Here is a 229033-nt window from a genome sequence, read left to right as displayed (position 1 = left end):
AGGACGGCTCGCTGGGCGAGGTGGGTGGCCGCATCCAGCTGTATGTGACCCGCGACGCCGTGGGCGAGGATCTGTATGCGGCCTTCAAGCACTGGGACTTGGGCGACATCCTGGGCGCCGAGGGCACGCTGATGAATACAAAGACTGGCGAGCTGTCGGTCAAGGTGACCAGCCTGCGCCTGCTGACCAAGAGCCTGCGCCCGCTGCCCGACAAGTTTCACGGCATGGCCGACCAGGAGCAGAAGTACCGCCAGCGCTATGTGGACCTGATCACCGATGAGCAGGCCCGCAAGCGCTTCGTGGCCCGCAGCAAGGCCGTAAGCGGCCTGCGCGAGTTCATGGTGAGCCACGGCTTCCTCGAAGTCGAAACGCCCATGCTGCACCCCATCCCGGGCGGTGCCAATGCCAAGCCGTTCGTGACGCACCACAATGCTTTGGAGCAGGAGATGTACCTGCGCATCGCGCCCGAGCTGTACCTGAAGCGCCTGATCGTGGGCGGCTTCGAGCGCGTGTTCGAGATCAACCGCAGCTACCGCAACGAAGGCATCTCGGTGCGCCACAACCCCGAGTTCACCATGATGGAGTTCTACGCGGCGTACTGGAACTACCTGGACCTGATGGACTTCACGGAGACGCTGATCCGCGAGGTGGCGCTCAAGGCCACGGGCTCGCTGCAGATGACGTACCAGGGCCGCGCGGTGGACCTGTCCCAGCCGTTTGCCCGCCTGACGATCCGTGAAGCCATCTTCCAGCACACCGAAGCGGGTGCCCATGTGGACGATGCCGCCTGGCTCATCAGCGCGCTGAAAAAGCTGGGCATGACGGAAGAGAAGGACAAGCTCTCCACCCGAACCCTGGCCAGCCTGCAGGTGCTGTACTTTGAAGAAACGGTGGAAGACAAGCTGTGGCAGCCCACCTTCATCATGGAGCACCCGACCGAGATCTCGCCGCTGGCACGTGCCAATGACAACCGCCCCGAGGTGACCGAGCGCTTTGAGCTGTACATCACGGGCCGCGAGTTCGGTAACGGCTTCAGCGAGCTGAACGACGCCGAAGACCAGGCCGCGCGCTTCCACGCCCAGGTGGCGGCCAAGGACAGCGGCGACGACGAGGCCATGTTCTACGACCACGACTTCGTGCGCGCACTGGAATACGGCATGCCACCGACGGGGGGTTGCGGCATCGGCATTGACCGCCTCATGATGCTGCTGACAGACAGCCCCAGCATTCGCGACGTGATCCTGTTCCCTGCGCTGCGCCGCGAGTCCTGAGGCCTGGACTTGCCCTGGGGGCGGTCTTGACCGTCCTCGCCCCCGGCACCAAGGAGACATACCGTGCCCTTCAGCTCCAGCAACGCCCCCTACCCTGCCAACGAGCCCCTGCCCTCGGGCAATGCTTTTTCGGTGCTGGTGGTCGAGGACCAGGGCTCCGTGCGCGCGGCGCTGGTGGCCGAACTGCGGCGGGCGGGTGTGTCCGACATCTTCGAAGCGCCTGAAGGCCAGGCCGCGCTGCATCTGTTCAAAACGCATCGACCCGACTTGGTGCTGCTGGATATCAAGCTGCCAGGCCAGGACGGCTACTGGGTGGCGCAGCAAATGCGCGAGAGCGAGGCCGGCGACTGGACACCTATCATCTTTCTGTCGGGCCTGGACAACGAACTGGATGTGTGGCGTGGCATCGAGGTGGGCGGCGATGACTACCTGGTCAAGCCGGTCAAACCCATCGTGCTGATGGCCAAGCTGCGTGCCATGCGGCGCCTGCTGGACATGCGCCGACGGCTGGTGTCGATGTCGGCCGAGCTGCATGCTGCCAACCAGCGGCTCAATGAGATGGTGGAAATCGATGCCCTCACCGGCCTCGTTAACCGCCGCGGGTTCGACCGCATCCTGCACAACGAGATCCTGGCCGCACGACGCGACGGAACGCCGCTCACGTTGATGCTGTGTGATCTGGACCACTTCAAGCTGTTCAACGACGCCAGCGGCCACGTGCAAGGCGATGCCTGTTTGAAAGAGGTAGGCCGCCTGCTGCGCGAAGTCTGCGTACGCCCCCGTGACGTGGCCTCGCGCTATGGCGGCGAGGAATTCGCCCTCATCCTGCCCAACACGCCCCGCTCCGGCGCGATGACGTTTGCGCGCGCGCTGGGGCAGTTGCTCAAGGTGCGCGCCATTGCGCACGCGGGCTCCCCGCTGGGCGACACGCTGACCCTGTCGGGCGGCATCACCACCTGCGTGCCCGATGACAGCACCAACGCCGAAAGCATGATCATGCGGGCCGATCAGGCGCTGTATGCCGCCAAGGCGCAGGGCCGCAACCGCTTTTTCAGTTTTGAAATGCAGATGGACACCCTGGAGCAATTGCGCCATTGAGTTTCTTCCACTTTTTCTCGTTTGACGCGACCGAACGCAACGCCCGTACCGCCGTCTCCCGCATGCAAGTTCTGAAAACCCGACTGCCCGAGTGGATGCAGGACTGGCTCGAAGTCATCATCCCCGGCTCGCAAATCCTGCTGATCCTGTTCGCAGCCTGGTTGCTGCAGCGCACGCTGCGCCGTTTGGTACGCCGCGCCAGTGCGCACTACCAGCTGCCCAATGAGCTGGTGGTGCCCATCAACGGCCTCATCCGGTGGATCATCATTGCCAGCGCGCTGCTGCTGGTGCTGGAGCGCATGGGGGTGTCCGCCACGGTGCTCTGGACTGCGTTCACCGGGTTTGCCACGGTGGGGGCGGTAGCGTTCTTCGCGGCCTGGAGCGTGCTGTCCAACCTGTTTTGCGCGCTGCTGATCTTCACCGTGCGGCCCTTCAAGATTGGCGACTACATCGAGGTGCTGGACACTGCTGAAAAGCCGGGCGCCAAGGGACGGGTGGTGGACATCAACCTGCTCTACACCACACTGGAAGACCACGGCGCAACATCCGGCCACGTGGCTTGGCTGCAGATTCCGAATGCGCTGGTGTTCCAGCGCGTGGTGCGCCGGTTTCAGGGGGTGCCACCGCCCCCTGCCCCACCCACACCACCGGCTACCGCCGCGGATGCGGTAGCCAACGCCTCCCCGGCCGCACCAAAGCCGGTGACGCCAGGGCCTTTCAACACGCCCTAGGAGACTGTCGGACTTGGAAGTCGTCGGCTGCAAATCGGCCGCAGCGGTCCATTTTTTACCGTCTTTTTGCCCCATAGCTGGGCTATGGGTCTGCAAATCCGGCAAAAACTGTCCTCGCTGGGGCCGATTCTCGCTATCGACGCTCCAAGTCCGACAGGCTCCTAGCTGTGAAGGGGCAGCGCCGCGCGGGACAGCGCCGCACCCAACGCCTCAATACCAACCAGGTCAGGGCAACAGGTCGAGCGCCTGCAGGTAAGCAGGCTGGTACATGAGTTCGTCCCAGGCCTGCGGCAGGGTTTCGGGCAGCAGCGCCAGGCGGCGGGATTCGCTGTCCAAACTGGGCTGCCAGCGGCCTTGCTGCTGGGCCTTTTCCAGGCCTTCGATGAGTTCGTCCACGGCCTTGCCATCCCCCACGCTCTGGTTGCACAACAGCACCAGGTCGCAACCTGCCTCCAGCGCCGCCACAGCGGCATCGGTGTAGCTGACCACCTGGCCGTCCAGTCGGCGAGCCCCTTCCATGCTGAGGTCGTCGCTGAAGATGGCGCCGTCAAAACGCATCTGGCGGCGCAGGATGTCTTGCAGCCAGCGCTGCGAAAAACCGGCGGGGCGGCTGTCGACCTTGGGATAGATCACGTGGGCCGGCATCACGCTGGTGAGCGTGCTGCTGAGCCAGGGGTACGGCGCTGCATCGTCGGCCAGGATGGCCTTGAGGCTGCGCTTGTCTACGGGTACCTCGGTGTGCGAATCCGCCTTGACGAAACCGTGGCCCGGAAAGTGTTTGCCGCAATTGGCCATGCCGGCCTGCAGCAGGCCGTGCATGAGGCTCTTGGCGAGCAGCGCCACCACCCGGGGGTCGCGGTGGAAGGAGCGGTCGCCGATCACACCACTTTCGCCCCAATCGAGGTCCAGCACCGGTGTAAAGCTGAAGTCCACGCCGCAGGCGCGCAGCTCCGCGCCCAGCACATAGCCCGCCGCCGTGGCTGCGTTGGTGGCGCGCAGGGCACCGCTGCCGGGCACGGCCTTGGCGCCCTTGCCATCGTCCATCCACATCTCGCCCAGCGCGCGCATGGGCGGCAGGTGGGTGAAACCATCGGTGCGAAAGCGCTGCACGCGGCCGCCCTCGTGGTCCACACAGATCAGCAGGTCGTCGCGCACGGCCTTGATGCTGCTGGTGAGCTGCAGCAGCTGCGCGCGGTTTTCCCAGTTGCGGGCAAACAGGATGACGCCGCCCGTGAGCGGGTGCGCCAGGCGACGGCGGTCGTCGGCGCTGAGGGTGGTACCAGCGACGTCGAGGATCAGAGGTGCGTGTTCAGTCATGGAAGGTTTCAAAGGGCAATTGCTACTCAATGGACAGCTATCAGCGCATATCAATCCAGCGCTTCAAGGTGATTGGGTTTGAATTTTCTCCACCACACAGAAGCTGGCGGCGTAGTCGGTCTCGTCAGTCACGCTCAGGTGCGCCTGCAGGCCCTGGGCCTCAAACCATTCCTTGAGCGCGCCGTGCAGCACGATGACGGGCTGGCCGCTGCGCAGCTTGGCGACCTCGCAGTGGCGCCAGGTCATAGGCATGCGCATGCCCAGGCCAATCGCCTTGCTGAAGGCCTCCTTGGCGGAGAACCGGGTGGCCAGGTAGCGCAAGCCCCGGTCGGGCCAGCGCGCGCTGCGTTCACGCCAAGTAGCCAGTTCGCCCTCGGCCAGCACCTTTTCTGCAAAACGGTCGCCGTGGCGGGCCAGGCCGGCCGCGATGCGGCGCACGTCGCAGATGTCGGTACCGATGCCGTAGATCATAGAATTTCAACAAAAATGGCTGCAAGCGCTAGTGCAATATGCGGTTGCAGCTATCAAATCAGGAGTCTCCAGCAACCGCAAACCCCTGGGTGATGCAATCCAGGTAGGCCTGTACGGTGGCCGTATAGCCCAGCTCCAGCGCATCGGCGATCAGCGCATGGCCGATCGAGACCTCGAGCACACCCGGCACTTCGCGCACAAAGGCCGCCAGGTTGTCACGGTTGAGGTCATGGCCCGCGTTCACGCCCAAGCCTGCATCCAGCGCCGCTTGGGCGGCTGCAGCGTAACGTTTCAGCTCCACCGCCTGCTGCGGCGAGCCCCAGGCGGCTGCATAGGGCTCGGTGTACAGCTCCACCCGGTCAGCGCCCACCGCCTTGGCGGCGGCCATCTGCTCGGGCACCGGGTCCATGAAGAGACTCACGCGCACCCCCAGCGCCTTGCATTCAGCCACCAGGGGGGCCAGGCGCTCGGCATCTTGCGGAAAGCTCCAGCCGTGGTCGCTGGTGAACTGGTCCTCGCTGTCGGGGACAAACGTGGCCTGGTGGGGGCGCACCTGGCGGATGAAGTCCATCAGGTTCTGCGACGGGTTGCCCTCGATGTTGTATTCACGGTCGGGCCAGGCCTTCATCAGCGTTGCCAGCTCAAACACGTCCTGGCTGCGGATGTGACGCTCGTCGGGCCGTGGGTGCACCGTGATGCCCTGGGCCCCCGCTTTCAGGCACAGCTCGGCCGCGCGGGTGACGCTGGGAATGCCCAGATGGCGCGTGTTGCGCAGCAGGGCCACCTTGTTGACGTTGACGGACAAGGCGGTGCGCTGGAGGGAACGGGAGGATGGGTTCATAGGGCCTGCAAGTCGATCATGAGCTGGCGGGTGCGCAGCGTCGGGCTACCGCAATGGTATTGCAGCAAGGCACGCAGCTGCGGCTTGAGTTCGGTCGCCACGGGGGCGCACGCGCGCAAGGTGGCGGTGTAGCTGGCCACATCATCCAGGCCACGCTGCAAGGCCCGCCACTGGCTGCCTGTCAGGCTTGCGCGGTCTACGGCGGACGCAGCGCGCAAGCCGCCTTCGGGCACCAGCGTGTAGCGGGCGTTGGGCTCCAGGGGGTCGAAGGTCATCGTCTGCACGTCCAGGCCGGGCAAGAGGCCAATCTCGCGCAGAAGCAGCAGCTCAAAACTGCGCAGCACCGCCTCCAGCGCATCGCCATGTTCGCTGGCCAACACGCGCACCACGCCCGCATAGGCATCGAACAAGGCTGGGTGCGGGTCTGCACGCGCCAGCAGGCGCAACAGCAGTTCGTTGAGGTACATGCCTGACAGCAGGGCATCCCCCGTGGGCATCACATGCCCGCCCACCCACTCCGCGCCCTTGAGCGTGTGAATGTCCGCATGGCCATCGCCCGTGAGCGTGTAGGTCACCAGCAAGGGCTGCAGCGGCAGCAGCACCGGGCGGAAGTTGGAGCTGGGCTTCTTGGCCCCTTTGGCCACCAGAGCGGTCCGCCCTTGCTGGCGGCAGAAGACCTCCAGGATCAGGCTGGACTCGCTCCAGTCGTAGCTGTGCAGCACGAACGCAGGCTCATCGGAAACGCGCTTGGCTACGGCCACGGTGCTGCGGGGATGGAGGGAGGGAAAGGATCGCCTGTGACGCCTGCTGCTGTGTGCGCGAGCAGGAGGAAGGGAAAGTCAGCGTTCGGGATTCACTCGTAGCCGAAGGAGCGCACCCGGGCTTCGTCATCGGCCCAGCCGGAGCGGACCTTAACCCACAGCTCCAGGAACACCTTGGCGTCCATGAGCTTTTCCAGCTCTTGGCGGGCTTCAGTGCCAATGCGCTTGAGGCGCTCGCCCTTGTCGCCGATGACCATCATCTTGTGGTTCTCGCGCTCCACCACGATGGTGGCGGCGATCTTGACCAGGCGCTTGTGCTGCTTGCTCTTTTCCTCGTCGAACTTGTCGATCACCACGGTCGACGTGTAGGGCAGCTCGTCGCCGGTAAAGCGGAACAGCTTCTCGCGCACGGTTTCGGACGCCAGAAACTTCTCGCTGCGGTCGGTCAGCTCATCCTCGCCATACCACCAGGGCTGCTCGGGCAGGTATTTGGCGCAAATGCCGAACAAGCGCTCGATGTCACCCTTGTTCTTGGCCGACATCGGCACGAATTCGGCGAACGGGTGACGCTCCTGCATGCTCTTGAGCCAGGGTGCCAGCTCGGCACGGCGATGCACCATGTCCAGCTTGTTGGCCACCAGCAGCGTGGGAATACCCGGTTTGAACAGCGACAGCACCTTGGCGTCGGCCAGGGTGAAATTGCCAGCCTCGACCACAAAGAGAATAAGGTCCACGTCTCCAATCGCGCCCATTACGGTCTTGTTGAGCGACTTGTTGAGGGCGGTGGCGTGCCGGGTCTGGAAGCCTGGGGTGTCCACAAAAATGAATTGCGTCTGGTCCAGGGTGCGAATGCCCGTGATGCGGTGGCGCGTGGTCTGCGCCTTGCGCGAGGTGATGCTGATCTTCTGCCCCACGAGGGCGTTGAGCAGGGTGGACTTGCCCACGTTGGGCTTGCCCACAATGGCGATCACGCCGCAGCGCTGGCCAGGCACTGCAGCAGGCGCGCCCGCAGCAGCCAGCATGGCGTCCAGATCGTTTTGCACCGGGGCGCCCTCAGCACCATCGTCAGTAGCTACATCTTTGGTAGCGTCATTCATAAATTCTTTGCTTTCAATGTGGCCAGCATGGCCGCAGCAGCGGCTTGTTCGCCCGCCCTGCGCGAGCCGCCGATGCCACGCTCGGTCAGGCCCAGTTCGGGAATATCGCACTCGACGTCGAAGGTCTGGCGGTGAGCTGCCCCCACCGTCGCCACCACCTTGTACTGCGGCAGCTTCATTTTGCGGCCCTGGAGCCACTCCTGCAACGCGGTTTTCGCGTCCTTGGACGCTGCTTGCATCTGCGGATTGATCTCCACGCCCTGGAAAAGACGGTGCACCAGGGCTTCTGCGCTGGCATAGCCAGCATCCAGATACACCGCACCGATCAGGGCTTCCAGTGCATCGGCCAGGATGGAGGGCCGCTGCTGCCCGCCCGACTTGGCCTCGCCCTCCCCCAGACGCAACACCTCGGACACTTTGAGCCGCACAGCCAACTGGTGCAGCGTGTCTTGCTTGACCAGATTTGCCCGGACGCGCGAAAGATCACCCTCCGGCAAGGCCGACAGCCGCTGGTACAACAAACTGGCCACCGCCAGGTTCAAGACGGAATCGCCCAGGAATTCAAGCCGCTCGTTGTGGTCGGCCGAGAAACTGCGGTGCGTAGTTGCACGCTGGAGCAGCGAGGGATCAGAAAATACATGCTGCAGGCGACCCTGCAGCGCTAAGAGACCGGCCTGCACCTAGTTGGTCTGCGCTTCGAAGCGGTAGACCAGATAGGCTGGACCCGCCAGGGGAATCTCACGCGAGTATTTGAACGAAACCACCACTTTGTCACCGCGCTTCGTCACATCAAGGTCCGCCCCTCTAATCGATGTGATGTCGTCAATCGCCGCGGCCCGATCAAACGCGGCGCGCACACCTGGCACCGTGCTCTCCACCTTGGCCTTCTCAATGGCCTTCTTCGCGGAGGTGTACTCAAGAAAAATTGGAACTGATTGTCCGCCAATAGCGAAAACCGCCACAGCGATGACACCAATAAAAACCAATCCAAAAAATGACAACCCACGTTGGCGCGAACGGCTAGCTATGCGATGTGTCTTCATCAATGATCCCCTCAATGCAATTTGGCAAAGGCCCGTACTCAATGGAACGAGCCGATACGCTTGAGATTACCGAAATTCATCCAGACAAAAAAGGCCTTGCCCACAATATTGCCCTCGGGCACAAACCCCCAGTAACGGGAATCCAGTGAGTTATCGCGGTTGTCACCCATCATGAAGTAGTACCCCTCCGGCACCTTGCAAGTGACACCTTCCACACTGTAGCGGCAGTTTTCACGATAGGCAAAATTGCTGGCGCCTTGTACAAAAGCGGGCACATCGGGGTTGTTTAACAACCTGTGGGGCTTGTCGCCCAGCTGCTCCTCAAACTGCTTGAAGTACCGCATGGAGTCTTCTTCAAAGAAGTCGGGCAAGGCTTTCGTATCTACCGCTTTGCCATTGATGGTGAGGCGCTTGTTGATGTAGGCCACCTCGTCGCCCGGCACCCCCACCACCCGCTTGATGTAGTCCATGCTCGGTTGTGGCGGGTAGCGAAATACCAGCACATCGCCGCGCACGGGCCGGGTGCCTTCAGTCAGCCGTGTGTTGATGACGGGCAGCCGGATACCGTATGTGAATTTGTTCACCAGAATCAGATCACCGACCAGCAGGGTCGGGATCATGGAGCCCGACGGGATCTTGAAGGGCTCAAACAGAAACGAACGCAAGAAGAAAACGGCCGCAATCACAGGGAACAACCCCGCCGTCCAGTCCAGCCACCAGGGCTGCATGAGGATGCGGCCCTTGGCTTCCTGCACATCCACGTCCACCTTCTGGATCCCCATGCGATCCAGTTCAGCGCGCCGCTCGGCGGCTGCATCCTCAATGGCCTGTGCTGCACGCCGCCGGCGAGGGAGAAAATAAACGCGCTCCGCCAGCCAGTAAACACCTGTGACGACCGTCGCAAGGAACAGGAGCAGCGCAAAGTTGCCCTCGATCGCCCCGGCATACCAGGCACCGATGTAACCCACAAAGGCCGCCAGCACCAGCGACGTCAAAACTTGCATGAACTGCATCAGTCTTCCACCTGCAAAATGGCCAGAAATGCCTCCTGGGGCACTTCGACCGATCCAATCTGTTTCATGCGCTTTTTGCCTGCCTTCTGCTTCTCAAGCAGCTTGCGCTTGCGGGTGATGTCGCCCCCATAGCACTTGGCCAGCACGTTCTTGCGCAGCGCCTTGATGGTTTCACGGGCGATGATGTTGGCGCCGATGGCGGCCTGAATTGCCACATCGAACATCTGGCGACTGATGATCTCGCGCATTTTGGCCGCCACCGCGCGGCCACGGTAGGCCGACTGGCTGCGGTGGACGATGATGGACAGCGCATCGACCTTTTCGCCATTGAGCAGGATGTCCACCTTCACCACATCGGAGGCGCGGTACTCTTTGAACTCGTAGTCCATGGAGGCGTAGCCGCGCGACACGGACTTGAGCTTGTCGAAGAAGTCCAGAACGATCTCGCCCAGCGGCAGCTCGTAGGTCAGCATGACCTGCCGGCCGTGGTAGGCCATGTTCAACTGCACGCCACGCTTCTGGTTGGCCAGTGTCATTACCGGGCCCACATATTCCTGCGGCATGTACAGATGCACCGTGACGATGGGCTCGCGGATCTCCTGGATGCGCCCCTGCTCCGGCATCTTGGAGGGGTTCTCCACCATGATGACTTCGCCGTCGCCCTTGACCACCTCGTACACCACGCTGGGCGCGGTGGTGATCAGGTCCTGGTCGAACTCGCGCTCCAGACGTTCCTGAACGATCTCCATGTGCAAAAGGCCCAGGAAGCCGCAGCGGAAGCCGAAGCCCAACGCTTGCGACACCTCGGGCTCAAAGTGCAGCGAGGCGTCATTGAGCTGGAGCTTTTCCAGCGCGTCGCGCAGCTGGTCGTATTCGCTGGCTTCGGTCGGGTAGAGACCGGCGAACACCTGGGGCTGGATTTCCTTGAAGCCTGGCAGCGCCTGCTCGGCCGGGCCTAGGTTGTTGGGTAGCTTCTTTTCCAGCGTGATGGTGTCGCCCACCTTGGCGGCCTTCAGCTCCTTGATGCCCGCGATGATGTAGCCCACCTCGCCCGCATTGAGGGCGTCGCGCGGTGAGTTGGCGGGCGTGAAAACACCCAGGTTGTCAGCGTTGTAGGCCGCACCCGATGCCATCATCTTGATGCGCTCGCCTTTGAGCAGGCGACCATCCACCACGCGCACCAGCATCACCACGCCGACGTATGGGTCGAACCAGCTGTCAATGATCATCGCACGCAGTGGGGCATCGGGATTGCCACGAGGTGCTGGCACCTTCGCTACGATCAGCTCCAGGATTTCATCGATGCCCATGCCCGTCTTGGCCGAGCAAGGGATGGCATCCGTGGCATCGATGCCGATGACATCCTCGATCTCGGCCTTTGCGTTGTCGGGGTCGGCCTGCGGCAGGTCCATCTTGTTGAGCACGGGCAGCACTTCGACACCGAGATCCAGCGCGGTGTAGCAGTTGGCCACCGTCTGTGCCTCCACCCCTTGTGACGCATCCACAACCAGCAGTGCGCCCTCGCAGGCAGACAACGAACGGCTGACCTCGTATGAGAAGTCCACATGGCCCGGTGTGTCGATCAGATTGAGGTTGTAGACCTGCCCATCGCGCGCCTTGTAATGCAGCGCAGCGGTCTGCGCCTTGATGGTTATCCCACGCTCTTTTTCGATGTCCATCGAGTCCAGGACCTGGGCCTCCATCTCACGGTCTGCAAGACCTCCACACCGCTGGATCAAGCGGTCGGCCAGCGTCGACTTGCCATGGTCGATGTGCGCAATGATGGAAAAATTTCTGATGTGATTCATCAACGGAAAGCGTCAAGTGATTGAATTAAAACAGCGCGCACAAGAAAAAAGGGCGCGTCGAGTGGCGACGCGCCCTGAACCAACAATCATTGGCAACTGCGATAGTTGGATCTTCATTGTAGGCAAAAAGGCCGACTGAAAAAGCCCACCCTCCGGTATCTGAGGGAAGTTGCCATGGTGCAACAGGGATTTTATACACAGTTTATACACAGTTCACACACAAACAACGCTGAACAACTTGTGGGCGAGCTGTGAATCAACTGTTCATTGCACAAAAACATCCCACATCGTGAACACAGAGCCGGTCTATATGCAGATAAGCGTTGAACGCCAGCCTCTATTCTATCGAAAGTGGTTGATGGGCCTTCAAAAAGTTAGCAAAAGCTAACATCTAGACTCATTACGGCGCCCGCGGTCGACCTGTCAAAAATTCAGCGATCACGGCAAAGTCCCCCATTCTGAGTAGGGAATCGCCCCGGGCGGAGCCATTCCCCTCAGGCCTCTGCACCCTCACTTGCCAGGACGAATCAGCGCGTACTGCGCCCATTCGCCGCGGCGATAGAGCACATTGATAGGCTTGCTCTTATCGGCCTTGGACAATACGGACTCGAACTCCTTCACGCCCGAGACTTCCGTGTTGGCCACCGACAAGATGATGTCTCCTTCCCGCAGGCCCGCGCGTGCCGCAGCATCCGTAGCGGCAGCCACCACCACACCGCCCTTGAGCTTGAGCTCTTTCTTCTGGGCATCCGTCAGGTCGGTCACAGACAAACCCATCTGCTGCGCAGCGGCCGAGGCCTTGGGCTTCTCTTCGCGCTCAGCCACTTTGGTGGCTGGCTTATCTGGCTCGATCTCAGCAATGGTGATCGCCAGATCACGCGAGGCACCGCGACGGAACACCGTGACGGAGCTGCGGTTACCCGGCTTAGTGTTACCAACCAAGCGCGGCAGGTCTGCCACTTTCTCAATGGGCTTGCCATCAAACCGAGTGATGATGTCGCCCGCTTCCACGCCGGCCTTGTCGGCAGGCGATCCAGCTTCCACTCCCGTTACCAAGGCCCCTTGCGCCTTGCCCAGACCAATCGATTCGGCGACGTCCTTGGTGACTGGCCCGATCTGCACGCCGATGCGGCCACGCGTCACACGGCCCGACGCGCGCAATTGATCACTCACACGGATGGCTTCATCCATGGGAATTGCGAATGAGATCCCCATGAACCCCCCCGAGCGCGAATAGATCTGGCTGTTGATGCCGACCACCTCGCCCCGCATGTTGATGAGCGGTCCTCCAGAGTTCCCAGGGTTGATGGCCACATCCGTCTGAATGAAGGGGAGGTAGTCGCCCGTGTCCCGCTGCTTGGCGCTGACGATGCCTGCCGTCACCGTGTTCTCCAGCCCAAAGGGTGAGCCAATCGCCATCACCCATTCACCCACGCGGAGACGGCTCACGTCACCCACCTTGACCGCAGGCAGTCCGGACGCCTCGATCTTCACCACCGCCACATCGGTGCGCTTGTCGGCACCCACGATACGCGCCTTGAACTCGCGCTTGTCGGTCAAAGTCACGATGACTTCATCGGCACCATCGACCACGTGAGCGTTGGTCATCACGAACCCGTCCGACGTCAAGATGAACCCCGACCCCACACCGCGTGGCTGAGCCTCTTCCTCCTGCTGGGGACGCTGGGGCCGCTGCTGCCGCGGGACGTTGGGGATTGGAACACCAAACCGGCGAAAGAATTCGAGCATCTCTTCGTCCATGCCGTTGGCATTGGACCGACTGGACACTTTCTCGACAGTGCGGATGTTGACCACCGAAGGCCCCACTTGATCCACCAGATCGGTGAAATCAGGCAGGCCTCGAACCAGTGGTGCAGGCTGTGCCAACGCCGCATGGGGCGCTAACGACATAGTGGCCAAACCACCCATCAGGCATGCCACTGCCACCGAACGCAACATACTTCCATCAAACTTCGGCATCTTCGACCTTTCTTGATTCTTGGCGAATGCTGTTCACGAATTGTGTGTGACTGTGAAGAGTGTGACGCCAAATGGTTCCCGGGACGCGTGGCCCCCACCATGACCCCACGACGATCTACAGGTCCGCGAGCGATGGGCACACCGCACCGGTCCCACAGCACCTGTCAGCGCATGCGCTCCAGTTGGCCGACAAAGAGGCGCAGCGTCTGCAGTGGTACCTCACCCACCGCAGTAAGCCACATGTCTGACGGCCCACGCTGAGCCAGCAACTGGGTGGCGCCGATGCTGGACACCTGGGGCTGCGCGGGATGGCGCTGGGGGTCGAACGGCTCGACGAAAAGCGAGACCGAAGCCAACCCATCGGAATACAAACACTGCAAGACACTGGGGGCGTCCGGCGCGTCGGATACCGCTCTGCGATGGCAACTGACAGGCACGAAACCCGCCACCGGCTGGCGTAAGGTCCAACCTTCGGCCTTGGCCGTGGTCTTGACGACGGAAGTTGCGACCACCTTGTAACCCGAGGTCGCATCCATCAGACGCGACAGCTGGTCCACCTTCACCGGCGCGTTGAGGTCCAACTCGGAAAAAGCCGCCTGCTCCAGCACCCGACCGTCCGCCGCCAGCGTCTGCAGCTTCACCACCATTCCGGTCTCGCGCTCGCTCCAGAGCCGGTAACCAAAGCGCAGAGTGTCCGCAGGCTGAAACGCAACCACATCCGACATGAAGCCCGCCACCCGCTCCTGCCCCAGCAGGCGGGGTGTGTAGAACTGGGCAATCGACGTTCCACTGACGACAGGTACGCGTGGAAAGAGCCCGGACGCATCGCGACGGTCCGAGCGCACGACGCGCACCTGGGGCAAAAAAGTGCGAACTTCATCATTGCGCCGATAGACGGTGCGAGGGGTGCCACTGAGCGACTCCACCCGCTCCAGCTGCTGCTGGCCGTCGCATGCATGCCAGATGCGTGAGCTGGACATGGCGCCGTTGGCTGACAACACCACGAACGTACCGGCATAAGCGCGGCTGCAGGGCGCGCTGTGCATGCGCTCAATCCACTGCGCCATATCGCGCTCAGCCGGTGCACTGGCAGCTGATTCGGCGGGAGCCGCCGCCGCAGTAAGCACGCTCAGTCCGCAAAGTGCCGCAGCGATCAGCGAGCCAAACCATCGAACCCGAGAAATTCCAAAGATCTTCACTACGCCAGAGGGGCTCATCACACGATCTCAGCGCCAAAAATTACCATCCACGGTTCAGCGGCCAGGGGTCTCAAACGTCGCATTGCGCAAAAAGCCCGCCGGCATCTGTAGGGCCGATGTACTGCCGAACTGCTTGTGGGCGGCCAGCAACTCGTCCAAACGGGGGTCGCGGATCATCACTTGCTGACCGTCTGCGTCTGCAACGGCCACCACAGGCGCGCCTTGCGCCGTCGCGCGCTCGGGGGAGGATGCGGCCAGTTGTGCCCCCGGCCCGCCCGCACCCTGGAGTTGGGAGAACGAGGTCCAGCCTATGGCCGCCACGGCGGCCAGCGATGCAAAACCCGCCACCATCTTCCAGCGGAACACCGAAGCATTGGCGGCCTCCGGCAAGTGAGCTGCTACATGGTCTAGTGGGTCCAGTTCAGCCGGAGCCTGAGGGCGCTGTGGCGGCGCTTCCTTGGCAAGCTCGTCGCGCAAACGGGATAGAAATGCCGGATTCACTGGCCGGGCCAGGTCAGAGGAGCGCAACACATCGCCCACAAGGTGATACACCCCCCAGGTGTCTCGTCCTTCATCTTCCGCCGCCCAGGCCAGCGCAGTGGCGAACTCGTCACCATGGAGCTGACCGTCTGCCAGCGCCGACAACTGCTCGCCTCGCACTTTGCGCAAGTCAAGTTCTGCCGGGGTATGGATACCTGTTTCTGCCTTGTTCATTCGATCACCTCACCACCGTTTGCCCGACTGGTTTTCGAGCAAGGGGCGCACTTTGGCCGAAATGGCTTCGCGCGCCCGAAAGATTCGAGACCGCACCGTACCAATGGGACACCCCATCGCGGTGGCAATTTCTTCGTAACTGAGCCCCTCGATCTCTCGCAGCGTGACCGCTTGGCGCAGATCGTCAGGCAAGGCCTCCATGGCTGCATTCACGACCTGCGCAATTTCTTGGGCCGCAAGGACAGTTTCGGGGGTTTCGTCGCTGGTTAGTTCGTGTCCAAGGCGGGAAGTTTCATCTTCATCCTCGGAACCCCGGAAGGCATTTTCAGAAATGACCGGGTTGCGCTTCATGTCCATCAGCGCCTTTTTGGCAGTGTTGACGGCAATCCGGTACAGCCAGGTGTAGAACTGGGCGTCGCCACGGAACTGGTGCAGCGCCCGGTAAGCGCGAATGAAGGTTTCCTGGGCAATGTCCTGGACCAAGTCCGTGTCACGCACCATACGTCCGATGAGTCGCTCGATGCGACGCTGGTACTTGATGACCAGCAATTCATAGGCGCGCTGGTCGCCCGCTACCGTGCGCTCCACCAGTTGGAGATCGCTGTCTTCGGAGGGGGAAGGCGGAATTACAGTCATGGATACTCAGGATTCACGCCCTGCAGCAGCTTGCCGGGCGGTTTCGTCAGCGTGGTCAACGCCCGATCTGGCGCGCGAATATACCGCACGGCGCAAGTCCATCCAGCGCTCAGGCTGGCTGGAGCGCTCCAGCCATAACCACTGGGATGCATGCTCCATGGGCACAACGCGCACCCACAGGTGCGCCTGCAGATCCAGCAAGACCTCGGGAGGCGCGGAAAGCGCCAGTGGCCCGCTAAAGGACTTTGCCGTTTGGCCCAGCGTCCAGGCTTGACCATCGAATTGCAGCACTCCGCGAGGCTGACCCCACCAGAAATGGGCTGCACCCGCCGCTGCCAACAGCCAGAGTCCGAGGGCCACAGCAGCCGATACAACTGCATCGCGCGCCCCAGAGCTCACCCAAGCAGCCACGACCCCGGCCCCGGTGAACGAAAGAGCCAATAGCAATGCACCCAACACCCTGCTGCGCCGCAGCGGGTACTGAACAGAAGGAGCACGCCTTGAGAGCAGTGTCACAGGACTACCTGCTCAGGCCGACAGACCGAATGCCTGCGAGCGCCAAAAAAACGACGACGTACTCCTTTGGGAGGACGGTCGCAAGCGGACAAGCAATGCTTGTTGCAACCGAATCCGTGATGTTTGCGCCCAATCAGACGCGTTTGAACACCAGCGTTCCGTTGGTACCGCCAAAACCGAAGTTGTTCTTGACGGCCACGTCGATCTTCATGTCCCGCGCCGTGTTGGCACAGTAGTCCAGATCACATTCCGGGTCCTGGTTGAACAGGTTGATGGTGGGTGGCACTTTTTGTTCGTGCAGGGCGAGCACGGTGAACACGCTCTCAATACCGCCCGCACCACCAAGCAAGTGGCCCGTCATGGACTTGGTGGAGCTCACCACGGTCTTGTAGGCATGGTCGCCCAAGGCCGCCTTGATCGCGTTGGTTTCGTTGATGTCGCCCAAGGGGGTGGACGTGCCGTGGGCATTGAGATAGTCCACCTGATCCACATTGACCCCGGCATTGCGCAGCGCACTGAGCATGGCGCGCCGAGGCCCGTCCATGTTGGGAGCCGTCATGTGCCCGGCATCTGCGCTCATGCCAAAGCCGCTGAGTTCGGCGTAAATCTTGGCACCTCGGGCCTTGGCGTGCTCGTACTCTTCCAGCACCATCACGCCAGCGCCCTCGCCAAGCACAAAACCGTCGCGATCCTTGTCCCATGGGCGGGATGCTGTCTTGGGATCGTCGTTGCGGGTGGACAGTGCGCGCATGGCGGCAAACCCACCAATGCCCAGCGGGGAAACCGTGGATTCGGTCCCGCCAGCCACAACCACGTCGGCATCGCCGTATTCGATCATGCGTCCTGCCTCGCCAATGCAGTGCAAGCCCGTTGTGCAGGCAGTCACCACGGCAAGGTTGGGGCCCTTGAAGCCAAAACGCATGGACACATGCCCTGCCACCATGTTGATGATGGACGCAGGGACAAAAAATGGGGTGATACGCCGGGGTCCACGGCTGACCAGTTCGGCGTGGGTGTCTTCGATCAGCGGCAGGCCGCCAATGCCGGAGCCGATCACGCAGGCAATGCGTGTGGCGAACTCCTCACTGAGCGCGTCCCCTGTGGGAAGGCCTGCGTCCTGCACGGCCTGCGCCGCGGCAGCAATGCCGTAGTGGATGAAGGTGTCCATCGCGCGCGCGTCCTTGGCGCTGATGTACGACTCCAGGTCAAGACCTTTGACCTCTCCCGCAATCTTGCAGGCGAAGTTCGACGCGTCGAACTTGGTGATGAGGTCAATGCCGGATCGGCCGGCAAGGAGGTTGGCCCAGGAATCGGCCACCGTGTTACCCACGGGGCTGACGCAACCCAGGCCGGTCACGACAACGCGACGACGGCTCATGCGTATAAAACCTTCTGCTGATCGCTTGAGTCAGGCGCAGGGCGCCGCTCAGGCCTTCTGGTGGGTGTTGGCGTAGTCGATGGCGTTTTGCACCGTGGTGATCTTCTCGGCGTCTTCGTCCGGGATCTCGATGCCGAATTCGTCTTCCAGAGCCATCACCAGTTCCACCGTGTCGAGCGAGTCGGCACCGAGGTCTGCCACGAAGGCCTTTTCATTGGTGACTTGGGACTCTTCCACACCGAGTTGTTCGGCAATGATTTTTTTGACGCGTGCTTCGATATCGCTCATGGTTTCCCTCTGGGGGTTGTGAATGAATCCGCGATTCTAGCCGCTTAAGGAGAAGCCCCTAAACGACCCGCCGTCCGGATGAACCGGCGTTAACTTGTCTTAATTACATGTACATGCCGCCATTGACGTGCAACTCCTGCCCCGTCACGTAGCCAGCCTCGCGCGAAGCCAGGTATGCCACCGCGTGTGCGATGTCCGCAGGCTTGCCCATATGACCCAGCGGGATCTGCGCATTGAGCGCTTTTTGCTGGTCTTCGGGCAGCACGGAGGTCATGTCGGTCTCGATGAAACCGGGTGCCACGCAGTTCACGGTGATGTTGCGGCTGCCCAGTTCACGGGCCAGTGCACGCGTCATACCCGCCACACCCGCCTTGGCCGCAGCATAGTTGGCCTGCCCCGGATTGCCCGACGCACCCACCACGCTGGTGATGCTGATGATGCGCCCAAAGCGCTGCTTCATCATCGGGCGAATAGCGGCACGGCTTGTGCGGAATACGGCCTTGAGATTGGTGTCCAGCACCGCATCCCAGTCATCGTCCTTCATGCGCATGGCCAAGGTGTCGCGCGTGATACCGGCGTTGTTCACCAGCACATGCAGACCACCCTGTTGCTTGACGATGCCGTCCATCAAGGCCTCGACCGCAGCCACATCGTTCACGTTCAGATTGGCACCCCGGCAGCCAGGGTAAGCCGACAGCGCCTGGCTGATGCGCGCAGCGCCTTCATCCGTGGTGGCCGTACCCACCACCTGGTAGCCGCGCACCGCCAATTCCAGTGCAATGGCCGCGCCAATGCCGCGCGATGCGCCGGTCACCAGCGCCACTTGCGCCGCTGTCTGGGTCGATTCCGTCATGCCAACAACTCCCGGGTTTCGGCCAGCGTGGCCGAGTCAAACAATGCAGCACCGACCAGTTCGGGGTCGATGCGCTTGGTGAGGCCTGCCAGCACCTTGCCGGGGCCACATTCAATGATGTGCGTGACACCACGGCCTTTCAGCGCATGCACGCATTCCACCCAGCGCACGGGGCCGAAGGCCTGGCGATAGAGCGCTTCGCGAATGGCGTCAGCGTCCTGCTGCACCGCCACGTCCACGTTATTGACCACCGGAATCTGGGGGGCAGCCAAGGCAACGCCTGCCAGCGCCATACGCAGCTTTTCAGCGGCCGGCTTCATCAGGCTGGAGTGGAAAGGCGCCGACACCGGCAGGGGCAATGCACGCTTGGCGCCCGCCGCCTTGAGCACTTCGCAGGCCTTGTCCACCGCCGCCTTGGTACCAGCGATCACGGTCTGAATCGGGTCGTTGAAATTGACAGCCTCCACCACTTCGGCCGTGCCCGGGCCGAACGAGGCCAATGCCTCGGCGCAACCGGCGATGACCTTGGAAGCCTCCATGCCCAGGATGGCGGCCATGGCTCCGGTCCCGACGGGCACCGCCTCTTGCATGGCCGCTGCGCGCAACCGCACGAGCGGAGCCGCCTGCGCCAGCGTCAGCACACCAGCCGCCACCAGGGCGGAGTATTCACCCAGCGAATGCCCGGCCACAGCCACTGGGGCTGCGCCACCTTCTGCACGCCACACCCGCCATGCCGCCACACCCGCGACCAGCATCACCGGCTGGGTGTTGGTGGTGAGAGCCAACGCTTCCTTGGGGCCTTCCTTGATCAGCAGGCCAACATCTTCGCCCAGGGCATCCGAGGCTTCCTTCAGGGTCTGAGCCACCACCGGGTGGTCACCCCAACCATCCAGCATACCCACCGATTGCGAGCCTTGCCCAGGAAAGACAAATGCAAAAGACTTCATGAAAAATCCAGAAATATGATGAAACTGGCCGGTAGCGCTAGTACCTATTGCGCTAGCAGCTACAACTTCAGGAGCACGGCACCCCAGGTGAAGCCGCCGCCCACGCCTTCGAGCAGCAGGGTTTCGCCTTTCTTGACCTGACCGGCACGCACCGCGTGGTCCAGAGCCAGAGGAATGGACGCCGCCGAGGTATTGCCGTGCTGGTCCACCGTGACCACCACCTTGTCCATGGACATCTTCAGTTTGCGGGCAGTGCCCTGCATGATGCGGATGTTGGCCTGGTGCGGGATCAGCCAGTCGATATCGGCTTCGGTCAGCCCGGCCTTGGCCAGGGCAGCATGGGCCGCCTTCTCCAGCACACCGACTGCCAGCTTGAAGACCGCCTGCCCGTCCATCTTGAGGACCGGGTCGCCAAGGATCTTGCCGCCAGACACATTGCCGGGCACACACAAAATATCAACATGCTTGCCGTCGGCGTGCAAGTCGCTCGACAGGATGCCCGGTGTGTCAGAGGCCTCCAGCACCACAGCGCCCGCGCCGTCTCCGAACAACACACAAGTAGTGCGGTCGTTGAAGTCCAGAATGCGGCTGAAAACTTCGGCGCCAATCACCAGGGCGCGGTTGGCAGCACCGGTCTGGATCATGGAATCCGCCACGGACAGGGCATAAACAAACCCGCTGCAGACCGCTTGCACGTCGAAAGCGGGGCAACCATTGGCGCCCAGCTTGTTCTGCAAGATACAGGCGACCGACGGGAACACCATGTCTGGCGTGGATGTGGCCACAATGATCAGATCGATGTCAGTAGGCTGCAGATTGGCAGCCTGCAAGGCATTGCGCGCAGCCTCCAGACCGAGGTCGCTGGCCGTGACATCCGGCGCAGCAAAGTGGCGCGCCCGAATGCCGGTGCGCTCCACAATCCATTCATCCGAGGTTTCGATGCCGCGCTGGGCCAGTTCTGCGACCAGATCGGCGTTGGTCAACCGGCGTGGGGGCAGGTAGCTGCCGGTGCCGGTAATGCGGGAATAACGTCTCATTATTGTGCGGTCGCCGCAACGCCAGGCTGGGGCTGGGCATCTGCAGGCGCCAGCAGGGGCGCCGCATGCGCAATCCGGGTCCGGACACGGTCGAGCAGGTTGTTGCGGGCTGCATCATACGCCCGGTTCAACGCCTGCTCGAAAGCCATGGCGTCTGCCGATCCGTGGCTCTTGAACACCAGCCCGCGCAGGCCCAGCAGCGCCGCACCGTTGTAACGACGATAATCCATGCGCTTCATCAACGCTTTTAGAATCGGATAAGCGACGATGGCAGCCATTTTGGTAAAAATGTGGCGCGAAAACTCGGTTTTGAGCGCCCCGATGATCATCGAGGCTACCCCTTCGCTGGCCTTGAGGGCCACATTGCCCACGAAACCGTCACAGACCACGATATCCACCGTGCCCTTGAAGATATCGTTGCCCTCGACATTGCCATAGAAGTTCAAATCACCGGAATTGGCCGCAGATCGCAGCAATTCACCCGCTTTTTTGATCACTTCACTGCCCTTGATGACTTCTTCCCCAATGTTCAGCAGGCCCACCGTGGGCTCACCCCCCTCTTGAAGAACCGACACCAGGGCAGAGCCCATCACGGCAAACTGAAGCAGATGTTCGGCCGAGCAATCGACATTAGCGCCCAGATCCAGGACGGTTGTGGCCCCGCCCGTGGCGTTGGGCATCTGGGTGGCGATGGCGGGCCGGTCGATGCCGTCCAGCGTCTTGAGAAGGTACCGGGCAATGGCCATCAGGGCCCCGGTATTGCCGGCAGACACCGCCGCCGATGCAGCGCCGTCCTTGACCTGCTGGATGGCAACCCGCATCGAAGAATCCTTCTTCTTGCGCAAAGCCACCTCCACCGGATCGTCCATGGCCACCACTTCGGTAGCTGGCACGATGGTGGCTCGGTCGTGGGAAAACGATTGCAGGCTATCCGCCAGGCCAACTAGCAGCAGGCGGGCGTCAGGGTGGTGGTCGAGAAACTGGCGGCACGCCGCGAGCGTGACGCGGGGGCCGTGGTCGCCCCCCATGCAGTCAACAGCCAGTGTGATCATGGGCGACTTGTCCGGTCGGCCCGAAGGGCCGAGAAATGAATACGACGGTCAAAACAAAGGCCCGCGCTACAGGGTGTGTAGCAACGGGCCTTTGGATGGAGTGAAGGTCAGGCTTCAGACTTGTTCTTCAGCACCTGACGGCCACGGTAGAAACCGTTGGGGCTGATGTGGTGACGCAGGTGCGTTTCACCGGTAGTGGGTTCCACGGCAATGCCTGGCACATTCAGGGCATTGTGCGAGCGGTGCATACCGCGCTTGGAAGGGGACTTTTTGTTTTGCTGAACGGCCATGATGGCTCCTGATCTGGAATAGGTTGGTAAAAACGCGATCAGCCCAAAAAGACACGATGGGGTTCGCGTGAAGCCCACGATTATAACCCAAATGCTTTTTGGGCCTGCCAATCAGTCTTTGGCATCCTTGCGCAAAGCGGCCAAGGCAGCGAAAGGATTGGGTTTTTCGGCATTGGCTTCTTCAAAATCGTCGTCGGAAGACGCCAGAGGCACCGAGGTCGGGCACTCGTCATGTTTGGGCACCACGGGCAAGGCCATCAGCAACTCATCTTCGATGAGTTCGTGCAAATCAAACTCGCGGCTCAGGGCCAGCAGGTCTTCTTCGCTCTCATCGTCCAGGGCCTCGGCCGTGGCTTCATCGGCCACGAAGCGGAATTCCCGATCCACCTCCAGCGGGACGTCTACCGGCGTCAGGCAGCGCTGGCACTCCATAGGGAAGCTGGCGCGTACCTTGATGTGCAACCAGACCTGCCCCATTCCGCCCAGCGCAGTGCGTATTTCACCCGTCGCCTCCCAGTCCACCAACAGGTCCGGGTGCAGGCCCTTGGCCTCTTGCGCCAGGCGTTCGTACTTCAACAGCGAGTCGTGGCCCGCCAGCCGACCGCCCGCCTGTGCAAAGGCTTTCACGTCGAGGCGCTGTGCGGAGAATTCCTTGGTCATGGCGGCAGTGTAAGAGAATCGGCGCATGCATCAATCCCCCTCCTCCCAACGCCCTCTGGTATTGGGCTCGACCTCGCGTTACCGGCGCGAATTGCTGGAACGTCTGAACCTGCCTTTCGAAGTGACCGCCCCCCATGTCGATGAGACCCCCCTGCCCAGCGAGGCGCCCCGCGCCCTGGCCTTGCGCCTGGCGCTGGCCAAGGCGCAGGCCGTGGCACGGCAGCACCCCGAAGCGGTGGTGATCGGGTCCGACCAGGTGGCCGACCTGGCCGGGGAGCCGCTGGGCAAACCGGGCCAGCACGAGCGCGCCGTGCAGCAGTTGCGTCAGATGCGCGGCCAGACGGTAGTGTTCCAGACCGCGCTGGCCGTGGTGTGCGCCGCCACCGGCTTTGAGCAGGTGGACCTCGCCCCCGTAGAGGTGAAGTTCCGCGACCTGTCGGACGAAGAAATCGAACGTTACCTGCGCGCCGAACAGCCCTACGACTGCGCGGGCAGCGCCAAGAGCGAAGGCCTGGGCATTGCACTGCTGGACGCCATCCACAGCGATGACCCCACGGCGCTCATCGGGCTGCCACTGATCCGCACATGCCGCATGCTGCGCGCAGCAGGGCTGGTGCTGCCATGAGCGTCAAATCCGGCGCGCTGTATCTTGTGCCTGCCCCCCTGGATTTTGGCTGCGACACCCAGGCCCCGCTGCAGGACGCCCTGCCCTCGGCCACCCTGCAAACGGCCTCCCGCCTGACCCACTGGGTGTGCGAAAACGCGAAGAGCACACGGGCGTACCTCAAGCGGATTGACGCGCTGTACCCCCTGGCACTGTCTCTGCAGCAACAGCAGATCACCGAGTTGCCGCGCGAAGTACACAAGAAAGGCGACCACGGCGACAAGGGCTCGGCCCCGTTCGACGCCCGCCCGCTGCTGGCTGCAGCACTGAACGGGCACGATGTCGGACTGGTCAGCGAAGCGGGCATGCCCGCCGTGGCCGACCCCGGCTCGTCGGTGGTGCGGGCTGCGCACGACCTGGGCCTGCGCGTGGTGCCACTGGTCGGGCCGGTGTCGCTGCTGCTGGCGCTGGCGGCCAGTGGCCTCAACGGGCAAAACTTCGCCTTTGTCGGCTACCTGCCGCAAGACGGGCAAGAGCGCACACAGCGCATCAAGGAGCTGGAGGGCCTGGCGCTGCGCACGGGCCAGACCCAGCTGTTCATCGAGACCCCGTACCGCAACCCTGCCCTGTGGCAGGCCCTGGTGCAGACCCTGCAGCCGCACACCCGGCTGGCACTGGCCAGCGGCCTGACCCTGCCCGATGCGCGGGTGCAAAGCCAGCTGGTGCGCCAGTGGAAGCAGCAGCCCGCGCCACCGGACAACCGCACACCCGTGGTGTTTGCGCTGGGGCGCTGAGACAGGCACGAGGCGGCACGGGATGCGCGTGGCGCCTGAAATGCTACATATTCAGGAGCATTTCAAGCATATTCCACTAGCGCGTTCGCCCAAAAACACCTCAAAACGCTGCAGAACGGCCTCGCACAGGCGCCAGATGCAGCGCACAACTAGGGCCCACAAAAAAGCCCCGGGCAGAAACCTCTGCCGGGGCTTTAGATACACATCGCCAGTCAATTCAAGGGCTTGCGGATGATCAAGCTCCCCGACCGACTTCCAGGCGAATGTCAGCGCAGCTGCGGCCCCGATACAGCCAGCGATTTGACCGCGCCCATGCCCACGGCAGCGCCAAAGCGCTTGGCCAAGCGCTCGGCCACGTTGTCGCGGCGGGTGTAGTCGATGATGTCTTCGGCCTTGACCACTTCGCGCGCCACGTAGTCGAGGTTGCCCAGCTTGTCCGCCAGCCCCATTTCCACGGCCTGCTGGCCCGTCCAGAACAAGCCACTGAAGGTGTCGGGCGTGGTCTTGAGGCGGTCGCCCCGGCCAGCCTTAACCACGGCGATGAATTGCTGGTGGATCTGGTCCAGCATGGTCTGCGCGTAGGCGCGCTGCTTTTCGGTCTGCGGGCTGAAGGGGTCGAGAAAGCCTTTGTTTTCACCGGCGGTGAGCAGGCGGCGTTCCACGCCCAGCTTTTCCATGGTGCCAGTGAAGCCGAAGCCATCCATCAGCACGCCGATGCTGCCCACGATGCTGGCCTTGTCCACGTAGATGTCGTCGGCAGCGGCGGCGATGTAGTAGGCGGCCGAGGCGCAGGTTTCTTCCACCACCGCGTAGATCGGTTTCTTGTGCTTGGCCTTCAGGCGCACGATCTCGTCGTTGATGATCCCGGCCTGCACCGGGCTGCCGCCAGGCGAGTTGATCAGCAGCACCAGGGCCTGCGAGCCCTCGTCTTCCAGCGCGCTGCGCATGGCGGCCACCACAAACTCGGCGCTGGCCTCAGCGCCGCTGGCGATTTCGCCCTTGATGTCCACCACCGCGGTGTGCGGCGTGCTGGTGCTGGTGCTGGGCGACGCCTGGCGCAACGCGGCAAACGCAATCGCCGCCAGCAGGGCCAGCCAGGCCAGGCGGAAAAAGATCTTCCAGCGGCGGGCGCTGCGTTGCTCATTGAGAGCGGCAAAGGCCAGCTTTTCCAGCGTGGCACGTTCCCAGCCGGGTTCACGCGATGAGTCGCTCACAGGTGCTCCTGAATTTGTAGCTGCTTGCGCCCACAGATCGGGCGCGGAATTGGTTTTGGGGTCAAAGCCCGACGAACCGGGCTGTTGGGGGTCTGTCATGTCATGCGTCCTGGGAACTGCACCGCTGCAGCCCGCGCGCTGCGCCGGATGGAACCAGGCGACAGCACATCAGGGTAATTCATCTGGATTTTCTAGAACTCTACGGGCTGCAGGTTGTAGGCAGTATGCCAGTGCACCACGCCATCCCTCTCCGACAGGGCAATTTTCACCAGTCCACCCCGGCAGGGTCCGCCCGCGCACTGGCCGGTGTGGGGCAAATAAGCCGCGCCGTGGGTCGCGCACAACAGCCAGTGGCCCGTGTCGTCAAAAAAACGGTCGGGCTGGTAGTCCATCTCCATCGCCACATGGGTACAGCGGTTGAGGTAAGCGTGTGGCAGGCCCTGGTAGCGGATTGCAAAGGCCCGGCAGGTCTGGCCCGCGTACACGACATCAAACGGCACGGCACGGCCGCCATCGACGAGGTCGGCGCTGTTGCACAAAGCGAAGGACTGCTCGGGCGACTTGTTCATGGCTTGCTCCGCTTCACGGCCCAGCGTCAGGCGTTGTTCAGCAGCCAGTCGTGCAGCTCGCGCACCGAATGGACCACCGCCAGCGGCTGGAGCGCATGGAAGGCGTCGGGTTCATGGGCACCATAGCTCACCCCCACACTCGCGCAGCCCGCGTTGACGGCCATCTGCAGATCGTGCGTGGTGTCGCCAATCATCAAAAGGCGCTCGGGCGCCACGTCAAATTCGGCCATCAGCTCCTGCAGCATCAGCGGGTGGGGCTTGCCAGCGGTCTGGTCGGCGGTGCGGGAGCCGTCGAACACGCCTTTGAGTTGAACCGTGTGCAGCGCCTCGTCCAGCCCGCGCCGGCTTTTGCCGGTGGCGACGGCCAGCAGGTGGCCGCGCTCGCGCAGATCGTTCAGCAGAGGCAGCACGCCTTCAAACAGGCTCAGGTCGTCCTGGTGCTGGATGTAGTGAAAGCGGTAGCGGTTGCCCAGTTCGGTGTACTTCTCGGGCGGCACATCGGGCGCCGCATGGGCCAGCGCCTGCATCAGGCCCATGCCGATCACGTAGGCAGCCTCCTTGTCGGTGGGCACGGTGCCGCCCACGTCGCGCACCGCCGCCTGGATGCAGCGCACGATGATGGCGGTGGAATCGAACAGCGTGCCGTCCCAGTCAAAGGCGATGAGATCGAAACGGCGCGGACGGAAGTTTTTGGCAGACATGAGAGCAGGTTTTCTCGCGCAGGATCGTCAGGCGGTGGGCACAAAATCGGCCAGCTCGGGGGGCAGCTCGGCGATCAGCTGCACGCGCTCACCCGAGGCGGGGTGGTTGAACTGTAACCGCCACGCATGCAGAAACATGCGCTTCATCCCCTGCTTCTGCAGGCGTTTGTTGAGGTCGAAATCGCCGTATTTGTCGTCGCCTACGATGGCGTGTCCCTGACTGGCCAGGTGCACGCGGATCTGGTGGGTGCGGCCGGTCTTGATGGTCACCTCCAGCAGCGACATCGCGGGCAGGCCCTGCTCCGGCCGGGCCGCTGCTGTGCTGCGCACCTTGACCAGGGTGATGGAGCGCATGCCATCCGGGTCGTCTGCGGTGGTCACGCGCACGCGGCGTTCGCCGTCGGCTTGCAGGTATTTGTGCAGCGGCAGGTCGATGACCTTCTTATTGGCCGGCCAGGTGCCCGTGACCAGCGCCAGATAGGTTTTGCCCGTCTCGCGCTCGCGGAACTGGTCCTGCAGGTGAGTGAGCGCTGACCGCTTCTTGGCCACGAGCAGGATGCCGGAGGTCTCGCGGTCCAGCCGGTGCACCAGCTCCAGGAATTTGGAGGCAGGGCGCGCCTGGCGCAGCTGCTCGATCACTCCGAAGCTCACACCGCTGCCGCCGTGCACCGCCACGCCGGCCGGTTTGTCAATGGCGATCAGGTGCTCGTCTTCGAGCAGGATGGGAAATTCGCGTGCGGGCGCCGGGCGCTCGGCCTTTTCGGCGACCTTGTCTGAAATCCGGACAGGTGGCAGGCGCACGATGTCACCCGCCTCGACGCGGGTGTCGGCGCTCACGCGGCCTTTGTTGATGCGCACCTCGCCGCTGCGGATGATGCGGTAGACGTGCGTTTTTGGCACACCTTTCAGGTGGCGTATCAAAAAGTTATCGAGCCGCTGGCCGGCGGAGTCAGCATCCACTTCCACCAGGCGGGCTGCGGGAAGCCCCGCAGAAGCTGCGGGCGGTTTGGCCCCTATAATGTGTTTCACCTGCGCGTTGTTATGTAAGTGGTTGATTTGTCTGGAGTTTAGTCCACACAGCCCTTGCCCCTCACGCAGGCAGGTCGATGCCAGCGGGCGTCGTGCGCGCAGATTGCAGGCCAGATGCCTGTGGTGGCCCGCATGCCGTGCGGCGGGCTGACAGATTGAAACACTGATACGGAATCCCCCAGTTGGCAGATGTTCCCTACCCGGGCGCAGCCTGCCAGCGGATCAAAGCGAGCATGTGGTTGTTGATGAGCTGGATGGTGACCTTGTGGCGGTGGCTGATGCCCCCGGCTGCACGCTCCTATTCAGCTCTAGCGCCCAGCCAGCAAGCGCAATCAGCTACTTTTTTGCTAGCAAAACTGCGCTCCTACCACTCGCCCCCATCCACGCGCCCCTGCCTCACGATGCTGCGCTAGAGCGCGGCAGATCATTGGCATTCCCGGCAATTCCCTTCGTTTCGATGCGTCAGTCCAGGCATTCACAGCTCCTGTAGAGCTTGTTGTTAATGGTTTGGAACTGTGGGCGGCAGCCCGCGCAGCTTTCCCCGCTGAGAGGGATGTCTGCACCGCTGCTGTCCGCAACACACTGAAGGAATCGCATCATGAAGCGGATGCTCATCAACGCCACGCAGCCCGAAGAACGGCGCCTGGCCATCGTCGACGGACAAAAGCTCCTCGACTACGAAATCGAAATTGAAGGGCGCGAGCAGCGCAAGGGCAACATCTACAAGGCCGTCGTCACGCGCGTCGAGCCCTCGCTGGAAGCCTGCTTTGTCGATTACGGCGAAGACCGCCACGGCTTCCTGCCGTTCAAGGAAATCTCGCGCCAGTACTTCGCCCCCGGCGTGTCGCCCAGCCAAGCGCGCATCAACGAAGTCATCAAGGAAGGCCAGGAACTGCTGGTCCAGGTAGAAAAGGAAGAGCGCGGCAACAAGGGTGCAGCCCTGACCACCTTCATCTCGCTGGCAGGCCGCTACGTGGTGCTGATGCCCAACAACCCCCGTGGCGGTGGCGTGTCGCGCCGCATCGAGGGCGAGGACCGCGCCGAACTCAAGGAGGCGATGGACCAACTGGAGTACCCCAACGGCATGTCCATCATTGCGCGCACCGCTGGCATCGGCCGCACCGCGCCCGAACTGCAGTGGGACCTGAACTACCTGCTGAAATTGTGGAACGCCATCGACGGCGCTGCCAAGGGCGGCAAGGGCGCCTTCCTGATCTACCAGGAATCGAGCCTGGTGATCCGCGCCATCCGCGACTACTTCAACAACGACATCGGTGACATCCTCATCGATACCGACGACATCTACGAACAGGCGCAGCAGTTCATGGCGCACGTCATGCCCGAGCATGCCGCCCGCGTGAAGCGCTACCGCGACGACGCCGCCCTGTTCAGCCGCTTCCAGATCGAGCACCAGATCGAGTCGGCCTACGCCCGCACCGTGAGCCTGCCCTCGGGCGGCGCCATCGTGATCGACCACACGGAAGCGCTGGTGTCCGTGGACGTGAACTCGGCCCGCGCCATCAAGGGCGGCGACATCGAGGAAACTGCCACCCGCACCAATCTGGAAGCCGCCGACGAAGTGGCCCGCCAGATGCGCCTGCGCGACCTGGGCGGCCTTATCGTGATCGACTTCATCGACATGGAGGAGTCGAAGAACCGCCGCGAAGTGGAAAACCGCCTGCGCGATGCGCTGCGCCAGGACCGCGCCCGCGTGCAGTTCGGCACCATCAGCAAGTTCGGCCTCATGGAAATGAGCCGCCAGCGCCTGAAGCCCGCGCTGTCCGAAGGCTCGTCCATCCCCTGCCCCCGCTGCGGCGGCTCGGGCCATATCCGCGACACCGAATCGTCGGCGCTGCAGATCCTGCGCATCATTCAAGAAGAATCGATGAAGGACAACACCGCCGCCGTGCACTGCCAGGTGCCGGTGGAAGTGGCCTCGTTCCTGCTGAACGAAAAGCGCACCGAGATCGCCAAGATCGAACTCAAGCAGCGCGTGGCCGTGCTGATGGTGCCCAACAAGACGCTGGAAACCCCCAACTACCGCCTGGAACGCCTCAAGCACGATGACCCGCGCCTGGACCACATCGAAGCCAGCTACAAACTCGCCGAAGAAGTGGAAGATCCGACGTCTGTCACACGCCGCTCGCAGGAGCCCACCAACAAGCAGACCCCGGTGATCAAGGGCGTGCTGCCTGACGCACCCGCCCCCGTGGCCGAACCCCGCCCCGAAGGCGCGGCGCGCCCACCCCGTGGCGGCCAGCGCCCCGCAGCCCATGCAGCCCCTGCACCTGCCCCCGTGGCCGCTCCGGCGCCAGTCGCCCCCGCGCCGCAGGAACAAGGCTTCTTCGCCTGGCTCAAGAGCCTGTTCGGCTTTGGCAGCGCCCCCGCAGCCCCCGCCCCGGTGGCAACGGCTGCGCCAGCCGCCACACCGGCCGCGGCTGAAACCACCGGCCGTGGCGAACCCCGCCGCGAAGGCCGCAATGGCGAAAGCCGTGGCCGCCGTGGAGGTCGTGATGGCAACCGCGACGGTCAGCGCGAAGGCGCACCGCGTGACGGCAATCGCGAAGGCAGCAACGGCGAAAGCCGTGGCCGCCGTGGTGAACGCCCGGCCGAAGGCCGCGCACCCCGCGACGCAGAGCGCCGCCCCGAGGGCGAAGGCCGTGACGGTGGCCGCAACGGACGCGGCGAAGGCCGTGAAGGGGGCCGTGGCCGCCGCGACAGCGAGCCACGCAACCTGAACGCTGGCACGAACGGTGACAACGCCAACGCCGCAACCGCTCAGGTGGAAGGCCCCAACGCTGGCAACACCGGTGGTGCAGAAGGCCAACCCGCCCAGCAACCCCGTGGCGAACGCGGCCCGCGCCGCGAACGCGGTGATCGCGGTGGCAACCGTGGCGAGCGTGGTGAACGCGCTCCCCGTGCGGTCGAGGCCCAGGAGGCAGCAGCCCCAGCCGCTGCTGGCGACTTTGCCGATACCGCGCCCCTGGCCTCGCTGCCAGACCTGGACCTGAGTGGCAATGACGCACCCGCGAATGGCAATGGCAATGGCAATGGCAATGGCAATGGCGCCAGCGAAGAGCAACGCCGCGAGCGCCGCTCCCGCGACCGCTACGGCCGTGACCGCCGCGAACGTGGCGAGCGTGGCCCACGCGACGCCAACGGCAACGCTGAAGCCGCAGCACCCGCCATGCTGGACTTCGACCCCACCCAGGCAGAGCCTGCCCCGGCACAGGACGAAGCGCCACGCCGCAGCTACTTCAGCAACAACACGCCCGCCGCAGAGCCTGTGGCACCGGTGGCCGCAGCGCCAGTCGCAGCGGCTACTGAACCTATAGCTGTTCCAGCGCCTGCCGCCCCCGTGGCCGCCACGGCTCCGGTAGCGGCACCCGCTCCGGCAGCTGCAGCACCAGCGCCTGCAGCGCCTGCCAAGGGCCTGCCCCGCGTCCAAGCGTTCACGCTGCCCATCGATGAACTGCAGCAAGTCGCTGCTGCATCGGGCCTGCAGTGGGTGAACTCTGACGCGGACAAGATTGCGGCGGTGCAGGCCGCCATCGCTGCCGAGCCCAAGCCCATCCGCGTGCCCCGCGAGCGCCCCCCAGCGGTGGTGCTGGACGAAGGCCCGCTGGTGCTGGTGGAAACCCGCCGCGACCTGTCGGCCATGGCGCTGCCGTTTGAGCAGCCCCCCGCAGCCTGAGGCGCTGCAATAGCTGCCGCCCCAGGGCTGTAGCCATCACCCAGAAGGCGGCTCAGGCCGCCTTCTTTTTTTGGGGCCGCCGAGTGTGCACGGCCCTTGGCGCCAATACCCGCAAGCGGCCGGAGGCAGCCTGTCAGCAGGTACCATTTCGGGTCGCTGGTGCCGCAGCGCAGCCCGCTGCCCGCACCGTCCAGGCCCCGCCCCAAGCCGCACACCCGAGATCCACGGACCCTTCGCCCCATGCTGTTCCTGCTGTCTCCCGCCAAATCGCTCGACTACGAGACGCCCGTTCCCGAAGGCCTGCCCCACACCACGCCGCAGTTTGTGCCGCAGTCCACGGCCCTCATCGAGGTGCTGCGCGAGCAGTCGCCGCAGCAGATTGCGTCGCTGATGGAGTTGAGCGACGCGCTCGCGGCCCTGAACGTGGCGCGCTACCAGGCCTGGCGCCCCCGCTTCACCGCCCACAACTCGCGCCAGGCGGTGCTGGCCTTCAATGGTGACGTGTACGATGGGCTGCAGGCCCGCAGCCTCAGCGCTGACGACCTGGACTGGGCCCAGAGCCATGTCGCCATCCTGAGCGGCCTGTACGGCGTGCTGCGGCCGTTGGACCGCATGCAGCCCTACCGCCTGGAGATGGGCACGCGCCTGGCCACCGACGTGGGCAGCAACCTATACCAGTTCTGGGGCCGCCAGATTGCCGAGCACCTCAACACCCGGCTGCGCGCGGACACCACGCCGGTGGTGGTCAACCTCGCCTCGCAGGAATACTTCAAGGCCGTGGACCGCAAGGTGCTCAAGGCGCGCGTGATCGAATGCGTGTTCGAGGACTGGAAGGGCGGCAACTACAAGATCATCAGCTTCTTTGCCAAACGCGCACGCGGCCTGATGGCGCGCTATGCCATCACCCACCGCCTTGCCACACCCCACCAGCTCGAAGGCTTCGATCTGGACGGCTATGCCTTTGCCCCGGCCTCCTCCACGCCCGAGCGCCTGGTCTTCCGGCGCAAGGCCCCTCCGGCCTTATAAACACCCCTTCCCCCCTGCTCTTTCTTGTTGAAGGACCGCCATGACATTGCGTTCTGACCAGCACCCGGACGGCACGACCACCAGCACCCAGCGCGCCAGCGCAGCGCGGCAGGCCATCACGCCCGAGCTGCGCCGCTGGATCATTGAGCAGGCGCAGGCGGGCTACGCCGCGCCTGTGGTGCTGCAATCCATGCGCGACGCAGGGTGGGACGAGGACGTGGCCGCCGACGCGCTGGAGATCACGCTGCAGGAGCACCTGAACGACCTGGCCGTGCAGCAGGGCTTGCCCTCGGCCGTGCCGGTGCCCGAGCCCCGGCTGGATGGATCCCCCGCCCAGGTGGACTGCGGAGACCGCACCGTGAATGTGCTGCTGGCCATGGCGCAGCCGCGCATCGTGGTGTTTGGCAACCTGCTGTCGCCGGAGGAGTGTGATGCCCTGATCGCCGCCGCAGAGCCCCGCATGGCGCGCTCGCTCACCGTGGCCACCAAGACCGGCGGCGAAGAGATCAACGCCGACCGCACCAGCGACGGCATGTTCTTCCAGCGCGGTCAAAGCCCGTTGATCCAGCGCATTGAAGAGCGTATTGCGCGCCTGCTCCAGTGGCCCATCGAAAACGGCGAAGGCCTGCAGGTGCTGCATTACCGCCCGGGTGCCGAATACAAGCCCCACTACGACTACTTTGACCCCGCCGAGCCTGGCACGCCCAGCATCATCAAACGCGGCGGCCAGCGTGTGGGCACGCTGGTGATGTACCTGAACACGCCCGACAAAGGCGGCGGCACCACCTTCCCCGATGTGCACCTGGAGGTCGCGCCGCAGCGTGGCAACGCGGTGTTCTTCAGCTACGAGCGCCCGCACCCGTCCACCCGCACCCTGCATGGCGGCGCCCCGGTGATCGCCGGGGACAAATGGATCGCCACCAAATGGCTGCGCGAGCGGGAATTTCAGTAAAAACGCCGGTATGCGCTAGTCGAATATGCGCCAGCAGCTACAAAAACAGTAGCAAAACACGTCCCCCTTGGAACCCATACACCCGAAAGACCAGGCCATGAACACGCCAGAACAATCCCAGCTTGGCAAGGCTTCGGCCTATATCGACCAGTACGACGCGTCGCTGCTGTTCCCCATCCCGCGCGCGGGCAAGCGGGCCGAGATCGGCATCACCGGCGCGGCGCCCTTCTTCGGGGCCGACCTTTGGACGGCGTTCGAGCTGTCGTGGCTGAACCAGCGTGGCAAACCGCAGGTGGCGCTGGCGCACATCACGGTGCCCTGCGAGACGCCCAACATCGTCGAGAGCAAGTCCTTCAAGCTGTATCTCAACAGCTTCAACAACACGCGTTTTGCCGATTCGGCCGAGGTGCAGGCCCGCATCCGCACCGACATCAGCGAGGCCGTGTGGCGCGGCGCCGAGCACCCCGCCACCGTGGGGGTGAAGCTCATCGCGCCGGAGCTGTTCGACCAGGAGCCCGTACACGAGCTGGACGGCCTGAGCCTGGACCGGCTGGACGTGGAATGCACGCGCTACCAGCCCGCGCCCGACCTGCTGACGGCCACATTCAACGAAGCGCCCGTGACCGAGACCCTGACCAGCAACCTGCTCAAGAGCAACTGCCTGGTGACCGGCCAGCCCGACTGGGGCAGCGTGCAGATCAGCTACAGCGGCCCGCAGATCAACCAGGAAGGCCTGCTGCAGTACCTGGTGAGCTTTCGCAACCACAACGAATTCCACGAGCAGTGCGTGGAGCGCATCTTCATGGACGTGTGGACGCGCTGCAAACCCATCAAGCTCACGGTGTATGCGCGCTACACGCGCCGGGGCGGGCTGGACATCAACCCCCTGCGCACCAGCCACCCGCAAGCTCTGCCGCGCAACGTGCGCACGGCGCGGCAGTAGGCCTGACCGACCTCGTCAACCGACCGCGTCCGTCAGTTGCGCGCGTCAATCCAGTCGCACCGCAGGGTATGGCGCAGGTGCGCGCGGGTGCGCCAGGCAACGTACTGGCTGGGGACAAAAATGCCGATCAGGCAGACCGGCGCGGCGCAGGGCTCGCCAAAAGCGCAGATGGGAAACCAGCCCACCCAGCCCAGCATCCAGACCGTCAGCACCAGGTCCCACAGGTGGTATTCGAGCGGGTGGTCGGCCTTGTGTGCCACATGCCACTGCTTGATGCGCTGCAGCTCGTCGAGGGTCATGGTGATCTCCCGGAAAACGGGAAAATCACTGTAAGTTACGAGTAAGAATTCGTCAAGGTACGAATGGCTGCGGGCGGCTCGTTGCGGCGCCGCTCACCCCAGCCGGAACACGTCCACCGAGCGGCCCAGCGACACCGCACTCTCCTTGAGGCCCTGGGCGGCGGCGGCCGACTCCTCCACCAGCGCGGCGTTCTGCTGCGTCACGGTGTCAAGCTGGGTCACGGCCTCGTTGACCTGGGCAATGCCCTGCGACTGCTCCTTGGTGGCGCTGCTGATCTGCTGGACCAGCGTGCTCACGCGTTCCACCGCATGGACCACGCCTTCGATGGTGGTGCCGGCATGGTCCATCTGCTGCGCGCCGCTGGCGATCTGGTTCACCGTGACGCCAATCAGGCCGCTGATCTCCTTGGCCGAGCTGGCACTGCGCTGCGCCAGTGCCCGCACCTCGCCCGCCACCACCGCAAAGCCCCTGCCCTGCTCGCCAGCCCGCGCGGCTTCCACAGCGGCGTTGAGCGCCAGCAGGTTGGTCTGGAAGGCAATGCCCTCGATCACGCCCACGATCTCGCTGATCTTGGTGGACGAAAGCTTCATCTGCTGCATGGCCGCCCCCACCTCCTGCACCGCCTGGCCACCGCGCGTGGCGATGTCGCTGCTCTGTGCGCTCTCGTGCGACACCTTGGCGGCTGTCTCCGACGTCTGCAGCACCGTGCTGGCCAGTTGCTCCATGGCCGCGGCGGTTTCTTCCAGGCTGCTGGCCTGCGACTCGGTACGGGCCGACAGGTCCATGCCGCCGCGCGCGATTTCGTCGGCCGATTCGATGAAGTTGCGCACCTCGGTGCGCACGTCGCCCACCACGGCGCGCAGGTTGACCTGGGTCTGTTGCAAGCGCTGCATCAGCGCACCCAGGGGTTGGGGGTAGTCGGTGCCCACCGACGTGGCAAGGTTGCAGGCCGAGATGTCGGATGCGAAGCGGGTGGCGTCGTGCACCCCTTGCAGCACGGTGGCCTGAAAGCGCCACAGCGTCCACCCCGCCCCCAGCACCAGCAGCGCCAGGCGGGCCACCCAGGCGGTAGTGCCCTGCAGCCCCATCACATCGGGCAACAAGGCCAGCAGCACCATCACCGCCAGCAACAGCGCCATGCGGGGCAGCAACGCCATCTGCGCCAGGCGCTGCTGCCAGCCGCGAACCCCGGGATAGCGCACGTTGCCCGAGTCCAGGTAAAAGCTGCTCGCGCCCGATGCCGCCTCATTGCGCATCTGCGCATACAGGGCTTCGGCGGCAGAAATTTCTGCCGCGCTGGGCTTGGTGCGCACCGACATGTAGGCGCGTGGCTTGCCGCCTTCCATGATGGGAGTGACGTTGGCGCGCACCCAGTAGTGGTCGCCGTTCTTGCGCCGGTTTTTCACCAGACCTGTCCAGGGCTCGCCCCGGCCAATGGTGCGCCACATGTCCTTGTAGGCCTCGGGCGGCATGTCCGGGTGGCGAATGATGTTGTGCGGCTGACCGATGAGTTCGTCGTAGCTGTAGCCACTGACGCGCACAAACGCCGGGTTGCAGTGCGTGATCTCGCCCTTGGTGTTGGTGCTGGACACCAGCAGCTCATCACCGGGGTAGTCAAAATTCTGCTGGGTCACTGGCAGGTTGATGCGCATTCGAGGCTCCTGGAAGGCCTGCGGCAGGGGCAGGCAGCGCGGTGTTTTGTTAGACGTTCGTGTAACCGCTTGATACGAATCAAGTCTAACTGCTCACTCCCCCGATTTGCCCCCAAAAGGTGCCGAGTGAAGGATGGCCTGCACAACCCTCCCGAGGCGCACACACCCCAGCCCTACTCCTGTGGCGTCAAAAGAGCTGCCCCGTGTCCCTGTCCACACCCGCCTGCGGCCTGCGCCGGCTGCTCGCAGCTGCGGCACGGGTCTGCGGATCGGGCTCGGGCTCCTCGCCGCGCCGCACCAGCGTGCTGGCCCGCACGCCCAGCAGTCGCAGGCGCTTATCCAGCGGCACGCGCTTGAGGCACTGCCCGGCCAGCTGCCGGATGGTGGCTCCGTCGGCCGTGTAGCTGTTAGCCGTGTGGTCGCGCGTCGCGATCTTGAAGTCGTCGTAGCGCAGCTTGATGCCGATGGTGCGCGCCACATAGCCCTTGCGCTGCAGGTCCTCGGCCACGCGCATGCACAGGTCGGTAAAGATCGCGCCCAGCTCGGCCCGGTCGCGCACCGCGTGCAGGTCGCGGTCAAAGGTGGTCTCGCGGCTCATGCTCACGGGCTCGCTCTCGGTCACCACCGGGCTGTCATCGCGGCCCCAGGCCACGCGGTGCATCCAGGCGCCGGTGGACTTGCCAAAGTGGCCCATCAGCCATTGCTCATCCTGCGCGGCCAGCTGCCCGATGGTCTCGATGCCCAGCCGCGCCAGCTTCTCGCCCGCCTTGGGGCCGATGCCGTTGATCTTGCGCACATTCAGGGGCCAGATCTTGCTCTGCAGGTCTTCCTCGTAAACGATGGAGATGCCGTTGGGCTTGTTGAACTCGCTGGCCATCTTGGCCAGCAGCCGGTTGGGAGCCACGCCAATGGAGCAGGTCAGCCCGGTCCGTTCAAAGATGCTTTTCTGAATGAGCCGCGCCAGCACCCGCCCGCCTTCGCGCTGGCCTCCCGGCACGTCGGTGAAGTCGATGTAGACCTCGTCCACGCCCCGGTCCTGCATCACCGGCGCGATCTCGGTGATGGTGCTTTTGAACAGGCGCGAAAAGCGTCGCACCTCGTCAAAATCCACCGGCAGCACGATGGCCTGCGGGCACAGCTTGGCCGCTTTCATCATGCCCATGGCCGAACCCACGCCAAACTGCCGCGCCGGGTAGGTGGCCGTGGTGATCACGCCCCGGCCCACATAGTCCTTGAGCAGCGGAAAGTCCTCCACCGGGATGAAGCGCCGCTCGCGCTCTGCGGTGCCGTCCGGGCCGCGCAGCAGCAGCTCGTCCACCTTGCGCCTGCCGCCGCCAATCACCACGGGCAGGCCCTTGAGCTGCGGGTAGCGCAGCAGCTCGACGGACGCAAAAAAAGCGTCCATGTCCAGGTGCGCGATGCGGCGCCGCTTGCCGGAAGGGGCAGCCTGCGCAGGGGGGTAGGTCTCAGAAGAATCGAACTCGGTGGCGGTCACACCCGATATTGTGCGGGGCGGCGCCGTCCCTGCGCAGGCGGTGCACTAGCGATTACGCCGCGCGCTACGCTCCCCTACCGCTATGGCCCCCAGCATCAGCACCACACCTGCCATTTGCCAACCGCCCAAGGTGTGCTGAAAGTACACCCAGTCCACCACGATGGCGACCGTCGGGTAGGCAAACTGCAGCACCGCCACCCGGGCCGTCGCGAGCCGGGCCATGCCTGCGTACATCAGGGTGTACGCCAGGCCCGTGTGGATCAGCCCCAGCCCGGCCAGCCATGCCCATGGGGCGCCCCAGGCGGGCCAGCCTTGTCCCAAGGGGGCCACCCACAGCACGGCCGCACCCAGCGCGCATTGCCACCACGCCAGCGCGCCCACCGGCAGCGCCCCCAGGCGCTTGGCAACCACGGTAACGGTGGCCGTGCACAGCGCACCGACCAGGCAGAGGCCCACGCCCACCCAGTAGCCAGACGCATGCCCGGCGCCGGAGGAAGACAGCCCCCCAGCCACGCCCGTGGCCAGCACCAGCCCCACCATCGCGACCAGCACGGACACCACGCGCTGCCGGGGCACGGCTTCTTTGAGCCACCAGGCCCCCAGCAGCAACACCCACAGGGGCTGCACATGGAACAGCACCACCGCCACCCCGGTGGGCACTTGCTGGATCGCCGTGAAAAACAGCCACCAGCTCGCCAGCATCAGCCCGCTGAGCAGCAACACCCACGGCAAAGCCGCCCAGCCCACCCAGAGCGCCCGCCACAGCCCCGACCATGACCGGTGACGCCACGCCATCCACAACGTGAGACCCACGAGACCAAAAGCGCAGCGGAACCAGGTCACCGTCAATGGCGCCGCCTGCGCCTCGTGCACGAACACGCCGATGGTGCCCAGCAGCGCGTTGCCCAGCACAAAGGCGATCCAGCCATCCAGCCGGTGGGCAGACGACAGCCCACGCGCGCTGCTCGCATGGGAAGCGGACGCGGGAACCACGGGGACGGATATGCCTGAAACGGTAGAGGACGACTGCTGCATGCCCGCAGTGTGGCCGCCAGCCGCTGCAATCGAAAGCGCATAATTTACGCGTCAATCATTCGATCATCGAATACATCACCCCAGGGGCAATCCATGAGCTACCGTGACTTGCAACTCGACTGGCTTCAATGCCTGGTGGCGGTGGTGGATGCAGGCTCGCTCTCTGGCGCGGCGGCCGAGGTGCACCGGTCCCAGTCGGCGGTCAGCATGCAGCTCAAGAAGCTGGAAGACGCCGTAGGCCACCGACTGCTGGAGCGCGATGCCCGCAAGCAGCACCTCACGCCCGAGGGTGAAACCCTGCTGGGCTACGCCCGACGCATTCTGGAGCTGCATGCAGAAGCGCACGATGCCCTGAACGGCGACGCCCTCACAGGCCGGGTGCGGCTGGGGGTGCCGGATGACTATGCAGCGCGCTACCTCACGCCCGTGCTCAAACGCTTTGCGCCCCGGCACAGCGCGGTGGAGATTGAGCTGGACTGCGAGCAGTCCACCGCACTCATCCCGCGCGTGGCCAGTGGCGACCTGGACCTGGCGCTGATCTCGCGCGACCACGCACGCCGGGGCACGCTGCTGTTCCATGAGCCCATGGTGTGGGTGGGGTCTGCGCAGTTCGATTTGTGGAGGCGCGACCCGCTGCCGATTGCGGTGTACGAATCGGCCAGCCTGGCGCGGCGCGGCGCCATCCACGCACTGGCGCAGCAGGGGCGCCGCTACAAGGTGGTCTATCACAGCTCCAGCCTGGCCGGACAAATTGCGGCGGTGGAAAGCGGCCTGGCCGTGGCCGCCCTCACCCACTGCAGCGTGCCACCGCAGCTGCAGGTGCTCGGCACCGAACACGGCCTGGGGCCGCTGGCCCCCATGGAGGTCGCCGTCTACCGCAGCCGCGCATCGCGCGGCTCCAAGGCGGTGGACAGCCTGCAGAATCTGCTGGTGCAGACCCTGCGGCAATCCGGTGGCGCCCGCGTGACCGGCTGAACGCCTCAGCGCCTGCTTACGAAAAGGGAGCCTACTTTTTGGAGAGCGCCGCGCTGCGAATGCCCTGCAGCGTGCCCGTGGGCGTGATCGCCTCGGGGTCAATCAGGCAGTGCAGCACGCTGGGCAGGCCGCTGGCGCGCGCACGGGCAAGGGCAGGGGCAAATTCCTCCGTGCGCTCTACCCGCTCGCCATGGCCGCCAAAGGCCTGGGCGTAGGCCTTGAAGTCGGGGTTCTTGAGCTGCGTGGCGCTGATGCGGCCAGGGTACTCGCGCTCCTGGTGCATGCGGATGGTGCCGTACATGGCGTTGTCCAGCAGCACCACGATGATGGGCAGGCCGTATTGCACAGCCGTCGCGAACTCCTGGCCGTGCATCAGAAAGTCGCCGTCGCCCGCGAAGATCACCACCTCGCGCTGCGGCCAGAGACGCTTGCCGCCCACGCCTGCGGGCAGACCGTAGCCCATCGATCCGCTGGTGGGCGCGAGCTGGCTGGCGTAGGTGGTGAAGGGCCAGAAGCGGTGAATCCAGGTGGCAAAGTTGCCCGCCCCATTGCAAAAGATGGTGTCGGCTGGCAACACCTCTTTGAGGTGCTGCATCACCTGGCCCATCTGCAGGTTGCCGGGGATGCGGATGGGTGCCGTGTCGCTCCAGGCCAGGTACTCGGCATGGGCAGCTTCTGTGTGGGCCTTCCATGCCACGGCGGTCGTGGGGCGCACCGTATTGAGTGCCGCTGCAAACGCCGTGGGCGTGGCGTGAATGGCCTGTGTGGGGCGGTAGAGCTTGCCCAGTTCATCCGCATCGGCATGCACATGCACCAGGGGCTGCGCGGGGGTGGGAATGTCGAACAGCTCATAGCCTTGCGAGGGCACTTCCGACAAACGCCCGCCCACCACCAGCACCAGGTCGGACGCCTTGATGCGTGCCAGCAGCTTGGGGTTGACGCCCAGGCCCAAGTCACCGCCGTAGCAAGCATGCGTGGCCGGGAACAGCATCTGGCGGCGGAACGAGCAGTACACGGGAATGGACCACGCTTCGGCAAACGCGGTGAACTCGCGCACCGCCTGCTCGGACCAGCGGCTGCCACCCAAGATGGCCACGGGGTTCTTTGCGGCTTGCAGGCGCTGGGCCAGCTCAGCCATCTGCGCAGCGCCAGGATGCGTTTCTGTCACCTGGTAAGGCAGCGCATCGGCCACGGTGGCGGCCTCGGTCAGCATGTCCTCGGGCAGCGCCACCACCACGGGGCCAGGGCGGCCCGAAGTGGCAACGTGGAAGGCGCGCGAGATCAGCTCGGGCACACGGGCCGGGTCGTCAATCTGCACCACCCACTTGGCCATGGTGCCAAACACGGCGCTGTAGTCCAGCTCCTGAAACGCCTCGCGCCCCATGGCGTTGCGCGCCACCTGGCCCACGAAAAGGATCATGGGCGTGGAATCCTGGTGCGCGATGTGCACACCGGCCGACGCATTGGTGGCACCGGGCCCGCGTGTCACAAAGCAGATGCCGGGCTGGCCCGTGAGCTTGCCCTGCGCTTCGGCCATCATGGCCGCGCCGCCCTCCTGACGGCACACGGTCACGCCAATATCCGCGTCATGCAGCGCATCAAGCACAGCCAAGTAGCTTTCGCCAGGCACACAAAAGAGCTGCTTCACGCCATGGGTGATGAGCTGCTGCACCAGGATCTGGCCGCCGGTGCGCGGGGTGAGGGAGGTAGTATTCATATCAACGGTATCGGATCAGAAATTCAGAACAGGGCCTGGCAGGCGCGCTGGATGCGCGCGCAGGCCTCTTGCAAATCGGCGGTGGAGGCAGCGTACGAGATGCGAAAGTATGGCGCCAGCCCCAGCACCCCGCCGGGCACCACCGCGACATGGTGCTCGCGCAGCAGGTAGGCGCAAAAGTCGGCATCGGTGCGCAGCAACATGCCGCCGGGCGTGGTGCGGCCCAGCACGCCTTCGCAACTGGCAAAGGTGTAGAACGCGCCCTCAGGCACGCGGCAGCGCAGGCCGGGGGAGGCGTTGAGTGCGGCCACCACCAGATCGCGCCGGTCCTGGAACGCTTGGCAGCGCTCGCGCACCACATCTTGCGGCCCCGTGAGCGCCGCCACGGCTGCCGCCTGGCTGATGGACGAGGGGCACGACGTGGCCTGGCTCTGCACTACGGCCATGGCCGCAATCAGCGCCTTGGGGCCTGCGCCGTAGCCCAGGCGCCAGCCCGTCATGGCGTACGACTTGGAGACGCCGTTCACCGTCAGCGTGCGATCGCGCAGCGAGGGCAACACGGCGGCGGGCGTGGCAAACGCGCGGCCGTCGTACAGGATATGTTCGTAGATGTCGTCCGCCAGCAGCCACACCTGCGGGTGGCGCTCCACCACCTCCAGCACCGGGCGCAACTGCTCAGCGCTGTAGGCCGCGCCGCTGGGATTGGAGGGCGAGTTGATGAACACCCAGCGCGTGCGCGGCGTGATGGCCGCCTCCAGCTGCTCGGGCGTGATGCGAAAGCCGTTGGCCTCGGTGCAGGGCACGACCACGGGCACACCGCCCGCAATCAGCACCATGTCGGCGTAGGACGTCCAGTACGGCGCGGGCAGGATCACTTCATCGCCCGGATTCACCGACGCCATCAGGGCGTTGTAGAGGATCTGTTTGGCGCCTGCACCGGCGGTGATTTCGTTGAGCGCAAAGTCCAGCCCGTTGTCATGCTTGAACTTGTGCTGGATGGCGGCCTTGAGTTCGGCCGTGCCATCCAGCACCGTGTAGTGCGTCTCCCCCCGCGCCATGGCCTGCTGCGCGGCTTCCAGAATGTGGGCTGGCGTATCGAAGTCGGGCTCGCCCAGGCCCAGCACGATCACGGGCTGGCCCTGGCGCTTGAGCTGGTTGGCCTCTTGCGTCAGGCGCACGATTTCGGAGACGCATATGGCGCCCAGGCGGTCGGCCGCGCGGAAGGCCGTGGCGGGGATGGGAGCGTTCATTGCTGATAGGTTTCCAGGGGCTTGTCGTTGGGGGTGGCAAACAGCTGGCGCAGCGTAGTGCCCAGCGGCAGGTTCAGGCTCATGTTCTTGGGCGGGATGGGGTTCACAAACCACTTGGTGTAGATCTTTTCCATCTCGCCGGACTGCATCAGCTTGGTGAGCACGCCGTCCACAGCGGCCTTGAAGGTCGGGTCGTCCTTGCGGAACAGCAGTGCAATGGGCTCGGCGCCCAGCGGCTCGCCCACGATGCGGTAGGCCGAGGGGTCCTTGGAGTTGGCAATCATCCCGGCCAGCAGATTGTCGTCGAGCACAAAGGCATCGGCACGGCCGGTCTCCAGCAGCAAGAAGCTCTCGTGGTGGTCCTTGCCCAGCACGGTCTTGATGGGGGCGCCGCCCAGCGCGCGCTCTTGCTTGCGCAGCAGCTGCACGGCGGTGGTGCCGGTGGATGCCGCAATGGTGCGGCCTGCAAGCTGGCTGATGGACTTGAGGTCCGAATCCTTGCGCACCGCCATGCGCACTTCGCTCACATAGGTGGTCACCGCAAAGGCCACTTGCTGCTGGCGCGCGGTGTTGTTGGTGGTGGGACCGCAGCCAATGTCGAGCGTGCCGTTTTGCACCAGGGGCAGCGTGTTCTGCGCCGTCACCGCCATGTATTCGAGCTTGGCGTCGGGCGCGATTTCTTTCAGCACGCGTTCGCACAGCTCGACGTGGTAGCCCACGTATTTTTCATTCGCGCCCAGCGCGTAGGCCATGGGCGGCGAGGTTTCGCGCACGCCCAGCACCACCTTGCCGCTGGCCTTGATCTTCTCCAGCGTGGGCTGGGTGACCGTCTGCGCCAACGCGGGGGCCGTGGCCACACAGGCCAGAGCCAGGCCTGCGGCGAGCGCAGTGAAGGTCTTGCGGGAAATTGCCATGTCGTTGTCTCCTGGTGTTTTATCTTTGGCAGATTGAAAAAAGGCGAGGCTCAGATCACGTTCTTTTCGAGCAGCGGCGCGTTGCGCGCAATGCGTTCAATGGACAGCGGCGACAGGTCTAGGCTTTGGTAGCTGCCCGTGAGCAACAGCTCGGCCACGCCCCGGCCCACGGCAGGGCACTGCTGCAGGCCGTGGCCCGAAAAGCCGTTGGCAAACACCAGGTTGTCGCACGCCGGGTGCAGGCCCACGATGGCGTTGTGGTCGAAGGTGTTCATCTCGTAGTAGCCCGCCCAGGCACCCTGCATGCGCAGTGCCTCAAAGCCTGGGATGCGCTCGGCCAGGGTGGGCCAGATGTGGTGGTCAAACGCGTCGTACTCGGGCTCCAGCGGGGCAAAGTCGGCGTCGTTGTCGGCCTCAGGCGCAAAGCCGCAGATAAAACCTTTGCCCTCGGGCCGCAGCCAGATGCCGCTGGTGTCGATGAGCAGGGGGCAGCCCGGCAGCGCGGCGGGGCTGGCCAGGTTGAACACCGTGCGGCGCTTGCCCACCACGGGCAGATCGATGCCCGCCCAGCCTGCAATCGCTGCAGCCCAAGGGCCACCGGCATTCGCGGCATAGCGGCAGGGCAGCACGGTGCCGCTTTGCAGGCGCACCGCGTTCACGTGCAGCACGCCATCGCTACTCACCGTGTCCAGCCCCACGGCTTCATCAGCCACGTAGCGCACACCCTGGCTTTGCGCTTTTTTGCGCAAGGCCGTGAGCAGCAGGTAGCCATCGAACCAACCTTCGCCCGACAGGCCCAGCGAGCCCAACACCACATCCTGCAACGCCAGCCACGGAAAGCGCTCGGCCAGTTGCTGCGGACTCAGCAGCGCGACATCGGCGCCATGCTGCTTCTGCAGTGCATGGTTTTCGCGCAGCGTGGCCTCGCCTGCCTGCGTGGCCAGGTACAGATAGCCGCCTTCGTGCAGACCAATGTCGGGCACATCGCCATGGCACGCCAACAGCGTGCCGACGTTGCGCAAGAAGCCGATGCCAAACGCCGAGATCTGGATGTTGATGTCGGTAGAAAACTGCTGGCGGATCGAGCTGGCCGACAGCGCGGACGATGCACGCGCGTACGTCGGATCGCGCTCGACCACCACCACCTCGCAGCCCGGTTGCTGCAGCGTGAGGAAGTACGCAATGGCACTGCCGATGACACCACCGCCAATGATGACGATGGGGTGTGAAGCCTTAGCGATGGACATGAACGGGGCCAGCAGCGCGTGGCTTACACGTCAAACGTCACGCCCTGCGCCAGCGGCAAAGCGGTGGAGTAGTTGATGGTGTTCGTCGCCCGGCGCATGTAGGCCTTCCAGCTGTCCGATCCCGCCTCGCGGCCACCGCCGGTTTCCTTCTCGCCGCCAAACGCTCCGCCAATCTCGGCGCCGCTGGGGCCGATGTTGACATTCGCGATGCCACAGTCCGAACCGGCGGCTGACATGAACTGCTCGGCCTCGCGCACATTGAGCGTGAAGATGGACGACGACAGGCCCGCGCCCACGGCGTTGTTCATGGCAATGGCTTCGTCGATGCTGCTGTACCGCACCACGTACAGGATGGGCGCAAAGGTTTCGTGCAGCGCGGGGCCTTCGTGCTTTTGCAGCTCCACCAGCGCGGGGCGCACGTAGTATGCATCCGCCCCCCCCACGCCCTCCACACGGCCCCCGCCATGCACCGTGGCGCCCAGCGCGCGGCTTTGCTCCAGCGCCTTTTGCATGCCGTCAAAGGCCATGCGGTCGATCAGCGGGCCCACCAGCGTGCCAGCGGTGCGCGGGTCGCCCACCTGCACGTTGGCATACACCTTGGCAAGCTGGGGCACCAGCTGGTCGTAAATGCTCTCGTGCACAAACAGGCGGCGCAGCGTGGTGCAGCGCTGGCCCGCCGTGCCCATGGCGGCAAACGCAATGCCGCGCAGGGCCAGGTTCAGGTCGGCCGTGGGCGCCACGATGGCCGCGTTGTTGCCGCCCAGCTCCAGAATGCCGCGCGCAAAACGCGCTGCCAGGCGCGGGCCCACGGCGCGGCCCATGGCGGTGGAGCCCGTGGCCGACAGCACGGGCACGCGGGCGTCATCCACCAGCACCTCGCCAATGTCGCGCTGGCCCACGATCAGCTCCAGCAGGCCTTCGGGCGCGTCGCTGCCAAAGCGTGCAATGGCACGCTGTGCAATCGCGTGCGTGGCCAGGGCGGTGAGCGGGGTCTTTTCCGACGGTTTCCACACCACCGAGTCACCACACACCAGTGCCAGCGCGGCGTTCCACGACCACACGGCCACCGGGAAGTTGAAGGCCGAGATCACGCCGCACACGCCCAGCGGGTGCCAGGTTTCCATCATGCGGTGGCCGGGGCGCTCGGTGGCGATGGTCAGGCCGTACAGCTGGCGCGACAGGCCCACGGCAAAGTCGCAGATGTCGATCATCTCCTGCACCTCGCCCAGGCCTTCGGACGGGATCTTGCCCGCCTCGATGGTCACCAGCAGGCCCAAGTCGGCCTTGGCGGCACGCAGCTCTTCGCCCAGCAGGCGCACCAGCTCGCCCCGGCGCGGTGCGGGCACATTGCGCCACGCCAAAAAGGCCGCATGCGCGCGGCCGATGGCGGCCTTGGCATCGGCCGCGCTTTGTTGCGGCACCTGGGCCAGCACCTCGCCCGTGATGGGCGAACGCGCCGCCAGCGTGCCGCCGGTGTAGGCAGTGCGGGGCACGCCCAGGCGTTGCAGCAGTTGATCGACTTCAGACAAGAGCGGTGTGACAACAGGGGTGGCGGCAGGGGTGGCAGACATGGCGGCTCGCAAAGGTGAATGGAGACAGAGAGATGGCAACAGCGTGGAAGAACACACGCAATGAATGCGCCAATATCCGCCAATCGCGCCGTGCTGGATAGCAAAAAAATGGAACTACTTGATCACAAATCAGCATGAAGTGCCTGAAAATTGCAGAGCGGCCGACGCTTGATGTAGTAGCGCTACGCCCCAAAACCATGCACAACGAGACAGAGCCGCTCATTCCCCCTGCGCATGATTGCCCCCATTTGCCACCATGACCCTGCTGCGCCGCGCCTTCCTGCCCTCCACCGCCGACCTGCTGGCCTTTGAGGCGGCAGCACGCCACCAAAGCGTGTCGCGCGCAGCCGAGGAGCTGCACCTCACCCAAAGCGCGGTGTCGCGCCAGATCCGCCAGCTGGAAGAACAGATCGGCACCGCCCTCTTCCACCGCGTGCGCCAGCGTGTGGTGCTCACCGACGCGGGCCGCGTCTATGCGGCCGATGTGCAAAACGTGCTGCAGCAGCTGTCGGCCAGCACACAAAAAGCCATGGCGTTCTCCAGCACCGACGGCCTGCTCAACCTGGCCGTATTGCCCACGCTGGGCACGCGCTGGCTCATCCCGCGCCTGGGCGGCTTCATGGCGCTGCACCCCGAGGCTATGGTCAACTTCTCGGCCCGCACCGAGCCGTTTGACTTTGCGGGCACGCCGTTCGACGCTGCCATTCACTTCGGCACGCCGCACTGGGCGGGCGCCGTGTGCGAATACCTGATGCACGAAGAAACCGTGCCCGTGTGCAGCCCCACCTACAGCGACCGCCACCACATCCGCACCCCACAGGACCTGACGCGTGTGGTGCTGCTGCAGCAAAGCACCCGCCCCACCCAATGGGCCGAATGGTTTGAGCTGGTTGGCGCCCCCACCGCCCTGGCCCTGCGCGGCCCCCAGTCGGAGCACTTCGCCATGATTGCGCAAGCCGCCGTATCGCACCTGGGCGCGGCGCTGCTGCCGCGCTTCTTGATCGAGCAGGAGCTGGCGGCAGGCAGCCTGGTGGAGCTGTCAGACCAGGTTCTGACGAGCACCGATGCGTACTACCTGGTGTACCCCGAGGCGCGGGCACAGACGCCGCTGGTGAAGGCGTTCAGGGACTGGCTGGTAGGGGAGTGCGCAGGGCAGAGGCAGGGGTGAAACGCTCACCGCTGACGCAGAAGGGCACCCGTGCTCAAGCGCTTGAGGAGGTGCGCGGGGAGCATACGCGGCCCTAGGGAGCCTCTGCACGAATCAGCGCGCCGTGCGCATCAGCGGGCTCGGGCAGTCTGCGGCGTTGCAAATACTCGCAATAGCTACGGCTATTGCTGCGTTTTGCGCCTTGCAGCCCCTCCCGATCCGCTGCGCTCCCTTGCCGCTTCATTCGTGCAGAGGCTCCCTCGGTTGACCCCAGTGCTTGCCGAAGCCTGAACGCTAGTGAAAGAACTGCACCAGGTCAAAATTGTCAATAGACTTCGCAAGCTCCAAAGGAGAGATACCGTAGTTGTTCTCTTTGTTTCTGTCAGCCCCAGAGCGAAGCAACAACTTGATCAAATCGCCATTACCTTCGGAATGGAAAACAGCATCTGAAAGCGGTGTATTTCCATTGGCATCAGCAGAGTCGACGCTCGCTCCCGCCAATATCAAGGCCTCTGTGACGGCGTAGCTGTTGGACTGTGCAGCGAAGTACAGTGGGGTCAAGCCATTGTCATCCGACGCATTGGGGTCCGCACTGGCCAACAGAAGTTCTTTCACCTTCGACAAGTCAGCCTCCAGAGCCGCGTAGTGAAGTTCGGTTCGCCCCATGCGATCCACGCCCGAGCGTTCGTTCTTCTTCGGACTTTTGCGCGTCATTGCCTCTCCGTCACTTGCATTGCAGAACCATCGAGGATGGAAGGGGCCGTTCTGAAAACGCTGGACATCGATACCTCCTGGAAATGACTGACTAACTGGGTTTGCAGATGTGACGCGTTGCGCGAATGGTGAAGGCCAAGATCCCATGGCACCCCGGAAAATTCAACCCAGCGAACTATAGCGTTCGAAGAAGCAGGTAAGTGACCCTTATCTGCTTTGGAAATTGATGCGCTCCAAAGCGTCCAACCACGCGGCAAAACTCTGTGCCATGTCGAATTCGTTCAAGACACCGCCACCAGGGCCAGGGCACCATGCCGCGCCATGCAACTTGAATCCCTCGACACCCATCTCTGGCACGCCACCCACGCGTTCAAGGCCAACGGATTTCCCATCACCACGCGCATGACGGTGGTGCGGCTGTCAGGAGAGCAGCTTCTGGTCCACTCACCGATTCCAATGCCCTCAGGCAGTGCACTGCTGGAGCAGCTGCAGGCACTTGGCACGGTGGCTTTCATCGTGGCACCGAACAAGATGCACCACCTGTTTCTGACGCCTTGCGCCCAGACCTTCCCGAACGCCAGGGTGTATGGCCCCAAGGGCCTGGCTCAGAAGCGGCCGGACCTGGCAGCCAGGCTGCACGATCTGCCCTCAGGCGATGTGCACGAATGGCTTCCAGACCTGGAGCACCTGGCTTTTGAGGGCATTCCTGCAGGCAATGAATCGGTATGGTTCCACCGCCCTTCCGCCACGCTCATCGTGACAGACCTGCTGCAGTGGATGGCGGGTGACCTGGCTTGGTCCACGCGTGCCTATGCCACGCTGACCGGGGTGCGGCGCCAACTGGCGGTTCCGCTCACAGTGCGCGCGCTGGTGCGTGACCGTCGTGCCGCAGCCCGCAGTGCAGAACGCGTGCTGCGCTGGCCCTTTGAGCGTGTCGTGACGGCCCATAACCAGGTGGTGGACACAGATGCCTATGCGCAGGTCACACGGGCATTTGCGATGCTTTGAGAAGAACAACCGACCACACAAACACCCATCCACAGTGCCACTCCGAGCCCCACTGCCTATCACCCCATTCGCTCAGAGATGTCGGAGCAGACAGCCCAGTCCAGCACTCGCCAAAAGCCCCGCCAGCATCAAACTGCCAGGGCCCTCAGCGACATTTACGGCGCTTACGATTGCACAGATCAGCCAGTGGATGAAAAACGCCGTGACCCTGGACTGGGACAGCGTGAACGCGAACCGCCCCGCGTGGAATGCACGCTGGAACAAGACCATCGAGCGCTGACAGGACGTTGAGAGAGCGTTGAGAGAACGTGGCGAACGTGTGAGCGGGCTACACCTGCTCACACCGGCGGGCCGTTTGTGACAAATTTCACCGGCCCCGCTGTCCCCTGCGGTGGTGGGGTGTCACAAAACCCTGCTTCGACTTCAGAATCCGGCGCCTGGACACGCTGATCCTTTCAGCCAGTCCGCCCACATTCGAAGAAGAGGGATACCACCATGAAACGCTGGATCAAATGGACCGCTGGCAGCGCGCTGCTGCTGGGCGTGATCGTTGTCGCCACCGCCGCCAGCGGCCTGTACCTGGCCGAGCAAAAGCGCAACCGCTACATCGACATCAAACCCCGCCCCGTGGCCTACACCACCGATGCGCAGACCATCGAGCGCGGGCGCTATCTGTATGCATCGCGCGGCTGCACCGACTGCCACGGCGCACAGGGCACGGGCCGCGAGTTCGTCAACGATGGCAAGGGCACGCGCATCGTGGGGCCCAACATCACGCCCGCTGGCGTGGTGGCACGCTACCAGCCCGAGGACTGGAACAGCGTGATCCGCCATGGCGTCAAGCCCAACGGCCGCCCCGTGCTGGTCATGCCCAGCGAGGACTACAACCGCTTCACCAACGAAGACCTGAACGCCCTGGTCTCCTACGTACGCCAGTTCCCGCCGAAGGAAGGCGCGCAGGCCGTGATCGATCTCCCGCACCCTGCCTGGGTGTTGTATGGGCTGGGTGCGATTCCTGACGCGGCCTCGCGCATCGACCACCAGTTGGCGCCCTCGCGCCCCACCGCTGCCGGTGTGACGCTGGCCAACGGCCAATACGTGGCCAACATGTGCATCGGCTGCCATGGTGCCGACCTGTCGGGCGGCAAGATTCCAGGCGCACCACCCGACTGGCCTGCGGCCGCAGACATCCGCCCTGGAACACACAGCGCGGGTACCGCCCTGGCCCGCTATCCCAACGCTGCCAGTTTTGTGTCCATGCTGCGCACCGGCAAGCGACCGGACGGCACGCCCATCCAGGTCATGCCCTTCGAGTCGCTGGGTCAGTTGAGCGATGTGGATGCGCAGGCGCTGTACCTGTACCTGAACGCGCCCCCGGGCAGCGTGAAGCAGGAGGTGGGCAGCACCACGGTCGGCGGCCAGAAGAGCAGTGCCAACACCGTCCCCTCCGGACCTGGCGGACTCAAGCTGCCTGGCTGATCTTGGAACCTCAGGGTGCCCTGCAGTAGGGAGACCCCTGAGACACAGGCAAAGAAAGGGCGAAGCACTCCGCCCGTTCAAAAATGACTGCCCTGCTGGCCCGCCCCCGGTGGACCACCCGCTGGTGTGGCGGGTCAGCTGCCGGGGTGCTGATGGGCTGGGTGGGCCGAAACAGGAGCCAGGCTGTAAGACCCCATGGGTCCGCCCGGGGTATTGCCGGGGCCTGCAGGCGCAGCCGGGGGTGCACGCCGCACGCGGGGCACCACGCTGAGCTGCACGGTATCCAGCACCGGGCCAGGCACCACATTCAGCGCCTTGCGCGGCAGGTCCACCAGTTGCTCGGCATGCCACACGCGCACTTGCGCGGCGCCATCGGGCACGCTGGCAAAACGGGCGATGCCGTCGCTGTCGGTCTTGAGCGTCCAGGCAGAATCGGTCACAAACACATGGCCCCGCATGGAGCCGTGCAGGTGGCAGCCCAGCAGCACCACGCCGGGCGTATCCAGCTTCACATCGGCAAAGTTGGCAGGCTTGCCATCGGCCTTGCCCGCCAGGCGCAGCTCGAAGTTGGAACTGGCCGCAGCCGGTGCTGCCGCAGCGGCCGCCCCCGTGGGGTTGCCGCGTACATGGTGGTCCCAGCGGTCCTGGTTAGTGAACCGCACGGTGGAGCCGGGCATGACCACCGTGACGGCAGGCACAAACCGCATGCGCTCCTGCTCGATGGTGGGACTGGGCTGCAGCAGGCTGGGGGCCGCAGCGGTGGTGGCGCTGGGGTACACCACCACCACGGCGTCGGGCACAGGCTTGCCGTCGCGGTCCAGCACCTGGATTTGGACATTTCCGGCCCAAGTGCTAGTGAATATTGCGCTGGCAGCTATGAAAAAAATAGCATTTTTCATCGTCTTAGTGTTTGGTGATCACATCGCGGTGCATGGGCGCCAACAAGGCCAGCAGGCGGTTCTGTTGAGCGAACGGTATGCCTTGGGCGTCCATGGCGCTTTGCAGCACCTCCACCAGGGCGTTGAAATGGCCCTTGTTGATGTCCATGTCGGCATGGGCCGACTTCATGTCAGCGCCTTCATATTTGCAAGGGCCACCGCTCAGCTGGCAGAACTGGTCGGTCAGGCTCTCCTTGAGCGCGGCCGGTTTGGTGTCCTTGAAGTGGCCGCCGATGCGCGGGTCTTTGACCACGCGGTTCACAAAATCGTCCACCAGGCGGGTGATGCCCGGCTTTTCGCCCAGGGCCTGGTACAGGCCTGCAGGGGCTGCTGGGGCAGCACTTGTGGCTGCCGGAGCCGCAGCGGTCTGCGCAAAGGCCGGGGCAGCAAGCAAGTTGCCGAGAGAGACGGCCAGGGCGATGAGGGTTTTGGAGTGCGTCATGACAATGTCCTCAGAAGGCGACTTGAGCCGACAGGTAATAGCCGGTCTGGCGGCGGTTGTTGGTGATGCCGGGCACGACGCGGCCCAGGTCCACATAGGCGAGCGTGAGCGACACGTTCTTGCTGGGCGCCCAGGCCACAAAGATGTCCTTCCAGTCGTCCTCACGCAGCGCGGCGCCCAGGCCCGCTGCTGCGCCCAGGGCCTGCAGGTTGTTGGGCTTGAAGCGGTACTCGGCGCCCACCGCCAGGTTCTTGTTGATGAGGTACGCCACCGAGAACTCGGGCTGCAGGCTGCGGCCGTTCTTGCCCGGTGCAGCCGAGCCAAAGCCCAGCAGGCCGTTCTGGTTGGCGTTGGTGTAGCGCAGCGTGCCGTTGACCAGCACGCTTTGCGCCAGCAGCAGCTTGGTGGCGCTCACGTACACATCGGTGCCGCTGGTTTTAGTGCCCAGAAAGTCCAGCACCGAGCCGATGGAGCCCGGGTGCACCTGCTTGTGCTCCAGCCCCACCGCAATCTGCGGCATCCAGCTGTCGCTGTTGAGCACGGCGTCGCCCGCCACCTTGAGCTTGATGCCCAGCACGTCCATCTTGATGTGCTGGCCGGGCGTCACACCAAACGGCGCAATGCCGTTGAGCGCGATGGCGGGCGAGGCATCAAAGTCCTGCCGCGCCAGCGACAGCTCCACGCGGTCGTGCAGGCCCAGGGCCACGCCATAGCCGTTCAGGCTGTAGTCCTGTGTGGCCGCGCGGGTGGCATAGGCGCTGACACCCACCTCGCCCTCGGTGGCGTTACTGCCAATCACCGCCCAGGGGGTCAGCCCGCCACCGGCCGACCCGGCGATGGTGCTGACGCCGCCGGTGAGCAGCAGCTTGCCGGTATCGGCCTGGGCCTGGCCGCTGACCAGGGTCAGCGCGGCGGCAGCCAGGAGGGGAAAGGGGGGCCTGAGGGTCATCGTGGTCTCCAGGAAACGGGATGTAAGAAGATGTTGCCATCTGGATACGCTCCCGGATGCCCGGCGGATTCACGAATTTTCAAAAATGTTGCGCGGCGGTAGCAAATCGCTGCGCAGGTGCCCAGAGCGGCTCGCAAAACTCAGCGAAGCGGCCCTGGCCAGGCGTTTCGCCGCAGGCAGTACATACAACCAGTACGACAAGGCGAGACAACGACGCCAGGGGGAGTTTTGTGAGCCGCTCTTACAGCATCCGCTGGATCAGCTCGCCCTTGAACAGCACCGGCCCGGTGGGCCCCGTCTCGCTGGGCACGCCGCCCTTGGGCTCCAGGCTGATGGCCAAGGCGGGCACCTGGCGCACATCGGCCTCGCCGGCGGCCAGCTTGAGCAATTTGTCCTGGCCCAACACCCCCAGCGAGCGTGGCCCGCCCGCCGGTGGCAGTGCCCACAGTTGCAGCGACTTGTCCGCCCCCTCCTGAAAACCGCCCACGCGTTGCAGCACCAACTGGTTGTTCTTGGGGTCAAAAGTGACCAGCATGGAGGCAGCCGCCTTGTCGTCCGCGAGCACGGCCACGTACTGGATCTGGGGCGTGGCCTGCAGTTGCTGCTGCAGCGCAGCAATCTGCGCGCCCGTGGTGGCGCGCAGGCCGCCGTTGACCTGCACGCCCACCACCACCGCCGCCAGCGTGGCGATGGCCCCCGCAGCGGCCGCACCCCGCCACACCAGCAGGTTGCGCCACCAGCCGCCGGGGGCCTGGGCGGGCGCGGCCTGCCGGGCGGCCAGCATGGCCTGCTCCAGCTGGCCAGCCCGCACCAGGTTGTCAATGCGCGTCCAGACGGCGGGCGAAGGCGCCACCTGCGGTTGCAGCTCGGTCAGGCCCGACCAGCGGGTCTGCCACACCAGGGCGGCGGCGCGCACGGTGGCGTGTTCGCGCGCCAGGGCCTCAAAACGGCGGCGAGCGCCGCCGCGCAGCGTGCCCAGCGCGTAGCTGGCGGCCAGGCGGTCGAGCAAATCAGGGTGTTGGGTGATGTTCATGGCGACGACCTCAGGCGTAGCGCGCCATGCAGGCACGCAGTTGCTCCAGCCCCCGGCGAATCCAGGTCTTGACGGTGCCCAGCGGCAGCTTGAGTTGCTCGGCCAGCTCGCCATGGCTCTGGTCGCGCAGGTAGGCCAGGCTCACCACCTCGCGCTGCTTGTGGTCCAGCTTGCCCAGGCAGTGGTGCAGCGCAAACGCCTGCTCGCTCGCATCGGCAGCGTCCATGGGGTTGGGGGCATCGCCCTCCATCGTCTGCGCCATGGCGTCATCCAGCTCGATCATCAGATCGGCCCGGTCGGTGGTGCGCTTGCGCAGGGCGTCCAGCGCCCGGCTGCGCACGATGAGCCCCATCCAGGCCATCGGCGGGCTCAGCGATGCGCGGTAGCTGCCGGCACCGCGCCAGATGGTCAAAAACGCCTCCTGCAACACATCCTCCGCCGCGTCGCGGTTGCGGACGATGCGCAGGGCCAGGCCAAAAAGCTGCGACGAGGTGCGCTCGTACAGTCTTTTCAGCGCGGCGTCGTCCTGCGCGGCAATACGGTCTAGGAGGTCCATCAGTTCGCTGTCTGGGTGGAGGGTGCTCATGCGCCCATTCTCTGGGATTGGTTGGGTGGGCAGGGCCTGTGGGGCTTTGCTGTAGGTGAATACGCCACAGCTGGCGTTTTGGATGTGGGCGGGACACACAGCAGGAACGACACCCATGAAAGAACACCGCGAAGCGGCTGAATCCAGGGGGTGACATCAGCCGTATTACAAGGGCCTAGACGGCTCTCGCCCCCACGCTGACTCCCCTTTCGCTACCACCATGCCCCTGCCCTGTCCACGGTCCCCTGTTCGTTGTGTTGCCCTGGCAGCCGCCCTGCTCTGGGCGGGCCACGGCGCTGCCATGGCCCAGTCGGTGGAGCGTGGCGCTGCGCTGTACGCAGCGCATTGCAGCAGTTGCCACAGCCCTGACCAGCATGAAGACGGCCCGGCGCACCGGGGCGTGGTGGGGCGCCGCGCTGGCGCCCTGAAGGACTTTGACTACTCGCCGGCCTTGCGCGCCAGCAAGATCCTGTGGACGCGGGCCACGCTCAAGGCCTGGCTGACGGACCCCGAGGCGCTGATACCCGGCCAGGGCATGGACTACCAGCTTGACGATGCGCAGGACCGCGAGGACGTGGTGGCCTATCTGGCCACGCTCAAACGCCTGCCCGCGCCGGTGCCAGCAGCAAGGTAGGGCGCATTCCGCCGCTCAGGCCGTGGGATACGTGCCGGGCAGCAGGATCGAAGAATCCACGTTGTTGATGTTGGTGTGGCCGCAGAACGCCATGGTGATGTCCAGCTCTTTCTGGATGATCTGCAGGGCCCGCGTGACGCCCGCCTCGCCGTAGGCACCCAGGCCATACAGAAAACTGCGGCCGATCAGCGTGCCCCGCGCACCCAGCGCGCGGGCCTTGAGCACGTCCTGCCCGCTGCGGATGCCGCCGTCCATCCACACTTCGATGTCCTTGCCGGCCGCAGCAGCAATGCCGGGCAGCGCCGCGATGGAGGACGGCGCGCCATCGAGCTGACGGCCGCCGTGGTTGCTGACGATGAGCGCATCGGCACCGCTGTTCACGGCCAGACGCGCGTCCTCGGCGTCCATGATGCCCTTCAGGATCAGCTTGCCACCCCAGCGCTTTTTGATCCATTCCACGTCGCCCCAGTTGAGCTGCGGGTCGAACTGCTCGGCCGTCCACGACGACAGCGACGACAGGTCGCCCACGCCCTTGGCGTGGCCCACGATGTTGCCGAAGCTGCGGCGCTTCGTGCCCAGCATGCCCAGGCACCAGCGCGGCTTGGTGGCCAGGTTGATGAGGTTGGCGATGGTGGGCTTGGGCGGGGCCGAGAGGCCGTTCTTGATGTCCTTGTGGCGCTGACCCAGGATCTGCAAATCCAGCGTGAGTTGCAGCGCCGAGCAGTTGGCGGCCTTGGCGCGATCAATCAGGCGGTTGATGAAGTCGCGGTCGCGCATCACATAGACCTGGAACCAGAACGGGTGGCGACCCGTGTGTTCGGCAATGTCCTCGATGGAGCAGATGCTCATGGTCGAGAGCGTGAACGGAATGCCAAACGCCTTGGCGGCCTTGGCGCCCAAAATTTCGCCGTCGGCATGCTGCATGCCGGTGAGCCCGGTGGGCGCAATGGCCACGGGCATGGCCACATCCTGACCCACCATGGTGGTGCGGGTGGTGCGGCCTTCCATGTTCACAGCCACGCGCTGGCGCAGCTTGATGCGCTGGAAGTCGCTTTCGTTGGCGCGGTAGGTGCCCTCGGTGTACGAGCCCGAATCGGCGTAGTCATAGAACATGCGCGGCACGCGGCGCTGGGCAATGACACGCAGGTCTTCGATGCAGGTGATTTTGGACAGGTTGGGCACGCGGGCTCTCCGGTATGGGAAATGCGCCAAATGGTAGGCGGTGGCGCGGGGCGCAGCCATCAAAATTTTTTCGACGGCTTGCAACAAATTTCCAGCAAGGGGGCACTTCGCCCCCCTTACGCGCCCGCTACTGGGCGGTGGCCGCCAGGTCCGACTCTGGCAACACCGACTCGGGCTCGGCTTCAGCCCCCCGGTAGAGCATAAAGCGCATGCGGCCACCCCGCTTGGCCGCGTACATGGCTCCGTCGGCATGGCGCGACAACTCGTCAAAGGTACTGCCATGCTGCGGGAACAGTGCAATGCCGCCGCTGACCCCCACCCGCACCGGCTGCCCGGCCAGCTCAAAAGCAGCATCGCAGGCCGCCAGGATCTTGCGCGCCACCAGGCAGGCGGGCTCCACTCCGTCCAGCCCCGGCAACAACACCACAAACTCGTCGCCCCCTTGCCTGCACACGGTGTCGGACGCGCGCACCGCCGCCCGCAGGCGCTGGGCAAACTGCACCAGCAGGATGTCGCCCGCGTCATGGCCCAGGCGGTCGTTGACCTCTTTGAAACCGTCAAGGTCCAGGTACATCACCGCCAGCGACTTGCCTTCGCGCCGCGCAAGCGCCATCGCCAGCTGGGCGCGGTCCTGCAGTAGCACGCGGTTGGGCAGGTCGGTCAGTGCGTCGTACTGGGCCAGGTGGGCCATGCGCTCGGCCATGGCCACGGCCTCGGTCACATCGCGCAACACGGCCACCGCACCGGTCACCGCACCATGGCGGTCCGTGATGGCGCTGGCCGTCTCCTCCACCTGGAAGCGCTGGCCGCTGGTGCGGTGCACCAGAACGCCCCGCACGGGGTCCGTGGCGGCGCCTTGCTGTATCGCGGTGCGCAGCGTGTTGGGCAAGGGCTCGTCGTTGTCGGGGCTGCGCAGGCTCACCACCTCGTCCACGTTGTGCCCGGCCGCATCAAACGCCTGCCAGCCCGTAAGGCGTTCGGCCACGGGGTTGAGGTAGGTCACCATGCCTTTGGCGTCCGAGCAGACCACGGCATCACCGATGGATTGCAGCGTGAGGCGTACGCGCTCTTTCTCGTCGAACAGCTCGTTCTCCATGCGCTTGCGCTCGGTGATGTCCGTCACTTGCACAAAGAGGCCGGTGACCACGCCGCGCTCATCGGTATCGGGTAGATAGGACACGATGCAGTGGCGCGGCAGACCGTCGTGGTCCTCGTCCGTGCGCTCAAAGCGCAGTGGCTTGCCTGCCAAGGCCAAGTCGTAATTGGGCTTGCTGGCTGCATACCGGGCCTCGCTCAGCAGCTCGCTGATGTGGCGGCCCCGCACTGGTGCCGGGTAGGTGCCAAACTCCTCCAGCGCTGCGCGGTTGGCAAAGCGGTTGCGCATACCGGCATCCCAGTAGGCAATCATGGAGGGCACGTTGTCCAGGGTGGTGCGCAGGTCGTGCTCGGCCTCGGTCAGGCGCGCCGACACCTTCTGGCGCAGCAGCAGCTCGCGCACAAACAGCAGGGCCAGCCCCAGGCAGCCCAGCATCAGCATTACGGCAAAGCCGCCCAGCACCAAGGCGCTGCTCCGCCATTTGGCCAGGATGGTGTCGGTGGACTGGGCGACGTTCAGGATCAGCGGATAGTTGCCCACGGGCCGGAAGGAGTACAGCCGCTCCACGCCATCGAGCGCGGCCTTGCCCACAAACGACCCCGAGCCCTCCGTCTGAAAGCGCAGCAGGTTGGGCGAGCCCGCAATGGTCTTGCCCACGTCGGCATCGCCATAGGGAAACCGGGAGATCACCACCCCGTCCTGCCTGAACAGGTTGATGCCGCTGTTGGGGCCCAGGTTCAGCGAGCCAAACAGTTCATTGAAATAGCTCAGGCGGATGGCGCCGACCACCACACCGGCAAAACTGCCGTCTGCGTTGTAGTAGCCGCGCGAGATGGGCAGGATGTTGAGGCCCGTCACCCGCGAAGGCACGGGCTTGCCGAAGAACAGCCCCTGCTGGCCTTGCTCGCGGAACGCCAGAAAGTAGTCACGGTCGGCAAAATGGGCCTTGCGGGGCACCAGTGAACCCGAGTCCAGGATGACGTTGCCCTGCGCGTCCAGCACCAGCACATCGCCCGCGCCACGCGCGCGCAGCGAGTTGTCGAACACCACCCGCGCGCGCAGGTCGGGGGGCAAGGCCCAGACCTCGGGGCGTGCCACCTCGCGGGCTACGCCTTCCAAAGATTTGTCAAACGAATCCAGCGACCATGCCAGGCCCTGCTCAAGGGTGCGGGCCAGGTTGGCGTTGGTTTGCTCTGCGTAGCTCCACTCGTCATTGCGAATGGTCCAAATGGCGCGCGCAAACAACGCACCAATGCCCAGAGCCACCAGCAAGGCCAGCCAGATCAGGCGGTGAGAGAAAAACTGGCGGAGCGATGGCATAGGGATAGTTTGTAACTATTTTAAACAGCCGCCTTAGCTGAGACTTAGCACCAAAGCACACCGTATTCCTCGGGATTGGCGGCGTCAATGCGCACCTGCCCGGGTGGGCGCCGCCACCACACCGGCGCCGCGCACCTCCAGCCGCACCTCGTCCAGTACCGTGCCTTGGGCGTCGGTGATCTGCACCACATGCCGACCCGGCCAGGGCAGCCAGGGCACCCGGGCACCGCGGCCCAGCGGTTTGCCGTCCAGCCGCCACTGCACCGCATCGCGCGTGGCGGTGAACTGCAGGCGCTGGCGCGCGGGCGGAATGTCCGGGTCCAGCGCAATCACCGTGCCGGATGCAGGGGCAGTGATGCGCGCCGGGGCGGCGGCAGAAGCCGATGCAGGCTCTACAGGGGTACGGGTGGCATTTTTGGAGGTTTTTGGAGCAGATGCGCTAGTGCCATATGCCTCGCCAGCTATTGAATCCATAGCAAACAAGGACTGCTGCGTGCCGGGAACAAACCACTCGTCGCGCGCGGCCTCCAGCGGCTGGGGCGCCCCCGCGCCCGAAGACGGCCCCGGGCCGAACCGCACAGCCGCCCGCACCAGCCCCTGAGGGGCCTTGGGCGCACGGCTGGGCTCGCGGGCGTGCAGAAAGCCCATCACCGCCGCCCAGATGGGTGCTGCGCCGCTGGTGCCGCTGACCTCGTGCATGGCTGCGCCGCTGGCGTTGCCCACCCACACGCCCACGGTGTAACGCTCCGACCAACCCACGGCCCAGTTGTCGCGCATGTCCTTGCTGGTGCCGGTTTTCACGGCCGTCCAGAAGCGGGTGGCCAGCACGCTGTCGGTGCCAAAGGTGCGTGCGCGTGCATTGCCGTCGGACAGGATGTCGCCCACGATGAAGGCGGCGTGGGCCGCAATGGCAGGTGTGAAGCGGGGCTTGCCATCGGCCAGCGTGGCTGCGACAGGACTGGCTCGCCCGCCGTTGGCCAGCGTGCGATAGGAATTGGTCAGATGCAGCAGCGGCACCTCGGGGCTGCCCAGTGCCAGGCTGTAGCCAAAGTAGTCGCCACTTTCGCGCAGTGGCAATCCCACCGCGCCCAGCTGGCGGTGGAAGGCGTCGGGCGTGACCATGACCAACGTGCGCACCGCCGGCACGTTGAGCGACGCCGCCAGCGCCGTACGCACCGACACCCAGCCCTTGAACTGGCGGTCATAGTTCTGCGGGATGTAGAGCCCCCCCGCCGTGGTGATCTGCGCGGGCGAGTCCTCCACCAGCGACGCCGCCGTGAGCCGCCGCTCTGCAATCGCCTGGGCATACAAAAAAGGCTTGAGCGTGGAGCCCGGCTGGCGCAACGCCAGCACCCCATCGACCTCGCTGGCCTGGCTGAGCTGGCCGGACGACCCGACCCAGGCCAGCACCGCGCCCGTGGCGTTGTCCAGCACCAGCACCGCGCCGTCTTCCACATGCCGCCCCCGCAGCTCGCGCAGGTGCTGCTGCAGGCTCTGCATGGCAAAACGCTGCAACGGTGCGCGCAGGGTGCTGGTCACCCGCTCGGGCACGGCGCTGTCCTTGTCCCGCTGGCGCAGCAGGTAGCGCGCAAAGTGCGGCGCCACACCCTCGCTCGCATCGAACGCGCGGCGTTGCAATGCGGCTGTAGTGAACAGGTCCAGCGCATCGCAGTCCACGCGCGCCGCTGGTGCAGCAGGCAAGGTGGGGGTGGAGGGGCGCTGCTGCATATCGCGCAGCACGCCGCAGGCACGCTGCGCCACCAGTGCGGGCCGTGCGTTGGGCGCGCGCACCAGGGCTGCTGCCACTGCGGCTTCACGGTCATCCAGCCCGTGGGCCGCCTTGTCGAACAGCGTGCGGCTCAGGGCGTCGATGCCCACCAGCTCGCTGCGAAATGGCACGAGGTTGAGGTACGCCTCCAGGATCTGGTCCTTGCGCCAGCGCCGATCCAGCACCTGGGCTGCCACCGTCTGGCCCAGCTTTTGCGCCACGGTGCGCCCGCCCGGGCCCTGGCGCCAGTCGCCGTCGAGCAGGCCCGCGAGCTGCATGGTGATGGTGCTGGCCCCGCGTGTGCGCTGGTTCCACAGGTTGCCCCAGGCAGCCGCCGACGCCGCACGCCAGTCCACGCCGCTGTGTTCAAAAAAGCGCTTGTCCTCGCTCAGCACCAGCGCCTGGCGCAGCGCGGGCGACACGTCGGCCAGCGGCACCCACTGGCCGCGCCGCACGGTGGCATCGGTGCGCAAGCGCTGCAGCACCTCGCCTTCGCGCGAGAGGATCAGGGTGTCCGAGGGCTTGAAGTCCGCGCGCACCTCGTCAAACGCGGGGATGGCCCAGGCGCCCGAGGCGCAGGCCGCCAGCACCAGCGCGGCGGCCTGCGTTCGCAGGCGCAAGGTGAAGAAGGAAGCGAACGGAAGGAACACAAACGCGCAGAGATAAAAAAAGCGCCATCAGCGCGCCGCGCGCAGGCGCACGGCGTCGCACCAGCGCTGCGCCACGGCCGGCACGGTGACACACACCGCATCGTGCGTGGCGGTGGTCACGGCACGCTCCAGCAGCTGGATGTCAGCCTCGTGCTGGCGCGCCACATGCGGGTCCTCAAAGAAAACAGCCCGGTGGCAACGGCGCTCCAGCACCAGGTCGGCAATCTGCGCGTCGCCACCCAGCGGCCCACTGTTGAAGCGCTGCACCCAGGGCTGCCCTTCGGGCCAGCCCTTGCTCCACGCCAGGGCGTTCAGTCGCTGGCCCGTGGTGCCGGTGGCCACCCGATGGCGAAACTGCGACAGCACATCAAAGTTGCGATCCGCAAAGTCGAGCATGGCCTGCTTGCACGCGTCGTGCGCAATCAGGGCCAGCGTCTGGGTGCCATGGTCATGAAACCGGTCGGCCTGCGGATCGGGCGGCAACCCGGCGTGGATGCGCTCCATCTCGATCCAGTCGCGTGCGCTGGCCACGGTGGAGAGAAACGGCTTGCCATGGATCACGCACTGCCGCTTGAGGGCCAGCGCCTCGGGAAAGATGGAAGAAGAGTCCACGGGGTCGGTGAGGTAAATCGCGCCGTCGAGCGTGCGCCCTTCCCCCATGCCCACCACCTCTGCCACCACTTTCATCAGCCCACCGTCGCGCCCGTAGGGATAGCGCACCAGCGGGCGGTACCCCTGCAGCATGCCCGCAGCGACGATGGCATCGTGCGTGCGACCCACGGCGTGCAGCCCCAGCTGAAGTTCCCGGATGCCCGCCTCGCAGGCGCGCAGCCAGGAAAAGAGCGCCGCATCTTCGGTGTGGTGGTGCAAGCGGTTGGCAGCGAGACCCAGGATCATGGCAGGTTGACTTTCTGAAAACGAAGGGATCTGAACATCGTAAGCGCCTCACGACTCAACGATCGGAGTGCTCACGGTCAAACCGCCCCTCGGCCTCGGTCAGGTGGCGCAGCAGCACGTGCGAGATCAGGTTGACGCCGATGCCGCCGAACACCACCGGCAGCAGGTACAGCGCAATCGTCAGCTCGGAACTGAACCACGCATCGTCGGCCAGCGACGGCGTGCTCTTGGCCTGCGCGGCGATGGACTGCAGCAGGTACACATCCACGCCCGCAATGAGCACCAGCGCCACCCCAAACCCCAGCACCGCCCAGCGCGAGATCGACCGGGTGACCAGCAGCAGCGCATAGATGCCCACCGGCAGCACCAGCGAGAACCCCACCAGCAGCCAGAACCGCAGCTCCAGAAAGACGCTGAGGCTCATGGCATGAAGGCCTGGGGTGGGCGATGGGCAAGGCGGTGCATGGCGGCGCTAGGGTGTTAAGGCGTCAGGGTGTTGCGACGTAGCAGCCTATTTGGCCACCTGCACCTTCACCCGGGCGTTGGGCAGTTCACCAAACATCTCGGGCGCATACATGGCCTCGACGCGGCTCGGTGGCAGCGCAAAGTCGCCCGCGTTGTTCAGGCGCACCGTGTACTCCATCTTGACGGTGCCCTTGGGCAGGTACTCGTAGTAGCTGCGGAAGGACTCGAAGCTGCGCTCCTCGAACGCGGGCCAGCCCGCCCCGGTCTTCTTTTCGCCCTGCGTGGCGATCTCGGAGTCGCGACCCAGGCCGCTGCCCAAAATGGTGGCCCCGCCCGGGATGGGGTCGGTGATGGCCACCCAGGTCATGTCGGCCGTGGCGTTGACCTCCAGCGTCACGCGCAGCACGTCGCCGCGTGTGTACTGGCCGGCGGGCAGCGACTTGTTGGCCTGCTCCACCGGGGTGATGGTCTTCTTGATCGCATAGCCCGCCGCGAACGGCGCCTTGAGATCGATGGCCGCCACCGACTGCAGCGTGAGCCACGGCTTGCCCGGGCCCTGGTGCGTGACGGCCAGCTGCTCCTTGCCACCGGCTTTGCTCCAGGGCAGGAACATGCCGTTGTTCTTCAGGTTGCCGGGCGATGCGGGCGCGCCAAACCAGGTGATCTGGTTGGGAGCGCCGGTGGCGTCCGATGCCTTCACGCGATCGACCTTGCTCCAGTCCACGCTGGCGGTGTTGCCACCCATGCTGGCCTTGGTGGTGCCCGACACCGGTGTGGCCTCGAACTTGGCGCTGAATTTTTCCAGCGCCAGGCCGCCCCACAGGTTGGCCGTGGTGGTGTGCCAGGCGCCCGCCTGCTGGCGGCTGATGAAGCCGTTGGCCAGACGGCCCATGTCGTCCTTCCAGGCCGGGTCGTCCATCACGGCCAGCATCAGGCGGGCGGTGTTCACGTCGCCGTTCTGCATCAGCCACCACCAGTAGTCGTCCTGTTCGTTGCTGAATATGAGCTTGGTGCCCTGGAACGACAGGCGGCCGCGCAGGATCTGCATCGCCTCGGCCAGGCGCTTGTCGCGCTCGGGCACATCGGCCACGCGCTTGAGCACATTCACCCAGTCGATCACCGTGTGGGTGGGCCACTGGTTGGGCGCGATGGTGATGCTGCTCACCATGCGGCCCTGGGCCTTGCCGTAGCGCGACAGCGCTTCGAGCGCGGCCACCTTGCGCATGTCCAGGTCCTTGCGCGGGCTCCAGAAGTTGCGTTGGATGCGGCCTTCCACAAACGCGATCAGGCCACGCTCCATGGGCGCGCGGGCTTCGTCGGGCAGGGCAAACGCGGGGTTGATGCTGGCGGCCTCGTGCGTGGCGGCCAGCACATAGGCCGTGAGGGTGTCGCTGCCCCGGTTGGCATCGCCGTCGCGCGGCGGGAAGTAATTGGCCAGGCCATCGCTGTCGAGGTAGGTGGGCAACTGCGCCACCACGGTCTGCCACAGCGCGCCGTCGCGCAGACCCACGGCCTTGCTGGTCTTTTGCTCCAGGCAGGCAAACGGGTAGCGGGCCCACCAGTCGCGCACGCCGGGCAGGCCTTCGGCCAGCTTGGGCTGCAGCGACATCTTGAGGCCGCCCCGGCCGGGCAATGCGTCGGCGGGGGGGTTCACGTCGAGGTTGTAGCTACCGTCCACCTGCACCAGCGTGGCCTGCTGCACCGTGAGCGGCACCGCCTGCACGATGCGCTGGCGGGCCTTGAGGGCGTCGCGGGCGCCGCTGACCTGGTCCTTGGCTTCGATCTCCCACAGGATGGCCTCGGCGCGCGTTTGCGCCAGCTGCGCGGGGGCGGTCACGTCCCAGGCCACCTCACGTGCCTCTCCGGCCGGGATGTCGATGGTCTGCGGCTTCAGCTCCAGCAGCGTGGCGCGCGGCGCCACCTCGACCTTCATGGCGGTCTTGGTGGTGTTGCGCAGCGTGATCTGCGCGCGGAACTGGTCGTCCTCACGCACCAGCGGCGGCAGGCCGCTGATGATCTGCAGGTCCTGCGTGGCGCGGATGCTGGTGCTGCCGGTGCCAAACAGCCCCGTGGAGGCATCGGCCACCGCCACGATCTTGAAGGTGGTCAGTGCGTCGTTGAGCGGCACGGTCACCTTGGCCTGGCCGTTGGCGTCGAGTTTGAGCGCGGGCTCCCACAGCAGCAGGGTGTCCAGCAGCTCGCGCGTGGGCGACTTGCCCCCACCGCCGCCAGCGGGCACAGCCTTCTTGCCGTAGTGGCGCCGGCCGATGATTTCCATCTGCGCGGTCGATGTCTCCACGCCCCAGCTGCGGCGCTGCAGCATGGCTTCGAGCAGGTTCCAGCTGCTGTTGGGCATCAGCTCCAGCAGGGCCTGGTCCACAGCGGCCAAGGCCACTTCGGCATTGGCGGCGGGCTTGCCGCCCGGCAGCGTGGCGGTGATGGTGACCTGGGCCTTGCCGCGCACGGCATAGCTCTCCTTGTCGGCCTGCACCTTCACATCGATCTGGTGGGCCTGCGTGCCCACGCGGATTTCGGCCACGCCCAGGCGGTAGGCGGGCTTGGACAGATCCACCAGCGCCGTGGGCGCCTGGTATTCCTTGCCTTCGTACCAGAACGAGTTCCACCACTCGCGCGGCGCCTTGAAGCCCCAGGTGAAGAAGCTGTACCACGGCACCTCGCGCAGGCGGCCGCGCAGGGCCAGCACGCTCACGTACACATTGGGTCCCCAGTCGGGCTGAACCTTCAGGCTCACCGTGGGGTCCTGGCCGTTGAGCTGCACCACCTGCGTGTCGATGATGCCCTCGCGCTCCACCGCCACCAGGGCCGTGGCAAAGCGGAACGGCATGCGCACCTGGAACTTGGCGGTCTCGCCGGGCTGGTAGCTCTTCTTCTCGGCCAGCAGGTCGATGCGGTCGTGGTCTTCGCCGCCAAACCACAGCTCGCCCTGGCGCGTCACCCATACCGACGACGCGGCCACGCTGGTGTTGCCGTCCTTGTCGGTGGCCGTGGCCACCAGCTCCACCTCGCCCGCCTCGTCGAGCTTGGCCTCGCACAGCAGCAGGCCGCGCGCGTCGCTCTTGCCGGTGCACAGCGTGCCCAGGTCTTTGGTTTCGGTCTGGTTGTCGTAGCTGTAGAAGCCGCCCACCATGCGCTTGCGCGTGGTGGTGGTGATGCGTGCCACCGCCTGCACCTGCAGCGAGGTGTCGGCCGCCGGCTTGCCGTTGTGCTGCAGCGCCAGCGCCTGGAAGCGAATCTTCTGGCGCGCAGACACCCAGCCTTCGGTCTTGATGCCCGCGACCACCCCGGCGGGCCACAGCGTCTGCGTGCTGCGCAGGGTCTGCACCTCGCCATTGGGGTCGGCATAGGTGGCCTCCAGCAGCAGCTCCTGCGGCTGGCGCGACTGGGGCACGTTGTCGATGGTGACCTTGCCCGCACCGTTCTTGTCCAGCGTGAGCGGCAGCTTGTCGGCAATCACGCGCGCGTCCTGGCTGGCGGAGGCCTCTTCGTCGTCGCTGTTGGCATTGCTCTGCTCGCGCTTGCGCGACGGGCTGAAGCGGAAGGTGTCGTAGTCGCTGAACTCCAGGGACTTGCCGCGCACCAGGGCTGACACGCGCACCGGCAGGTTGGCTGCGCCACCACCGGCCACGTAGTTGATCTGCACGTCGGTGGGCACCGAGCGCACACGCACCAGCGCCTTTTTATCGACCGGGGCAATGCGCCCCTCCAACACCGGCAGGCGGAACTCCTCCACCCGGAACGAGCCCGACGCAATGTTGCCGTTCATCGTGCCATTGCCCGCCAGTTCAACCTGGTACACGCCCAGCTTGGCGGCGGGCGGAATGGCAAAGGTGCTTTGCGCGCTGAGCCCCCCCGTGGCCGTGCCACGCCACACCAGGGGCTGGGTGAACTGCTGGCCGCTGCCCAGGTGGGTGATGACGAGGGTGTCGGGACGCGACCCCGGCAGGGCAAAGCCCTGGCGTGTTTCGGCGCGCAGCAGGTGTTTCATCGACACGGTTTCGCCTGCGCGGAACAGCGTGCGGTCAAAGATCGTGTGGGCGCGCTCGTCCGGCGATGGAGACCGGCTGGTGGGCACATTGAAGCGCCAGGGCTCGATGCCGCGCTGCCAGTCGCTCCAGGTGAAGGCCATGTCCTCGACGCCATCGCCCCCCTTGTGGCGGGCGCTCACAAAGTACGACTGGCCGACCTCGTCCTCAGAATTGGAATTGCAGCCCGGCGGCTCGGGCGAGAGCCCTTCGATGCGGGCTATGCCCTGGGCATCGGTGGTGGCGTTGGCCAGTTCGTTGCCCCGGCAGTCCGACACGCGCACTGTGGCGCCCTGCACGGGCTGGCCCTTGTCCAGCGTGGTGACCCAGGCCATGGCGTTTTCGCGGCCGAGCTTGAAATGCACCCCCAGGTTGGTCACCAGCGCCGAGGTGCGCACGTACATCGTGCGGCCTTCGCCATGGCGGTCGTCCAGCAGCGAGGCGCCGAGCTTTTGCGACGCGATCTCCACCACATGGAAGCCGGGCGTGAGCGGAATGCCCACCACCTCGAACGGACGCGGGTCGTTGCTCGCGGGCTTGGGGAGCTGAAGCGTCTTGACGCCGCCCTTGCCCGCCAGCAGCGACAGCATGCGCGACTGCACGTACTCCTTTTCGTCATCCAGCACCTTGGGCAGAGGGCCGGTCACGTCCTGGCGCGCCTGCTTGCGGTTCACCACATAGTTGTCGTAGCGCTGCACCTTTCGGAACCAGGCAATGATGTCCGCGTCGGTGCGGGGCTTTAGCGTGCTCACCTTGCCCGCTGGCGCGCTGGCTGTGGCGGTGCCCGCCTGCAGGCCCTGCACACGCAGGGCAGCCTCCACGTTGCGCAGCGTCACGGGCAGCAGCGCAGGCGGGTTGTCCGATGCGGGGCCTTCGGCAAAACGCTCCACGATGCCAAACGGCGCCGCCGCAAACTTGGCCAGCGGCGGCATGCCACCGGTAGACACCTTGAGCGGGAAGTTGTCCGCATTGCGCAACGGGCGGCCCGAGGCGTCCTTGAAGTCCTTGGGCAGCTCGATGGTGAAGGCCGTGTTCTCGGCCAGCGGCGCGTTGAACTGCAGGCTGTTGACCAGGGCATCGGCCTGGGCGCCTTCTGCGCCGCCGTCGATCTGGGGCTTGAGGGTTTCCTTGGCGGACTTGAGGCGAATGGCTGCGGCCAGCTTGCGCGGCACAGGCGCATTGAACGACAGCATCATCGGCCGGATGGGCAGGCAAGCCGCCTGGGCGTTTTCACGCTCGCAGTTGAACTCGGCCGAGAACGGCTCGCGCACCTTGAAATCGAAGCGCTTTTCCACCGTGTTGGCCACGCCGCTGGGCGTTGCCACACCCTTGCCGAACACGATCTGCATGCGCGAGCCGGAGGTGAACCGGCGGTTGCAGGCCAGCGTGGCAAACGACAAGGGATCGCGTGCGGCGTCTTTCTCAAGCCCCAGGCCCTTGAGGATCTCGGCGCGCTGGGCTCCTTCGATCAGGCGCACGGGGATGCGCTCGCCCACGCCTTCGGCCGTGCACCACACGTTGGCCTGCACGCTGGCCGTGGTGGCGGCGCCGTTGAGGAACAGCACAAAGAACTGCTCCTCGTCGATCTGCTCGTAGGTGCTGGGGCGGAGGTTCTGCACAAACGGCCCGCCGCTATTGAACTGATAGCTCTTGGCGCCCGTCAGCTCTGCGCCAGCGGCCGATTTGAAGCCTGGCTTGACGCTGGCTGTGCATCGCACGCCCGGCGGCAGGTCGCGCTCGAAGTCAAACACCCACTCGCGCTCGCCGGTCCAGCGGCCCGTGCCCTTGGTGACGCTGGCGTCGCTGCAGCTCAGGCTCAGCGGCGCGGGCGCCTTGGGGTCGCCGAAATTGACCGCAGCGCTATCGAACTTGGCCACCACCTGGCGCACGCGCGCCACCTCGCCCTGGGGCGAGAAGCTGGTGATCTGCAGGGCCTGCGCCCCCCAGGCCACCAGAGACAGACTGGCGGCCAACATCCATTTTTTTGCGTTCACGCTATCCCCTCCGAAGGAACCGGCAAGCGTAACAAAGTGCCATGTCGCGCGGGTGTGTGTTGCAAGCACTTACGTATCGAGCGGGCCCATGGGCATCTCCTGTGCATGACGACGTGCCGATGGGGCCATGTCCTACCCGCTGCCCCTGCTCAGCGCCCAAAGATAACGGCTTCGTTTTACCCCACGCACCCTCAGGAGCGCCCATGGCACGACCCCCTACCTCGCGCAGCGCGGCCCACAAATCGCCGCCTGCCCTGCCCTCTTCCACCCAGTCCGACAACTTTCGCGGCAATGCGGGCGAACTGCAGCAACAGGCTCGCGGCAAGCACCCGGTATTGACCACACAGCAGGGCATTCCGGTCGCCGACAACCAGAACTCGCTGCGCGCGGGGCCGCGCGGCCCGGCGCTGCTGGAAGACTTCATCCTGCGCGAGAAGATCACCCACTTTGACCATGAACGCATTCCCGAGCGCATCGTGCATGCACGGGGCACAGCGGCCCATGGCTTCTTTGAACTCACGCACTCGCTCAAAAAGTACACCACCGCCAAGGTGCTGACCGAGCTAGGGGTGCAGACCCCTGTGTTCACCCGCTTTTCCACCGTGGCCGGTGGCGCGGGCTCGGTGGACACACCGCGCGATGTGCGCGGCTTTGCCGTCAAGTTCTACACGCCCGAAGGCAACTGGGACCTGGTGGGCAACAACATCCCCGTGTTCTTCATTCAGGACGCAATGAAATTCCCGGACCTGGTACACGCCGTGAAGATGGAGCCCGACCGGGGCTTTCCGCAGGCCGCCAGCGCGCACGACACCTTCTGGGACTTTGTCTCGCTGATGCCCGAAAGCATGCACATGATCATGTGGGCCATGAGCGACCGCACCATCCCGCGCAGCCTGCGCATGATGGAAGGCTTTGGCGTGCACAGCTTCCGGCTGCTCAACGCGGCGGGCGAGAGCACGTTTGTGAAGTTCCACTGGCGGCCCAAGCTGGGCATCCAGTCCACCGTGTGGGACGAGGCGGTCAAGCTGCAGTCGGCCGACAACGACTTCCATCGGCGCGACCTGTTCGAGTCCATCGAGGCGGGCGACTTCCCCGAGTGGGAGCTGTCGGTGCAGCTGTTCACCGAGGAGGACGCCCAGCGCTTCCCCTTTGACCACCTGGACCCGACCAAGCTCATCCCCGAAGAACTGGTACAGCTGCAGCCCGTCGGCCGCATGGTGCTCAACCGCTGGCCCGACAACTTTTTTGCCGAGACCGAGCAGGTGGCGTTCTGCCCCGCGAATGTGCCCCCGGGCATTGACTTCAGCAACGACCCGCTGCTGCAGGGCCGCCTGTTCTCGTACCTGGACACCCAGCTGTCCCGCCTGGGCGGGCCCAACTTTGCGCAGATCCCCATCAACGCGCCCAAGTGCCCGTTCCACAACATGCAGCGCGACGGCCACATGCAGATGCAGGTGCCCAAGGGCCGCGTCAACTACGAGCCCAGCAGCCTGCAGGGCGACACGCCCCGGGCCTCGCTGGCGCAAGGCTTTCGCCATGTGACCCAGGCCGACGACGGGGTGAAGGGCCGCGTACGCCCCGAGAGCTTTGCCGACCACTACAGCCAGGCGCGCATGTTCTACCGCAGCCAGAGCCCGCTGGAGCAGGCGCACATGGCGTCAGCGCTGGTGTTCGAGCTGTCCAAGGTGGGCACTCCCCATGTACGCGAAGCCGTGGTCGGTCATCTGCTGCATGTGGATGCTGACCTGGCCCAGCGCGTGGCCGACGGCCTGGGTCTGCAAACCCTGCCGCCCGCCCCCGCCACCACCGAGCCGGTGCAGGAACTGCCCCTGTCGCCCGCGCTGCGCATCATCGACCGCATGAAGCCCACGCTGCAGGGCCGCTGCATCGGCATTCTGGTGGCCGATGGCTCCAACGGCACCTCGGTGTCCAACCTGCGCAAGGCGCTGGAGAAGGTGGGCGCTACCGTGAAGATCGTCGCGCCCAAGGTGGGTGGCGCGGTACTGAAAGACGGCACGCTGCTGCCCGCCGACGGCCAGCTGGCGGGCACCCCGTCGGCGGTGTTTGACGCCGTGGCCTCCATCCTGTCGCCCGACATGGGCGCACAGCTGGCCAAGGAGGCGGCGGCCGTGGACTGGTTCCGCGACGCGTTCGGCCACCTCAAGGCCATTGCCGCCTGCAAGGGCACGCGGGCGATCCTGCAGGCCGGTGGCATCGAGCCCGATGCGGGCGTGGTGGACCCGGCCGATGTGCAGGGCTTCATCGCCGCCGCCCAAACCCGCCAGTGGGACCGCGAGCCCCAGGTCCGCACCCTGGCCTGACCGCATCGCCCCCTTTTTGTTCACCCACCCCCCAAGGAGTCACCATGCCCAAAAGCCACTACGACAGCCATCAACTCGACGACCTCGTCCTGCAGATGATGGAGACCGAACTCGGCGGCGAACAGGTGTACCGCACCGCCATCACCTGCGCCATCAACCCCGACCTGAAGAAGGAATGGGAAGGCTACCTGGAAGAAACGCTGGCGCACCAGAACGTGGTGCGCGGCATCTGCGATGCGCTGGGCCTGGACCCCGATGCGCAGTCGCCCACACGGGCTGTGGTCAAGCACATTGGCACCTCCCTGGTCCAGGCGATGCAGCTGGCCAAAAAGTCGGGCACGCCAGAGGCCGCACAGCTGGTGGCCTGCGAATGCGTGGTGCATGCCGAAACCAAGGACCACGCCAACTGGGAGCTGCTGGGCCAGGTGGCCAAGGTGGCCACGGGCGATGTGGGCCACACCCTCAAGGTGGCCCACAAGGCGGTGGAAAAAGACGAGGACCACCACCTGTACCACACCAAGGGCTGGTGCCGCGAACTGGCCATTCAGGCCCTGGGCATGCCCGCCGTGCTGCCCCCGCCCGAAGAGGTCAAGAACGTGGAGACCGCCATCGGCGCATCGCGCGCCGAGCAGCAGCGCACGGCCATGCTGTGACCGGGTTGCGGGGCTGCACGATGACAGGCCCGAGGCAGCAAACGCTCCTAAAAATATAGCTGCAAGCGCTTTATGTACTAGCGCCTGCAGCTATTTTTGCTTGATTTTCATGCAAAACATGCTTCTCAGGCCAACGGCGGCGAGGTCTCCTGCGGCAACTCTGCAGCGCCGGGGGCTTCGGCCAATGTGGCCAGCCCTTTGCCGCTGCGCTTGCTGGTGTACAGCGCCCGGTCCGCCCGGTCCATGAGCGCCGGCATGGACTCCACCGCAGGGCCCTGGAACAAGGCCACCCCGATGCTCGCACCGGTCAGCACGTGTTGGCCACTGTCCAGCCCGATGGGTGCCACCAGCGCTGCCAATACCTTCTGGGCCATTTCCATGGCGGCCTCGGGGGACGCCACGGCGTTCAGCACCAGGGCAAATTCGTCGCCACCCAGGCGGGCGGCGGTGTCGTTGGCACGCGCCAGTCCGGCCAGACGCTGCCCCACACGCACCAGCACCTGGTCGCCACTGCCGTGCCCCAGACTGTCGTTCACGGCCTTGAAGCCATCCAGATCCACCAGCAGCAAGGCGCCAGCACGGTGGTCGCGGTAGGCCGTCAGCACCGCCTGCGACAAGCGGTCTTCAAACAGGCGCCGGTTGGGCAAGCCTGTCAGGCGGTCATGGCTGGCCAGGGCCAATACCTGCTGGTGGGCGCGCACCAGCCGCGCGCTCAACAGCCCCAGCACCAGCGCAAACGCATAGGCCAGCATCACCACCAGCACGGGTGCGCGGCCTGCAGCCCCCCAGCCACCGGTGGGCACGGCGCCCAGAATCCAGCTGCCGCCACCCGGCAAAGGCACATCGAGCGTGGCGGGCTCCTCGTCGAACAACTGGGATCGGCCGATGAACACCGCGCCCTGCGCGCCCATGGCGTCCAGGCCACGTGCCGCCACCTGAAAGCCCATCTGATCAGAGTTCAGGCCCACATCGGCGAACAGGGTGTCGGCATTGACGGTGAGCGACACGATACCCCAGTAACGGGGCCCGCCCACCGGTGCGCGCCCCGGCGGATGCGCCAGAAACACCGGCGTGCGGCTGATGATGCCCAGCCCCCCTTGCACCAGCGGAATGGGGCCCGCAACGACCGTGCGGCGGGTCTGGATGGCGCGCTCCACCGCGCCACGCTGCTGCGGGTTGTCCAGGTACCGCAGGCCAATCGCCCGCTCATTGCCAACGCGCGGGTACACATCGCTGATGACGTTGTCGGGCGCCAGGGCCAGGTTGCGGATATTGCGCTGGTGCTCCAGCAGGCGGCCCACCACGGTGGCAAAGATGTCGGGCGACATGCTGCCTTGTGCGGCAATGAAGGCGGACACCGTTTCGGGCACCGACAACGTGCTCTGCAATTGCCGGTCCAGACGGTCGCGGATCTGCAGCAGGTGGCTTTGCGCCTGCGCAGCAATCTCGGCACGTGCCTTGGTGTGCGAGATGTCGATGACCACCCAGGCCAGCAAGGCGGCCAGTGTGCTGCTGCACACGCCCACCGCAAGGGGCAGGTACCGGTGATGGATCCAGTTCGAAGGAAGGCGGCTGGTGGGCATGAATGAGGTCCGGGGTGGGTGCCGGATGGTGCCATGGTCTGCGCAGGCCAGCCAGCACCGAATGCGCAGACGCTGAACGCGCGGATAACATCCAGGGCGATCGGGCCAAAGGCCTCACGTCGGCCCCTCAGGGGACGCACCGCCCGCGCTGCGAATCCGGGCGGGGTCAGGTGTATGACCCGCCGCCCGTTTGACGGCCCTTACTGCGCCACAAACCCGCTGGTCTTGATGATGCGCGTCCAGGCTTCGGTGTAGGCCTTTTCGCGCGTGGCCAGCTGCTGGGGCGACATGTAGCCCACCGTGAGGCCCATGGCAGTCAGGTGTTCACGCACGTCGGGCTGGGCCACCACCTTGGCCAGCGCGTTCGAGAAGTCGGTGATGAACTTTTGCGGCGTGCCGGCGGGGGCGTAGATGCCGTAGTACGGCAGGTCTTCAAAGCCTTTGAGACCCATCTCGTCGAACGTGGGCACGTCGGGCATGGAGGCCTGGCGCTTGGTGCCCAGCACGCCCACCACGCGCACCTTGCCGGCCTTGTGGTTTTCCATGAAGTCCTGCACCGAGGCCACGCCCGCGCTGATCTGGTTGCCCAGCATGTCGGCCATCATGGGGGCGCTGCCCCGGTAGGGTGCGGACCACCAGGTCCAGCTGGTACTTTTGTCCGATCAGCTTGACCAGGAACTCCGGCGTGGACGCCGGGGCCGGAATGCCCACAGCCCCCTTGCCGCCGCCAGAGGCCTTGACCCAGCCCACGTACTCGGTGAACGACTTGGCCGGCGTGCCGCCTGACACCGCAAACGCGTTCACAAACGTGGCAAAACCGCCCACCGCCACAAAGTCGCGCGCGGGTTCGTAGCCGGGGTTCTTCACCACCTGGGGCAGGATGGAGATGGTGTGGTCGTGCGTGAGGAACAGCGTGGTGCCATCGGGCGCCGAGGCCTTGAGGGTCTGCGCGGCAATCTGGCCGCCCGCGCCGGGGCGGTTTTCCACCACCACGGGCTGGCCCAGCTCGTCCTTGAGCTTCTCGGACAAGGTGCGCGCAATGGCGTCCGTGCCACCGCCGGGCGGAAAACCCACGAGCAGGCGGATGGGCTTGGCCTGCTGGGCAGACGCCAGGCCCATGGCCAGTGCGGCCCCCACAAAAGCACTGGTGCGTACAAGGCGGGACAGCAGGCTGCGGCGAGAAGTTGTCATGAAAAAGCTCCAGGGTAGAAGGTCAAGCGGCAGTGCAAAGATCAAGCCAGGCGGGCGCGGTGGCGGGCCAGCTGGGCACGCACTTGCGCGGGGGCGGTGCCGCCCAGCGTGTTGCGGGCGTTGAGCGAGCCGCGCAGGCTCAGGCACTCGTACACATCCTTCTCGATGGCGGGGTGGAAGCCCTGCAGCACGTTCAGGGGCAGCTCTGACAGGTCACATGCGTGCGAGGTCGCCGCCTTGACGGCGTGGGCCACGGTTTCGTGCGCGTCGCGGAAGGGCAGGCCCTTTTTGACCAGGTAGTCGGCCAGGTCGGTGGCGGTGGCGTAGCCCTTGAGCGCGGCCTGCTCCATGGCCTGGGCGTTGACGGTGATGCCGCCCTCCTTCTTGCCCGTGGCAGGGTTGAGCTGGCCGCCGACCATCTCGGCAAAGATGCGCAGCGTGTCTTTGAGCGTGTCCACGGTGTCGAACAGCGGCTCCTTGTCTTCCTGGTTGTCCTTGTTGTAGGCCAGGGGTTGGCCCTTCATCAGGGTGATCAGGCCCATCAGGTGGCCGACCACGCGGCCGGTCTTGCCGCGCGCGAGTTCGGGCACGTCGGGGTTCTTCTTCTGCGGCATGATCGAGCTGCCCGTGGTGAAGCGGTCAGCGATCTTGATGAAGCCGAAGTTCTGGCTCATCCAGATGATGAGTTCTTCACTCAAGCGGCTCACGTGCACCATGCACAGGCTGGCGGCGGCGGTGAATTCGATGGCGAAGTCGCGGTCGCTCACGGCGTCCAGGCTGTTCTGGCACACGCCGTCCATCCCGAGGGTTTTGGCCACACGCTCGCGGTCCAGCGGGTAAGTGGTGCCAGCCAATGCTGCGCTGCCCAAGGGCAGCACGTTGGTGCGGCGGCGCACATCGGCCATGCGCTCGGCGTCGCGCTTGAACATTTCCACGTAGGCCAGCATGTGGTGGCCAAAGCTCACGGGCTGGGCCACTTGCAGGTGGGTGAAGCCGGGCAGGATCACCTCCACGTTCTGCTCAGCCACGTCCACCAGCGATACCTGCAGCTCTTTCAGCAGGTCGCCGATCAAATCAATCTCGCCGCGCAGCCACAGGCGCACGTCGGTGGCCACCTGGTCGTTGCGGCTACGGCCGGTGTGCAGGCGCTTGCCCGCGTCGCCCACCAGCTGGGTCAGGCGGGCTTCAATGTTCAGGTGCACGTCTTCCAGGTCCAGCTTCCACTCAAAGGCGCCGGACTCGATCTCCTCTTTGATCTGCGCCATGCCACGCTGGATGGAGGCGTGGTCTTCGGGGCTGATGATGCCTTGCGCGGCCAGCATTTCGGCGTGCGCCAGGCTGCCTGCAATGTCGGCCTGCCACAGGCGCTTGTCGAAGAACACGCTGGAGGTGTAGCGCTTGACCAGGTCGCTCATGGGCTCGGAAAACAGCGCCGACCAGGCCTGTGCCTTGGTGTCGAGCTGGTTGTGGGACGGCGCAGAGTCGGCGCTGGTGGCTTGGGCTTTGGACATAAGGAGGGCAATAATCCGATGGTTCAGACACCCGGACTGCCCGGATGCCGCAATGCAAAACACCCAAATTTTATCGACCCAGCCCCCGCCGCCGGATTCCGCCCTGCCACACAGGCCCGTGCGCAGCGTGCGGGCGGCTGCAGGCGCCGGCCCGGGCGGGCAGCCGCCACGCGGGCGGGCCCTGGTGTTCGATGCCTGCCAGGTCGGTGTGGTGCTGCGGGCCGTGCTGTTTGTGGAGGTGGTGGTGGGCGTGGGCGCCATGTACGGCGCCAGCAGCCCGTCCGCATGGCTGGCCAGCCTGGCGCTGCTGACCGGCGGCGCGCTGCCGGCCACGCTGGTGTGGCTGGTCACGGCGTGCAGCCTCAAGACGGTGCTGCAGCGGCTGTCCACCGCGCAGCAATATGCCGCCGGGGTGCTGCTGGGCGCCGTGGCGGGTGCCTATGCCTGCGCCATGCTGGCGCTGGTGGGCCTGTCGGCATCGCCGCCCTGGCTGGCTAGCGCTGCCACCGGCGCATTGCTGGCAGCCATGCTGGTGGCCGCGCTGGTGCTGCGTGCCCGGGGCCGCACCCCGGCCGCCACCACGGCGCGCCTGACGGAGCTGCAGTCGCGCATCCGCCCGCATTTTTTGTTCAACACGCTCAACAGCGCCATTGCGCTGGTGCGTGAGGAGCCGGCCAAGGCTGAGTCGCTGCTTGAAGATCTGTCGGACCTGTTCCGCGTGGCCCTCATCGAGCAGGGCGAATCCACCACGCTGGCCGAGGAGATCACCCTGGCGCGGCGTTACCTGGGCATTGAGCAGGTGCGTTTTGGCAACCGCCTGCAAGTGCAGTGGAACCTGGACCCGCGCACCGACAGCGCGCGCCTGCCCCCGCTGCTGCTGCAACCGCTGGTGGAAAACGCCGTCAAGCACGGCGTGGAGCCCAGCGCCCGGGGCGGCAAGCTGCGCGTGCTGACCGAGCTGCGCGGCAACCGCGTGGTGGTGCGCATCACCAACACCCTGCCCCCCAAGGAGGGCAAACCCGGCAGGCACGACGAGCCCAGCACACGGGGGCACGGCATCGCACTGGCCAACGTGCGCGCGCGGCTGGCCTTGCTGCACGACGTGCAGGGCGAGTTCACCGCCGGTGTGCAGGACGGGCTGTACCAGGTACGCATCACCCTGCCCGCTGCCGACCCCACGTCCCAGCCCACCTCCCGCCAGCGCAAGGCCCCACGCGGGCGTGGCGACCCACGCGGCAGCTCCCGCCGTGGCGTGGTCGCGCCCACCGAACCTACCCCCTCCAAACCCCATGAACATCCTGATCGTTGACGACGAAGCCCTGGCGCGCAGCCGCTTGCGCACCCTGCTGTCCGACTGCTCGGATATCCAGCGCTGCACGGTGGCAGAGGCCTCCAACGCCGCCGAGACCATGGCGCTGCTGGGCCCCACCGGGGGGCGTGCGTATGACCTGGTGCTGCTGGACATCCACATGCCGGGGCAGGACGGCCTGGCGCTGGCGCATGCGCTGCAGGCCCTGCCCCAGCCGCCGGCTGTGGTGTTCGTGACGGCCCATGCGGACCACGCGGTGAGCGCGTTCGAGCTGGACGCCGTGGACTACCTCACCAAACCCGTGCGCCGCGAGCGGCTGCAGCAGGCCCTGGCGAAGGTGCAACGAACCAGTCGCCCGGCAGGGCCCAGCGCCGTGCCCAGCCTGCCCGAGGGCGAAACCTTGCTGATCCAGGACCGGGGCCGCACCGAACGCCTGCCCCTGGCCGAGGTGCTGTACTTCAAGGCCGAGCAGAAGTACGTGACCGTGCGCACCACCACCCGCAGCTACATCATGGACGGATCGCTGAGCGAGCTGGAAACCAAGTTCGCGCCGCGCTTTCTGCGCATCCACCGCAATGCCCTGGTGGCGCGCCGCGCCGTGCGCGCGCTGGAAAAGCACTACGACCCTGAAGAGGGCGAAGGCTGGGCCGTGCGGCTGCAAGGCTCGACCGAACTGCTGGCGGTGTCGCGGCGGCAGGTGGCGGCCGTGCGCGAGGAGCTGGCGCGCTAGCAGGAGGGCTGCGCAGGCCTTTGAGGGCCTTGGAACATCCCTACAGATATTTTTCGAGCCATTTTGGCCGCTAGCGCTAGTTCCATATGCCTGAGCAGCTATCAATGCGATAGCAAATCTTCTGCTGCTGCAGAAGGCGCCGCCACCAGCCGCCCCAACGCATCCACCCCCACCGGCGGGGTCGCCAGCCAGGGCAGCACGTAGGTACGCTGCGCCAGGCCGCTGGCAATGCGTGCCGTCTGCTGCTGCTCGCCCACCAGTCGGGCCTGTAGCAGCGGGTCGCTTGTACCCGTGGCCGCCACGCTTTTGTTGATGACCCAGGCCCAGGGCTCGATGCGGGCGCGGCGCAGGTCGTCCTGCAGCGCAGCGGCCTGGCTCACGGGCGTGACCTCGGGCAGCGTGACGATGACCACATGGGTCATGTCCGCGTCCTGCAGGCGCATCAGCGGCGTGATGATGTGTTTGGCGTTGACGTTGCCTTCGTACTGCTGCGTCATCTGCCGGTGGTAGGCGCCGGTGGCGTCCATCAGCAGCAGGCTGTGGCCGGTGGGAGCCGTGTCCAGCACCACAAAGGCGCTGCGCGCTTCGTTGACCACGCGGCTGAAGGCATGGAACACGGCCACCTCTTCGGTACAGGGCGACTGCAGGTCTTCCAGCAGCAGGGCGCGGCCCGCGTCGTCCAGCGCCTTGCCGCGCGTGGCCATGATCTTGTCGATGTAGGCCTGGGTTTCAGCATGGGGGTCGATGCGCCCCACCTTCAGCCCCGGCAGGCTGCCATCGAGCTGACTTTGCACATGGGCGGCCGGGTCGGTAGTGGTGAGGTGCACGCTGTGCCCACGCTGCACCAGCCCCACGGCCAGTGCGGCAGCAATGGTGGTTTTGCCCACGCCGCCCTTGCCCATCACCATGATCAGGCCGTGGCCTTTGGCGGCCAGCGCGTCGGCCAGGGCTGCGAGCGGTTCGGCCTGCAAGGGCGTTGCGGCTGTGGCGCTGAGCGCACTGGAAGGCACGTCGCCGCCGCTCAGCAATGCCCGCAGCGCAGGCAGGCCCACCGTGTCAAAGGCGCGCAGCGGCACCTCGTCGCGCGGCAGTTGCGCCAGCGCATCGGGCATCTGGTCCAGGGCCTGACGACCCAGGGCCTCGATGGCATCGGCCACCGCGTCCTGCCCCGGCTGGCTGGCACGGAACACACCGTTGATGGCCAGGCGCTGGTGGGCCAAGCCCAGGGCGCGCAGCTCCACTGCCGTGCGTGCGGCCTCCTGCATGGGGCGGGGGTCGGGGCGGGTGACCAGCACCACGGTGGTCAGGGCCGGGTCGCTCAGCGCGGCCAGGGCTGCGTTGAAGCGCGCCTCCTGCATCTTGAGGCCCGAGTGCGGGCCCAGGCACGAGGCGCCCCGGTCATTGCCCGCCAAGAATCCGGTCCAGGCCTTGGGCAGGCTCAGCAGACGCAGGGTGTGGCCGGTGGGTGCGGTGTCAAACACCACATGGTCGAACCGGTGGCCCACCGCATCGCCTTCGCTGGCCAGCAAGGCCGCAAATTCGTCGAACGCCGCAATCTCGGTGGTGCAGGCACCCGAGAGCTGCTCCCTCACGGTGGCGCGCTCTTCGCTGGTGGCCGTGGCCTCCAGCTGCGCCAGCACGCGCTGGCGGTAGGCTTCGGCCGCCGTGTCGGGGTCGATATTGAGCATGTGCAGCCCCGGCACGCCGGGCACGGCCACGGGCTGGTTGGACAGCGGCACGCCCAGCATTTCATCCAGATTAGAGGCTGCGTCGGTGCTGACCAGCAGTACCTTCCGCCCGGCATCCGCCAGGGCAATGGCCGTGGCGGTGGACAGCGAGGTTTTTCCCACCCCGCCCTTGCCGGTGAAGAACAGAAAACGCGTGGGCTGGGCGAGCAGGCCCAGGGAGACGGTGCTGGCGTTTGGAGCGGTCATGCGTCCAGCATGGCATAACCGCCCGGTTCCGCCTTGAGCAAAGTCAAGGCGCCCCCCAGCGCATCAATGCGCGTGCGCCGCCCCGCTCACCAGCGTCACGATCACCATGCCCACGATCAGCCAGGCAATCTGCGCAATGGTCTCCCTGGCCGTGAGGCGCTTTTGCAGCTGGGGGATCAAATCGGCCAGCGCCACGTACACAAAGCTGCTCGACGCCACGGCCAGGAAGTACGGCAGGAAGTCCTGCAACTGGCCCACCAGAAAGTAGCCCACCACGCCGCCCAGCGCCGTCACGGCGCCTGCCAGCGACACCTTCACCAGCGCCATGCGGCGGTTGGGACTGGTCTGGCGCAGCACCACCAGATCGCCCATGTGGTGCGGCACCTCGTGCGCCAGCACCGACACAGCGGCGATCACGCCCAGGCGGATGTCAGCCATGAAGGCGGACGCGATCAGGATGCCGTCGCCAAAACAATGCACGCTGTCGCCCGTCAGCACCGCCCAGCCGCCCGAACGGGGGCCGTGGTGATGGTGGTGGGCATGGCCATGGCTGTGGTCATGCGCGCGGCCGTGGTCGTGTGGGGCGTGGCTGTGTGCGGCGGTCTCCGCGTGGCTGTGCTCGTGCCCGTGGTGCCACAGCTCGGCCTTGTCGAGCAGGAAGAAGAACACCACCCCCACCAGCAGGGTGGCAAACAGGTCGTGGGCGCCGGCCTGGCTCTCGAACGCCTCGGGCAGCAGGTGCATGAAGGCCGTGGCCAGCAGGGCACCCGCCGCCAGGCTCAGCAGGTGCTGCGGGCCCACGCTGTCGCCCCGCCCACCCAGGCCCAGCCGCATGAGCAAGGCGGCCAGCCACACGCTGCCGATACCAGCGGCCAGGGTGGCCAGAATGATTGCTACCAAAGTCATAGCTTGTTGCGCTTTATCTGTAAGCCTTAAAACCTGTTTAAGCTCTGCACGCCCGATGCAAGATGAAAAAAGCCGCCCCGGGTGTGGGGCGGCTGTGGGTGGCCTGCTGGGCCGGGGGTTTGTGCATCAAACCACACCGTGCGTCTTGAACCAGGCCAGCGCACGCTTCCAGCCGTCTTCGGCCGCTTCCTTGCGGTAGCTGGCGCGGTAGTCGGCATGGAAGGCATGCGGTGCATCGGGGTACACCACAAATTCCGACGCCTTGGCCTGCGGCGAGCCGCTGGACAAGGCCGCTTTCATCTTATCAACCGTGTCAAGGGGGATGCCGGTGTCTTTTTCACCATACAGGCCAAGCACCGGCGCCTTGAGAATAGGCGCCAGGTCCACGGGGTGCTTGGGGGTGAGTTCGCTGGCCTGGCCCACCAGCCGCCCGTACCACGCCACGCCAGCCTTGACGGGGCCATGGGCGGCATACAGCCAGGTGATGCGGCCGCCCCAGCAAAAGCCGGTGATCCCCACGCGGGCGCCATCGCCCCCGTTGGCGGTGGCCCAGGCCACGGCGCCATCCAGGTCGGCCATCACCTGGGCATCGGGCACCTTGGACACCACTTCGGCCATCAGCTTGGCGATATCGGTGTAGGCCGAGGCGTCGCCCTGGCGCGCGTACAGCTGGGGCGCAATGGCCAGGTAACCCGCCTTGGCAAAACGGCGACAGGTGTCGGCGATGTACTCGTGCACACCAAAAATCTCCTGGATCACCAGCACCACGGGCAGGCCGGTCTTGCCTGCGGGCGCCGCGCGGTAGGCGGGTACCTTGAAACCGTTGACCGTGAAGCTCACCTCCCCCACCGTCAGGCCGTCTGCCGGCGTGGCAATGGCCGTCTGCGCCATGATGGGTGCGGCTGCGGCCGCATAACCCAGGCCCAGCGCCGCCTGCAGCGCAGTGCGGCGCGTGGCGCCCGCTTCGGTGGTGCGGCCGGGCAACAGCGCCTGGGCGTCGGCATGGAGGTCGTCATTGAACATCGGGTTTCTCCAAAAGAAGGGATGGGCGAGGGGTGAAAAGTGCCAGCCTCGGAGTCTATGGGGTTTGCACCGCCTCCGCATTTTCGGATACCGGAAAACGGGGAGCGCTGCTAGACTTTCTGCGAGCACCGTCGTCAGGGGCCTGCGTCCACGGACTGCCGCCACTCAAACGTCTGCTCGCCCGCCCCTTTGTTGTCGATTTTTTCTCACCCCCACCCGCCCGACCACTTTCCGCAGTCCATCGCAACGACCCCAGCGCATGCCCCCTCACCCCACCCCCCTCCCCCTGCGCGGACAGCTGCTGGTCCGGCTGGTGGCCGGGATTTGTGGCGCCGGGGGCCTGGGGCTGCTGACCTGGGCCCTGGCCCGCCAGAGCATGGACCCCGCCATGCGCCTGGCCAGCGTGGGCGCCGGGCTGGGGCTGGTGGCCAGCGCGGTGCTGTGCTGGTGGCTCAGCCTGCGACTGGTGGCCCTGCATGCCACCGCCAGCGCCGCCCAGGACGCCGCGCAGCGGGCCACCAACCAGCTCTGCGCCACGCTCGACATCCTGCCTGATGGCCTGGCCATCTACGACGCCGACGACCGCTTGGTGCTGTGCAATCCCCGGTACCGGGAAGTCAGCCCCGGCACCATGATGGCCGTCGAGTACGGCACCCGCTTTGAAGATGTGCTGCGCCGCGCTGCCGAATCCGGCCATATCGTCGCCGCACGGCAGGACACCAACGCCTGGCTGGCCGACCGCATGGCCCGCCACCGCGCCCCCGGCCAGCCCGAGGTGCAGGAGGTCGAGGGCGACCGCTGGATGCTCATCACCGAGCGCCTGCAAGAGGGGGGCGGCATGGTGGTGCTGCGCGCCGACATCACGGACGCGGTGCACAAGGAGCGCGCACTCAAGCAGGCCCTGCATGACGCCGAACGTGCCGAACGCAGCCTGCGCGAAGCCGTCAATGCCATGCCCGCCGGGCTGGACATCTATGACGAACAAGACCGGCTGGTGCTGTGCAATGACCAGATGGCCCGCCTGCGTCCGCACCTGCCCGTGGCGGAGTCCCTGGGCAAGACGTATGAGGAACTGCTGCGCGAGGGCCTGCGCTACGGCATCCCCGAGGAGGCCAAAGACCAGGAAGAGCTCTGGCTTGCGCATGAGCTGGCCATCCGGGGCCATCGGCCCGGCCCCGAGGTGCGCCACTACCCCAACGGCACGTGGATGCACATGCACGAATGCCGCACCCCGTCCGGCATGACGGTGTGCGTGCGCCTGGACATCAGCGACCTGATCGAGCAGCGCCAGAAGGTCGAGGCCGCCCGCCAGGAAAGCCAACGCATGCGCCAGCTGCTGGAGCGCGCGGTGGAGGCCCTGCCCGTGGGCATCGAGATCTTCGACGAGCAGGACCGGCTGGTGCTCTACAACCAGCAGCTGTCCCGCATGTACCCCTACATTGACTATGCCGAGCACCTGGGCAAGGGGTTTGCGGACATCCTGCGCTATTCGGTCTCGCGCGGGCTGATCCCTTCGGCCAAGGGACGCGAAGAGGCCTGGATCGCAGAGCGCCTGTCGGAGCATGGCAGCAGCACGTCCACCCTGGTGCAGCGCCTGAGCGACGGCCGCTGGATCAACATCTACGAAACCCGCACGCCCGAGAACTATGTCGTGGCCGTGCGGCTGGACATCACCAACCTCATCGAGCAACGCCAGGCCCTGGAGGCCGCCCAACAGGCCGCGCAGCAGGCGCGCCAGCTGCTGCAGGACGCCGTGGAGTCACTGCCCGAAGGCTTTGCCCTGTTCGATGCAGAAGACAAGCTGGTGGTGTGCAACGCCCAATACCGGCGCCTGTACCCCATCTCGGCCCCCATGATCGTGCCCGGCAGCACGTTTGAGCAGATCGCGCGCTACGGCGCGGAGCGCGGCCAGTACCCCGACGCCGTTGGCAACGAAGAAGCCTGGCTCGCCCAGCGCATGGCCGACCACCGTGCGGCCAACCATGCCGTGCTGCAGCGCCTGCCCGAGGGCCGCTGGCTGCAGGCCGACGAACGGCGTACCCCCCAGGGCGGCATCGCCGGTGTGCGCACCGACGTCACGCAACTGGTGCGCAAGGAACAGGAACTGGCCGCCGCCAACGCCAAGCTGGCCCTGCTGTCCACCACCGACGGCGTGACGGGCATTGGCAACCGCCGGCGCTTTGACGAGCGGCTGGCCACCGAATGGATGCGCTGCGGACGGCACCAGTTGCCGCTGGCCGTGATCCTGATCGACATCGACCACTTCAAGCTCTACAACGACCACTACGGCCATCTGGCCGGTGACGAATGCCTGCGCCGCGTGGCGCAGCTACTGCAGGGCACCATCCGCCGGGCCGACGAGGTGGCCGCGCGCTACGGCGGCGAGGAGTTCGTGCTGCTGCTGCCCGATGTGCCCCTGCCAGAGGCCGTGACGGTGGCAGAGCGCTGCATGGCCAGCCTGCGCGAGGCGGCCCTGGCCCACCCCCGCTCTCCCACGGCGCCCTACATCACGGCGAGCATGGGCATTGCCAGCCTGGTGCCACGCCCCGGCACCAGTTCTGACACACTCGTGCACGCGGCCGACGCAGCCCTGTACCGCGCCAAGTACGGGGGGCGCAACCGCTTCGAGGTCTTCACGCCTCCGCAGTGACCGTGTTGCCTGCGGGGGGTAGCGACGGCCTGAGCAGGTCCGCGCCGGGCCTTCGGTTTTTTTGCACGCTTCACCTTCTTCGCAGGACAACGCTGATGAACATTTTGCTCACCGGCTCCACGGGTTTTGTGGGCCGCACCGTGGCTGCCGCACTCACCCGGGCAGGACACCAGGTGCACGGCGGCATATCGCCCCGCCACCGGTCACCCGGCGCCTTGCAGGTGCCCATGGACTTTGCGCGGGACACCTCGGCCCAGGCCTGGCTGCCGCGCCTGGCGGGCATCGATGCCGTGGTCAACGCCGTGGGGGTACTGCGCGACAGCCGTGCGCGCCCGATTGATGCCGTGCACCAGCACACGCCCGTCGCGCTGTTTGACGCCTGCGCCCAGGCGGGCGTGCGGCGCGTGGTGCATATCTCGGCACTGGGCATTGAAGGCAGCGCCACCCGCTACGCCACCACCAAACGCGCGGCAGACACGCACCTGCTGGCGCTGGCCAAACAAGGGGCATTGCACCCCGCCATCCTGCGCCCCAGTGTGGTGTTTGGCAAAGGCGGTGACAGCAGCGCGCTGTTCATGAACCTGGCGCGCCTGCCGGTGGCACTGTTCCCCGGCCCCATGCTCACGGCGCGGGTGCAGCCCGTGTCGGTGCACGACCTGGCCGCCGCCATCGTTGCCCTGCTGGGCCCTGCCATCGCCACGCAGGGCATCGTCGAGTGCGCTGGCCCCGAGGCCCTGACCATGGGTGACTTCATTGCGAGCCTGCGCCAGCAACTGGGTCATGGCAAGGCGCATGTGCTGCGCCTGCCCGACCCGCTCACCCAGTTGAGTGCTCGCCTGGGCGATGCCGTGCCCAGCGTGCCCTGGTGCACCGAAACCCTCACCATGCTGGGCAGCGACAACGTGGGCAACCCTGCGGTGTTCGAACAGCTGCTGGGCCGCAAGGCGGTGCACTACAGCCAGCTGGTGGCGACCGCCTGGCGCTGACGCGCACAGCCTGGGCCCTTGTCACTAGGGCACGTAGTCCGACGGATACCGCAGCGAATCCACCAGCAGGTGCGACATGCGCATGCCCAGGTTGATGCCGTGGGGTGGAATGGGCTGGGTGAACCACTTGTCGTACAGGCGGTGCAGCTCCCGCGTCTGGATGAGCCGCCGCAGCTCGGCGTCGACCACGGCCTTGAGCGCCGGGTCGCTGCGGTCAAACGCCACCGCATAGGGCTCGATGGTCATGGGCTTGCCAATCACCTTCAGGTCTTGTGGACGCGCATGGCTGGCACGCAGGCCGTAGAGCAGCACATCGTCCATCGCGAAGCCGTCCACCTTGCCATCCACCACCCAGCCAAAGCCCTCGGCATGGTCCCGGGCGGGCTCGATGCGCAAGCGCACCGATTTGTTGGCGGCCTCGCGCGCCAGCGACTCGATGTTGGTTGTGCCCACCGTCGAGGCCACGGTCTTGCCGTCCAGGTCTTCAATGCGCTCGTAGGGGCGCTGGCTCTGCACCACGATGCGCGACGACGCAATGAAGTGCGCTATGGTGAAAGCCACCCGCTGCCTGCGCGAGGCCGTGTTGGTGGTGGAGCCGCACTCCAGGTCCACCTCGCCGCGCTCGATGGCCTCAAAGCGGTTGCCCGACGTGACCTGCCGGTAGTCCACCCGCAAATCCCGCCGCTGCAGATGGCGCCCGATGGCCTGCGCAATCTGCAGGCACACATCCACGCTGTAGCCCATGGGCACCCCATTGGCCACGTAAGACATGGGCAAAGAGGACTCGCGGTGGCCGATGACCACCACCCCGGAGGCCTGGATGCGCTGTAGCGTCCTGCCCGGCGGCAGGGCAGAGAGCGCAGCGACGGTGGCAGACGCGCCTGCCTTGGGCAGTAACGATGGGTTAGCTGCCGCACCACTGCTCTGCGCCATGGCGCCCGCCATGGGCCCCATGGCACAGGCGATCAGGGCACACACCAGTCCCCGTCTCGGTAGGGTTGCTCCAAAGCTCATGGCTTACCTCTCATCAATCTGGATGACTGCCGCCGTCGAAGTGGCCTTTGCCCTTTGCATCAGGCCCGGCAGGCGCGGCGGCGCTACCGGTCTGCAGCGCAACGGCGCGAAGCCGCTACACCAACGCCCGTGGGGTGGAGGACGCAGCGGTGGGGGGCACTCCCGCGCCCATGGACCCGTACGCATGCCGCGCCAAGGCGGCCGCCAGCACCAGAGACGGGTTGACCAGCGTCAGCCCCTCCAGCCGGGAATGCTCCGACAGTGCCAGCGGAATCTCGGTGCAACCCATGATGAGCGTGGAGATCCCATAGCGCTGTTGCAACACCAGCGACACCGCCTCAAACCGCTGGCGGGCCAGTGCGTAGTTGCCGGCCTTCACGCCGTCATAGATGCCCTGCATCAGCTGATCACGTTCGCGCGGTTCGGGCACAAAGCAGTCGATGTCGCGGTGCTCCAGTTCGCGCTGGTACAAGCCCGCCTCGTACGCGCCTTGTGTGGCGAGCAGGCCCACGCCGTGCACCTTGCGCAGCGCCAGGTCGGCCGCCACTTCCTGCACCCCATGCAGCACCACCAACTGCGGGAAGCGCTGCTGCAGCAAACCATGCCAGGCATGGGCCGTGTTGCAGGCAATGGCCACCACGCGCGCGCCCAGCGCCGCCAGGCGACCCGTGGCCTGCAGCATGGGGTCCGCAGGCTGGTGGGCACCGGGCCGCGTGTCGTGCAGAGCGGCAGTGCGGTCGGGGATCGGCACCTGGGCCAGCCAGTGCTCAGGGTAAGCCTGATCGTGCACGGGGATGCTCAGCGCCGCCATGCGGTCGGTGCAGGCCTGCACGAACAGACGCACAAAGTCAGCACCTGCAGCAGGCCCCATGCCGCCCAAAATGCCCACCACCTGCGGGGCCTGGGGGTGCGGGGGGGACGGCAACATGCTCACGCTCATCACAGCGCAGGCTTGTCGCTCTGGGCCACCAGGTTGTCGCGCAGCTCCTTGCTAATGGGCAGGTTGAGGTTCTGGCCGCGCGGGGGCACGGGCGACATGAACCACTTGGTGTAGAGCTTGTCGAACTCGCCCGACTTCATCATCCCGCCGATCACGCCGTTGACCAGCGCCTGGAATTGCGGGTCGTCCTTGCGCAGCATGCAGGCATAGGGTTCGACCTGCAGCGAGTCGCCCACCACCACCCAGTCGGCCGGGTTGCGCGTGTTGCCCATCAATCCAAACAGCAGGATGTCGTCCATGGCGAAGGCCTCTGCACGGCCGGTGTCCACCAGCAGCAGGGAGTCCTCGTGGTCCTTGCCCAGCACGATGTCCATGTCCAGGTTGTTGTCGCGGTTGTACTTGCGGATCACCTGCGCGTTGGTGGTGCCCGAGGTGCTGGCCACCTTTTTCTTGGCAAGGTCGGCGTAGTTCTTGACGCCCGAGGCCTTCTTGGTCAGCAGCCGGGTGCCGGTGTAGAAATAGTTGATGGCAAATTGCACATCCTTGCCACGCGCCGTGTTGTTGGTGGTCGATCCACACTCCAGGTCCACGGTGCCGTTGGTCAGCAGCGGAATGCGGTTTTGCGAAGTCACGGCCTGCAGCTCCACCTTGATGGCGGGGTTATTCAGGCGCTTCTTCACCGCATCGACGACAGCGTTGGAGATGTCCACCGACATGCCCACCGGGTTGCCCGGGCCCGCCAGATAGCTGAAGGGCACGGACGACTCGCGGTAGGCCAGTGTGATCTTGCCGGTGTCGGCAATCTTCTTGAGGGTGTCGGCACTGGCCACGGTACTGGCCAGCACACCGGCGACCACGAGGACAGCAGCGGTGACAGCGGAGAGCTTCATGGGAATCCCTTTGCAAAAAATCAGGTGAACAGACAGTCGGACAGACAAGAAAACAGGACGCAGGGGCACTGTAAAAATTTGCGGCGGTCTTGAACAATTCATTTGCACGGGTCCACCATGATGAAAAGTTATGGCTCTGTTTCGGTGCACATCTATGCACCATCGTGGACCGCCTCGCCCTCTTTTTGAACCATGGCGTCGGCAGCCCCCACTCCACCTCCACATGCTTGGCTGGACGCGTCAGGCGCCGACATGCGCATAACTTCCCGGCATGGCAAGGCACTGCTTTGGCATTGTTCAGCAGGTGCATCGCCCCCTACATTCGTTGGCACCTCCTCCAACCGTTTCACTCTCTCCGATGCAGGTATGTGTATTGGGCGCAGGCATCGTCGGCCTGGCCACGGCGTATGAACTTCAACAGCGCGGCCTGCAGGTCACCGTCATCGACCAGGCGCAGCCGGGCACGGGCGCCAGCGGTGGCAATGGCGCGCAGCTGAGCTACAGCTATGTGCAGCCACTGGCAGACGCCAGCATCTGGCGGCAGCTGCCCCGGTTGCTGCTCTCGCCCAGCTCACCGCTCAAGCTGCGCCTGCAGTGGGACACCCACCAGTGGCGCTGGGGGCTGGAGTTTCTGCGCGCCTGCAACCGACCCACCTCTGAACGCAGCACCGCGCAGCTGCTGGCCCTGGCCGCCCTGAGCCGCCACCACTTCGAGGTCATGCTGCGGGCAGAAGCTCTGCACTGCGACTTCTCCCGCACCGGCAAGCTGGTGCTGTACGACACCGCCACCGGCCTGGCCGCTGCGCAACGCCAGATGGACCTGCAGCGCCAGTGGGGCTGCGAACAACAGGCCGTGTCTGCCCAGCGCTGCACAGAGATCGAGCCCGCACTGCAGCACTACCAGCCGCGCATTGCCGGAGCCATCTACACCCCCAGCGAATGCGCGGCCGACTGCCTTATGGTCTGCCAAGGCTTGCAGGCCGTGCTGGCCGCACGGGGCGTGCGCTTTGTACTGGGTGCCACAGTTCAGGGCTTTGTGCGCAGGGGCTCGCGCATTGCTGCGGTGCGGACCAGTGCAGGTGCGATCGAGGCGCAGCAGTTTGTGCTGGCCCTGGGCAGCCGCAGCCACCAGGTGGCGCAGACAATGGGGTTACGCCTGCCCGTGTACCCCCTCAAGGGCTACAGCATCACACTCGTCACCAGCCCCGCACCATCGGCAGCGCCGCGGGTCAATGTGACCGACGCTGCACGCAAGGTAGTGTTTGCGCGCATCGGCCATCGCCTGCGGGTGGCGGGCATGGCCGAACTGGTAGGGCACGATGCCCGCATACCTGCCGCGCGCATCCAGAGCCTGCGCGACGCCACACGCGCCGTCCTCCCCCACTGCCATCAAGGCGGGGAGCTGCATGCCTGGACCGGCATGCGCCCCGCCACGCCCACCGGGCTGCCGGTGGTGGGCCGGTGGGCGGACGCGCCCGACAACCTTTTGCTGAACACAGGCCATGGGTCTTTGGGGTTCACACTGGCGTTTGGCACGGCCGCACAGGTGGCCGAGCTGCTGGCACCCGCCTAATCCCATCGCACTCACAACCGCGCTCCAGCGCTCTATTGCAACCTAAGGTGCCGCCCGCCTCGGCGGGGGGAGCGTTCATTCCACCTCAGGCTGCAGGCCCACCGCTTCCAGCGTCTCTGCCACCGCCTGGCGCATGCATTGCGTCATGGCACTGGCCAGCAGTGAGCTGGGCCGGTTCACGGTGCGCAGCGACTTGATGGGCACGGCAATGTGCGGCGCGAGCGCCAGCACATCCACTTTGCTGCGGTCGGCCGATGCCGCCGTGCAGGCATCCACCAGCGCCACCGCGTGACCATGGTGTGCCAGTGCCAGCGCCGCATGGTAGGTCTGCACCGTGAACGCTGTCTGTAGGCCCACACCCGCCTCGCGGCACGCGTGGTTGACCACCGTGCCGATAGGGTCGCGTACATCCAGCCGCACCACCGGTGTGTCTGCCAGGTCGGCCAGGTGCACCACACCGGCCGCCACCAGCGCAGTACCCAGCATGCCCTTGGGCGCCACACACACCATGCGCCCATCGGCCAGATGCTCTTGCGTCAACGCGGGGTGTGCGATGGCACTGAACACAAAACCCACATCCGCCTCCTGCAACACCAGTGCCGAGACGATCTGGGGCGAGTGCAGCGCATCGATGGTGACCTGCACATCCGGGTGCTTTTGCCTGAAGAACCGCAATGCGCGCGGCAGCACCTCGTAGCTCAACGCCAGCACGCTCAGGATGTGCAACTCCCCTTCGCGCCGGTCGCTTTTGAGGCTGTTGGCCAGGCGCTGCACATCATCCAACTGCGTGAACAGGCGCTCGATGTGCGGGTACAACGTCTGCGCCTCGGTGGTGGGCACCAGCTTGCCCTTGAGCCGGTGAAACAGCGGAAAGCCCAGCTGCAATTCGGCATGCGCCAGGATGCGGCTGACCGCAGGCTGCGTGACGTTGATGAGGCGGGCCGCCGCGCTCACGCTGCCGGTGAGCATGACGGCGTTGAAAACTTCTATGTGGCGAAGGCGCATCAACTAACAATGCAAGGAACAGGCCCGATGCGCAATCCTTGCATCCACCCATTGCGACTAGAACGGGTGCTTGAGCAGCGCGATAGTTAGAGCGACATCGACGGCCGCTGCGCCATGGCCGCACGCCAGCGCAACAGGTTTGGGTGCTGCTCGCCCGGTTTGTGCTTGACCACACGCGCAAAGTCCACCGCCACCACCGCCGTGATGTCGGCCACGCTGAAGCGGTCAGTGGCGATGAAGTCGCGGTCTGCCAAGCGCTCGTTGAGCAGGGCAAAAAACTGCCCCACACGCACCAGCCCACGCTCGGCCAGGGCCGGGATTTGCGGGTAGTCCACCGCGCCGGGCAAGGCCCGGTTGGCCATCGCGGGCGCGCTGTTGCGCAGCGCCTCGGCAATGGCCTGCAGGCCTTCGAACTCCATGCGCCAGTTCCAGCTCGCAATCTCGGCCTTTTCTGCAGGCGTCTCGCCCAGCAGTGCAGGCTGCGGGTAGCGCGCCTCCACATACGCCGTGATCGCCGCGTTGTCGGTCAACAGCAAACCGTCTTCCGCGCGCAGCGCAGGCACCGTGCACTGCGGGTTGATCTGGCGGTAGGCATCGCCCAGTTGCTCGCCATTGCGCAGATCCACCTGCACGGTGTCGTGGGCCACGCCCTTTTCTGCCAGCAGGATGCGCGCACGGCGCGGGCTGGGGGCGGTGGAGCAGTCGTATAGGGTGATCATGGAGACGCCTTGCAAAAAACAATCAGCGTGCGGGTGAAGAATCTGCTGCTGCCGCAGCCTCGATCTTGTCCTGCGTCTTCGTGTCAAAGTCGCTCGCGTCATGCCGCTCGCGCAACTGGCTGGCCGGGTCGCCCTGCACGCGGTTCACCTTGCGCCCCCGCTGCACTGCAGGGCGCTTGGCTACTTGCTCGGCCCAGCGCACCACATGCGTGTATTCGTGCACCTGCAAAAACTCGCCAGCGTTGTAGGCCTGCCCTTTCACCAGCAAGCCATACCAGGGCCAGATCGCAATGTCTCCCACCGTGTACTCATCGCCCGCCACGTACTCGGTCACGGCCAGGCGCTGGTTCAGCACATCCAACTGGCGCTTGGCCTCCATGGCATAGCGGTCAATGGCGTACTCAATCTTGACCGGCGCGTAGGCATAAAAATGCCCAAACCCGCCGCCCACAAACGGCGCACTGCCCATCTGCCAGAACAACCACGACAGGCACTCCGCCCGCGCCGCGCCCTCCTTGGGCAAGAAGGCGCTACCGAACTTCTCGGCCAGGTACATCAGGATGGCGCCGGACTCGAACACGCGCACCGGTTTGGCGGGGTCGGTGCGGTCCAGCAGCGCGGGGATTTTGGAGTTGGGGTTCACAGACACGAACCCACTGCCAAACTGCTCCCCCTCGTTGATACGAATCAGCCACGCGTCGTACTCCGCCCCGCTGTGGCCCAGCGCCAGCAGCTCTTCCAGCATGACAGTGACTTTTACGCCATTGGGCGTGCCCAGCGAATACAGCTGCAGCGGGTGCTTGCCCACAGGCAGCTCTTTATCGTGCGTCGCTCCGGCGATCGGCCGGTTGATGCTGGCGAACTGGCCGCCGTTTGCTTTGTTCCATTGCCAGATGGCGGGGGGGATGTAGGAGGTAGGTTCAGACATCAAGGACTCCCAAATGAAGTTAGAAGGGGCGATTGACTTGCGGTTGCCGGACGGCGAGAGCAAAAGAGGTCGCGCCGGGGCTCCTGCAATGGCGGGCATTCCGCCGGCTACGCTGCCTCAGTCTGGCTTGAGAGGGGAAACCTCTCAATCAACAAGGGAAAGCGGGTCAGTCGATGCTGCACGAGTGCGCCCAAACGCCATGGACACCGACGTAAAACGTGTGATGCGTGTCCAGCGACAGGTTATAGGCAACCCCAGGCTTCGCGTCAGCGTAGTTCCTGGCCACCATCAAATTCCCGAAGTAATAGTTCTCCAACGTGCTTGTAGCCCTCAGGCTTTGTAACTTTGCCCAACCATGGTTCGCCAAATAGATGGGTTGGTTGGGCGTCGCAAAAATTTCATCACGCTGGTTATTGGCCAAGTGATCAATCAGCAACCTCGATAGAGAACTTTCTGGAATACGCCAGACTTCCGCGACCTTTGCGAAGATGTACTCGCTTTCCTCCCTTTTGTTGCTTGGCGGTGTCTGCATATCGGGAAATGTCAGGACCCACTCACCCACTTTGACATCTTCGATCGGTTTGGAGCCTTCCTTCGTACGGACCAAGGTTCCAGCGGCAAATCCAAAATCAGGGTCGCTCATATCAGGTCTCACTCTCATTAAATTAATTTGCAGAGCTTGAGCATGGGTGGGCTCAATGCGCCTTATCCCAATTAGCCCCCACCCCCACTTCCGCCAATAACGGCACCTTCAGCGCCGCCACTTCCGCCATCAGGCGCGGGATGTGGGTCTTGAGCCAGTCCACTTCGCTCTCGGGCAGTTCGAACACCAGTTCGTCGTGCACCTGCATGATCATCTTGATATCTGTCTTGTGGGCGTCCAGCTCCTTCTGCACCGCCACCATGGCCAGCTTGATGAGGTCGGCCGCCGTGCCCTGCATGGGCGCGTTGATGGCGGCGCGTTCGGCCCCGGCGCGGCGGGGGCCGTTGGGGGAGTTGATTTCGGGCAGGTACAGGCGGCGGCCAAACACGGTTTCGACATAGCCCATGGATTTGGCGGCGGCCTTGGTGTCGTCCATGTACTGCTTCACGCCGGGGTAGCGCTGGAAGTATTTGTCGATGTAGGCGGCTGCGGCCTTGGTTTCGATGCCTAAGTTCTTGGCCAGGCCAAAGCTGCTCATGCCGTAGATGAGGCCAAAGTTGATGACCTTGGCGTAGCGGCGCTGCTCGCTGGTGACCTGGTCCACTTCCACACCAAACACTTCGGCAGCAGTGGCGCGGTGCACATCCAGCCCGGCGTGGAAGGCGTGCAGCAGCGAGTGGTCGCCGCTCAGGTGGGCCATGATGCGCAGTTCGATTTGCGAGTAGTCGGCACTCGCAATCACGCGGCCCGCAGGGGCCACAAAGGCCTCGCGCACGCGGCGGCCTTCGGGCGTGCGGATGGGGATGTTCTGCAGGTTGGGGTCGTTGCTGGACAAGCGGCCTGTGACGGCCACGGCCTGCGCGTAGTGCGTGTGCACGCGGCCGGTGCGTGGCAGGGCCAGCTGGGCCAGCTTGTCGGTGTAGGTGCCCTTGAGCTTGACGAGGCTGCGGTGCTCCAGCAGTTTGGCGGGCAGGGGGTAGTCCTCGGCCAGTTTTTCCAGCACTTCCTCGTCGGTGCTGCGGGCACCGGTGGCGGTCTTCTTCACCACGGGCATGCCCAGCTTGTCAAAGAAGATTTCGCCGAGCTGCTTGGGGCTGCTCAGGTTGAAGGGCTGGCCCGCAATTTCATACGCCTCGGTTTCGAGCTGCAAGATGCGCTGGCCCAGTTCGTGGCTTTGGGCGGCCAGCGTGGGCGCGTCAATCAGCACGCCGTTGCGTTCGATGCGGTACAGGGCCTCACTGCTGGCGATCTCCAGCTCGTAGATAAAGCGCAGTTTGTCATCGGCCTGCAGCAGCGGCCACAGGGCGTTGTGCACGTCCAGGGTCTGGTCGGAGTCTTCGCACGAGTAGGCGGCGGCTTTGTCTACCGGCACTTGCGCAAACGGAATCTGGTGCGCGCCTTTGCCGCACAGGTCTTCGTAGGTGATGCCTTTGCGGCCCGTGTGGCGCTCGGCCAGGCTGGTCAGGTTGTGGGGCTTGTGCACTTCGAGCACATAGCTTTGCAGCATGGTGTCGTGCGCGTAGCCCTGCACTTCGATGCCGTGGTTGGCGAACACATGGCGGTCGTATTTGATGTGCTGGCCCAGCTTGTGGTGCTTGGGGTCCTCCAGCCAGGGTTTGAGGCGGGCGAGCACTTCATCCAGCGGCAACTGCGCGGGCGCATCGGGGCCTTCGTGGCGCAGGGGGATGTAGGCGGCTTCGCCGGGCTGCACGCTGAAGCTGATGCCGACGATTTGCGCGCGCATCTCGTCCAGCGAATCGGTCTCGGTGTCGATGGCCGTGAGCGGGGCTTTGTGCAGGCGCTCTAGCCACTGGTCAAAGTCGGCCCAGTTGAGGATGGTGTCGTACACCACCGTGCGGTGCTGGGCTTCTTCGGCCACGGTGCTGGCGGAGTGGTCCGCGAACAGGTCGCCGCTTTGGCCGGGCATGGCGACGGTGGGGGCTGCTGTGGCCGGGGCTGCAGCGCCCTTGATGGCGGCGGCCAGGCCCTTGAAGCCGTACTTTTCGTAAAACGGCAGCAGGCCCTCGTTGTCGGGCGCATCCAGTGTGATGTCGTCAAACGCGGGCAGGCCGGGAATGTAGTCGGCCAGCGCGCAGTCTGTCTTCATGGTGACGAGCTGGCGGCTCAAGGCCAGTTGGCCGCTTGCAATGGCCTCGCGCAGGTTGTTGCCCGCCACGCCCTTGATGGCATCGGCGTTGGCAATCAGGTTGTCGAGCGAGCCATATTCTTCCAGCCACTTGGCGGCGGTCTTGGGGCCGACCTTGGTCACGCCGGGCACGTTGTCCACGGTGTCGCCCACCAGGGCCTGATAGTCCACCATCAGCGCGGGGGGCACGCCAAACTCGGCCGTCACGCCCGCCACGTCGCGGCGCTTGCCGCTCATGGTGTCGATGATGGTGATGTGCTCGTTGACCAGCTGGCTCAAATCCTTGTCGCCGCTGGACACGATAACCTCAATGCCCTGCGCTGCGGCCATGTGGGCCATGGTGGCGATGACGTCGTCGGCCTCCACGCCGGGCACGGCCACCACCTTCCAGCCCAGCAGGTCCACCACTTCGTGGATGGGCTCGATCTGGCTGCGCAGATCGTCGGGCATGGGAGAGCGCGTGGCCTTGTATTCGGTGTACAGGGCATCGCGGAAGGTGGGGCCCGAGGCGTCGAACACGCACACGGCGTAGTCGGCCACCACCTCTTTGCGCAGGGCCTGCATCATGTTGATCATGCCGCGAATGGCACCGGTGGCAGGGCTGGTAGGGTCGCCCGGCACGGCCCGCAGGTCGGGCATGGCGTGGAAGGCGCGGTAGAGGTAGCTGGAGCCGTCCACCAGCACCAGGGTCTTTTTGTTGCTCATCCGGCAATTGTGCACGGGCAGCGCCCGCCGGGCGGCGCTCTACAATCGCCCGATGCGCGCTGTTCACCTTCTCCTGCTGCTGGGCATGGCCTGCGGCAATGCCCTGGCCCAAACCCCACCCCCATCCCCTGCTGCCACCACCGCAGGCGCTGGTAACCAGCGCGATGCGCTGTCCGATCCCGAGCCCCTGTCCGGCCGCAGCAACCAGCGCACGGAGCGCATCCAGATCGAAGACGCAGGCAGCCGTGTGGATGAACTGCGCGTGGGCGGGCAAACCCAGAACATCTCGGTACAGCCCAAGACCGGCAACTTGCCCGCCTACGAAGTGCAGTCGCCCGACGGCGCGCGCAGCCGCGCTGGCGGCAACAATGGCGCCGAGACCACCACGGCGCCCCGCGTCTGGAACGTGTTCAAGTTCTGATGGGCTGCAGGGTGGCGCGCGCACTGCGCTGCCGCCAGTTAAGCCTCCGCTTGCCCCCGTTGTCCCGCCCCTTCCTCTTTCTTTTTTCTTCGACCCCCTGAGCGATGGCCGTTTTTACCGAAGTCTCCAATCCCGAGGCGCGCGAGTTGCTGCGCCGTTTGCAACTGGGCGAGCTGGTGGAGCTGCGCGGCATTGAGGGCGGCATCGAGAACACCAACTACTTTCTGACCAGCGACCAGGGCGAGTTCGTGCTGACGCTGTTCGAGCGCCTCACGGCCGAGCAGTTGCCGTTCTACCTGTACCTGATGAAGCACCTGGCGCACGGCGGCGTGCCCGTGCCCGACCCGCGCGCCGACAAGAACGGTGACATCCTGCACACCGTGTGCGGCAAGCCCGCCGCCGTGGTCAACAAGCTGCGCGGCAAGAGCCAGCTGGCCCCACAGGGCGTGCACTGCGCTGCCGTGGGCACCATGCTGGCCCGCATGCACCTGGCGGGCCGCGATTTTGACCGCCACCAGCCCAACCTGCGTGGGCTGCCCTGGTGGAACGAGACGGTGCCGGTGGTGCTGCCCCACATTGACGCTGCGCAGGCCGCACTGCTGCGGTCCGAGCTGGCCTACCAGAACCATGTGGCGGCCAGCTCCGCCTACGCCGCTCTGCCACGCGGGCCCGTGCATGCCGACCTGTTCCGCGACAACGTGATGTTTGAAGGGGAAGAGCTGACGGGCTTTTTCGACTTCTACTTTGCAGGGGTGGACACCTGGCTGTTTGACCTGGCCGTGTGCCTGAACGACTGGTGCATCGACCTGCCCACCGGCACGCATGACGCCGAGCGCGCCACGCGCATGCTCGACGCTTACCAGGCCGTGCGCCCGCTGACGACGGCCGAGCGCGAGCTGCTGCCCGCCATGCTGCGCGCCGGGGCTCTGCGGTTCTGGATTTCACGCCTGTGGGACTTCTACCTGCCGCGCGAGGCCTCCATGCTCAAGCCGCACGACCCCACGCACTTCGAGCGCGTGCTGCGCGGGCGCCTGGCCCTGCCCGTACACGCGGGCTGATCCCACTAACCCCTGACCCGGCCAACGGTTTGGGGCGGTGGGGTAAATTCGGCCTTATTCGCCCACCCGACATCCAATGCCGCTCGACGCCCCCCTGTTGGCGCCAGGGCACAGCTGGCGGTGCGAGCCTCTCCTCCTTTCCAACGTATTCATGAAACTCCACATCGTTCCCGCACGCACCGGCATGGCCTGGGTCAAGCTCGGCGTTCGGGCGTTCTGGCGGCAGCCCATGGCGCTAGCTGCGCTGTTCTTCATGACCATGGCGGCGATGTCGCTGGCCACGATGATTCCGCTGGTGGGCCCGGCCATTGCCCTCGCACTGCTGCCGTCGGCCACGCTGGCCATGATGGTGGCGGCGGCGCAGGCATCGCAAGGGCGGTTTCCGATGCCCACGGTGCTGCTGGTGGCGTTTCGCACCGGGCGCGAGAGGCTGCGCGACATGCTCACGCTGGGTGTGCTGTATGCGGTGGCTTTCCTCGGCATCATGGGGCTGTCGGCCCTGCTGGACGGCGGCCAGTTTGCGCAGGTGTACCTGGGCGGCGCGCCCATGACCCGGGAGATTGCCGAGAACCCGGACTTCCAGCGCGCCATGTGGCTGTCGATGCTGTTGTACCTGCCGCTATCGCTGCTGTTCTGGCATGCACCGGGCCTCGTGCACTGGCATGGCGTGCCACCAGTCAAGGCGTTGTTCTTCAGTATCGTGGCCTGCGTGCGCAACTTTGGCGCGTTCCTTGTCTATGGGCTGGGCTGGCTGGGGGTGTTTTTGCTGGGCGGGCTGGTGGTCAGCATCGTGTCGGCCCTGCTGGCTGTGGCGGGGCTTGCGGGATCGATGGCCGGTGGCATCATGGTGGGCGCTGCCATGATGTTGGCGGCCATGTTCTTCACCTCGGTGGTCTTCACCTTCCGCGACTGCTTCGAGCCCCCCTACACCCCGCAGCAAGAAGAGGCGCCCCATGACACCCCGCCCCCCAGCCCCCCTGACGCACCACCTGCAGGGCCGCTCTGACGACGAGCTGGTCTGGTTCCAGCGCCGCAGCGTGGTGCAGGCCGCCGCGCTGTGGGTGGCAGGCGGTGGCTGGGCTGCCGCCCATGCGCAGGCGCGCAGCAATATCGTGGAAGTGCGCGGCGAGGTGCTGCGCAATGGCGAGCCCCTGACGGCGCAGCACACCATCACCGCCAACGACCGCATTGAGACCGGGCCGGGCGCCAGCCTGGTGTTCTCAGTGGGCGACAGCGCCTTCATGGTGCGGCAGAACTCGCGCATGGCGATGGAGAGCGACACACCCACCGCCGTCAAGCTGCTGCGCCTGCTCAGCGGTGCAGTGGCGACGGTATGGGGGCGCGGCCCAGACCGGCAGATTGCGCTGCCCACGGCCACCGCAGGCATCCGCGGCACCGGCGTGTACGCCGAGGTGTTTGCCGACCAGGACCAGCGCGGCTACCTTTGCAACTGTTATGGCACGGTGGAGCTGACGGCAGGCGGCGAGCGCCTGGTGAGCCAGTCCAGCTACCACCAGTCGTTCTGGGCCGAGCCCGCACCCCGCAATGGCCGGCTGCTGACACCGGCCGGTGCCATCAACCACACGGACGAAGAGATGGAGTTCTTGGCCGGGCTGGTCAACCAGCGCACCGCGTGGCAGGTGTCGGGCCGCAAGGGCATCAAGGATGGCAGCGGTGGCGCGGCCGTACCGGCCAACAACTACGGAACCGGCAACTCCTACGGCCCGCCCGGCTCCCGGGACTAGGGCCTGTCCCGCAGCGCACGCGCAGCCATGCCTGCGCGGCGCGCCTTGGGCGGGCGTCACGCGCTGCGCAAGGCACCGCGTCAAACGGTCACACAAACGTCAAACCACTGTCACGGGGCGTTCCTAGGATCGCGGGCTGGATTCCATGCCCCCCGCCTACTACGCCTTTTCCAACAAGGCTCCCGGTCGGATCAGGGCGTGGCATGCCCGTTTGCATACCCACTTGGAAACACCCCGAAAATGACCCAACCGACGATGCCCACCCGCCGCAAGGCCCTGCAACTGCTGGCCGGCGTTCCCATGCTGCCGCTCAGCGCCAGCGCCTCGGCCGCCCTGCTGACCGCCTGCGGTGGCAGCGACTCCGCCGCGCCCAGCTTTGTGTCGGCCAGCTTCACGTCGATGGCAGCCCCCACCCTGGCCAACGCCGCAGCCATGGCCACCACCACCGTGGGCTCCACGCTCAACATCAAGCTCAGCGACGACTCGGTGCGCTCGTACCAGCTGGCTTACCAGCCGTTCTTCGTGACGGGCGACATGGTGTCCGACGGCAAGGGCGGCACCATCCTGTCGGGTGGCTACTACGACATCAACAACAAGCCCATCATCGACGCCACGGTGGCTGGCAAGGAGCGCCAGTACTTCTCGGACTCGCCCGACGGCACCTCGCTGCTGACCGTGGCCAACCCCACCGTGACCGGCCTCAAGGGCAAGGCCGTGTTTGCCGTGGTGCAGTTTGAATACACCACCTGGGCGCAAGACGGCAAGACCGACATGTACGGCAAGCTGCCCTCGCCCATCGCCGTGCTGACGCTGGACCAGGACCAGACCACCGGCAAGCTGAGCCTGGTGAAGTACCACAACGTGGACACCTCCAAGGTGCACGGCCTGTGGATCACCTGCGGCGCCAGCCTGTCGCCCTGGGGCACCCACCTGTCGAGCGAGGAGTACGAACCCGATGCGTTCAGCATTGCCAGCAACGCCATGTTCAAGGCCTACAGCAAGAACCTGTATGGCGACGAAACCAAGGCCAACCCCTACCACTACGGCCACATGCCCGAAGTGACGGTGAACCCCGACGGCACCGCCAGCATCAAGAAGCATTTCTGCATGGGCCGCATCTCGCACGAGCTGGTGCAGGTGATGCCTGACAACCGCACGGCGCTGATGGGCGACGACGCCACCAACAGCGGCTACTTCGTGTTCGTGGCCGACAAGGAAAAAGACCTGTCGTCCGGCACGCTGTACGTTGCCAAGGTGGGCAGCGGCTTCTCCATCGACCCCAAGGTGGGCACAGCGGCCCCCCTCACCTGGATCAAGATGGGCTCGGCCACCAGCGCCGAGATCGAGAACCTGGCCAACACGCTCAAGCCCACGGACATCATGACCGTGAAGACCACCGACCCGGCCGACGCCAGCTACACCAAGATCGTGGCGAACGGCAAGACCGAGTGGATCAAGCTGAACCCCGGCATGGAAAAGGCCGCGGCCTTCCTGGAAACCCACCGCTACGCCGCCTACCTGGGTGCCAGCCTGGGCTTCACCAAGATGGAAGGCACCACGGTCAACGCCAAGGACAAGATTGCCTACTCTGCGCTGCAGAACATCCAGTCGTCCATGGTGGCAGGCAACGCAGCCAACGTGCCGGGCAACGGCATCTCGGTGCCCAAGCAACTGGTGGCCGGCGCCGTGATGGCGCTGAACCTCAAGGGTGGCCAGAAGGACACCGCCGGCGGCACCATCAACAGCGAATGGATGCCCGTGGACACCAAGGTGCTGCTGGCCGGTGAAGACATCACCGCCGACGCCCTGGGCAACACCGCCAACCCCAACAACATCGCCAACCCGGACAACCTCAAGTTCTCCGAAAAGATGCGCACCCTGTTCATCGGCGAAGACAGCAGCCAGCACGTCAACAACTTCCTGTGGGCCTACAACGTGGACACCAAGCAGCTGTCGCGCGTGATGTCGATCCCAGCAGGCGGCGAGTCCACCGGCCTGCACGCTGTGGACGAGATCAACGGCTGGACGTACATCATGAGCAACTTCCAGCACGCCGGTGACTGGGGCGCCATCCACAGCGTGGTCAAGGACACGCTGGACCCGATGATCAAGGCCAACTACAAGAATAAGAACGGCGCGGCCGTGGGCTACCTGACGGCTGCTGCCAAGCAGCCCAGCCTGAACCAGGCCTGAACTCAGCCTGAAACCCACCTGAGCTAGGGGCCAACAAGGCTGCACCCCGTGCGGCCCGCTTCAAAAACCAACGGGGCCCGAGGGCCCCGTTGTCATTGGCGGCTCTGGATTGCTATATATACGATAGCTATCCAGGCATAAGGTACTAGCGCTACCAGGCGATTTTGCTCAAAACCTGCTATTCGACCACCGTCAGTTTGGCCACCGACAGCGCCAGCCACTTGGTGCCGTGGCGCGGAAAGTTGACCTGTGCACGTGCGTCGTCGCCGGTGCCTTCAATGGCCAGCACCTTGCCCTCGCCAAACTTGGTGTGAAACACGGCAATGCCCACGCGCAGGCCGTGCGAGGGCGCCGCCTTCTGCACAGGCACTGGGGGACTGGCAAACGTCTCGGATTTGAAGCCAAATTGGCCTCTAGTGCTAGATCCGTATGCGCTACCAGCTCCTGAATTAGTAGCAAAACTGGGCGCATACGAGCCAAAGCCCTGCTGCTTGGGCGTGATCCACTTGAGGGCTGCTTCAGGCAGCTCGTCAAAAAACCGGCTCTTGATGTTGTAGCGCGTCTGGCCGTGCAACATGCGCGTTTGCGAGTGGCTGAGGTACAGCCGCTTGCGGGCGCGGGTAATGGCCACGTACATCAGGCGGCGCTCCTCCTCCAGGCCGTCGCGGTCGCTGGCCGAGTTCTCGTGGGGGAACAGGCCCTCTTCCATGCCGCCGATGAACACGCAGTCAAATTCCAGCCCCTTGCTGGCATGCACGGTCATGAGCTGCACCGCGTCTTGCCCAGCCTGGGCCTGGTTGTCGCCCGCCTCCAGCGCGGCGTGGGTCAGGAAGGCGGCCAGGGGCGAGAGGGTTTCGCCGGTGTCGGCGTCCACGATGCCGGGCACGGCGGGTTTCAAAGGCTCGTCGAGCAACGGCGCGTTGGGGTCCAGCCCTTGGCTCACAGGGCTTTGCACGCTTTGGGTCAGCGGCGTGCCGTGCTCATCCAGCGGCAGCGCCACCGCGTCGCGGCCAAAGCCCTCTTGCGTGACAAAGCTCTCGGCGGCGTTGACGAGTTCCTGCAAGTTCTCGATGCGGTCGGCGCCTTCCTTTTCGGTGCGGAAGTGCTCGACCAGGCCGGTGGATTCGAGCATCTGCTCGATGATGCCGCGCAGGTTCAGCCCTTGGGTCTGCTCGCGCAGCACATCGACCATGGCGACAAACGCGCCCAGGTTGGCGCCCGCCTTGCCGGGCACAGCGCTCACCGCGTCGTGCAGCGAGCAGCCTGCGGCGCGGGCAGCGTCCTGCAGCACCTCGATGCTGCGCGCGCCAATGCCGCGCGGCGGAAAGTTGACGACGCGCGTGAAGCTGGTGTCGTCGTGCGGGTTCTCCAAGAGGCGCAGGTAGGCCAGCGCGTGCTTGATTTCGGCACGCTCAAAAAAGCGCAGGCCGCCGTATACGCGGTAGGGCACGCTGGCATTGAACAATGCAGATTCAATCACCCGGCTTTGCGCGTTGCTGCGGTAGAGCACGGCGATTTCCTTGCGCTCAAAGCCGTCGTTGCGCACCAGCTGCTTGATCTCATCCACCATCCACTGCGCCTCGGCCAAGTCAGAGCTGGCCTCGTACACACGCACGGGCTCGCCAGCGCCCTGCGTGGTGCGCAGGTTCTTGCCCAGGCGGCGGCTGTTGTGGCTGATGAGGTGGTTGGCCGAGTCGAGGATGTTGCTGTAGCTGCGGTAGTTCTGCTCCAGCTTGATCTGGCGCTGCACATCAAACTCGCGCACAAAGTCGGTCATGTTGCCCACGCGAGCGCCACGGAAGGCGTAGATGCTCTGGTCGTCGTCGCCCACGGCGATCACGCTGCCACGCGCTTCGTAGCGCCCGTCCACCTCGTTGCCCGCCAGTTGCTTGAGCCAGGCGTACTGCAGCTTGTTGGTGTCCTGGAACTCGTCCACCAGGATGTGCTGGAACCGGCGCTGGTAGTGCTCGCGGATCGGGTCGTTGTCGCGCAGCAGCTCGTAAGACCGCAGCATCAGCTCGCCAAAGTCCACCACGCCTTCGCGCTGGCATTGTTCTTCGTACAGCTGGTAGATCTCGACCTTCTTGCGGCTGTCGCTGTCGTGCGTAGGCACATCGCCAGGCCGCATGCCCTCTTCCTTGCAGCTGGCGATGAAGTACGACAGCTGCTTGGGCGGAAAGCGCTCCTCGTCCACGTTGTGCTGCTTGCACAGGCGCTTGATGGCCGAGAGCTGGTCTTGCGTGTCGAGAATCTGGAACGACTGCGGCAGCCCCGCAGCCTTGTGGTGCGCGCGCAGCAGCCGGTTGCACAGGCCGTGGAAGGTGCCGATCCACATGCCGCGCACATTCACAGGCAGCATGGCCGACAGGCGGGCCACCATCTCTTTGGCGGCCTTGTTGGTAAACGTGACGGCCAGAATGCCGCCGGGCGTGGCATAGCCGTTTTGCAGCAGCCAGGCGATGCGGGTGGTCAGCACACGGGTCTTGCCCGACCCGGCCCCCGCCAGGATGAGCGCATGGCCGGCGGGCAAGGTCACCGCAGCCAGTTGCTCGTCGTTCAGGTGGGCGAGAAGGGGGGATGCGGCCGACGGCGCACCGGAGTGTGGGGGCACCAGGGCGTCTGGCGCACCCGAAAACGGGTCTTGTGGGAACATCCGGCCATTGTAGAAAGCACCCCGCCCCACGCTGCCCCGCACCATGAAAAACATTGCCCTCACCTTGGCCAGCCTGTCGTTGGCACTGGCGCATGCCCCGCAGGCGCTGGCCCAGACCCATTGCAGCAGCGACGGCGCGCCCAAGCCCGTGGCGCTCTTCGAGCGCTTCATCAGCGCCGACTGCGAGGCCTGCTGGGGCGATGCAGCCACCCCGGCGCCATCGGCCAAGGCAGGCGCCGTGGTGCTGGACTGGATCGTGCCAAGCGCGGCGGGTGACCTTGCCCCCTTGTCGGCAGCCGCCACCACCGACGCCCTGCCCCGCCTGCAAGCCCTGGGGCGCAAGCCCCCCACCTCCACTGACGTACACATCAGCACCGTCGATGTGGACGCACGTGGCAGGCTGCGCGTGGCCCACGGGGTGGCGTTCAATGACTATGTGGGTGTGGGCATCAACTTCGCGCCTTCCGCTGCGAAGCCACAGCGCAAGGTGGCCGCAGCCCCCTTTGCCTTTCACCTGCTGCTGGTGGAAGCCATCGCCGCCGGCACGGACGGCACGGTGGTGCCCCGCCATGTCGTGCGCAACGCGTTCGAGGGCGAGTGGCTCCCCGCCCAGCGGCAAGCTCGCACCCCAGGCAAACCGTGGGCCTGGATGGAGACCCGGTCCATGCGCATTCCCGAAGGCGCGCGGGCCGAACGGCTGCACCTGGTCGGCTGGGTGCAGGATGCATCGGGCCAGATCGTGGCGGCTGCGCAATCCGTATGCAGGTAATACCGGGGCCGTTATGACGGCCATTTGTCAGGCGGGTAGAATCAATCACCGGGCCCAAGTTTCTTGACGCCCGGTTTTTTGTGCCTGCGCTCAGCAGGGTTCGGAGTGACTGTCACGTTCACTCCCGCAAAGCCGGTCTGACAGCCAAGCGCCCACCGCCGTCGAAATAGTTTGGCGGCGTCCCTTTATGGAGCTTGGAATCTCATGGAAATCTTCGACTACGACAACATCCTGCTGCTGCCCCGCAAGTGCCGCGTGGAAAGCCGCTCGGAATGCGACGCCAGCGTGGAACTGGGCGGTCGCCGCTTCCGCCTGCCGGTGGTGCCGGCCAACATGAAGACCGTGGTGGACGAAACCATCTGCACCTGGATGGCACAGAACGGCTATTTCTACGTCATGCACCGCTTTGACCTGGACAACGTCCAGTTCGTCAAGGACATGCATGCCAAGGGCTGCTACGCGTCTATCTCGCTGGGCGTGAAGCAACCCGACTACGCCACGGTGGACCAGCTGGTGGCACAGGGCATCACGCCCGAGTACATCACCATCGACATCGCCCACGGCCATGCCGACAGCGTGAAGAACATGATCGGCTACCTGAAAAAGCACCTGCCGCAGTCGTTTGTGATTGCCGGCAACGTGGCCACCCCCGAAGCCATCATCGACCTGGAAAACTGGGGCGCCGACGCCACCAAGGTGGGCGTGGGCCCGGGCAAGGTGTGCATCACCAAGCTCAAGACAGGTTTTGGCACGGGCGGCTGGCAGCTCAGCGCGCTGAAGTGGTGTGCCCGCGTGGCCACCAAGCCCATCATTGCCGACGGCGGCATCCGCAGCCATGGCGACATTGCCAAGAGCATCCGCTTTGGCGCCAGCATGGTGATGATCGGCTCGCTGTTTGCAGGCCATGAGGAATCACCGGGCAAGACGGTGGAAGTGGACGGCGCGCTGTTCAAGGAGTACTACGGCTCGGCCAGCGACTTCAACAAGGGCGAATACAAGCACGTCGAAGGCAAACGCATCCTGGAGCCCATCAAGGGCAAGCTGGCCGAAACGCTCATTGAGATGGAGCAGGACGTGCAAAGCTCCATCAGCTATGCGGGTGGCACCAAGCTGATGGATGTGCGCAAGGTCAACTACGTGATCCTGGGCGGCGACAACGCAGGCGAGCACCTGCTGATGTAACCACACCACCGGGTGCGATCCGCCGCCCGGTTAGGAGAACCCTTAGAACCTGTTCAAAGTCTTGTTGGAGTTGCACAAGTGCCTTGCCGGGATGGGGTGCAAGGCGCGGTGCGCGGCCAATAGCTCGGCTATTGGCAAGCGCCGCAACGCCGCAGACCGCCCGGCAAGGCACTTGCCCGAAGGGTTGGAGTGAAATCGGGCGATTGGACGCCCCGGCTGCTTGCATGGGCATGAGCCCATGCGGCGCACCCGGAGCATCCACTCATCCCGATTGCACTCCAATGCAATCTCCAAAAAGACTTGGAACAGGTTCTCAGGCCCGCAGCAGGTTCTGCGCCATGTGGTGCAGGTCATGCCCGGGCTTGGCCAGGGCATCGACGACGCTGAAGTGGTTCAACCCCGGCAAGGCCACGCTGCGGGGCACAAAATGGCTGCCCCAGGCGTCCTGCATGAGCTGGTTCTGGCGCAGGAATTCGGGGCTTTCATCGGCCCCCACGGCGCAATACAGCGTGCCCGTGGGCGGCTCCAGCAAACGTGCGGGGCTGCACTGCAGCACCTGCTGCTCAGTCAGGTGCAATACCGACTGGTACATGGGCGTGTGCATGATGGGCTCCAGGTCGTGCACCCCCGAGATCGACAGCGCATTGCGCACCAGGCCATCGGGCAAGCCCTTGCCGATCAGGGGCCACACGCTGGTCAGCAGCAGGGCCGCCAGCTGCCCGCCCGCCGAGTGCCCCGCCACGGTGATCCGCCGGGGGTCGCCCCCATGGGCGGCGATCTGGTGCCACACCCAGCCCAACGCTTTTTCCATCTGCCGCGCAATGTGGGGAATGTTCACCGGCGCATCGGGGGTGCCCGGGCACAGCGCGTAGTTCACCACCACCACACAAAACCCGGCCTGGGTGAAGGGCGGCGCGATGAACGAGTGGTCGGATTTGTCGAGCGACCGCCAGTAGCCTCCGTGGATGAACACCAGCACCGGCACCGGCCCACCGGTGGTGCGGGCGGAGGGGAACACGTCCAGGGTCTCACCCACACCGGTTCCATACGCGACATCGAGCGCACAGGGAATGTTGGCGCGCACCTGGGCGGAGTCCCGGGCCCAGCGCTCAAAGTAGTCCATGTGGTCGGGGACGAGGGCACGGTTGTTGTACATGCGCTCCAGCCAGGCGGGGTCGTACAGGGGCAAGGTCATGGGCAAGGGTCTCCGGTTGGTGTGAGCGGCCTTCGGTGCCATACCGCGGCCCGGCCCACAGGCTCGGCAGACGCAGGGACGGCGCTGGCGCTGCAGAATCATCTGGCCAATCGCTGTGCGCTGCAAGCTCCGTGACAGACTGCAGCGCCAAAAAGGCACATGATGGCAACAGAGACGCTCTTGAACTCCTTTCCCAAGAAGAACAACGCCATGACTACCACTCCGCTTCGTATCGCCGTTCTTGGCATTGGCATGATGGGGCTGCCCATGGCCCGACGCCTCAGCGAAGCAGGCCACCAGGTACACGCATGGAACCGCACCCGCGCCAAGGCAGAACCGCTGACGCAATGGGGTGTCACCGTGCACAGCAGCCCTGCCGATGCCGTCAAGGACGCCGATGTGGCCATCAGCTTGCTCGAAAACGGGCCGGTCGTCGGCCAGGTCCTGTTTGAGCAAGGCACAGCCCAGGCCATGCGCCCGGGCGCTCTTTTCATCGACATGGCCTCCATCCAGCCCAGCGAGGCGCGCGACCACGCGGCCCGCCTGGGCGAGCTGGGCGTGGCCCACCTGGACGCACCGGTATCCGGAGGCACCGTCGGGGCCGAGGCCGGTACCCTGGCCATCATGGCCGGTGGCCGCCCCGAGGACTTTGCGCGCGCCCAGCCCGTATTCGCCTGCCTGGGCCGCTCCACCCATGTCGGGCCGCACGGTGCGGGTCAGCTGGCCAAGCTGGCCAACCAGATGATTGTGGGCATCACCATCGGCGCCGTGGCCGAAGCCCTGCTGTTTGCCGCCAAGGGAGGCGCCGACATGGCCAAGGTCCGCGAAGCCATCAGCGGTGGTTTTGCCGACAGCCGCATCCTGCAGCTGCATGGCCAGCGCATGGTGGAACGCGACTTTGCCCCCAGGGGCCGCATGGCCGTTCAGTTGAAGGACATGCGCAATGCGTTGGCCACTGCCCGAGAGACCGGCTTCGATGCCCCCATCACGGCCCTGTTTGAGGCACTGTATGCCGAGGGCGTGGACCACGGCCTCGGCGAACTGGACCACAGCGGCCTCTTTGTGGAACTGGCCAGCCGCAATGCGATGCAATAATTTTTGAGCGCGAGTTGCAAAGGTCGCAAAAACTAGTGCATAATTCGAGGCTCTGCAGCGATGCAGACGAATTTTAAAGATTTGGGTTCTTAGCTCAGTTGGTAGAGCAGCGGACTCTTAATCCGTAGGTCGAGTGTTCGAGTCACTCAGGACCCACCAAATCAAGCCGCAAGGCACAAAAGGCCTGCTACCCATAAGTAGCAGGCCTTTCTGTTTTTAGATCGTTTGTCACGGTCGGCGCACCACGGCCCTGACTCGCAGCCGTTCGGTCGAGCTCGGATATGTACGCCTAAGGTTTGTCTCAACAACGCCCCCCCCCGCCTTGAACTCTGGATGAGGAGTGCAAGAGCTGCAGGGCCGCAGCGCTCTTTAACTTGAGCCCGCATGCGTCCCGCACAATCCCCGCATAACCCACAGATAACCGACGCATGGCACGCATGCTGCGAGCTGCCGATGTCTTTCAGGGTGCAAGCCCTCATCCTCAATGAACCCACAAGCCCATCTGCTTTGGAAAGCGCCCCGCTGGGCGCTCGCGATCCTGCTGGCTGTGCTGGGCATGCTCGGGCCTTTCTCCATCGACACCTACATCCCCGCGTTCTCAGGCATCGCCGCAGCGCTGGGAGCCACGCCGATGGAGATGCAGCAGACGCTGTCGGCTTACCTTTTCGGCTTTGCATTCATGAGCCTGTTCCATGGCGCGCTGGCGGACAGCTTCGGGCGCAGGCCCGTGATCTTGTGGGGCATTGCTGTGTTCACGCTCGCCTCAGCCGGATGCGCCCTGTCACAAACGATTGGGCAACTGGTCTTTTTCCGCGCGCTGCAAGGTTTGTCCACGGGGGCAGGCATCGTGGTCTCGCGTGCGGTGATCCGCGACATGTTTCCCCCGGCACAGGCCCAGAAGGTCATGAGCCAGGTGACCATCTACTTTGGTGTGGCTCCGGCGATTGCACCCATCATTGGTGGCTGGCTGTTTGTCCACGCGGGTTGGCACAGCATTTTCTGGTTCCTGACCTTGGTGGGCGTTGCCCTGTGGACTGCCAACTTCCGGCTGCTGCCCGAGACCCTGCATGTGGAGCAGCGCCAGCCCTTTCATGTGCGCCACCTGATGCGGGGCTACATGCAGCTGGGCACCAGTGCACGCTTTGTGTTGCTGGCACTGGCCAGCGGCGTTCCCTTCAATGGCATGTTCCTGTACGTGCTGTCGGCCCCCGCGTTTCTGGGGGAGCACCTGTCGCTGGCACCGACACAGTTTTTCTGGTTTTTTGCGCTCACCATTTCAGGGATCATGGGCGGTGCATGGCTCAGCGGAAGGCTGGCGGGACGCATTCCGCCCAAGCGCCAGATCCGCCACGGGTTCGTCATCATGTTTTCGGTGGCCGTGTTGAACCTGGGCGCCAATCTCCTGTTCACCGCCCACGCCTGGTGGGCACTCGCACCCATTGCGATCTTTTCTTTTGGCTGGGCGCTGATGGTGCCCGTGGTGACGCTGCTGGTACTGGACCTCTACCCGGAGCGCCGGGGCATGGCCTCGTCAATGCAGGCGTTTGTCGGTTCGACGGCCAATGGGCTGGTGGCGGGCCTCATTGCGCCGCTGGTGATGCATTCCACGGTTTTGCTGGCACTGTCATCGCTGCTGATGTTGTGCATTGGCATGCTATCTTGGATCTTTCTGCACCATCGCTGGCCCGAGATCGGCCGCACCCCGGTCCATCTCTGATCCAACTGCGTATCAAGGACTGCCAGACTGCCGCCGGTCCACGTTCTTTTGCTGGAAGTAGCGGTTCTTTTCCGCGTACATCGCCTGGTCTGCACGGTGGATTGCAGCCTCCACCGCATCGCCCGACTGGCAGCAGGCGATTCCCATGGCCAGGCTGAGGTGCTGGCCAGGGTAGAACTGGTTGTTGAGTTCGAGCATCGACAAGATGCGTTCCTGCAGGGCCATGGCTCCGCGTTCATCCGTACCGGGCAACAACACCGTGAACTCATCGCCGCCAATGCGTGCTGCACAGGCCGGTGCATCTACAGCCTTGGCCAAGACCTCGCCAACGCGGCGCAGCATGGAGTCTCCCGCCGCATGGCCCTGCTCGTCGTTCACCACCTTGAGCCCATTGAGGTCGATGGCGATGATGGACAAAGGCCAAGGGCCCTTGCGGGTCAGGCGGTTGAGTTCCTCGGCGTAAAACGCCCGGTTGCGCAACTGCGTGAGCACATCGTGCTTGCCCAGGTACTCCAGGTAGGCCTCAGCCTTCTTGCGCGCCGTGATGTCCACCAGCGACAGGAGCACCAGCCCCCAGTCACTCATGTGATCGGCCAGCACCGAGAATTGCATGTGGATATGCACCGCATCGCCAGACAGTGCGTAGTTGACCACTTCGCGCTGCTGGAAGGTCTTGCCCTCCCACAAGTCCAGCAACTGCTCCGCAAAGGACTCGTGCATCTCCCCGCGAAACACCCTGCCAATGTTGTTCAGCAGCATCTCCTTGCTCTCTGCGCCGAACATGCGCAGGGTCTGCTGGTTCACGTCAATCACCCGGATTTCGTGCATGCAGCGTGTCACGAACTCGGGATGCACCCGAATGAATGTCTTGAAATCGTCAATGCCCTGCGCACGCACACCATCGAGCAGGCTCTTGACCGCGCTGAAGTCCTCCACCCACAAGGACACGGGCGAATGTTCGAACAGGTCGCGAGCGTAGCGCTCGCTGCGGCGTAGCTCCGCCCCTGCGCGCACGGTGGCCGTCACATCCTCCAGTGACACCAACACACGGCTCCAGTTGTCCTCGTAGCCGGGCAGGATGCGCGCACGGATCTGCACATCCAGCCGTCGACCGTCGAGCGCGTAGTTCACGGTCTGGTTGGAAAACTCCAGTTGCCCATCCCACAACTGCGACAGCTCATGCGCCACCGCGTCGTGCATGTCGTCCCGAAACACCTTGTCCAGGTTGGCTTCCAGGATCTGCTGGCTCTCGGCGGCAAACAGATCCAGCGTGCGCTGATTCACCTTGAGCACCTTGAGGGCGGCGCTGCAGGCCCTCAGGCGGGCTGGGTCCTGGGCCAGGAACTGGCGGATGTCGGTCACGCCTTCGGCACGCCACTGATCAAAAAGCTGCTTGAGCGCGCTGTAGTCCTCCAGCCAGAGTGACACCGGCGCCAGCCCGAACATGTGCTCAAAGTCCGCACCCGAAGATAAAGAAGACGACACAGCAGATTCCTCCGGAGGCCATTATTGACGAGCCGCCCGCCGCCTCTGCGACACACCGGGCAGCCACCATGAAAAAAGGCCGGCACCTTGCGGTACCAGCCTTTGCAACTGGAGCGGCACTAGCTAGCTAACTAGCGCCATTAACCCTCAACGCTCAGCGAGCCGGGCGAGCAGGACGCTTGCGGGCGTCGTGGGCCACGAAAGGCTTGCCGCCACCACCCGCAGGCTTGGCAAACGCGGGCTTGCGGGGTGCGAAATCACCGCGCGGTGCACCCGCGTCGCCACGGGTAGCAAAGCCACCACGGCCTGTGTCGCCAAAACCAGGCTTGCGGCCATAACCCTCGCTGTCACGGCGTGGGGCAAAACCACGATCGCCGCCGCGATCGTCGCGGCCTGCAAAACCGCTGCCTTCACCACGGGCAGGTGCGCCGCGATTGTCACGGCCGCCAAAACCGCCGCCAAAGCCACCACCGAAACCACCACGGTCGTTGCCACCGCGTGCGGGACCACCGAAACGGCCACGCGATGGGTTGTCTCGGTTGTCATACGAGCGGCCACGGCCACCACCAAAGTCCCCACCGCGAGGCGCCTGCGGGGCACGCTGCGAAGGCTCCATGCCCGGAATCACTTCGGCCTTGAACTGCTGGCGGCTGTACGACTCAATGTCGTAGATCTTGCGGCGATCGCGGAACTCGGCAAACGTGACGGCCAGGCCATCGCGGCCCGCACGGCCAGTACGGCCGATGCGGTGGGTGTAATCCTCAGCCTTCATGGGCAGGCCGAAGTTGAACACGTGGGTAATGGTGGGCACGTCGATGCCACGGGCAGCCACATCGGTCGCCACCAGGATCTGTACCTGACCAGCGCGCAGCGCCATCAGGCGACGATTGCGCAGACCCTGGCTCAGGGCGCCATGCAGCGCCACGGCGGAGAAACCGTCTTGCTGCAGGTCGTTGGCCAGACCATCGCACTCCACCTGGGTGCTGGCAAAGACGATGGCCTGGTTTATCGTGGTGTCACGCAACCAGTGGTCGAGCATCTTGCGCTTGTGCTGGGCGTTGTCAGCCCAGTACAGCACCTGCTTGATGTTGGCGTGCTTCTCTTGTGGCGAATCGATGGTCACCTTTTGCACCGACGAACCACCGTCGTGCATCACGCGCATGGCCAGTTGCTGAATGCGCGGGGCAAAAGTCGCGCTGAACATCATGGTCTGCTTGCGCTGGCTGGTCAGCTGGTTCAGTTCCGCCAGGTCGTCCGAGAAGCCCAGGTCGAGCATGCGGTCGGCTTCGTCAACCACCAGGAACTGCACCTTGTCGAGCTTGATCTGCATCGAGCGCTGCAGGTCCAGCAGGCGGCCAGGGGTTGCCACCACGAGGTTGGCGTTCTGCAACTTGGCAATCTGCAGTTGGTAAGGCATACCACCCACGACGTTGGCCACGCGCAGGCCGCGGCAATGCTTGACCAGGTCGATCGCGTCGTGCGCAACTTGCTGCGCCAGTTCACGCGTGGGGCACAGAATCAGCGCGCCAGGGGTCGCTGCCTTGAAGTTGCGCGAGCTGGTGGGGTCCTTGCGCTTGGCGCGCTTCGGTGCAGGTTCGCCACGGGCGGCAGCCTCTGCGACAGCACGCTCGAAAGCAGCGCGTTCTTCAGCTTCGGCGGCGGCCTGCTGCTTGATCAGGGTGTGCAGCACGGGCAACAGGAAGGCTGCTGTCTTGCCCGAGCCGGTCTGACTGGAAACCATCAGGTCGATGAACTTAGTGGAGTCGTTGCCGCTTCCCATGGCCAGGGGAATGGCCTTGAGCTGAACGCCCGTGGGCTGGGTATAGCCTAGGTCGGCCACCGCCTGAACGAGTTCAGGCGCCAGGCCCAGCTCCACAAAACCGTTGGGTTCGGCGGTCACAGCGGCATCGGCCTCAATGGCAGATGCCATCACGGCGTCCAGAGGGGAAGACTGCACGGAAACGTCGGCAGCAAAGGAAGTATCGGCAGGCGCGAATTCGCCCTGCACCAAAGAGGTGTCGGTCATGATTTTTCTCTCACGAAGACGATCGCAGGCAGCGCCTGCGAGGGGCTTCGTCAATGGTTAAAAAACATCAACCATCAAACGAAACCTGCGTTGGCTCTCTCGGTAGAGGCCGGTGCGGGTGGGCGTTGTTCGCTAGTCCTGCACTGTCTAAGACAGTCGGCTGGCAAGCCCGGTGTGTGAGGGGAGATGCACAAACTGCGAGGATTTCCTGCGCAGCCGTAGATTATCGCACGGTTAAGGGTTTCCCCGCAACCCCCGTCCCTATCCCTCGCTTGAGGAGCCTTCCGAATACGAAGAATTCGATCTTCCCCCAAGCGAAGCAAGCCCGTTGAGCTCGGCGCCTCGAGGGATTCTTGCCCCTCCTCGCATCGGAGGAGGGTTGGCAACTCAAGGCGCTTTCACCTCTACCGCTAACAGGTGCTGGCGATAATGTGCAAGTTCGTCGATGGACTCATGCACATCCGCCAGCGCCGTGTGTTTTTGCGCCTTCTTGAAGCTCGTGTAGGCCTCGGGTTTCCAGCGCTTGGCCAGTTCCTTGAGCGTGCTCACATCCACGTTGCGGTAGTGAAAAAATTTTTCGAGCTTGGGCATGTAGCGCACCAGGAAACGCCGATCCTGGCCAATGCTGTTGCCGCACATGGGCGCAGTGCCCTTGGGCACGTACTGGGCCAGGAAGGCGAGGATCTTCTGCTCCGCTTCCTCCTCCGTCACCGTGGACGCCTTCACCTTGTCGATCAGGCCACTGCGGCCGTGCGTTCCCTTGTTCCAGGCATCCATCTTGTTCAGCAATTCATCCGACTGGTGAATGGCAAACACGGGGCCTTCAACGCGGGGTTCCAGGCTCGGGCCGGTCACGACCACAGCAATCTCCAGCAGGCGGTCGGTGTCGGGCTCCAGGCCGGTCATTTCACAGTCCAGCCAGACCAGGTTCTGGTCGGATTTGGCAAGCGTGGCAGGGGTGGGGTTGTTGGCTTCTGACATGGCGCGCATTGTCGCCGATGGCCTAAACTCGCCGCACATGCCCACCTCTGACGACATTTCCCCCTCTTTGCTGCTCACCGTGGCCTTTGCCGCCGCGCTGCTGCTGGGCCTTGCCCTCAAGTTCTGGCTGGCGACACGCCAGGTCCGGCATGTGGCCCGCCACCGCACTGCAGTCCCCACCCCGTTTGCCGAACGCATCGCGCTGGCCGCACACCAGAAGGCGGCTGACTACACCATCACCAAAGCCCGCCTGGGCATGCTGGAGATGGCGCTGGGGGCGGCCGTGCTGCTGGGCTGGACCTTGCTGGGCGGCCTGGATGCACTGAACCAGGCGCTGCTTGGCGCGCTGGGTGGCGGCATGTGGCAACAGATGGCATTGCTGGTGGCCTTTGCTGCCATCAGCGGACTGATCGACCTGCCCCTGTCGCTGTACCAGACCTTCGTGGTGGAAGAACGGTTTGGCTTCAACAAAATGACCTGGCGCCTGTGGCTGGCGGATGCCCTCAAGGGCCTGCTGGTGGGCGCCATCATCGGGCTGCCGATTGCCGCACTGATCCTCTGGCTGATGGGCGCTGCAGGCCCGCTGTGGTGGCTGTGGGCCTGGTGCTTCTGGATGGGCTTCAACCTGCTGCTGATGGTGATCTACCCCACCTTCATCGCACCGCTGTTCAACAAATTCCAGCCACTCGAAGATGAATCGCTCAAAGCCCGCGTGACCGCACTCATGCAGCGCTGCGGCTTCTCGGCCAAGGGCCTGTTTGTGATGGACGGCAGCCGCCGCAGCGCCCACGCCAACGCCTACTTCACGGGCTTTGGTGCCGCCAAGCGCGTGGTGTTCTACGACACCCTGCTGCGCCAGCTGGCCCCCGGCGAGGTCGAAGCCGTCCTGGCCCATGAGCTGGGCCACTTCAAGCACCGCCACATCGTCCAGCGCGTCGCGATGATGTTTGCGCTGAGTCTGGCCGGCTTTGCACTGCTGGGCTGGCTCTCCACCCAGGTGTGGTTTTACACGGGACTGGGTGTGCGCCCCAATATCTCGCTGGACCCGGCCGTGGCAGCAGCCCCCAATGACGCACTGGCGCTGCTGCTGTTCATGCTGGTCGTACCGGTCTTCACATTTTTCATCTCGCCGCTGTTCTCGCAGCAGTCGCGCCGCCATGAGTTCCAGGCGGATGCGTATGCCGTGGCTCAGGCCAGCGGCGCCGATCTGTCGTCGGCCCTGCTCAAGCTGTACGAAGACAACGCCTCCACGCTCACACCCGATCCGGTTTACGTGAGGTTTTACTACTCGCATCCACCTGCCACAGAACGGCTGGCACGCATGCAAACCCCTGCCCATCCATGACTACGATGTTGAAGAAAAAAGACTGGTCTACGCTGACCCGCCGTGCCCTGACAGCTACAGAAGTCGTAGCAAACCTGGCCAAGCTGGACGGTTGGAGCCTTAGCGGCGACGGCGCCAACGTCGCCATCGAGAAGACCTACCACTTTGCCAATTACTACGAGACCATCTCGTTCGTGAACGCGCTGGCGTTTATCGCCAACGCGCAAGACCACCACCCTGATCTGTCGGTGCACTACAACCGTTGCGTGGTACGGCTGAACACGCACGACGTGCACGGCATCTCCAGCACCGACTTCGAGTGCGCCACACAGTTCGACGCGCTGGTCGCGCTGTGACACAGGCCCACCATGGCTGAGCGCAGCGCCCTCATGGAAGGTACCGTGGTGGCCAGCCATGGGCGCCACTGCATGGTCGAGACCCCGGACGGCGCGCGCCGCATCTGCCACCCCCGCGGCAAAAAGAATCAGGCGGTGGTGGGCGACCATGTGCTGTGGCAGGCACCGCCGCCTGGCCAAGGCGAAGAAGGCACCATCGAAAAGGTCAAGGAGCGGCGCAACCTCTTTTACCGCCAGGACGAGATCCGCACCAAGTCGTTTGCCGCCAACCTGGACCAAGTGCTCATCCTGATTGCAGCAGAGCCGGTGTTCTCGGAAAGCCAGTTGGCACGCGCACTGATTGCGGCCGAAGCCGAAGGCATCAAACCCATCATCGCCCTCAACAAGAGTGATCTGGTCGAACCCTTTGCCCGCGCATGGGAGCGCCTGCTGCCCTACCGGCACATGGGCGCAGGCAAACACTACGGGGTGCTGCCGCTGTCGCTGGCGCTGTCCAGCGATGTGGACCGCGCCCTGCTGATGGAACACCTGCAAGGCAAGACCACGCTGGTGCTCGGCCCCTCTGGGTCGGGCAAAAGCACGCTGATCAACCTGCTGGTGCCCGGTGCTTCTGTGCTGACCGGCGAAATCTCGCAGGCGCTGAACTCTGGCAAACACACCACCACCAGCACCCACTGGTACTGGATGGATGCGGCTCGCACCACGGCACTGATCGACTCACCGGGGTTCCAGGAATTTGGGCTCCACCATATCGCCCCCATGCAGTTGGCCGCCTGCATGCCCGACATTGCCGAACACGCGACGGCCTGCAAGTTCTACAACTGCACCCACCTGCATGAACCGGGCTGTGGCGTACTGGATGCTGTAAAAAGTGGCCCAAGCGCTGGAGGAATAAGCCCATCGCGCTACAAAATATATAGCGATTTATTTGAAGAGCTGAGCCACACCCGGTATTGAGGACCTCCGCCTGAAGCGCTGCTCTACGCCGCGCCAACAAGCTTTGACCCGCTAGCCCAGCAAGCGCGCCAGCGTGAGCAACGCCAGCAGCAGCATCCAGACCACCACCGAGCGCCACACCAGGCCGACCACACTGCGCAGGTGGCCCACTTCGGGCTCGCGGCCAGGGGTGGAGTCGCTGTCGCCCATGTCGGCGTCAATCTCCAGGCCCTGCGGCGCATGCAACTCGGTGCGCGCCTTCAGCGCCTCACCGCCCAGGCGCACATTAATGGCCCCGGCTGTCGCGGCGAGTACCACGCCATCGTTGTCGTTCGGAAACCGCTGTGCGTGAAAACGCCAGCCTTCAATCGCTTCTTCAAAGCTGCCCACCACCGCAAAACTCAGCGCCGTGAGCCGCGCCGGCAGCCAGTCGATGGCGGTCCAGGCCTGTGCTGAGGCCTGCTGCAGGGATTCGCTGGCCGGTAGCGCACCGGTACGCTGCTTGTAGTGCCAGTAGCGGGAGACAAATTCAGCCAGGCGATACAGCACCGCCCCCGTCGGCCCCAGCCCCAGCGCGGCCAGCACCGAGAACCAGGCCAGCACGCCAAACACGTGCCGGTGGGCGGCCAGCACAGAATACTCGATCACATGGCGCACGATCTCGCTGCGCGGCAGCGCGCCTACATCCACCTGCTGCCAGTGCGCGAGGCGCTCGCGGGCCGCATCTTCGTCCCCTTCTTCCAGCGCATCGCGGATGCCGGTGAAGTGATGGCTGAACTGGCGAAAGCCCAGCGTGACATACAGCACCGCCACACTCCAGAGCACTGCAAACGGCCAGCCCAGCCCCCACAACAGCAGCCAGTGGATGGCCAGTGTGACCAGTGCGGGAACGAGTACCGCGAGGCTCCACGCCACCCAGCCGTGGTGCGATTTGCCCGCGTCGAAATTGCGGCTCACGGACAGCGCCCACGCACGCAGCCCCGCATGGATGGGATTGCTGCGGGCCAGGGGACGTGCCTGCTCGATCAGCAGAGCGAACAGGATGGCGAAGAAACTCATGGAGGGCAATGATACTGGCGCTTCGCCCTGGTGCGCCCCATCGCGTGCGCGGTAGCTTCAGGCCTGCATGAAGCGGTAGAAATTGCGCAGCATGCCCGCCGTGGCACCCCAGATGAAATGGGTTTTGTTGCCCTGCTCGTAGGGCATGGAGAACCACTCGCGGTGCACGCCATCGCGATCGAACACGTGACGACGGTGATGGGCCGGGTCCAGCAAGAAGGCCAGCGGCACCTCGAACAGGTCGGCCACTTCATACGGGTTGGGCTGCAGCACGCAATCCGGCTGCACCAGGGCGACCACGGGGGTGATGATGAACGATGAGCCGGTCACATAGGTGGGGAGGGTTCCCAGCACCTCGACAAACGCAGGGTCGAGCCCCACCTCTTCCTTTGCTTCGCGCAAGGCGGTGTCGGCCGGGCTGGCGTCTTCCGGATCAGCGCGCCCCCCCGGAAAGGCAACCTGCCCGGAATGGGTGGACAGATGCGCCGTGCGCTCCGTCAGCAGCACCATGGGTTGCTCGCGCAAGACGATGGCCAGCAACACGGACGCATGGGCTGGCTCGCGGTTCATGAACTTCTTTTCCAGCACCACCTCCGGCTCCCACTGGGGCGGCTGCGCAAAACGCGCGCGCAGTGCATCGGGCATCTGCGCCGCCAGCGGCACGGCAGGCAGGTGCGCATCCACCCCGACCACCGGCACCATGCGGGGGTCAAAGTCGGGCAGGCTCGACAGTGGCGCGATGACCGATGAGACGGCAGGAGGAGAAGGAGGGTTCACAAGAAGCGAAGCAGGTTTTTGACGAACCAAAAAACAAAAAGCCGCTACAGGCTGATGCTGTAGCGGCTTGTCAGGACAGGCCCTCGCCTTGCTTGGATTAAGCGGCGGTGGCAGCGGCCTTGACGCGCGAAGGCAGCTTTTCCTTGATACGTGCCGACTTGCCGCTGCGGTCACGCAGGTAGTACAGCTTGGCACGGCGCACGTCACCACGGCGCTTGACTTCGATGCTGGCGATCAGCGGGCTGTAGGTCTGGAACGTACGCTCCACGCCTTCGCCGCTGGAAATCTTGCGCACGGTGAAGCCGCTGTTGAGGCCGCGATTGCGCTTGGCAATCACAACGCCTTCGTAAGCCTGCACGCGCTTGCGGTTACCTTCCACCACGTTCACGTTCACAATGACGGTGTCACCGGGGGCGAACTCGGGAATGGTTTTGTTCAAGCGGGCAATTTCTTCCGCTTCCAGGGTCTGGATCAGGTTCATGGGTTTTCCTAGTGATCTTGTCCGCGCCACAAATGGCTGCGTCGGGATTGACGTCTCAGTGTTTTGCGGGAGAACTCCCGGGCAAAACGGCCGGCCAGAGGATCGAAAAGCCTTTGATTATAGCAATTCAGCCGAGCTTGGCCAATACTGCTTCATCGGCGGGGGCCAAACGCCCTGCCTGGCGTGCGGCGTCGATGAGATCGGGCCGATGGCGGGCCGTGGTGGCCAGGCGCTGGTCGCGCCGCCAGCGCTCAATCTGCGCATGGTGACCCGACAGGAGGGCTGCAGGCACCTGCTGCCCCGCCCACTCTTCCGGCCGGGTGTAGTGCGGGCAGTCCAGCAGGCCGTCCAGCGCGGGATTGAAACTGTCGAGCTGGTGGCTGCCCTCGTCATTGAGCACGCCGGGCTGCAGGCGCGCCACCGCATCCAGCAAGGCCATGGCGGCAATCTCGCCCCCAGAGAGCACGAAATCACCCAGGCTCATCTGCACAGTCACATGCGCATCGATGAACCGCTGGTCGATGCCTTCGTAGCGGCCACACAGCAACACTGCCCCCTCGCTGGCAGACCAGCGCTCCACAGCGGCGTGGTTCAACGACTCGCCGATGGGGGAGAAAAGCACCACCGGCGCCTGGATCTCCTCGGGCTCACCCCGCTCTGCCCGGATGGCCGCGAGGCAGCGCGCCAGGGGCTCGGCCATCATCACCATGCCCGGGCCGCCGCCAAACGGACGGTCATCCACCCGGCGGTAGTTGCCGTCGGCGTAGTCCCGGGGGTTCCACAGGCGCACATCGACCTGGCCGCTGGCATAGGCGCGTCGGGTCACGCCGCTTGCCAGAAAGGGGGCAAACAGCTCGGGAAAGAGAGTAATGATGTCAAAGCGCATGGTGCGCGGCGCGGCTCGGGGAGCGCCAGTCAGTAGTCGGGCTGCCAGTCGACGGTGATGCGCTTCTCGGCCAGATCCACCTTGTCCACAAAGGCCGAGACAAACGGGATCATGCGCTCCTGCGCCTTGCCATCCTGCTCGTAAGCCAGCACCAGCACGGTCTGGGGGCCGGTGGACATCAGCTCGCGCACCTGGCCCAGCGCCACGCCTTCGCGGTTGAATACCGACAGGCCGATCAGATCGACCCAGTAATACTCGTCATCCGAAGTGGATGGAAAACTGGAACGCGGCACAAAAATCCGTGCGCCCCGCAACGCCTCTGCGCCGTTGCGGTCGTCAATGCCCTGCGCCCAGGCCACCACGGAGTCCGAATGGTCCTTGGCCTGGCGGATGGGCAGCAGCACGGTGCCGTTGAAGGTCTTGGCCCCACGCTCGGACGGCTGCAGGTACCAGCGTTTGGACGAAAAAAGTGCCTCGGGATTGCTGCTGTGCGGCAGCACCTTGAACCAGCCCTTGACGCCCCAGGCATCTGCAATGCGCCCTACTTCAACGGCGTCAGCAGGCAGTTCTGCGGGTTCGAGGGTCAGCGGTGTGGTGGCCATGGCAGTGAATCCAGAATGAGAAAAGGGCGGGTTCCGCCAGACCAGCCGACGGAACCCGCCCTTTTCGGGGAGCTTTAAGCAGCCTTCTTGGCGGCTTGCTTGATCAGGCGGTCCACCGTGGGGGAGGACTGGGCGCCCACGCCCACCCAGTAAGCCAGACGGTCTTGCACGATGCGCAGGCCTTCTTCGGATTCCTTGGCGGTGGGGTTGTAGAAGCCGATGCGCTCGATGAAGCGGCCATCACGGCGCACGCGCTTGTCAGCAACGACGATGTTGAAGAAGGGACGGCCCTTGGAGCCGCCGCGGGAGAGTCGAATGACGACCATGATTTATCCTTCGGGTGGTGAACTCCGGCAACATTTGCCGTAAGCCACAGTGTTCGCAACCATATTCGCAACGCTTGAGACACGCGACATGGCCACCCGGCCAGCGACACGCTGCAAAGCCCGCGATTATATCTATTTGTTCCAATGTCCACCATCCGCCCCAGCACCGACAGCGATATCCCCGCCATTACCGCCATTTACCAACACCATGTGCTCCACGGCACGGGCACGTTCGAGATCGACCCACCTTCCGAAGCCGACATGGCAGGCCGCCGCGCTGACGTACTGGCGCGCGGCCTGCCCTGGCTGGTGGCCGAGCAGGACGGACAGGTGCTGGGCTTTGCCTATGCCAACTGGTTCAAGCCCCGTCCGGCCTACCGTTTCTCGGCCGAGGACTCGATCTACGTGGCCGACAGCGCCCGGGGCATGGGCCTGGGCCGCAAGCTGCTGGCCGAGCTGGCGGTGCAGGCCGAGGCCGTGGGCGTGCGCAAGCTGCTGGCGGTGATTGGCGACTCGGCCAACGCAGGCTCCATCGGCGTGCACCGGGCGTTGGGCTTTACCGATGTGGGCATCATGCGCTCGGTGGGCTGGAAGTTTGGCGCCTGGCGCGACATCGTGCTCATGGAAAAGACCCTGGGCGCGGGCGACACCACCTCCCCCGAATAACGCGACGCCCCCATGAAAAACAAAACCGTGGCGGCCTGGCTCGCCTTTGTGGGCGGGCCGCTGGGCCTGCACCGCTTCTATCTGCACGGCCTGTCCGACATGCTCGGCTGGCTGCTGCCCATTCCCACGGCGCTGGGCATCTATGGCATCCAGCGGGTGCAGCAACTCGGCCAGGACGACCACTACAGCTGGGTGCTGATACCGCTGCTGGGCTTCACGATTGCCGCTTGTGCACTGCGTGCCATCCTGTATGCGCTGATGACGCCCGAGGCCTGGAATGCGCGCTACAACCCCAGCGCTACGCCCGATGCCGCACCGGGCAGGACGCAGTGGATCACCGTGGGTGCCATCGTGGTGTCGTTGCTGATTGGCACCACGGTGCTGATGGCCAGCCTGGCATTCAGCTTCCAGCGGTACTTTGAATACCAGATCGAGGAAGCGCGCAAGATCTCTCAGTGATCTGCCGACAGGCACCCTAATAAAGAGCCCCATTGAATTCGCATTCAATGGGGCTTTTGCGCTAGTGCTGCTTGCCCTGAAAGCTATCCATTTAATAGCAATCGGAAGCATCTGGGCATATCGCCCATCAGAACAGCTGCAGGCTGATCCAGTAGGCGACGGCGGCCACAAACGCACTGGCGGGAATGGTCAATATCCACGCCCAGATGATGTTGCCCGCCACGCCCCAACGCACGGCGCTGGCACGCTGGGTGGAGCCCACACCGACGATGGCGCCCGTGATGGTGTGCGTGGTGGACACCGGAATGCCCAGCGTGGTGGCCAGAAACAACGTCAGCGCCCCGCCCGTTTCGGCACAGAAGCCGCCCACCGGCTTGAGCTTGGTGATCTTCTGGCCCATGGTCTTCACAATGCGCCAGCCGCCAAACATGGTCCCGAGGCCAATGGCCACGTAGCAGCTGATGATGGCCCAGGTGGGGGGCGAGGCATCAGACGCCGACGAGTACCCCGTGGCAATCAGCAGCAGCCAGATGATGCCGATGGTCTTTTGCGCATCATTGCCGCCGTGCCCCAAGCTGTAGGCGCCGGCGGACACCAGCTGCAGCCGGCGGAACCATTTGTCCACCTTGCTTGGCCGGGTGCGGCGGAAGATCCACGCCACGGCCACCATCATGATCGAACCCAGCGTGAAACCGAGCAACGGTGACACGAAGATGAAGGCCACGGTCTTCAGAATACCCGCAGAGATCAGAGCTCCGGCCCCCGCCTTCGCAATCACGGCGCCCACGATGCCACCAATGAGCGCGTGCGAGGAGCTGCTAGGAATGCCGTAGTACCAGGTGATCACGTTCCAGGTGATCGCGCCCACCAGAGCGCCAAACACCACGTGCGTATCCACAATGCCAGGCTGCACGATGCCCTTGCCTACCGTCGCCGCCACGCTCAGATGGAAGATGAAGATCGCGATGAAATTGAAAAAGGCGGCGAACAGCACCGCCTGTGCAGGTTTAAGTACGCCGGTGGAGACCACCGTGGCAATTGAATTGGCCGCGTCGTGGAACCCATTCATGAAGTCGAACAGGATCGCCAGGGCCACAAGCAGAACCACAACCCAGAGGGCCGTCTGTACAGTTTCCATACTGGTCAGCCTGCGGGGTTCAGGAGTTTTCGAGGACGATGCCCTCGATGCAGTTGGCCACGTCCTCACACTTGTCGGTGATGGTCTCCAGCAGCTCGTAGATGGCCTTGAGCTTGATCACCTCGCGCACATCGGGCTCCTCGCGGAACAGCTTGCTCATGGCGCTGCGCATCACGCGGTCGGCGTCGGATTCGAGCTTGTCGATCTCCTCGCAGGTCTTGAGCGCAGCCTCGGCCACGGCCGGGTCGGCGATCTTCTCCAGCAGCTTGACGGCATCGCGCAGGCGCTCGCAGCACTTGAGGCTCAGGTCCGTGAGGCGGGTGATTTCTTCCGTCATGTGGCGCACGTCGTACAGCGCCATGGTCTCGGCCGAGTCCTGGATCAGGTCGGCCACGTCGTCCATGGTGTTGATCAGCGTGTGGATCTGCTCCCGGTCAATGGGGGTGATGAAGGTCTTGTGGATGGCCTTGTTCACCTCGTGCGTCACGCGGTCGGCAGCACGCTCGGCGTTGTCCACGTCCTGGTTGTATTTGTCGCGCAGGTGCGGGTCGCTGTAGTTGGCCACCAGTTGCGAGAAGGCCCGGGCCGCCTCGACGATGCGGTCCGCATGCTGGTTGAACATTTCGAAAAAATTGCCTTCGCGTGGCAACAGCTTGGCAAACAGCATGGAGACTCCTGGATCGGGAACGAATGGTGAGAAAAGGCTGCGCCATGACAAAACCATGACGCTTTCGTGACCCGGCGAGTTTAACCGTGCGCCCTGCAGGGGGTTGATGCCGCTGCCTCATGCAGTCATGCCGCCCTGCGCACAGGGCCGCGGGCAGCGGGGCGACGCCCGCCCCGGCCTTCCGCCATCAGGCGCCCCGGAAGATGAAATACACCGCGCCCACCAGACACAGCCCCGCCCAGAGGTAGTCCCATTTCAGGGGTTGGCCCATGTAGAACACGGCGAATGGCACAAACACGCCCAGCGTGATGACCTCCTGCATGATCTTGAGTTGCCCCACGTTGAACTGGGTGAAGCCGATGCGGTTGGCTGGCACCTGCAACAGGTACTCAAACAGCGCGATGCCCCAGCTGACGAGGGCTGCAACGTACCACGGCGAGGAGGCCAGATTCTTGAGGTGCCCATACCAGGCAAAGGTCATGAAGATGTTGCTGGCGGTGAGCAGCAGCACCGTTTGCAGCGAGATGGGCAGGGACTGGAGCGCGTTCATGGTGAGGCGTCAGGGCTGAGAGAGTGAACGAATCGATCGATTATGAACAAAATCAGCCGATTGCGCCGGTGTTACATGCCTTGACAGCTATTCATTTAATAGCAACATTCTCTCCACTGCACCCGGCAGCAGGCGCAAAAAAGGCACTCCACTGGAGTGCCTTCCGGGGACAGCGGCACCGACTGGGCGGTGCGTTTGCTGCAGCGCCTTATTCGCCCAGGTAGGCGGCGCGCACCTTGGGGTCGTTCAGCAGTTGCTGGCCGGGGCCGGTCATGGTGATCAGGCCCGACTCCATCACGTAACCACGGTCGGCAATCGCCAGCGCGCGGCTGGCGTTCTGCTCCACCAGCACGATGGTCACGCCCAGGGCGTACACGTCACGAACCACCTCGAAGATCTTGTCCACCATGATGGGCGACAGACCCATCGAGGGCTCGTCCAGCAACAGCACCTTGGGCTGGCTCATCAGCGCGCGGCCCATGGCCAGCATCTGCTGTTCACCGCCCGACATGGTGCCGGCCAGCTGGTCCTTGCGCTCGCGCAGGCGCGGGAAGATGGTGAACATCTTCTCGATGTCGGCCAGGATGCCCGCTTTGTCTGAGCGTGTGTACGCGCCCATCTGCAGGTTTTCGGTGATGGTCATGCGCGCGAACACGCCGCGGCCTTCCGGCACCATGACCAGGCCCTTTTTCACCAGGTCCCAGGCGCCCTTGCCCTTGATGCTTTCGCCCAGGTACTCGATGTCGCCATCGTTCATCGCCAGCGTGCCGGTGATGGCCTTCATGGTGGTGGTCTTGCCGGCGCCGTTGGAGCCGATCAGCGAGACCAGCTCGCCTTCGCGCACTTCAAAGTCCACGCCCTTCACGGCCTGGATACCGCCGTAGGCGACCTTCAGGCCCTTGACCTGCAGCAGTACCTTGTTGGATTTTTCGGCCATTCTCAATGTCCTCCGGTGCCCAGATAGGCCTCAATCACTTTTTCGTTCTTCTGCACTTCGGCAGGGTTGCCCTCGGCAATCTGCTTGCCGTAGTCGAGCACCGTCACACGGTCGCACAGGCCCATCACCAGCTTCACGTCGTGCTCGATGAGCAGGATGGTGCGGTTGTCATTGCGGATGCGGTCGATCAGCTCGCGCAGCTGCACCTTCTCGGTGGCGTTCATGCCGGCGGCGGGCTCGTCCAGCGCGATCAGCTGCGGGTCGGTGGCCAGCGCACGGGCAATTTCCAGGCGACGCTGGTCGCCGTAGCTCAGGGTACGCGCCTTGTAGTCGGCAAACTTGCCGATGCCCACGTAGTCCAGCAGTTCCTGGGCACGCTTGGCAATCGCGGCTTCTTCTTCCTTGAAGCCCTTGGTGCGCAGCACCGCGCCCAGCAGGCCGGACTTGGTACGGATGTGGCGGCCCACCATCACGTTCTCGAGCGCCGTCATTTCGGCAAACAGGCGAATGTTCTGGAAGGTGCGGGCGATACCGGCCTTGGCCACTTCGTGCACGGCCGTGGGCTCGTAGGGCTTGCCGGCCAGCTCGAACGTCCCGGCGTCGGGGGTGTACAGGCCGGTGATCACGTTGAAGAACGTGGTCTTGCCCGCGCCGTTGGGGCCGATCAGGCCATACACCTGGCCGCGCTGGATGGTGATGCCCACGTCGGACAGGGCCTGCAGGCCGCCGAAGCGCTTGGAGATACCGGCGACCTTCAGCACCACTTCATTGGATTTCTCTGTCATTGCTAACTTTCGGTGGTGTTCTTCTTCAGGTCTTCTGCGTCAGGCTCTTGCCGTGCTCAGGCGACGGCCACAGGCCGCGGGGGCGCATCAGCATGATGATGATCATCGCCAGGGCAATCAGCAGCTGGCGCAGGATGGCGGAGTCCAGGCGTCCGTCCGTCATGGCCTGCAGCGGGCCGGCCACGTAGCGCAGCACTTCGGGCAGGGCCGACAGCAGGACGGCACCCAGGATCACGCCAGGGATGTGGCCGATACCGCCCAGCACCACCATGGCGACGATCATGACCGACTCCATCAGGCTGAAGGACTCGGGCGACACGAAGCCCTGGAAGGCACCGAACATCGCACCCGACACGCCGCCGAACGAAGCGCCCATGCCGAAGGCCAGCAGCTTCATGTTGCGGGTGTTGATGCCCATGGCCTTGGCTGCGATTTCGTCTTCACGGATCGCCATCCAGGCGCGGCCGATGCGCGAGTCCTGCAGGCGGTAGCAGATCACGATGGAGACCACCACCAGCACCAGGAACAGGTAGTAGTACAGCGTGACGGAGTTGATGTCGAAGCCGAACAGTTCCAGGCGTTTACCCAGGTCCAGGCCGAAGATCTTGACCGAGTCGATCTGGCCCAGGCCCTTGGGGCCGTTGGTCAGGTTGACGGGGTGGTCCAGGTTGTTCAGGAAGATGCGGATGATTTCGCCGAAGCCCAGCGTCACGATGGCCAGGTAGTCACCGCGCAGCTTGAGCGTGGGCGCCCCCAGCATGGCGCCAAAGAACGCCGCTAACAACGCCGCTACCGGTATCACGATCCACAGCGAGGTGTGCAACCCGTTGGGGAACATGGCGGCAAACGCCGCAAAGTTGTCTGCCAAATGTGGCGAAGCCATCAGGGCAAACAGGTAGGCACCCACGGCGTAGAACGCCACGTAGCCCAGGTCCAGCAGGCCGGCGTAGCCCACCACGATGTTCAGGCCCAGGGCCAGCAGCACGTACAGCAGGGCCAGGTCGGCAATACGCACCCAGGCGTTGCCGAAGGATTGCAGGATCAGCGGCAGCACCAGCAGCGCCACGGCGCCGATGATCCAGTTGGTTTTGGTGTTCTTCATGGTGTGAGGCTCCTCAGGCGCGATCGGCCACACGCTCACCCAGCAGGCCCGAGGGACGCAGCGTCAGGATGATGATGAGCACGATGAACGCAAAGATGTCGGTGTAGTGGCTGCCCAGCAAACCGCCCGTGAGCGTGCCGATGTAACCCGAGCCGATGGCTTCGATGAGGCCCAGCAAAATACCGCCCACCACCGCACCGGCCAGGTTGCCAATGCCGCCAAACACCGCCGCCGTGAAGGCCTTGAGACCGGGCAGGAAGCCCATGGTGTGTTGTGCCGTGCCGTAGTTGGACGCGTACATCATGCCGGCGATGGCCGCCAGCACGGCGCCGATGATGAAGGTGGCCGAGATCACCATGTCGGGCTTCACGCCCATCAGGGATGCCACGCGGGGGTTCTCCGCCGTGGCGCGCATGGCGCGACCCAGGTTGGTGTGGTTGACCAAATAGACCAGCGAAGCCAGGGCCACCGCCGTCACGCCCAGGATCAGGATTTGCGTGGGGGTGATGAAGGCGCCACCCACCTGGAACGGCGTGCTGGGCAGCAGCGTGGGATACGGCTTGTAGTTGGGCTTCCAGATGATCATCGCCAGCGTCTGCAGCAGGATCGACATGCCGATGGCAGTGATCAGGGGTGCGAGGCGCGGGCTGTTGCGCAGCGGCTTGTACGCAATCTTCTCGATGGTGTAGTTGAGGGTGGCAGCCACCACGCACGCGATGATGGTGGCCAGCAGCAGGATGGTCCAGCCCGGCGCGCCCGGCATGGCGGCCTGCATCATTCCAATACAGCTCCAGCTGGTGAGGGCGCCGATCATGAGCACCTCGCCGTGGGCGAAATTGATGAGTTGAATAATGCCGTACACCATCGTGTAGCCCAAGGCTATCAAGGCGTACATGCTGCCGAGTACCAGACCGTTAATGATCTGTTGCAGCAAAATGTCCATAAGAGAAGTCCTTCGTTTGTGACGTACCCACCGCTTTGGCACCGGAATCGGTACAGCCTTGTGGGCCCGACTGCCATCTAGCAAAAAACCCGCCAGAAATGCAGCTGTGCGGGTTTGTGGACGGGATTGTAGCGAGTAGTCACAACCGCCCCTAGGCAGGCTGGGCGGGGTTTTCCCTCGGGTTCAGGCCGTATCAGCGTGCCACGCACTCCATAAGGAATTTTGATGCACGCAGGAAAATTGATGTGTTAACTTATTAAATCGATCATGCCAAATTGGCATGATGCGAACAGCCAGTTCATCCCGCGCGATCTGCCTCATGCCCAGAAAAAGGGCCACCAAAGCTTTCAACCCAGGTGGCCTGTGGCGCGGCGATTGCGCGACGCCAATCTCCGCAATACACCGTCAGTTATAGGTATAGGTCACGGTATAGGGCACCGTCATCGCTACAGGCGACGTGATGGAGAGCGTTGCCGAAACGCTGCCCGTGTTGCCGCTGAATGCGCAGCTGTTGATGGTCAGCGTGCCCGCACCGCCCGGCACCGCCTGCGTGAGCCCGATGCCCGACGAGGGGTTGGTGATTTCGCTGCAGAACTCGGATTGATTGGCAGGCTTCGGCACGTTGGTGATGGTGACAGGGGGCGCCGCCACGCCACCTGCGTTCACGTTCAGGACCAGCGTGTAGGAGCCACCACTTCCGCCGCCACCGGTCCCGCCAGTGCCACCCGTGCCGCCTCCGTTGCCGCTGCCGCCCACCGTGATCGTGGTGTGCGCATTGTTCAGCGCGATGCGGAACCCATCGGACAACGTAAACGTGGTGTTGCTGGCAGCACTCACCAGCGCTGCGTAGTCCATGCCCAGGTTGGCCAGGGCTTGCTGCAATGCCTCCAGCACGTCATCCACCTTGTCTTTGGCCACGGCGTTGAATGCCACGGTACGTGGGTCGAAGGTTTGCAGGGCAGCCAAGCCGAGTGCGCTGCGCACGCTGGCCAGCGCCTTGTCCACCTGCGCTGCGGCCAGGCTGCCCAGGTCGCCAGGACCGGCCGCACCCCACCATGTCGCGGGCAGCTTGCCCGTGGCATTGGCGACGATCAGGTCGGTCAGCGGCGTAATGTTGGTCGTATCAAAAGTGAGCGCCACCGAGTGCAAAGCCTGACCGGCAGCCAGCGAGCCACCCGTCACCCGCACCGCACACGGCAGGGCCTGTCCAGTGGTGTCGATGCGCCAGGTGCCGTTGGCCCCGGTGACTGCCTCTAGCACGGCACTGCCTCCGCTGCACCGCAACTGCACCGTGCCGCCTGCAATCGGCGCGCCCACCGCTGCAGTGCCGCTCAAACTGGTCGCGGCAGCCGGTGGGGGGCTGGTTGCGTCACCGTCGCTCCCGCCGCCGCAGGCCGCCAGGGCCGCAGCTGCTGCCAACACGAGCGCACCGCGCAGCGGGCTCCAAGCCATCTTCTTCAGAACACCTTGCGTCATGGACTGACCTCTCTTCATGCATTGGTTAAAAAATGTAGCCAGCGAAATTGTTCAACCGCACACTCGGCCCTGACAATCCCGCGTTCACGGGGGTGGTCACCCTGGGCTACAACCTCTACAGTCCCCGCTCGACCATGACCTCATCCACCACCGCTCAACGCCCTCCCTCGCGCTGGCTGTTTGCGGCATTTGCCTATGCGTTGTTCACGGTGGCTCTGACGGTGGGGGCGTCGCTGCAAACGCCGTGGCTGGGTCTGACCATTGCACCCACCGAGGAGAAGATGCGCGTGGTAGCCAGCCAGGGGCCCTCCACCGCCGTTCCAGCGGGCGCGACCTTGCTTGCACTGCAAGCGGTCACGCATACCGGTTCGGCACACCCCAGCGCGGCCGAAGTCCCGCTGCAGGCGGAAGACCTCATCGAAGAGCCCGATGTGATGGGCACCTATGCGAAGATCGACGGCTTCTTCGCACGACAGCAACAGATCTACGATCTGTTGGCGCGGCCCCACGTGCGCCTGCGCTGGGAAGCGGGTGGGATTGTCAGCACCACCACCGTCACCCCGCAGGACCGCCCGATCAGCGCCCTCCCCCTGCTCTTTTGGTTTCAGCTCGCGGTCTCTGTGACCGGCTGCTTGATCGCTTGCTGGGTCTGGGTGCTCCGCCCGCACGACTGGGGCGCGCGCATGTTTGGTTTGACGGGCCTGCTCTTTCCCGTCTTTGCCATGCCGGCGGCGGTGTACAGCGGACGGGAGTTGGCGCTGCCCGGCAACCTGTTCTTCGCACTCAATGCGCTCAACCATTGGGGTTCGCTCATGTTTGGCGCGGCTTTTGGCGCCATCTTCATGGCCCACCCGAGGCCCCTGGTACGCCCCGTCCACCTGCTCTGGCTGTTCGGGGTGTTCAACCTGTGGTGGCTTGCGAATGTGCTTCGCCTTGCGCCCTCTCCCGCCGTAGGCATGCAGCTCGCCGTGGTGACCGAAATGCTGCTGGCCATGGGCTTTGCAACGGTGCAGTGGCGCAAAAGCCGGGGCGACCCACTGGCCCGCGCCTCGCTGCGTTGGTTCATCATGTCGCTCATGGTGGGCAGCGGGCTGTTTATTCTGCTCATCATCACCACCGCCATGCTGGGCTGGTTGCCCCCCATGCCGCAGGGCTATGCATTCGGCTTTTTTCTGTTCATCTATGTCGGCATCGCTTTGGGTCTGCGGCGGTACCGTCTGTTCCAGCTTGACGAATGGGCGTTTCGCATGCTGCTGTGGCTGGGCGGCGCGCTGGCCGTCGTGGCAGTGGATGCCCTGCTGATCCTCGCACTCGACTGGACGGCAGGACCGGCGCTAGGCGCATCGCTGTGGGTGTGTGGCGCGTTGTACTTTCCCGCACGGCAGTGGCTGTGGCAACGCTTGGCGCACCGCCCTGGCATGCAGCTGCACGAGCTGATGCCAGATGTAGTGCGCATCGCTTTTCAGCCATCCCGGCGGGCGCAGGAAGACGCATGGCAAGAGCTGCTGCGGCGCATCTTCGACCCACTGCACCTGCAAACGGCACCGGACTTTTCGCTGCCCCAAGCGCAAATTCAGGAAGGCGGTCTCTCGCTGTGCGTGCCAGCATGCGGCGGACTTTCGGCAAGCCACCTGAGCTACCCTGCCCGCGGCCAACGGCTGTTCTCGACCCAGGATGCCACCTTCGTCAACGCATTGACGCACCTGCTGAACGAGGCCGAACGCAGCCGCGATGCCCAGGAGCGCGGCGCGCGCGATGAGCGCAGGCGCATTGCACGCGACATGCACGACGACGTGGGCGCAAGGCTGCTGATGCTGATCCACCGCGCCCAGTCGCCCGAACTGACGGATCTGGCGCGGGCAGCCATGAATGACCTGCGCACTGCGCTCAACGTGATGGATGCCCATGCCATCCCGTGGGCCGATGCCCTGGCAGATTGGCGCGCAGAAGCGTCTGCGCGCTGCGATGCGGCGGGGGTCGCCCTGGAATGGAGCGCACCACACCATCCCGACGGCGAACTGGCTTCACGCCAGAAGTCCGTCATTGAGCGGGCACTGCGTGAAAGCATCACCAACGCGCTGAAACATGGCGAGCCGCGCACGCTCGATATTTCCGTCACCCTCCATGCAGACCATCTTGACCTGCGGGTGCGCAACGATGGCCCCGCTACCCGTCCCGACCAGTGGGCGGAGGGCCGTGGGTTGCGTGGCATGCGGCACCGGCTGGAGGAATACGGTGCCAGGCTGGAGGTGCGCACTCTGCCTGATGGCCGCACCGAGGTCGCGTTGCACCTGCCCCTGGCGCCCGAACCATCCACTACCACCGTGGAGACACCATGAACCACATCCTGTTGGTGGATGATCTTTCGGACGCGCTGGCCATGCTGCAGGACGCAGTCCGCGCAGCCTTCGGCCCGGTGCCTTGCACTCTGGCGCGCAGCGTGCACGAAGCACTGCAGGTCATCGACAGCGGCACGCCATTCGATCTGGCGTTGATCGACCTGGCACTCGGAGACGGCAGCGGGCTGGAGCTGATTGAGCGGCTTGCACAGCGCCAACCGCGCTGCGCCGTGGTGGTGGCCTCCATCCACGACGATGACGACCACCTCTTTCAAGCGCTGCAGGCAGGCGCGCAAGGCTACCTGCTCAAAGACCACCCCACTGATTGGCTCGCAGCGCAGTTGCAAGGCATTGCCCAGGGCCAGCCGCCACTTTCGCCGGCCATTGCCCGCCGCCTGCTGCGCTACTTCCAGCCACCAGCCCCGGCGCAGGTGTCATCGGCATCCGCAGCCACGGACCTGAGCACACGCGAGCGCGAAGTGCTGGGCTTGTTGGCACAAGGCGTGCGCATTGCCGACATTGGCGTCACACTGGGCATATCGCGCCATACCGTGGGAGACCACGTGAAAAACATATACCGCAAACTCAATATCACCAGCCGCGCCGAAGCGGCTTTGCAGGCCCGCCATCTGGGGCTGATCTGAAACGATGCCTGGGGCCAGTGACCTGAACTCTGCAATGCACCTGGCCAGGCAATCTCAGCCGATGTCCGCCTCTCCGGCCTGTGCATCCAGCTGCCGCAGGTAAGCCAGCTTTTCCGCGATCTTCGCTTCCATGCCACGGGGCACGGGTTGGTACCAGCCCGGCGCCTGCATGCCATCTGGCAGATAGCTTTCGCCAGCGGCGTAACCGCCGGGTTCGTCGTGCGCATAGCGGTAGTTCTTGCCGTAGTCGAGCTCTTTCATCAGCTTGGTGGGTGCATTGCGCAGGTGCATGGGAACGGGGCGTGTAGCGTCCTGCTTCACGAAGGCGCGGGCGGCGTTGTAGGCCTTGTAGACGGCGTTGGACTTGGGCGCGACCGCCAGATACACCACGCATTCGGCCAGCGCCAGCTCACCCTCGGGGCTGCCCAGGCGCTCGTACACCTCGGCGGCGTCCAGCGCCAGCCGCAAGGCGCGCGGGTCGGCCAGGCCAATGTCTTCGGCCGCCATGCGCACCAGGCGGCGTGCCATGTAGCGCGGGTCGGCACCGCCATCGAGCATGCGCACCAGCCAGTACAGCGCGGCATCGGGGTCGGAGCCGCGCACCGACTTGTGCAGCGCACTGATGGTGTCGTAGAACTGCTCGCCGCCCTTGTCGTAGCGGCGCATGCGCTCGCCCAGCACCTTGAGCAGCCAGGCATCGGTGATCTCGGTGAGCTTCTCCTGCGCGGCTGCCATGGCCAGCGTCTCCAGCGTGTTGAGCAGGCGCCGCGCGTCGCCATCGGCGTAGGCCACCAGGCGGTCGATTGCTACGCTTTCAATAGCTGGCAGCGCTTGCTCCTTCTGCGCCAAGGCCACAATTTGCTTCAAATCCTCTTCCGACAAGGGCTGCAGCACATACACCGCCGCCCGCGACAGCAACGCGGAGTTGACCTCGAACGAAGGGTTCTCGGTGGTGGCGCCGATGAAGGTGAACAGGCCGCTTTCCACATGCGGCAGGAAGGCGTCCTGCTGGCTTTTGTTGAAGCGGTGCACCTCGTCCACAAACACGATGGTGCGCTGCTGCATCAGGCCATCCCGCGCGGCCTGGGCGCGCTCCACCGCCTCGCGGATGTCCTTGACCCCGCCCAGCACCGCGCTGATGCTGATGAACTGCGCGTCGAAGGCATCGGCCATGAGCCGCGCAATGGTGGTCTTGCCCACGCCCGGCGGCCCCCAGAGGATGCAGCTGTGCGGGCGGCCGGATTCGAACGCAAGCCGGAGCGGCATGCCCGGGCCCAGCACATGCTGCTGGCCGATCACCTCGCCGAGCGTGCGGGGCCGCAGGCGCTCGGCCAGGGGCTGGTGGCTGGATGGGTGCGCCGAAGAAGGGGCGGAGGCACTGCGTGCTGCCATGGTCGTGTCCTGTCTACAGTAGGCTGATTTTCAAGCCAGATAGGCCTCTAGCGCCTACAAATCATGCGCTGACAGCTACATTTTTAGGAGCAAACTATTGCTTCACCACATCAGCCCCTGCCGGAGGCTTGAACTGGAAGGTGCTGGCGGGCAAGGCTGCATTGGCCTGCATGCCGTTGAAGCGGATCAGCGAGCGCTGGCCAAAGCTGTCCAGAATGTCGAGCGCCGCCAGTTGCTCGCCCGCAAAGCCCACGCGCACGCTCTTGAGCTGGCCGTCCTTGGTCTTGGGGCTGGCCAGCACCCACTGCAAACCATCGGCGTCGGGGGCGGCCTCCAGCGTGAAATCGGCCTTCAGCGCCGACAAATCCGGCGCGGACGCCAGCAGTGCAGCGGGCGTGCTGCCCAGCGCCTGCGACTGCGAGCGCTGCGTGACCTGATTCAGGTCCACGTCGTACAGCCACAACGTCTGGCCGTCGGCCACGATGGTCTGCTCGAAAGGCTTCTTGTAGACGAACTTGAAGCGCCCGGGACGCTGGAACTCGAAGCTGCCACTCGACGTCTTGGTGCGCGCGGCCTGGCCGTCCTTGGGTGGCGAGGTCACGGTTTGCGTGAAGTCGGCCTTGCCCGTCTGCGTGCCCTTCATGAAGGATTCCAGGCTTTTCAGCCCGTCAGCGCTAGCCACGCTTGCCGAAGCAGCTATCAAAATTGCAGTAGCGATCTTTTTCAACACGAACTCCTGTGGGGTGGTGACCGGCCTTGCGGTCCAGCCGGTCACTCGCTGCGGTTGGGCACCAGCACTTCACGCTGGCCGCTGGCCGTGAGGGCACTGACCAGACCGGCTTTTTCCATGTCTTCCAGCAGCCGCGCCGAGCGGTTGTAGCCAATGCGCAGCTTGCGCTGCACGTACGAGATGCTCGCCTTGCGGTCCTTGAGCACCACTTCGACGGCCTGGTCGTACATGGGGTCCTTTTCACCGCCTTCACCACCGCCGCCTTCCCCTGACAGATCGCCCTCGCCATCCACAGTTCCGCCTTCGAGCACGCCTTCTATGTAGTCCGGCTCCCCTTGTTCCTTGAGGTAACTGACGACACGGTGTACTTCTTCGTCCGACACGAAGGCACCGTGCACGCGGATCGGCAGGCCCGTGCCGCTGGCCATGTAGAGCATGTCGCCCATGCCCAGCAGGGCCTCGGCGCCCATCTGGTCGAGGATGGTGCGGCTGTCAATTTTGGACCCCACCGAGAACGCAATGCGGGTGGGAATGTTGGCCTTGATCAGGCCGGTGATCACGTCCACGCTGGGGCGCTGGGTGGCCAGGATCAGGTGGATGCCCGCGGCACGCGCCTTCTGCGCCAAGCGGGCGATGAGTTCTTCGATCTTCTTGCCCACCACCATCATCAGGTCGGCCAGCTCGTCGATGATGACCACGATGTGTGGCAGGCGCTGCAGCGGCTCGGGCTCTTCGGGCGTGAGGCTGAAGGGGTTGTAGATGAACTCTTCCTTGGCCTTGGCCTCGTCGATCTTGGTGTTGTAGCCCGCCAGGTTGCGCACGCCGAGCTTGGACATGAGCTTGTAGCGGCGTTCCATCTCGGCCACACACCAGTTCAGGCCGTGCGCCGCCTGCTTCATGTCAGTGACCACGGGCGCCAGCAGGTGCGGAATGCCTTCGTAGACCGACATTTCCAGCATCTTGGGGTCGATCATCAAAAGGCGCACATCGCGTGCCTCGGCCTTGTAGAGCAGCGAGAGGATCATGGCGTTGATCCCCACCGACTTGCCCGAGCCCGTGGTCCCAGCCACCAGCACGTGCGGCATCTTGGCCAGGTCGGCCACCACCGGGTTGCCCACGATGTCCTTGCCCAGGCCCATGGTGAGCATGCTCTTGGCCTCGTGGTAGACCTGCGAGCCCAGGATCTCAGACAGGCGGATGGACTGGCGCTTGGCGTTGGGCAGCTCCAGCGCCATGTAGTTCTTGCCCGGAATGGTCTCGATCACGCGGATGGACACCAGGCTGAGCGAGCGAGCCAGGTCCTTGGCCAGGCCCACGATCTGCGAGCCCTTGACGCCTGTGGCGGGCTCGATCTCGTAGCGGGTGATCACCGGGCCGGGCATGGCGGCCACCACGCGCACTTCCACGCCAAAGTCCTTGAGCTTTTTCTCGATGAGGCGGCTGGTCATCTCCAGCGTCTCGGGCGCCACGGTCTCCTGGCGCTGCTGTGGGCTGTCGAGCAAATCCACCAACGGGAGCTTGCTGTCGGGCATATCGGTGAACAGGGGCTTCTGGCGCTCCTTCACCACGCGGGTGCTCTGCGGCACATCGACCAGCACCGGCTCGATGATCTGCACGGGTTCGGGGTGGTGCACTTCGCTTTCGGTACGCTCTTCCAGCACCACCACCTCGCGCTCGCGGGCCGCCTTGCGGCCCACGGCGACGTCCTTGGCCACCTCGCGTTTTGCGAGGCGAGACTGCACCAGCGCATCAATGCGCCCGCCCAGAAACTCCGCCACATGGCCCCACGAGAAGCGGAACACCAGCGCTGCGCCCGCCACCGCCAGCACGATGGCCAGCAACCCAGAGCCTGTGAAACCCAGCCACTTCACACTGGCTGGCCCCACTACATAACCCAGCACGCCCCCAGCGTGACCAGGCAGGAAGGTTTCAAACCGGTACAGCCGCGACCACTCCAGCGCCGTGCTGGAGCACATCAGCACCACCAGTCCCCCCCAGAACGTGGCCCGGCGCACCAGGGGGCTGGCGGCACCGGCCACCACTTCGCCCCCACGCATCCAGCGCGCCAGCGACGACAGCCAGGCGCGCACACCAGCCGCCACGCACCACCACACCGAAAAGCCCAGCGCAAAGTAGCTGCCATCGGCCAGCCAGGCGCCAAAACGCCCCGCCCAGTTGGCGACAGAGCGCACATCGCGGGCGCCGGAGGTGGACCAGGCCGCGTCCTGCGCCGAATAGCTGACCAGCGCCAGCAGCCAGAAAACCAGGGCCAGCAAGCCCACCACCAGGGCGATTTCGTGGCCAAAACGGGCAGCGCCCGTGCGGGGCGGCGACTTGGCCGCCGCCGATGCATTCAGGGTATTGAGGGAATAGGTCATAAACGTGCGGGGTGAGCTTACCGCATGCATTGCGCCGGGCGCGGCACCCGGCGCAGGGTCTGCCACCCCACTTTCAGCCCAAGGCGTTCAGCCGGTCCTTGAGCAAGGTGGCCCCATTGGGCAACGCTTCGATGAAGCCACGCTCCTCCAGGTCTTTCATCACCCGGCTCACCATCTCGCGGGACGCGCCCACCATCTTGGCCAGGTCCTGGCGCGAGATTTTTTCCTTGATCAGCAACTGCCCTTGTGCATCGGCGACCGCAAAATCCAGCAAGGCGTGGGCGACCCGGCCGTACACATCCAGTAACGCGAGTGACTCAATCTTGCGATCGGCATGGCGCAAGCGCTTGACCAGCCCTCGCATCACCACCAGCGACATAGAGGCGTTTTCCGTCAGGCAGCGCGCAAACTCTGCACGCCCCAGCATCAGCACGTCGGTCTGCACTTCGGCACGCACGGTGGCCGAATGGGGTTCGTTGTCGATGATGCTCATCTCGCCCAGGTAGTCGCCCTGGGCCAGCGTGGCCAGAATCACCTCGCGCCCCCGGCTGTCCGAGGTCATGACCCGGGCGCGGCCGGTGAGCAGGATGAACAAGGCATTGGACTTTTGCCCCTGCTCCACCAGCGCTTCGCCCCGCTTGAAGCGGCGCTTGATCACCGCGCCGCTGATCACCTCCGCCTGCGCCACCGTCAGCAGCGAAAACAAGGGCACCCGGCGCAGCAGGTCGAGGTTGGACAACATCGTGGACATGCAAACATCTCCTTTCAGGGGTGCGACCCAACCGGAGCCGCAACGGGTTATCAATGGGTTCTTACAATCGCGGTGATTGAAAACGGGGCCACTCGTGCGAGCGGACGCCGGTTGATACTCGGCGGCTCGACCCCCAGCTTTCCCAACAGCGCCCCATGTAGCGGGCGCAAAACACAGGCTTTTACCATGTCCACCACCCAACACGCGAAAGTTCTGATCCTCGGCTCTGGCCCTGCGGGCTACACCGCAGCGGTTTATGCCGCGCGCGCCAACCTGAACCCGGTGCTGATCACCGGCATGGCCCAGGGCGGCCAGCTGATGACCACGACCGAGGTGGACAACTGGCCCGCCGATGTGCACGGTGTGCAGGGCCCGGACCTGATGCAGCGCTTTTTGGAGCACGCAGAACGCTTCAAGACCCAGATCATCTTCGACCACATCAACAAGGTCGATTTCAGCAAGCGCCCCTTCACCCTGACGGGCGACAGCGGCACCTACACCTGTGACGCACTGATCCTGGCCACCGGCGCATCGGCCAAATACCTGGGCCTGCCGTCGGAAGAAGCTTTCATGGGCAAGGGCGTGTCCGGCTGCGCCACCTGCGACGGTTTCTTCTACCGCGACCAGGACGTTTGCGTGGTGGGTGGCGGCAATACCGCCGTGGAGGAAGCGCTGTACCTGTCTAACATCGCCCGCAAGGTCACCCTGGTGCACCGCCGCGACAAGTTCAAGGCCGAGCCCATCCTGGTGGACAAGCTCCATGAGAAGGTCGCAGCGGGCAAGATCGAGCTCAAACTGTTCCACACCCTGGACGAGGTGCTGGGCGACAACACGGGCGTGACAGGCATCCGCATCAAGAGCACCCAGGACGGCAGCACGCAAGACATCAAGCTGCAGGGCTGCTTCATCGCCATCGGCCATGCGCCCAACACCGAAATCTTCCAGGGCCAGCTGGAGATGGAAAACGGCTACATCATCACCCAGGGCGGACTCAAGGGTTTTGCAACCCAGACCAGCGTGCCCGGCGTGTTTGCCGCCGGCGATGTGCAGGACCATGTGTACCGCCAAGCCATCACCAGCGCGGGCACGGGCTGCATGGCCGCACTGGACGCGCAGCGCTTCCTCGAGCAAGAAGCTTGATGACTAGCAAGGCCCCCACGCTCCGCCGCTGCGCGGGTCGCTGCCCCCCAAGGGGGCTTTTTTGTCTTGGGGCGGCCCGTCGACAAAAATCGGGCAGCAGGCTATAATCTGCGGCTTTGCTGAATTCGGCCCGTTTTTTGCGGTCCTCCGAAACCGGCAAATCGGGTTACCGCCACCCTTTCTGGCGAGGTGAGGCCGCAAGCCAACCTGGGCACATCCACAGCCCAGGGCTCAGCGAACGGCCGTTAATACAGTATCGGAGTGTCCTCATGGCACGCGTCTGCGACGTAACGGGCAAGAAGCCCATGACTGGGAACAACGTTTCCCACGCCAACAACAAAACCAAGCGCCGGTTCCTGCCGAACCTGCAATACCGCCGTTTCTGGGTCGAGAGCGAAAACCGCTGGGTGCGCCTGCGTGTTTCGAGCGCTGCCCTGCGTTTGATCGACAAGAACGGTATCGACTCGGTGCTCGCAGACCTGCGTGCCCGTGGCCAGGCTTAAGGAGTAGCACCATGGCAAGCAAAGGCGGACGCGACAAGATCAAGCTGGAATCCACTGCGGGTACCGGCCACTTCTACACCACGACCAAGAACAAGAAGACCATGCCCGAGAAGATGGCGATCATGAAGTTTGATCCCAAGGCTCGCAAGCACGTGGAATACAAGGAAATGAAGCTGAAGTAATTCAGCCTCTTTCTGCTGGTCTTCCCAAAAGCCGCCCGGCGTCCAGCCCGGCGGCTTTTTTCATGGGCAAGCAGGTCTTTGCGTACAGCCTGGCGCGCATCCTCGCAGGGCTCCCTCCTTCTCCGCTGAAGCCAACAAAAAACCGCTGCAGGCACAAGGCCCTACAGCGGTTTGATGGGAGGTGCGTCTGAGGTGCCCGGACCTGTAGCCAGCCCCTCAACGTCCTGAGAGAACATCTGGTCAGGCACGCGCAGCGCGCAGCCGGATGGAGAACTCGCGCAGGGCCGCCACACCACTTTCTTCCGCACGGCGGCACCAGGCTTGCAGGTCAGCAGTCAGCTGCTCGCGGGACTGGGAGGTGTTCAACCATAGCTGACGCAGTTCTTCGCGCATGGTCACCATCTTGTCGAGCGTCGGAGATGCCGCACGGGCCTGCGCCAACTGCGGCAAGGCGCCCGCTGGCACCTTCTCGGCATCGCGGTGCAGCCAGCGCTTGGCCGCTTTGAGCACCGACACGTCGGCCTGACGCGCCTGCAGCGCGGCAATCTCGTCCCTGCAAGCCTGCCGCACGCCGCGTGCATAGCCAGCCATCACTTCGTAGCGGTTGGCGATCAAGGCTTCCAAAGTCTTTTCGTCGGCCACGGGCTTCACATCGCCCAATTGCAGCTTGGGCGGCACCTTCTTCACCGTAGCCCAGCCGATTTTCTTCATGAGGCTGATGTACACCCAGCCAATGTCGAACTCATAGGGCTTGACCGAGAACTTGGCCGACGTGGGGTACGTGTGGTGGTTGTTGTGCAGCTCTTCGCCACCGATGATGATGCCCCAGGGGGACAAATTGGTGCTGGCGTCCTGCGCCTCAAAGTTGCGGTAGCCCCAGTAGTGACCCACGCCATTGACCACACCGGCGGCCCAGAACGGAATCCAGAGCATCTGCACCGCCCACACTGCCGCGCCCAGAGCGCCGAACAGGGCCAGGTCCAGAATGAGCATCAGGCCCACGCCTTGCCAGCCGTAGCGGGTGTAAACATTGCGCTCCATCCAGTCATCGGGCGTGCCGTGACCGAATTTCTTGATCGTTTCCATGTTCTTGGACTCGGCGCGGTACAGCTCGGCGCCGCGCCACATCACGGTGTCCAGCCCACGGGTCTGGGGGCTGTGCGGGTCGTCCACGGTTTCGCATTTGGCGTGGTGCTTGCGGTGGATGGCCACCCATTCCTTGGTGACCATGCCGGTCCCAATCCATAGCCAGAAGCGGAAGAAATGCGAGGGGATGGCGTGCAGGTCCAGCGCGCGGTGGGCCTGAGCGCGGTGCAGAAAGATCGTGACCGCTGCGATGGTGATGTGGGTCGTGGCAAGGGCGTACAACACGATCTGCCACCAGGCCAGGTTCCACAACCCATGTCCCAGCCAGTCAATGGCGGCGTTCAGTACAGCCCAGTCGGGTAACAGCATATTCACAAAAACCTTACTACAGAGAACCTGCTCACCAACGAAGCAGCTATTTCATTTTAGAGGGCCTGCCTCTGAAAGGATCAGGGAAATCCAGCGTGTTTACGCTGGTTTAGAGCCCTACCCCCGGCATTTCAGTCCTTCTTGGCCCAGATGGCCGCAAAGAATCCGTCAGTCTGGTGCAGATGGGGCCACAAGCGCAAATAACTACTGCCCGATGCGCCGCCGCTGCACAAACCCTTGGCGCCTTCGACCTTGAGTTGCTCCAGCAGCTCGCTGGCGTCCAACAACAGGAAGTCCGGGTGGGCGGCACTGAACGCCTCGGCAATGGCCTCGTTTTCTTGCGGCAGGATGCTGCAAGTGGCATACACCAAGCGGCCGCCCGGCTTGAGCAGGCGGGCTGCGCTGTCCAGAATGGACGTCTGCTTGGCCACCAGTTCTTCGATGGCCTTGGGCGACTGGCGCCATTTGAGGTCCGGGTTGCGTCGCAAGGTGCCCAGACCCGAACAGGGCGCGTCCACCAGCACGCGGTCGATCTTGCCTGCCAGGCGTTTGACGCGGTCATCGCGCTCATGGGCGATGGCGGCGGGGTGCACGTTCGACAGGCCGCTGCGGGCGAGGCGGGGTTTCAGTGCATCCAGCCGGTGGCCCGACACATCAAAAGCGTACAAACGCCCGGTATTGCGCATGCTGGCGCCAATGGCCAGGGTCTTGCCCCCGGCCCCGGCACAAAAATCCACCACCATCTCGCCGCGCTTGGCATCCAGCAGCAGTGCCAGCAGTTGGGAACCCTCGTCCTGCACCTCGATAGCGCCGCGTGTGAAGGCGTCCAGCTTGGTCAGCGCAGGCTTGTGGTCAATGCGCAGGCCCCAGGGGGAAAACGGCGTGGGATGCGCCTTGATGCCCGCTTTGGCCAGCTCCTTTTGCACGTCGGCGCGCTTGTCCTTGAGTGCGTTGACACGCAGATCCAGCGGTGCGCTCTGCGCCAGGCTTTCCACCAGCGGCCAGAAGCCGTCGCCCAATTGGTCCTTGAGGGGTTTGACCAGCCATTCGGGCAGGTTGTGGCGATGGCGCTCCATCAGGTCGTCCACCGTGACCGCATCGCACTGGTCGAGCCATTTTTTTTCCTGCTCGGTCAGAGCGCTCTTGAGAAAATCACGCGGACCATGAAACCCCAGGATGGCCAGACGGCGTTCCTTGGGCCCTGAGCCCGAGGGGGCCATGTGGTCAAACAGCAGCTTTTTGCGCAGAACGGTGTAGACCGTTTCCGCCAGCGTGGCGCGCTCGCGCGGCCCCAGGCCCCGGTTGTCGCGGAAGAATCGTGACACCACCGCGTCGGCGGGGTGTTCAAACGTGAGGGTGAGCCTGACCAGTTCGGCGCAGGCGTCGAGAAGAACTTTGGGATGCATCCTGCGATTGTCCCATTCCCCGCCACGCTACCAATATCCCCCTACCCGCCCAGACCGACAGCCGAAAGTCAACGAGCAAGCCGCTCCACGCGCGGCCAGGTCGTCAGCGGCTGTAGATCGGCTCGAACGCCGAGCGCTCGATCTGCTGCAGGGTCGGCGACTCCCCCGCCCACAGCACCAGCGCGGGGCCTGGCAGGCTCAGGTTACGCTCCAGCGCGCGGCACAGGTGGTAGCGGCTTTCATCGTCCATGCCCGGCAGCTCGACAAACACCAGGTAGGCCCTGCGCTGGGGGTATTCGCGCAGGTTCTTGCGCACCAGCCAGCAGCGCGCCAGCGGTGCGCAGCGGGCCAGCTCAGACTGCAGCTCGGCCAGCTCGAACGAGCTGAGATCATGCCGCACGATCTGGCTGAAGAACGAGGTGCCCGACAGCTCTTCCCAGGCCCGCTCTTCGGATTCTTGCGCGCGCTCCAGCCGCTTGCGCCATTGCTTGAAAGCGGCCGCATCGTGGTCCAGCCCCAGGCGTGGGGTCTCCAGTTCGGCCAATGCCGTGCGCGCAGCCCAGTAACGGTCGCTGCTGCCGGTTTCCCACAGGCGGTGCAGCAGCTGCAGCTTGCCCTCCCGATCCTCCTCTGCCAGGCAGGGCACCAGCCCGCGCAACGCGGCAGGGTATTCGGGGCTGCGCTGCAGCGCCAGCTCGTACAGGGCGCGGACATCGGCATGCGGGTCCAGATGGCGCTTCAGGCGGGCCAGCTCCACAAGGTCCGCAGCGCTGCTCTGTACTGTCGATGCACCCAGGGCCTCGGCGCGTGCGCGCACGCGCCCCAGCCAGGCGTGGTGCGGCTTCCATTCGCTGGCGTTGTCGCGGCACCATTGCTTGTCGAAATGGGCCACCCAGCGTTTGGCATCCGGACCCAGCAGGGCCAGCGCGTTGCCGCGCGACCATTCCGGCAGGGTGGGCGTGGCGTCCAGTGCCTCGATGCGGTCGCGCAGGCTGGGGTGGGTGTCGTCCAGATTGCTCAGACGCTTGAGCGCCTGGCGCAGGGCATCGTTGGCAAAGGCGGCATCGGGGGCCTTGGCCAGGGCACGGCGCATGCTGCGATAAGGGCCTACCGGCAACGGGTTGCCCGCTGCTGCACACCAGTGGTTGCCCCAGAACTCCGCCTGCAGCCAGGCGCCCCGGATCTCGATCTCGGCCAAGGCCGCAGCGGTCACGTCGCGGCCCAGCAGCTTGCCAGCGATGCGGTCGGCCTCGTATTCATCCTGGCGGGCCAGTGCAAAGGTCTTGGCCGAAAACCGTGGAAAGTACCAGCGCATGAACAGCTGCGTGGCGGCAGCCACCGGCCCCTCATCGTCGGCCAAGCTGTGGTTCAGGCGCATCCACGACAGGCGGGTGCGGTAGATCCATGCAGCAAAGCGGCCGTGGTCACCCCGCAGATGGCCGTACTCGTGCGCCAGCACCGCCAGAAAACGTGGCCGGTCCAGCGCCATCAGCAGGGGCAAGCCAATGCTCAGGTGGTTGACCGCCCCACCCAGCAGGCCGTAACGCGGCAACTGCTGGATGCTGGCATTGAACTCGCCGGTCAACGTGACCTTGTGAATGGGCGGGCCCTTGATTTTGCGACGGATGCGCGCCAGCGCTTCAAACAGATCGGGCGCGTCCAGCGCGGTAATTTCAACGCCCTCCGGCGCCTCAAACCGCACCCACAGCGCACGCAGGCTGACCCACAGCAGGCCTCCGGCTCCCAGCAAGGCCCAAACCATCGCCAAACGAAAGCGCCCATGCAGCAACTGGGGCACCACACACAGCAAAATACCCACAGCGAGCGCCAGACACCCCAGCACCCAGGCATAACCCAACGCCGCAAACGCGGCCACACTGCGGCGGTACGCGCGGCTGTTGTCGGCGCTGGCATGCTCGCTCATGCGCACCATGTGCACAAAATCTGCCTGGTCCACGGACTTCCCTCACTCTGGTTGGATTTTTTTCAGCCGCCATCCTAACCACTCACGCCACCTCCGCACCATGACCGACGACGACCTGCCCGAACTCATCCGCACGCCACCCGGCCTGTACCGCCACTACAAGGGCATGCTCTATGAAGTGATCGACACCGTGCGCCACAGCGAAACGCTGGAACCCATGACGCTGTACCGCGCGCTGTACGGCCAGCGGGGCTTGTGGGTGCGGCCCGCCGCCATGTTTGAGGAGCAGGTGCTGATCGACGGGGTGCTGCAGCCCCGCTTCCAGAAATGCGCAGAGGGGACGGCGCCCGTATAGTTGGCACCCTAAAGCGGTTTCAGCGCCCGTCCGAAAAGCGCTTTACGCTATATTTTCAATAGCAATCAGATCGCTGCAGCCGGGTGTTAGCTACAGCGTTTGAACCAGCGCCCGTACGGCGCGCGGGTAAATCACATGCTCCTGGGTCAGCACCCGGGCGGCCAGCGTCTCGGCGGTGTCGCCCGGTAGCACCGGCACCACGGCCTGGTCCAGGATGGGGCCCACATCCAGCTCGGCCGTCACCTGGTGCACCGTCACGCCCGCAAACTTGCAGCCCGCATCGATGGCGCGCTGGTGCGTGTGCAGCCCGGTGAACGCGGGCAGCAGCGAGGGGTGGATGTTGATGAGCCGCCCGGCGTAGTGCGCCACGAACCCCGGCGTCAGGATGCGCATGAACCCTGCCAGCACCACCAGCGCTGGCTGGTGTCGGTCGATGGTGGCGGCCAGCTCGGCATCGAACGCCTCGCGGCTGGCAAAGGCCTTGTGGTCCAGCACCTCCGTTGCGATGCCCTGCTCGCGCGCAAACACCAGCCCGGCGGCCTCCGGTTTGTTGCTGATGACGGCCGCCACGCGGGCGCCGTAGCGCTGCTCCCAGTGCTCCTGTTGGGCCGTGCGGACGATGGTGGCCATGTTGGAGCCGCCGCCAGAGATCAGAATGACGATGTTCTTCATAAATTGCCCCGGATTATCCCAGCCATGCCTTTTGATCCTGCGACCCGCCCCCTAACCCCCAACGAAGCCCGCGTGCTGGCCACGCTGATGGAAAAGGCGCGCACCGTGCCCGACAGCTATCCCATGTCGCTGAACGGCCTGGTCACCGGGTGCAACCAGAAAACCAGCCGTGACCCGGTGATGAACCTGAGCGACGCCGAGGCGCAGGAGGCGCTGGATTCGCTCAAGCTGCTGACCTTGGCGTTTGAGAGCAGCGGTAACCGCACCACGCGCTGGGAGCACAACTTTCAGCGCGGCGTGGGTGTGCCCGAGCAGTCGGCCGTGCTGCTGGGCCTGCTGATGCTGCGCGGGCCGCAGACCGCCGGCGAGTTGCGCATCAACGCCGAGCGCTGGTACCGGTTTGCGGACATCTCCTCGGTCGAGGCGTTTCTGGACGAGCTGCAGGAGCGCAGCGCCGAAAAAGGCGGCCCGCTGGTCGTGCAGCTGCCCCGCGCGCCCGGCGCCCGCGAACAACGCTGGGCGCACCTGCTCTGTGGGCCAGTGGATACCTCCGCCAGCCATGCACCCGCAGGCGGGTCGGGCGCCAGCCCATCGCCAGCCCTGCAGGCTCGTGTAGACGCCCTGGAGGCTGAGGTGGCGAGCCTGCGCAACAACGTGCAGCGGCTGTGTGCCGAGCTGGGCATTTCCCCTGAGTTCAGTCCAATGTCGCCACCCGGACAGGAATAAAACGAACGACCGTGCTACAAATGCAGCATCACTAGGAGACGCACCGCATGGATCTCGCATTCACCCCCGAAGAGCAGGCCTTTCGCGAAGAAATTCGCGCTTGGGTTCACGCCAATCTGCCCAAAGAAATCTCTCACAAGGTCCACAACGCCTTGCGCCTGACCCGCGAAGACATGCAGGGCTGGGCCAAGATCCTGGGAAAAAAGGGCTGGCTGGGCTTTGGCTGGCCCAAGGAGTTCGGCGGCCCCGGCTGGACAGCCGTGCAAAAGCACCTGTTTGAAGAGGAATGCGCCCTGGCGGGCGCGCCACGTATCGTGCCGTTCGGCCCGGTGATGGTGGCCCCGGTGATCATGGCGTTTGGCAATGCCGAGCAGCAAAAGCGCTTCTTGCCCGGCATCGCCAGCGGCGAAGTCTGGTGGAGTCAGGGTTACAGCGAACCCGGTTCGGGCTCGGACCTGGCCAGCGTCAAAACCCGCGCTGAGCGCGTGGGCGACAAGTACATCGTCAACGGCCAAAAGACCTGGACGACCCTCGGCCAGCACGGCGACTGGATGTTCAACCTGGTGCGCACCAGCACCGAGGGCAAGCCCCAGACCGGCATCTCTTTCCTGCTGGTGGACATGAAGTCCAAGGGCGTCACCGTGCGCCCCATCAAGCTGCTGGACGGCGAGTGCGAAGTAAACGAAGTGTTCTTCGACAACGTCGAAGTGCCCGCCGAGAACCTGATCGGTGAAGAGAACAAGGGCTGGACCTACGCCAAGCACCTGCTGAGCCACGAGCGCACCAACATCGCCGACGTGAACCGCAGCAAGCGCGAGCTGGAGCGCCTCAAGCGCATCGCCAAGACCGAAGGCGTGTGGGACGACCTGCGCTTCCGCGACCAGATCGCCCTGCTCGAAGTCGACATCGTGGCACTCGAAATGCTGGTGCTGCGCGTACTGTCTGCCGAGAAGTCGGGCAAGAACTCGCTCGACATTGCGGGCCTGCTCAAGATCAAGGGCAGCGAGATCCAGCAGCGCTACGCCGAGCTAATGATGCTGGCCGCAGGCCCCTTTGCCATGCCCTTCATCGAAGAGGCCATGGAAGCCGGCTGGCAGGGCAACTTCCCCGGCGGCGTCACCGCCAACGCACCGCTGGCATCCACCTACTTCAACCTGCGCAAGACCACCATCTATGGTGGCTCCAACGAAGTGCAGCGCAACATCGTGGCTCAGACCGTCCTCGGCTGATCCCAAGTTCCAGGAGACAAGAACATGGATTTCGATTTTTCTGACGACCAGGAACAACTGCGCGACGCCGTGCGCAAGTGGGTGGACAAGGGCTACACGTTTGAGCGCCGCCGCGCTGCCGTGGCCGCCGGCGGTTTTGACCGCACCGCCTGGAACGAACTGGCCGAGCTGGGCCTCACGGCCCTCACCGTGCCCGAAGCGCACGACGGCATGGGCCAGGGCGCCATCGACGCGATGGTCGTGGCTGAAGAACTGGGCCGTGGCATCGTGCTGGAGCCCATCGCCCAGGCCTTCATCGCCAGCAGCGTGCTCTCGCACTACGCCCCCGCCGAAGTGCAAAGTGCCTGGCTGCCCCGCGTGGCCAGCGGCGAAGCCCTGGTGGTGCTGGCCCAGCAAGAGCGCAAGGCACGCTACCGCCTTGACATTTGCGAAGCAAAAGCGGCTAAAGCGCAATCAGGATATGCGGTAACAGCTATCAAAAGCGTAGTGCCTGCTGGTGACCAGGCGGACGCCTTCATCGTGCCTGCGCAGTTGGACGGAAAGATCGCCCTCTTCCTGGTCGAACGCACTGCGAGCGGCGTGACCACGCAGGGTTACGTCACGCAAGACGGCAGCCGCGCCGCCGAGGTGCACCTGGCCAACGCCCCCGCCACGCTCATCACCACCGACGGCCTGGCTGCGCTGGAACTGGCCGTGGACACCGGCATTGCCACCGCCTGTGCGGAAGCCGTGGGCGTGATGGACAAGACCGTGGCCATCACCGTCGAATACATGAACCAGCGCAAGCAGTTCGGCGTGTTCATTTCCAGCTTCCAGGCGCTGCGCCACCGCGTGGCCGACATGAAGATGCAGCTGGAGCTGGCCCGCTCGATGAGCTACTACGCCAGCCTCAAGCTCGGCGCCCCTGCCGAAGAACGCCGCGCCGCCATGGCCCGCGCCAAGGTACAGCTGGGCCAATCCATGCGCTTTGTCGGCCAGCAGGCCGTGCAACTGCACGGGGGCATCGGGGTGACGGACGAGTACATCGTGAGCCACTACTTCAAGAAGCTCACGCAGCTGGAAGTGACCTTTGGCGACACGCTGCACCACCTGGGTGAAGTGTCCGCCCGCATGCAAGACACCGCAGGCGTGTTTGCCTGACGGTCACTGACGCAGGCGCGTCACAGCCATCAACGATGCTCGTGGATTCACTGGTCCACGGGCATTTTTTCTTTCTGGAGACAGCTTCATGAACAACACAACCTGGCTGCAACGCCGATCTCTCCTGTTGGCCACCGCTGCGGCAGCCACCCTCGCCCTGGCTGGCTGCGCCACCCAGAGCCCCAGCCTGGCCGAGGCACCGCCCATCGTCTTCGTGCACGGCAACGGCGACACCGCTGCGCTGTGGCAAACCACCGTGTGGCGGTTCGAATCGAACGGCTGGCCGCGCGAACGCCTGCACGCCATCGACGTGCCCTACCCACTGTCGCGCGACGAGGACGCCAAGCCCCAGGCAGGCCGCACATCGGCCGCAGAGCACATGGCCTACCTGAAGGCCGAAGTGGACAAGGTGCTCCAAGCCACGGGCGCCCGCCAGGTGGTGCTGGTGGGCAACTCACGCGGCGGCAACGCCATCCGCAACTACATCTACAACGGCGGCGGCGACAAGACCGTGAGCCACGCCATCCTGGGCGGCACCCCCAACCACGGCGTGTGGGCGATTCCGGGGTTCCGAGAAGGCAACGAGTTCTCGGGCACGGGCCCTTTCCTCAAAGCCCTGAATGCTCCCAAGAACGCGGCGGGCGACGAGGTGAGCGGCCCCGTGAAATGGATGACGATCCGCTCGGACAACAACGACAAGTTCGCCCAGCCCGACGGTCTGTGGATAGGCCAGAAAGGCAAGCCCACCTACGTGACCGCCGCAGGCCCCGAACTCAAGGGCGCCACCAACGTGGTGATTCCGCGCATCGACCACCGCGAGACGTCGTACTCCCCCGCTGCGTTTGAAGCCACCTACCGCTTCATCACCGGCAAGGCGCCAGCACGCACCGAGATCGCTGCGGAAAAATCTGTGGTGCTGAACGGCAAGGTCACGGGCCTGGGCGTGGACTCCGCAGACCCCAAGACCGGCAACTTCAGCAACAACCTGCCGCTGGCGGGCGCACAGCTGGAGGTGTACGCCACCGACCCTGCCACCGGCGCTCGCAAAGGCAACCCGCTACTGCGAAAAACGGTGGGCGCGGACGGCCAATGGGGCCCGCTGGCGGTTTCGCCTGGCGCACCGGTGGAGTTTGTAATCACCGCCCCGGGCTACGCTACTACCCACATCTACCGCAGCGGATTCCCGCGCAGCAGCGACCTCATCCACCTGCGCGCAGAACGCATGGCCGATGCCGACAAGGGCGCCGACAGCGTCGTGACCCTGACCCGCCCGCGAGGCTACCTGGACCCGGCGCGCGACAAGATGCTGTTGGACGGCGCAGTGCCTGCCGGGGTGCCCGCAGGCGCCGGCGTGGCCTCGGCGAAGGTCAAGCCTGCCGGTGGCGTGCGCAGCATCGTTGCCGAATTCAATGGCGAGCGCTTGGTGGGGCAGACTTGGCCTGCGGCCAGCGGCCACCTGGTGTTTTTGGAATTGACGTATTGAAGGACAGGGCGCTGGGCAGTATCCACATTCTTCTCAGCCCCCCCAAGAGGAGTCAAGACGGCCCTTATGGCTAGGCGCTCCGTCGCAGACAGTACGCCTAGTACGGCAAGACGGAGCAACGACGCCAGAAGGGTCGTATTGGCCACTCCCCCAACTAAGCCAACAGCCGTGAAGACTTGGGGACATGGGCCATGAGGAATTCCATCTGATCGGCCAGGATGCGCCGATTGCGCAGGATGAAGTCCTCCCACAGGCTCGGCACATAGGGCGCGTACAGCAGCGGCATGTGCGCCTGCTCCGGGGTGCGCGGGCCCTTGCGGTGGTTGCAGGGGCGGCAGGCCGTGACCACGTTCATCCAGTGGTCCTGACCGTTGCGCGCGAACGGCACGATGTGCTCGCGCGTGAGGTCCTCTTCGTGAAAACGCCCGCCGCAGTAGGCGCACACATTGCGGTCGCGGGCAAAGAGCTTGCTGTTGGTCAGGCTGGGCTTGAGCTCGAACGGATTGATGCTGGGCACGCCCTTGGTGCCGATGATGCTGTTGATGGCGATCACCGATTGCTCACCCGATATGGCGTTGTACCCGCCCCGGAACCGGGCAATCTGGCCGCCGGACTCCCAGCGCACTTCCCCGGCGGCGTAATGAATCACCGCCTGCTCCAGCGAAATCCACGATTGGGGCAGCCCTTGGGCTGAGAGCTTCAAGACCTTCAAAACACGCCTCCTGGAACACAAAGTACACAAGGACATGACTTCCGCAAAACAGGACTCTGGCAAGTGGCTCGCCCCAAGGAAAAGGCGGTTGTTGCATCCCGATTTGCGCAAGTCCGAAAGGATTCTGAACGCAGATGTCTCGCGGGCAGCCCTGCGCGGGGCCAGCCGTGGGTCACAATATACTCTTTTTGTGACAAATTGGCGTCCTGCGCTTGATGGACCTGCGCATGGCGCTATCAAAAAGATAACAAACCGATGAAGATCTTTCGCGGATTCCACCACCCGGGCATTGCCGATGCCTGTGCGCTGACCATTGGCAACTTCGATGGCGTGCACCGGGGGCATCAGGCCATGCTGGCCCTGCTGAACAGCGAGGCGGCCCACCGGGGCGTGGAAAGCTGCGTGCTCACCTTCGAGCCCCACCCGCGCGACTACTTTGCCGGGGCCCACCACAAGCCGGAGCTGGCCCCAGCCCGCATAGGCACCTTGCGCGACAAGCTTACCGAGCTGGCCCGCTGCGGCGTGCAGCAGACCGTGGTGCTGCCGTTTGACGCGCGGCTGGCCGCCCAGTCGCCCGACGCTTTCATCGATGAAGTGCTGGTGCGCGGTCTGGGTGCACGCTATGTGTTGGTGGGTGACGATTTCCGCTTCGGCCGCCAGCGCGCGGGCGACTACGCCATGCTGGACACCGCCGGGCAAGCCCAAGGTTTTGACGTGGCTCGCATGAACAGCTACGAGGTGCATGGGCTGCGCGTGTCCAGCTCCGCCGTGCGCCAGGCGCTAGCCGCAGGCGACATGGAGGCAGCAGCGCGCTTGCTGGGGCGGCCCTACACCATCAGCGGCCATGTGGTGCATGGCCGCAAGCTGGGGCGCGAGCTGGGCGCCACGGCGGAAGGCGCGGGCGACGGCTTTCGCACCCTCAACCTGCGGTTTGCGCACTGGAAACCCGCCGCCAGCGGCATCTTTGCCGTGCTGGTGCATGGTCTCGCGGGCGAGCCCTTGCCGGGTGTGGCCAACCTGGGTGTGCGCCCCTCGCTGGACCCCAATGACGTGAACGGCGGCCGCGTGCTGCTCGAAACCCATTGCCTGCAGTGGCCTGCCGAACTGGGTGCCGAAGGGGCGTACGGTAAAATCGTGCGCGTGGAACTGCTGCACAAACTGCACGACGAGCTGAAGTACGACGGTCTGGACGCCCTGACAGCGGGCATTGCCAAAGACTGTGCGGATGCGCGCGCCTACTTTGCATCGGCCCACGCCCCCAATCACACCGAGACCCGGCGTCAGACCACGCGCGACCGAATTTAGGGGGCTGCCTGCGCAGCGCCTGCCCTGCAGGCCCGACACCTCTCGCGTTTCGCTCCCTGTTTCCCCGCATTGCTCCGGGCCCGCCCCGGAATGCCCCGTTTTAAGGCTCCCTCATGTCCGACAACGCCAGCACGCCCACCTCCACTGCCCCGGATTACCGCAGCACCCTGAACCTGCCCGACACGCCCTTCCCCATGCGCGGCGACCTGCCCAAGCGCGAGCCGGGCTGGGTGAAGGAGTGGGAAGACAAAGGCACCTACAAGCGCCTGCGCGACGCCCGCCGGGGTGCGCCCAAGTTCATCCTGCACGACGGCCCGCCCTACGCCAACGGCCAGATCCACATGGGCCATGCGGTGAACAAGATCCTCAAGGACATGATCACCAAGGCGCGCCAGCTCGAAGGCTTTGACGCACTGTACGTGCCCGGCTGGGACTGCCACGGCCTGCCGATCGAAAACGCCATCGAGAAGAAACACGGCCGCAACCTGAGCCGCGACGACATGCAAGCAAAAAGCCGCGCGTTTGCCACCGAGCAGATCGCGCAGCAGATGGTGGACTTCAAGCGCCTGGGCGTGCTGGGCGAATGGGACAACCCCTACAAGACCATGAACCCCGCCAACGAGGCGGGCGAAATCCGCGCCTTCAAACGCGTGATGGAGCGCGGCTTTGTGTACCGAGGCCTCAAGCCCGTGTACTGGTGCTTTGACTGCGGCAGTTCGCTCGCCGAGTTCGAGATCGAATACCAGGACAAGAAGAGCACCACGCTGGACGTGGCCTTCAAGTCGCACGACCCCGCCAAGCTGGCAGCCGCCTTTGGCCTGCCCGCATTGGCCAAGGATGCGTTTGTGGTCATCTGGACCACCACTGCCTGGACCATCCCTGCCAACCAGGCGCTGAACCTGAACCCCGAGATCAGCTACGCGCTGGTGGACACGGGCGAGCGCATCCTGCTGGTGGCCGAGCCGCTGGTGGCCTCGTGCCTGGAGCGCTACGGCCTCACGGGCAGCGTGCTGGCCACCACCCTGGGCAAGAACCTGGGCGGCCTGGAATTTGAGCACCCGCTGTACGACGTGGCCAGCGAAGACGGCAGCTTTGGCTACCGCCGCCTGTCGCCCGTGTACCTGGCCGACTACGCCACGGCCGATGACGGCACGGGTATCGTGCACTCGTCGCCTGCGTATGGCCTGGAAGACTTCAACTCCTGCCGCGCGCACGGCATGGCACTGGACGAAATCCTGAACCCAGTGCAGGGCAACGGCACCTATGCAGCGGACTTCCCGCTGTTCGGCGGCCAGCACATCTGGAAGGCTGTGCCCGTCATCATCGAGGCCCTGCGCAACGCAGGCCACCTGATGACCACCAAGGACATCACGCACAGCTACCCGCACTGCTGGCGCCACAAGACGCCCGTGATCTACCGCGCGGCTGCCCAGTGGTTCATCCGCATGGACGAAGGCGAAGGCGTGTTCACTAAAGCAGGCATGAAGCCCGCCAAGACGCTGCGCCAGATCGCGCTCGATGCGATCGAGCACACCAGCTTCTACCCCGAGAACGGCAAAGCCCGCCTGCACGACATGATCGCCGGGCGGCCCGACTGGTGCATCTCGCGCCAGCGCAGCTGGGGCGTGCCCATCCCGTTCTTTTTGCACAAGGATTCGGGCGAGTTGCATCCGCGCACCATGGAAATCATGGACCAGGCCGCCGACATCGTCGAAAAGGGCGGCATCGAGGCCTGGAGCCGCGTGACGACCGAAGAGATCCTGGGCGCCGAAGACGCGCCACACTACACGAAGAGCACCGACATCCTGGAAGTGTGGTTCGACTCCGGCTCCACCTTCAGCCACGTGCTGCGCGGCACGCACCCCGAGGTGCACCACGACACAGGCCCCGAGGCCGATCTGTACCTGGAAGGCCATGACCAGCACCGCGGCTGGTTCCACAGCTCGCTGCTGCTGGCCTCCGCGCTGGAAGGCCGCGCGCCCTATCGCGGCCTGCTGACCCACGGTTTCACCGTGGACAGCCAGGGCCGCAAGATGAGCAAGTCGCTGGGCAACGGCATCGACCCGCAAGAGATCAACAAGAAGCTGGGCGCTGAGATCATCCGCTTGTGGGTGGCTGCCAGCGACTATTCCGGCGACATTGCGGGCGACGAGAAGATCCTGGCGCGTGTGGTGGACGCCTACCGCCGCATCCGCAACACGCTGCGCTTTTTGCTGGCCAACGTGAGCGACTTTGACCCGGCCAAGGACGCCGTGCCGTTCGACCAGATGCTGGAGATCGACCGCTACGCGCTCACCCGCGCGTCCGAGTTCCAGGCCGAAGTGCTGGCGCACTACAAGGTGTACGAGTTCCACCCGGTGGTGGCCAAGCTGCAGCTGTACTGCTCGGAAGACCTGGGCGGCTTCTACCTGGATGTGCTCAAGGACCGCCTGTACACCACGGCGCCCAAGAGCCTGGCCCGCCGCAGTGCGCAGACAGCGCTCTACAACATCACGCACGCCATGCTGCGCTGGATGGCGCCGTTCCTCTCGTTCACGGCGGAAGAGGCGTGGAAGGTGTTCGGCGGCTCCGACTCCATTTTCCTGGAGACCTACGGCAATGTCGCCGGCGTGGGTGCCGGTGCGGATGAGGGCCTGCTGGCCAAGTGGTCGCGCATCCGCGAGATCCGCGATGCGGTGAACAAGGAGATCGAGGCCCTGCGCGCCGCGGGTCAGGTGGGCTCGTCGCTGCAGGCGACTGTCACGCTGACGGCTGCGCCGGAGGACCACGCACTGCTGGCCAGCCTGGGCGATGACCTGAAATTCGTGTTCATCACATCCGCTATCGAATTGGTAGCTGGTGGCGCTTTACAGATCAGCGTCAAACCCAGTTCTGATACCAAATGCGAACGCTGCTGGCACTACCGGAGCGACGTGGGCAGCGATGCCGCCCATCCCACCATCTGCGGCCGCTGCACCAGCAACCTGTACGGCGACGGCGAAAGCCGGGCACACGCGTGATGGCGCGCTCTACGCAATCTGGGCAAGCCGGGCGCACCGGCGTGGGCATGTGGCCATGGCTGGCATGGGCGGTGTTTCTGATGGGCGCCGACCAGATCACCAAGACCCTGATTCTCAACCACTACCAGCTGGGCGACTCCACGTTGATCACCAGCTTCTTCAACATCGTGCGCGCGCACAACACCGGCGCAGCGTTCTCGTACTTGTCGGACGCGGGCGGCTGGCAGCGCTGGCTGTTCACCGGTATCGGCTTGGCGGCCACGATCTTCATCGTGTGGCAATTGCGTGCGCATCCAGGCCAGAAGCTGTTCAGCTTTGCGCTGTCCAGCATCCTGGGCGGGGCCGTAGGCAACGTGGTGGACCGGCTCATGCACGGCTATGTGGTGGACTTCTTGCAGTTCCACTACGCGGGCTGGTACTTTCCGTCCTTCAACTTGGCGGACTCGGCCATCACCGTGGGTGCGGTCTGCCTGATCCTGGACGAGCTGCTGCGGGTACGGCGCGAGCGCTGACCCCCACTCGCTTTGCCCCCTGAACGGCCCGCTGCATGCGGGCCGTGCTGTTTGTGCGCAGCAACGCACCCAGCGCCGACATGGGCATCTGCTCCAGCGCTATGGAATCAGGAGTATGCTTATGTGTCAGTTTTATGACAGCCCGGTGCGCGCGGTTCTTGCATTGGCCCCTGGGTCTGGTCATCGCAGGGTTTGCGCCCATCACAAGAAGAAGAAACAACGGTTTTCATGAAGCATCTCCTCAATCTCTTGGCAGCCGTGGCGCTGCTGATCTGGGGCACCCACCTGGTGCGCACCGGCATCCTGCGCGTGTTCGGCGCCAACCTGCGCCAGCTGATTGCGCACAGCGTCAGCAGCCGCTTCACCGCTGTCCTCTCCGGCATTGGCGTGACGGCCGTGGTGCAGTCCAGCACAGCCACCGCGCTTATCGTGTCGTCCTTTGTGGGCCAGGGCCTGGTGGGCCTGCCTGCAGCGCTGGCCGTGATGCTGGGCGCCGACGTGGGCACCAGCGTGATGGCTGTGGTGTTCTCTATGGACCTGTCGTGGCTGTCGCCCCTGTTCATCTTTGTGGGCGTCGTGCTGTTCATCTCGCGCAAGGACACGGCCGTGGGCCGCGTGGGCCGCGTGTTGATCGGCCTGGGGCTGATGCTGCTGGCGCTGCGCCTCATCACCGAATCGACCACGGTGCTCACCCAGTCGCCCACCGTGCGCACGCTGCTGGGAGCGCTCACCAGCGATCTGCTGCTGGAGATCTTTACCGGCGCCATCCTGGCCATCGTGGCGTATTCCAGCCTTGCCACCGTGCTGCTCACTGCGGCGCTGGCAGGCTCTGGCGGTATTCCGGCCGATGTGGCGCTGGGACTGGTGCTGGGCGCCAACCTGGGCAGCGGCGTGCTCGCCGTGTTGACCACCATGAAGTCCAACGTGCAGACACGCCAGGTGCCCCTGGGCAACCTGTTCTTCAAGATCATCGGCGTGCTCATCATGACGCCGCTCACCGGCCTGTGGCTGCAGCATGTGCGGCCCTACGTGCCCGAAACTGCCGCCCTGGTGGTGCTGTTCCACCTGGCCTTCAACATCGTGGTGGGCATCGTCTGCATTGGCCTGACAGGTACGGTGGCGCGGGCCGTGCAGCGCCTGCTGCCGGTGGAAAAGGCACAGGCTGCTGCAGGCACCCGCCCCCAGCATCTGGACCCCTCCGCCCTGGCCACGCCGTCCCTCGCCATCTCGTGCGCGGCACGCGAAGCCCTGCACCAGGCCGACGTGGTCGAATCGATGCTGCTGGGCCTGCACAAAGTGATCCGCACGGACGACCTGCAATTGGCAGAAGACCTGCGCAAGCTCGATGACGAGGTGGACGGCCTGTACTCGGCCATCAAGTACTACATGACCAAGATCTCGCGCGAGGCCCTGGACGAGCGCGAGGGCCGCCGCTGGGCCGACATCATCAGCTTCACCATCAACATGGAGCAGATCGGCGACATCATCGAGCGCGTGCTGATCGACATCGAGGACAAGAAGATCAAGAAGGGCCGCCAGTTCTCCGAGGCGGGCATGGAAGAGATCAATGAGCTGCACGCCCGCCTGATCGACAACCTGCGGCTGGCAATGAGCGTGTTCTTGAACGGCAGCGTGCGCGACGCACAAAAGCTGCTGGAAGAAAAAGCCCGGTTCCGCGACCTGGAACACGCCTATTCGGCCACCCACCTGGCACGCCTGTCAGACAACACGGTGCAGAGCATCGAGACCAGTTCACTGCACATCGACCTGATCAGCGAACTCAAGCGCATCAACTCGCTGCTGTGCTCGGTGGCCTACCCCATCCTGGAATCGGCCGGTGCCCTGGCGCCCAGCCGCCTGCGCACGCTCAACGAGCAGAGTTGAAGCCTTTTGGGCCGCAGGCGCATGTTCTTCATGCGCCTGCAGCTATACAAAAGATAGCAGCCCGGTTGCCTACGCACTGCGCCGCGCATAGCGCTGCGCCAGCACCGCACACACCATCAGCTGCATCTGGTGGAACACCATGATGGGCAGCACAATGGCGCCCACTGCGTGCGATGCAAACAGCACCTTGGCCATGGGCACGCCGCTGGCCAGGCTCTTCTTGGAGCCGCAGAACACCAGCGTGATTTCGTCCTCCTTGGAGAACCCCATGCGCCGCGCGACCCAGGTGGTGGTCACCAGCGCCAGTGTCAGCAGCACGGCGCACACCACCACCAGGCCCAGCAGCGCAGACGCTGGCAGCTGACGCCACAGCCCCTCGACCACCGCAGCGCTGAAGGCCGTGAACACCACCAGCAGGATGGAGCCCTGGTCCACCCGCTTGAGCGCTGCCGCCCGGCGCTGCACAAAACCGCCAATCCACGGACGCAGCAGGTGGCCCGCCACAAAGGGCACCAGCAACTGCAAGGTGATGCGGCCGATGTTGGCCAGCGTGTCATGCTGCGCAGCGCCTGCCTGCTGCTGCGCCTCGGGCAGCAACAGCCCCACCAGCAGCGGTGTGATCACAATGCCCAGCAGGGTCGATGCCGACGCGCTGCAGATGGCCGCCGGCATGTTGCCGCGCGCCATGGCCGTGAACGCAATGGCCGACTGCACCGTGGCTGGCAGCACGCACAGGTACAGGATGCCGGTGTAAAGCCCGGGCGTGACCAGCGGCAGCAGCACCGGCCGCAGCGCCCAGCCCAGCAGCGGGAACAGCACAAACGTGGTGCCCACGACCACCAGGTGCAGCCGCCAGTGCGAGAGCCCCGCCACGATAGCATCCCGCGAGAGCTTGGCCCCGTGCAAGAAGAACAGCAGCGCCACCGCTGCCACGGTGATCCCCTCCAGCGCCTGGGCCGCCACGCCCGAGGCGGGCAACACGCTGGCGAGGGTGACGGTGCCCAGCAGGGCCAGGGTGAAGTTGTCAGGGAGAAAACGGGAACGGGCCATGGGGGACAGCGCAGCGGCAGCGCAAAAAAATGCAAAAGGACATGGGGCACACAAACCCCAAAGACACGCATTGGACCGCAGCCCGATTCCAAAGAGAAATGGATTTCTCTGATGGATTTATGATTCGAGCGCATGAATATCACCCTGCGCCAGCTGCACGTGTTTCAGTCGGTGGCCGCCACCCGCAACTTCAGCCGCACCGGCGATGCGGTGGGCCTCACCCAACCGGCCGTGAGCCGCTGCATCACCGAGCTGGAAGCCCAGCTGGGTCTGAAGCTGCTCAACCGCACCACGCGCGAGGTGACGCTGACGGACGCGGGCCAGCGCCTGTCGGCCCGCCTGCCCCGGGTGCTGGAAGAGCTGGAGAACACACTGCTGGACGTGCGGGAAATGGCCACCGAGCGGCGCGGACGCGTGCGCGTGGCGAGCAGCCCCACGCTGTCGGCCAACCTCATGCCCGACTGCATCGCCGAATGCCAGCGCACCCTGCCCGGGCTGGAGCTGGTGCTGCTGGACCGCATCCAGAGCGCGGTGCTGGCCAGCGTGCTTTCGGGCGAGGTGGACTTTGGCGTGGTCATCGACCCCAGCGAGCGCGAAGCGCTTCACTGCGAGACCATCCTGACCGAACCCTTCTGCCTGGCCTGCCCACCCAGCCACCGGCTGGCGGACAAACGCCAGGTGCGCTGGACCGACCTGCAGGGCGAAGCACTGGTGCTGCTGGACCACGACTCCGGTAGCCGCCGCCTGATCGACCGCGCCCTGGCCGAGCATGGTGTGGCCTGCACGGTGGCCCAGGAGGTTGGCCACCCCACCACCATCTTTCGCATGCTGGACGCAGGCCTGGGCATCTCGGTGATCCCCACCTTGGCCCTGCCGCCCGAAGGCCTGGCACGGCTGGCGGTACGCCCCCTGGTGCCGCGCGTGGACCGGGAGATCATGCTGGTGCACCGGAAGCACCGCGCGCTCTCGCCTGTGGCGCAAGCGGCGTGGGATCTGGTGAAGGCGGTGGCGGTGCAGCGCAATGGCGTGCAGGCTCTTGGCAGCAAAGGCCGTTGAAAGAAGCCCCTAACGTACCTCCATGGGCATCTTCAGCTGCCCAATAGATCGCAGCCTTCCCCCCCATCCGATTCAGCGGACTAATCGGCCGATGCGTCGCTGCCTAGTCCTTCGACAAGGTACCGCTCCAGCCCCACCACCAGCGCATCGAACGTGTGCTTGCAGCGCGGGCTGGTGCGCAGGTCCTCGTGCATCACCACCCAGGTCTCCAGCCCGTATTGGAGCTGCTGCGGCAGCACCCGCACCAGCGCGGGGGCGCTGCGGCGGGCCAATGCGTCCTGGCAGATGCCTATGCCGGCGCCAGCGCGGATGAAGGCGAGCTGCGCCACGTCGCTGTCGCTGCGCACGGCAAACCGGTCTCGCCGCCACGCGGGCAGGGCCTTTTGCGCCGCGCGCAGAAACGGGGTTTCGGCATCGAAGCCAATCAGGCGGTGGTGCGCCAGCTCCGCCAGGGTGGCGGGCGTGCCATGGGCGGCGATGTAGCTCGGATGGGCGTAAAGCCCCAGCGGGATGGTGCCCACGCGGCGGGCGATGAGCGCGTCCTGCCGGGGTTCGGTCATGCGGATGGCGATGTCGGCCTCGCGCTGCAGCAGGTCGTGCACGCGGTTGCTCAGCACCAGCTCCACCGTCAATGCGGGGTGCTCGGCCTGCAACTGTGCCAGGAGGGGCGGCAGCACCTCGACCCCCATCACCTCGCTGGCGCTCACGCGCACCGTGCCGCGCACGCCGTCGCCCTGGCTGTCCGCCGCGCGCACCAGGGCTGCCGCAGAGTGGCCCATGGCTTCCGCGTAGCTGCGCAGGGCCAGCGCGGCCTCGGTGGGCAACAGGCCCTGCTGCGACCGGGTGAAAAGCACCAGCCCCAGGGCCTGCTCCAGCGCAGCAATGTGGCGACCCACGGTGGGCTGTGTCACGCCCAGCGCCCGCGCGGCGCCCGACAGGGAGCCCTCCCGCAGCACGCCGAGGTACGAGCGGTACAGCTCCCAGCCAATGTCATGGCGATTCGGTTGATCCATACATAAATGTATAGCCACCCACTCATTTTCAGCAATTCCATTGAATTGCTGGGGCGCAGACACTGCCTCCATCCATAGTTTTTGAAGGAGCATCGCGATGAGCAACAACCCCAACAACCCCATCGGCAGCCGCCCCAAGGTACTGGTTCTGGGCGCCACCGGCGGCATTGGCGGCGAGGTGGCGCGCCAGCTGCGTGACCGGGGGTGGGAGGTGGTGGCAATGCACCGCAACTTAGCGCAGGCCCGAGAGCAGCGCGACGGGTTCACCTGGGTTCGGGGCGACGCGATGATCCGGGCCGATGTGATGGGTGCTTCCACGGGCTGCCAGGTGATCGTGCACGCGGTCAACCCGCCCGGCTACCGGCGCTGGAGCGAGCTGGTGCTGCCGATGATCGACAACACGATTGCTGCGGCCCGGGCGCACGGGGCCACCGTGGTGCTGCCGGGCACCGTCTACAACTACGGGCCGGACGCCTTCCCGGTGCTGCACGAAGACGCCCTTCAACACCCCCGCACACGCAAAGGCGCCCTGCGGGTGGAGCTGGAGCGCCGCCTGCAGCAAGCCACCGTGCCGCACCCGCTGGAGGAAACCTGCCGCGTGATCATCGTGCGCGCGGGCGACTTCTTTGGACCGCAGGCGGGCAACAGCTGGTTTGCGCAGGGCCTGGTCCAGCCGGGACGACCGGTGACCAAGGTGAAGCAGCCAGGCGCACCGGGCATCGGGCACCAGTGGTCGTACCTGCCCGACGTGGCGCGTGCCATGGTGCTGCTGCTGGAGCGGCGCGCCGAGCTGCCCGTGTTGGCCCGCTTTCACCTGGCCGGGCATTGGGATGCTGATGGCACGCAGATGGCGGCCGCCATTGGCCGTGTGGTGGTGGCGCGGGGCGGCCAGGCGCCGCGCGTGCAGGCTTTTCCATGGTGGCTGGTCACGCTGGTCTCGCCGTTCGTGACCACCTTGCGTGAAATGCGCGAGATGCGCTACCTGTGGCAGCAGCCGGTGCGCATGGCCAACGACCGGCTCCGGGCGGTGCTGGGCGAGGAGCCACACACCCCACTGGACGAGGCGGTGCAGGCCACCTTGCAGGGCCTGGGCTGCCTGCCCTCCAGCGCCGTCAACACGAAGAGCCCTCACGCTGCACGGGCAACTACACCCCCAGAAACCCCGCAATCACCAGCCCGGCTTCCAGCGTGAACGCCCCTTGGGCGACCCGCTCGCGCACCACCTCCAGAGGCAGCAGGTCAAAACGCTCAACCTCACCGTCCTGGTTGTCGGGCTCCATGCCCTGGGGCACCTGCGCGCGGAACCAATCGATGCGTTCGACCATGAAGCCCGCGCCACCGCCCTCCCGGCTGGGGCGGCTGAACAGCACCTGGCCCCCGTGCGCCACGTTGACCAATGCCTCCACCCGCAAACCGGCCTCTTCCCAGGTTTCGCGGGCGAGGGCCTGCGGCAGAGAGTCGGCAGCGGAGACCATGCCCCCCATCAGCGTGTCCCATAGTCCGGGGTTGTTGGGCTTGGTCAGGGAGCGCTTTTGCACCCACATGCGCCCGTCGGGCGCCAGACCCACCAGGTGCACGGCGCGGGTGGCCACGCCCAGCACGCGCACGGCCCCGCGCTCCACGGTGCCGATGACCTCGCCGGCCGGGTTGGTCACCGCCAGCTGCTCATCACGCCAGGGGCCGCACAGGCCCGCATCGCGCAGCGCGGCGGCCAGGGTGTTGAGGGCATCCGTGGTGTCGGTGGGCGATGCCTGCAAATGCCACGCACGGCCCTGAGAATGCTCTGCTTCTGATAGCTGGTAGCGCTTATCCATCAAGCGCTGCAGGCTGATTTGGCTGAAAAACCCCTGCGCTATCGAGCCCACCACCTGCCCCGCCACCACCAGGGGCTGGCGCGGCTGGGCCGGGGGCTGCTGCGCCGCCCGTCGTGCCCCGGCCAGCCACTGGTCGAACGTGGGCGCCTGTGCAGCCGCGCTCACAGCGTGAGGATGGTGCAGCCGGTGGTCTTGCGTGCTTCCAGGTCGCGGTGGGCCTGCTGCACGTCGGCCAGCGGGTAGCGCTGGTCGATGTGGATCTTGACCTGCCCGCTGGCAACCACGGCAAACAGGTCGTCCGCCATGGCTTGCGTGGCCTCGCGCGTGGCAATGTGGGTGAACAGCGTCTGGCGCGTGACGTACAGCGAGCCCTTGGCCCCCAGGCTGCCGGGCGCAAACGGGGCCACCGGGCCGGACGCGTTGCCGAAGCTGGCCATCAAGCCGAAAGGGCGCAGGCATTCGAGCGACTTTTCCCAGGTGTCCTTGCCCACCGAGTCATACACCACCTTCACACCCTTGCCGCCGGTGATCTCCTTGACGCGGGCTGCAAAATCTTCGGTGCTGTAGTTGATGGCGTGCGCCGCGCCGTTGGCCAGCGCCAGCTGGCACTTGGCATCAGACCCCGCCGTGCCGATGAGCTGCAGACCCAGCGCCTTGGCCCATTGGCAGGCGATCAGCCCCACACCACCTGCCGCAGCATGGAACAGCACATGGTCGCCGGGCTGCAGGCCTTCCACGGGCCGGGTTTTCTTGAGCAGGTATTGCGCCGTCAGCCCCTTGAGCATCATGGCCGCGCCGGTCTCGAAGCTGATCGCATCGGGCAGCTTGCATACGCACTTGGCAGGCATCACGCGTACTTCACAGTAGGCGCCGGGAGGGTTGCTGGCATAGGCGGCGCGGTCGCCCACCTTCAGGTGCGTGACGCCCTCGCCCACGGCCTCAATCACACCGGCACCTTCCATGCCGATGGTGGCGGGCATGTTCAACGGGTACAGGCCCGTGCGGTGGTACACGTCGATGAAGTTCAGGCCGATGGCGTGGTGGCGGATGCGGACTTCGCCGGGGCCGGGCTCGTCCACGGGGACGTCAACGATGTGGAGTTCTTCGGGACCACCGTGCTGGCGGATCTGGACGGCAAGGCTCATGGCAATCAATCTCCTCAAAAGGGGTGGGGTGCTGACAACGGCGGCCATCCTGCCATGAATCTCACGACCGTGCCGGAGGCATGGCCCGCACCGATTTGCCTTGGGGACATGAGGCCCCGCCGCAGCAGGGCCCTGCCTGCACCGTTACAGTGCAGCCCCATGACTCAAAAAATCACACCCGGCACGGCCGTGCTGCTGGTGATCCCGCCCCTGCTGTGGGCCGGCAACGCGGTGGTAGGGCGGCTGGTCCATGAACTGATTCCCCCCATCACCCTGAACTTCATCCGCTGGGTGCTGGCCTTTGCCATCCTGCTGCCCCTGGCCCATGGCGTGCTGCGCGCCGACAGCCCACTGTGGCCACACTGGCGCAGCTATGCGCTGCTGGGCCTGCTGGGCATCGGGGCCTACAACGCGCTGCAGTACATGGCGCTGCAGACCTCCACCCCCATCAATGTGACGCTGGTGGGGTCGAGCATGCCGGTGTGGATGCTGGCCGTGGGCGCGCTGTTCTTCGGCGCGGCCGTCACGCGGCGCCAGGTGCTGGGCGCGCTGCTGTCGGTGTGTGGGGTGCTGCTGGTGCTGAGCCGGGGCGAGTGGTCGCAGCTGCTGGCCTTCCGCCTGGTGCCGGGCGATTTGTTCATGCTGCTGGCAACCATCTCGTGGGCGTTCTACAGCTGGCTGCTGTCACGCACCAGCGAGCCCACCAGCATCCGGGGCGACTGGGCCGCGTTCTTGATGGCACAGATGGTGTTTGGGCTGGCCTGGTCGGGCAGCTTTGCGGGGGCCGAATGGGCCAGCGGGCGCACGCATATCGAATGGGGCTGGCCGCTGATTGCCGCCCTGGCCTTCATAGCTGTGGGGCCTGCTGTGCTGGCCTACCGCTGCTGGGGGGTGGGCGTGCAACGCGCCGGGCCTGCAGCCGCCGGGTTTTTCATCAACCTCACGCCCCTGTTTGCCGGGGTGCTGTCGGCGGCGTTTCTGGGCGACACGCCCAAGGCCTTTCACGGCGTGGCGTTTGCGCTGATTGTGGGCGGCATCGTGGTGTCGTCACGGCGCTGAAGGACGCAATTTTTGATCCAAACTGCCGGCAGCTCACGTATTGATTGCCTGAAGCGCTACACAAAAAGTAGCAAAAAGCGCTAGTTCCCTGAGACTGAGCCGATCAACCCGGGGCAGTGACCGTGGCGGCGGACTCGATCAACGCCTCCAGGTCGGCCACCGGGGTAGGCCGCCCCAACAGATAGCCCTGGAAGTACACACACCCGTGCCGGGCCAGGAAGTCCTTCTGAGCCTCGGTTTCCACCCCTTCGGCGATCACGTCCAGCTCCAGGTTGCTTGCCATGCCCAGGATGGTCTGCACGATCACATCGTCGGTGTGCCGCACCCCCAGGTTGCGCACGAAGGACTGGTCGATCTTGAGCTGGTCCAGCGGCAGCCGCGTGAGGTACGCCAGCGATGAATAGCCTGTGCCAAAGTCGTCCACAGAAAAGCGCACGCCCTTGGTCTTGAGCATGCCGATCTTGGCAATGGTGTCGTCCACGTTGTCCAGCACCAGCGATTCGGTGAGTTCGAGTTTGAGCAGGTGCGGCCGGGCGCCTGTCTCGCGCAGCACCTCCACCACGCGGGCCACAAAGTCGCGCTGCCGGAACTGCCGCGCGCTCACGTTGACCGACACCTGCAGGTGACGGTACCGCTCGTCCCCCTGCCAGGCCGCCAGCTGCTCGCAGGCCGTGCGCAGCACCCAGTGCCCCATGGGCACGATGAGTTCGCTCTCCTCGGCCACACCAATGAATTCGCCCGGGGCTACCAGCCCACGCTCCGGGTGCTGCCAGCGGATCAGGGCCTCGGCACCCACCATGCGACCATCCAGGTGGAATTGCGGCTGGTAGTGCAGCACAAACTGCCGCGCCGTGAGGGCCATCTGCAGGTCGGCTTCCAGCTGCGCGCGCATGCTGATGACGATCTGCATCTGCGGGTCAAAAAAGCACAGCGCGTTGCGCCCTTGCGATTTGACTTGGTACATGGCGATGTCGGCCTCCTTGAGCAGGTCCACCGACGATTGCAGGGTACCGCCCATCAGCGTGGCGCCAATGCTGGGCGTGCTGTGGTGCGCGTTGCCGCCCAGGGTGTAGGGCACGTTGAGTTTGCGCAGGATCTTCTCGCCCACCCGGCGCGCCTGGGCGGCGGCCTCGTCGCGGTGGACCGACAGGTCGCTGAGCATGACCACAAATTCGTCGCCCCCAAGCCGTGCCACGGTGTCCTCGCGCCGCACGCAGGTCTTCAGGCGCTGGGCCACCTGGCGCAGCAGCATGTCGCCGACCTCGTGGCCGCGCGTGTCGTTCAGGGTCTTGAAATGGTCCAGGTCCAGGAACAGCAGGGCGCCGTACTGGCCGCTGCGCACGCTGGCAGCAATGGCCTGCTGCATGCGGTCCATCAGCAGCCGGCGGTTGGGCAGGTTGGTCAGCGGGTCGTAGAAGGCCAGGCTCTCGATCTCGGTGCTGGCCTTGCGCAGCGCGGTCACGTCGTGGTAGCTGATGACGAGGCCCCCATCGGGCGTGGCGCGTTCGGTGATCTGAATGGTGCTGCCGTTGGCGTACGACTGCTCGCGTGGCTCGGGCTGGTGCTTTTGCCGCTCCAGGCGCTGGCTCACCCACCGCTTGCGCTCCTCGTCAGACAGGCGGGGCACATGGTGCTCCACCGTGGCCTCCAGCACCGCTCGGAACGGCATCAGGGGCGCGATCACGCCTTGCAGCCACGGAAGGATGGTTTCGAGCTGGCGATTCCACTGCACCACGCGCTGCTGGCTGTCCAGCAGCAAAAATCCGCTGACCATGGACTCCAGCGCCTGGTCCAGCGTCGCCTTGGACTGCGCGATGGCCAGGCGGGCCTGGGACATGCGGTCCACATACCGCAACGCCAGCACCCCGGCCGCAAAGATCATGGCAATGAACAGCGCGGTGGTCAGTGCAATCGCATCACGCTGTTCGCGCCAGCCGGCAAGCGCCGCGTCCAGCGGAATGCTGGCCGCAATGCGCAGGTCCTGGTACAGGATGGGCCGGAACACCACCAGCGAGGGCTCGCCCGTCAGTCGCGCCGGGGCTTGCCAAGCCAGGCCCTGGTCGGCCAGATTGCCAATGGGGGGCGCGAGCGTAGGCGCGGTCACGTCTTCGCGGTTGGGCACGCTCAGCAGCAGTTGCCCGGTGGCCCGCTCCAGCGTGACCTGCAGGCCGCTGATGTCCACGCCCTGCACCAGCACTGAGCTCAGGGCCGACACCGGCAGTTCGGCCACTGCCACCACCCGCGAGCTGTCGGCCATGCGCAGATGGCGCGCGAAGTACAACACCTTTTCGGAACTGGCAAAGCTCACCACCGGCGCGCTGACCATCAGGGTGGATACCGGTTGCTCCAGCACGCTCTCCAGAAAACCGGCTGGCAGTTGCACCGTCAGGCTGGCGCCCGCCGGGTCCGACGACGCCAACGCCTTGCCGCTACCGTCGAGCACCGCCACGTACCGCACCATGAGGTTCTGCCGCGCCGATCCGCGCAGCCGCTGGCTGGCCGTGTCGGGGTCCAGCCACTTGGGCATGGCGTTGGACAGGCCCAGCAATTCGTCCATGCTGGCCAGCAGCACGTCCACGGCGAGCAGGGAGCGGTTGAGTGCAGCCTCTGCACCGGCCACAAAACGCGTGGCCTGGGCCTCACTGTCGGCCAATGCGGCCTGGCGGGCGTTCCACGCCAGGGTGCCAGCCACCGCCACCACGGCCGCCACAAACACTGCGGCGCCCGCCCAGACGTAGGCCCTGATGCGCGAGGGGGCTGCGGACTCTGTCATTTCGCAGGCGCTGCCTGCAGGCCACGCGCCGGCCCGATGGTCTGGTTCCAGACCTGCGCACAGCGGGCGCCGCAACGCTGCACCCAGCGCGGCAAAACGGTGGATTCGAGGATCTCCTGGCGGCTGCGCTCATCCTGGGGGGACACCGACACCACCACCATGCTTCCCTTGGTGCCAGCGCTGCAGGTGGGTGCCCCCCGGTTGCAGGCCAGGCCATCGGCAGTTTCGCGCTCGGACTCGGCCCAGATGGCGGCCTCCAGGCGGGGCAGCTCCCGTTGGAGCAAGGTGCGCAAATCGGCCGGCAAGGCCGCCCAGGCGGCCTGGTTGGCCCCAAACACCGCAAGCCCCCAGGTGACCGGCAGGGTGTGCACGTGGGTGGTGATGGAAGGCAGGCCCAGGATGTTGCCGGACATGGTGCCGGTGATGGCGCATTCGGTATTGCCGGCCGTCAGACTGGGCACGATCTGCGAAAAACTGGTCAGCACCGGCACCCCGCCCAAGGCCCCCACAAAATCAGCCTGGCTGGCCGACGACACACGCACACGGCGGCCGGTCAGCTCAGACAAGGTACGCAGCGGCTTTTTGCAGAAGACCACCTGCGCCGGATACACGTAGATGGCGAGCGCCTCGACACCATGCTGTTCGCGCAGCGCCTTTTCGAGGTAAGGACGGAAGGCCGCCAGCGTGGTCTTGAGCGTGGCAATGTCGGGGTTCACCCCCGCCAGGTCGGGCGCGGTGTATTCGGGGTATTGCGCCGTGAAGGAGCTCATCAGGGTGGTGCCGAATGGAACCACCCCCAGCTGCAACAGCCGCAGCATCTCGGCCCCGGGCACACCGGCACGGTCAAAGGGCACGATCTCGGCCTGGAAGCGTCCGGCGCTCAGGCGTGACAGCTCTTTGGTCCAGAAAGGTTCTTCCTGCCGGATGTACTGACTGATGCCCGCCAGCCCGCCCACGATGCGCAGCCGATAGGGTGCCGTCGCAGTGCTGTTTGCACCGGGCGCGCTGGCGGCGCCAGCCGCCTGCACAGCCCCAGCCACACCCAGCGCCAGACACAGCACGGTGCAGTGGCGTTTCAGGCGCGGCAGGATGGATGTGTGGGCAGGATGCATGGCGTCGGGCGATAGCGGGCGCTGGCCCGCAGTATTCCACCAATTATTCAGCGCTCCGGTAAAGCTGTCGGCAAAACACCACGACTGCCTCCCGTTCTGCAAAACCTCTGCGGCGGGTCAGCCCGCAGACCACGCCGGGCCCGAGCTGCCTCAGAACGTGCCGGGATAAGCCCCGCCGTCGGCCAGCACGTTCTGCCCCGTCATGTAGCCCGCTTGCACGCTGCACAGGAAGGCGCAGATGGCGCCAAACTCTTCCGCCGTGCCGTAGCGCCCGGCCGGAATCTGTGCCTGCTGGGCAGAGCGCACGTCCTGAACGCTCTTGCCCGCCTTGCTGGCAGCCGCATTGACGGTGGCGGCCAGGCGATCGGTATCGAACTTGCCGGGCAGCAGATTGTTGATGGTCACCCCGCGCGCCGCGACCTTGCTGCGGGACACGCCCGCCACAAACCCCGTGAGACCACTGCGTGCGCCGTTGGACAGGCCCAGGATGTCGATGGGTGCCTTCACGGCGCTGGAGGTGATATTGACGATGCGGCCAAACCCCCGCGCAGCCATGCCATCCACGGTGGCCTGAATCAGTTCGATGGGGGTGAGCATGTTGGCGTCCACGGCCTTGATCCAGGCATCGCGGTTCCAGTCGCGGAAATCGCCGGTGGGCGGCCCCCCTGCGTTGGTGACCACGATGTCGAAGTCCCGCCCCGGTCCTCCGGCCACCGAGAACACTGCCGCACGCCCCTCGGGGGTGGTGATGTCGGCCGCCACGGCCAGCACCTGCGGACTTGGGCCCTTCTGGCCGCTGGCGCCCGTTGCAGCCGCGCCTTCAGCTATCAAACGGGTAGCAGCCTGGTTCAGCGCCTCTGCATTTCGGGCGTTGATGACCACATTCACACCCTCCCGCACCAGAGCCTGCGCGCAGCCATAACCCAGCCCCTTGCTCGCGCCACACACCAGCGCCCATTTGCCTGCAATACCCAAATCCATAACAATCTCCGGTTTCACGCTGCGAGCCGCAGCCACAACAAATCATAAGTGGAGAGATACAAAATGATTCGGCTGCACTGCAGAGCCCTGGCCTCTTGGCTGGCATCGGCCGCGATGGCCTTACTGCCCTTGTTGGCTGCCCCCGCACATGCCCAGGAGGCAGCCGTAGTCAAACGCGCGACCCAGCTGAGGGACAGTCCCGCAGAAAGCGGTGCCAGCGTGGCGCCCCTGGAAGCCAATGCGGTGGTCACGCGAACCAGCGAGCGCAAGGGCCCATGGACCAAGGTCAGCACCCCCCAAGGCGCCACAGGCTGGGTTCACATGTTTGACCTGGGCCCTCAGTCCGGCGCTGCACCCACCAGTGGAAACGCCGCCACCAGCGGAATTCGCGGTTTGGGAAGCCTGTTTGGCAACAACAGCGGCAGTACCGCCACCGCCACCTCCACCGTGGGTATCCGGGGTCTGGGCGCTGAAGACATCGCGAAGGCACAACCCAACCCTGCGGCGGTGACCCAGGCCGAGGGTCTGCGCGTGAATGCCGACCAGGCCCGCCAGTTCGCCAGCAATGCGTCGCTGCAGCCACGCAACGTCGCCCCGCTGGCCGAACCGCCCCGGCCCTCCTCCAGCGGCGGATCGGGAGCGACAGGCTCGTCCAACAATCCGTCCGACCCCAATTTCAGCCCCAACTGAGCGAGAGCTGCCATGCGCCTGCCCCATTCCCTTCCCCGCATCCGGCTGATCGCAACGGCCTGCACCGCCCTGGCCCTGACCCTGCTGCCCAGCCAGGGGCAGAGCCAGGGAGTCATGAACCTGCTCAACGCCCTCGGTGGCGGTGGCAGCACCACCAGCAACACGGGCGGCGGCCTCCTGGGCGCTATCACCGGCGGGGGCGCACCCGCAGGCCAGGGGGATGACCTCATCAGTATGCTCACCCGTTCGGTCGAGAGCATTGACGAGCCCCGCGAGATCGAGATCGGCCGGCAGCTGTCGGCCGTGCTGCTGGGCAGCAAGCCCTTGCACCCCGACATGGCGCTGCAACGCTACGTGAACCAGTTGGGACGCTGGATCAGCCTGCAATCCCCCCGCCCCAACCTGCCCTGGACGTTTGTGGTGCTGGACGACCCCGGCTACAACGCCTTTGCGGCCCCAGGGGGTTATGTGTTCGTTACCAAGGGGCTGATTGACCGTTGTGCCGACGAGGCCGAACTGGCGGGCATCCTCGCCCACGAAATCACCCATGTCACGGCCAAGCACCACCTGCTGGCCATCCGCAAGACGGCCCAATCCGGCATGCTGACGCAGTTGTTGGCGTCGCAGATCAAGACCAACGCTGTGGGCAACATGGTGGCCTCGCAATTTTTGGCACTGGGACGCAACTTGTATGCGCGCGGCCTGGACCAGACCGATGAGTACGACGCCGACCGCACCGGCGTGGCCCTGGCCACCCGTGCAGGCTTCGACCCCTACGGACTGGTGTCGGTGCTGCAGCAGCTGCGCACCGCCACGCCAGACAACCCGGCGTTCACGCTGGCACTGGCCACGCACCCACCAGCACAGGCTCGCCTGGAGCAGCTGGAGCTGGCCATGGGCAAGAACCTCGATGGTTTCACCGGCACGGCCCCCGTGACGGTAGCCCAGCGCATGAGCCCCAAGGCAGCCCCTGCTGCTGCAGCGGTGCCGTCACCCACAGCACCTGCTGAGGCGCCAGTCCGCAAAGCAGCCCCAAAGAAGAAGACGTCGTAAAGACCAACCAGACTGCCCCTATCCCAGGACCCGAGAGGGCTGCGGGATGGGGTCTGTCAGGGCCTGCGCGCCATGCGGGTGAAAATGAAAATGCCCGTCATCACCAGCACCGTCCCCGCAGCCACCCACGCCGTGAAGGGCTCCCCCAAAATCCACACGCCCATGAGGATGGTGGACAACGGGCCCACCATGCCGGTTTGAGCGGCCATGCCCGCGCCAATGCGCTCGATGGCCATCATCACCATCAGCACAGGCGCGGCCGTGCAAAGGGTGGCGTTGAGCACCGACAACCAGATCACCTCCGGGGCCACCACCGCAGCACTCAATGGGCGCAGCACCACAAACTGCAGCAGGCAGCACAGGCATGCCACCGTGGTCGCCAGCCCCACCAACCGCAGCGAACCGAGGCGCTGCACCATCTCACCGCTATAGACCAGGTAGATGGCGTAACTGACTGCGCTCAGGAACACCAGCAACGTGCCCCACGCGGCGTTGGTGCCCTGCAGGTTGGCCTCGTGCCCGAAGACCAGCACCACGCCGCTGTAGCTCACCAGCATGCCGGCAGCCTGGGCCCAGCGGATGCCACGCCCATACAGCATCCAGCCCAGTAATACGACCAGGGTGGGGTTGAGGTACAGGATCAGCCGCTCCAGGCTGGCGCTGATGTAGGCCAACCCCGCAAAGTCGAGAAAACTCGCCAGGTAGTAGCCCGTGACCCCGAGGCCCAGCACGCCCAGCCAGTCCTTGCGGGTAAGCGGTGGCTTGCCCCGACTCGCCCACCACGCCATGACGGCAAAGATGGGCAGTGCAAACAGCATGCGGTACATGATGAGCGTGACCGCATCCACCCCATAGCGGTAGGCCAGCTTGACGATGATGGCCTTGCCGCTAAAGGCGATGGAGCCTAGGAATGCCAGCACCAGGCCGGTCGCAATGCTCTTCTTTTCAGTGGTCACGGATATGCAGGGGTGCGAATCGCCCGGTGGATGGTCTGCCGGTCAAAGGGCGTCAGAAAGGTGCACCCAGTGTGACACGATGCGACGGCAGCAGGCCATCGAACCTCTGTGCGGGCGACCCCTTGATCAGCGATGGCGCACGGGTTCAACGAGTTCCCGCGCAGTCCGGCCGATCACCACCTGCGCCCTCAGCGGTGTTTGTGGAACACCCGCTGGTGCAGGCGCCGCAGTGACCACCACACCCCGGCCGCCACCACGGGAATCGCCAGGGCTGCCGTGGTCTCCGGCGACAACGGCCACCCCAGCTTTTGCGCGCCCTTCGCCAGATAGCTGACGAGCCCGACGATGTAATAGGTAATGGCCGCCACGGACAAGCCCTCCACCGTGGACTGCATCTGCAACTGCAAATCCTGCCGGTGGTTCATGGTGGTCAGCAGCGCCTGGCTGCTTTGCTGCTGCTCGATCTCTACCCGGGTGCGCAGCAGGTTGCTCATGCGCGATACCCGCTGCGACAGCGCATCCTGCCGCCGGGTCGCCCACTCGCAGGTGCTGCGCGCGGGGGTCAGGCGCCGGTCCATGAACTCGCGGATGGTCTGCATGCCCGCCAGACGCGACTCGGCAATGTCCTGGATGCGGCGGTCCAGCAATTCAAAGTAGGCGCTGCTGGCCGAGAAACGCGAATGTGTGGCTGCGTATTGGCTCTCCACCTGCCCAGCCAGGCGCGTCAGCCGGTCCAGCAAAGCAGGCTCGTCGTCGCGGTTGGCTGTGCGGATGGCTTCAGCCAGCGCCGCCAGTTCACGCTCGGCAAAGGCCAGCACGCTGGCTGCCTCGCGGGCGGCCGGCAGGCCCAGCAAAGCGGCCATGCGGTAGGTCTCTATCTCCAGCAGGCGCTGCACCAAGCGCCCCAGGCGCCTGGGTGTCATACCACCCGCTAGCAACACCATGCGCGAGAAACCGTCGGCATGGATCGCGAAGTCGGTGTACACCTCGCCATGGCCATCGGCCACGGTGGACGCCACCAGCGTGTCCTCATGCAGCACATGCTTGACCAGCGAGCCCGAGCCAAACGTATGGGTGGGCAGCACCCAGAGGTTCAGACTGCACAGGCACTGGCCCGGCAACGCGGCCAGCCAGTCGCGGGGCACGGAGTCCACCGCACTGACCGGCTCCCGCTCTCCAAAAGCCTCGACCGGCGCCGGGACCATGAAGGTCCAGGTGACAAACTCGGTGTGCAGCTCCCACCGCAGGCGAAAAGCGCCCAGATCCATGCGCAGGTGGGTGGTCTGTGCATCAGGCAGCGCCATGTGATGGTCCCGCAGCAGCGCGGCCACATGGGCCCGGCTCGCCTCGCGACCGGCGGCATCGGCCAGCATGACGACGTGTGCGATGGCCAGCGGCGCATTCATCGCCTCGGGCGGGCGGGCGTGGATTTCGTTGTGCAGCATCGCCCGGTGGGGATGCTGCGTGGGATGAAAGGGTGTGGACATGCGGACCTCTGCCCGCAATTGTGTACCGCCGACAGCCGTGCCATGTGGACGCCACTGCCCAAAAAACAACGGCACCCGAAGGTGCCGTTGGTCAGGGTGAGAAAGTCCGCAGAGAAGGATCAGTCTTCCACGAAGGCTTCTTCGCGCTTGTTCTTCACGGCGGGCAGCAGCACGATGATGAGCAACAAAGCCGCAGCAGCCAGCAGACCAGCCGACAGCGGACGAGTGACAAACACGCTCCAGTCGCCACGCGACAGCAGCAGCGCACGGCGCAGGTTCTCTTCCATCATCGGGCCGAGGATGAAGCCCAGCAGCAATGGTGCAGGCTCGGTGCCCAGCTTGTGGAAGATATAGCCCACCAGACCGAAGCCACCCACCATCCAGATATCCCAGGTGTTGTTGTTGGTGGAATACACACCCACCGCGCAGAACAGCACGATGGACGGGTACAGCCAGCGGTAAGGCACGGTGAGCAGCTTGATCCAGATACCGATCAGCGGCAGGTTCAGGATCACCAGCATCGCATTGCCGATCCACATCGAGGCGATCAGGCCCCAGAACAGTTCGGGGTTGCTCGTCATCACCTGGGGACCAGGCTGGATGTTGTGGATGGTCATGGCACCCACCATCAGCGCCATCACGGCGTTGGGAGGAATACCCAGCGTCAGCAGCGGGATGAACGAAGTCTGCGAACCGGCATTGTTGGCCGACTCAGGGGCCGCTACGCCGCGGATATTGCCCTGACCAAAAGGCACCTCACCAGGGTGCAGTTTCGTTTTCTTCTCGATGGTGTAAGCAGCGAAGGCAGAGAGCAACGCACCGCCGCCAGGCAAGATACCCAGGGCTGAGCCCAATGCAGTACCACGCAGCACTGCAGGAAACATGCGCTTGAAATCTTCCTTGGTCGGGAACAGGCCCTGCACCTCGGCTGTAAACACTTCACGGTCTTCATCAGGACGCGACAGGTTGGCGATGATTTCACCGTAACCGAACACGCCCATGGCGATGGTCACGAAGCCGATGCCGTCGGTCAGCTCAGGGATATCGAAGCTGAAACGGGCCACACCCGAGTTCACGTCGGTACCCACCAAGCCCATCAGCAGGCCCAGCACGATCATGGCCACCGCCTTGAGCAGCGAACCCGAGGCCAGCACCACGGCACCGATCAGACCCAGCACCATCAGCGAGAAGTATTCGGCAGGACCGAACTTGAACGCGACTTCCGTCAACGGAGGCGCAAAGGCCGCCAGGATCAGCGTACCCACGCAACCTGCGAAGAACGAGCCCAAACCTGCAGCCGCCAGCGCGGGCCCCGCCCGGCCCTTGCGGGCCATCTGGTAGCCGTCGATCACGGTCACCACCGACGAAGACTCACCGGGCAGGTTCACCAGGATGGCGGTGGTCGAACCGCCGTACTGGGCGCCGTAGTAGATACCGGCCAGCATGATCAGCGCAGCCACGGGGGGCAGCGCATAGGTGGCGGGCAACAGCATGGCGATGGTCGCCACGGGGCCGATGCCTGGCAGCACGCCGATCAGCGTACCGAGCAAACAGCCGACAAAACAGTAAATCAGGTTCTGGAAGGTGAACGCAACACCAAAACCCAACGACAAGTTGTTAATCAAATCCATGGTCGGTGCTCCTGCTTAACCTGCGATGAAACTCGGCCACACAGGAAACTGCAGCTTGAGCGCCCACACAAAAGCCACATAGCTGCCGATGGCGAGCACGGTGGCCAGAACAAACACACCCTTGGCATTGAACTCATTGCCAGCCAGGCTGGAGATGAAGGTCAGTGCATAGATGCCCACGATGAGACCCATGGCCGGGATGCCCAGGCTGGGCAAGCCGCCCAGCAGAATGCCGAAGGCAAAGTTGGCTGCCAGGATGAAGAACAGCGGCTTCCAGGCCCATTTGCCGATCTTGTCGCCATCGGCGGTTTCCACGGTCATCGCCTTGAAAGTGATCACCAGACCAATGATGGCCAGCAAAATGCCCAGCAGCAACGGGAAGTAGCCAGGGCCCATGCGCGCGCCGGTCCCTACGTTGTAGGTGGTCGCGCCCCACGCAAATGCGGTACCGACGCCCATGAACATGAGCCCGGACGCAAAGTCTTTGTTACTCTTGATTTTCACGAATTGTCTCCTTGACGGAATTCTCGACTGCGCGATTGTGCTGGCAAGGAGGGGGCGGCGCGATGTGGATTCCACCTACATCCGGTAACGCCTGGCAAGCATGCACCACCGGGCGAGTCGCCCAGGAGACTGTCTCGAAAACCACTCTGGAAGACGGCTGGCCAACCGCAGAGGAATGACCGCCCCTCCCCTTCGCTCACTCCAAGGGCGGTGTGGCGGCAATCACCTCCTCCATCGTGGTCAGCCCCTCGGCCACGCGCAGCGCGCCCGCCAAGCGTAGGGGACGCATGCCGTCCTGCACAGCCTGCCGACGCAGCACATCAATGGAAGGCGCCTGGGTGATCTTGTCCTTGAGCGCCTCACTGACGGTGAGCAATTCATACAGCCCCATGCGGCCTCGGAAACCGCCCATGCGGCAATCCACGCAGCCGACCGGCTTGTACGGGTGGTAGCTGCCGCTGATCTTCCAGGGCTTGACCACCTCGGTCAGCGCCTCGCGACTTGCGGACTCGTCCTTTTGTTTGCACTGCTTGCACAGCGTGCGCACCAGCCGTTGGGCCAGCACACCCAGCAGGGTGGCATTGATGAGGTATGACGGCACCCCCAACTCCATCATGCGGGTGATGGCGCTGGGCGCATCGTTGGTGTGCAAGGTGGAGAACACCAGGTGGCCGGTCAGCGCGGCCTGGATGGCCATCTCGGCAGTCTCCAGGTCACGGATTTCGCCCACCATGATGATGTCGGGGTCCTGCCGCATGAGGGCGCGCAGGCCTTCGGCAAAGTTGAAGTCGAGCTGCGGCTGCACCTGGGTCTGGTTGAAGCTGGGCTCGATCATTTCGATCGGGTCTTCCACCGTGCTCACGTTGACCTCTTCGGTCGCCACCCGCTTCAGGGTGGAGTACAGCGTGGTCGTCTTGCCCGAGCCTGTGGGACCGGTCACCAGGATGATGCCGTGCGGGCGCTTGACCAGCGCCTCCCAGCGCTGTGCATCGTGCTGCGCAAAGCCCAGGGCGTCCAGGTCCTTGACCGCGTTGTCGGGGTCGAAAATGCGCATGACCATCTTTTCGCCAAACGCCGTGGGCAGGGTGGACAAGCGCATTTCCACCTCTTCGCCCCGCTGGTTGCGCGTCTTGATGCGGCCGTCCTGGGGGCGGCGCTTTTCCACAACGTCGATGCGGCCCAGCAGCTTAATGCGGGCCACCATGGCGTTGTGCACACCCATGGGCATCTGGTAGACCGGGTGCAGCACACCGTCGATGCGAAACCGGATCACGCCCTGGTCGCGGCGCGGCTCCAGGTGGATGTCGCTGGCACGCTGGTCAAACGCGTACTGCCAGAGCCAGTCCACCACCTTGACCACACCCTGGTCGTTGGCGTCGAGCTGCTTGTTGCTCTTGCCCAGCTCCACCAGTTGCTCAAAGCTGCTGCCCCCCGAGTTGCCGCCAGCCTTCTGCGCCGCGCGCACCGACTTGGCGAGTGCAAAAAATTCGGCCGTGAAGCGGTGAATGTCCTGCGGGTTGGCCACCACCCTGCGCACAGATCTGCGTGACTGGCGCTCCACCTCGGCCACCCAGTCGTCGATGAAGGGCTCGGCCGTGGCCACCACCACTTCTTTGCTGGTCACCTGCACGGGCAGCACCTTGTGGCGTTCCGCATAGGTGGCGCTCATGCTGTCGGCCACACGGCCCACATCCACCTTGAGCGGGTCGATGCGCATGTAGGCCAGACCCGCCCGCTGGGCCAGGTACTCAGTCAGCGCCTCGATGTCGAGCGGCTTGCCGTCGCTCGCACGCTCCATGGCCACGTTGGCCAAGCGCACCAAGGCGTGCTGAGAGCTCTCGGCCTGCGAACAGCGGCCCACGGTGCGCTGCGCTTCCTCGTGCGAGATCACCTTGTCATCACTGAGCCACTGCACCACACGGCGCCAATCCACAGGCCCAATGTGCGAAGCCGATTTCAGCCGTTCCGGCGTCACGACGGGAGCATTCATTGCAAGAATCCTTTCAAGGCTTCACGGGCTTGAACACCCGCAGCCATTTGGAAGTGGGCAGGTCCCAGCGCGCCTGGATCGCTTCAGCCTTTTCGGCCAGCTCCGCGCGCTTGGGCCGCGTGGGGGTGCGCTGCGCCAGCACCACCGTGTTGCCTTCGCGTGTGGGCTTGAACGCCCAGAGCGCATCGTCGCCAAACGCTCGCGCCATGCTCTGCAGGCTGCGGTCAAAGCTCGACGCGCGGCCGAACAGGTTCACGGTCATGCAGCCTGTTTCCGTGAGCAGCGCGCGGCAGTCGGCATAAAAGTCGGGGCTGTCGAGCACGGGCGCCGCAGCCTCGTGGTCGTACAGGTCCACGGCCAGCGCATCCACCGTTCCCAACCACATGGGGTTCTGGATCTCCTTGGACGCGTCGGCCAGCACCACGCGCAGCTTGGGGCCGTCGGGCGGCAGCTTGAACCACTGGCGGCACACGGCCAGCACCTGTGGGTTCAACTCAATGGCGGTGGTGCAGATGCGCAGCTTCTTGTGGCTGAACTTGGTGATGGCACCCGCCCCCAGGCCCAGCTGCATGGCATGGCCCTTGGACACCTGCGCTAGGTCGGCAAACAGCAGCCAGGCCATCATGCGCTGCACGTACTCCAGCTCCAGGGCAAAGGGCTCATCGATGCGCATGGAGCCCTGGATCCAGGGTGTGCCCAGGTGCAGGTGGCGCACTTCGCCATCGTCAGACACGCTGACTTCCGGCAGCTCTTGCAAGGTTTCTTTTTTACGGGCCATTCACAGCAATCCGTGCCGGGCCATCACATCGGCCCAGGCGGTCAATTTACGTTCAAAACTCCAGGAGGCGTTGGCCGGGCTGGTCGATGGCAGCCGCACGGCCTCGATGGGTCGTGCGCCTGACCTCCCCCCATCATGCAGCAAGCGCGTCGGCTGCCCGGCAGCCCCCAGCGCGGCGAGCGCCGCCGGGGCGTGCCGGAAACTCTCCGCACCGTTGTGCGCCAGCGCGGCCAGCTGAGGGCACACACTGCGCAGCGCGGCAAAGTCGTTGAGCCGGGCGTTGCGGATGCTGGTGTCCAGGCTGCCCTCGCGCTCGCAGCTCTGGTACACGTCCCACAGACCCAGGCCGCGATCCAGCAGCCAAGCGCAGCGGTCCGCATAGCCCTCAGGCCCGGCCGGGGGCAACGGATGCTGGGGCCACAAGGCCTGCAGAATCTTCCAGAAGTGGTTCTGAGGGTGCGCGTAGTACTGGCGGGCTTGCAATGACGCAGCCCCCGGGAAACTGCCCAGCACCAGCACCACGGTGCGCGCACCGGCCACTGGCGGCAGGCCCAGCCAGCGCGTGGATGGGCCGACGGCGTCAGGAGCGGCGGCCACAGACGGATCGGCGGCAACAGGGGCTGGAGGCATGGGGCAATTTTGGCCCCAAAGGACGGTCAGTCCCGTCCGGCAGCACAAAAAAGATAGCTGTCGGCCCTTTGCCACAGGGCGTCGAACTCCCAAATTTCTCCCCATTCATCTTTCTTGCCGGTCTCTCATCCGCCCTGCGATGGCCGCGCGTCTGCCAGCAGACTCTCCAGCCGGGGCAACGCGGCCAACGCATTGGCCCGGGTGCTGCCAGCCAGCGCCTCCACAGGCTGGCCGCGCAGCTGGGCCACCACGGCCGCAATGCCGGGTAGTTCCCCCGGGCTGTTGCGGCCCTGGGGCTGCCCGGCAGCGCGCTCTGCGGCCGTGGTGTAAAGCCAGTGGGGGGGAATGTCGGGCGCATCGGTCTCCAGCACCAGCGCATCGCCGGGCAGCTCGGTGGCCAGGCGGCGCAGCTGCAGGGCGCGGTCATAGGTCACCGCACCGCCAAATCCCAGCTTGAAGCCCAGGCCAATGAACGCCTGCGCCTGCTGCAGGCTGCCATTGAAAGCATGGGCGATGCCACCGCGCACCGGCACATCCCGCAGGCCCTTGAGCAGCTTGTCGGCAGAGCGTCGCACATGCAGGATCACCGGCAGGTCAAACCGCCGAGCCAGCTGCAGCTGCGCGCGGTAAAACCGCTCCTGGCGCACCGGGTCGAGGCCGGGCACAAAGTAATCGAGACCGATTTCGCCAATCGCCACCAGGCGTGGGTCTGCGTGGTGCTGCTCCAGATACCGGGCCAGATGCTGCAGGTCCTCCTCCTCGGCGCGCCCTGTGCAGAGGGGATGAATGCCCAGCGCATAGCTGTCCCCATGCTGGTGCGCCAGCGTCCGCACGGTGTCCCAGTTGCTGCGCTCTACCGCCGGAATCACGCAATGGCAGACGCCTTGCGCCGCCGCCTGGGCGCGTACCGCGCTGCGGTCGGCATCGAATTCGGGGGCGTCGAGGTGGCAGTGGGTATCGATCCAGGCGGTCATGCGCCGATGATGCCCGATGCCGTCTGCAAAGGCTGCGCTCGTTGGGGGCTGTGCGCCTGTGTAGCCCTGCATGTGCATTTGCCGGCAAACCGTGCTACTGTCATTTGCGTGCGCCAAGCCCTGGCGTGTACGAGCAAAGGTGACAGGATGCCCCGGCCCGCCCTCTACAGCAGCTCCCGCTCCGCCCGCAGCCGCACGCCTGCGGTCATGGACGCCACCGAAGCCGTGGCCTCCACAGCGCCGCCCGCAGATGATTCGCCAGCGACGAACGCCGCCACCGCTGCGTCCACGCCCCCGAATTCCCGCGCATTCAAACGCCAGCTGGTCGCCCTGTGGGCCATCGTGGTGCTGTTGGCGGGCTTATTGATAGCCAGCGCCTGGCATAACACCCGCAGCCCCGCCCGCAAGATCACCCAGGACGACATCGACGCGGCAGTGCTGCGCACGCTGGAGACCACCACCCCGCCCTCTGCCGCCGCGCGGGCTGTGGAGAGCATCGGCCCCTCGGTGGTGCGCGTGGTGGGCTACGGGCGTAGCAAGAACGGCAAGGAAGAGGTCGAGCGCGGCATTGGCACGGGCGTGGTCATCGTAGACAAGGGCGTCATCCTGACCAATCTGCATGTGGTGGCGGGCTCAGACCGCATCGGCATCACCTTCCACGACGGACTGGAGACCACGGCCAGCATCACCGGCGTGCAACCCGAAAACGACCTGGCCGTGCTGCAGGCCCACAAGGTGCCCGATGACCTGGAGGCTGCCACCCTGCGGTCCACCCAAAACCTGCGCCCGGGCGACCATGTGGTGGCCGTGGGCTTTCCTTTTGGCATCGGCCCCTCGGCATCGGCGGGGGTGGTGTCCGGCCTGCAGCGCGAATTCACATCGCCCGAGGGCAAGCGCCAGCTCAGCAATTTGATCCAGTTTGACGCGGCCGCCAACCCGGGCAACTCGGGCGGTCCGCTGGTGACGCTGGACGGCGAGGTGGTGGGCATCGTCACCGCCATACTCAACCCCACCCAGGCGCGCACCTTCATCGGCATCGGCTTTGCAGTGCCCATCGAAAACGCAGCGTCTGCCGTCGGCATGCCCCCGTTCTGACCGCACACCGCCCCACCATCACCACCTTCCTACCCGCCATCGCAAGGAGCCCCATGTCGTCCAGCACATCGCCCAATGCATCGAACGCTGCCACCGCCACGCTGATGGAACAGGTGCTCTACGAGGTCAAGCGCGTGGTGGTCGGGCAAGACCGCTTTCTGGAGCGCGTCATGGTCGCCATGCTGGCCCAGGGCCACCTGCTGGTCGAAGGCGTGCCGGGCCTGGCCAAGACGTTGACGGTGAAGACGCTGGCCAGCACCATCCAGGGCAGCTTCAAGCGCATCCAGTTCACACCCGACCTGGTGCCCGCCGACCTGGTGGGCACCCGCATGTACAACCAGAAGACCGGGGAGTTCAGCACCACGCTGGGCCCGGTGTTCACCCATCTGCTGCTGGCTGACGAAATCAACCGTGCGCCCGCCAAGGTGCAAAGCGCGCTGCTGGAGGTGATGCAGGAGCGCCAGGTGACCATTGCGGGCGAAACGCACAAGGTGCCCGAGCCCTTCCTGGTGATGGCCACGCAGAACCCCATCGAGACCGAAGGCACCTACGCGCTGCCCGAGGCCCAGGTGGACCGCTTCATGATGAAGGTGCTGCTGGGCTACCCCACCGAGGAAGAAGAGTTCGTGATCGCCCAGCGCGCGCTCGATGTGCCCGTGCAAGTGCTGCCCGTGGCCACCACGGCGCAGCTGGCGGCGCTGCAGGCCGAATGCCGCACCGTGTATGTGGACCCGTCGATGCTGCAGTACGCCGTGAAGCTGGTGGCCGCCACTCGTGAGCCCGCACGGCATGGCCTGAAAGACCTGGCCAGCTACATCAGCTGCGGCGCCAGCCCGCGCGCCACCATCGCCCTGGCCGAGGGCGCCCAAGCCCTGGCCATGCTGCGCGGGCGCAACTATGTGCTGCCCGAAGACATGGTGGACCTGGCCGCCGATGTGCTGCGCCACCGCGTGGCACTGTCGTACGAGGCGCTGTCCGAGGGGCTGGATGCCGATGCGCTCATCCAGCGCATCATGGCCAAGATCCCGGCACCGGCGCGCCCCTTGCACCACGAACAAAAGGCCGCCTGAGTCCACCCGCTATGACCAGCAAGCCAGCCGAAACCTCCGCCACAGTGCACACCCTGCCCACGCTGCCCGGGCAGGCCGACCGGCTACTGCGTGAACTGGAGTGGAAGGTGATCCGCCGCCTGGACGGCCTGCTGCAGGGCGACTACCGCACGCTGATGCGCGGCAGTGGCTTGGACCTGACCGACCTGCGCGAATACCAGCCACACGACGACGTGCGCCACATCGACTGGAACGTGACCGCGCGGCTGAACACGCCCCATGTGCGCGTGTTCACCGAAGACCGCGAAATGTCGGCCTGGTTTCTGCTGGACCTGAGCCCATCCATCAGCTTCGGCCCCACCGGCCATGCCAAGCGCGACATCCTGACCGGCTTTGTGGCCGTGCTTTCGCGTCTGCTCACCCGCCACGGCAACCGTGTGGACGCCGTGCTGTACGGCGGCGCCCACCCGCAGGCAGCACGCGCGGTGGACGCCGTGCTGCCCCCGCGCAGCAGCCGTGCCCATGTGCTGCACCTGGTGCACAAGCTGCTGCCCTCCAAAACCCCGGTGCCACCGCACAAGACGGGTGGCGGCGCTACTGAGCTGCACCGGCTGCTGCAGACCGGACTGGCCACGCTCAAGCGCCGGTCCACCGTGTTTGTGGTGTCCGACTTCATCAGCGCGCCTGGGTGGGAAAAGCCCCTGGCCCAGCTGGCCCAGCGGCATGACGTGGTGGCCGTGCGCCTGCTCGACCCGCTGGAGCTGGAGCTTCCCGATGTGGGCCTGGTCACGCTGCGCGATGCCGAAAGCGGCGAGCAACTGCAGGTGGACACACACGACGCGGGCTTTCGCCGCCGCTTTGCCCAGCTGGCCGCCGACCGCGAGGCCGCGCTGCGCGAAGGCCTGACCCGCGCGGGCGCCGACACGCTGGAGCTGTGCACCGACGACGACTTGGTCGATGCCCTGCTGCGGTTCATGGACCTGCGCCAACGCCGGGTGCGGGCGCACAGCAATCCTCTCGTGCCCGTATCGGCATCGGCATCCGCAGCCCCTGCCGCACAGGCAGCCGCCGCCTGACAGATCGATGGATTGATTAGTTAGTCACCCGCCGCACACGCTGTACTCGCCACCAAGGACACACACCATGGTTTTTCTCTGGCCCACCCTGCTTTGGCTGCTGCTGGCGGTGCCCCTCCTGGTACTGCTGTACTGGTGGCTGCTGCACCGGCGCAAGAAAACAGCGCTGACCTACTCCAGCCTGTCCCTGGTGCGCGAGGCCATGGGCCCCAGCCAGCACCTGCGCCGCCACATCCCGCCCGCGCTGTTCCTGCTGGCCCTGGTGGCCCTGCTGCTGGCCGCCGCGCGCCCGCTGGCCGTCATCACCCTGCCCTCGCAGGACCAGACCATCATGCTGGCCATGGACGTGTCGGGCAGCATGCGCGCCGCCGACGTGGAGCCCGACCGCATCACCGCCGCCCAGAACGCCGCCAAGGCCTTCATCGCCGACCTGCCGCGCCATGTGCGCGTCGGCATCGTGGCCTTTGCCGGCAGCGCCCAGCTGGCCCAGCTGCCCACCCAGAGCCGTGAAGACCTGGTCAAGGCCATCGACAGCTTCCAGCTGCAGCGCGGCACGGCCACGGGCAACGGCATCATGCTGTCGCTGGCCACGATCTTCCCCGACGCGGGCATCGACATCGCCGCACTGGGCGGCCGCCAGGCCATGCGCCCCAGGCCCATCGAAGAGCTGGGCAAGCAACAAGACCCCGCCAAGACCTTCACGCCCGTGGCCCCGGGCTCCTACAACTCGGCCGCCATCATCATGCTGACCGACGGCCAGCGCACCACGGGCGTGGACCCGCTGGAAGCCGCCAAGTGGGCGGCCGACCGGGGTGTGCGTGTGTACACGGTGGGGGTGGGCACGGTGCAGGGCGAGACCATTGGCTTTGAGGGCTGGTCGATGCGCGTGCGGCTGGACGAGGAAACGCTGAAGGCGGTGGCTGCGCGGACCAATGCCGAGTACTTTCATGCGGCGACGGCGGCAGACCTGAAGAAGGTGTACGAGACGCTGAGCTCGCGGCTGACGGTGGAGAAGAAGGAGACGGAGATTTCTTCTTTGCTGGCGTTGCTGGGGGCGGTGCTGGCGTTGGTGGCGGCAGGGTTGTCGGTGTGGTGGTATGGGCGGGTGATGTGATTTTTTGGTGATTTTGGCTGGATGCGCCAGTGGGATATGCGCTGGCAGCTATGCTTTTTGAAGCACTCTCCCTCCGTGCAAAGGGCTGTGTGCCTGGTTGACGGCATGCCTCGGTTGAGGGCGGAGGCCGGGAGTCGCCCGGCGTGCGAGTAACTTTCTTTCGCGTCGCCGAAAGAAAGTCACCAAAGAAAGGGCGACCCTACTGCGCGCGTCCCTTCGCTGCGCTACGGGCAACCTGCGATGCTCGGACAGAGGGTGCGCCGCAGAACTCACTGCGCGCTACGCGCTCCGTTCAAACAACTGCGGCAAGTCAGTGCACGAAGTGCGTGTGTCCTTCGGCACACGCACGCACCCCCTGCCCTGCGCTTCTCGGCACGCGCAGAAGGGAACCCCAAACGGACATCCACACGGGCCATTGCTTCGCTGCGCTGCGCTCGGCCCCGTTTCGCGGGCGCAAGCGCCACGCGCTGCGCAAACTGGGCCGAGCGCAGCGATGGCCCGAATGGATGTTGGCTGTTCGGTTGTCCCACCCCTGCTGGCTGCGCCTGCGGCGGGGCGGTTGTGGGGTGGCACGCGCGTCGGAGCGCGCGTGCTTCGTGCTCTGACTCGCCGGGGCTGTCCGAGCGGCGCGCGCCAGCGCAAAGCGAGTTCCACGGCGCACCCCGCAACCGCCCCGCCGCAGGTTTGCCCCGGAGCGAAGCGCCGGGGTCGCAGACTGGGGGTCGCCTTTTCTTTGGTGACTTTCTTTTGGCGAAGCAAAAGAAAGTTACTCGCACGCCGGGCGACTCCCGGCCTCCGCCCTCAACACAGGCAAGCAGCCCAATCAGCGCAACGACCAGATACTACAAAATCAATAGCTACCATCGCATATCCCACTAGCGCATCCAGCCAAAATCACCCCAAAACCCCAGACACCAACCTCATCACCCGGTCACACCGCGCCGCCAGCGACTCATCGTGCGTCACCATCACAAACGCCGTCCCCTGATCCCGCGCCAACTGCAGCATCAAGTCAAACACCCCGTCAGCCGTACTCCGGTCCAGATTGCCCGTAGGCTCATCCGCCAGCACACACGCAGGCCGCGTCACCAACGCCCGCGCAATCGCCACCCGCTGACGCTCACCGCCCGACAGCTCGGCCGGCCGGTGCATCAGCCGCTCCTTCAAGCCGACCGACGACAGCACACGCTCCGCCTCGGCATGACACTGCGCCAGCGGCAGACGGCGAATGCGCAACGGCATGGCCACGTTGTCCAGCGCGCTGAACTCCGGCAGCAGGTGGTGAAACTGGTAGATAAAGCCCAGGTGCTGATTGCGCAGCTGCCCCTGGCGCTCCGCCGACAGCGACGACATCTCCTCGCCCTTCAGGCGCACGGTGCCCGCCGTGGGTGCGTCCAGCCCGCCAAGCAGGTGCAGCAAGGTGCTCTTGCCCGAGCCCGAGGCGCCCACGATCGCCAGCGTTTCGCCCGCATGAATCTGCAGGTCCACGCCCTTGAGCACGGTCACGTCCAGGCGGCCTTCGGTAAAGCGTTTGGTCAGGCCCTTGGCTTCCAGCACCACGGTGTTGTTTACAGCATTCATCTCAGTGATCCATGGCATGAAACTGGCGCTCGCCAGGTCGGGGCAGCCGCGCAAGGGCCGCCCCGCCGCGCTGGCTGCGTCCCTCTGCCCGCATTGCGCAGCAATGCGAGAGCGGGGGGAAGACGCGGAGCGTCTCAGGGGGGTGTTTCTCATCATTCATAACGCAGCGCCTCGGCAGGATTCACACGGCTGGCGCGCCAGCTGGGGTACAGGGTGGCCACAAAGGCCAGCACCAGCGAGATGACCGCAATGGGCACGATGTCGCTGCTCTGCGGCTCGCTGGGCATCTTGCTGATGAGGTAGATGTCCTTGGGCAAAAAGCTCGCGTTCAGTGCGCGCTCGATGGCCGGCACGATCACGTCGATGTTGAAGGCGATGCCAAGGCCCAGCAGCAGGCCCACCAGCGTGCCGATCACGCCCACCATCGCGCCCTGCACCACAAAGATGCCCATGATGCTCTGGGGGCTGGCGCCCAGCGTGCGCAGGATGGCGATGTCGGCGCGCTTGTCGGTCACCGTCATCACCAGGGTGGAGACCAGGTTGAACGCCGCCACGGCCACGATGAGCGTGAGGATGATGAACATCATGCGCTTTTCGAGCTGCACTGCGGCGAACCAGGTGCGGTTCTGCTGCGTCCAGTCGCGAATCAGCAGCTGACCGCTCAGGGACTGCGCCAGCTGCTGCGCCACTTCGCGGGCCTGGTGCAGGTCCTTGAGCTTCAGGCGCACGCCCGTGGGGCCTTCCAGGCGGAAGATGCGCTGCGCGTCCTCATGGTGCAGCAGCACCAGGGCCGAGTCGTATTCGTAGTGGCCCGAGTCAAACGTGCCCGCCACCGTCATCTGCTTGAGGCGCGGCACCACGCCTGCGGGCGTCACCTGGCCGGCGGGCGCAATCAGCGTCACCGGGTCGCCCACCCGCACGCCCAGGGCGCGGGCCAGCTCGCCCCCCAGCACCACGCGGAACTCGCCGGGCACCAGCAGGTTCAGCGTCTTCTCGTTGGTGGCGGCCAGGTCGGTCACCGCGCCCTCCAGGGCCGGGTCGATGCCGCGTACCAGTGCGCCTTTCATGTCTTCGCCGCGCGCCAGCAGGGCCTGGGCCGCCACAAAAGGAGCGGCACCGATCACGTTCGGGTTCTTCTTGGCCTCGGCCAGGGTCAGCGCCGGGTCGGGCAATGCGGCCCCCAGGGGCGCAAAGATCTCGATGTGCGAGACCACGCTCAGCATGCGGTCGCGCACGTCTTTCTGAAAGCCGTTCATCACCGACAGCACGATGATCAGCGCCGCCACCCCCAGCGCGATGCCCAGCATGGACACGCCCGAGATGAACGAGATGAAGCCATTGCGCCGCGTGGCGCGGCCCGCGCGGGTGTAGCGCCAGCCCAGGGCCAGTTCGTAGGGGATTTTCATTAGTTATCGAGACTCCGTGAAACTGGGTTTTTCGCATTCATCATGCAGGTGGCGCATCCACCTGATCCATGCCTTCGGCATTGACCTGTGTCGGGAAGACCTCTGCCAATCGATCAAGTTTTTCCTTGACCTCGGCAGGAATTGCTGCCGGAGGCACGAATGCGACTAGCCGATGCAGTTCGCCTTTTCGCAAAAGCAGCCCTCCGCCTAATCGCGCCGCCAACTCACGAAAAAATTCCTCAGCGAATGTGCTCAATTTACGCCGCTCGGTTTTGGCCTCCCAAAGCACTCTTGACGCCTCCGTGCCCGCCTGGCGCCAAACATCGAAGTCAGCTTGCGCGCCATCAAAGACCTGCTCCAATACCAAGGCATCTAGCACTTCGTCAATCGCAGTCAGTGTCTGCTGAGCAAAGAGATCATCTGCTGGATAGTGACTCACGGCATACCTTCGAAGCAGATCCGGAGTGATGAAGTAGTTTTCAGCCTCGTACCGCTTCCAATAGACGATCTTTAGCGGCCCATCAAGCACGTTCTGCTTTTCCCGACCATCGTTGTCCAAGATGGCAAGGCCTCGCAATTCCGGCAAGAGATTTCGCAATCCATTGAAGTGCTGCTGGGGCGTTACACCAAATCCCCCCTCCACTCGCTCCAACTCGGCTTCGAGGTTTCTATCCGGGTAATTGTTTTGCACATAGAAGGAATTAATCCGTTCATCCCACTGCCGAGCAATCGGGTGATCCAGCCGCTCAGCGAGGGCGCGCAACATATCCACATCGGTGCCGCCCTCAACGTACAACACATATCCACGCTCGCGCGCCTTTACATAGTGCTCGGCACCGAAGTGCTTGAGGCTGTTGCGAATATCCTGCTTTCGGGCCAGATCATCGGCTCGCCCATCCAAAAGCAAAGTCAGATTGATATCCAACGCCTCGTCGAGGATGACCTCAGAGTGCGTCACCACCACCACCTGCGATCCATTCTCGCTGGCTATATCCCGGAGCAATACGTACACTTGCTTCTGACGCAATATTTCCAGATGCGCGTCGGGCTCGTCCACCAATAGAACGCTGCCCTTGTGCGAATACAGATACGCGAAAATTAGAAGCATCTGCTGGAAGCCTCGCCCTGCTGAGGACACGTCCAACGCCTCTTTCACTCCTGGCTGGCGATACTGCAACTCCACGCTTCCACGAGTGGTTTCTTGTGGGTCAGACAACGCGACGTTGAATAACCGCTGCATCAAGGAAGCGACCCGATGCCAGTCATCCTTGGAAGATCGGTGCACTATCAGGCACAGATTTCGAAGCACCTGCGCCGTCTGCCCCTGCCCCAGCAAAACGTCAATTCGTCCGGGCTGCAACAAAGGCTCTTCAGTTTCTAAACCTGACATCGGGTACAGCAGCTCCACCCGAAGCGCGGCAGCATGTTTCATCAACGGCAGGTCACCCGCAACTGCCGGGTCGGGATGGCAGTAAACCAGTTCGTCGCCCTGATTGCGAAAACGCATCGACAGCGCTACGACTTTTCCCTGGAACTCGACACCCACGGTGATAACCAGATAAATGTCCTTGTTGCCAGTTCGAACCTGGGTGTTGTGCCAGAAAAACCTAGCGCGCTGCACAGGCACAGCCACGATGTTCAGCCGATTGAGCGCCGTAGCCGTACGCTCTTTGGCAGTGGAGTCTTTGCGCACGTCATACCAAGTACGTACAGCTTGGGACCAAAGTGCTAGAGCCTGAATCGCACTGGTCTTGCCACAATTGTTGGGTCCGATGAGTACCGCCGGATGGTCTAACTCAATGCGCTGTTTGCCACCGAAGCGCTTGAAGTTCTCAATCTCGAGGTAGTGCAACAGCCGCATGGGGATACTCGCCGTAGAGTGAATTCAGTAAACCGGCGATTGTGGCATCCCGGACAATAGAGGCATGTCGGACACCACCCATTTGCTCATTCCCTACGCCGCCAGCGCCTCGCCGGGATGCCAGCAAGCCCAACAGGGCCTGGCCCTGCCCCACCTGGACCGGCTGCTGGCCCGGCTCAGCCCCCTCCCCGAGCACAGCGACACCGGCGAAGAAACCAGCTTCTCAGCCCCCCATGAACGCGCCCTCGCCCGCGCCCTGGGCCTGCCCGCACAAGACGGCCGCATCCCCTGGGCGGCCTGGCACTGCCACCAGCAAGGTCTGACCACCCACGGCGAGGCCTGGGCCTTCGTCACCCCCTGCCAGTGGCAGGTCAGCACCGACCACGTCACGCTGCGCGACCCGGCGCAACTGGGCCTGGATGAAGCTGCATCCCGCGCGCTGCTGGCCATCGTGGCGCCCTGGTTTGCCGAGGACGGCATCACCCTGCACTACGACCAGCCCACGCGCTGGCTGGCCAGCGGGCCGCTGTTTGCCGACCTGGCCACCGCGTCGCTGGAGCGTGTGCTGCTGCGCGACGTGCGCGCCTGGATGCCCGATGCCAAACAGGCCCGCACCCTGCACCGCCTGCACAGCGAAATGCAGATGCTGCTGTACACCCACGCCTTCAACGAGGAGCGCTCTGCGCAGGGGCTGCCGGTCGTCAACTCGTTCTGGGTGCACGGCACGGGCGCACTGGCTGGTCCACCGCCCGCCACCCCATCCACCCCACCGCCCCACATGCCCACCACTCTGCGGGACGCCGCCTTGCGCGACGACTGGCGCGCCTGGGCCAGTGCCTGGGCCGCGCTGGACGCCGGCCCCGTGGCCGACCTGCTGCGCCAGGCTGAAAGCGGCTCGCCCGTGCAGCTGACCCTGTGCGGCGAACGCAGTGCGCAGGGCTTCCACACCGCTCCGCGCAGCCTTGTGCAGCGGTTTCAAGGTCTTTTTCGCCCCATGCGCTGGTCGAACATGCTGGTGCAGCTATGAAAATAATAGCAAGGGACATTCCACCCCGCGCCGCCTGGGCGCTGGAGCAGGCCGGCGTGCACCCGCTGCTGGCACGCCTGTACGCCGCGCGCGGTGTGCAGGCCAAGGACGAGCTGGACGATGGCCTGGGCCGCCTGCTGCCGCCCAGTGGCGACCAGGGCTTGAAGGGCATTGACGCGGCCGCCCGCCTGCTGGCCGATGCCATGGCGCAGAACCAACGGCTCATCATCGTGGCCGACTACGACTGCGACGGCGCCACCGCCTGCGCCGTGGGCGTGCGCGGCCTGCGGCTGCTGGGCGCCCAAAATGTGGACTACCTGGTGCCCGACCGCGTGACCGACGGCTATGGCCTGACCGCGTCCATCGCCCGCCGAGTGGCGGAGCGCGGGGCCGACATGCTCATCACCGTGGACAACGGCATCGCCAGCGTGGACGGCGTGGCCGAAGCCAAGGCGCTGGGCCTGCAGGTGCTGGTGACCGACCACCACCTGCCCGGCCCCGAACTGCCCGCTGCCGACGCCATCGTCAACCCCAACCAGCCCGGCTGCCCGTTCGAGAGCAAGTCCATGGCCGGTGTGGGCGTGATGTTTTATGTGCTGCTGGCGCTGCGCGCTGAACTGCGTGCGCGTGGCGTGTTTGACGCCGCCACCCAGCCCAAGCTCGACCCCTTGCTCACCCTGGTGGCGCTGGGCACAGTGGCCGACGTGGTCAAGCTCGACGCCAACAACCGCCGCCTGGTCGCCCAGGGCCTCAAGCGCATCCGCGCGGGGCAGATGCCCGCAGGCATCGCCGCACTGTTCCATGCCGCCGGCCGCAAGGCGCCAGTGGCCACCACCTTCGACTTTGGCTTTGCCCTGGGCCCACGCATCAACGCTGCGGGCCGCCTGGCGGACATGACGCTGGGCATCGAATGCCTGCTGACCGACGACGCGGGCCGCGCAGCTGAACTGGCCGCCACGCTGGACGGTATCAACCGCGAGCGCCGCGACATCGAAAGCGGCATGCGCGAGCAGGCCATGCTGATGGCCGAGAGCCTGTTTGACGAGAGCGAGGAGCCCCCGCCGGCCATCAGCGTGTTCGACCCCGACTTTCACGAAGGCGTGGTCGGCATCGTGGCCAGCCGCATCAAGGACAAGCTGCACCGCCCCACCTTCGTGTTTGCAGCCAGCAGCGCGCCGGGCAAGGAGCACGAGCTCAAAGGCTCGGGCCGCTCCATCCCCGGCTTTCACCTGCGCGACGCACTCGACCTGGTGTCCAAGCGCCACCCGGGCGTGATCCTGAAGTTTGGCGGCCACGCCATGGCGGCGGGCTGCACCGTGGCCGAGGTATCGTTCGACGTGTTCGAGCAGGCTTTTGCCCAGGTGGCGCAGGAATGGCTGGACGCCGCCACCCTCACCCGCCGCATCGAGACCGACGGCCCGCTGGCCCCTGAATACTGCCGCGCCGACATCGTCGACACCCTGCACCGCGAGGTCTGGGGCCAGGGCTTTGCGCCGCCCACCTTCAGCGAAGAGGTGCAGATCGTGAGCCAGCGCCTGGTGGGCGAGGCCAAGAACCACCTGTCGCTCAAGCTCATCCACCAGGGCAACCCCGTGGACGCCATCTGGTTCGGTCACACCGAGCAGCTGCCCGCCCGGGTGCTGCTGGCCTTCCGCCTGGATGTGAACGAGTGGAAGGGCGAGCGCAAGGTGCAGTTTTTGGTCGAAGGTGCGCAGGTCTAGCGCGCCACGGCTCAAGCCTGCATGGGCCCCCTGCTTCGCTGGCGGATCACCGTTACTGGCTCGCCGCCTTGGCCCCAATTACGAGAACCTGTTTGAGGCATTTTCGGGGTCGCACAAGTACCTTGCCGGGATGGGATGCAAGGCGCGGTGCGCCGCCAATAGCCCGGCTATTGGCAAGCGCCGCAACGCCGCAGACCGCCCGGCAAGGCACTTGCCCGAAGGGTTGGAGTGAAATCGGGCGATTGGACGCCCCGGCTGCTTGCATGGGCATGAGCCCATGCGGCGCACCCGAAGCATCCACTCATCCCGATTGCACTCCAATGCGATCCCCGAAAATGCCTCAAACAGGTTCTGCAGGTCCACCTCGTCAATGATGACGGTGACACTTTCCGGCCGCTTGTCCAGCACCTGCTGCATGAGCTGGGTCACGCCGGCAATCAAGGCGGCTTTGTGGGCGGCTGTGGTGGGCACGTCGCGGCGCGCCAGGCGGATGTTGACCAGGGGCATCGGAGAATCCTTTCAAGGTGCACCAAAACAAAAGGCAGCTCACGCTGCCTTGCTGTCAAATCGGCCGGAATACTGACCAAAAAAATAGCTGCCAGCACTTGATGGTCATGCGCTGGCAGCTATCGATTTAGAAGCTCTCCCAATCATCATCGCCGCCCTGCGCCGCCGCCTTGGCTGCGGGCGCTGGGGCTGGTGCCTTGGCTGCAGGCAGGCGCGCCGGGGCGGGCGCTGGGGCCTTCGGCGCAGCGGCCGATGCCACGCGGGGCGCGCTGGTCGTTGCCTTGGCCACGGCGGGCCGTGGTGCGGGGACAGGTGCTGCGGCGCGGGGCGCCGCTGCCGGCGCCCGGGTCGCCACCGCGCCCACGTTGAACACCGACACCACCTCTGCCAGGTGCTGCGCCTGGTCGCGCATCGAGGCGGCTGCGGCCGTGGATTCTTCCACCAGCGCCGCGTTCTGTTGTGTCATCTGGTCCAGGTGCGTGACCGCCTGGTTGACCTGCGCGATGCCGTCCCGCTGCTCGGTGGCCGAGGCGGTGATCTCACCGATCAGGTCGCTCACGCGCTGCACGCTGGCAACGATCTCTTCCATGCTTTGCCCGGCCTGTGCCACCTGGGCCGAGCCCGATTCCACGTTCTCCACGCTGGCGCTGATCAGGGTCTTGATCTCCTTGGCGGCCTCGGCGCTGCGCTGCGCCAGGCTGCGCACTTCGCTGGCCACCACCGCAAAGCCTCGGCCTTGCTCGCCCGCACGGGCGGCTTCCACCGCAGCGTTCAGCGCCAGGATGTTGGTCTGGAAAGCAATGCCGTCGATGGTGCCGATGATGTCGCTGATCTTGCGGCTGCTGTCGGTGATCTGCTGCATGCTGGTGACCACTTGGCTCACCACTTCGCCGCCCCGTGCTGCCGCTTGGGCGGCCGTGCCAGCGAGCTGGTTGGCCTGGCGGGCCGTGTCGGCCGACTGGCTCACGGTGGCGGTGAGTTGTTCCATGCTGGCTGCCGTCTCTTCCAGGTTGGAGGCGGTCTGTTCGGTGCGCGCCGACAGGTCGTGGTTGCCGTTGGCAATCTCCACCGACGCCGACGAAACCGAGTCCACCCCCTGGCGCACTTCGCTCACCACCCCGCGCAGCCGTGCCGACATGGCCGACAGCGAGCGCAGCATGTGACCGAACTCGTCCTTGCGGGTGGATTGCAGTTCGCGCGTCAGATCGCCTGCTGCAATGGCATCAATGGTCTCGACCGCTTCGTTCAGCGGCAAGGTGATGGAGCGCACCAGCTTCCAGGCCAGGAACAGGCCGACTGCCATCAGCACCATGGAGCTGATGATGCCGGTGATGGCGTATTCAATGCGGCGCTGGGTGGCTTCGGCGCGGATCACGTCGCGGCGCTTTTCGAGCGTGGTCACAAAGTCGTCCTGCGCCTTGAGGTACTTGGTGACCAGGGGTGCGAACTCTTCGTCCGCATAGCGCTGGGTGGCCACAGCGTCGCCCGCGCCCTTCAGCTCCCAGGTCTTGGCGGTGGCGGCCAGCACGGCCTTGCGGGCCTCCAGCACCTTGTCGAGCGAGGCTTTTTCCTCGGGCGCGGTGGCAGCCGCCACGATGCCTTCCTGCACCTTGTTGATGTTGCCAATGATCTCCTTGACCTTGGCACCGTATTGCTCAGCCAACACGGAATCGGTGGTCACCGCGCCGCCCATGACCATGGTGACGGCGGTCTCGGTGGCACCCCGCCAGCGCACGGCAGCCGAGATGCGGGCCTCGATCTCGACCACGGCGTCCATGGCCGCCGACATCGACGAGTTGCCGCGGTTCTGCGCAAACGCAGACAGCAGCAACATGGCAATCATGAGCCCCAGAAAGGCGCCCCACAGCTTGCGGGAGACGCGGATATTGTCAAATTGCATGGCTCTTTTCCTCGTGGATCGTTCTTCATGGTCGGTCATTCACCACCATGAAACATTCGATTACATCCAATGTCGGCCGTAAGCCTACGCCAGCCCGTTGCTTCAACAGGCCTCGGACCCATCGGTACAAACCCGTATACCCATCGGTACCAGCACTGCTGCAGCGCCTGGCAGCCCCGCCCCCGGCACGCTGGCGGCGCAAAGCCTAAAATGGGTTGGTGACTTCCATCCTCAACGCCGACCTGCACTGCCATTCCGTCGTTTCCGACGGAACCCTCACGCCCGAAGACCTGGCCGCGCGGGCCAAAGCCAACGGGGTCGAGCTGTGGGCGTTGACGGACCATGACGAAATCGGCGGCCAGCACCGCGCTGCCGCTGCTGCCCGGGCCCAGGGCATGGCGTACCTCACCGGCACCGAGATTTCGGTCACCTTTGCCGACACCACCGTCCACATCGTCGGCCTGGGCTTTGATCCCGACGACGCCCAGCTGGCCCAGGGCCTGGCCGCCACACGCGGCGGGCGCGGCGAACGGGCGCAGGAGATGGCGGCCCAGCTGGCCCACGTGGGCATCAAGGGCGCCTACGAAGGCGCGTTGCAGTTTGTGGGCAACCCGGCCCTCATCTCGCGCACCCACTTCGCGCGGTTTCTGGTCGAAACCGGCGTGTGCAAAGACACCTCCGAGGTGTTTCGCAGGTTCCTGACCGAAGGCAAACCCGGCTATGTGCCCCACCGCTGGGCCAGCCTGGGCGACGCCGTGCGCTGGATCACGCAGGCGGGGGGCATGGCGGTGATCGCCCACCCCGCGCGCTACAAGTTCAGCGCCAACGAAGAATTCGCACTGTTCTCCGAGTTCAAGCAGCACGGTGGCCGGGCGGTCGAGGTCGTCACGGGGAGCCACAGCGCGGCCGAGTACGTGACCTATGGCGACATGGCGCAGGAGTTTGGCCTGGCCGCATCGCGTGGCAGCGACTTCCACAGCCCCGACGAATCGCATACCGACCTGGGCACGCTCCCTTTGCTGCCCGGCGCGTTGACCCCCGTGTGGGAACTGCTGTCCGACCGGATTTTGCGATGACCCCGCGCTGCCGCAGCCGCGCCACCCGCCCCCTGGACGACCTGCGGCCCGTCAAGGCCCCCACACTCAGCGCCACGCATCACTGAGAACCCGCCCCATGGCCCAGTATTTCGAAGCCCATCCCGACAACCCGCAACCCCGGCTGCTCAAGCAGGCCGCACTGCTGCTGCAAAAGGGCGGCATCGTGGCCGTGCCCACGGACTCCAGCTACGCGCTGGTCTGCCACCTGGACGACAAGGACGCGGTAGACCGCCTGCGCCGCATCCGCCAAGTGGACGAAAAACACCACCTCACCCTGCTGTGCCGCGACCTGTCGGAACTGGCCAACTATGCGCGGGTGGACAACCGCCAGTACCGCCTGCTTAAGCTGGGCACGCCGGGCCCCTACACCTTCATCCTCGAAGCCACCAAGGAAGTGCCCCGCCGCGTGAGCCACCCTTCGCGCAAGACCATTGGCCTGCGGGTGCCCGACCGCAAGGGCCTGCAGCTGTTGCTGGAGCTGCACGGCGCCCCGCTGCTGGCCACCACGCTGATCCCAGCGGGCGAGACCGAGCCCCTGAACGACCCGCAGGAAATCCGCAAGCGCTATGAAAAGCTGGTGGACGCCATCGTGGATGCCGGGGCCTGCCCGCTGGAGCCCACCACGGTGGTGGACCTGACCCCCATGGGCACCGGCGGCGACCCGGTGGTGGTGCGCGAGGGCCGGGGCAGCCTGCAAGCGCTGGGGCTGTAAGACCCCACTGAAAGAGCCCGCCGAAACAGCGGCACCACGCCCGGTACATTCGCTGCCGTGCAGCGCGCTTCGCCCTGCCGCCGGTAACGCACCCTAGAAGGGACAGCCGCGCGGCGGCTCAGGGATTCATCACAGCTTGAACGCTCCGACCGCCTGCTCTAGGTCGCGGGCCTGCGCCGACAGGGCCGACGCCGTGCTCACCGCATGCTGCACCAGCGAGGCTGTCTCCTGCGTGCTGCCGTCCATGTGCGACACCGCCACGTTGACATGGCTGATGGCTTCGCTCTGCTCGCGCAGGGCGGTGGAGATTTCGCCCAGCAGCGCGCTCACCTGGCCCACGGCGCCGACGATCTCTTCCATGGTCTTGCCCGCCTTGCCCACCTGACCAGCGCCGCTTTCCACCTGTTCGACCGACGCGCTGATCAGTGCCTTGATCTCGCGCGCCGCCACCGCGCTGCGCTGGGCCAGGTTGCGCACCTCGCTGGCCACCACGGCAAAACCCCGGCCCTGTTCGCCGGCACGCGCGGCCTCCACGGCAGCATTGAGTGCCAGGATATTGGTCTGGAAGGCGATGCCCTCGATCACCTGGATGATGTCCACGATCTTGCGCGAGCTGCCACTGATGGCCTGCATGGTCTGCACCACCTCGCCCACCACCGACCCGCCCTGCTCGGCAATGGCCGACGCCTGCACGGCCAGGCCGCTGGCCGAATGGGCGCGCTCGGCGTTCTGGCGCACGGTGGCTGTCAGCTGCTCCATGCTGGCTGCCGTCTCGGTCAGGGACGACACCTGGTCTTCCGCGCGGCGCGACAGGTCGGTGTTGCCATGGTCAATGTCTGCCGCAGAAGCGGTGATCGAATCGGTGCTTTGCTTGATGCGGGACACCAGGTCGGTCAGCGTGTCCTCCATGGTGCCCAGCGCGCCCAGCAGGCGTCCAAAGTCGCCCTCCAGGTCGGAGTTGAACTCCTGGCTCAGGTCGCCTGACGCCACGGTTTCGGCAATCAGGATGGCCTGGTTGAGCGGCGCCACGATGCTGGCGCGCAGGCTGAGCGTGGCCACCAGGGCCAGCACCAACACCACCACACTGCAACCGATCACCCAGGTGCGCGCACTTTGCAGCTGCGCCAGCGCCGCCTGGGCGGGGGGCGTGGCGCCCTGCAGCGCCTGCTCGGCGCCGCCGATGCCGGACAGTGCCATCACCATCAGCAGCAGCACGACGAGTGCGAGGCCGCCAAACGCCAGCAACAGGCGCGTTCCGATCTTCAAGTTGTTCCACATGGCTTCAATGTCTCCAGGCCTGTTGTATGTCGTTGTGGGAGGGGCCGCCGCGCAGCGCTGCGCGCCAAAGGGCACGAACTCGCACAAACTGGCACGGGCTGCGGGCAAGAGGTTGATGCTAGCAACGAACACCCCGCCTGGAGACCCGTCGGCATACGTACAACCCACAATACGCGGCCGCGTCCGGGCGGCTGAACACCCGCCGGGTCACCCTGGCAACGCCGGGGACAGCGGGGCGTCTGAGACAATCCCGACGTGGACACCTCCAATCTCATCCAAACCGTTCTGATCTACGCCCTGCCGGTGCTGTTTGCCATCACCGTGCACGAGGCGGCCCATGGCTACGCGGCGCGCCACTTTGGCGACAACACCGCGTACATGATGGGGCGCATCACCCTCAACCCCTTCAAGCACATCGACCCGGTCGGCACCATCCTGATGCCGCTGCTGCTGTACTTTGCAACCTCGGGCGCCTTTTTGTTCGGCTATGCCAAGCCGGTGCCGGTCAACTTCGGCAATCTGCGTAACCCCAAGAAGCACATGGTGTGGGTGGCCCTGGCCGGGCCCGCGTCCAACTTCATCCAGGCCATCGCCTGGGCCGTGCTGCTGCTGGTGCTGGTGGGCACGGGGATTGAGGAGCGCTTCTTCCTGGAAATGGCACGCGCGGGGGTCATGGTCAACCTGGTGATGTGGGCCTTCAACCTGTTTCCGCTGCCACCGCTTGATGGCGGGCGCATCCTGGTGGGCCTGTTGCCCTGGCGGCAGGCGCACATGGTGTCGCGCATCGAGCCCTGGGGCTTTTTCATCGTGATGGGCCTGGTGATCGCCGGGGTGGTGGGCACGCTGTGGCTGCGCCCTCTGATGGCTGTGGGCTACACCGCCATCAACCTGTTGCTCACCCCGCTGACGGCCCTGCTGCGCTGAGCGCAGCACAGCTTGCGAGCCTGCCACTTCCTGTTCATTTGATCTGCTGAGTTTTTGTTTCCCATGAGCACCACCCGTTTTCTCACCGGCATCACCACCACCGGCACCCCCCACCTGGGCAACTTCGTCGGCTCCATCCGCCCGTCGGTGGCGGCCAGCCTCACGCCCGGCGTGCAGAGCTTTTACTTTCTGGCCGACTACCACGCGCTCATCAAGTGCGAAGACCCGGTGCGCATCCAGCGCTCCACGCTGGAGATCGCAGCCAGCTGGCTGGCCGCAGGGCTCAACCCCGAGAAGGTCACGTTCTACCGCCAGTCCGACATCCCCGAGATTCCCGAGCTGACCTGGCTGCTGACCTGCGTGACCGGCAAGGGCGTGCTGAACCGCGCCCACGCCTACAAGGCCAGCGTGGACAAGAACACCGCCGCCGGGCGCGAGCAGGACGACGGCGTGACCGCAGGCCTGTTCATGTACCCGGTGCTGATGGGCGCGGACATTCTGATGTTCAAGGCTCACAAGGTGCCGGTGGGCCGCGACCAGATCCAGCACATCGAGATGGCCCGCGACATGGCGGCCAGCTTCAACCACCTGTATGGCGAGCACTTCGTGCTGCCCGAGGCGGCCATCGACGACCATGTGGCCACACTGCCCGGGCTGGACGGCCGCAAGATGAGCAAGAGCTACGACAACACCATTCCGCTGTTCAGCTCGCGCGCCCAGCTGCAAAAGCTCATCGGCGGCATCCTGACCGACTCGCGCGCGCCCGGCGAGGCCAAAGAAGTCGAAGGCTCGGCCCTGTTCCAGATCTACCAGGCCTTTGCCACGCCCGAAGAGACCGAGGCCCTGCGCAAGGCCTATGCCGACGGCATTGCCTGGGGCGACGCCAAGCACCTGCTGCTGGAGCGCGTGGACCAGGTGATCGCCCCCATGCGCGCGCAGTACGAGGAACTCATCCACAACCCCGCCCGCATCGAGCAGACCCTGCTGGCCGGCGCCGAGCGCGCCCGCGCGCTGGCCACACCCTTCATCCGCGAGCTGCGCAGCGCCGTGGGCCTGCGCAGCCTAGTGCAGGCCAGCACGGCCGCCAAACCGGCCAAGGCCGCCAAGGCCTCTCTGCCCGCTTTCAAGCAGTACCGCGAGAACGACGGCAAGTTCTACTTCAAGCTCGTGGCCGCCGACGGCCGCCTGCTGCTGCAGAGCACGGGCTTCGACGCGCCCAAGGAGGCCGGCCAGGCGATTGCCCAGTTGCAAAAGGACAGCGCAGCCCTGCAGACCCTGGCCCCGCGATTGGTGCCGGTGGATGGCGTAGACGCCGCCGAGGTGACGGCCGCCCTGCAGGCGCTGGCCGAGGCAGCGGCAGCGGCCTGAGCCGGGACCCTGAGATCGAGTGGATACCTGCGTCGATTCGCTACTTTTTTGATAGCAATTAAGACATATAGTGATTGCACCTCTGGCCTGAATGGGCAAAAAATGGCTTCATCCACCGTCTCTTGACTCCCACAAGCGTGCGTGGCGTGCAGGCAGGTGCGTAAACTGGGCGCCCTGATCTGCTCGGGAGACTCCCATGAAACTGCTGTGTGCCTCCGTGTCCGTGCTGGCCCTGCTGGCGGGCTGCAATGCCACCAACCCCTACGGCCCATCGGGCCCCATGGCCTCGGGCCGCGACCGCACCTTCAGCGTGCCGGTCTACGGGCCCGACACTTCCCAGGCGTATGCGGCGGCCAGCCGCGAATGCCAGCGCATGGCCTTGCACGCCAAACTGTTGCGCAACGATGGCTCGCGTCTGGTGTTTGAATGCGTGAGCGAGTTGCAGGACAAGCCTTGAGGCCAGCGGCCCCACCAGCGTGCCGCCGCTGGGCGAGCGGTGCGGCCTTGCTGGCGCTGTCCGGGCTGCTGGCGGGCTGCCAGCACACACCGTCCACCCAGGCGGGCACAGTCACATCGCCCTGGGTCAACAGCCTGGGCATGGCCTTTGTCCGTGTGCCTGCGGGCGCCTTCTGGATGGGGGGCGTGCCCCCCGTCGAAACGCTGGAAAAGAACTTCCCGCTGCTGGAGCGCAAGCGCCTGACCGACCTGGCAGATGAATCGCCAGCCCACGAGGTGCAAATCACCCGTGATTTCTACCTCGGCCAGCACGAGGTCACGGTGGGGCAGTTCCAGCGCTTCCTGGAGGCGTCCGGCTACCGGCCAGAGTCTGAGGCCGACGGCACTGGGGGTTATGGCTACAACCCCGCCTACGACCCAGCCACCACGCGGCGCGGCGATGCGTTCGAGGGGCGCGACCCGCGCTACTCGTGGCGCAACCCTGGCTTTGCGCAGGGCCCGGACCACCCCGTGGTGAACGTGACCTGGAACGACGCGCAGGCCATGGCCCAGTGGCTCAGTCGCACCGAGGGCCACCGCTACCGCCTGCCCACCGAAGCGGAGTGGGAATACGCCTGCCGTGCAGGCAGCCGCAGCCTGTACCCCCACGGCGACAACCCGCAAGAGCTGGTGTCTGCAGGCAACACCTTCGACCAGGCTGCAGCCCCACAGTGGTCACGCTGGCGCCAGCATGCGCTGGCGGGCAACGACGGATACGCGTTTACCGCGCCAGTAGGCCGCTTTGCCCCCAATGCCTTCGGGCTGTACGACATGCTGGGCAACGCCTGGGAGTGGACGGGCGACTGGCATGGCGACACCTACTACGCCGAGTCTCCACGCAACGACCCCACCGGTCCGGCCACGGGCAGTGTGCGTGTGCGCCGGGGTGGCTCGTGGCACACCTGGGCGCTCTATGCACGCTGCGGCTACCGCAACTGGAACAGCCCGCAGACCCGCTACACCCTTGTCGGCATGCGGCTGGTGCGCGAGATAGCAGCAGAGCCCCCCGCGCGGTGACCACCACATGCGGGGAGGGTTAACAAATGTCAAAACCCCTCTCGCCCCGCGCGGAGCGCGCCTGCGCCGTGGTAGTTATCGCCAATAATGCCCAGTTCGATTTTGGATGGGGAGAACCATGCGCATAGCCGCTTTGGACGACGATGCGCTTCAGCTGGATCTGATCAAGCAGGCCACGGAGGCGATGGGTCATGCGTGCCACACCCACCTGACCGGTGCGGAGCTGATGCGCACGCTGCGCCGCGAGACCTTTGACCTGCTGATCGTGGACTGGCACCTGCCCGACACCACCGGGCCTGAGGTTGTGCGCTGGGTGCGCCAGAACGTCGCGGCCCGCGTACCCATCTTGTTCGTCACGCACCGCCAGGAAGAGCGCGACATTGTCGAAGGCCTGGGCAGCGGCGCGGACGACTTCATGGTCAAGCCGGTGCGCATCGGCGAGCTCAATGCCCGCGTGGCCGCCCTGCTGCGCCGCGCCTACCCGGAAAACACCGGCGGGGTGATGGAGTTCGGCCGCTACCGCTTTCTGCCCGAAACCCGGTCCATCGAAAAGGACGGCGTGGCCGTGGAGCTGAAAAACCGCGAATACGACCTGGCGCTGTTCCTGTTCCAGAACATGGGCCGATTGCTGTCGCGCGACCACCTCAAGGAAGTGGTCTGGGGCCAGGTGGCCGATGTGATGTCGCGCTCGCTGGACACCCGCATCTCGCGCCTGCGCACCCTGCTCGACCTGCGCCCTGCCAACGGCTTCATCGTGACGGCGGTGTATGGCGTGGGCTACCGTTTTGAAGCCGTCGAAGGCCAGCACAAGAGCTGACGCAGTGCCGCGACGGAGTCTGGCGGGCACTGCCCCCTGAAGGAGGCATGACTTGATCACCCCCCTGCCATTTCGCATGCACGCCAGCGTTGCAGCCCTATGGTGCCTAGCAGTCACAACGGCCTTCTCGGCCCAGCCAGTCACTGGCCCGGCGCCCCCCCAGCAAGACGATGAAATTGCCCACGCCGTGAAAGAAGGCGACACCCTGGAAGGGCTGGCCCGCAGCTACCTGGCCAACCCGCGCCAGTGGCCGCTGCTGCAGGCCCGCAACAAGGTGGCCGACCCGAGGCGCCTGCAACCGGGCTCGTTGATCTTCATCCCCGTGCGGCTGCAGCCCAGCGAGTCCGCGACGGTGCAGTTTGTGCAGGGCGAGGCCACGGCGCAGGCGCGGGGCAGCAGCACACCCGCCCCCATCGCAACCGGCAGCAAGCTGGAAGAAGGCACCGAGCTGAAAGTAGGCCCCGAGTCGTTTGTGGCCGTGCAGCTGGCGGATGGCACCGTGGTGCGGGTACAGGCGCAGTCCGAGCTGCAGCTGCGCCAGTTACGCCGACGAGGCCGCGCAGGCAGCGTGCAGTCGGTGCTGGAGATGCACAAGGGCGGCGTGGAATCGACCGTACCCCCCAGCGCCGAGCCGCAGCGCCGCATGGAAATCCGCACACCGCTGGCGGTGACCAGCGTGCGGGGCACGCAGTTCAGCGTAGCGTTGGCCGATTCGGGCCAGACCACGGCGTCGGTCGAACATGGCTCGGTGGCCGTGCAGTCGCGGCGCGACACCGGCAGTGAGCCCGGTGCCGCACTCAAGGCGCCCACTGCGCTGCTGGCGCCCGGACAAGGCCTGGCGGTGGCCACCGATGGCACCGTCGGCGCCGCCCGCGCGTTGCTGCCCGCCCCCGATACCTCAGGCATGCCCACCACGCTGGGCGATGCAGGCCTGCTGGCCATCGACCTGCCGATGGCCGCAGGCGCCACGCGCTATGTGGCGCAGGTGGCGCAAGACCCCGCCTTCACCCAGGTGCTGCGCCACGGCAGCTTCCCCGATGGCCGCCTGCGCTGGAAGGCGCTGGACGATGGCCGCTACTACCTGGCCGTGCGGGCGCTGGACGACGCGGGCATTGCGGGCCTGCCGGCCGTGCAGCCGTTCACCGTCAAGACCCGCCCGGTCGCACCGCTGTACCAGCACCCTGCGCCTGGCGCGGTAGTGCCCAGCGGCGCGGCCGAGCTGCGCTGCACGGAAGTCCCCGGCGTGCGCTGGTACCGCGTGCAGGTGGCCGCCGACGCCCAGTTCACCCAGCCCCTGCGCTACGAGCAGCGCCTGACCGAATGCCGCCTGCCCTTGGGGGCGCTGCCCGCAGGCAGTTACTTCTGGCGCATCGCCAGCCTGCTGGCGCTACCCGACGGGCAGGCAGACCAGGGACCGTTTGCGCCGCCACAGCCCTTCACTGTGGCCGACCGGCCGACCGCCTTGTCCCTGCAGGCGCTGCAGGCAGAGGACGGAGATCCGACCGTGCGCCTGCACTGGCCTGCCCAGGCCGGCCAGCGCTTCCGGCTGCAGCGCACCGAGGCCACAGACCTGGACTTTGCCAAGGTTGCCGAGGACACCGTGCTCGACGCCCCGACCTGGACGGCCTGCAACCTGGCTGCCGGCGAGTACCTGGTGCGCATTCAGGTGCTGGACGCCAGTGGGCTCGAGAGCGACTTCTCCCCACCGCGCAAGATCCGCGTGGGCACGGGCATCCGCACGGGTGCGGGCTTGCCGGTGTCCACCAGCAGCGGCACACCCGTGGGCCGGCCTTGAGCGGGCCATGGAGCCTGCTCAGCCCCGCCGTACCAGTTGCACCAGCGCGTGCTGCTTTCGCGGCACGTGCTGAGCAAACGTCGCACACCCCACCACCCCTGCCATGGTGACCATTGCCCACCTGCGCCGCCGCCGACGCCGCCTGGAATGGGCGCTGCTGGCCTGAGCGCTGATGGCGCTGGTGGCATGGCTCAGCACCGCCGACAGCCTGGGCCGCGTCAACCATCTGGTGCAGGACGCAGGCATGCGGCTGGTCTCGCGGCCCGCCCACCCCGACATCGTGATCGTGGCCATCGACGACGCCAGCATCGCCGCCATCGGCCGCTGGCCCTGGCGCCGGGCCCTGCATGCCGAGCTGATCTCGCGCCTGACCGCCCAGAACCCGCGCGCCATTGGCATGGACGTGCTGTTCAACGAAGCCGACCTGGACTACCCCGAGGACGACCTGCTGCTTACCGACGCCATCCGGCGCAGTGCGCGCGTGGTGCTGCCCGTGCTGCGGCGCGGCTATGGCCCCGTCAGCAACCAGACCGACCTGCCCTGGCCCGCCTTTGCCGATGCTGCCGCCGGCCTGGGCCATGTGCATGTGGCACCCGACAGCGATGGCGTGGTGCGCAGCCTGTACCTGCTGGAAGGCCCGGCGGCCGCCCCCTGGCACCACTTCAGCACCGCGCTGCAGTGCGTGGCAGACCGGCAACCAGCGGCCACCTGCGGCCGCTCGCCCGCCAGCGCCACCGACACCAGTCCCTGGCAGCGCGCTGAGCCCACGCTCATCGCCTATGCCGCCGGGCCATCGCCCTTCACCACCTACTCGTACATCGATGTGCTGCGCGGCCAGTTGCCGGCCGGGGCACTGGACGGTAAGTACGTGCTGGTGGGCGCAGCAGCCTCGTGCCTGGGCGACATGTTTGTCACCCCCGTCAGCCAGCAGTCGCGCCTGATGCCGGGCGTGGAGGTGGTGGCCCATGTGCTGGATGCCCGCCTGGCCGGCGAACGCATCCTGCGTGCACCGCAGGCACTGAACATCGCCTTCAACCTGGTGCCAGTGGCCTGTGCGCTGCTGGCCTTGCTGCTCATAGGCCCATTGGCGGCCCTGCTGACCAGCGCCGCACTGGCGGTGGCCACCTTGCTGCTGAGCATGGCCCTGCCCTGGTGGGCAGGTCTGCAGTTCGCTCCGGCCGCCGCCTTGCTGGGCCTGGCGCTGGCCTACCCGCTGTGGAGCTGGCGGCGCCTTATCGCGGCTGCGCACTTTCTGCGGCTGGAGATGGAAAACCTGCAGCGCCAAGGCCTGGCCATGCGGTTGCGCAGACGGTCCGGAGACTCCGCCGACTTTCTGGAGCGCCGCATCAACGCCGTGGAGCGCGCATCCCGCCAGCTGCGCGACCTGCACCAGTTTGTGAGCGAGAGCCTGCAGCAGCTGCCCTCCCCCACCATCGTCTGCGCCCCCGACGGTGAAATCCTGCTGGCCAACCAGGCAGCCCGCCAGCATCTGGGAGGCACCACCCAGCCCTCCCTGCAGGGGCTGTCGGTGGTGGACCTGCTAGCTGATCTGGTCGAGTCAGGAACCGATGCGCCAATCGTCACCCAGGCGGCCTTGCAGCATGGCACCCTGCCCGAGCAGGCCGAGGGCACGGACGCCCAGGCCCGCAACCTATTGGTGCAATGCAAGCCTTTCACCACCCTGGCCAATGCAGACTGGCTGCTAACGCTGGTGGACCTGACCGAGATGCGCCGCGCGCTGCAGCAACGTGACCAAGCGATGCACTTCATCTCGCACGACATCCGCGCGCCCAACGCGTCCATCCTGACGCTGCTGGAAATGCAGCGCGCCTACCCCGGCCGCCTGTCGGACCAGGAGTTGCTGGAGCGCATTGAGCGTTACGCGCAGGCCTCGTTGGGCATGGCCGAGAGTTTTGTACAACTGGCCAGCGCGCAATCGCAGCCATACCGCATGGCGCCGCTGGACCTGGCAGCCCTGCTCTCCGAAACCACCGACGACCTCTGGACCCTGGCCCGCGACCGCAATGTGGACGTGCGCACGGTGGCCACGCCAGACTCTGCGCCCTGCCTGGGCGACCGCGCCCTGCTGTCCCGCGCCCTGACCAACGTGATCCACAACGCCATCAAGTTCAGCCCCGATGGCGGCACGGTGCAGTGCGCCATCGTGGCGCGGGGCGCGCACTGGGTGGTGTCAGTGCGAGACCAGGGCCCTGGCATCGCGCCCGAGCAGCAGGGCCACCTGTTCACCCCCTACCAGCGGTAGCACGACCACAGCCACCCGGCCATCGCCGGGGTGGGCCTGGGCCTGGCACTGGTGCAGACCGTAGTGCTGCGCCACGGCGGGACGCTGGAGGTGGAGAGCGATGTCGGGCGGGGTGCCGAGTTCCGGCTGGTGCTGCCGCAGCGGCTGGATGCGCCGTCGGACGACGGACGAGGCGTAGTAGCTAGCCGCGAGGCGCCGACTGCGACCGCAGAAAGTCGAGCACCGCCCGGTGGTCACCCTGGAAAACGATGCGGTCGGCGCGGCTCTGCCGCTGATAGGCGTACATCGGGTCGTAGTAGTCACACATGAGTGCAGCAATCCAGTCCCGGTGCAGCGACAAATCGCCCCGGCTGCGCTGCTGTGCCAACGCTGCCTGCATTGACCCGCGAAGCGCCTGGTAGCGGTCGCCTCCCAGACGCTTGGCAAGTTTGCCCAGGCTGTCGAGCAGCCGCGCCGCAAACAGGTCGGTCCCTGCCGCCTCTCCATGGAGCGCGACAAAATCAGCGCATTGCTGCTGCACATAGTCGCGCAGGATGCGCTCCACACGGGCGTCAAAAGCATCCTCCAGACAGACGATGGGTACCCGCTCCAGCCGCTGACGCAGCTCCAGCGGCACTGAGCAACTGCCCACATGACGACCCTCATCTTCCAGCACAAAAGTCTCGTGGCCCCGAGCACGCCTCTTGAGCACATCGATGGCCAGCCGGTTCTCAAAGTCGATCTGTGTGGGCTGACCGCTGACGCGCTGGCCAAAACTGGAACCACGGTGGTTGGCATGGCCTTCCAGGTCCAAGCCGTTGGACAGTTGCGCAATCACTTCGGTCTTGCCGGTGCCGGTCAGGCCACTGAGCACCACAAACCCGCACTCTGCCGCCGCAGCCTGCGTGGTGCCGATGAGGAACCCGCGCATGGCCTTGTAGCCCCCCACCACCCGGGGGTAGTCGATGCCCGCTTCGTTCAGCAACCACTGCTGCACGATCTGCGAGCGCAACCCGCCACGAAAGCAGTACAGCACGCCCTGCGGATGCGCCCGCGCAAACTGCGCCCACGCCTCGATGCGCTGGCGCTTGGTGGCGCCCGACACCAGTTGGTGCCCCAGCGCAATCGCGGCCTCCTGGCCCTTGTGCTTGTAGCAGGTGCCCACTTGCTGGCGCTCACCATCGTCCATCAGGGGGAGGTTGGCAACACCAGGAAACGCGCCCTGCCCAAACTCCACCGGCGCGCGCACATCCATCATGGGCACATCGTTCAGAAAGATGTGCCGAAAATCCGTGAGGTTGGTGGGCATCAGCGCAGCGCGACGGCAAAGGCCTGTTGCGGGGTGAGCTCACCGATAGGCTGCAGCGCCAAGCCCAGCTCTGCGGCCACCTGCAGAAACTCGGCCTCGCCCTCCGGGCTCACGGCCACCAGCAGCCCCCCGCTGGTCTGGGGGTCGCACAGCAGGTGCTTTTGCACCTCCGTCAGGGGCGCAATCTTGGCGCCATAACTGTCAAAGTTGCGCAGCGTGCCGCCGGGCACACAGCCCTGGTCCATGTAGTAGTCCACCCCCTCCAGTCGCGGCACGGCCGCGTAGTCAATCACGGCGCTCAAGCCGCTGCCCTCGGCCATCTCGACCAGGTGCCCCAACAGGCCGAAGCCGGTCACATCCGTCATCGCTTGCACGCCGGCCAGCCGGCCAAACCGGCTCCCTGGCTGGTTGAGCGTGCACATCAGGTCGCGCGCCACCCCCACATCCTGGGGCCTCAGCTTGGCCTTTTTTTCGGCGGTGGTCAGGATGCCGATTCCGAGGGGCTTGGTGAGATACAGACGGCAACCCGCCGTGGCCGTGTCGTTGCGCTTGAGGTGGCGCTTTTCGACGATGCCCGTCACCGCCAGGCCGAAGATGGGCTCCGGCGCATCGATGGAGTGCCCGCCTGCCAGGGGAATGCCCGCCGCGTCGCACACCGCACGCCCTCCGCGCACCACCTCACGCGCCACCTCGGGCGGCAGCACATTCACCGGCCACCCCAGGATGGCAATGGCCATCAGCGGATCAGCCCCCATGGCATAGATGTCGCTGATCGCGTTGGTGGCAGCAATGCGCCCGAAGTCGTACGGGTCATCCACGATGGGCATGAAAAAATCGGTGGTGGACACCACGCCGCGCTCCGCATCCAGGGCATACACCGCCGCATCGTCGCGCGACGTGTTGCCCACCCAAAGCCGGGGGTCCAGGTGCTGCGCCCCGCTGCCCGCCAGGATCACGTCCAGCACCTTGGGGCTGATCTTGCAGCCACAGCCGGCGCCGTGGCTGTACTGGGTCAGGCGGATGGGGGGTGTTGTCAAGGTGTCTGGGAGCATGCAAGGTTCTTTCGTGGCATCAGGCGCGGGCCGCGCAACCCGTATTCTGGCGCTGCAGGGAAATGCGGCCATGCATCGCAATCAATACCCTGTCATTCCCGCATCTGCATGGTGATGTCCACACAATGGCGAATCTGCGAGTCTCTTCAACCGCAGCGCCCGAAGCGGGCTATCCAGCTGCCTGAAGTGTTCCTGCAGCCCCAAAGAAAAAGGCCCTGTGCTATCGATTAAATAGCTACAGGGCCTTGATGCTGGCGGGAGGGTGACATTCAGAAAAAGCCTCAAAACCCGCATGAATTCTGGTTTTTTCGCATTAATTTTTCATTTATGCCCCCAAATATGCCCCCAACACAAAAGGATTGGTGTGGCAAGCCTCATTCTGTAGTTGCCGGCCCCATTTTCCAAACCCCACCCCTGGAAAAGGGCCGAAAACCCCACTGACTCGGATTCAGGCCATAAAAAACCGCCCCATGGGCGGTGTGTAAGGTGCCAACTTCGCAGCGCACTTCCGCTATGCGCGTCCCCAAGCATTGGCATGCTGCCGACGCAGCTGCATCGGCCAGCGGGGCGTTGTCCATGGCTTATGGCGAGCGCATGGCGAGACCGGGCTATGGTCAACTCCTCGCCCGGCCTGCGGCTACTACGCGCCCACGTTCTTGATGAGGCCTCGGTAGTCAATGACACCCACGCCAATATCCAATCGGACTTTGTAGTCCATCGTGTCAGTTTCCCAACCCTCTTTGTTGTCCAAGTAAGGGCGCTGTTCGCCTGCGAGGTAGGCGCGGACGATGCCTTCGACTTGGCGTGGATCAGCGGACAGATACCAAGCGGTCTCACTGCTCGCGTCCAGCCGAGGATCAGCAACAAGGGTCAGACCTCGAATCCACTCCACGCTTTGGGTGTTGGTGGTCAGGCTCTTGTTGATCGAAGACAGCAAGGCTTCAGCGGCGGTTTCCAGCGTCACAGGCACGATGAGAAAGCGCGGCTGGGGGTCGATGTAGTCAGAACTCGTCAACCCCTTCTGCTTACGCATTGCGGCACGCGCAGCACCCAGCGAATCGATGCTCAGACTCGCCGCAGCGGGCAGGTTGCCGTGATCAGCATGGAACAGCGCCTTACCGTCAGACAGCGCCGGGTTATCCGTCAGCTTGCTGTACACCAAATCCGATTCCAACCGGCGTGCCGCAGCTCCCTGCGTGTTGGGGATACTGGTGAGCGCTCCCAGGTCATCATTGATGAGGGCCTGGCGAGTAAAGCGCACGATTCGGCCATGGGTGCGGACAATGAACGTTTCAGCGCTTTCGGCGAATGCGCCGAACTTGTACTCCCCACCTTCTTGCACCAGCTCCAGCGCTGGCGCGGCGGACAGCATAGCCAGCGTCTGCGGCTTGAAGTCGGAAACCTCGCGCTCTGCAGTCCAAGCCACATGTGTTGCGGGCGTGTCTTCGTAACCCAGGCGAAGCGCCTTCCCTGCCAAATTTGACAGCAGCTCGGGGAAATCGCTGGTTGTCATGGCGGCGCGAATTACCTCAGCCCGTCCCATGGAAGCGGTCGATTTGCCGTGCATGCTCAGTACCCGCTCAGCAAGCCCCACGACCGACGTGCGGGCCAGGTCCGCCGCTGCAGGATGAGGATCAGCAACGGGGATGCCACTGCGCTGCAGCATTACGTCCACTGCTGCGGCCTTGAAATCAGCCATGCGCGAGCTTGCGCCATGCGCGCCGGGCACCCACCCCGAAGCAACTGGCTGCATCGTTCGGCCCACGTGCGCAAGCAACCGCAGGCCAGCGGCCTCCGGTGTAATGGTGTGATCGTCCTCGCACTGCTGCATCAGCAGCTGCACACCATCAGTGCTCAGATGAGGCTGGAAATTTGCGCGGATGCTGGCGCGGCGCTCTTGGTCAGCCCGCAAAGCAGCAGCGCGGACTTGTTCTTCGTTCGAAATAGCAGACACAGACATGGCGTTGATCCTTTGAAGAATGTCAGGGGGGATGGGATGTGGGCAACTGGCGACGGGCAATGCGCGGGCCGCTTCCACGACCTCGATCACTTCATCGACCAACCCGGCCTTTAGGGCTTCGGGCGCTGTAAACCAATGGTCTTCACCGTCAAGCCAACTTTCTATGACGGCAGCCGATTTGCCGGTGCGCGTATAAGCCGTTCGCATGCTCGCGGCCACCTGGTCAAGCACTTCTGCACTCTTGCGCAGGGTTGATGCATTTCCAGAAGTGGAAACCCAAGGGGCGTGCACCATGAGAAGCGAATTGCTGTGCATCCGAATGCGAGTGCCAGCCATCGCAACGATGGTGGCTGCGCTCAATGCCCAGCCCACTACCTCAACGAAGATCGCACCCTTACGTGCTCGCAGGATGTTGTAGATGGCGCAAGCCTCGGAGACAACGCCGCCCTCGCTGTTGATCTCGATGGTGATGGGTTCATCTTCGGGAACAAGCGAAAGCTCCAAGCGGATGCCTTCTGCCGTGATGGCGCCGCCGATATCGGAAAAGATGGTAAGTCGCTTCATTGGTACTCGCGTTGCTGTGCGAGTAATTTCACAGAAGCATGGCTCGGCGAGTAGTGGGGATTTGAGCGAGCGATCTCGAACAGTCGGCTCGGCGACGTTGGTAGCTTCGCATCAGTTGCAGTGCTACCCGGTGCCAACTTCGCGGCCATAAACACATGGCGCTCCCATTCCGGCCAACCCTCCGGTGGACTTGCTTCGCGGCAGTGCCGAGCCCACTTCAGGAGCGCGAACGACCGGATACGGGCGGCCAATCTTTGACACAGTTCCCACTCGCTCACGCGGACGTCCACCGACATGCTGGCCAATGCTGCAAGGAGGTGCATGTCGCGATTCACCGTGTCGAGCTGTTGAGCCACTGAACGCCGACCGACCGCTTTGAGTCCAAGCGCTTCATCCAGGCTGGCGCCGGTGCGGACTGCGGACTCTATGCCACGAATTGCCCATATCAGCGCGTCTGAGGCTTGTACGTCTTCAGCCGCAAGGGCTATCAACGTGGCGTAGAGGTCGGCCAATTTCTCGATGGGCGTGGTTTGAAATCCACTGCATTGCGCCGCTTCGTCACTCATGGCTGCTCTCATGAAGATTCAGGGCCCAACAGGAACCTACTGATTTCCCAGCAAGGGCCGTCGAAAAGTCCCATTCGCCAGCGGCTACTTCATACCAGAAAGCTCCAACCGCCTGCGCATCATCGTCACTCATTTGCTCCACGTAGGCAGGCGTCCCGTCATCGTTGACTGGGTTCGATTCACGCGGTGGAACAAGAGCCAAGACAGGCGCCAGTAGCACCTTCATCACATCAAAATCCAGGTGCACCCGAGAACGCGCGTTGGCAGGCACGGATGCCAGCGCGGCCCGGAGGGTCGGAAAAAACGCATCAAGGGATGCGCCGGACTCAAGTATCGCGACGGCAGCCTGCATACAAGCTTCAGCGTGTGCCACGTGGCTATCTTTCGTTCCCTTCGACCGGCGCGGTTCTGGTTTGCGCTGCGCGACGTTCTGCCGTTCCAGGCGCCATGCGCGCACCGATTCGACCGAGTCCATGGGGCAGCCTTGCTTGCGAAGCTTCGTCATGTTCGCCGACGACAGGCCTAGCTCGCGACCAATTGCATTCTGCGATAGTGGTTTTGTATTGCTCACCGCTCACTCCCTTGGTTATTGCTCACTGCTTACCCTTTTCTTTCTCCATTCACTAGCGCGTCATCGGGGTGCGAATTACCCGCACGGGAGGGAGCTAGGGAGAACCTACCTCCACGGTGGCGCCTTACCCTGTCGACAGGTCGACAAAGTCGACAGACTGGGAAAGCGTGGGCGCTCAACACATACGGAACGGATCTGGTTTGTCGACTTTGTCGACCTGTCGACAGGGGTAGGTCTCTTTTTTCGTAAGTCATTGATATAGAAAAGAAAAGAGGTTCTAAAACTGCTTTTTGCGACAAACTCAACTATGTCGACAGAGCCTTGGGGTTGACCTGATAGCAGGTGCTTGGTGGTGCGCCCTTGTTGTGGCGCTTGAATGACCGCACAACGTCCTGGTGCTCCAGTCTGTCGAGGGCCTTCTGCAACCTATCCACGCTCCTGAATCGCCCCTCCTGCGCACGCTGTGCCTCGCGCTTGGTGAACTCAGCCAGCCCATGCACCCGCACCCAGCGCACGATGGCCCCTGCATCCACATCGGTGGCGTCGGTGCCCAGCATCCCGAACGCTGCCTGCGCATGTGGGATCAGCAGACGCGCCAGGGTCACGGCGTTGTCCATGCACTCGAACCCCACCTCTTTGGTGTCCAGGCCGGAGGTGGCCAGCTGCAGCAGGGCGGCGATACGCGCCACCGCGCCGGGCAGCTTGCTGGTCCAGTCGCTGATGGATTCGTACCGCCCGCCCTCGCCCTGCTCGCGCTCGATGGCCTCGGACATATCCAGCCAGATTTCCCGCGCTGCCTCGCACAGGGTTAGGGTCTTGGGTGCAGCGATGGGTGCGGGTACACCCTCCAGCAGCTGGTGCAGGCGGCGCTCGTATTCGTCGCGCACGCCATCGGGTATCGGCGCCCGCTTGCGCACGTCGCGGCTGCCCACGTTGCTGACGGGAATGGCGTACAGGAACCGGGCCAGCAGGCCCGAGTCGCGGAACCTGCGCGAGCTGGCCACCTCAGCCATCACGCCCGGCTGCAGCAGCAGGCCAAAGGACAACGCTGGTTGGTCGATATGGGCGCTGCGCCCCGCTCGGTCCACCCGCATGGTGGTGCCCGCATGGCCCTGCAGGAACACATCCAGGTTGGACGCCCCGCCGTTGTAGATGCCAGCCATGATGAGGAAGATTCCCGCCTCATCGCTGTGCACCGCCATGCGCTCTCCATGCTCCACCAGCAGCGCCTGCAGCCGCTCGGCGGTGGTGTCGCCAGTGAACAGCCTCGGCGCCCGCAGCTCGTCGGGCATGTCGTTCTGCTCGCGCTCGATCTCCGCAGTCAGCGCTTCCCGCTCGGTCGAATCCTTGGCCTTGGCTGCGTCTTGCTTCAGCCGCTCGATGCGCTTTTCTGCCACGGCCCGCACAGAACTCACGCGCACGATCTCCCGGCGCATGCGGTCGCGCAGCAACTTTTCCCAATGCACCAGCGGCCCCAGCATCGCATTCAGCACCGCGCTCTTGCGGGTGCCGCTGGGCGTGGCGCTCAGGGTCCACAGTGCCAGCGGCTCGGTGTAGCTGTCGCTGTAGGGTGCCACCTCAAACCGACGCTGCAGCACCGTGGCGAGTACGGCCAAAGACGACATGACCGCCAGGGCTGGCGGTGTCTGCGTGCTCTCAGCCACGGCATGCGCCATCGCCGCCAGCCAGTCAGGCAACACGGTCACGGGAATGTCAGGCACGCGCCGCATACCCGGCAAGATCGGATCGGGCCATTCGGGCGCAGGTGGCGGCGGCGCAGCCGGTGCGGCCTGGTCGATCAGCTCGCGCACCGCCTCCAGGCCCTCAGCTGCAGCCAGGTCGTTGAAGTCGGTCAGGTTCTCAGCCAACGGGGGGAAGGTCTCAGACACCATGGCGCATCCCCTCAAAGCGAGGCACCGCCACAAAGCCACCCACCGCCCGCGCCGCTTCGGTGGCCTTGGTCAAGCCCGGATTGCCAGGCGTGGCCGCATCGTTGTCGGCACACACCACGATACGCAGGCGCGGAAACTTCGCCCGCAGCGCCCGCGCCACGGTGGGCAGGTTGCCCGCGTTGAATGCCACAGCCGTGGCCTCGCCCGTGGCCTGAAACACCGTCGCCGCCGTGGCGTAGCCTTCACACAGCAGCAGGCTGCCAGCAGGCCGCCCCATGGCGTAGTAACAGCCCGCAATGCGCCCACCCGACAGAAAGCGCTTGCTGCCGTCCGGCGAAATGAACTGCATCGTGTGCAGCGTGCCGGCCGCATCCCGCGCCGGTATCAGCAGCATGTCGCGCAGCTGCCTGATGCCAATGGCGCCGATGCGCTTGCGTTGCAGATACGGGTGCGCATTGGTAGCTGGCCGTGCCTGCCCCCACAAACGCGCAGCCTTCGCCTGAGCCTCAGCATGCACGCGGCCTTGCTCAACCACCCGAGCCGCGTGCGCGGCCTGCAGGTGCTTTCGCAGCGCGTCGCGCTCTGCCTGCGTGGGCGGCTTGGCGCGCACCTCGTGCCAGTTGTGTGATTCGCCGGTTTTCCAGCTGCCAAAAGCACCTGCCAGGATGGGGTGGCTGTGCAGCACATACCAGCCATTGGTGCTACCGGACTTGTCACCCTCAACGCGATAGCGGCGCAGCTTGCCATCGGGCACCAGGTCAAGCGCTTTGGCGGGGGCCAGCCCCGCCATCTGCATGGCCTGCAGCATCGAAGCTCCTTGCTCTGCTGCATTGACGCGGCCCAGGTTGCCGACAATAATCACACGGTCTGTTTTCTGGATAGCCGCCTCGGGTGTTGGTACCACCCCGGCGGCTTTTTCTTTGGTTTGATTCATTTCAATCCTTCGTTGCGGGGGCGGAACGCACCAGCAGCAAACCCCGGCTCAAGCTGGTACACCGCCCCCACCTCCGAACGCGCAAGGCATTCGCCGGTGGAGGGGTCAAACACAGACATGACGCCCGGCCAGTCCACTCGCACCAAAACCGGCTTGGAGCCGCGCCTACGCATGGTTTTCTGGAACAGCGGCTTTGCCGTGGCGTGCAGTGCCGCAAAGTCGCAGGCTTGGCTCAACGTGCGAGCGGCTGCTGCAGCTGCTGCCAGCGCGGCCTTATCGACAGTGCTGCCCGTCATCACAACACCTCTTTTAGCTGCTGCTCAATCCATTGGTCTACTGAAGCACTATCCCAGCGGGTACAGCGTGGCGAGAGCCTGCGCGGTGCAGGGAACTCCCCACGGCGCACCGCCTCCCAAATCCATGACCGCCCGCGCTGAATGCGCTCCATGACCTGTTCAATGCGCAACATGCTGCGCGGCTGGTCTGCTAGTTGATTTGACATACCTTTTCCTCGAAGTTGTTCGACCGCCCGACCGCGTCGCTCAACCGATCGGACAACTCCACTCTGCCGATCAAGCTGTCTCATTTACAGGGGTGAAATGAGACTTTTTTTGTACACATGAGTCCAATCGAAACCAAGGGACGGCGCCAACTGCCCGCAACTCTGCCTAGGCAGCTGTGCCATTTCCCGGAAAAACTGTCACAACTTTTGTCCTCATGGATTCGAAGAGAACCGATGGCGGATCTAGGGCGACTGAGCTAGAGATCAGCACCCGCAGCAATGGACACCAATTCATCAAGGCGTTCGTAAACCCCGCACAGAACCTCAAAAGCGGAGTCCGGGCATTCCATCAATTGGCGGTGATCGTTGATGAAATCGCCGGGCGCAGCACGTACGCGCGGGCTGCCGTCAGACACCACGTCGATTGACTGCATCACGCGCTGGGCATTGATGGCAAACACCACCAGCCCAACGATGTTTCGCAGTTCTGCAAGGCTGCTTTGCATGTCGTGCGACTGCGATGGATAGCGTGCGCTACTCATGACACGGCCCGCCCTTGATCTGCATTGCCGCAACCTTCGGCAAGCACCATCACTGGCATGTTCCATGAGTCGGCCACCGTGGCGTCAGGCAGCAAGCCATGGTGCGCCTTGACTGCCGCGTCGGCCATCCACCCAATACGCTGCCCAGTCAGTGCTACAGCGGCAGCAAGCACATCGTTATCCAGTTCGCCGCCACACAGGCCCTGAATCATTCGCGCCAATTCCACTACCCCCGCTGCGGCCACAGAGATTTCATCAAGCATGGCAACGTGCTGGCTTTGGTTGAAACTGTTCATGGTTCAACCCTCCATCTGCACATCGGCTTGGGCGGGACGGCAGCGCTCTGGAAGCATCCAGTAGACCGCGCTTTGGAGCGCTGCGTCTTGATTGCCGTGCAGCGGTCCTGCAGCAAAAGTTCTTGCAATCTCTGAGCACCACCCAGCACGGGCCGACATAAGCGACACAGCTGATGCCAGTGCATCAACCAAGTCGGCGTCGCCGTGCGCATCGCTTATGTGGAAAGCCAGCGCTGAAATTTGATCGCAGGCTTGAGCAATCTCCCCGAGCAATGCATCTTGCTGCGCAGGGCAGAAAACACGCTTTTCCATGACTCAAGCCCTCCCTTGCAGCGCATCAGCACAGGCCAGCAGCTCAGCCGCGACCGCCCGCGCCTGTTGTGCCGTGAAGAGCAAGTGGCTTTCCAGCATGTTGTCGCTGAGGTTCAACTGAATCGCATCGCCGTGACGGGTTGCACCGATGGTCACTTGGTGCTCTGCATCCACCACCGCCGATGCATGGCGCAGGTAGAAAGAATCGCGACCGCAAGGAATGTTTTTAAAAGCAATGCCGGTCATACCTGGCCCCCTTGTGGGTTGACTTGTTGAATGTCCTGCTGCGGGACATTCAGGCGGCGCAGCGCGGCCAGGGCCTGCACTGCTTTGCGCGTGGCCCCGGCCACGTTGGCATCGCCGGGCTGGCGCAAGTAGTGCAGGGCCATCGCCAGCGCGTTGTGCGCGTCGGCAAAGTGCTGGATGGGGTCGGGGGTGCCTATTGCAGGCAGTGAAGGCGCAGCGCAGCGGCTGGCCAGGTGGATCACCATGGACATGGTTTCATGCTCCTTGTCGAGACTGAAACCACCCGCCACGTTTTCAAGCGCAGAGGGTGGACGGGATGTTGAAAACACGAGACAAGTCGTGCGCCGGGCGTTACCGCTCCAGCCATCCCGCCCGAAACCATGAAACACGGCGTAGCGCCGTATTCGCTGAAATCCAGACGTGACAAAACCTCACTGACGGGGAGGTTGCACCGCTTGTCTAAAGGTGTTTTCAAGCACCGGCCCTTTCGGGTTGCGCGGATTATGGCATGCGCTGCGCCAGCACTGTCAAGCGCTTTTCATCCTGTACGCTGTGCCAGCGGGATCACATCAGCACCACGGCGCAGCTTGTCCAGGTGGTTCGCCCAGTCGCACATCATCACGCGCCGCTCTTTCAGGTACAGGGCGTGGTTGTAGGCTGCGCTCACTTCGTTGCGCTCCTGGTGGGCCAGCTGCAGCTCAATGGCGTGGTGCGCATAACCCTGCTCATGCAGGATGGTGGACGCCATGCCCCGAAACCCGTGGCCCGTCATGCGGCCCTTGTAGCCCATGCGTTCCAGCGCCTTCAAAATGGTGTTGTTGCTCATGGGCTTGTCGTGGTCGCGCTCGCCAGGAAACAGCAGCGCCCGCCCACCCGAGAGGGTATGCAGCACCTTCAACACCTCCACGGCCTGCGGCGACAGGGGCACGATGTGAGGGGTTTTCATCTTCATGCGCTCGGGTGGAATGCGCCACTCTGCGGCCTGCAGGTCAAACTCTGCCCAGCGCGCGGCGATCAGCTCGGTCGTGCGCACGAACGTCAGGGCCATCAACTGCATGGCCAGGCGCGTGTAAGGCCCGCCCTGGTACGCCTCGATCTTGCGCAGCAGCTCCGGCAACTCCTTTTCACCCAGGCGGGCGTAGTTCTCTTTCCTGCGGCTCCTGAGGGTGTCGCTGGGTTTCACATCGGTGGCCGGATTGCGCTCGATCAGGTCGTGCGCCACGGCGTAGCGCATCACCTGGCCCGCCATCTGCAGTACCCGGTGCGCCAGGTCGATTGCGCCACGATCTTGCACAGCCTTAGCCATGCGGGTCAGGTCTTTGGCTGTGATGTTGGCGATGGGCCGCGCACCCAGCACGGGGAAGGCGTCAGCCTCCAGGCGCTTGATGGCATAGGCGGCGTGCCGCTCGCTCTTACCGTCCCGCCAGTGCTCCCACCACACGCGGGCCACAGCCTCGAAGGTGTTGGCCTGGTGGACTGCGCTGGTCATCTTGGCATCGCGCTTGAGCTGGCCAGGGTCATCGCCACCGGCCAGCACCTTGCGTGCCTGGTCACGCGCTTCACGGGCCTGCGCCAATGTCACATCGGGATAGACCCCCAAGGCCAGGCGCTTTTCTTTGCCGCCGTAGCGGTACTTCCAGCGCCAGTATTTCCCGCCTGCTGCAGTCACCTCCAGGTAGAGGGCTTTTTCATCGGCCAGGCGAACGCTGGGGCGTCCTTCGGGGCAAGTGGCCTTCTTGCACGCTGTGTCGGTCAGGGGCATCTTGGGGGCACATTTTTGGGGGCATCGGAAAAGCCCGATTTATGCCCCCAATTGTGCCCCCTGCAGATCGCGGATACATCCGGACGGTATCGGACGCAAATGGACAAAAAAAACCCCGCTGCCCTATGGGGAGCGGGGTTTTAGTGGATGGTAGCGCACCGTAGTGGACCTAATCCTGGCGGAGAGGGTGTCTGCCTGATTGAGATTCAATGATAACTAATGACATCTATAAAATTCCTGCAAGTCTTTGTTTTGTATAGATATTTATCCAAATCAATCTAAAGACATCCAACAGCAGCAATTGCTTGATGGCATACTGGATGGCATACCGGAACGCAACTCCAATGGCCACCATTACCGATACCAAAGCCAGGAACATCAAACCCTCTGACACCGCCATTCCCCATGGAAGCGTGACCGGATTGGCACTACATCCTTCCAACCTGAAGGGCCATGGAAAGTGGGTCCTCCGATACGTAAGCCCCGTGTCGGGCAAACGTCGAAACGCGGGCTTGGGTTCTTACCCGGAGATCAGCATCGCCGAAGTAGGCAAGCGTGCGACCGCCATGCGTATTGCACTAGCGGAGGGCAAGGATCCTCTGGAGGAAAAGGCAAAGCTAGAAGACAAGCCCAAGATTCCCACGTTCAAAGAGGCAGCTTTGAATCTGCACGGTGACCTTCTTCCTGGCTGGAAAAACCCAAAGCATGGCCGCCAATGGATCAACACCTTGGAGGAGTACGTCTTCCCGCGGCTTGGAGGGAAATTTCTTCATGAAATCCAACCTGGCGATGTTGCAGAGGTCCTGAAACCCATCTGGCTCACAAAGGCAGAAACTGCTAGCCGGGTCAAACAGCGCATTCACGCTGTGATTGCTTGGGGTTGGGCTCACGGATACTGTCAATCAAACCCAGTTGACGTTGTTGGACACCTGCTCGCGCAGCAGCCAGGCAAGGCTGTACGAACTCAGCATCATCCAGCTATGCCATGGCGCGAGATTCCGAAGTTTGTGCAGGAACACCTCTGGCAAAGCACTCGACCAGAGGTGACGCGCACAATGCTTGAGTTTGTAATCTTGACGGCCAGTCGCTCAGGGGAAGCACGAGGAATGCGCTGGAGCGAGCTTGATCTGAAGAACAAAGTATGGACGATTCCTGCGGAGCGAATGAAAGCAAAGCTTCCCCATCGCCTTCCCCTCTCCCCACGTGCAATGACGTTAATTGAAAGGCAGAAGGGCCAACATGAGAACCTTGTCTTTCCGTCGATTCGTGATCGGGTTGAGCTCTCGGATATGGCTCTGACTTCACTACTTCGAAAGCTGAAAGCACGGAGCGACACGCCAGGAAGAGTCGCGACGACCCATGGGTTTCGGTCCAGCTTTCGGGATTGGTGCAGCGAGATGGGCTACTCACGAGATCTGGCCGAGCGGTCCTTGGCCCACACCATCAAAGATAAAGTCGAAGCGGCCTACCATCGCACCGATTTGTTGGAACAACGACGAGAGGTTATGAATGCTTGGGCAGCATTCGTATCTGGCAAGCTGTCTTTAGGAATTGCATCAGAAAGCCCGATTTGACAGCGAATTCGCGAGACATTTTGTCAACTTGAAAATTCTCCCAACCAGCTAGATCCGCCTCATTTTTGCCGGGAGTTCGTGGGAGGTTTGCAGTAAGCGCTCACGGAGATTCTGAGAAGCCAACGATTGGCCTGAGGGGATATGCGAAGGCGATACCAAAGTTGTGGGGTCAGGTTTAGGCTGGTTGCTGTCGTTCAAACTGAGCGTTTGAATGTCCGTTAAAGCGGATACCGGACATTGCTAAGTCACCGACCGCCTTGGCGGTGTAATCCCGGGTGAGCAGCTGTTCAGCCGTGACCTCGCCGTGGACCGATCACTTGCGAAACCTGTCCGCTTGACATGGATTTTGCAGGTGAGCATTCCAGTATAGCTATGATTGCGATCAGCTCCCAATAGCCCGTTATCTACTTCATGCGCCGACTGCTCGCAGCCATCCTGTTGCTCTCTTTCTTCTGCCAGGCCTTCGCAACGGCCCGCCAGACGGCTGCGTTCGACCACCAGGGGGAGTTCCAGGCGATGCATGCTGAAGTGCATCTGGATGGCTCCGCGCACCACCATGACGAACACGGTGTGATGCACCAAGACGACTCTCTGGAGTCGATTCAGCACATGCTTGCAGAAGCAGGCCCAGGGACCGCAGCACTTTTCCACTTCCCGCAGCTGTCGCTTCCTCTCGACCGCTCGCCCGCACCGGCCGTGACCGCCGAATCCGTCAGCCCGCCCCCTCATCTGGACGGTTTACGACGACCTCCCCGACTGATTTCCTGATCCACCCTTAGCTCCGCGCTTTCCAAACGAAAGCGGGGTTGTTCATCGGTGCGGTACTACTTTGATCAGGTGCTGATGCGTCCACGATCCTGGTTTGCCGCCCTTGATCGGTCAGGAATCACGTGCGTTTTGTTAATTCCGGGCTTGCGGTGCGTTGTGCCGCAGGCTGTGCTTTGAGCTGCGTCCTCGTTGGCGCTGCGGTTGCGCAGTCCAATACCGCCCCATCGCTTTCAGCCAGGGCATCGCCCGTGGCTCCAACACTGGCACAAGCTGTAGAGGCCGCATGGCAGCGCGCCACGCAGGCAAGAGAAGCCGAAGGTCAGACACAGCGGGCTACTGCCGAACGGGTGGCGATCTCCAGCCTGTGGGCGGCCCCCCCCGCAGTGGAGTTTTCCTACCGGGACGACCGCTGGCAAACGTCGGCAGGACGCAGGGAATCCGAGGCCGGCCTGGCGTGGCCGCTGTGGTTGCCTGGGCAGCGCAATGCACGCGGCGCTGCTGTGGATGCCGACGTAGAGCTGTCACAGGCTGCCGTTCAAGCGGGGCACCTGCATTTCGCGGGACTGGTGCGGGAAGCCGCCTGGGGCATTGCCGCGCAAAAGGCCGAGTCCGACCTGGCGGACGCCCAAGTGCGATCTCTGCACGAGATCTTCGACGACGTACGGCGCCGTGTCAAAGCGGGTAATCTGGCCCACGCGGATGCGCTTGCCGCTCAATCCGAAGCTCTGGCGGCGCAATCTGCACAGTTGGCGGCACGCCAGCGTCTGAGCGCCAGCCAGTCTCAATGGATGACCCTGACGGGCATAGCCATAGCGCCTGACCTCACGTCTGTCCCGGTTTCTGATGGTGCCGCAGTTTCACCGGGCGAGGCGCACTTCGCCGTTGAAACCCACCCTGATGCGCGTGTTGCTGCACTGACGGTTGAGCGCGCTCGCAAGCGGCTGGACGTGGTGGCCGCCACTCGGCGCGACCCTCCAGAGCTCTTGCTGCGGATCCGACAAGACACCCCCGGGCGGGGTGAGTCGGCTCAAAACAGCATCGGCGTCGGCGTGCGCATTCCCCTGGGCACAGCGAGCCGCAACCAACCGCTGCAAGCTGCCGCACTGAGTGAGCTGGATGTAGCGCTGACCACGAAACAGCGAACTGAGGAGCGGCTGGCTGCTGATGCAGCGATGGCGCAGGCTGCGGTGCACACGGCCGAGCAGCAACTGGAGGCGGAGCGCCAGCGCTCGGCACTCCTGCGGGAGCGTGCCATGCTCATTGAACGGTCTTTCAAAGCTGGAGAAACACCGCTACCGGAGTTGTTGCGCGCGCTCGCTGCAGCTACCCAGGCCGACACCAGCTTCGCGCGCCAGCAAGTGGCTCTAGGCCTGGCCCGCGCCCGCCTCCAGCAATCTCTCGGAATCCTTCCATGAATCTCTTGAATCTATTCCCCTCTCGTTCCCGCCTCTCATTGCTGGGAGCAGGCTTCGCCGTGCTGGTGTTTGGCGGAATACCCAGCTATGCCGCGCCAGGAGCGCACGGCCCCAACGGCGAGCACCTGGATGCCCCCGCTCAAGCAGGTGCCAACAGCGGCCCCGTGCCTAGTTTTGAAGCGCGCTCGGAAGCCTTCGAGTTGGTGGGCCGACTGCAGGGCGGAGAGTTGTCCATCCTGATCAACCGCTTTGCCACCAACGAACCCGTGCTCAACGCCACGGTCGAAGTGGAGACGGGCAATCTCAAGGCGCCTGCCAAGTTCCACGCGGACATGGGGGACTACGCGATTGACGATGCAAACATGCTCAAGACCCTGGCGGCGCCCGGTGACCATCCCATGGTGATCACCGTACTGGCGGGTAATGACTCCGACCTTCTGGACGGCACCCTCACGGTCGCGGGCGCCGTGCTAGACGACCATGGCCACTCCCACGACGACGGGCACGCCCATGGGCCCTCCCGAACGGTCTGGCTGGCTCTGGCCTTGGTCGTCTTGGCGGCGGTCGGTTGGTTCTTTGGTCGCACGCCAAAGGCTGCAGGTACGCCCTCCAAAGGAGGTGCGCTGTGAACTCATCGACTCAAAGAACCAAGGCAACCAGCATGTTTCATGTTTTCGGCTTGAGTGTCATCACGTGCATCGCGGCGATGTTCCCACCTGTTGCCGTCGCAGCGCCAGGTGCCCATGGGCCGAACGGTGAGCATCTAGATGCCCCCACGGCGGTCAGCGCATCCGGTTTGATGCGGTTGCCAGACGGCAGTGTCAACGTTCCGATGCTCGCCCAACGGCGCCTGGGTATCCGCACACAGTTGACCCCTGAAACCCAGGCCGCCGCCACCATCGAGTTGTCAGGCCGTGTGGTCGTGGACCCCAATGCGAGTGGTCGTGTCCAGGCGATCCATGGGGGACGGATCGAAGCGGGACCACGCGGTCTGCCGGTCGCCGGCCAGACCGTGCGGCAAGGAGAGGTGCTGGCCTATGTGGCCCATCACGCCGAGCCCTATGCCCAGGCCAACCAGCAGGCCCAGCTGGCCGAGTTGCGCAGTGGCCGGGAACTGGCCGCACAGCGGGTGCAGCGGCTGCAGTCCCTTGAAGGCACGGTGCCGCGCAAGGAGATCGAGGCCGCACGTGCTGAGCTACAGAGCCTCACCGCGCGCGAAAATAGCATTGGCGCGAGCCTTGCTGCACGAGAGGCTTTGCTGGCCCCCGTCTCCGGGGTGCTTGCAAGGGCTGATGCGACCAAAGGCCAGGTGGTTGAGGCCCGCGAAGTGTTGTTCGAGGTGATTGACCCAGCACGCGTGCTGGTGGAGGCCACTACGGCAGATCCTGGCTTGCCCGCACGCACGGGTACAGCCCACTTGCAGGGGGTGCCTGGCGTCAAGTTGCAGCTGATCGGCGCTGCGCGTAGCTTGCGCGATGGCGTGCTGCCAATGACCTTCAGGGCGGTCCCTGAGCAATCGGGCAAGGCTTTGGCGCTGGCGGTCGGACAGCCCGTCACCGTCGTGGCCTCGTTGAACGAGCAGGTCAAAGGCTTTGTCCTGCCTGCGCAGGCCGTCGTGCGCAACAGCGCCAACGAACCGGTGGTCTGGATCAAGTCCGGTGCAGAGCGCTACATTCCCCAACCGGTGCAATATCGGTCTTTGGACGCCGCCACGGTGGTCGTCACGCAGGGCCTGGGCGCTGACAACCGCGTGGTGGTGCAAGGTGCACCGCTGATCGCACAGATCCGCTGAACGGAGCCCACGCAATGTTCAATTGGATCGTAAGGAACAGCCTTCACAACCGCCTGTTCGTCCTGGCGGTCGCGGCGCTGCTGATGGTCTACGGGGCCATCACCGCATGGCGCACGCCAGTCGATGTGTTTCCCGACCTCAACAAACCCCTGGTCACCGTCTTGACGGAAGCAGGAGGCATGGCACCCGAAGAAGTCGAGCAACTGGTGACCTTCCCTCTGGAGACCGCGCTCAACGGCATGCCCGGGGTCACGCGGGTTCGCTCCACGTCCGGTGTGGGACTGTCCATCCTCTATGCCGAGTTCGATTGGGGGACCGATATCTATCGCAACCGCCAGCTCGTGGCGGAACGCCTGGCACTGGTGCGGGAGCAACTCCCCGGAGGCATCACCCCAGTTATGGGACCTGTATCTTCCATCATGGGGGAAGTCATGCTCATCGCACTGCCGTTGGCGGCAGGCGATGGCAAGACTGCCGCAGCTACACCCATGCAGGCCCGCGAGTACGCGGACTTCGTGCTGCGCCCAAGACTTCTGTCGATTCCAGGGGTGTCTCAGGTCATCCCTATCGGCGGCGAAGTACGCCAGTTGCGGGTGGAGCCTGATACCGCGCGCATGGCGCAGTTCGGGGTGACATTGACGCAGATCGAGCAGGCCCTTCGCGGCTATGCAGGGAATGCGGGAGGCGGCTTCATCGACCTCAACAGCCGTGAATTTCTCATCCGCCACATTGGCCGCACCAGCCGTGTCGAAGACCTGCAGGGCGTGGCCGTAGCCTGGAAGGACGGCCGAGCCATCTTGCTGGAACAGGTGGCCAATGTCCGGTTCGCTGCAGCCATGAAGCGCGGCGACGCCGGATACAGCGGCGTGCCAGCCGTTATCGTCAGTGTACAGAAGCAGCCTGCGGCCGATACCGTCAAGCTCACCCACGCCATCGAAGCGGCATTGGGGGATCTCAAGCAGGGGCTGCCCGTGGGCTTGGCTGCTCCGAAAGTGTTGTTTCGCCAGGCTGACTTCATCGAGGCGTCCATCGGTAACGTGACCGAGGCCTTGCGGGACGGCGCCATCATGGTGGCCATCGTGTTGTTTGCCTTCCTGTTGTCCGCGCGAACCACTTTGATCTCGCTCGTGGCGATACCCTTGTCGCTGGCCGTGACAGCCATGGTGTTCCGGCTGCTGGATCAGTCCATCAACGTCATGACCCTGGGAGGCCTGGCGATTGCCATTGGCGAGCTGGTAGACGATGCGGTGGTGGATGTGGAGAACATCCTGCGCAGGCTGAAGCAGAACCGTGCCCAGGGCAATCCACTGTCCATGCTGGAGGTCGTGCGCCGGGCGAGCGTGGAAGTCCGCTCGGGCATCGTCTACGCCACCGCCATCGTGGTGCTGGTGTTTGTGCCGCTCTTTGCGCTGCCGGGCATCGAGGGTCGCCTGTTCACGCCCCTGGGCATCGCCTACATCGTGTCGGTGCTGGCATCGATGCTGGTCTCAATGACGGTTACGCCCGTGCTGTGCCTTTACCTGTTGCCGGGGATGAAACGGTTGGACCATGGTGACAGCACCCTGGTCGCCTGGCTCAAGCGGCGGGATGCGCAAGTGCTCAGCTGGTCGTTTTCTCGCGCCAAGGTGCTGATGGCTGTCGCCGCACTGGCGGTTGCCGCTGCGGCGGCCAGTGTCCCGTTTTTCCCGCGCGCTTTTCTTCCTGCGTTCAATGAGGGCTCGCTGGTACTGGGCATGGTGTTCAACCCAGGCACGGCGCTGGCGGAGGCCAATCGCATGGGGGCGTTGGCCGAGACGCTGATTGCTGAGGTCCCCGAGGTCACCCAGGTGGGGCGCCGGACGGGACGCGCCGAGCTGGATGAACATGCCGAAGGCGTGCATTCGGCCGAGATCGACGTGGACCTGAAGCGGTCCGCCCGGGACCGCGAGGCCGTGATGGCAGACATCCGTGCCCGTTTGGCCGTCCTTCCAGCCCAGGTGGCCATTGGCCAGCCTATCTCCCACCGCCTGGATCACCTCTTGTCAGGGGTGCGGGCGCAGATCGCGCTCAAGATCTTCGGCGATGACACGGACACCTTGCGGGGGCTGGCCGAGCAGATGCGCCAGAGACTCTCGGGCGTTCCAGGGCTGGTGGATCTGACGGTGGAAAAGCAGGTGCTGATCCCCCAGATCACGGTACGGCTGGACCACCGCAAGGCTGCGCAGGTCGGGCTGTCTCCGGGGGAGGCTGTGCGGGTCCTACAGGCCCTGACGGATGGTGCCCATGGTGCGCAGATCGTGGATGGACTTCGCCGCTATGACCTGGTGCTACGCCTGCCCGATGACAAACGCAGCCCGCAGGATCTGGCACGCACACTGATCGACACCCCAGCGGGGCAGATACCGGTGTCTGCCATCGCCACGGTCCAGGAAACCGATGGCCCCAACCAGATTGGCCGAGAAAACGGTCGTCGGCGCATCGTCGTTTATGCCAACACGGACGGCTCCGACATGGGCCGCGTCATTGCCGACATTCGTGCGGTGATGGCAAAGACGCCATTGCCACCGGGGACCTTTCTGAGCCTGGAAGGTCAGTTCCAGGCCCAGGAGCAAGCGATGCAACTGATCGTCGGCTTGTCGCTGGTGTCTTTGGCAATGATCTTTCTCGTTCTGTATGTACGCTACAAGTCGGCTGTGTTGGCCGGGATCATCATGGCCAATATTCCGCTTGCGCTGATCGGCAGCGTGGCTGCGATGTGGCTGGCGGGGGTGAGCCTGTCGGTGGCCTCCATGGTGGGCTTCATCACGCTGGCGGGCATTGCCACGCGCAACGGGATTTTGAAGGTCAGCCACTACATCAACCTGTGCAAGTTCGAGGGAGAGGTCTTTGGCCAACCCATGATCGTGCGCGGCTCGCTGGAGCGGTTGACCCCGGTGTTGATGACGGCGCTGGTGGCAGCCTTTGCGCTGACCCCGCTGCTGTTGGCGGCCGATGCACCTGGTAAGGAAATCCTGCATCCGGTGGCGGTCGTGATTTTTGGTGGACTCGTCAGCTCGACCTTGCTGGACACGCTGCTGACGCCCGTGATGTTCTGGCTTTTCGGCGAAAGTGCCACCCGGCACTTGATTGAGGGCGGCAGCGCTCAAGCTGAAAGCGAACCCATAGGCCAGGAGGCTTTCTGATCCCAGTCCCCAGCTGAACTGTCCCCAAACTCTTGATAGGCCTTGGTGCGCTGCCTTTTGAAGCGCGCCAGTGAAACAAACTCAACTGAAGGAATCCCAAATGATCATGAAAAAGAACTTCTCCCAGCTGATGGCAGCCACCGCAATCGTGATGGCATCCCTGGCGAGTGCGCCTGCGGCAATGGCCCATGGTTCAGCCGAACCCGCTCACGGCGGCGTGGTGCAGACCGCTTCCGATCTGTCGTTCGAGCTGGTCGCCACCGCTGAAGGTGCGGCAATCTACATCGTGGACCACGACGAGGATGCGGACGCATCCAAGTTTGGCGGCAAGGTTACCGTGCTCAACGGTACAGAAAAGGCGGAGGCGCCCCTGAAATCAGCAGGCGGCAACAAGCTGGAGGCCAAGGGCGTGAAGTTGGTCAAGGGCACAAAGGTGGTTGCGCTGATCACGACCAACAGCAAAAAGACCGTCACTGTACGATTCACGGTGAAGTAAGGCCCATGGCGCGCGGCTCTCTGTCCTTGCCTGCACTGCGAGGCGGTCTGCTGGCCTTGCTGGCCGCAGCCTTGTTTGGCATCAGCACCCCGCTGGTTCAACGGCTGGGTGCTGGGCTGGGGGCGTTCACGACGGCTGCGCTGCTGTATGCAGGGGCTGCTGTCGTTGGTGCCTTGTCCCTGCGGACCGCTGCCCACGAGGCAAGGTTGCAAAGATCCGACGCCTGGCGCCTCATCGGCATGGCGGGGTTTGGCGCTGCCCTAGGTCCTGTCGCCCTGTCCTGGGGTCTGCAACACACGAGT

The 229033-nt window shown here is 64.9% G+C and carries 199 protein-coding genes, 1 tRNA gene and 3 pseudogenes (2 of these 203 running past the window's edge); 79 read left to right on the top strand and 124 right to left on the bottom strand.

What is annotated here, in order from left to right; all coding sequences use genetic code 11:
- From lysS to C380_RS07220, 3 genes are all read left to right on the top strand, one after another.
- Positions 1-1271, top strand: the 3' portion of a protein-coding gene (lysS, locus tag C380_RS07230) for a lysine--tRNA ligase (protein ID WP_015013207.1). It extends 274 nt beyond the left edge of the window; the window shows 1271 of its 1545 coding nt (coding positions 275-1545); the start codon falls outside the window, past its left edge; the stop codon is at positions 1269-1271.
- 63 nt (positions 1272-1334) lie between these two features.
- The gene (locus tag C380_RS07225; RefSeq protein ID WP_015013206.1) at positions 1335-2369 is read left to right on the top strand and encodes a diguanylate cyclase domain-containing protein; all 1035 of its coding nucleotides are present in this window, start codon (positions 1335-1337) and stop codon (positions 2367-2369) included.
- Between the two features lie 62 nt (positions 2370-2431).
- A complete protein-coding gene (locus C380_RS07220; RefSeq protein WP_043566207.1) occupies positions 2432-3100 on the top strand; it encodes a mechanosensitive ion channel family protein in 669 nt (222 codons plus the stop codon).
- A gap of 225 nt (positions 3101-3325) precedes the next feature.
- On the opposite strand, the gene nagZ is transcribed toward C380_RS07220, so the two are convergent.
- The 21 genes from nagZ to C380_RS07110 all read right to left on the bottom strand — a co-directional run bounded on the left by nagZ (position 3326) and on the right by C380_RS07110 (position 23001).
- Positions 3326-4417: a beta-N-acetylhexosaminidase gene (gene nagZ, locus C380_RS07215; RefSeq protein ID WP_015013204.1), complete on the bottom strand. Its 1092-nt coding sequence runs from the start codon at positions 4415-4417 to the stop codon at positions 3326-3328.
- Between the two features lie 63 nt (positions 4418-4480).
- Positions 4481-4888, bottom strand: a complete 408-nt coding sequence (gene acpS, locus C380_RS07210) for a holo-ACP synthase (RefSeq protein WP_015013203.1) — start codon at positions 4886-4888, stop codon at positions 4481-4483.
- A 58-nt stretch (positions 4889-4946) separates the two neighbouring features.
- Positions 4947-5729: a pyridoxine 5'-phosphate synthase gene (locus C380_RS07205; RefSeq protein WP_015013202.1), complete on the bottom strand. Its 783-nt coding sequence runs from the start codon at positions 5727-5729 to the stop codon at positions 4947-4949.
- Entirely contained in the window at positions 5726-6490 is a 765-nt protein-coding gene (gene recO, locus C380_RS07200; RefSeq protein WP_015013201.1) for a DNA repair protein RecO, read from the bottom strand. The genes C380_RS07205 and recO overlap by 4 nt, the downstream gene beginning before the upstream one ends.
- Positions 6491-6582: 92 nt before the next feature.
- Positions 6583-7587, bottom strand: a complete 1005-nt coding sequence (gene era, locus C380_RS07195) for a GTPase Era (RefSeq protein WP_015013200.1) — start codon at positions 7585-7587, stop codon at positions 6583-6585.
- A complete protein-coding gene (rnc, locus tag C380_RS07190; RefSeq protein WP_015013199.1) occupies positions 7584-8267 on the bottom strand; it encodes a ribonuclease III in 684 nt (227 codons plus the stop codon). The genes era and rnc overlap by 4 nt, the downstream gene beginning before the upstream one ends.
- Positions 8268-8630, bottom strand: coding sequence for a DUF4845 domain-containing protein (locus C380_RS07185; protein WP_015013198.1), 363 nt, complete (start codon positions 8628-8630; stop codon positions 8268-8270).
- Positions 8631-8668: 38 nt separating this feature from the next.
- The gene (gene lepB, locus C380_RS07180) at positions 8669-9643 is read right to left on the bottom strand and encodes a signal peptidase I (protein ID WP_015013197.1); all 975 of its coding nucleotides are present in this window, start codon (positions 9641-9643) and stop codon (positions 8669-8671) included.
- Positions 9643-11451 carry a translation elongation factor 4 gene (gene lepA, locus C380_RS07175; protein ID WP_015013196.1) on the bottom strand — a complete coding sequence of 603 codons (1809 nt, stop codon included), beginning with the start codon at positions 11449-11451 and terminating at the stop codon, positions 9643-9645. The genes lepB and lepA overlap by 1 nt, the downstream gene beginning before the upstream one ends.
- Positions 11452-11961: 510 nt before the next feature.
- Positions 11962-13431: a DegQ family serine endoprotease gene (locus C380_RS07170; RefSeq protein ID WP_043565236.1), complete on the bottom strand. Its 1470-nt coding sequence runs from the start codon at positions 13429-13431 to the stop codon at positions 11962-11964.
- Positions 13432-13595: 164 nt separating this feature from the next.
- Positions 13596-14648: a MucB/RseB C-terminal domain-containing protein gene (locus tag C380_RS07165; RefSeq protein WP_015013194.1), complete on the bottom strand. Its 1053-nt coding sequence runs from the start codon at positions 14646-14648 to the stop codon at positions 13596-13598.
- A gap of 36 nt (positions 14649-14684) precedes the next feature.
- Positions 14685-15344: a sigma-E factor negative regulatory protein gene (locus C380_RS07160; RefSeq protein ID WP_015013193.1), complete on the bottom strand. Its 660-nt coding sequence runs from the start codon at positions 15342-15344 to the stop codon at positions 14685-14687.
- A gap of 9 nt (positions 15345-15353) precedes the next feature.
- Positions 15354-15980, bottom strand: coding sequence for an RNA polymerase sigma factor RpoE (gene rpoE / locus C380_RS07155; RefSeq protein WP_015013192.1), 627 nt, complete (start codon positions 15978-15980; stop codon positions 15354-15356).
- Positions 15981-16629: 649 nt separating this feature from the next.
- Positions 16630-17874 carry a beta-ketoacyl-ACP synthase II gene (gene fabF / locus C380_RS07145; RefSeq protein ID WP_015013190.1) on the bottom strand — a complete coding sequence of 415 codons (1245 nt, stop codon included), beginning with the start codon at positions 17872-17874 and terminating at the stop codon, positions 16630-16632.
- 48 nt (positions 17875-17922) lie between these two features.
- Positions 17923-18162 carry an acyl carrier protein gene (gene acpP, locus C380_RS07140; protein WP_003058049.1) on the bottom strand — a complete coding sequence of 80 codons (240 nt, stop codon included), beginning with the start codon at positions 18160-18162 and terminating at the stop codon, positions 17923-17925.
- 103 nt (positions 18163-18265) lie between these two features.
- Positions 18266-19015 carry a 3-oxoacyl-ACP reductase FabG gene (gene fabG / locus C380_RS07135; protein WP_015013189.1) on the bottom strand — a complete coding sequence of 250 codons (750 nt, stop codon included), beginning with the start codon at positions 19013-19015 and terminating at the stop codon, positions 18266-18268.
- Positions 19012-19962 (bottom strand): ACP S-malonyltransferase, encoded by a 951-nt coding sequence (gene fabD, locus C380_RS07130; protein ID WP_015013188.1) that lies wholly within the window; start codon positions 19960-19962, stop codon positions 19012-19014. The genes fabG and fabD overlap by 4 nt, the downstream gene beginning before the upstream one ends.
- Before the next feature lie 59 nt (positions 19963-20021).
- The gene (locus tag C380_RS07125) at positions 20022-20999 is read right to left on the bottom strand and encodes a beta-ketoacyl-ACP synthase III (protein ID WP_015013187.1); all 978 of its coding nucleotides are present in this window, start codon (positions 20997-20999) and stop codon (positions 20022-20024) included.
- Complete coding sequence (gene plsX, locus C380_RS07120) at positions 20999-22051, bottom strand: phosphate acyltransferase PlsX (protein WP_015013186.1); 1053 nt, start codon at positions 22049-22051, stop codon at positions 20999-21001. Before plsX ends, C380_RS07125 begins: the two co-directional genes overlap by 1 nt.
- 107 nt (positions 22052-22158) lie before the next feature.
- Complete coding sequence (rpmF, locus tag C380_RS07115; protein ID WP_005794249.1) at positions 22159-22341, bottom strand: 50S ribosomal protein L32; 183 nt, start codon at positions 22339-22341, stop codon at positions 22159-22161.
- A 111-nt stretch (positions 22342-22452) separates the two neighbouring features.
- Positions 22453-23001: a DUF177 domain-containing protein gene (locus C380_RS07110; protein ID WP_043565232.1), complete on the bottom strand. Its 549-nt coding sequence runs from the start codon at positions 22999-23001 to the stop codon at positions 22453-22455.
- A 25-nt stretch (positions 23002-23026) separates the two neighbouring features.
- On the opposite strand from C380_RS07110, the gene C380_RS07105 reads away from it, so the two are divergent.
- Positions 23027-23626, top strand: a complete 600-nt coding sequence (locus C380_RS07105; RefSeq protein ID WP_015013184.1) for a Maf family nucleotide pyrophosphatase — start codon at positions 23027-23029, stop codon at positions 23624-23626.
- Positions 23623-24399, top strand: a complete 777-nt coding sequence (locus tag C380_RS07100; protein ID WP_015013183.1) for an SAM-dependent methyltransferase — start codon at positions 23623-23625, stop codon at positions 24397-24399. The genes C380_RS07105 and C380_RS07100 overlap by 4 nt, the downstream gene beginning before the upstream one ends.
- Before the next feature lie 266 nt (positions 24400-24665).
- On the opposite strand, the gene C380_RS07095 is transcribed toward C380_RS07100, so the two are convergent.
- The 4 genes from C380_RS07095 to C380_RS07080 form a co-directional block, all read right to left on the bottom strand.
- The gene (locus tag C380_RS07095; protein ID WP_015013182.1) at positions 24666-25712 is read right to left on the bottom strand and encodes a S49 family peptidase; all 1047 of its coding nucleotides are present in this window, start codon (positions 25710-25712) and stop codon (positions 24666-24668) included.
- A 92-nt stretch (positions 25713-25804) separates the two neighbouring features.
- Positions 25805-26182 (bottom strand): Rieske 2Fe-2S domain-containing protein, encoded by a 378-nt coding sequence (locus tag C380_RS07090; RefSeq protein WP_015013181.1) that lies wholly within the window; start codon positions 26180-26182, stop codon positions 25805-25807.
- Between the two features lie 26 nt (positions 26183-26208).
- A complete protein-coding gene (locus C380_RS07085) occupies positions 26209-26883 on the bottom strand; it encodes an HAD family hydrolase (RefSeq protein WP_015013180.1) in 675 nt (224 codons plus the stop codon).
- A 27-nt stretch (positions 26884-26910) separates the two neighbouring features.
- The gene (locus C380_RS07080; protein WP_043565230.1) at positions 26911-27912 is read right to left on the bottom strand and encodes an RluA family pseudouridine synthase; all 1002 of its coding nucleotides are present in this window, start codon (positions 27910-27912) and stop codon (positions 26911-26913) included.
- 598 nt (positions 27913-28510) lie between these two features.
- Between C380_RS07080 and C380_RS07075 the strand changes: the two genes are divergently transcribed.
- The 4 genes from C380_RS07075 to queF all read left to right on the top strand — a co-directional run bounded on the left by C380_RS07075 (position 28511) and on the right by queF (position 34527).
- The gene (locus C380_RS07075) at positions 28511-31606 is read left to right on the top strand and encodes an Rne/Rng family ribonuclease (protein ID WP_015013178.1); all 3096 of its coding nucleotides are present in this window, start codon (positions 28511-28513) and stop codon (positions 31604-31606) included.
- 240 nt (positions 31607-31846) lie between these two features.
- Positions 31847-32632 (top strand): peroxide stress protein YaaA, encoded by a 786-nt coding sequence (gene yaaA / locus C380_RS07070; RefSeq protein ID WP_015013177.1) that lies wholly within the window; start codon positions 31847-31849, stop codon positions 32630-32632.
- A gap of 40 nt (positions 32633-32672) precedes the next feature.
- Positions 32673-33584 (top strand): 2OG-Fe(II) oxygenase, encoded by a 912-nt coding sequence (locus tag C380_RS07065; RefSeq protein ID WP_015013176.1) that lies wholly within the window; start codon positions 32673-32675, stop codon positions 33582-33584.
- Positions 33585-33681: 97 nt separating this feature from the next.
- Positions 33682-34527 (top strand): NADPH-dependent 7-cyano-7-deazaguanine reductase QueF, encoded by an 846-nt coding sequence (queF, locus tag C380_RS07060; RefSeq protein ID WP_015013175.1) that lies wholly within the window; start codon positions 33682-33684, stop codon positions 34525-34527.
- A gap of 32 nt (positions 34528-34559) precedes the next feature.
- Here the strand turns inward: queF and C380_RS07055 are convergent, their stop codons facing one another.
- From C380_RS07055 to C380_RS07040, 4 genes are all read right to left on the bottom strand, one after another.
- Positions 34560-34826: a hypothetical protein gene (locus C380_RS07055; protein WP_015013174.1), complete on the bottom strand. Its 267-nt coding sequence runs from the start codon at positions 34824-34826 to the stop codon at positions 34560-34562.
- Positions 34827-34919: 93 nt separating this feature from the next.
- Positions 34920-36479 carry a PAS domain-containing methyl-accepting chemotaxis protein gene (locus C380_RS07050; RefSeq protein ID WP_015013173.1) on the bottom strand — a complete coding sequence of 520 codons (1560 nt, stop codon included), beginning with the start codon at positions 36477-36479 and terminating at the stop codon, positions 34920-34922.
- Between the two features lie 187 nt (positions 36480-36666).
- Positions 36667-37884: a DNA polymerase IV gene (locus C380_RS07045; RefSeq protein ID WP_051022660.1), complete on the bottom strand. Its 1218-nt coding sequence runs from the start codon at positions 37882-37884 to the stop codon at positions 36667-36669.
- A 135-nt stretch (positions 37885-38019) separates the two neighbouring features.
- Positions 38020-38967 (bottom strand): DMT family transporter, encoded by a 948-nt coding sequence (locus tag C380_RS07040; RefSeq protein ID WP_015013171.1) that lies wholly within the window; start codon positions 38965-38967, stop codon positions 38020-38022.
- A 135-nt stretch (positions 38968-39102) separates the two neighbouring features.
- Between C380_RS07040 and C380_RS07035 the strand changes: the two genes are divergently transcribed.
- The gene (locus tag C380_RS07035; RefSeq protein ID WP_015013170.1) at positions 39103-39984 is read left to right on the top strand and encodes a LysR family transcriptional regulator; all 882 of its coding nucleotides are present in this window, start codon (positions 39103-39105) and stop codon (positions 39982-39984) included.
- A 31-nt stretch (positions 39985-40015) separates the two neighbouring features.
- Here the strand turns inward: C380_RS07035 and C380_RS07030 are convergent, their stop codons facing one another.
- The 5 genes from C380_RS07030 to C380_RS07010 are packed head-to-tail and all read right to left on the bottom strand — an operon-like array spanning position 40016 to position 46683.
- A complete protein-coding gene (locus C380_RS07030; RefSeq protein WP_015013169.1) occupies positions 40016-41701 on the bottom strand; it encodes a thiamine pyrophosphate-binding protein in 1686 nt (561 codons plus the stop codon).
- Positions 41702-41724: 23 nt separating this feature from the next.
- Positions 41725-42951, bottom strand: a complete 1227-nt coding sequence (locus C380_RS07025; protein WP_015013168.1) for a pyridoxal phosphate-dependent aminotransferase — start codon at positions 42949-42951, stop codon at positions 41725-41727.
- On the bottom strand, positions 42948-43865 hold the full coding sequence (locus C380_RS07020) for an amino acid ABC transporter substrate-binding protein (protein WP_015013167.1): 918 nt from the start codon (positions 43863-43865) through the stop codon (positions 42948-42950). Before C380_RS07020 ends, C380_RS07025 begins: the two co-directional genes overlap by 4 nt.
- Positions 43866-43915: 50 nt before the next feature.
- Positions 43916-45112 (bottom strand): FAD-binding oxidoreductase, encoded by a 1197-nt coding sequence (locus tag C380_RS07015; protein WP_015013166.1) that lies wholly within the window; start codon positions 45110-45112, stop codon positions 43916-43918.
- 23 nt (positions 45113-45135) lie between these two features.
- The gene (locus tag C380_RS07010; protein ID WP_015013165.1) at positions 45136-46683 is read right to left on the bottom strand and encodes an aldehyde dehydrogenase family protein; all 1548 of its coding nucleotides are present in this window, start codon (positions 46681-46683) and stop codon (positions 45136-45138) included.
- 256 nt (positions 46684-46939) lie between these two features.
- On the opposite strand from C380_RS07010, the gene C380_RS07005 reads away from it, so the two are divergent.
- Positions 46940-47851: a LysR family transcriptional regulator gene (locus C380_RS07005; protein WP_015013164.1), complete on the top strand. Its 912-nt coding sequence runs from the start codon at positions 46940-46942 to the stop codon at positions 47849-47851.
- Positions 47852-48124: 273 nt separating this feature from the next.
- Here the strand turns inward: C380_RS07005 and C380_RS07000 are convergent, their stop codons facing one another.
- Positions 48125-48544 (bottom strand): ankyrin repeat domain-containing protein, encoded by a 420-nt coding sequence (locus C380_RS07000; RefSeq protein WP_015013163.1) that lies wholly within the window; start codon positions 48542-48544, stop codon positions 48125-48127.
- A gap of 321 nt (positions 48545-48865) precedes the next feature.
- Here C380_RS07000 and C380_RS06995 point away from each other — a divergent pair, with 321 nt between their 5' ends.
- From C380_RS06995 to C380_RS06990, 3 genes and pseudogenes are all read left to right on the top strand, one after another.
- On the top strand, positions 48866-49552 hold the full coding sequence (locus C380_RS06995; RefSeq protein ID WP_015013162.1) for a DUF4336 domain-containing protein: 687 nt from the start codon (positions 48866-48868) through the stop codon (positions 49550-49552).
- A gap of 169 nt (positions 49553-49721) precedes the next feature.
- A pseudogene (locus tag C380_RS24925) lies at positions 49722-49832 on the top strand (ABC transporter substrate-binding protein); the annotation flags it as partial.
- 215 nt (positions 49833-50047) lie between these two features.
- A complete protein-coding gene (locus C380_RS06990) occupies positions 50048-51031 on the top strand; it encodes a c-type cytochrome (protein WP_015013160.1) in 984 nt (327 codons plus the stop codon).
- A 134-nt stretch (positions 51032-51165) separates the two neighbouring features.
- Here the strand turns inward: C380_RS06990 and C380_RS06985 are convergent, their stop codons facing one another.
- The 5 genes from C380_RS06985 to C380_RS06965 all read right to left on the bottom strand — a co-directional run bounded on the left by C380_RS06985 (position 51166) and on the right by C380_RS06965 (position 54979).
- Complete coding sequence (locus C380_RS06985) at positions 51166-51855, bottom strand: hypothetical protein (protein WP_015013159.1); 690 nt, start codon at positions 51853-51855, stop codon at positions 51166-51168.
- Between the two features lie 79 nt (positions 51856-51934).
- Positions 51935-52411, bottom strand: coding sequence for a group 1 truncated hemoglobin (locus C380_RS06980; RefSeq protein WP_015013158.1), 477 nt, complete (start codon positions 52409-52411; stop codon positions 51935-51937).
- A 10-nt stretch (positions 52412-52421) separates the two neighbouring features.
- Entirely contained in the window at positions 52422-53360 is a 939-nt protein-coding gene (locus C380_RS06975) for a DUF3034 family protein (RefSeq protein ID WP_015013157.1), read from the bottom strand.
- 241 nt (positions 53361-53601) lie between these two features.
- On the bottom strand, positions 53602-54393 hold the full coding sequence (locus C380_RS06970; RefSeq protein WP_015013156.1) for an anti-sigma factor domain-containing protein: 792 nt from the start codon (positions 54391-54393) through the stop codon (positions 53602-53604).
- Positions 54394-54403: 10 nt separating this feature from the next.
- Entirely contained in the window at positions 54404-54979 is a 576-nt protein-coding gene (locus C380_RS06965; RefSeq protein ID WP_015013155.1) for an RNA polymerase sigma factor, read from the bottom strand.
- Positions 54980-55199: 220 nt separating this feature from the next.
- On the opposite strand from C380_RS06965, the gene C380_RS06960 reads away from it, so the two are divergent.
- The gene (locus C380_RS06960; protein WP_043565227.1) at positions 55200-55613 is read left to right on the top strand and encodes a cytochrome c family protein; all 414 of its coding nucleotides are present in this window, start codon (positions 55200-55202) and stop codon (positions 55611-55613) included.
- 15 nt (positions 55614-55628) lie between these two features.
- Here C380_RS06960 and C380_RS06955 read toward each other — a convergent pair whose 3' ends face one another.
- The 6 genes from C380_RS06955 to C380_RS06930 form a co-directional block, all read right to left on the bottom strand.
- Complete coding sequence (locus C380_RS06955; protein ID WP_043566195.1) at positions 55629-56795, bottom strand: alpha-hydroxy acid oxidase; 1167 nt, start codon at positions 56793-56795, stop codon at positions 55629-55631.
- Positions 56796-56922: 127 nt separating this feature from the next.
- Positions 56923-59211 carry a diguanylate cyclase domain-containing protein gene (locus C380_RS06950; RefSeq protein ID WP_015013152.1) on the bottom strand — a complete coding sequence of 763 codons (2289 nt, stop codon included), beginning with the start codon at positions 59209-59211 and terminating at the stop codon, positions 56923-56925.
- A gap of 84 nt (positions 59212-59295) precedes the next feature.
- Positions 59296-61593: a penicillin-binding protein 1C gene (gene pbpC / locus C380_RS06945; RefSeq protein ID WP_043566192.1), complete on the bottom strand. Its 2298-nt coding sequence runs from the start codon at positions 61591-61593 to the stop codon at positions 59296-59298.
- A 63-nt stretch (positions 61594-61656) separates the two neighbouring features.
- Positions 61657-62526, bottom strand: a complete 870-nt coding sequence (locus tag C380_RS06940; RefSeq protein ID WP_015013150.1) for a methylglyoxal synthase — start codon at positions 62524-62526, stop codon at positions 61657-61659.
- Between the two features lie 55 nt (positions 62527-62581).
- Positions 62582-62950: a hypothetical protein gene (locus C380_RS06935; protein WP_015013149.1), complete on the bottom strand. Its 369-nt coding sequence runs from the start codon at positions 62948-62950 to the stop codon at positions 62582-62584.
- An 87-nt stretch (positions 62951-63037) separates the two neighbouring features.
- Positions 63038-69010: an MG2 domain-containing protein gene (locus tag C380_RS06930; RefSeq protein WP_015013148.1), complete on the bottom strand. Its 5973-nt coding sequence runs from the start codon at positions 69008-69010 to the stop codon at positions 63038-63040.
- A 221-nt stretch (positions 69011-69231) separates the two neighbouring features.
- On the opposite strand from C380_RS06930, the gene C380_RS06925 reads away from it, so the two are divergent.
- Positions 69232-71349, top strand: coding sequence for a catalase (locus C380_RS06925; protein WP_015013147.1), 2118 nt, complete (start codon positions 69232-69234; stop codon positions 71347-71349).
- A 44-nt stretch (positions 71350-71393) separates the two neighbouring features.
- Positions 71394-72002: a hypothetical protein gene (locus C380_RS06920; protein ID WP_015013146.1), complete on the top strand. Its 609-nt coding sequence runs from the start codon at positions 71394-71396 to the stop codon at positions 72000-72002.
- A 125-nt stretch (positions 72003-72127) separates the two neighbouring features.
- On the opposite strand, the gene C380_RS06915 is transcribed toward C380_RS06920, so the two are convergent.
- From C380_RS06915 to argH, 3 genes and pseudogenes are all read right to left on the bottom strand, one after another.
- Positions 72128-73585 (bottom strand): diguanylate cyclase domain-containing protein, encoded by a 1458-nt coding sequence (locus C380_RS06915; protein WP_015013145.1) that lies wholly within the window; start codon positions 73583-73585, stop codon positions 72128-72130.
- Between the two features lie 200 nt (positions 73586-73785).
- A pseudogene (locus C380_RS06910) lies at positions 73786-74776 on the bottom strand (Bug family tripartite tricarboxylate transporter substrate binding protein).
- A gap of 41 nt (positions 74777-74817) precedes the next feature.
- Positions 74818-76287, bottom strand: coding sequence for an argininosuccinate lyase (gene argH / locus C380_RS06905; RefSeq protein ID WP_015013143.1), 1470 nt, complete (start codon positions 76285-76287; stop codon positions 74818-74820).
- A 52-nt stretch (positions 76288-76339) separates the two neighbouring features.
- Between argH and C380_RS06900 the strand changes: the two genes are divergently transcribed.
- Both C380_RS06900 and C380_RS06895 read left to right on the top strand, forming a co-directional pair.
- Positions 76340-77596, top strand: coding sequence for a sensor histidine kinase (locus C380_RS06900; RefSeq protein ID WP_015013142.1), 1257 nt, complete (start codon positions 76340-76342; stop codon positions 77594-77596).
- Positions 77577-78326 carry a LytTR family DNA-binding domain-containing protein gene (locus C380_RS06895; RefSeq protein WP_015013141.1) on the top strand — a complete coding sequence of 250 codons (750 nt, stop codon included), beginning with the start codon at positions 77577-77579 and terminating at the stop codon, positions 78324-78326. Before C380_RS06900 ends, C380_RS06895 begins: the two co-directional genes overlap by 20 nt.
- A gap of 101 nt (positions 78327-78427) precedes the next feature.
- On the opposite strand, the gene arsA is transcribed toward C380_RS06895, so the two are convergent.
- The 3 genes from arsA to C380_RS06880 form a co-directional block, all read right to left on the bottom strand.
- Positions 78428-80260, bottom strand: a complete 1833-nt coding sequence (arsA, locus tag C380_RS06890; RefSeq protein WP_015013140.1) for an arsenical pump-driving ATPase — start codon at positions 80258-80260, stop codon at positions 78428-78430.
- 63 nt (positions 80261-80323) lie between these two features.
- Positions 80324-81166 carry a ZIP family metal transporter gene (locus C380_RS06885; RefSeq protein ID WP_015013139.1) on the bottom strand — a complete coding sequence of 281 codons (843 nt, stop codon included), beginning with the start codon at positions 81164-81166 and terminating at the stop codon, positions 80324-80326.
- A 126-nt stretch (positions 81167-81292) separates the two neighbouring features.
- Positions 81293-82189, bottom strand: a complete 897-nt coding sequence (locus C380_RS06880) for a dienelactone hydrolase family protein (protein WP_015013138.1) — start codon at positions 82187-82189, stop codon at positions 81293-81295.
- A gap of 259 nt (positions 82190-82448) precedes the next feature.
- Between C380_RS06880 and C380_RS06875 the strand changes: the two genes are divergently transcribed.
- The gene (locus C380_RS06875) at positions 82449-84839 is read left to right on the top strand and encodes a GGDEF domain-containing protein (protein ID WP_015013137.1); all 2391 of its coding nucleotides are present in this window, start codon (positions 82449-82451) and stop codon (positions 84837-84839) included.
- Between the two features lie 95 nt (positions 84840-84934).
- Complete coding sequence (locus tag C380_RS06870; protein WP_015013136.1) at positions 84935-85825, top strand: NAD-dependent epimerase/dehydratase family protein; 891 nt, start codon at positions 84935-84937, stop codon at positions 85823-85825.
- A 24-nt stretch (positions 85826-85849) separates the two neighbouring features.
- On the opposite strand, the gene C380_RS06865 is transcribed toward C380_RS06870, so the two are convergent.
- The 3 genes from C380_RS06865 to C380_RS06855 form a co-directional block, all read right to left on the bottom strand.
- The gene (locus C380_RS06865; RefSeq protein WP_015013135.1) at positions 85850-86839 is read right to left on the bottom strand and encodes an amino acid ABC transporter substrate-binding protein; all 990 of its coding nucleotides are present in this window, start codon (positions 86837-86839) and stop codon (positions 85850-85852) included.
- A 115-nt stretch (positions 86840-86954) separates the two neighbouring features.
- Complete coding sequence (locus C380_RS06860) at positions 86955-87767, bottom strand: aspartate/glutamate racemase family protein (RefSeq protein WP_015013134.1); 813 nt, start codon at positions 87765-87767, stop codon at positions 86955-86957.
- 11 nt (positions 87768-87778) lie between these two features.
- Positions 87779-88669 carry an amino acid ABC transporter substrate-binding protein gene (locus tag C380_RS06855; protein WP_015013133.1) on the bottom strand — a complete coding sequence of 297 codons (891 nt, stop codon included), beginning with the start codon at positions 88667-88669 and terminating at the stop codon, positions 87779-87781.
- 358 nt (positions 88670-89027) lie between these two features.
- On the opposite strand from C380_RS06855, the gene C380_RS06850 reads away from it, so the two are divergent.
- Positions 89028-90242, top strand: coding sequence for a D-amino acid dehydrogenase (locus C380_RS06850; RefSeq protein ID WP_043565225.1), 1215 nt, complete (start codon positions 89028-89030; stop codon positions 90240-90242).
- Positions 90243-90317: 75 nt separating this feature from the next.
- On the opposite strand, the gene C380_RS06845 is transcribed toward C380_RS06850, so the two are convergent.
- From C380_RS06845 to polA, 5 genes are all read right to left on the bottom strand, one after another.
- Positions 90318-91247, bottom strand: coding sequence for a LysR family transcriptional regulator (locus tag C380_RS06845; protein WP_043565223.1), 930 nt, complete (start codon positions 91245-91247; stop codon positions 90318-90320).
- An 86-nt stretch (positions 91248-91333) separates the two neighbouring features.
- Positions 91334-91966, bottom strand: a complete 633-nt coding sequence (locus tag C380_RS06840) for a glutathione S-transferase family protein (protein WP_015013130.1) — start codon at positions 91964-91966, stop codon at positions 91334-91336.
- 22 nt (positions 91967-91988) lie between these two features.
- Positions 91989-92894 (bottom strand): glutathione-dependent disulfide-bond oxidoreductase, encoded by a 906-nt coding sequence (gene yghU, locus C380_RS06835; protein ID WP_015013129.1) that lies wholly within the window; start codon positions 92892-92894, stop codon positions 91989-91991.
- A gap of 166 nt (positions 92895-93060) precedes the next feature.
- Positions 93061-93537 (bottom strand): polymorphic toxin-type HINT domain-containing protein, encoded by a 477-nt coding sequence (locus tag C380_RS06830; RefSeq protein ID WP_015013128.1) that lies wholly within the window; start codon positions 93535-93537, stop codon positions 93061-93063.
- A gap of 52 nt (positions 93538-93589) precedes the next feature.
- Complete coding sequence (gene polA / locus C380_RS06825) at positions 93590-96388, bottom strand: DNA polymerase I (RefSeq protein WP_015013127.1); 2799 nt, start codon at positions 96386-96388, stop codon at positions 93590-93592.
- A gap of 52 nt (positions 96389-96440) precedes the next feature.
- Here polA and C380_RS06820 point away from each other — a divergent pair, with 52 nt between their 5' ends.
- From C380_RS06820 to C380_RS06800, 5 genes are all read left to right on the top strand, one after another.
- On the top strand, positions 96441-96809 hold the full coding sequence (locus C380_RS06820) for a hypothetical protein (protein ID WP_015013126.1): 369 nt from the start codon (positions 96441-96443) through the stop codon (positions 96807-96809).
- A gap of 104 nt (positions 96810-96913) precedes the next feature.
- A complete protein-coding gene (locus C380_RS06815; protein ID WP_015013125.1) occupies positions 96914-97867 on the top strand; it encodes a homoserine kinase in 954 nt (317 codons plus the stop codon).
- Between the two features lie 151 nt (positions 97868-98018).
- The gene (locus tag C380_RS06810) at positions 98019-98873 is read left to right on the top strand and encodes a BPSS1780 family membrane protein (RefSeq protein WP_015013124.1); all 855 of its coding nucleotides are present in this window, start codon (positions 98019-98021) and stop codon (positions 98871-98873) included.
- A complete protein-coding gene (locus C380_RS06805; RefSeq protein ID WP_015013123.1) occupies positions 98821-99612 on the top strand; it encodes a FecR domain-containing protein in 792 nt (263 codons plus the stop codon). The genes C380_RS06810 and C380_RS06805 overlap by 53 nt, the downstream gene beginning before the upstream one ends.
- 240 nt (positions 99613-99852) lie before the next feature.
- Positions 99853-101805, top strand: coding sequence for a PhoX family phosphatase (locus C380_RS06800; protein WP_043565222.1), 1953 nt, complete (start codon positions 99853-99855; stop codon positions 101803-101805).
- Positions 101806-101983: 178 nt separating this feature from the next.
- On the opposite strand, the gene C380_RS06795 is transcribed toward C380_RS06800, so the two are convergent.
- Positions 101984-104458, bottom strand: coding sequence for a UvrD-helicase domain-containing protein (locus tag C380_RS06795; protein ID WP_015013121.1), 2475 nt, complete (start codon positions 104456-104458; stop codon positions 101984-101986).
- A gap of 43 nt (positions 104459-104501) precedes the next feature.
- Between C380_RS06795 and C380_RS06790 the strand changes: the two genes are divergently transcribed.
- Together C380_RS06790 and C380_RS06785 are read left to right on the top strand one after the other, a co-directional pair.
- Positions 104502-105227, top strand: coding sequence for a hypothetical protein (locus tag C380_RS06790; RefSeq protein WP_015013120.1), 726 nt, complete (start codon positions 104502-104504; stop codon positions 105225-105227).
- 204 nt (positions 105228-105431) lie between these two features.
- Positions 105432-106409 (top strand): GMP reductase, encoded by a 978-nt coding sequence (locus C380_RS06785; protein ID WP_015013119.1) that lies wholly within the window; start codon positions 105432-105434, stop codon positions 106407-106409.
- A 313-nt stretch (positions 106410-106722) separates the two neighbouring features.
- On the opposite strand, the gene C380_RS06780 is transcribed toward C380_RS06785, so the two are convergent.
- Entirely contained in the window at positions 106723-107604 is an 882-nt protein-coding gene (locus C380_RS06780; RefSeq protein WP_015013118.1) for an alpha/beta hydrolase, read from the bottom strand.
- Between the two features lie 210 nt (positions 107605-107814).
- Between C380_RS06780 and C380_RS06775 the strand changes: the two genes are divergently transcribed.
- The 3 genes from C380_RS06775 to C380_RS06765 all read left to right on the top strand — a co-directional run bounded on the left by C380_RS06775 (position 107815) and on the right by C380_RS06765 (position 110416).
- On the top strand, positions 107815-108699 hold the full coding sequence (locus tag C380_RS06775) for an NAD(P)-dependent oxidoreductase (RefSeq protein ID WP_043566181.1): 885 nt from the start codon (positions 107815-107817) through the stop codon (positions 108697-108699).
- Between the two features lie 83 nt (positions 108700-108782).
- Positions 108783-108858 (top strand) — tRNA-Lys (locus C380_RS06770).
- A gap of 325 nt (positions 108859-109183) precedes the next feature.
- Positions 109184-110416 carry a multidrug effflux MFS transporter gene (locus C380_RS06765; protein WP_015013116.1) on the top strand — a complete coding sequence of 411 codons (1233 nt, stop codon included), beginning with the start codon at positions 109184-109186 and terminating at the stop codon, positions 110414-110416.
- A gap of 12 nt (positions 110417-110428) precedes the next feature.
- On the opposite strand, the gene C380_RS06760 is transcribed toward C380_RS06765, so the two are convergent.
- The 3 genes from C380_RS06760 to orn all read right to left on the bottom strand — a co-directional run bounded on the left by C380_RS06760 (position 110429) and on the right by orn (position 114908).
- On the bottom strand, positions 110429-111901 hold the full coding sequence (locus C380_RS06760) for a GGDEF domain-containing protein (RefSeq protein ID WP_015013115.1): 1473 nt from the start codon (positions 111899-111901) through the stop codon (positions 110429-110431).
- Positions 111902-112055: 154 nt separating this feature from the next.
- Entirely contained in the window at positions 112056-113927 is a 1872-nt protein-coding gene (locus C380_RS06755) for a DEAD/DEAH box helicase (protein WP_015013114.1), read from the bottom strand.
- 387 nt (positions 113928-114314) lie between these two features.
- Positions 114315-114908, bottom strand: a complete 594-nt coding sequence (gene orn, locus C380_RS06750; protein WP_043566178.1) for an oligoribonuclease — start codon at positions 114906-114908, stop codon at positions 114315-114317.
- A 37-nt stretch (positions 114909-114945) separates the two neighbouring features.
- Here orn and C380_RS06745 point away from each other — a divergent pair, with 37 nt between their 5' ends.
- Genes C380_RS06745 through rsgA form a run of 3 tightly spaced genes read left to right on the top strand, consistent with a single transcriptional unit; the run spans position 114946 to position 117545 of the window.
- Positions 114946-116253 (top strand): M48 family metallopeptidase, encoded by a 1308-nt coding sequence (locus C380_RS06745; protein ID WP_015013112.1) that lies wholly within the window; start codon positions 114946-114948, stop codon positions 116251-116253.
- Entirely contained in the window at positions 116250-116588 is a 339-nt protein-coding gene (locus tag C380_RS06740; protein WP_043565219.1) for a 4a-hydroxytetrahydrobiopterin dehydratase, read from the top strand. The genes C380_RS06745 and C380_RS06740 overlap by 4 nt, the downstream gene beginning before the upstream one ends.
- A 12-nt stretch (positions 116589-116600) precedes the next feature.
- Positions 116601-117545, top strand: a complete 945-nt coding sequence (gene rsgA, locus C380_RS06735; protein WP_015013110.1) for a ribosome small subunit-dependent GTPase A — start codon at positions 116601-116603, stop codon at positions 117543-117545.
- Positions 117546-117596: 51 nt separating this feature from the next.
- On the opposite strand, the gene C380_RS06730 is transcribed toward rsgA, so the two are convergent.
- From C380_RS06730 to rpsP, 6 genes are all read right to left on the bottom strand, one after another.
- The gene (locus tag C380_RS06730) at positions 117597-118583 is read right to left on the bottom strand and encodes a CobD/CbiB family protein (protein WP_015013109.1); all 987 of its coding nucleotides are present in this window, start codon (positions 118581-118583) and stop codon (positions 117597-117599) included.
- A gap of 57 nt (positions 118584-118640) precedes the next feature.
- Complete coding sequence (locus C380_RS06725; RefSeq protein WP_015013108.1) at positions 118641-119360, bottom strand: CoA pyrophosphatase; 720 nt, start codon at positions 119358-119360, stop codon at positions 118641-118643.
- A gap of 97 nt (positions 119361-119457) precedes the next feature.
- Positions 119458-119841: a 50S ribosomal protein L19 gene (gene rplS, locus C380_RS06720; protein WP_015013107.1), complete on the bottom strand. Its 384-nt coding sequence runs from the start codon at positions 119839-119841 to the stop codon at positions 119458-119460.
- A gap of 127 nt (positions 119842-119968) precedes the next feature.
- Positions 119969-120727: a tRNA (guanosine(37)-N1)-methyltransferase TrmD gene (trmD, locus tag C380_RS06715; RefSeq protein ID WP_015013106.1), complete on the bottom strand. Its 759-nt coding sequence runs from the start codon at positions 120725-120727 to the stop codon at positions 119969-119971.
- Between the two features lie 29 nt (positions 120728-120756).
- The gene (gene rimM, locus C380_RS06710; protein WP_015013105.1) at positions 120757-121329 is read right to left on the bottom strand and encodes a ribosome maturation factor RimM; all 573 of its coding nucleotides are present in this window, start codon (positions 121327-121329) and stop codon (positions 120757-120759) included.
- Between the two features lie 74 nt (positions 121330-121403).
- Positions 121404-121655 carry a 30S ribosomal protein S16 gene (gene rpsP / locus C380_RS06705; RefSeq protein WP_015013104.1) on the bottom strand — a complete coding sequence of 84 codons (252 nt, stop codon included), beginning with the start codon at positions 121653-121655 and terminating at the stop codon, positions 121404-121406.
- Between the two features lie 144 nt (positions 121656-121799).
- Here rpsP and C380_RS06700 point away from each other — a divergent pair, with 144 nt between their 5' ends.
- Together C380_RS06700 and C380_RS06695 are read left to right on the top strand one after the other, a co-directional pair.
- On the top strand, positions 121800-122321 hold the full coding sequence (locus C380_RS06700) for a GNAT family N-acetyltransferase (protein WP_015013103.1): 522 nt from the start codon (positions 121800-121802) through the stop codon (positions 122319-122321).
- Positions 122322-122333: 12 nt separating this feature from the next.
- A complete protein-coding gene (locus tag C380_RS06695) occupies positions 122334-122780 on the top strand; it encodes a TM2 domain-containing protein (protein WP_015013102.1) in 447 nt (148 codons plus the stop codon).
- A 127-nt stretch (positions 122781-122907) separates the two neighbouring features.
- Here C380_RS06695 and C380_RS06690 read toward each other — a convergent pair whose 3' ends face one another.
- From C380_RS06690 to C380_RS23950, 8 genes are all read right to left on the bottom strand, one after another.
- Positions 122908-123918: an inorganic phosphate transporter gene (locus tag C380_RS06690; RefSeq protein ID WP_015013101.1), complete on the bottom strand. Its 1011-nt coding sequence runs from the start codon at positions 123916-123918 to the stop codon at positions 122908-122910.
- Between the two features lie 19 nt (positions 123919-123937).
- A complete protein-coding gene (locus C380_RS06685) occupies positions 123938-124585 on the bottom strand; it encodes a DUF47 domain-containing protein (RefSeq protein ID WP_015013100.1) in 648 nt (215 codons plus the stop codon).
- Positions 124586-124772: 187 nt separating this feature from the next.
- Positions 124773-125135 carry a DMT family protein gene (locus tag C380_RS06680; RefSeq protein WP_015013099.1) on the bottom strand — a complete coding sequence of 121 codons (363 nt, stop codon included), beginning with the start codon at positions 125133-125135 and terminating at the stop codon, positions 124773-124775.
- Between the two features lie 208 nt (positions 125136-125343).
- Complete coding sequence (locus C380_RS06675) at positions 125344-126072, bottom strand: ABC transporter ATP-binding protein (protein ID WP_015013098.1); 729 nt, start codon at positions 126070-126072, stop codon at positions 125344-125346.
- Positions 126073-126074: 2 nt separating this feature from the next.
- On the bottom strand, positions 126075-126857 hold the full coding sequence (locus tag C380_RS06670; RefSeq protein ID WP_015013097.1) for an ABC transporter ATP-binding protein: 783 nt from the start codon (positions 126855-126857) through the stop codon (positions 126075-126077).
- Positions 126858-126882: 25 nt separating this feature from the next.
- Positions 126883-127959, bottom strand: coding sequence for an ABC transporter ATP-binding protein (locus C380_RS06665; RefSeq protein WP_015013096.1), 1077 nt, complete (start codon positions 127957-127959; stop codon positions 126883-126885).
- A gap of 13 nt (positions 127960-127972) precedes the next feature.
- Positions 127973-128902 (bottom strand): branched-chain amino acid ABC transporter permease, encoded by a 930-nt coding sequence (locus tag C380_RS06660; RefSeq protein WP_015013095.1) that lies wholly within the window; start codon positions 128900-128902, stop codon positions 127973-127975.
- 405 nt (positions 128903-129307) lie between these two features.
- Positions 129308-130378 carry a hypothetical protein gene (locus C380_RS23950; protein WP_015013094.1) on the bottom strand — a complete coding sequence of 357 codons (1071 nt, stop codon included), beginning with the start codon at positions 130376-130378 and terminating at the stop codon, positions 129308-129310.
- Positions 130379-130512: 134 nt separating this feature from the next.
- Between C380_RS23950 and C380_RS06650 the strand changes: the two genes are divergently transcribed.
- Together C380_RS06650 and C380_RS06645 are read left to right on the top strand one after the other, a co-directional pair.
- A complete protein-coding gene (locus C380_RS06650; protein WP_148279925.1) occupies positions 130513-132717 on the top strand; it encodes an ATP-binding protein in 2205 nt (734 codons plus the stop codon).
- Entirely contained in the window at positions 132714-133361 is a 648-nt protein-coding gene (locus tag C380_RS06645; protein ID WP_015013092.1) for a response regulator transcription factor, read from the top strand. The genes C380_RS06650 and C380_RS06645 overlap by 4 nt, the downstream gene beginning before the upstream one ends.
- A gap of 54 nt (positions 133362-133415) precedes the next feature.
- Here the strand turns inward: C380_RS06645 and C380_RS06640 are convergent, their stop codons facing one another.
- From C380_RS06640 to C380_RS06625, 4 genes are all read right to left on the bottom strand, one after another.
- The gene (locus C380_RS06640) at positions 133416-134753 is read right to left on the bottom strand and encodes a replication-associated recombination protein A (protein ID WP_015013091.1); all 1338 of its coding nucleotides are present in this window, start codon (positions 134751-134753) and stop codon (positions 133416-133418) included.
- A gap of 94 nt (positions 134754-134847) precedes the next feature.
- Positions 134848-135480, bottom strand: a complete 633-nt coding sequence (gene lolA / locus C380_RS06635) for an outer membrane lipoprotein chaperone LolA (RefSeq protein WP_015013090.1) — start codon at positions 135478-135480, stop codon at positions 134848-134850.
- 44 nt (positions 135481-135524) lie between these two features.
- Positions 135525-137861, bottom strand: coding sequence for a DNA translocase FtsK (locus C380_RS25725; protein ID WP_015013089.1), 2337 nt, complete (start codon positions 137859-137861; stop codon positions 135525-135527).
- 73 nt (positions 137862-137934) lie between these two features.
- Positions 137935-138612 carry a Crp/Fnr family transcriptional regulator gene (locus C380_RS06625; protein ID WP_015013088.1) on the bottom strand — a complete coding sequence of 226 codons (678 nt, stop codon included), beginning with the start codon at positions 138610-138612 and terminating at the stop codon, positions 137935-137937.
- Positions 138613-138798: 186 nt separating this feature from the next.
- Here C380_RS06625 and trxB point away from each other — a divergent pair, with 186 nt between their 5' ends.
- From trxB to rpmG, 3 genes are all read left to right on the top strand, one after another.
- On the top strand, positions 138799-139752 hold the full coding sequence (gene trxB / locus C380_RS06620) for a thioredoxin-disulfide reductase (RefSeq protein ID WP_015013087.1): 954 nt from the start codon (positions 138799-138801) through the stop codon (positions 139750-139752).
- A 269-nt stretch (positions 139753-140021) separates the two neighbouring features.
- Positions 140022-140255 carry a 50S ribosomal protein L28 gene (rpmB, locus tag C380_RS06615; protein ID WP_015013086.1) on the top strand — a complete coding sequence of 78 codons (234 nt, stop codon included), beginning with the start codon at positions 140022-140024 and terminating at the stop codon, positions 140253-140255.
- Positions 140256-140266: 11 nt separating this feature from the next.
- Complete coding sequence (gene rpmG / locus C380_RS06610) at positions 140267-140437, top strand: 50S ribosomal protein L33 (protein WP_005797189.1); 171 nt, start codon at positions 140267-140269, stop codon at positions 140435-140437.
- A gap of 240 nt (positions 140438-140677) precedes the next feature.
- Here the strand turns inward: rpmG and C380_RS06605 are convergent, their stop codons facing one another.
- The 3 genes from C380_RS06605 to C380_RS06595 all read right to left on the bottom strand — a co-directional run bounded on the left by C380_RS06605 (position 140678) and on the right by C380_RS06595 (position 145255).
- A complete protein-coding gene (locus C380_RS06605) occupies positions 140678-141892 on the bottom strand; it encodes a fatty acid desaturase (RefSeq protein ID WP_015013085.1) in 1215 nt (404 codons plus the stop codon).
- A gap of 131 nt (positions 141893-142023) precedes the next feature.
- Positions 142024-143298, bottom strand: coding sequence for an RsmB/NOP family class I SAM-dependent RNA methyltransferase (locus C380_RS06600; protein WP_015013084.1), 1275 nt, complete (start codon positions 143296-143298; stop codon positions 142024-142026).
- Between the two features lie 103 nt (positions 143299-143401).
- Positions 143402-145255, bottom strand: coding sequence for a M48 family metalloprotease (locus tag C380_RS06595; protein ID WP_015013083.1), 1854 nt, complete (start codon positions 145253-145255; stop codon positions 143402-143404).
- A gap of 67 nt (positions 145256-145322) precedes the next feature.
- Here C380_RS06595 and C380_RS06590 point away from each other — a divergent pair, with 67 nt between their 5' ends.
- Positions 145323-145577 carry a DUF1653 domain-containing protein gene (locus C380_RS06590; protein ID WP_015013082.1) on the top strand — a complete coding sequence of 85 codons (255 nt, stop codon included), beginning with the start codon at positions 145323-145325 and terminating at the stop codon, positions 145575-145577.
- Positions 145578-145667: 90 nt separating this feature from the next.
- Here C380_RS06590 and purN read toward each other — a convergent pair whose 3' ends face one another.
- Entirely contained in the window at positions 145668-146249 is a 582-nt protein-coding gene (gene purN, locus C380_RS06585; protein ID WP_015013081.1) for a phosphoribosylglycinamide formyltransferase, read from the bottom strand.
- A 24-nt stretch (positions 146250-146273) separates the two neighbouring features.
- On the opposite strand from purN, the gene C380_RS06580 reads away from it, so the two are divergent.
- From C380_RS06580 to C380_RS06565, 4 genes are all read left to right on the top strand, one after another.
- On the top strand, positions 146274-146975 hold the full coding sequence (locus tag C380_RS06580; protein WP_015013080.1) for a YceH family protein: 702 nt from the start codon (positions 146274-146276) through the stop codon (positions 146973-146975).
- Between the two features lie 47 nt (positions 146976-147022).
- On the top strand, positions 147023-148204 hold the full coding sequence (locus C380_RS06575) for an acyl-CoA dehydrogenase family protein (RefSeq protein ID WP_015013079.1): 1182 nt from the start codon (positions 147023-147025) through the stop codon (positions 148202-148204).
- 24 nt (positions 148205-148228) lie between these two features.
- Complete coding sequence (locus C380_RS06570; protein WP_015013078.1) at positions 148229-149344, top strand: acyl-CoA dehydrogenase family protein; 1116 nt, start codon at positions 148229-148231, stop codon at positions 149342-149344.
- An 88-nt stretch (positions 149345-149432) separates the two neighbouring features.
- Positions 149433-150827, top strand: coding sequence for an alpha/beta fold hydrolase (locus tag C380_RS06565; protein ID WP_015013077.1), 1395 nt, complete (start codon positions 149433-149435; stop codon positions 150825-150827).
- 154 nt (positions 150828-150981) lie between these two features.
- Here the strand turns inward: C380_RS06565 and C380_RS06560 are convergent, their stop codons facing one another.
- The gene (locus tag C380_RS06560; protein WP_015013076.1) at positions 150982-151539 is read right to left on the bottom strand and encodes an HNH endonuclease; all 558 of its coding nucleotides are present in this window, start codon (positions 151537-151539) and stop codon (positions 150982-150984) included.
- Positions 151540-151794: 255 nt separating this feature from the next.
- On the opposite strand from C380_RS06560, the gene C380_RS06555 reads away from it, so the two are divergent.
- From C380_RS06555 to C380_RS06540, 4 genes are all read left to right on the top strand, one after another.
- Positions 151795-152844: a bifunctional riboflavin kinase/FAD synthetase gene (locus C380_RS06555; protein ID WP_015013075.1), complete on the top strand. Its 1050-nt coding sequence runs from the start codon at positions 151795-151797 to the stop codon at positions 152842-152844.
- Positions 152845-152957: 113 nt separating this feature from the next.
- Positions 152958-155843, top strand: a complete 2886-nt coding sequence (gene ileS, locus C380_RS06550; RefSeq protein ID WP_015013074.1) for an isoleucine--tRNA ligase — start codon at positions 152958-152960, stop codon at positions 155841-155843.
- Positions 155843-156355, top strand: a complete 513-nt coding sequence (lspA, locus tag C380_RS06545) for a signal peptidase II (protein ID WP_015013073.1) — start codon at positions 155843-155845, stop codon at positions 156353-156355. The genes ileS and lspA overlap by 1 nt, the downstream gene beginning before the upstream one ends.
- Before the next feature lie 228 nt (positions 156356-156583).
- On the top strand, positions 156584-158239 hold the full coding sequence (locus C380_RS06540; RefSeq protein ID WP_015013072.1) for a Na/Pi cotransporter family protein: 1656 nt from the start codon (positions 156584-156586) through the stop codon (positions 158237-158239).
- A 69-nt stretch (positions 158240-158308) separates the two neighbouring features.
- Here the strand turns inward: C380_RS06540 and C380_RS06535 are convergent, their stop codons facing one another.
- Positions 158309-159289, bottom strand: coding sequence for a bile acid:sodium symporter family protein (locus tag C380_RS06535; protein ID WP_015013071.1), 981 nt, complete (start codon positions 159287-159289; stop codon positions 158309-158311).
- A 132-nt stretch (positions 159290-159421) separates the two neighbouring features.
- Between C380_RS06535 and C380_RS06530 the strand changes: the two genes are divergently transcribed.
- A complete protein-coding gene (locus C380_RS06530; protein WP_015013070.1) occupies positions 159422-160345 on the top strand; it encodes a LysR family transcriptional regulator in 924 nt (307 codons plus the stop codon).
- An 80-nt stretch (positions 160346-160425) separates the two neighbouring features.
- Here the strand turns inward: C380_RS06530 and C380_RS06525 are convergent, their stop codons facing one another.
- Positions 160426-161358 (bottom strand): LysR family transcriptional regulator, encoded by a 933-nt coding sequence (locus C380_RS06525; protein ID WP_015013069.1) that lies wholly within the window; start codon positions 161356-161358, stop codon positions 160426-160428.
- Between the two features lie 97 nt (positions 161359-161455).
- Between C380_RS06525 and C380_RS06520 the strand changes: the two genes are divergently transcribed.
- On the top strand, positions 161456-162550 hold the full coding sequence (locus C380_RS06520) for an NAD(P)H-binding protein (RefSeq protein WP_015013068.1): 1095 nt from the start codon (positions 161456-161458) through the stop codon (positions 162548-162550).
- Here C380_RS06520 and C380_RS06515 read toward each other — a convergent pair.
- The gene (locus C380_RS06515; RefSeq protein ID WP_015013067.1) at positions 162504-163337 is read right to left on the bottom strand and encodes an NUDIX domain-containing protein; all 834 of its coding nucleotides are present in this window, start codon (positions 163335-163337) and stop codon (positions 162504-162506) included. The genes C380_RS06520 and C380_RS06515 overlap by 47 nt on opposite strands.
- Positions 163334-164317 (bottom strand): quinone oxidoreductase, encoded by a 984-nt coding sequence (locus C380_RS06510; RefSeq protein WP_015013066.1) that lies wholly within the window; start codon positions 164315-164317, stop codon positions 163334-163336. The genes C380_RS06515 and C380_RS06510 overlap by 4 nt, the downstream gene beginning before the upstream one ends.
- A gap of 159 nt (positions 164318-164476) precedes the next feature.
- On the opposite strand from C380_RS06510, the gene C380_RS06505 reads away from it, so the two are divergent.
- Complete coding sequence (locus C380_RS06505; protein WP_015013065.1) at positions 164477-165376, top strand: DMT family transporter; 900 nt, start codon at positions 164477-164479, stop codon at positions 165374-165376.
- A 103-nt stretch (positions 165377-165479) separates the two neighbouring features.
- Here C380_RS06505 and C380_RS06500 read toward each other — a convergent pair whose 3' ends face one another.
- The 3 genes from C380_RS06500 to C380_RS06490 all read right to left on the bottom strand — a co-directional run bounded on the left by C380_RS06500 (position 165480) and on the right by C380_RS06490 (position 170242).
- Positions 165480-168149 carry an EAL domain-containing protein gene (locus C380_RS06500; RefSeq protein WP_015013064.1) on the bottom strand — a complete coding sequence of 890 codons (2670 nt, stop codon included), beginning with the start codon at positions 168147-168149 and terminating at the stop codon, positions 165480-165482.
- Positions 168146-169261, bottom strand: a complete 1116-nt coding sequence (locus C380_RS06495) for a TRAP transporter substrate-binding protein (protein ID WP_051022507.1) — start codon at positions 169259-169261, stop codon at positions 168146-168148. The genes C380_RS06500 and C380_RS06495 overlap by 4 nt, the downstream gene beginning before the upstream one ends.
- 150 nt (positions 169262-169411) lie before the next feature.
- A complete protein-coding gene (locus C380_RS06490; protein WP_015013062.1) occupies positions 169412-170242 on the bottom strand; it encodes an SDR family oxidoreductase in 831 nt (276 codons plus the stop codon).
- Positions 170243-170305: 63 nt separating this feature from the next.
- Between C380_RS06490 and C380_RS06485 the strand changes: the two genes are divergently transcribed.
- Both C380_RS06485 and C380_RS06480 read left to right on the top strand, forming a co-directional pair.
- On the top strand, positions 170306-170932 hold the full coding sequence (locus C380_RS06485) for an SH3 domain-containing protein (protein ID WP_015013061.1): 627 nt from the start codon (positions 170306-170308) through the stop codon (positions 170930-170932).
- Between the two features lie 12 nt (positions 170933-170944).
- Positions 170945-171985, top strand: coding sequence for a M48 family metalloprotease (locus C380_RS06480; RefSeq protein WP_015013060.1), 1041 nt, complete (start codon positions 170945-170947; stop codon positions 171983-171985).
- Between the two features lie 56 nt (positions 171986-172041).
- On the opposite strand, the gene C380_RS06475 is transcribed toward C380_RS06480, so the two are convergent.
- The 8 genes from C380_RS06475 to C380_RS06440 form a co-directional block, all read right to left on the bottom strand.
- The gene (locus tag C380_RS06475) at positions 172042-172941 is read right to left on the bottom strand and encodes a DMT family transporter (RefSeq protein ID WP_015013059.1); all 900 of its coding nucleotides are present in this window, start codon (positions 172939-172941) and stop codon (positions 172042-172044) included.
- 188 nt (positions 172942-173129) lie between these two features.
- Positions 173130-174428, bottom strand: coding sequence for a DUF3422 family protein (locus tag C380_RS06470; RefSeq protein WP_043565213.1), 1299 nt, complete (start codon positions 174426-174428; stop codon positions 173130-173132).
- A gap of 119 nt (positions 174429-174547) precedes the next feature.
- Entirely contained in the window at positions 174548-176059 is a 1512-nt protein-coding gene (locus C380_RS06465; RefSeq protein ID WP_015013057.1) for a tripartite tricarboxylate transporter permease, read from the bottom strand.
- A gap of 15 nt (positions 176060-176074) precedes the next feature.
- Positions 176075-176563, bottom strand: a complete 489-nt coding sequence (locus C380_RS06460) for a tripartite tricarboxylate transporter TctB family protein (RefSeq protein WP_015013056.1) — start codon at positions 176561-176563, stop codon at positions 176075-176077.
- A 196-nt stretch (positions 176564-176759) separates the two neighbouring features.
- Positions 176760-178553 carry a GspE/PulE family protein gene (locus C380_RS06455; RefSeq protein ID WP_015013055.1) on the bottom strand — a complete coding sequence of 598 codons (1794 nt, stop codon included), beginning with the start codon at positions 178551-178553 and terminating at the stop codon, positions 176760-176762.
- A 13-nt stretch (positions 178554-178566) separates the two neighbouring features.
- The gene (locus tag C380_RS06450; protein WP_015013054.1) at positions 178567-179331 is read right to left on the bottom strand and encodes a hypothetical protein; all 765 of its coding nucleotides are present in this window, start codon (positions 179329-179331) and stop codon (positions 178567-178569) included.
- On the bottom strand, positions 179332-179961 hold the full coding sequence (locus C380_RS06445; protein ID WP_015013053.1) for a DNA-deoxyinosine glycosylase: 630 nt from the start codon (positions 179959-179961) through the stop codon (positions 179332-179334).
- 125 nt (positions 179962-180086) lie between these two features.
- Positions 180087-180935, bottom strand: coding sequence for a TatD family hydrolase (locus C380_RS06440; RefSeq protein WP_015013052.1), 849 nt, complete (start codon positions 180933-180935; stop codon positions 180087-180089).
- 147 nt (positions 180936-181082) lie between these two features.
- Between C380_RS06440 and C380_RS06435 the strand changes: the two genes are divergently transcribed.
- From C380_RS06435 to C380_RS06420, 4 genes are all read left to right on the top strand, one after another.
- Positions 181083-182030: a S1C family serine protease gene (locus tag C380_RS06435; protein ID WP_015013051.1), complete on the top strand. Its 948-nt coding sequence runs from the start codon at positions 181083-181085 to the stop codon at positions 182028-182030.
- 53 nt (positions 182031-182083) lie between these two features.
- A complete protein-coding gene (locus tag C380_RS06430) occupies positions 182084-183100 on the top strand; it encodes a MoxR family ATPase (protein ID WP_015013050.1) in 1017 nt (338 codons plus the stop codon).
- An 11-nt stretch (positions 183101-183111) separates the two neighbouring features.
- A complete protein-coding gene (locus C380_RS06425; RefSeq protein WP_015013049.1) occupies positions 183112-184155 on the top strand; it encodes a DUF58 domain-containing protein in 1044 nt (347 codons plus the stop codon).
- A gap of 67 nt (positions 184156-184222) precedes the next feature.
- A complete protein-coding gene (locus C380_RS06420) occupies positions 184223-185269 on the top strand; it encodes a VWA domain-containing protein (RefSeq protein ID WP_015013048.1) in 1047 nt (348 codons plus the stop codon).
- A gap of 894 nt (positions 185270-186163) precedes the next feature.
- On the opposite strand, the gene lolD is transcribed toward C380_RS06420, so the two are convergent.
- From lolD to C380_RS06405, 3 genes are all read right to left on the bottom strand, one after another.
- A complete protein-coding gene (gene lolD / locus C380_RS06415) occupies positions 186164-186850 on the bottom strand; it encodes a lipoprotein-releasing ABC transporter ATP-binding protein LolD (protein WP_015013047.1) in 687 nt (228 codons plus the stop codon).
- Positions 186851-187002: 152 nt separating this feature from the next.
- Positions 187003-188256: a lipoprotein-releasing ABC transporter permease subunit gene (locus C380_RS06410; RefSeq protein ID WP_015013046.1), complete on the bottom strand. Its 1254-nt coding sequence runs from the start codon at positions 188254-188256 to the stop codon at positions 187003-187005.
- 40 nt (positions 188257-188296) lie between these two features.
- The gene (locus tag C380_RS06405) at positions 188297-190117 is read right to left on the bottom strand and encodes an ATP-dependent endonuclease (RefSeq protein WP_015013045.1); all 1821 of its coding nucleotides are present in this window, start codon (positions 190115-190117) and stop codon (positions 188297-188299) included.
- 64 nt (positions 190118-190181) lie between these two features.
- Between C380_RS06405 and C380_RS06400 the strand changes: the two genes are divergently transcribed.
- Together C380_RS06400 and recJ are read left to right on the top strand one after the other, a co-directional pair.
- Positions 190182-191144: a phosphoglycerate mutase gene (locus C380_RS06400; protein WP_015013044.1), complete on the top strand. Its 963-nt coding sequence runs from the start codon at positions 190182-190184 to the stop codon at positions 191142-191144.
- A complete protein-coding gene (gene recJ / locus C380_RS06395) occupies positions 191141-192865 on the top strand; it encodes a single-stranded-DNA-specific exonuclease RecJ (protein WP_015013043.1) in 1725 nt (574 codons plus the stop codon). The genes C380_RS06400 and recJ overlap by 4 nt, the downstream gene beginning before the upstream one ends.
- Before the next feature lie 78 nt (positions 192866-192943).
- Here the strand turns inward: recJ and C380_RS25690 are convergent, their stop codons facing one another.
- Positions 192944-193372, bottom strand: a complete 429-nt coding sequence (locus C380_RS25690) for a 4-oxalocrotonate tautomerase family protein (protein WP_015013042.1) — start codon at positions 193370-193372, stop codon at positions 192944-192946.
- A gap of 127 nt (positions 193373-193499) precedes the next feature.
- Complete coding sequence (locus C380_RS06385) at positions 193500-195272, bottom strand: methyl-accepting chemotaxis protein (protein ID WP_015013041.1); 1773 nt, start codon at positions 195270-195272, stop codon at positions 193500-193502.
- A 218-nt stretch (positions 195273-195490) separates the two neighbouring features.
- Between C380_RS06385 and C380_RS06380 the strand changes: the two genes are divergently transcribed.
- Positions 195491-196348 carry a 3',5'-nucleoside bisphosphate phosphatase gene (locus C380_RS06380; protein ID WP_043566155.1) on the top strand — a complete coding sequence of 286 codons (858 nt, stop codon included), beginning with the start codon at positions 195491-195493 and terminating at the stop codon, positions 196346-196348.
- 97 nt (positions 196349-196445) lie between these two features.
- Positions 196446-197081: an L-threonylcarbamoyladenylate synthase gene (locus tag C380_RS06375; protein ID WP_015013039.1), complete on the top strand. Its 636-nt coding sequence runs from the start codon at positions 196446-196448 to the stop codon at positions 197079-197081.
- Between the two features lie 129 nt (positions 197082-197210).
- Here C380_RS06375 and C380_RS06370 read toward each other — a convergent pair whose 3' ends face one another.
- A complete protein-coding gene (locus C380_RS06370) occupies positions 197211-198359 on the bottom strand; it encodes a methyl-accepting chemotaxis protein (protein ID WP_015013038.1) in 1149 nt (382 codons plus the stop codon).
- Between the two features lie 255 nt (positions 198360-198614).
- On the opposite strand from C380_RS06370, the gene C380_RS06365 reads away from it, so the two are divergent.
- From C380_RS06365 to C380_RS06335, 7 genes and pseudogenes are all read left to right on the top strand, one after another.
- A complete protein-coding gene (locus tag C380_RS06365; RefSeq protein WP_015013037.1) occupies positions 198615-199283 on the top strand; it encodes a site-2 protease family protein in 669 nt (222 codons plus the stop codon).
- Between the two features lie 63 nt (positions 199284-199346).
- Entirely contained in the window at positions 199347-200651 is a 1305-nt protein-coding gene (locus C380_RS06360) for a tryptophan--tRNA ligase (RefSeq protein WP_015013036.1), read from the top strand.
- A gap of 196 nt (positions 200652-200847) precedes the next feature.
- A complete protein-coding gene (locus tag C380_RS06355) occupies positions 200848-201108 on the top strand; it encodes a hypothetical protein (RefSeq protein WP_015013035.1) in 261 nt (86 codons plus the stop codon).
- Between the two features lie 140 nt (positions 201109-201248).
- Positions 201249-202163 carry a formylglycine-generating enzyme family protein gene (locus C380_RS06350; RefSeq protein ID WP_238544107.1) on the top strand — a complete coding sequence of 305 codons (915 nt, stop codon included), beginning with the start codon at positions 201249-201251 and terminating at the stop codon, positions 202161-202163.
- 118 nt (positions 202164-202281) lie between these two features.
- The gene (locus tag C380_RS06345; protein WP_015013033.1) at positions 202282-202980 is read left to right on the top strand and encodes a response regulator transcription factor; all 699 of its coding nucleotides are present in this window, start codon (positions 202282-202284) and stop codon (positions 202978-202980) included.
- Positions 202981-203032: 52 nt separating this feature from the next.
- Positions 203033-204775: a FecR domain-containing protein gene (locus C380_RS06340; RefSeq protein WP_015013032.1), complete on the top strand. Its 1743-nt coding sequence runs from the start codon at positions 203033-203035 to the stop codon at positions 204773-204775.
- 172 nt (positions 204776-204947) lie between these two features.
- A pseudogene (locus C380_RS06335) lies at positions 204948-207170 on the top strand (CHASE2 domain-containing protein); the annotation flags it as partial.
- A gap of 49 nt (positions 207171-207219) precedes the next feature.
- Here the strand turns inward: C380_RS06335 and mnmH are convergent.
- The 15 genes from mnmH to C380_RS06270 form a co-directional block, all read right to left on the bottom strand.
- Positions 207220-208326, bottom strand: coding sequence for a tRNA 2-selenouridine(34) synthase MnmH (gene mnmH / locus C380_RS06330; protein ID WP_015013030.1), 1107 nt, complete (start codon positions 208324-208326; stop codon positions 207220-207222).
- Positions 208326-209378 carry a selenide, water dikinase SelD gene (selD, locus tag C380_RS06325; RefSeq protein ID WP_015013029.1) on the bottom strand — a complete coding sequence of 351 codons (1053 nt, stop codon included), beginning with the start codon at positions 209376-209378 and terminating at the stop codon, positions 208326-208328. Before selD ends, mnmH begins: the two co-directional genes overlap by 1 nt.
- A gap of 640 nt (positions 209379-210018) precedes the next feature.
- On the bottom strand, positions 210019-211902 hold the full coding sequence (locus tag C380_RS06320; protein WP_015013028.1) for a ClpP-like prohead protease/major capsid protein fusion protein: 1884 nt from the start codon (positions 211900-211902) through the stop codon (positions 210019-210021).
- Positions 211899-212468 carry a hypothetical protein gene (locus C380_RS06315; protein WP_015013027.1) on the bottom strand — a complete coding sequence of 190 codons (570 nt, stop codon included), beginning with the start codon at positions 212466-212468 and terminating at the stop codon, positions 211899-211901. Before C380_RS06315 ends, C380_RS06320 begins: the two co-directional genes overlap by 4 nt.
- Positions 212461-213039, bottom strand: coding sequence for a hypothetical protein (locus C380_RS24910; RefSeq protein WP_148279923.1), 579 nt, complete (start codon positions 213037-213039; stop codon positions 212461-212463). Before C380_RS24910 ends, C380_RS06315 begins: the two co-directional genes overlap by 8 nt.
- A gap of 305 nt (positions 213040-213344) precedes the next feature.
- Complete coding sequence (locus C380_RS06310; RefSeq protein ID WP_015013026.1) at positions 213345-214931, bottom strand: DUF3987 domain-containing protein; 1587 nt, start codon at positions 214929-214931, stop codon at positions 213345-213347.
- Entirely contained in the window at positions 214921-215865 is a 945-nt protein-coding gene (locus tag C380_RS06305; protein ID WP_015013025.1) for a toprim domain-containing protein, read from the bottom strand. Before C380_RS06305 ends, C380_RS06310 begins: the two co-directional genes overlap by 11 nt.
- A complete protein-coding gene (locus C380_RS06300; RefSeq protein ID WP_015013024.1) occupies positions 215862-216161 on the bottom strand; it encodes a hypothetical protein in 300 nt (99 codons plus the stop codon). The genes C380_RS06305 and C380_RS06300 overlap by 4 nt, the downstream gene beginning before the upstream one ends.
- Complete coding sequence (locus C380_RS25820) at positions 216161-216334, bottom strand: helix-turn-helix transcriptional regulator (protein ID WP_369750499.1); 174 nt, start codon at positions 216332-216334, stop codon at positions 216161-216163. Before C380_RS25820 ends, C380_RS06300 begins: the two co-directional genes overlap by 1 nt.
- Before the next feature lie 290 nt (positions 216335-216624).
- The gene (locus tag C380_RS06290; RefSeq protein WP_015013022.1) at positions 216625-216909 is read right to left on the bottom strand and encodes a hypothetical protein; all 285 of its coding nucleotides are present in this window, start codon (positions 216907-216909) and stop codon (positions 216625-216627) included.
- Positions 216906-217205 (bottom strand): hypothetical protein, encoded by a 300-nt coding sequence (locus tag C380_RS06285; RefSeq protein WP_015013021.1) that lies wholly within the window; start codon positions 217203-217205, stop codon positions 216906-216908. The genes C380_RS06290 and C380_RS06285 overlap by 4 nt, the downstream gene beginning before the upstream one ends.
- 3 nt (positions 217206-217208) lie before the next feature.
- Positions 217209-217517, bottom strand: a complete 309-nt coding sequence (locus C380_RS24905) for a hypothetical protein (protein WP_148279922.1) — start codon at positions 217515-217517, stop codon at positions 217209-217211.
- 3 nt (positions 217518-217520) lie between these two features.
- A complete protein-coding gene (locus C380_RS06280; protein WP_015013020.1) occupies positions 217521-217763 on the bottom strand; it encodes a hypothetical protein in 243 nt (80 codons plus the stop codon).
- The gene (locus tag C380_RS06275; RefSeq protein ID WP_015013019.1) at positions 217760-218014 is read right to left on the bottom strand and encodes a hypothetical protein; all 255 of its coding nucleotides are present in this window, start codon (positions 218012-218014) and stop codon (positions 217760-217762) included. Before C380_RS06275 ends, C380_RS06280 begins: the two co-directional genes overlap by 4 nt.
- Positions 218015-218301: 287 nt before the next feature.
- Positions 218302-219525 (bottom strand): integrase arm-type DNA-binding domain-containing protein, encoded by a 1224-nt coding sequence (locus C380_RS06270; RefSeq protein ID WP_015013018.1) that lies wholly within the window; start codon positions 219523-219525, stop codon positions 218302-218304.
- Between the two features lie 344 nt (positions 219526-219869).
- On the opposite strand from C380_RS06270, the gene C380_RS24355 reads away from it, so the two are divergent.
- The 8 genes from C380_RS24355 to C380_RS06230 all read left to right on the top strand — a co-directional run.
- Positions 219870-221099: a site-specific integrase gene (locus C380_RS24355; RefSeq protein WP_015013017.1), complete on the top strand. Its 1230-nt coding sequence runs from the start codon at positions 219870-219872 to the stop codon at positions 221097-221099.
- 411 nt (positions 221100-221510) lie between these two features.
- The gene (locus C380_RS06260) at positions 221511-221867 is read left to right on the top strand and encodes a hypothetical protein (RefSeq protein WP_015013016.1); all 357 of its coding nucleotides are present in this window, start codon (positions 221511-221513) and stop codon (positions 221865-221867) included.
- A gap of 122 nt (positions 221868-221989) precedes the next feature.
- Positions 221990-223282 carry a TolC family protein gene (locus C380_RS06255; protein WP_015013015.1) on the top strand — a complete coding sequence of 431 codons (1293 nt, stop codon included), beginning with the start codon at positions 221990-221992 and terminating at the stop codon, positions 223280-223282.
- A complete protein-coding gene (locus C380_RS06250; protein WP_015013014.1) occupies positions 223279-223911 on the top strand; it encodes a hypothetical protein in 633 nt (210 codons plus the stop codon). The genes C380_RS06255 and C380_RS06250 overlap by 4 nt, the downstream gene beginning before the upstream one ends.
- Positions 223912-223943: 32 nt before the next feature.
- A complete protein-coding gene (locus C380_RS06245) occupies positions 223944-225074 on the top strand; it encodes an efflux RND transporter periplasmic adaptor subunit (RefSeq protein ID WP_015013013.1) in 1131 nt (376 codons plus the stop codon).
- A 14-nt stretch (positions 225075-225088) separates the two neighbouring features.
- Positions 225089-228235, top strand: coding sequence for an efflux RND transporter permease subunit (locus C380_RS06240; RefSeq protein WP_015013012.1), 3147 nt, complete (start codon positions 225089-225091; stop codon positions 228233-228235).
- A gap of 100 nt (positions 228236-228335) precedes the next feature.
- A complete protein-coding gene (locus C380_RS06235) occupies positions 228336-228731 on the top strand; it encodes a hypothetical protein (RefSeq protein ID WP_015013011.1) in 396 nt (131 codons plus the stop codon).
- A gap of 5 nt (positions 228732-228736) precedes the next feature.
- Positions 228737-229033 carry the 5' end (the start) of a DMT family transporter gene (locus C380_RS06230; protein ID WP_015013010.1) on the top strand. The gene runs 759 nt beyond the window's last position, so 297 of the gene's 1056 nt are visible here — the first part of the coding sequence; the start codon lies at positions 228737-228739; its stop codon lies off the right edge, out of view.

This window comes from Acidovorax sp. KKS102, assembly GCF_000302535.1.
In the GTDB taxonomy this organism is placed as follows: Bacteria; Pseudomonadota; Gammaproteobacteria; order Burkholderiales; family Burkholderiaceae_C; genus Acidovorax.
The sequence above is the reverse complement of the archived record's forward strand: the minus strand, read 5'-3'. Positions and strand labels throughout refer to the sequence as shown.

Excerpts from the sequence above, each read along its gene's own strand:
- C380_RS06580 (WP_015013080.1), top strand. The coding sequence starts at position 146,274 with ATGCCTTTTGATCCTGCGACCCGCCCCCTAACCCCCAACGAAGCCCGC.
- rplS (WP_015013107.1), bottom strand. The coding sequence starts at position 119,841 with ATGAACCTGATCCAGACCCTGGAAGCGGAAGAAATTGCCCGCTTGAAC.
- fabD (WP_015013188.1), bottom strand. The coding sequence starts at position 19,962 with ATGAAGTCTTTTGCATTTGTCTTTCCTGGGCAAGGCTCGCAATCGGTG.
- C380_RS07065 (WP_015013176.1), top strand. The coding sequence starts at position 32,673 with ATGACATTGCGTTCTGACCAGCACCCGGACGGCACGACCACCAGCACC.
- C380_RS06940 (WP_015013150.1), bottom strand. The coding sequence starts at position 62,526 with ATGATCCTGGGTCTCGCTGCCAACCGCTTGCACCACCACACCGAAGAT.
- C380_RS06430 (WP_015013050.1), top strand. The coding sequence starts at position 182,084 with ATGTCGTCCAGCACATCGCCCAATGCATCGAACGCTGCCACCGCCACG.
- C380_RS06970 (WP_015013156.1), bottom strand. The coding sequence starts at position 54,393 with ATGAACATCACCCAACACCCTGATTTGCTCGACCGCCTGGCCGCCAGC.
- C380_RS06730 (WP_015013109.1), bottom strand. The coding sequence starts at position 118,583 with ATGAGTTTCTTCGCCATCCTGTTCGCTCTGCTGATCGAGCAGGCACGT.
- C380_RS06400 (WP_015013044.1), top strand. The coding sequence starts at position 190,182 with ATGTCGGACACCACCCATTTGCTCATTCCCTACGCCGCCAGCGCCTCG.
- rpoE (WP_015013192.1), bottom strand. The coding sequence starts at position 15,980 with ATGACTGTAATTCCGCCTTCCCCCTCCGAAGACAGCGATCTCCAACTG.
- C380_RS06275 (WP_015013019.1), bottom strand. The coding sequence starts at position 218,014 with ATGTCCATGGTGATCCACCTGGCCAGCCGCTGCGCTGCGCCTTCACTG.
- C380_RS06305 (WP_015013025.1), bottom strand. The coding sequence starts at position 215,865 with ATGAATCAAACCAAAGAAAAAGCCGCCGGGGTGGTACCAACACCCGAG.
- C380_RS06755 (WP_015013114.1), bottom strand. The coding sequence starts at position 113,927 with ATGACCGACACCTCTTTGGTGCAGGGCGAATTCGCGCCTGCCGATACT.
- C380_RS07005 (WP_015013164.1), top strand. The coding sequence starts at position 46,940 with ATGACCCTGCTGCGCCGCGCCTTCCTGCCCTCCACCGCCGACCTGCTG.
- C380_RS06795 (WP_015013121.1), bottom strand. The coding sequence starts at position 104,458 with ATGTTCCCACAAGACCCGTTTTCGGGTGCGCCAGACGCCCTGGTGCCC.
- C380_RS06370 (WP_015013038.1), bottom strand. The coding sequence starts at position 198,359 with ATGTGGAACAACTTGAAGATCGGAACGCGCCTGTTGCTGGCGTTTGGC.
- nagZ (WP_015013204.1), bottom strand. The coding sequence starts at position 4,417 with ATGACTGAACACGCACCTCTGATCCTCGACGTCGCTGGTACCACCCTC.
- C380_RS06525 (WP_015013069.1), bottom strand. The coding sequence starts at position 161,358 with ATGGATCAACCGAATCGCCATGACATTGGCTGGGAGCTGTACCGCTCG.
- C380_RS06685 (WP_015013100.1), bottom strand. The coding sequence starts at position 124,585 with ATGCTGTTTGCCAAGCTGTTGCCACGCGAAGGCAATTTTTTCGAAATG.
- C380_RS06740 (WP_043565219.1), top strand. The coding sequence starts at position 116,250 with ATGACTACGATGTTGAAGAAAAAAGACTGGTCTACGCTGACCCGCCGT.
- C380_RS07050 (WP_015013173.1), bottom strand. The coding sequence starts at position 36,479 with ATGCGCATCAACCTGCCAGTGACCCAGCAGAATTTTGACTACCCCGGT.
- C380_RS07085 (WP_015013180.1), bottom strand. The coding sequence starts at position 26,883 with ATGTCTGCCAAAAACTTCCGTCCGCGCCGTTTCGATCTCATCGCCTTT.
- C380_RS06765 (WP_015013116.1), top strand. The coding sequence starts at position 109,184 with ATGAACCCACAAGCCCATCTGCTTTGGAAAGCGCCCCGCTGGGCGCTC.
- C380_RS06445 (WP_015013053.1), bottom strand. The coding sequence starts at position 179,961 with ATGCCTCCAGCCCCTGTTGCCGCCGATCCGTCTGTGGCCGCCGCTCCT.
- C380_RS06690 (WP_015013101.1), bottom strand. The coding sequence starts at position 123,918 with ATGGAAACTGTACAGACGGCCCTCTGGGTTGTGGTTCTGCTTGTGGCC.
- C380_RS06790 (WP_015013120.1), top strand. The coding sequence starts at position 104,502 with ATGAAAAACATTGCCCTCACCTTGGCCAGCCTGTCGTTGGCACTGGCG.
- C380_RS06700 (WP_015013103.1), top strand. The coding sequence starts at position 121,800 with ATGTCCACCATCCGCCCCAGCACCGACAGCGATATCCCCGCCATTACC.
- C380_RS06785 (WP_015013119.1), top strand. The coding sequence starts at position 105,432 with ATGGAAATCTTCGACTACGACAACATCCTGCTGCTGCCCCGCAAGTGC.
- C380_RS07055 (WP_015013174.1), bottom strand. The coding sequence starts at position 34,826 with ATGACCCTCGACGAGCTGCAGCGCATCAAGCAGTGGCATGTGGCACAC.
- lolD (WP_015013047.1), bottom strand. The coding sequence starts at position 186,850 with ATGAATGCTGTAAACAACACCGTGGTGCTGGAAGCCAAGGGCCTGACC.
- C380_RS25690 (WP_015013042.1), bottom strand. The coding sequence starts at position 193,372 with ATGCCCCTGGTCAACATCCGCCTGGCGCGCCGCGACGTGCCCACCACA.
- yaaA (WP_015013177.1), top strand. The coding sequence starts at position 31,847 with ATGCTGTTCCTGCTGTCTCCCGCCAAATCGCTCGACTACGAGACGCCC.
- lepB (WP_015013197.1), bottom strand. The coding sequence starts at position 9,643 with ATGCAGTTCATGCAAGTTTTGACGTCGCTGGTGCTGGCGGCCTTTGTG.
- C380_RS07030 (WP_015013169.1), bottom strand. The coding sequence starts at position 41,701 with ATGAATACTACCTCCCTCACCCCGCGCACCGGCGGCCAGATCCTGGTG.
- C380_RS07100 (WP_015013183.1), top strand. The coding sequence starts at position 23,623 with ATGAGCGTCAAATCCGGCGCGCTGTATCTTGTGCCTGCCCCCCTGGAT.
- C380_RS06500 (WP_015013064.1), bottom strand. The coding sequence starts at position 168,149 with ATGACAGAGTCCGCAGCCCCCTCGCGCATCAGGGCCTACGTCTGGGCG.
- rpmG (WP_005797189.1), top strand. The coding sequence starts at position 140,267 with ATGGCAAGCAAAGGCGGACGCGACAAGATCAAGCTGGAATCCACTGCG.
- C380_RS07075 (WP_015013178.1), top strand. The coding sequence starts at position 28,511 with ATGAAGCGGATGCTCATCAACGCCACGCAGCCCGAAGAACGGCGCCTG.
- C380_RS07160 (WP_015013193.1), bottom strand. The coding sequence starts at position 15,344 with ATGAACAAGGCAGAAACAGGTATCCATACCCCGGCAGAACTTGACTTG.
- acpP (WP_003058049.1), bottom strand. The coding sequence starts at position 18,162 with ATGAGCGATATCGAAGCACGCGTCAAAAAAATCATTGCCGAACAACTC.
- C380_RS06375 (WP_015013039.1), top strand. The coding sequence starts at position 196,446 with ATGGCCCAGTATTTCGAAGCCCATCCCGACAACCCGCAACCCCGGCTG.
- C380_RS06320 (WP_015013028.1), bottom strand. The coding sequence starts at position 211,902 with ATGAAGCGACTTACCATCTTTTCCGATATCGGCGGCGCCATCACGGCA.
- acpS (WP_015013203.1), bottom strand. The coding sequence starts at position 4,888 with ATGATCTACGGCATCGGTACCGACATCTGCGACGTGCGCCGCATCGCG.
- trmD (WP_015013106.1), bottom strand. The coding sequence starts at position 120,727 with ATGCGCTTTGACATCATTACTCTCTTTCCCGAGCTGTTTGCCCCCTTT.
- C380_RS06650 (WP_148279925.1), top strand. The coding sequence starts at position 130,513 with ATGACCTCATCCACCACCGCTCAACGCCCTCCCTCGCGCTGGCTGTTT.
- C380_RS06240 (WP_015013012.1), top strand. The coding sequence starts at position 225,089 with ATGTTCAATTGGATCGTAAGGAACAGCCTTCACAACCGCCTGTTCGTC.
- C380_RS06990 (WP_015013160.1), top strand. The coding sequence starts at position 50,048 with ATGAAACGCTGGATCAAATGGACCGCTGGCAGCGCGCTGCTGCTGGGC.
- C380_RS06820 (WP_015013126.1), top strand. The coding sequence starts at position 96,441 with ATGCGCGCTGTTCACCTTCTCCTGCTGCTGGGCATGGCCTGCGGCAAT.
- C380_RS06670 (WP_015013097.1), bottom strand. The coding sequence starts at position 126,857 with ATGACAGAGAAATCCAATGAAGTGGTGCTGAAGGTCGCCGGTATCTCC.
- C380_RS06960 (WP_043565227.1), top strand. The coding sequence starts at position 55,200 with ATGCCCCTGCCCTGTCCACGGTCCCCTGTTCGTTGTGTTGCCCTGGCA.
- C380_RS07015 (WP_015013166.1), bottom strand. The coding sequence starts at position 45,112 with ATGTCCATCGCTAAGGCTTCACACCCCATCGTCATCATTGGCGGTGGT.
- C380_RS06510 (WP_015013066.1), bottom strand. The coding sequence starts at position 164,317 with ATGAGCCTTGCCGTCCAGATCCGCCAGCACGGTGGTCCCGAAGAACTC.
- C380_RS06810 (WP_015013124.1), top strand. The coding sequence starts at position 98,019 with ATGAAACTCCACATCGTTCCCGCACGCACCGGCATGGCCTGGGTCAAG.
- C380_RS06925 (WP_015013147.1), top strand. The coding sequence starts at position 69,232 with ATGGCACGACCCCCTACCTCGCGCAGCGCGGCCCACAAATCGCCGCCT.
- rpmB (WP_015013086.1), top strand. The coding sequence starts at position 140,022 with ATGGCACGCGTCTGCGACGTAACGGGCAAGAAGCCCATGACTGGGAAC.
- C380_RS06485 (WP_015013061.1), top strand. The coding sequence starts at position 170,306 with ATGATTCGGCTGCACTGCAGAGCCCTGGCCTCTTGGCTGGCATCGGCC.
- C380_RS06880 (WP_015013138.1), bottom strand. The coding sequence starts at position 82,189 with ATGTTCAATGACGACCTCCATGCCGACGCCCAGGCGCTGTTGCCCGGC.
- C380_RS06600 (WP_015013084.1), bottom strand. The coding sequence starts at position 143,298 with ATGCATCCCAAAGTTCTTCTCGACGCCTGCGCCGAACTGGTCAGGCTC.
- C380_RS06815 (WP_015013125.1), top strand. The coding sequence starts at position 96,914 with ATGGCCGTTTTTACCGAAGTCTCCAATCCCGAGGCGCGCGAGTTGCTG.
- C380_RS06540 (WP_015013072.1), top strand. The coding sequence starts at position 156,584 with ATGAAGCATCTCCTCAATCTCTTGGCAGCCGTGGCGCTGCTGATCTGG.
- lepA (WP_015013196.1), bottom strand. The coding sequence starts at position 11,451 with ATGAATCACATCAGAAATTTTTCCATCATTGCGCACATCGACCATGGC.
- queF (WP_015013175.1), top strand. The coding sequence starts at position 33,682 with ATGAACACGCCAGAACAATCCCAGCTTGGCAAGGCTTCGGCCTATATC.
- C380_RS06590 (WP_015013082.1), top strand. The coding sequence starts at position 145,323 with ATGACCGACGACGACCTGCCCGAACTCATCCGCACGCCACCCGGCCTG.
- C380_RS07105 (WP_015013184.1), top strand. The coding sequence starts at position 23,027 with ATGCATCAATCCCCCTCCTCCCAACGCCCTCTGGTATTGGGCTCGACC.
- C380_RS06470 (WP_043565213.1), bottom strand. The coding sequence starts at position 174,428 with ATGTCCACACCCTTTCATCCCACGCAGCATCCCCACCGGGCGATGCTG.
- C380_RS07165 (WP_015013194.1), bottom strand. The coding sequence starts at position 14,648 with ATGAGCCCCTCTGGCGTAGTGAAGATCTTTGGAATTTCTCGGGTTCGA.
- C380_RS06930 (WP_015013148.1), bottom strand. The coding sequence starts at position 69,010 with ATGTTGGCCGCCAGTCTGTCTCTGGTGGCCTGGGGGGCGCAGGCCCTG.
- C380_RS07025 (WP_015013168.1), bottom strand. The coding sequence starts at position 42,951 with ATGAACGCTCCCATCCCCGCCACGGCCTTCCGCGCGGCCGACCGCCTG.
- C380_RS06675 (WP_015013098.1), bottom strand. The coding sequence starts at position 126,072 with ATGGCCGAAAAATCCAACAAGGTACTGCTGCAGGTCAAGGGCCTGAAG.
- recJ (WP_015013043.1), top strand. The coding sequence starts at position 191,141 with ATGAAAATAATAGCAAGGGACATTCCACCCCGCGCCGCCTGGGCGCTG.
- C380_RS06660 (WP_015013095.1), bottom strand. The coding sequence starts at position 128,902 with ATGGACATTTTGCTGCAACAGATCATTAACGGTCTGGTACTCGGCAGC.
- C380_RS06405 (WP_015013045.1), bottom strand. The coding sequence starts at position 190,117 with ATGCGGCTGTTGCACTACCTCGAGATTGAGAACTTCAAGCGCTTCGGT.
- rimM (WP_015013105.1), bottom strand. The coding sequence starts at position 121,329 with ATGGCCACCACACCGCTGACCCTCGAACCCGCAGAACTGCCTGCTGAC.
- C380_RS07090 (WP_015013181.1), bottom strand. The coding sequence starts at position 26,182 with ATGAACAAGTCGCCCGAGCAGTCCTTCGCTTTGTGCAACAGCGCCGAC.
- C380_RS06355 (WP_015013035.1), top strand. The coding sequence starts at position 200,848 with ATGAAACTGCTGTGTGCCTCCGTGTCCGTGCTGGCCCTGCTGGCGGGC.
- C380_RS06495 (WP_051022507.1), bottom strand. The coding sequence starts at position 169,261 with ATGCATCCTGCCCACACATCCATCCTGCCGCGCCTGAAACGCCACTGC.
- C380_RS06250 (WP_015013014.1), top strand. The coding sequence starts at position 223,279 with ATGAATCTCTTGAATCTATTCCCCTCTCGTTCCCGCCTCTCATTGCTG.
- C380_RS07125 (WP_015013187.1), bottom strand. The coding sequence starts at position 20,999 with ATGAGACGTTATTCCCGCATTACCGGCACCGGCAGCTACCTGCCCCCA.
- C380_RS24355 (WP_015013017.1), top strand. The coding sequence starts at position 219,870 with ATGGCCACCATTACCGATACCAAAGCCAGGAACATCAAACCCTCTGAC.
- C380_RS06995 (WP_015013162.1), top strand. The coding sequence starts at position 48,866 with ATGCAACTTGAATCCCTCGACACCCATCTCTGGCACGCCACCCACGCG.
- C380_RS06490 (WP_015013062.1), bottom strand. The coding sequence starts at position 170,242 with ATGGATTTGGGTATTGCAGGCAAATGGGCGCTGGTGTGTGGCGCGAGC.
- C380_RS06425 (WP_015013049.1), top strand. The coding sequence starts at position 183,112 with ATGACCAGCAAGCCAGCCGAAACCTCCGCCACAGTGCACACCCTGCCC.
- C380_RS06235 (WP_015013011.1), top strand. The coding sequence starts at position 228,336 with ATGATCATGAAAAAGAACTTCTCCCAGCTGATGGCAGCCACCGCAATC.
- C380_RS06285 (WP_015013021.1), bottom strand. The coding sequence starts at position 217,205 with ATGAACAGTTTCAACCAAAGCCAGCACGTTGCCATGCTTGATGAAATC.
- C380_RS06575 (WP_015013079.1), top strand. The coding sequence starts at position 147,023 with ATGGATCTCGCATTCACCCCCGAAGAGCAGGCCTTTCGCGAAGAAATT.
- C380_RS06245 (WP_015013013.1), top strand. The coding sequence starts at position 223,944 with ATGTTTCATGTTTTCGGCTTGAGTGTCATCACGTGCATCGCGGCGATG.
- ileS (WP_015013074.1), top strand. The coding sequence starts at position 152,958 with ATGTCCGACAACGCCAGCACGCCCACCTCCACTGCCCCGGATTACCGC.
- C380_RS06830 (WP_015013128.1), bottom strand. The coding sequence starts at position 93,537 with ATGAGCGACCCTGATTTTGGATTTGCCGCTGGAACCTTGGTCCGTACG.
- C380_RS06280 (WP_015013020.1), bottom strand. The coding sequence starts at position 217,763 with ATGACCGGCATTGCTTTTAAAAACATTCCTTGCGGTCGCGATTCTTTC.
- C380_RS06260 (WP_015013016.1), top strand. The coding sequence starts at position 221,511 with ATGCGCCGACTGCTCGCAGCCATCCTGTTGCTCTCTTTCTTCTGCCAG.
- C380_RS07170 (WP_043565236.1), bottom strand. The coding sequence starts at position 13,431 with ATGCCGAAGTTTGATGGAAGTATGTTGCGTTCGGTGGCAGTGGCATGC.
- C380_RS06855 (WP_015013133.1), bottom strand. The coding sequence starts at position 88,669 with ATGAAGCTCTCCGCTGTCACCGCTGCTGTCCTCGTGGTCGCCGGTGTG.
- argH (WP_015013143.1), bottom strand. The coding sequence starts at position 76,287 with ATGTCCAAAGCCCAAGCCACCAGCGCCGACTCTGCGCCGTCCCACAAC.
- purN (WP_015013081.1), bottom strand. The coding sequence starts at position 146,249 with ATGAAGAACATCGTCATTCTGATCTCTGGCGGCGGCTCCAACATGGCC.
- C380_RS23950 (WP_015013094.1), bottom strand. The coding sequence starts at position 130,378 with ATGACGCAAGGTGTTCTGAAGAAGATGGCTTGGAGCCCGCTGCGCGGT.
- C380_RS07220 (WP_043566207.1), top strand. The coding sequence starts at position 2,432 with ATGCAAGTTCTGAAAACCCGACTGCCCGAGTGGATGCAGGACTGGCTC.
- C380_RS06315 (WP_015013027.1), bottom strand. The coding sequence starts at position 212,468 with ATGAGTGACGAAGCGGCGCAATGCAGTGGATTTCAAACCACGCCCATC.
- C380_RS06535 (WP_015013071.1), bottom strand. The coding sequence starts at position 159,289 with ATGGCCCGTTCCCGTTTTCTCCCTGACAACTTCACCCTGGCCCTGCTG.
- C380_RS06300 (WP_015013024.1), bottom strand. The coding sequence starts at position 216,161 with ATGACGGGCAGCACTGTCGATAAGGCCGCGCTGGCAGCAGCTGCAGCA.
- C380_RS07205 (WP_015013202.1), bottom strand. The coding sequence starts at position 5,729 with ATGAACCCATCCTCCCGTTCCCTCCAGCGCACCGCCTTGTCCGTCAAC.
- C380_RS07185 (WP_015013198.1), bottom strand. The coding sequence starts at position 8,630 with ATGAAGACACATCGCATAGCTAGCCGTTCGCGCCAACGTGGGTTGTCA.
- C380_RS25725 (WP_015013089.1), bottom strand. The coding sequence starts at position 137,861 with ATGACCTATTCCCTCAATACCCTGAATGCATCGGCGGCGGCCAAGTCG.
- C380_RS06570 (WP_015013078.1), top strand. The coding sequence starts at position 148,229 with ATGGATTTCGATTTTTCTGACGACCAGGAACAACTGCGCGACGCCGTG.
- C380_RS06920 (WP_015013146.1), top strand. The coding sequence starts at position 71,394 with ATGCCCAAAAGCCACTACGACAGCCATCAACTCGACGACCTCGTCCTG.
- era (WP_015013200.1), bottom strand. The coding sequence starts at position 7,587 with ATGAATGACGCTACCAAAGATGTAGCTACTGACGATGGTGCTGAGGGC.
- C380_RS06680 (WP_015013099.1), bottom strand. The coding sequence starts at position 125,135 with ATGAACGCGCTCCAGTCCCTGCCCATCTCGCTGCAAACGGTGCTGCTG.
- C380_RS06450 (WP_015013054.1), bottom strand. The coding sequence starts at position 179,331 with ATGGCCCGTAAAAAAGAAACCTTGCAAGAGCTGCCGGAAGTCAGCGTG.
- C380_RS06885 (WP_015013139.1), bottom strand. The coding sequence starts at position 81,166 with ATGACTTTGGTAGCAATCATTCTGGCCACCCTGGCCGCTGGTATCGGC.
- C380_RS06975 (WP_015013157.1), bottom strand. The coding sequence starts at position 53,360 with ATGACCCTCAGGCCCCCCTTTCCCCTCCTGGCTGCCGCCGCGCTGACC.
- C380_RS06530 (WP_015013070.1), top strand. The coding sequence starts at position 159,422 with ATGAATATCACCCTGCGCCAGCTGCACGTGTTTCAGTCGGTGGCCGCC.
- C380_RS06935 (WP_015013149.1), bottom strand. The coding sequence starts at position 62,950 with ATGAGCCTCAGCGTCTTTCTGGAGCTGCGGTTCTGGCTGCTGGTGGGG.
- C380_RS06480 (WP_015013060.1), top strand. The coding sequence starts at position 170,945 with ATGCGCCTGCCCCATTCCCTTCCCCGCATCCGGCTGATCGCAACGGCC.
- C380_RS06805 (WP_015013123.1), top strand. The coding sequence starts at position 98,821 with ATGACACCCCGCCCCCCAGCCCCCCTGACGCACCACCTGCAGGGCCGC.
- mnmH (WP_015013030.1), bottom strand. The coding sequence starts at position 208,326 with ATGCCCACCAACCTCACGGATTTTCGGCACATCTTTCTGAACGATGTG.
- C380_RS07010 (WP_015013165.1), bottom strand. The coding sequence starts at position 46,683 with ATGTCTGCCACCCCTGCCGCCACCCCTGTTGTCACACCGCTCTTGTCT.
- C380_RS07045 (WP_051022660.1), bottom strand. The coding sequence starts at position 37,884 with ATGGACGCTTTTTTTGCGTCCGTCGAGCTGCTGCGCTACCCGCAGCTC.
- C380_RS07000 (WP_015013163.1), bottom strand. The coding sequence starts at position 48,544 with ATGACGCGCAAAAGTCCGAAGAAGAACGAACGCTCGGGCGTGGATCGC.
- C380_RS06775 (WP_043566181.1), top strand. The coding sequence starts at position 107,815 with ATGACTACCACTCCGCTTCGTATCGCCGTTCTTGGCATTGGCATGATG.
- C380_RS06605 (WP_015013085.1), bottom strand. The coding sequence starts at position 141,892 with ATGCTGTTACCCGACTGGGCTGTACTGAACGCCGCCATTGACTGGCTG.
- C380_RS07095 (WP_015013182.1), bottom strand. The coding sequence starts at position 25,712 with ATGACAGACCCCCAACAGCCCGGTTCGTCGGGCTTTGACCCCAAAACC.
- fabF (WP_015013190.1), bottom strand. The coding sequence starts at position 17,874 with ATGAGCCGTCGTCGCGTTGTCGTGACCGGCCTGGGTTGCGTCAGCCCC.
- C380_RS07110 (WP_043565232.1), bottom strand. The coding sequence starts at position 23,001 with ATGACCAAGGAATTCTCCGCACAGCGCCTCGACGTGAAAGCCTTTGCA.
- C380_RS06645 (WP_015013092.1), top strand. The coding sequence starts at position 132,714 with ATGAACCACATCCTGTTGGTGGATGATCTTTCGGACGCGCTGGCCATG.
- C380_RS06900 (WP_015013142.1), top strand. The coding sequence starts at position 76,340 with ATGCAAAACACCCAAATTTTATCGACCCAGCCCCCGCCGCCGGATTCC.
- C380_RS06345 (WP_015013033.1), top strand. The coding sequence starts at position 202,282 with ATGCGCATAGCCGCTTTGGACGACGATGCGCTTCAGCTGGATCTGATC.
- C380_RS06800 (WP_043565222.1), top strand. The coding sequence starts at position 99,853 with ATGACCCAACCGACGATGCCCACCCGCCGCAAGGCCCTGCAACTGCTG.
- arsA (WP_015013140.1), bottom strand. The coding sequence starts at position 80,260 with ATGACCGCTCCAAACGCCAGCACCGTCTCCCTGGGCCTGCTCGCCCAG.
- C380_RS06565 (WP_015013077.1), top strand. The coding sequence starts at position 149,433 with ATGAACAACACAACCTGGCTGCAACGCCGATCTCTCCTGTTGGCCACC.
- C380_RS06870 (WP_015013136.1), top strand. The coding sequence starts at position 84,935 with ATGAACATTTTGCTCACCGGCTCCACGGGTTTTGTGGGCCGCACCGTG.
- C380_RS06695 (WP_015013102.1), top strand. The coding sequence starts at position 122,334 with ATGAAAAACAAAACCGTGGCGGCCTGGCTCGCCTTTGTGGGCGGGCCG.
- C380_RS06780 (WP_015013118.1), bottom strand. The coding sequence starts at position 107,604 with ATGACCTTGCCCCTGTACGACCCCGCCTGGCTGGAGCGCATGTACAAC.
- polA (WP_015013127.1), bottom strand. The coding sequence starts at position 96,388 with ATGAGCAACAAAAAGACCCTGGTGCTGGTGGACGGCTCCAGCTACCTC.
- C380_RS06860 (WP_015013134.1), bottom strand. The coding sequence starts at position 87,767 with ATGTTGCCGTCCCCCCCGCACCCCCAGGCCCCGCAGGTGGTGGGCATT.
- C380_RS06270 (WP_015013018.1), bottom strand. The coding sequence starts at position 219,525 with ATGCCCCTGACCGACACAGCGTGCAAGAAGGCCACTTGCCCCGAAGGA.
- C380_RS06290 (WP_015013022.1), bottom strand. The coding sequence starts at position 216,909 with ATGAGTAGCGCACGCTATCCATCGCAGTCGCACGACATGCAAAGCAGC.
- C380_RS06440 (WP_015013052.1), bottom strand. The coding sequence starts at position 180,935 with ATGACCGCCTGGATCGATACCCACTGCCACCTCGACGCCCCCGAATTC.
- C380_RS06950 (WP_015013152.1), bottom strand. The coding sequence starts at position 59,211 with ATGCCATCGCTCCGCCAGTTTTTCTCTCACCGCCTGATCTGGCTGGCC.
- fabG (WP_015013189.1), bottom strand. The coding sequence starts at position 19,015 with ATGACGGAATCGACCCAGACAGCGGCGCAAGTGGCGCTGGTGACCGGC.
- C380_RS06520 (WP_015013068.1), top strand. The coding sequence starts at position 161,456 with ATGAGCAACAACCCCAACAACCCCATCGGCAGCCGCCCCAAGGTACTG.
- C380_RS06640 (WP_015013091.1), bottom strand. The coding sequence starts at position 134,753 with ATGGCAGCACGCAGTGCCTCCGCCCCTTCTTCGGCGCACCCATCCAGC.
- rpsP (WP_015013104.1), bottom strand. The coding sequence starts at position 121,655 with ATGGTCGTCATTCGACTCTCCCGCGGCGGCTCCAAGGGCCGTCCCTTC.
- lspA (WP_015013073.1), top strand. The coding sequence starts at position 155,843 with ATGGCGCGCTCTACGCAATCTGGGCAAGCCGGGCGCACCGGCGTGGGC.
- C380_RS06625 (WP_015013088.1), bottom strand. The coding sequence starts at position 138,612 with ATGTCCACGATGTTGTCCAACCTCGACCTGCTGCGCCGGGTGCCCTTG.
- trxB (WP_015013087.1), top strand. The coding sequence starts at position 138,799 with ATGTCCACCACCCAACACGCGAAAGTTCTGATCCTCGGCTCTGGCCCT.
- C380_RS06965 (WP_015013155.1), bottom strand. The coding sequence starts at position 54,979 with ATGAGCACCCTCCACCCAGACAGCGAACTGATGGACCTCCTAGACCGT.
- C380_RS25820 (WP_369750499.1), bottom strand. The coding sequence starts at position 216,334 with ATGTTGCGCATTGAACAGGTCATGGAGCGCATTCAGCGCGGGCGGTCA.
- C380_RS06410 (WP_015013046.1), bottom strand. The coding sequence starts at position 188,256 with ATGAAAATCCCCTACGAACTGGCCCTGGGCTGGCGCTACACCCGCGCG.
- C380_RS06850 (WP_043565225.1), top strand. The coding sequence starts at position 89,028 with ATGCAGGTATGTGTATTGGGCGCAGGCATCGTCGGCCTGGCCACGGCG.
- C380_RS06435 (WP_015013051.1), top strand. The coding sequence starts at position 181,083 with ATGCCCCGGCCCGCCCTCTACAGCAGCTCCCGCTCCGCCCGCAGCCGC.
- C380_RS06350 (WP_238544107.1), top strand. The coding sequence starts at position 201,249 with ATGGCCTTTGTCCGTGTGCCTGCGGGCGCCTTCTGGATGGGGGGCGTG.
- C380_RS06865 (WP_015013135.1), bottom strand. The coding sequence starts at position 86,839 with ATGAGCTTTGGAGCAACCCTACCGAGACGGGGACTGGTGTGTGCCCTG.
- C380_RS06845 (WP_043565223.1), bottom strand. The coding sequence starts at position 91,247 with ATGCGCCTTCGCCACATAGAAGTTTTCAACGCCGTCATGCTCACCGGC.
- C380_RS06420 (WP_015013048.1), top strand. The coding sequence starts at position 184,223 with ATGGTTTTTCTCTGGCCCACCCTGCTTTGGCTGCTGCTGGCGGTGCCC.
- C380_RS24905 (WP_148279922.1), bottom strand. The coding sequence starts at position 217,517 with ATGGAAAAGCGTGTTTTCTGCCCTGCGCAGCAAGATGCATTGCTCGGG.
- C380_RS06980 (WP_015013158.1), bottom strand. The coding sequence starts at position 52,411 with ATGACGCACTCCAAAACCCTCATCGCCCTGGCCGTCTCTCTCGGCAAC.
- C380_RS06875 (WP_015013137.1), top strand. The coding sequence starts at position 82,449 with ATGCCCCCTCACCCCACCCCCCTCCCCCTGCGCGGACAGCTGCTGGTC.
- C380_RS06505 (WP_015013065.1), top strand. The coding sequence starts at position 164,477 with ATGACTCAAAAAATCACACCCGGCACGGCCGTGCTGCTGGTGATCCCG.
- C380_RS07020 (WP_015013167.1), bottom strand. The coding sequence starts at position 43,865 with ATGGCAATTTCCCGCAAGACCTTCACTGCGCTCGCCGCAGGCCTGGCT.
- C380_RS06895 (WP_015013141.1), top strand. The coding sequence starts at position 77,577 with ATGAACATCCTGATCGTTGACGACGAAGCCCTGGCGCGCAGCCGCTTG.
- C380_RS07035 (WP_015013170.1), top strand. The coding sequence starts at position 39,103 with ATGAGCTACCGTGACTTGCAACTCGACTGGCTTCAATGCCTGGTGGCG.
- C380_RS06360 (WP_015013036.1), top strand. The coding sequence starts at position 199,347 with ATGAGCACCACCCGTTTTCTCACCGGCATCACCACCACCGGCACCCCC.
- C380_RS06455 (WP_015013055.1), bottom strand. The coding sequence starts at position 178,553 with ATGAATGCTCCCGTCGTGACGCCGGAACGGCTGAAATCGGCTTCGCAC.
- plsX (WP_015013186.1), bottom strand. The coding sequence starts at position 22,051 with ATGATCACACTGGCTGTTGACTGCATGGGGGGCGACCACGGCCCCCGC.
- yghU (WP_015013129.1), bottom strand. The coding sequence starts at position 92,894 with ATGTCTGAACCTACCTCCTACATCCCCCCCGCCATCTGGCAATGGAAC.
- selD (WP_015013029.1), bottom strand. The coding sequence starts at position 209,378 with ATGCTCCCAGACACCTTGACAACACCCCCCATCCGCCTGACCCAGTAC.
- rsgA (WP_015013110.1), top strand. The coding sequence starts at position 116,601 with ATGGCTGAGCGCAGCGCCCTCATGGAAGGTACCGTGGTGGCCAGCCAT.
- C380_RS06555 (WP_015013075.1), top strand. The coding sequence starts at position 151,795 with ATGAAGATCTTTCGCGGATTCCACCACCCGGGCATTGCCGATGCCTGT.
- C380_RS06665 (WP_015013096.1), bottom strand. The coding sequence starts at position 127,959 with ATGAAGAACACCAAAACCAACTGGATCATCGGCGCCGTGGCGCTGCTG.
- C380_RS06385 (WP_015013041.1), bottom strand. The coding sequence starts at position 195,272 with ATGCAATTTGACAATATCCGCGTCTCCCGCAAGCTGTGGGGCGCCTTT.
- C380_RS06745 (WP_015013112.1), top strand. The coding sequence starts at position 114,946 with ATGCCCACCTCTGACGACATTTCCCCCTCTTTGCTGCTCACCGTGGCC.
- C380_RS06310 (WP_015013026.1), bottom strand. The coding sequence starts at position 214,931 with ATGGTGTCTGAGACCTTCCCCCCGTTGGCTGAGAACCTGACCGACTTC.
- C380_RS06465 (WP_015013057.1), bottom strand. The coding sequence starts at position 176,059 with ATGGATTTGATTAACAACTTGTCGTTGGGTTTTGGTGTTGCGTTCACC.
- C380_RS06915 (WP_015013145.1), bottom strand. The coding sequence starts at position 73,585 with ATGCCCACCAGCCGCCTTCCTTCGAACTGGATCCATCACCGGTACCTG.
- rpmF (WP_005794249.1), bottom strand. The coding sequence starts at position 22,341 with ATGGCCGTTCAGCAAAACAAAAAGTCCCCTTCCAAGCGCGGTATGCAC.
- C380_RS06840 (WP_015013130.1), bottom strand. The coding sequence starts at position 91,966 with ATGATCACCCTATACGACTGCTCCACCGCCCCCAGCCCGCGCCGTGCG.
- orn (WP_043566178.1), bottom strand. The coding sequence starts at position 114,908 with ATGTCAGAAGCCAACAACCCCACCCCTGCCACGCTTGCCAAATCCGAC.